The organism is Leclercia sp. Marseille-Q4284 (assembly GCF_916618945.1).
GTDB lineage: Bacteria > Pseudomonadota > Gammaproteobacteria > Enterobacterales > Enterobacteriaceae > Enterobacter > Enterobacter tamurae.
Map to the genome: position 1 here is coordinate 2,525,685 of NZ_CAKAKG010000001.1, position 230,686 is coordinate 2,756,370.

The 230,686-nt window shown below is 57.4% G+C and carries 212 protein-coding genes, 12 tRNA genes and 1 riboswitch (1 of these 225 running past the window's edge); of the genes, 113 read left to right on the plus strand and 111 right to left on the minus strand.

Annotation, left to right across the window (positions count from 1 at the left end; genetic code table 11):
- Nucleotides 1–189 precede the first annotated feature (189 nt).
- The gene (locus LG383_RS11950; RefSeq protein ID WP_106992499.1) at nt 190–816 is read left to right on the plus strand and encodes a glutathione S-transferase family protein; all 627 of its coding nucleotides are present in this window, start codon (nt 190–192) and stop codon (nt 814–816) included.
- Nucleotide 817: 1 nt separating this feature from the next.
- On the opposite strand, the gene LG383_RS11955 is transcribed toward LG383_RS11950, so the two are convergent.
- Nucleotides 818–1,936 carry a PQQ-dependent sugar dehydrogenase gene (locus tag LG383_RS11955; protein WP_225759209.1) on the minus strand — a complete coding sequence of 373 codons (1,119 nt, stop codon included), beginning with the start codon at nt 1,934–1,936 and terminating at the stop codon, nt 818–820.
- Nucleotides 1,937–2,040: 104 nt separating this feature from the next.
- Complete coding sequence (bssR, locus tag LG383_RS11960) at nt 2,041–2,424, minus strand: biofilm formation regulator BssR (protein WP_225759210.1); 384 nt, start codon at nt 2,422–2,424, stop codon at nt 2,041–2,043.
- Nucleotides 2,425–2,666: 242 nt separating this feature from the next.
- On the opposite strand from bssR, the gene LG383_RS11965 reads away from it, so the two are divergent.
- The gene (locus LG383_RS11965; RefSeq protein WP_225759211.1) at nt 2,667–3,578 is read left to right on the plus strand and encodes a LysR family transcriptional regulator; all 912 of its coding nucleotides are present in this window, start codon (nt 2,667–2,669) and stop codon (nt 3,576–3,578) included.
- A gap of 25 nt (nt 3,579–3,603) precedes the next feature.
- Here the strand turns inward: LG383_RS11965 and LG383_RS11970 are convergent, their stop codons facing one another.
- Complete coding sequence (locus tag LG383_RS11970) at nt 3,604–3,741, minus strand: hypothetical protein (protein WP_225759212.1); 138 nt, start codon at nt 3,739–3,741, stop codon at nt 3,604–3,606.
- Between the two features lie 351 nt (nt 3,742–4,092).
- On the opposite strand from LG383_RS11970, the gene LG383_RS11975 reads away from it, so the two are divergent.
- From LG383_RS11975 to LG383_RS12000, 6 genes are read left to right on the plus strand one after another with little or no spacing between them, the layout of a single operon-like run.
- Nucleotides 4,093–5,754 (plus strand): dynamin family protein, encoded by a 1,662-nt coding sequence (locus tag LG383_RS11975; protein ID WP_225759213.1) that lies wholly within the window; start codon nt 4,093–4,095, stop codon nt 5,752–5,754.
- Nucleotides 5,747–7,264, plus strand: coding sequence for a dynamin family protein (locus LG383_RS11980; protein ID WP_225759214.1), 1,518 nt, complete (start codon nt 5,747–5,749; stop codon nt 7,262–7,264). The genes LG383_RS11975 and LG383_RS11980 overlap by 8 nt, the downstream gene beginning before the upstream one ends.
- Nucleotides 7,261–8,091, plus strand: a complete 831-nt coding sequence (locus tag LG383_RS11985) for a hypothetical protein (protein ID WP_225759215.1) — start codon at nt 7,261–7,263, stop codon at nt 8,089–8,091. The genes LG383_RS11980 and LG383_RS11985 overlap by 4 nt, the downstream gene beginning before the upstream one ends.
- Complete coding sequence (locus LG383_RS11990) at nt 8,084–9,064, plus strand: hypothetical protein (protein ID WP_225759216.1); 981 nt, start codon at nt 8,084–8,086, stop codon at nt 9,062–9,064. The genes LG383_RS11985 and LG383_RS11990 overlap by 8 nt, the downstream gene beginning before the upstream one ends.
- Nucleotides 9,061–11,181 carry a dynamin family protein gene (locus LG383_RS11995; protein ID WP_225759217.1) on the plus strand — a complete coding sequence of 707 codons (2,121 nt, stop codon included), beginning with the start codon at nt 9,061–9,063 and terminating at the stop codon, nt 11,179–11,181. Before LG383_RS11990 ends, LG383_RS11995 begins: the two co-directional genes overlap by 4 nt.
- Nucleotides 11,178–11,963, plus strand: a complete 786-nt coding sequence (locus tag LG383_RS12000; RefSeq protein WP_225759218.1) for a DUF726 domain-containing protein — start codon at nt 11,178–11,180, stop codon at nt 11,961–11,963. Before LG383_RS11995 ends, LG383_RS12000 begins: the two co-directional genes overlap by 4 nt.
- A gap of 42 nt (nt 11,964–12,005) precedes the next feature.
- On the opposite strand, the gene LG383_RS12005 is transcribed toward LG383_RS12000, so the two are convergent.
- The gene (locus LG383_RS12005) at nt 12,006–12,605 is read right to left on the minus strand and encodes a hypothetical protein (protein WP_225759219.1); all 600 of its coding nucleotides are present in this window, start codon (nt 12,603–12,605) and stop codon (nt 12,006–12,008) included.
- Nucleotides 12,606–12,821: 216 nt separating this feature from the next.
- Between LG383_RS12005 and rimO the strand changes: the two genes are divergently transcribed.
- Complete coding sequence (rimO, locus tag LG383_RS12010; protein ID WP_225759220.1) at nt 12,822–14,147, plus strand: 30S ribosomal protein S12 methylthiotransferase RimO; 1,326 nt, start codon at nt 12,822–12,824, stop codon at nt 14,145–14,147.
- Between the two features lie 96 nt (nt 14,148–14,243).
- Here rimO and LG383_RS12015 read toward each other — a convergent pair whose 3' ends face one another.
- From LG383_RS12015 to LG383_RS12055, 9 genes are all read right to left on the minus strand, one after another.
- Nucleotides 14,244–14,738 (minus strand): YrhA family protein, encoded by a 495-nt coding sequence (locus LG383_RS12015; RefSeq protein WP_225759221.1) that lies wholly within the window; start codon nt 14,736–14,738, stop codon nt 14,244–14,246.
- Nucleotides 14,739–14,758: 20 nt separating this feature from the next.
- The gene (locus LG383_RS12020) at nt 14,759–15,703 is read right to left on the minus strand and encodes an HNH endonuclease signature motif containing protein (RefSeq protein ID WP_225759222.1); all 945 of its coding nucleotides are present in this window, start codon (nt 15,701–15,703) and stop codon (nt 14,759–14,761) included.
- Between the two features lie 374 nt (nt 15,704–16,077).
- Nucleotides 16,078–17,088 carry an SIS domain-containing protein gene (locus LG383_RS12025; protein WP_225759223.1) on the minus strand — a complete coding sequence of 337 codons (1,011 nt, stop codon included), beginning with the start codon at nt 17,086–17,088 and terminating at the stop codon, nt 16,078–16,080.
- Between the two features lie 12 nt (nt 17,089–17,100).
- Nucleotides 17,101–18,162 carry an SIS domain-containing protein gene (locus tag LG383_RS12030; RefSeq protein ID WP_225759224.1) on the minus strand — a complete coding sequence of 354 codons (1,062 nt, stop codon included), beginning with the start codon at nt 18,160–18,162 and terminating at the stop codon, nt 17,101–17,103.
- 12 nt (nt 18,163–18,174) lie between these two features.
- Nucleotides 18,175–19,020, minus strand: a complete 846-nt coding sequence (locus LG383_RS12035; protein ID WP_106992491.1) for a PTS system mannose/fructose/sorbose family transporter subunit IID — start codon at nt 19,018–19,020, stop codon at nt 18,175–18,177.
- Nucleotides 19,001–19,777, minus strand: a complete 777-nt coding sequence (locus tag LG383_RS12040; RefSeq protein ID WP_106992490.1) for a PTS mannose/fructose/sorbose/N-acetylgalactosamine transporter subunit IIC — start codon at nt 19,775–19,777, stop codon at nt 19,001–19,003. The genes LG383_RS12035 and LG383_RS12040 overlap by 20 nt, the downstream gene beginning before the upstream one ends.
- Nucleotides 19,778–19,793: 16 nt before the next feature.
- Nucleotides 19,794–20,264 (minus strand): PTS sugar transporter subunit IIB, encoded by a 471-nt coding sequence (locus LG383_RS12045; RefSeq protein ID WP_106992489.1) that lies wholly within the window; start codon nt 20,262–20,264, stop codon nt 19,794–19,796.
- Between the two features lie 15 nt (nt 20,265–20,279).
- Nucleotides 20,280–20,702 (minus strand): PTS sugar transporter subunit IIA, encoded by a 423-nt coding sequence (locus tag LG383_RS12050; protein WP_225759225.1) that lies wholly within the window; start codon nt 20,700–20,702, stop codon nt 20,280–20,282.
- 94 nt (nt 20,703–20,796) lie between these two features.
- Entirely contained in the window at nt 20,797–23,559 is a 2,763-nt protein-coding gene (locus LG383_RS12055) for a sigma 54-interacting transcriptional regulator (RefSeq protein WP_225759226.1), read from the minus strand.
- Nucleotides 23,560–24,211: 652 nt separating this feature from the next.
- Between LG383_RS12055 and LG383_RS12060 the strand changes: the two genes are divergently transcribed.
- Complete coding sequence (locus LG383_RS12060; protein WP_225759227.1) at nt 24,212–24,673, plus strand: hypothetical protein; 462 nt, start codon at nt 24,212–24,214, stop codon at nt 24,671–24,673.
- A gap of 183 nt (nt 24,674–24,856) precedes the next feature.
- Here the strand turns inward: LG383_RS12060 and LG383_RS12065 are convergent, their stop codons facing one another.
- The gene (locus tag LG383_RS12065) at nt 24,857–25,294 is read right to left on the minus strand and encodes a GNAT family N-acetyltransferase (protein WP_225759228.1); all 438 of its coding nucleotides are present in this window, start codon (nt 25,292–25,294) and stop codon (nt 24,857–24,859) included.
- A 79-nt stretch (nt 25,295–25,373) separates the two neighbouring features.
- Between LG383_RS12065 and LG383_RS12070 the strand changes: the two genes are divergently transcribed.
- Together LG383_RS12070 and LG383_RS12075 are read left to right on the plus strand one after the other, a co-directional pair.
- Nucleotides 25,374–26,051 carry a type 1 glutamine amidotransferase domain-containing protein gene (locus tag LG383_RS12070; protein WP_225759229.1) on the plus strand — a complete coding sequence of 226 codons (678 nt, stop codon included), beginning with the start codon at nt 25,374–25,376 and terminating at the stop codon, nt 26,049–26,051.
- A gap of 111 nt (nt 26,052–26,162) precedes the next feature.
- Nucleotides 26,163–26,903 carry a nitroreductase family protein gene (locus LG383_RS12075; RefSeq protein ID WP_106992814.1) on the plus strand — a complete coding sequence of 247 codons (741 nt, stop codon included), beginning with the start codon at nt 26,163–26,165 and terminating at the stop codon, nt 26,901–26,903.
- A gap of 99 nt (nt 26,904–27,002) precedes the next feature.
- Here the strand turns inward: LG383_RS12075 and LG383_RS12080 are convergent, their stop codons facing one another.
- From LG383_RS12080 to iaaA, 6 genes are all read right to left on the minus strand, one after another.
- Complete coding sequence (locus LG383_RS12080) at nt 27,003–27,392, minus strand: hypothetical protein (RefSeq protein ID WP_225759230.1); 390 nt, start codon at nt 27,390–27,392, stop codon at nt 27,003–27,005.
- A 146-nt stretch (nt 27,393–27,538) separates the two neighbouring features.
- Nucleotides 27,539–28,450 carry a glutathione ABC transporter permease GsiD gene (gene gsiD, locus LG383_RS12085; protein WP_106992480.1) on the minus strand — a complete coding sequence of 304 codons (912 nt, stop codon included), beginning with the start codon at nt 28,448–28,450 and terminating at the stop codon, nt 27,539–27,541.
- A gap of 1 nt (nt 28,451) precedes the next feature.
- Complete coding sequence (gsiC, locus tag LG383_RS12090) at nt 28,452–29,372, minus strand: glutathione ABC transporter permease GsiC (RefSeq protein ID WP_106992479.1); 921 nt, start codon at nt 29,370–29,372, stop codon at nt 28,452–28,454.
- Nucleotides 29,373–29,419: 47 nt separating this feature from the next.
- Nucleotides 29,420–30,958: a glutathione ABC transporter substrate-binding protein GsiB gene (gene gsiB / locus LG383_RS12095; protein ID WP_225759231.1), complete on the minus strand. Its 1,539-nt coding sequence runs from the start codon at nt 30,956–30,958 to the stop codon at nt 29,420–29,422.
- A gap of 35 nt (nt 30,959–30,993) precedes the next feature.
- Complete coding sequence (gene gsiA / locus LG383_RS12100) at nt 30,994–32,865, minus strand: glutathione ABC transporter ATP-binding protein GsiA (RefSeq protein WP_225759232.1); 1,872 nt, start codon at nt 32,863–32,865, stop codon at nt 30,994–30,996.
- A gap of 10 nt (nt 32,866–32,875) precedes the next feature.
- On the minus strand, nt 32,876–33,814 hold the full coding sequence (iaaA, locus tag LG383_RS12105; protein ID WP_225759233.1) for a beta-aspartyl-peptidase: 939 nt from the start codon (nt 33,812–33,814) through the stop codon (nt 32,876–32,878).
- Nucleotides 33,815–34,003: 189 nt separating this feature from the next.
- Here iaaA and moeA point away from each other — a divergent pair, with 189 nt between their 5' ends.
- Nucleotides 34,004–35,236, plus strand: a complete 1,233-nt coding sequence (gene moeA, locus LG383_RS12110) for a molybdopterin molybdotransferase MoeA (protein ID WP_225759234.1) — start codon at nt 34,004–34,006, stop codon at nt 35,234–35,236.
- Nucleotides 35,233–36,006 carry a molybdopterin-synthase adenylyltransferase MoeB gene (moeB, locus tag LG383_RS12115; protein WP_225759529.1) on the plus strand — a complete coding sequence of 258 codons (774 nt, stop codon included), beginning with the start codon at nt 35,233–35,235 and terminating at the stop codon, nt 36,004–36,006. Before moeA ends, moeB begins: the two co-directional genes overlap by 4 nt.
- 70 nt (nt 36,007–36,076) lie before the next feature.
- Here the strand turns inward: moeB and fsa are convergent, their stop codons facing one another.
- Nucleotides 36,077–36,739: a fructose-6-phosphate aldolase gene (fsa, locus tag LG383_RS12120; RefSeq protein ID WP_225759235.1), complete on the minus strand. Its 663-nt coding sequence runs from the start codon at nt 36,737–36,739 to the stop codon at nt 36,077–36,079.
- A gap of 126 nt (nt 36,740–36,865) precedes the next feature.
- Here fsa and LG383_RS12125 point away from each other — a divergent pair, with 126 nt between their 5' ends.
- The 4 genes from LG383_RS12125 (at nt 36,866) to LG383_RS12140 (ending at nt 42,673) form a co-directional block, all read left to right on the plus strand.
- Nucleotides 36,866–37,765 carry a glycyl-radical enzyme activating protein gene (locus LG383_RS12125; RefSeq protein ID WP_225759236.1) on the plus strand — a complete coding sequence of 300 codons (900 nt, stop codon included), beginning with the start codon at nt 36,866–36,868 and terminating at the stop codon, nt 37,763–37,765.
- A 4-nt stretch (nt 37,766–37,769) separates the two neighbouring features.
- Nucleotides 37,770–40,202 (plus strand): formate C-acetyltransferase/glycerol dehydratase family glycyl radical enzyme, encoded by a 2,433-nt coding sequence (locus LG383_RS12130; protein WP_225759237.1) that lies wholly within the window; start codon nt 37,770–37,772, stop codon nt 40,200–40,202.
- Between the two features lie 242 nt (nt 40,203–40,444).
- Nucleotides 40,445–41,260 (plus strand): Cof-type HAD-IIB family hydrolase, encoded by an 816-nt coding sequence (locus tag LG383_RS12135; protein WP_225759238.1) that lies wholly within the window; start codon nt 40,445–40,447, stop codon nt 41,258–41,260.
- A gap of 150 nt (nt 41,261–41,410) precedes the next feature.
- Nucleotides 41,411–42,673: a DUF1479 domain-containing protein gene (locus LG383_RS12140; protein ID WP_225759239.1), complete on the plus strand. Its 1,263-nt coding sequence runs from the start codon at nt 41,411–41,413 to the stop codon at nt 42,671–42,673.
- Here LG383_RS12140 and LG383_RS12145 read toward each other — a convergent pair.
- A complete protein-coding gene (locus tag LG383_RS12145) occupies nt 42,670–43,743 on the minus strand; it encodes a LacI family DNA-binding transcriptional regulator (RefSeq protein ID WP_225759240.1) in 1,074 nt (357 codons plus the stop codon). The two genes, LG383_RS12140 and LG383_RS12145, sit on opposite strands and share 4 nt — an antisense overlap.
- A 266-nt stretch (nt 43,744–44,009) precedes the next feature.
- On the opposite strand from LG383_RS12145, the gene LG383_RS12150 reads away from it, so the two are divergent.
- Both LG383_RS12150 and LG383_RS12155 read left to right on the plus strand, forming a co-directional pair.
- On the plus strand, nt 44,010–45,311 hold the full coding sequence (locus tag LG383_RS12150) for an MFS transporter (protein WP_166181929.1): 1,302 nt from the start codon (nt 44,010–44,012) through the stop codon (nt 45,309–45,311).
- Between the two features lie 17 nt (nt 45,312–45,328).
- Complete coding sequence (locus tag LG383_RS12155; RefSeq protein ID WP_225759241.1) at nt 45,329–47,692, plus strand: glycoside hydrolase family 31 protein; 2,364 nt, start codon at nt 45,329–45,331, stop codon at nt 47,690–47,692.
- A 102-nt stretch (nt 47,693–47,794) separates the two neighbouring features.
- On the opposite strand, the gene LG383_RS12160 is transcribed toward LG383_RS12155, so the two are convergent.
- Entirely contained in the window at nt 47,795–49,390 is a 1,596-nt protein-coding gene (locus tag LG383_RS12160; RefSeq protein WP_225759242.1) for an ABC-F family ATPase, read from the minus strand.
- Nucleotides 49,391–49,609: 219 nt separating this feature from the next.
- Between LG383_RS12160 and ldtB the strand changes: the two genes are divergently transcribed.
- Nucleotides 49,610–50,530 (plus strand): L,D-transpeptidase, encoded by a 921-nt coding sequence (ldtB, locus tag LG383_RS12165; RefSeq protein WP_225759243.1) that lies wholly within the window; start codon nt 49,610–49,612, stop codon nt 50,528–50,530.
- Nucleotides 50,531–51,175: 645 nt separating this feature from the next.
- Here the strand turns inward: ldtB and LG383_RS12170 are convergent.
- From LG383_RS12170 to mntR, 6 genes are all read right to left on the minus strand, one after another.
- Nucleotides 51,176–52,216, minus strand: coding sequence for an aldo/keto reductase (locus LG383_RS12170; protein ID WP_225759244.1), 1,041 nt, complete (start codon nt 52,214–52,216; stop codon nt 51,176–51,178).
- A 98-nt stretch (nt 52,217–52,314) separates the two neighbouring features.
- Nucleotides 52,315–53,838 (minus strand): efflux transporter outer membrane subunit, encoded by a 1,524-nt coding sequence (locus tag LG383_RS12175; RefSeq protein WP_225759245.1) that lies wholly within the window; start codon nt 53,836–53,838, stop codon nt 52,315–52,317.
- A complete protein-coding gene (locus tag LG383_RS12180) occupies nt 53,838–55,409 on the minus strand; it encodes a DHA2 family efflux MFS transporter permease subunit (protein ID WP_166181925.1) in 1,572 nt (523 codons plus the stop codon). Before LG383_RS12180 ends, LG383_RS12175 begins: the two co-directional genes overlap by 1 nt.
- Entirely contained in the window at nt 55,406–56,497 is a 1,092-nt protein-coding gene (locus tag LG383_RS12185) for an HlyD family secretion protein (RefSeq protein WP_225759246.1), read from the minus strand. The genes LG383_RS12180 and LG383_RS12185 overlap by 4 nt, the downstream gene beginning before the upstream one ends.
- Before the next feature lie 103 nt (nt 56,498–56,600).
- The gene (locus LG383_RS12190) at nt 56,601–57,710 is read right to left on the minus strand and encodes an anion transporter (protein ID WP_225759247.1); all 1,110 of its coding nucleotides are present in this window, start codon (nt 57,708–57,710) and stop codon (nt 56,601–56,603) included.
- Complete coding sequence (mntR, locus tag LG383_RS12195; RefSeq protein ID WP_106992458.1) at nt 57,707–58,180, minus strand: manganese-binding transcriptional regulator MntR; 474 nt, start codon at nt 58,178–58,180, stop codon at nt 57,707–57,709. Before mntR ends, LG383_RS12190 begins: the two co-directional genes overlap by 4 nt.
- A 184-nt stretch (nt 58,181–58,364) precedes the next feature.
- On the opposite strand from mntR, the gene mntS reads away from it, so the two are divergent.
- Entirely contained in the window at nt 58,365–58,490 is a 126-nt protein-coding gene (gene mntS / locus LG383_RS12200; protein ID WP_106992457.1) for a manganase accumulation protein MntS, read from the plus strand.
- Nucleotides 58,491–58,769: 279 nt separating this feature from the next.
- Nucleotides 58,770–60,353 carry a phosphoethanolamine transferase gene (locus LG383_RS12205; RefSeq protein WP_225759248.1) on the plus strand — a complete coding sequence of 528 codons (1,584 nt, stop codon included), beginning with the start codon at nt 58,770–58,772 and terminating at the stop codon, nt 60,351–60,353.
- A gap of 103 nt (nt 60,354–60,456) precedes the next feature.
- On the opposite strand, the gene ompX is transcribed toward LG383_RS12205, so the two are convergent.
- Nucleotides 60,457–60,975 (minus strand): outer membrane protein OmpX, encoded by a 519-nt coding sequence (ompX, locus tag LG383_RS12210; protein WP_106992455.1) that lies wholly within the window; start codon nt 60,973–60,975, stop codon nt 60,457–60,459.
- A 355-nt stretch (nt 60,976–61,330) separates the two neighbouring features.
- Here ompX and rhtA point away from each other — a divergent pair, with 355 nt between their 5' ends.
- The 6 genes from rhtA to ybiO all read left to right on the plus strand — a co-directional run bounded on the left by rhtA (nt 61,331) and on the right by ybiO (nt 67,909).
- Nucleotides 61,331–62,218, plus strand: coding sequence for a threonine/homoserine exporter RhtA (gene rhtA, locus LG383_RS12215; protein WP_225759249.1), 888 nt, complete (start codon nt 61,331–61,333; stop codon nt 62,216–62,218).
- A gap of 281 nt (nt 62,219–62,499) precedes the next feature.
- Nucleotides 62,500–63,003 carry a DNA starvation/stationary phase protection protein Dps gene (dps, locus tag LG383_RS12220; protein ID WP_142488788.1) on the plus strand — a complete coding sequence of 168 codons (504 nt, stop codon included), beginning with the start codon at nt 62,500–62,502 and terminating at the stop codon, nt 63,001–63,003.
- A 361-nt stretch (nt 63,004–63,364) separates the two neighbouring features.
- Nucleotides 63,365–64,111: a glutamine ABC transporter substrate-binding protein GlnH gene (glnH, locus tag LG383_RS12225; protein WP_106992452.1), complete on the plus strand. Its 747-nt coding sequence runs from the start codon at nt 63,365–63,367 to the stop codon at nt 64,109–64,111.
- Between the two features lie 80 nt (nt 64,112–64,191).
- Complete coding sequence (gene glnP / locus LG383_RS12230) at nt 64,192–64,851, plus strand: glutamine ABC transporter permease GlnP (RefSeq protein WP_106992451.1); 660 nt, start codon at nt 64,192–64,194, stop codon at nt 64,849–64,851.
- Entirely contained in the window at nt 64,848–65,570 is a 723-nt protein-coding gene (gene glnQ, locus LG383_RS12235) for a glutamine ABC transporter ATP-binding protein GlnQ (protein WP_106992450.1), read from the plus strand. Before glnP ends, glnQ begins: the two co-directional genes overlap by 4 nt.
- 125 nt (nt 65,571–65,695) lie before the next feature.
- Nucleotides 65,696–67,909: a mechanosensitive channel protein gene (ybiO, locus tag LG383_RS12240; RefSeq protein ID WP_106992449.1), complete on the plus strand. Its 2,214-nt coding sequence runs from the start codon at nt 65,696–65,698 to the stop codon at nt 67,907–67,909.
- Between the two features lie 8 nt (nt 67,910–67,917).
- Here ybiO and rlmF read toward each other — a convergent pair whose 3' ends face one another.
- Entirely contained in the window at nt 67,918–68,832 is a 915-nt protein-coding gene (rlmF, locus tag LG383_RS12245; RefSeq protein ID WP_225759250.1) for a 23S rRNA (adenine(1618)-N(6))-methyltransferase RlmF, read from the minus strand.
- 242 nt (nt 68,833–69,074) lie between these two features.
- On the opposite strand from rlmF, the gene mcbA reads away from it, so the two are divergent.
- The 5 genes from mcbA to ybiJ all read left to right on the plus strand — a co-directional run bounded on the left by mcbA (nt 69,075) and on the right by ybiJ (nt 73,498).
- Nucleotides 69,075–69,335 carry a DUF1471 family periplasmic protein McbA gene (mcbA, locus tag LG383_RS12250; RefSeq protein WP_106992447.1) on the plus strand — a complete coding sequence of 87 codons (261 nt, stop codon included), beginning with the start codon at nt 69,075–69,077 and terminating at the stop codon, nt 69,333–69,335.
- 273 nt (nt 69,336–69,608) lie between these two features.
- Entirely contained in the window at nt 69,609–71,894 is a 2,286-nt protein-coding gene (locus LG383_RS12255; RefSeq protein WP_225759251.1) for a catecholate siderophore receptor Fiu, read from the plus strand.
- 41 nt (nt 71,895–71,935) lie between these two features.
- On the plus strand, nt 71,936–72,613 hold the full coding sequence (gene ybiX / locus LG383_RS12260) for a PKHD-type hydroxylase YbiX (RefSeq protein ID WP_106992445.1): 678 nt from the start codon (nt 71,936–71,938) through the stop codon (nt 72,611–72,613).
- Between the two features lie 72 nt (nt 72,614–72,685).
- The gene (locus tag LG383_RS12265) at nt 72,686–72,952 is read left to right on the plus strand and encodes a DksA/TraR family C4-type zinc finger protein (protein ID WP_225759252.1); all 267 of its coding nucleotides are present in this window, start codon (nt 72,686–72,688) and stop codon (nt 72,950–72,952) included.
- Nucleotides 72,953–73,237: 285 nt separating this feature from the next.
- Nucleotides 73,238–73,498 carry a DUF1471 family protein YbiJ gene (gene ybiJ / locus LG383_RS12270; RefSeq protein ID WP_106992443.1) on the plus strand — a complete coding sequence of 87 codons (261 nt, stop codon included), beginning with the start codon at nt 73,238–73,240 and terminating at the stop codon, nt 73,496–73,498.
- A gap of 112 nt (nt 73,499–73,610) precedes the next feature.
- Here the strand turns inward: ybiJ and ybiB are convergent, their stop codons facing one another.
- Nucleotides 73,611–74,576 (minus strand): DNA-binding protein YbiB, encoded by a 966-nt coding sequence (gene ybiB / locus LG383_RS12275; protein ID WP_106992442.1) that lies wholly within the window; start codon nt 74,574–74,576, stop codon nt 73,611–73,613.
- A gap of 278 nt (nt 74,577–74,854) precedes the next feature.
- Here ybiB and LG383_RS12280 point away from each other — a divergent pair, with 278 nt between their 5' ends.
- The 5 genes from LG383_RS12280 to LG383_RS12300 are packed head-to-tail and all read left to right on the plus strand — an operon-like array spanning nt 74,855 to nt 80,182.
- Nucleotides 74,855–75,391, plus strand: coding sequence for a fimbrial protein (locus tag LG383_RS12280; protein ID WP_225759253.1), 537 nt, complete (start codon nt 74,855–74,857; stop codon nt 75,389–75,391).
- Nucleotides 75,392–75,447: 56 nt separating this feature from the next.
- Nucleotides 75,448–76,122 carry a molecular chaperone gene (locus tag LG383_RS12285; protein WP_106992440.1) on the plus strand — a complete coding sequence of 225 codons (675 nt, stop codon included), beginning with the start codon at nt 75,448–75,450 and terminating at the stop codon, nt 76,120–76,122.
- Between the two features lie 7 nt (nt 76,123–76,129).
- Complete coding sequence (locus tag LG383_RS12290) at nt 76,130–78,667, plus strand: fimbria/pilus outer membrane usher protein (RefSeq protein WP_225759254.1); 2,538 nt, start codon at nt 76,130–76,132, stop codon at nt 78,665–78,667.
- Nucleotides 78,668–78,683: 16 nt separating this feature from the next.
- Nucleotides 78,684–79,673, plus strand: coding sequence for a fimbrial protein (locus tag LG383_RS12295; RefSeq protein ID WP_225759255.1), 990 nt, complete (start codon nt 78,684–78,686; stop codon nt 79,671–79,673).
- An 8-nt stretch (nt 79,674–79,681) separates the two neighbouring features.
- Entirely contained in the window at nt 79,682–80,182 is a 501-nt protein-coding gene (locus tag LG383_RS12300; RefSeq protein WP_225759256.1) for a fimbrial protein, read from the plus strand.
- Here the strand turns inward: LG383_RS12300 and dinG are convergent.
- A complete protein-coding gene (dinG, locus tag LG383_RS12305) occupies nt 80,169–82,346 on the minus strand; it encodes an ATP-dependent DNA helicase DinG (RefSeq protein ID WP_225759257.1) in 2,178 nt (725 codons plus the stop codon). The two genes, LG383_RS12300 and dinG, sit on opposite strands and share 14 nt — an antisense overlap.
- 95 nt (nt 82,347–82,441) lie before the next feature.
- The gene (rhlE, locus tag LG383_RS12310; protein WP_106992435.1) at nt 82,442–83,806 is read right to left on the minus strand and encodes an ATP-dependent RNA helicase RhlE; all 1,365 of its coding nucleotides are present in this window, start codon (nt 83,804–83,806) and stop codon (nt 82,442–82,444) included.
- 271 nt (nt 83,807–84,077) lie between these two features.
- Here rhlE and cecR point away from each other — a divergent pair, with 271 nt between their 5' ends.
- The 5 genes from cecR to LG383_RS12335 all read left to right on the plus strand — a co-directional run bounded on the left by cecR (nt 84,078) and on the right by LG383_RS12335 (nt 89,794).
- Nucleotides 84,078–84,755: a transcriptional regulator CecR gene (gene cecR, locus LG383_RS12315; RefSeq protein ID WP_225759258.1), complete on the plus strand. Its 678-nt coding sequence runs from the start codon at nt 84,078–84,080 to the stop codon at nt 84,753–84,755.
- Nucleotides 84,752–85,744 (plus strand): secretion protein HlyD, encoded by a 993-nt coding sequence (gene hlyD / locus LG383_RS12320; protein ID WP_106992433.1) that lies wholly within the window; start codon nt 84,752–84,754, stop codon nt 85,742–85,744. Before cecR ends, hlyD begins: the two co-directional genes overlap by 4 nt.
- Nucleotides 85,737–87,473 carry an ATP-binding cassette domain-containing protein gene (locus LG383_RS12325; RefSeq protein ID WP_225759530.1) on the plus strand — a complete coding sequence of 579 codons (1,737 nt, stop codon included), beginning with the start codon at nt 85,737–85,739 and terminating at the stop codon, nt 87,471–87,473. Before hlyD ends, LG383_RS12325 begins: the two co-directional genes overlap by 8 nt.
- Nucleotides 87,466–88,599, plus strand: a complete 1,134-nt coding sequence (locus LG383_RS12330) for an ABC transporter permease (protein ID WP_106992432.1) — start codon at nt 87,466–87,468, stop codon at nt 88,597–88,599. Before LG383_RS12325 ends, LG383_RS12330 begins: the two co-directional genes overlap by 8 nt.
- An 88-nt stretch (nt 88,600–88,687) precedes the next feature.
- On the plus strand, nt 88,688–89,794 hold the full coding sequence (locus LG383_RS12335) for an ABC transporter permease (RefSeq protein WP_225759259.1): 1,107 nt from the start codon (nt 88,688–88,690) through the stop codon (nt 89,792–89,794).
- Here LG383_RS12335 and LG383_RS12340 read toward each other — a convergent pair.
- Nucleotides 89,756–90,166, minus strand: a complete 411-nt coding sequence (locus LG383_RS12340) for a YbhQ family protein (RefSeq protein ID WP_225759260.1) — start codon at nt 90,164–90,166, stop codon at nt 89,756–89,758. The genes LG383_RS12335 and LG383_RS12340 overlap by 39 nt on opposite strands.
- A gap of 132 nt (nt 90,167–90,298) precedes the next feature.
- On the opposite strand from LG383_RS12340, the gene LG383_RS12345 reads away from it, so the two are divergent.
- From LG383_RS12345 to LG383_RS12355, 3 genes are read left to right on the plus strand one after another with little or no spacing between them, the layout of a single operon-like run.
- Complete coding sequence (locus LG383_RS12345) at nt 90,299–91,060, plus strand: endonuclease/exonuclease/phosphatase family protein (protein ID WP_166181909.1); 762 nt, start codon at nt 90,299–90,301, stop codon at nt 91,058–91,060.
- Nucleotides 91,057–92,298, plus strand: coding sequence for a cardiolipin synthase ClsB (gene clsB / locus LG383_RS12350; RefSeq protein ID WP_106992428.1), 1,242 nt, complete (start codon nt 91,057–91,059; stop codon nt 92,296–92,298). Before LG383_RS12345 ends, clsB begins: the two co-directional genes overlap by 4 nt.
- A complete protein-coding gene (locus tag LG383_RS12355; RefSeq protein ID WP_225759261.1) occupies nt 92,298–93,260 on the plus strand; it encodes a YbhN family protein in 963 nt (320 codons plus the stop codon). The genes clsB and LG383_RS12355 overlap by 1 nt, the downstream gene beginning before the upstream one ends.
- Nucleotides 93,261–93,304: 44 nt before the next feature.
- Here the strand turns inward: LG383_RS12355 and LG383_RS12360 are convergent, their stop codons facing one another.
- The 6 genes from LG383_RS12360 to moaA all read right to left on the minus strand — a co-directional run bounded on the left by LG383_RS12360 (nt 93,305) and on the right by moaA (nt 96,770).
- Nucleotides 93,305–94,009 carry a Bax inhibitor-1/YccA family protein gene (locus tag LG383_RS12360; RefSeq protein WP_106992421.1) on the minus strand — a complete coding sequence of 235 codons (705 nt, stop codon included), beginning with the start codon at nt 94,007–94,009 and terminating at the stop codon, nt 93,305–93,307.
- A gap of 58 nt (nt 94,010–94,067) precedes the next feature.
- Nucleotides 94,068–94,520, minus strand: a complete 453-nt coding sequence (moaE, locus tag LG383_RS12365; RefSeq protein ID WP_225759262.1) for a molybdopterin synthase catalytic subunit MoaE — start codon at nt 94,518–94,520, stop codon at nt 94,068–94,070.
- A gap of 1 nt (nt 94,521) precedes the next feature.
- Nucleotides 94,522–94,767: a molybdopterin synthase sulfur carrier subunit gene (gene moaD, locus LG383_RS12370; RefSeq protein WP_106992419.1), complete on the minus strand. Its 246-nt coding sequence runs from the start codon at nt 94,765–94,767 to the stop codon at nt 94,522–94,524.
- Nucleotides 94,760–95,245, minus strand: a complete 486-nt coding sequence (gene moaC / locus LG383_RS12375) for a cyclic pyranopterin monophosphate synthase MoaC (protein ID WP_059308466.1) — start codon at nt 95,243–95,245, stop codon at nt 94,760–94,762. The genes moaD and moaC overlap by 8 nt, the downstream gene beginning before the upstream one ends.
- A 3-nt stretch (nt 95,246–95,248) precedes the next feature.
- Entirely contained in the window at nt 95,249–95,761 is a 513-nt protein-coding gene (gene moaB / locus LG383_RS12380; RefSeq protein ID WP_106992418.1) for a molybdenum cofactor biosynthesis protein B, read from the minus strand.
- A gap of 19 nt (nt 95,762–95,780) precedes the next feature.
- Nucleotides 95,781–96,770 (minus strand): GTP 3',8-cyclase MoaA, encoded by a 990-nt coding sequence (moaA, locus tag LG383_RS12385; protein WP_106992417.1) that lies wholly within the window; start codon nt 96,768–96,770, stop codon nt 95,781–95,783.
- Nucleotides 96,758–96,892: riboswitch (molybdenum cofactor riboswitch) on the minus strand. Its footprint overlaps the gene before it by 13 nt.
- A gap of 225 nt (nt 96,893–97,117) precedes the next feature.
- On the opposite strand from moaA, the gene yvcK reads away from it, so the two are divergent.
- Nucleotides 97,118–98,026, plus strand: coding sequence for a uridine diphosphate-N-acetylglucosamine-binding protein YvcK (gene yvcK / locus LG383_RS12390; protein ID WP_106992416.1), 909 nt, complete (start codon nt 97,118–97,120; stop codon nt 98,024–98,026).
- A 96-nt stretch (nt 98,027–98,122) separates the two neighbouring features.
- Here the strand turns inward: yvcK and uvrB are convergent, their stop codons facing one another.
- On the minus strand, nt 98,123–100,138 hold the full coding sequence (uvrB, locus tag LG383_RS12395) for an excinuclease ABC subunit UvrB (RefSeq protein ID WP_225759263.1): 2,016 nt from the start codon (nt 100,136–100,138) through the stop codon (nt 98,123–98,125).
- Nucleotides 100,139–100,883: 745 nt separating this feature from the next.
- Here uvrB and LG383_RS12400 point away from each other — a divergent pair.
- Nucleotides 100,884–101,582: an ABC transporter ATP-binding protein gene (locus LG383_RS12400; protein WP_225759264.1), complete on the plus strand. Its 699-nt coding sequence runs from the start codon at nt 100,884–100,886 to the stop codon at nt 101,580–101,582.
- On the opposite strand, the gene bioD is transcribed toward LG383_RS12400, so the two are convergent.
- Genes bioD through bioB form a run of 4 tightly spaced genes read right to left on the minus strand, consistent with a single transcriptional unit; the run spans nt 101,521 to nt 105,172 of the window.
- Nucleotides 101,521–102,246: a dethiobiotin synthase gene (bioD, locus tag LG383_RS12405; protein ID WP_225759265.1), complete on the minus strand. Its 726-nt coding sequence runs from the start codon at nt 102,244–102,246 to the stop codon at nt 101,521–101,523. The two genes, LG383_RS12400 and bioD, sit on opposite strands and share 62 nt — an antisense overlap.
- Nucleotides 102,239–102,994: a malonyl-ACP O-methyltransferase BioC gene (gene bioC, locus LG383_RS12410; RefSeq protein ID WP_225759266.1), complete on the minus strand. Its 756-nt coding sequence runs from the start codon at nt 102,992–102,994 to the stop codon at nt 102,239–102,241. Before bioC ends, bioD begins: the two co-directional genes overlap by 8 nt.
- Nucleotides 102,978–104,135: an 8-amino-7-oxononanoate synthase gene (gene bioF / locus LG383_RS12415; RefSeq protein ID WP_225759267.1), complete on the minus strand. Its 1,158-nt coding sequence runs from the start codon at nt 104,133–104,135 to the stop codon at nt 102,978–102,980. Before bioF ends, bioC begins: the two co-directional genes overlap by 17 nt.
- Nucleotides 104,132–105,172 (minus strand): biotin synthase BioB, encoded by a 1,041-nt coding sequence (gene bioB, locus LG383_RS12420; protein ID WP_225759268.1) that lies wholly within the window; start codon nt 105,170–105,172, stop codon nt 104,132–104,134. Before bioB ends, bioF begins: the two co-directional genes overlap by 4 nt.
- 69 nt (nt 105,173–105,241) lie before the next feature.
- Here bioB and bioA point away from each other — a divergent pair, with 69 nt between their 5' ends.
- Together bioA and LG383_RS12430 are read left to right on the plus strand one after the other, a co-directional pair.
- Entirely contained in the window at nt 105,242–106,549 is a 1,308-nt protein-coding gene (gene bioA / locus LG383_RS12425; RefSeq protein ID WP_225759269.1) for an adenosylmethionine--8-amino-7-oxononanoate transaminase, read from the plus strand.
- A 44-nt stretch (nt 106,550–106,593) separates the two neighbouring features.
- The gene (locus tag LG383_RS12430) at nt 106,594–107,070 is read left to right on the plus strand and encodes a kinase inhibitor (protein ID WP_166181899.1); all 477 of its coding nucleotides are present in this window, start codon (nt 106,594–106,596) and stop codon (nt 107,068–107,070) included.
- Between the two features lie 97 nt (nt 107,071–107,167).
- Here the strand turns inward: LG383_RS12430 and hutH are convergent, their stop codons facing one another.
- The 5 genes from hutH to hutI all read right to left on the minus strand — a co-directional run bounded on the left by hutH (nt 107,168) and on the right by hutI (nt 113,436).
- On the minus strand, nt 107,168–108,688 hold the full coding sequence (hutH, locus tag LG383_RS12435; RefSeq protein WP_225759270.1) for a histidine ammonia-lyase: 1,521 nt from the start codon (nt 108,686–108,688) through the stop codon (nt 107,168–107,170).
- On the minus strand, nt 108,688–110,373 hold the full coding sequence (gene hutU / locus LG383_RS12440) for a urocanate hydratase (RefSeq protein ID WP_225759271.1): 1,686 nt from the start codon (nt 110,371–110,373) through the stop codon (nt 108,688–108,690). The genes hutH and hutU overlap by 1 nt, the downstream gene beginning before the upstream one ends.
- Before the next feature lie 125 nt (nt 110,374–110,498).
- Nucleotides 110,499–111,233 (minus strand): histidine utilization repressor, encoded by a 735-nt coding sequence (locus LG383_RS12445; RefSeq protein ID WP_106992405.1) that lies wholly within the window; start codon nt 111,231–111,233, stop codon nt 110,499–110,501.
- A 44-nt stretch (nt 111,234–111,277) separates the two neighbouring features.
- Nucleotides 111,278–112,216, minus strand: a complete 939-nt coding sequence (gene hutG, locus LG383_RS12450; protein ID WP_225759272.1) for a formimidoylglutamase — start codon at nt 112,214–112,216, stop codon at nt 111,278–111,280.
- On the minus strand, nt 112,213–113,436 hold the full coding sequence (gene hutI / locus LG383_RS12455) for an imidazolonepropionase (protein WP_225759531.1): 1,224 nt from the start codon (nt 113,434–113,436) through the stop codon (nt 112,213–112,215). Before hutI ends, hutG begins: the two co-directional genes overlap by 4 nt.
- Before the next feature lie 203 nt (nt 113,437–113,639).
- On the opposite strand from hutI, the gene LG383_RS12460 reads away from it, so the two are divergent.
- On the plus strand, nt 113,640–114,944 hold the full coding sequence (locus tag LG383_RS12460) for a putative acyl-CoA thioester hydrolase (RefSeq protein WP_370635150.1): 1,305 nt from the start codon (nt 113,640–113,642) through the stop codon (nt 114,942–114,944).
- A 133-nt stretch (nt 114,945–115,077) separates the two neighbouring features.
- On the opposite strand, the gene pgl is transcribed toward LG383_RS12460, so the two are convergent.
- Nucleotides 115,078–116,073: a 6-phosphogluconolactonase gene (gene pgl / locus LG383_RS12465; protein ID WP_106992401.1), complete on the minus strand. Its 996-nt coding sequence runs from the start codon at nt 116,071–116,073 to the stop codon at nt 115,078–115,080.
- A gap of 153 nt (nt 116,074–116,226) precedes the next feature.
- Between pgl and LG383_RS12470 the strand changes: the two genes are divergently transcribed.
- Nucleotides 116,227–117,045 (plus strand): pyridoxal phosphatase, encoded by an 819-nt coding sequence (locus LG383_RS12470; protein ID WP_106992400.1) that lies wholly within the window; start codon nt 116,227–116,229, stop codon nt 117,043–117,045.
- Here the strand turns inward: LG383_RS12470 and modC are convergent, their stop codons facing one another.
- From modC to LG383_RS12490, 4 genes are all read right to left on the minus strand, one after another.
- Nucleotides 117,046–118,104, minus strand: coding sequence for a molybdenum ABC transporter ATP-binding protein ModC (gene modC, locus LG383_RS12475; protein ID WP_225759274.1), 1,059 nt, complete (start codon nt 118,102–118,104; stop codon nt 117,046–117,048).
- 2 nt (nt 118,105–118,106) lie between these two features.
- Nucleotides 118,107–118,796 (minus strand): molybdate ABC transporter permease subunit, encoded by a 690-nt coding sequence (gene modB, locus LG383_RS12480; RefSeq protein ID WP_106992398.1) that lies wholly within the window; start codon nt 118,794–118,796, stop codon nt 118,107–118,109.
- Nucleotides 118,793–119,569: a molybdate ABC transporter substrate-binding protein gene (gene modA / locus LG383_RS12485; RefSeq protein WP_106992397.1), complete on the minus strand. Its 777-nt coding sequence runs from the start codon at nt 119,567–119,569 to the stop codon at nt 118,793–118,795. The genes modB and modA overlap by 4 nt, the downstream gene beginning before the upstream one ends.
- A 179-nt stretch (nt 119,570–119,748) precedes the next feature.
- The gene (locus LG383_RS12490; protein WP_032617112.1) at nt 119,749–119,898 is read right to left on the minus strand and encodes an AcrZ family multidrug efflux pump-associated protein; all 150 of its coding nucleotides are present in this window, start codon (nt 119,896–119,898) and stop codon (nt 119,749–119,751) included.
- Between the two features lie 127 nt (nt 119,899–120,025).
- Here LG383_RS12490 and modE point away from each other — a divergent pair, with 127 nt between their 5' ends.
- The 7 genes from modE to gpmA all read left to right on the plus strand — a co-directional run bounded on the left by modE (nt 120,026) and on the right by gpmA (nt 127,779).
- Nucleotides 120,026–120,814, plus strand: a complete 789-nt coding sequence (gene modE / locus LG383_RS12495) for a molybdenum-dependent transcriptional regulator (protein ID WP_225759275.1) — start codon at nt 120,026–120,028, stop codon at nt 120,812–120,814.
- A gap of 67 nt (nt 120,815–120,881) precedes the next feature.
- Entirely contained in the window at nt 120,882–122,351 is a 1,470-nt protein-coding gene (gene modF / locus LG383_RS12500; protein ID WP_225759276.1) for a molybdate ABC transporter ATP-binding protein ModF, read from the plus strand.
- 205 nt (nt 122,352–122,556) lie between these two features.
- Nucleotides 122,557–123,573: a UDP-glucose 4-epimerase GalE gene (galE, locus tag LG383_RS12505; RefSeq protein ID WP_106992394.1), complete on the plus strand. Its 1,017-nt coding sequence runs from the start codon at nt 122,557–122,559 to the stop codon at nt 123,571–123,573.
- A gap of 9 nt (nt 123,574–123,582) precedes the next feature.
- Nucleotides 123,583–124,629 carry a galactose-1-phosphate uridylyltransferase gene (gene galT, locus LG383_RS12510; RefSeq protein ID WP_106992393.1) on the plus strand — a complete coding sequence of 349 codons (1,047 nt, stop codon included), beginning with the start codon at nt 123,583–123,585 and terminating at the stop codon, nt 124,627–124,629.
- Between the two features lie 2 nt (nt 124,630–124,631).
- Nucleotides 124,632–125,780, plus strand: a complete 1,149-nt coding sequence (galK, locus tag LG383_RS12515; RefSeq protein WP_106992392.1) for a galactokinase — start codon at nt 124,632–124,634, stop codon at nt 125,778–125,780.
- Nucleotides 125,774–126,814, plus strand: a complete 1,041-nt coding sequence (galM, locus tag LG383_RS12520) for a galactose-1-epimerase (RefSeq protein WP_225759277.1) — start codon at nt 125,774–125,776, stop codon at nt 126,812–126,814. Before galK ends, galM begins: the two co-directional genes overlap by 7 nt.
- Nucleotides 126,815–127,026: 212 nt before the next feature.
- The gene (gene gpmA / locus LG383_RS12525) at nt 127,027–127,779 is read left to right on the plus strand and encodes a 2,3-diphosphoglycerate-dependent phosphoglycerate mutase (protein WP_225759278.1); all 753 of its coding nucleotides are present in this window, start codon (nt 127,027–127,029) and stop codon (nt 127,777–127,779) included.
- A gap of 66 nt (nt 127,780–127,845) precedes the next feature.
- Here gpmA and aroG read toward each other — a convergent pair whose 3' ends face one another.
- Nucleotides 127,846–128,898: a 3-deoxy-7-phosphoheptulonate synthase AroG gene (gene aroG, locus LG383_RS12530; RefSeq protein WP_106992390.1), complete on the minus strand. Its 1,053-nt coding sequence runs from the start codon at nt 128,896–128,898 to the stop codon at nt 127,846–127,848.
- Nucleotides 128,899–129,219: 321 nt separating this feature from the next.
- On the opposite strand from aroG, the gene LG383_RS12535 reads away from it, so the two are divergent.
- Together LG383_RS12535 and zitB are read left to right on the plus strand one after the other, a co-directional pair.
- Nucleotides 129,220–129,708, plus strand: a complete 489-nt coding sequence (locus tag LG383_RS12535; RefSeq protein WP_225759532.1) for a YbgS-like family protein — start codon at nt 129,220–129,222, stop codon at nt 129,706–129,708.
- A gap of 108 nt (nt 129,709–129,816) precedes the next feature.
- The gene (zitB, locus tag LG383_RS12540) at nt 129,817–130,752 is read left to right on the plus strand and encodes a CDF family zinc transporter ZitB (RefSeq protein WP_225759279.1); all 936 of its coding nucleotides are present in this window, start codon (nt 129,817–129,819) and stop codon (nt 130,750–130,752) included.
- Here the strand turns inward: zitB and pnuC are convergent.
- The 26 genes from pnuC to sdhC form a co-directional block, all read right to left on the minus strand.
- The gene (pnuC, locus tag LG383_RS12545; protein WP_166181885.1) at nt 130,749–131,468 is read right to left on the minus strand and encodes a nicotinamide riboside transporter PnuC; all 720 of its coding nucleotides are present in this window, start codon (nt 131,466–131,468) and stop codon (nt 130,749–130,751) included. The genes zitB and pnuC overlap by 4 nt on opposite strands.
- Before the next feature lie 29 nt (nt 131,469–131,497).
- Nucleotides 131,498–132,541 (minus strand): quinolinate synthase NadA, encoded by a 1,044-nt coding sequence (nadA, locus tag LG383_RS12550; RefSeq protein WP_106992386.1) that lies wholly within the window; start codon nt 132,539–132,541, stop codon nt 131,498–131,500.
- A gap of 163 nt (nt 132,542–132,704) precedes the next feature.
- Nucleotides 132,705–132,780: transfer RNA gene (locus tag LG383_RS12555), tRNA-Lys, on the minus strand.
- A gap of 33 nt (nt 132,781–132,813) precedes the next feature.
- A tRNA-Lys gene (locus LG383_RS12560) sits at nt 132,814–132,889 on the minus strand.
- 46 nt (nt 132,890–132,935) lie between these two features.
- Nucleotides 132,936–133,011, minus strand: a tRNA-Lys gene (locus LG383_RS12565).
- A gap of 3 nt (nt 133,012–133,014) precedes the next feature.
- Nucleotides 133,015–133,090: transfer RNA gene (locus LG383_RS12570), tRNA-Val, on the minus strand.
- A 27-nt stretch (nt 133,091–133,117) separates the two neighbouring features.
- A tRNA-Lys gene (locus LG383_RS12575) sits at nt 133,118–133,193 on the minus strand.
- Between the two features lie 162 nt (nt 133,194–133,355).
- Nucleotides 133,356–134,183 carry a cell division protein CpoB gene (gene cpoB / locus LG383_RS12580; protein WP_225759280.1) on the minus strand — a complete coding sequence of 276 codons (828 nt, stop codon included), beginning with the start codon at nt 134,181–134,183 and terminating at the stop codon, nt 133,356–133,358.
- A 9-nt stretch (nt 134,184–134,192) separates the two neighbouring features.
- Nucleotides 134,193–134,714: a peptidoglycan-associated lipoprotein Pal gene (gene pal / locus LG383_RS12585; RefSeq protein WP_106992384.1), complete on the minus strand. Its 522-nt coding sequence runs from the start codon at nt 134,712–134,714 to the stop codon at nt 134,193–134,195.
- A gap of 34 nt (nt 134,715–134,748) precedes the next feature.
- Nucleotides 134,749–136,041: a Tol-Pal system beta propeller repeat protein TolB gene (gene tolB / locus LG383_RS12590; protein WP_106992811.1), complete on the minus strand. Its 1,293-nt coding sequence runs from the start codon at nt 136,039–136,041 to the stop codon at nt 134,749–134,751.
- A gap of 128 nt (nt 136,042–136,169) precedes the next feature.
- Complete coding sequence (gene tolA, locus LG383_RS12595; RefSeq protein WP_106992383.1) at nt 136,170–137,501, minus strand: cell envelope integrity protein TolA; 1,332 nt, start codon at nt 137,499–137,501, stop codon at nt 136,170–136,172.
- A gap of 37 nt (nt 137,502–137,538) precedes the next feature.
- Complete coding sequence (gene tolR / locus LG383_RS12600; RefSeq protein WP_106992382.1) at nt 137,539–137,967, minus strand: colicin uptake protein TolR; 429 nt, start codon at nt 137,965–137,967, stop codon at nt 137,539–137,541.
- Nucleotides 137,968–137,970: 3 nt separating this feature from the next.
- The gene (gene tolQ, locus LG383_RS12605; protein ID WP_106992381.1) at nt 137,971–138,663 is read right to left on the minus strand and encodes a Tol-Pal system protein TolQ; all 693 of its coding nucleotides are present in this window, start codon (nt 138,661–138,663) and stop codon (nt 137,971–137,973) included.
- Nucleotides 138,660–139,064, minus strand: a complete 405-nt coding sequence (ybgC, locus tag LG383_RS12610; RefSeq protein WP_106992380.1) for a tol-pal system-associated acyl-CoA thioesterase — start codon at nt 139,062–139,064, stop codon at nt 138,660–138,662. Before ybgC ends, tolQ begins: the two co-directional genes overlap by 4 nt.
- A 148-nt stretch (nt 139,065–139,212) precedes the next feature.
- A complete protein-coding gene (ybgE, locus tag LG383_RS12615; RefSeq protein ID WP_106992379.1) occupies nt 139,213–139,497 on the minus strand; it encodes a cyd operon protein YbgE in 285 nt (94 codons plus the stop codon).
- Complete coding sequence (gene cydX, locus LG383_RS12620) at nt 139,497–139,610, minus strand: cytochrome bd-I oxidase subunit CydX (protein WP_006177208.1); 114 nt, start codon at nt 139,608–139,610, stop codon at nt 139,497–139,499. Before cydX ends, ybgE begins: the two co-directional genes overlap by 1 nt.
- Nucleotides 139,611–139,624: 14 nt before the next feature.
- The gene (gene cydB / locus LG383_RS12625) at nt 139,625–140,764 is read right to left on the minus strand and encodes a cytochrome d ubiquinol oxidase subunit II (protein ID WP_106992378.1); all 1,140 of its coding nucleotides are present in this window, start codon (nt 140,762–140,764) and stop codon (nt 139,625–139,627) included.
- Nucleotides 140,765–140,779: 15 nt separating this feature from the next.
- Nucleotides 140,780–142,348 (minus strand): cytochrome ubiquinol oxidase subunit I, encoded by a 1,569-nt coding sequence (cydA, locus tag LG383_RS12630; protein ID WP_225759281.1) that lies wholly within the window; start codon nt 142,346–142,348, stop codon nt 140,780–140,782.
- Between the two features lie 733 nt (nt 142,349–143,081).
- Nucleotides 143,082–143,951 carry a succinate--CoA ligase subunit alpha gene (gene sucD / locus LG383_RS12635; RefSeq protein ID WP_032617085.1) on the minus strand — a complete coding sequence of 290 codons (870 nt, stop codon included), beginning with the start codon at nt 143,949–143,951 and terminating at the stop codon, nt 143,082–143,084.
- The gene (sucC, locus tag LG383_RS12640) at nt 143,951–145,117 is read right to left on the minus strand and encodes an ADP-forming succinate--CoA ligase subunit beta (protein ID WP_106992376.1); all 1,167 of its coding nucleotides are present in this window, start codon (nt 145,115–145,117) and stop codon (nt 143,951–143,953) included. Before sucC ends, sucD begins: the two co-directional genes overlap by 1 nt.
- An 87-nt stretch (nt 145,118–145,204) precedes the next feature.
- Nucleotides 145,205–146,437, minus strand: coding sequence for a 2-oxoglutarate dehydrogenase complex dihydrolipoyllysine-residue succinyltransferase (odhB, locus tag LG383_RS12645; protein WP_225759282.1), 1,233 nt, complete (start codon nt 146,435–146,437; stop codon nt 145,205–145,207).
- Between the two features lie 14 nt (nt 146,438–146,451).
- Complete coding sequence (gene sucA, locus LG383_RS12650) at nt 146,452–149,259, minus strand: 2-oxoglutarate dehydrogenase E1 component (protein ID WP_166181882.1); 2,808 nt, start codon at nt 149,257–149,259, stop codon at nt 146,452–146,454.
- A gap of 223 nt (nt 149,260–149,482) precedes the next feature.
- The gene (sdhB, locus tag LG383_RS12655) at nt 149,483–150,199 is read right to left on the minus strand and encodes a succinate dehydrogenase iron-sulfur subunit SdhB (RefSeq protein WP_039029333.1); all 717 of its coding nucleotides are present in this window, start codon (nt 150,197–150,199) and stop codon (nt 149,483–149,485) included.
- Nucleotides 150,200–150,214: 15 nt separating this feature from the next.
- Nucleotides 150,215–151,981, minus strand: coding sequence for a succinate dehydrogenase flavoprotein subunit (gene sdhA / locus LG383_RS12660; RefSeq protein ID WP_225759283.1), 1,767 nt, complete (start codon nt 151,979–151,981; stop codon nt 150,215–150,217).
- Nucleotides 151,981–152,328 (minus strand): succinate dehydrogenase membrane anchor subunit, encoded by a 348-nt coding sequence (sdhD, locus tag LG383_RS12665; RefSeq protein WP_106992372.1) that lies wholly within the window; start codon nt 152,326–152,328, stop codon nt 151,981–151,983. Before sdhD ends, sdhA begins: the two co-directional genes overlap by 1 nt.
- Complete coding sequence (gene sdhC / locus LG383_RS12670; RefSeq protein WP_181247215.1) at nt 152,322–152,726, minus strand: succinate dehydrogenase cytochrome b556 subunit; 405 nt, start codon at nt 152,724–152,726, stop codon at nt 152,322–152,324. The genes sdhD and sdhC overlap by 7 nt, the downstream gene beginning before the upstream one ends.
- 640 nt (nt 152,727–153,366) lie before the next feature.
- On the opposite strand from sdhC, the gene LG383_RS12675 reads away from it, so the two are divergent.
- Nucleotides 153,367–154,653: a citrate synthase gene (locus LG383_RS12675; RefSeq protein WP_106992371.1), complete on the plus strand. Its 1,287-nt coding sequence runs from the start codon at nt 153,367–153,369 to the stop codon at nt 154,651–154,653.
- An 82-nt stretch (nt 154,654–154,735) separates the two neighbouring features.
- Here the strand turns inward: LG383_RS12675 and nei are convergent, their stop codons facing one another.
- The 10 genes from nei to LG383_RS12725 form a co-directional block, all read right to left on the minus strand.
- A complete protein-coding gene (nei, locus tag LG383_RS12680) occupies nt 154,736–155,527 on the minus strand; it encodes an endonuclease VIII (RefSeq protein ID WP_225759533.1) in 792 nt (263 codons plus the stop codon).
- Between the two features lie 13 nt (nt 155,528–155,540).
- Nucleotides 155,541–156,185, minus strand: a complete 645-nt coding sequence (gene pcp / locus LG383_RS12685; RefSeq protein ID WP_225759284.1) for a pyroglutamyl-peptidase I — start codon at nt 156,183–156,185, stop codon at nt 155,541–155,543.
- Between the two features lie 9 nt (nt 156,186–156,194).
- The gene (locus LG383_RS12690) at nt 156,195–157,190 is read right to left on the minus strand and encodes a DUF979 domain-containing protein (RefSeq protein WP_106992368.1); all 996 of its coding nucleotides are present in this window, start codon (nt 157,188–157,190) and stop codon (nt 156,195–156,197) included.
- Entirely contained in the window at nt 157,187–157,897 is a 711-nt protein-coding gene (locus LG383_RS12695; protein ID WP_106992367.1) for a DUF969 domain-containing protein, read from the minus strand. The genes LG383_RS12690 and LG383_RS12695 overlap by 4 nt, the downstream gene beginning before the upstream one ends.
- 35 nt (nt 157,898–157,932) lie before the next feature.
- A complete protein-coding gene (pxpA, locus tag LG383_RS12700; RefSeq protein ID WP_225759534.1) occupies nt 157,933–158,667 on the minus strand; it encodes a 5-oxoprolinase subunit PxpA in 735 nt (244 codons plus the stop codon).
- Nucleotides 158,657–159,589, minus strand: a complete 933-nt coding sequence (gene pxpC, locus LG383_RS12705) for a 5-oxoprolinase subunit PxpC (protein WP_106992366.1) — start codon at nt 159,587–159,589, stop codon at nt 158,657–158,659. Before pxpC ends, pxpA begins: the two co-directional genes overlap by 11 nt.
- The gene (gene pxpB, locus LG383_RS12710) at nt 159,583–160,239 is read right to left on the minus strand and encodes a 5-oxoprolinase subunit PxpB (protein ID WP_225759285.1); all 657 of its coding nucleotides are present in this window, start codon (nt 160,237–160,239) and stop codon (nt 159,583–159,585) included. The genes pxpC and pxpB overlap by 7 nt, the downstream gene beginning before the upstream one ends.
- Nucleotides 160,240–160,253: 14 nt before the next feature.
- Nucleotides 160,254–160,997: a type 2 GTP cyclohydrolase I gene (locus tag LG383_RS12715; RefSeq protein WP_166181877.1), complete on the minus strand. Its 744-nt coding sequence runs from the start codon at nt 160,995–160,997 to the stop codon at nt 160,254–160,256.
- A 10-nt stretch (nt 160,998–161,007) separates the two neighbouring features.
- The gene (phrB, locus tag LG383_RS12720) at nt 161,008–162,420 is read right to left on the minus strand and encodes a deoxyribodipyrimidine photo-lyase (protein WP_106992363.1); all 1,413 of its coding nucleotides are present in this window, start codon (nt 162,418–162,420) and stop codon (nt 161,008–161,010) included.
- A gap of 587 nt (nt 162,421–163,007) precedes the next feature.
- On the minus strand, nt 163,008–163,214 hold the full coding sequence (locus LG383_RS12725) for a YbfA family protein (protein ID WP_106992808.1): 207 nt from the start codon (nt 163,212–163,214) through the stop codon (nt 163,008–163,010).
- A 309-nt stretch (nt 163,215–163,523) separates the two neighbouring features.
- Here LG383_RS12725 and kdpF point away from each other — a divergent pair, with 309 nt between their 5' ends.
- From kdpF to kdpE, 6 genes are read left to right on the plus strand one after another with little or no spacing between them, the layout of a single operon-like run.
- Nucleotides 163,524–163,613 (plus strand): K(+)-transporting ATPase subunit F, encoded by a 90-nt coding sequence (gene kdpF / locus LG383_RS12730; RefSeq protein WP_071886481.1) that lies wholly within the window; start codon nt 163,524–163,526, stop codon nt 163,611–163,613.
- Complete coding sequence (gene kdpA / locus LG383_RS12735; RefSeq protein ID WP_225759286.1) at nt 163,613–165,292, plus strand: potassium-transporting ATPase subunit KdpA; 1,680 nt, start codon at nt 163,613–163,615, stop codon at nt 165,290–165,292. Before kdpF ends, kdpA begins: the two co-directional genes overlap by 1 nt.
- 18 nt (nt 165,293–165,310) lie before the next feature.
- Nucleotides 165,311–167,359, plus strand: a complete 2,049-nt coding sequence (kdpB, locus tag LG383_RS12740; RefSeq protein WP_225759287.1) for a potassium-transporting ATPase subunit KdpB — start codon at nt 165,311–165,313, stop codon at nt 167,357–167,359.
- Nucleotides 167,360–167,371: 12 nt separating this feature from the next.
- Nucleotides 167,372–167,947 (plus strand): potassium-transporting ATPase subunit KdpC, encoded by a 576-nt coding sequence (gene kdpC, locus LG383_RS12745; protein WP_225759288.1) that lies wholly within the window; start codon nt 167,372–167,374, stop codon nt 167,945–167,947.
- Nucleotides 167,948–170,623, plus strand: coding sequence for a two-component system sensor histidine kinase KdpD (gene kdpD / locus LG383_RS12750; RefSeq protein WP_225759289.1), 2,676 nt, complete (start codon nt 167,948–167,950; stop codon nt 170,621–170,623).
- On the plus strand, nt 170,620–171,297 hold the full coding sequence (kdpE, locus tag LG383_RS12755) for a two-component system response regulator KdpE (protein WP_106992358.1): 678 nt from the start codon (nt 170,620–170,622) through the stop codon (nt 171,295–171,297). Before kdpD ends, kdpE begins: the two co-directional genes overlap by 4 nt.
- Nucleotides 171,298–171,378: 81 nt before the next feature.
- On the opposite strand, the gene pgm is transcribed toward kdpE, so the two are convergent.
- Together pgm and seqA are read right to left on the minus strand one after the other, a co-directional pair.
- A complete protein-coding gene (pgm, locus tag LG383_RS12760; RefSeq protein ID WP_106992357.1) occupies nt 171,379–173,019 on the minus strand; it encodes a phosphoglucomutase (alpha-D-glucose-1,6-bisphosphate-dependent) in 1,641 nt (546 codons plus the stop codon).
- Between the two features lie 24 nt (nt 173,020–173,043).
- Complete coding sequence (seqA, locus tag LG383_RS12765) at nt 173,044–173,586, minus strand: replication initiation negative regulator SeqA (protein WP_142488699.1); 543 nt, start codon at nt 173,584–173,586, stop codon at nt 173,044–173,046.
- A 183-nt stretch (nt 173,587–173,769) separates the two neighbouring features.
- On the opposite strand from seqA, the gene ybfF reads away from it, so the two are divergent.
- The 4 genes from ybfF (at nt 173,770) to fur (ending at nt 176,383) form a co-directional block, all read left to right on the plus strand.
- Entirely contained in the window at nt 173,770–174,543 is a 774-nt protein-coding gene (gene ybfF / locus LG383_RS12770) for an esterase (protein ID WP_225759290.1), read from the plus strand.
- A gap of 128 nt (nt 174,544–174,671) precedes the next feature.
- Nucleotides 174,672–174,959 (plus strand): LexA regulated protein, encoded by a 288-nt coding sequence (gene ybfE, locus LG383_RS12775; RefSeq protein ID WP_106992354.1) that lies wholly within the window; start codon nt 174,672–174,674, stop codon nt 174,957–174,959.
- A gap of 155 nt (nt 174,960–175,114) precedes the next feature.
- Nucleotides 175,115–175,645: a flavodoxin FldA gene (gene fldA, locus LG383_RS12780; RefSeq protein WP_181247199.1), complete on the plus strand. Its 531-nt coding sequence runs from the start codon at nt 175,115–175,117 to the stop codon at nt 175,643–175,645.
- 291 nt (nt 175,646–175,936) lie between these two features.
- Entirely contained in the window at nt 175,937–176,383 is a 447-nt protein-coding gene (fur, locus tag LG383_RS12785; RefSeq protein ID WP_106992353.1) for a ferric iron uptake transcriptional regulator, read from the plus strand.
- A 169-nt stretch (nt 176,384–176,552) separates the two neighbouring features.
- Here the strand turns inward: fur and chiP are convergent, their stop codons facing one another.
- The 3 genes from chiP to nagE all read right to left on the minus strand — a co-directional run bounded on the left by chiP (nt 176,553) and on the right by nagE (nt 182,261).
- Nucleotides 176,553–177,959 (minus strand): chitoporin, encoded by a 1,407-nt coding sequence (gene chiP, locus LG383_RS12790; RefSeq protein WP_225759291.1) that lies wholly within the window; start codon nt 177,957–177,959, stop codon nt 176,553–176,555.
- A 434-nt stretch (nt 177,960–178,393) separates the two neighbouring features.
- Nucleotides 178,394–180,061 (minus strand): glutamine--tRNA ligase, encoded by a 1,668-nt coding sequence (gene glnS, locus LG383_RS12795; RefSeq protein WP_166181869.1) that lies wholly within the window; start codon nt 180,059–180,061, stop codon nt 178,394–178,396.
- Nucleotides 180,062–180,239: 178 nt separating this feature from the next.
- On the minus strand, nt 180,240–182,261 hold the full coding sequence (nagE, locus tag LG383_RS12800; RefSeq protein ID WP_225759292.1) for an N-acetylglucosamine-specific PTS transporter subunit IIBC: 2,022 nt from the start codon (nt 182,259–182,261) through the stop codon (nt 180,240–180,242).
- Nucleotides 182,262–182,585: 324 nt separating this feature from the next.
- On the opposite strand from nagE, the gene nagB reads away from it, so the two are divergent.
- The 12 genes from nagB to LG383_RS12860 all read left to right on the plus strand — a co-directional run bounded on the left by nagB (nt 182,586) and on the right by LG383_RS12860 (nt 189,460).
- Nucleotides 182,586–183,386: a glucosamine-6-phosphate deaminase gene (nagB, locus tag LG383_RS12805; RefSeq protein ID WP_106992348.1), complete on the plus strand. Its 801-nt coding sequence runs from the start codon at nt 182,586–182,588 to the stop codon at nt 183,384–183,386.
- Between the two features lie 56 nt (nt 183,387–183,442).
- Nucleotides 183,443–184,591 (plus strand): N-acetylglucosamine-6-phosphate deacetylase, encoded by a 1,149-nt coding sequence (nagA, locus tag LG383_RS12810; protein ID WP_106992347.1) that lies wholly within the window; start codon nt 183,443–183,445, stop codon nt 184,589–184,591.
- A gap of 8 nt (nt 184,592–184,599) precedes the next feature.
- Nucleotides 184,600–185,820 carry an N-acetylglucosamine repressor gene (locus tag LG383_RS12815; protein ID WP_106992346.1) on the plus strand — a complete coding sequence of 407 codons (1,221 nt, stop codon included), beginning with the start codon at nt 184,600–184,602 and terminating at the stop codon, nt 185,818–185,820.
- Between the two features lie 45 nt (nt 185,821–185,865).
- Nucleotides 185,866–186,618 (plus strand): HAD-IIA family hydrolase, encoded by a 753-nt coding sequence (locus LG383_RS12820; RefSeq protein WP_106992345.1) that lies wholly within the window; start codon nt 185,866–185,868, stop codon nt 186,616–186,618.
- Between the two features lie 250 nt (nt 186,619–186,868).
- Complete coding sequence (asnB, locus tag LG383_RS12825; protein WP_106992344.1) at nt 186,869–188,533, plus strand: asparagine synthase B; 1,665 nt, start codon at nt 186,869–186,871, stop codon at nt 188,531–188,533.
- Between the two features lie 226 nt (nt 188,534–188,759).
- Nucleotides 188,760–188,836, plus strand: a tRNA-Met gene (locus LG383_RS12830).
- A gap of 8 nt (nt 188,837–188,844) precedes the next feature.
- Nucleotides 188,845–188,929 (plus strand) — tRNA-Leu (locus LG383_RS12835).
- A 23-nt stretch (nt 188,930–188,952) separates the two neighbouring features.
- Nucleotides 188,953–189,027: transfer RNA gene (locus LG383_RS12840), tRNA-Gln, on the plus strand.
- 33 nt (nt 189,028–189,060) lie between these two features.
- Nucleotides 189,061–189,135: transfer RNA gene (locus LG383_RS12845), tRNA-Gln, on the plus strand.
- Nucleotides 189,136–189,152: 17 nt separating this feature from the next.
- Nucleotides 189,153–189,229, plus strand: a tRNA-Met gene (locus tag LG383_RS12850).
- A gap of 43 nt (nt 189,230–189,272) precedes the next feature.
- A tRNA-Gln gene (locus LG383_RS12855) sits at nt 189,273–189,347 on the plus strand.
- A 38-nt stretch (nt 189,348–189,385) separates the two neighbouring features.
- Nucleotides 189,386–189,460 (plus strand) — tRNA-Gln (locus LG383_RS12860).
- 95 nt (nt 189,461–189,555) lie between these two features.
- On the opposite strand, the gene ubiF is transcribed toward LG383_RS12860, so the two are convergent.
- Nucleotides 189,556–190,731, minus strand: coding sequence for a 3-demethoxyubiquinol 3-hydroxylase (gene ubiF, locus LG383_RS12865; RefSeq protein WP_225759293.1), 1,176 nt, complete (start codon nt 190,729–190,731; stop codon nt 189,556–189,558).
- A gap of 135 nt (nt 190,732–190,866) precedes the next feature.
- On the opposite strand from ubiF, the gene miaB reads away from it, so the two are divergent.
- From miaB to rihA, 10 genes are all read left to right on the plus strand, one after another.
- Nucleotides 190,867–192,297 carry a tRNA (N6-isopentenyl adenosine(37)-C2)-methylthiotransferase MiaB gene (gene miaB / locus LG383_RS12870; RefSeq protein WP_106992342.1) on the plus strand — a complete coding sequence of 477 codons (1,431 nt, stop codon included), beginning with the start codon at nt 190,867–190,869 and terminating at the stop codon, nt 192,295–192,297.
- A gap of 151 nt (nt 192,298–192,448) precedes the next feature.
- Nucleotides 192,449–193,495 carry a PhoH family protein gene (locus LG383_RS12875; RefSeq protein ID WP_103178684.1) on the plus strand — a complete coding sequence of 349 codons (1,047 nt, stop codon included), beginning with the start codon at nt 192,449–192,451 and terminating at the stop codon, nt 193,493–193,495.
- On the plus strand, nt 193,492–193,959 hold the full coding sequence (gene ybeY / locus LG383_RS12880; protein WP_106992341.1) for an rRNA maturation RNase YbeY: 468 nt from the start codon (nt 193,492–193,494) through the stop codon (nt 193,957–193,959). The genes LG383_RS12875 and ybeY overlap by 4 nt, the downstream gene beginning before the upstream one ends.
- Before the next feature lie 103 nt (nt 193,960–194,062).
- Nucleotides 194,063–194,941 carry a CNNM family magnesium/cobalt transport protein CorC gene (corC, locus tag LG383_RS12885; protein WP_106992340.1) on the plus strand — a complete coding sequence of 293 codons (879 nt, stop codon included), beginning with the start codon at nt 194,063–194,065 and terminating at the stop codon, nt 194,939–194,941.
- 5 nt (nt 194,942–194,946) lie between these two features.
- Nucleotides 194,947–196,485 (plus strand): apolipoprotein N-acyltransferase, encoded by a 1,539-nt coding sequence (gene lnt / locus LG383_RS12890; protein WP_106992339.1) that lies wholly within the window; start codon nt 194,947–194,949, stop codon nt 196,483–196,485.
- A 395-nt stretch (nt 196,486–196,880) separates the two neighbouring features.
- Nucleotides 196,881–197,789, plus strand: a complete 909-nt coding sequence (locus tag LG383_RS12895; protein ID WP_166181861.1) for an amino acid ABC transporter substrate-binding protein — start codon at nt 196,881–196,883, stop codon at nt 197,787–197,789.
- A 158-nt stretch (nt 197,790–197,947) separates the two neighbouring features.
- A complete protein-coding gene (gene gltJ / locus LG383_RS12900) occupies nt 197,948–198,688 on the plus strand; it encodes a glutamate/aspartate ABC transporter permease GltJ (RefSeq protein ID WP_032617037.1) in 741 nt (246 codons plus the stop codon).
- Entirely contained in the window at nt 198,688–199,362 is a 675-nt protein-coding gene (gltK, locus tag LG383_RS12905) for a glutamate/aspartate ABC transporter permease GltK (RefSeq protein ID WP_106992336.1), read from the plus strand. Before gltJ ends, gltK begins: the two co-directional genes overlap by 1 nt.
- Entirely contained in the window at nt 199,362–200,087 is a 726-nt protein-coding gene (locus LG383_RS12910) for an amino acid ABC transporter ATP-binding protein (RefSeq protein WP_106992335.1), read from the plus strand. Before gltK ends, LG383_RS12910 begins: the two co-directional genes overlap by 1 nt.
- Nucleotides 200,088–200,209: 122 nt before the next feature.
- Entirely contained in the window at nt 200,210–201,148 is a 939-nt protein-coding gene (rihA, locus tag LG383_RS12915; protein ID WP_106992334.1) for a pyrimidine-specific ribonucleoside hydrolase RihA, read from the plus strand.
- A gap of 51 nt (nt 201,149–201,199) precedes the next feature.
- Here rihA and LG383_RS12920 read toward each other — a convergent pair whose 3' ends face one another.
- Complete coding sequence (locus tag LG383_RS12920; RefSeq protein ID WP_106992804.1) at nt 201,200–201,682, minus strand: zinc ribbon-containing protein; 483 nt, start codon at nt 201,680–201,682, stop codon at nt 201,200–201,202.
- A gap of 213 nt (nt 201,683–201,895) precedes the next feature.
- On the opposite strand from LG383_RS12920, the gene leuS reads away from it, so the two are divergent.
- From leuS to lipA, 14 genes are all read left to right on the plus strand, one after another.
- Nucleotides 201,896–204,478 carry a leucine--tRNA ligase gene (leuS, locus tag LG383_RS12925; RefSeq protein ID WP_225759294.1) on the plus strand — a complete coding sequence of 861 codons (2,583 nt, stop codon included), beginning with the start codon at nt 201,896–201,898 and terminating at the stop codon, nt 204,476–204,478.
- A gap of 14 nt (nt 204,479–204,492) precedes the next feature.
- Entirely contained in the window at nt 204,493–205,071 is a 579-nt protein-coding gene (lptE, locus tag LG383_RS12930) for an LPS assembly lipoprotein LptE (RefSeq protein ID WP_225759295.1), read from the plus strand.
- A complete protein-coding gene (holA, locus tag LG383_RS12935; protein WP_166181856.1) occupies nt 205,071–206,102 on the plus strand; it encodes a DNA polymerase III subunit delta in 1,032 nt (343 codons plus the stop codon). The genes lptE and holA overlap by 1 nt, the downstream gene beginning before the upstream one ends.
- 3 nt (nt 206,103–206,105) lie before the next feature.
- The gene (gene nadD, locus LG383_RS12940; RefSeq protein WP_225759296.1) at nt 206,106–206,759 is read left to right on the plus strand and encodes a nicotinate-nucleotide adenylyltransferase; all 654 of its coding nucleotides are present in this window, start codon (nt 206,106–206,108) and stop codon (nt 206,757–206,759) included.
- A 270-nt stretch (nt 206,760–207,029) separates the two neighbouring features.
- Entirely contained in the window at nt 207,030–207,347 is a 318-nt protein-coding gene (gene rsfS, locus LG383_RS12945) for a ribosome silencing factor (protein ID WP_032617029.1), read from the plus strand.
- A 3-nt stretch (nt 207,348–207,350) separates the two neighbouring features.
- Nucleotides 207,351–207,818: a 23S rRNA (pseudouridine(1915)-N(3))-methyltransferase RlmH gene (rlmH, locus tag LG383_RS12950; RefSeq protein WP_003858701.1), complete on the plus strand. Its 468-nt coding sequence runs from the start codon at nt 207,351–207,353 to the stop codon at nt 207,816–207,818.
- Between the two features lie 30 nt (nt 207,819–207,848).
- Nucleotides 207,849–209,750 (plus strand): peptidoglycan DD-transpeptidase MrdA, encoded by a 1,902-nt coding sequence (gene mrdA, locus LG383_RS12955; protein ID WP_106992329.1) that lies wholly within the window; start codon nt 207,849–207,851, stop codon nt 209,748–209,750.
- A gap of 2 nt (nt 209,751–209,752) precedes the next feature.
- The gene (gene mrdB / locus LG383_RS12960; RefSeq protein ID WP_106992328.1) at nt 209,753–210,865 is read left to right on the plus strand and encodes a peptidoglycan glycosyltransferase MrdB; all 1,113 of its coding nucleotides are present in this window, start codon (nt 209,753–209,755) and stop codon (nt 210,863–210,865) included.
- A 10-nt stretch (nt 210,866–210,875) separates the two neighbouring features.
- Complete coding sequence (rlpA, locus tag LG383_RS12965; RefSeq protein ID WP_225759297.1) at nt 210,876–211,997, plus strand: endolytic peptidoglycan transglycosylase RlpA; 1,122 nt, start codon at nt 210,876–210,878, stop codon at nt 211,995–211,997.
- Between the two features lie 138 nt (nt 211,998–212,135).
- Entirely contained in the window at nt 212,136–213,347 is a 1,212-nt protein-coding gene (gene dacA, locus LG383_RS12970; protein WP_106992326.1) for a D-alanyl-D-alanine carboxypeptidase DacA, read from the plus strand.
- Nucleotides 213,348–213,454: 107 nt separating this feature from the next.
- A complete protein-coding gene (ybeD, locus tag LG383_RS12975; RefSeq protein ID WP_003022706.1) occupies nt 213,455–213,718 on the plus strand; it encodes a DUF493 family protein YbeD in 264 nt (87 codons plus the stop codon).
- Between the two features lie 92 nt (nt 213,719–213,810).
- The gene (lipB, locus tag LG383_RS12980) at nt 213,811–214,452 is read left to right on the plus strand and encodes a lipoyl(octanoyl) transferase LipB (protein ID WP_225759535.1); all 642 of its coding nucleotides are present in this window, start codon (nt 213,811–213,813) and stop codon (nt 214,450–214,452) included.
- Between the two features lie 302 nt (nt 214,453–214,754).
- Nucleotides 214,755–215,708: a YbeF family transcriptional regulator gene (locus LG383_RS12985; RefSeq protein ID WP_106992324.1), complete on the plus strand. Its 954-nt coding sequence runs from the start codon at nt 214,755–214,757 to the stop codon at nt 215,706–215,708.
- Nucleotides 215,709–215,915: 207 nt separating this feature from the next.
- Complete coding sequence (gene lipA, locus LG383_RS12990) at nt 215,916–216,881, plus strand: lipoyl synthase (protein ID WP_106992323.1); 966 nt, start codon at nt 215,916–215,918, stop codon at nt 216,879–216,881.
- Nucleotides 216,882–216,966: 85 nt separating this feature from the next.
- Here lipA and tatE read toward each other — a convergent pair whose 3' ends face one another.
- Nucleotides 216,967–217,170 carry a twin-arginine translocase subunit TatE gene (gene tatE, locus LG383_RS12995; RefSeq protein ID WP_106992803.1) on the minus strand — a complete coding sequence of 68 codons (204 nt, stop codon included), beginning with the start codon at nt 217,168–217,170 and terminating at the stop codon, nt 216,967–216,969.
- Between the two features lie 126 nt (nt 217,171–217,296).
- A complete protein-coding gene (locus LG383_RS13000; RefSeq protein WP_225759298.1) occupies nt 217,297–218,085 on the minus strand; it encodes a deaminated glutathione amidase in 789 nt (262 codons plus the stop codon).
- A 66-nt stretch (nt 218,086–218,151) separates the two neighbouring features.
- Here LG383_RS13000 and crcB point away from each other — a divergent pair, with 66 nt between their 5' ends.
- Nucleotides 218,152–218,535, plus strand: coding sequence for a fluoride efflux transporter CrcB (crcB, locus tag LG383_RS13005; protein WP_106992321.1), 384 nt, complete (start codon nt 218,152–218,154; stop codon nt 218,533–218,535).
- 219 nt (nt 218,536–218,754) lie between these two features.
- Here crcB and cspE read toward each other — a convergent pair whose 3' ends face one another.
- From cspE to LG383_RS13040, 7 genes are all read right to left on the minus strand, one after another.
- Complete coding sequence (gene cspE, locus LG383_RS13010) at nt 218,755–218,964, minus strand: transcription antiterminator/RNA stability regulator CspE (RefSeq protein WP_002439184.1); 210 nt, start codon at nt 218,962–218,964, stop codon at nt 218,755–218,757.
- A gap of 190 nt (nt 218,965–219,154) precedes the next feature.
- Nucleotides 219,155–219,730 carry a lipid IV(A) palmitoyltransferase PagP gene (gene pagP / locus LG383_RS13015; RefSeq protein ID WP_225759299.1) on the minus strand — a complete coding sequence of 192 codons (576 nt, stop codon included), beginning with the start codon at nt 219,728–219,730 and terminating at the stop codon, nt 219,155–219,157.
- A 163-nt stretch (nt 219,731–219,893) separates the two neighbouring features.
- Nucleotides 219,894–223,010 (minus strand): efflux RND transporter permease subunit, encoded by a 3,117-nt coding sequence (locus LG383_RS13020; RefSeq protein WP_225759300.1) that lies wholly within the window; start codon nt 223,008–223,010, stop codon nt 219,894–219,896.
- On the minus strand, nt 223,007–224,206 hold the full coding sequence (locus tag LG383_RS13025) for an efflux RND transporter periplasmic adaptor subunit (RefSeq protein WP_225759301.1): 1,200 nt from the start codon (nt 224,204–224,206) through the stop codon (nt 223,007–223,009). The genes LG383_RS13020 and LG383_RS13025 overlap by 4 nt, the downstream gene beginning before the upstream one ends.
- A complete protein-coding gene (locus LG383_RS13030) occupies nt 224,203–225,459 on the minus strand; it encodes a TolC family protein (protein WP_225759302.1) in 1,257 nt (418 codons plus the stop codon). The genes LG383_RS13025 and LG383_RS13030 overlap by 4 nt, the downstream gene beginning before the upstream one ends.
- 11 nt (nt 225,460–225,470) lie before the next feature.
- A complete protein-coding gene (locus tag LG383_RS13035) occupies nt 225,471–225,785 on the minus strand; it encodes a copper-binding protein (RefSeq protein ID WP_106992317.1) in 315 nt (104 codons plus the stop codon).
- A 55-nt stretch (nt 225,786–225,840) separates the two neighbouring features.
- Nucleotides 225,841–226,242, minus strand: coding sequence for a hypothetical protein (locus LG383_RS13040; protein ID WP_225759303.1), 402 nt, complete (start codon nt 226,240–226,242; stop codon nt 225,841–225,843).
- 297 nt (nt 226,243–226,539) lie between these two features.
- Here LG383_RS13040 and dcuC point away from each other — a divergent pair, with 297 nt between their 5' ends.
- Together dcuC and rna are read left to right on the plus strand one after the other, a co-directional pair.
- The gene (gene dcuC, locus LG383_RS13045; protein WP_225759304.1) at nt 226,540–227,913 is read left to right on the plus strand and encodes an anaerobic C4-dicarboxylate transporter DcuC; all 1,374 of its coding nucleotides are present in this window, start codon (nt 226,540–226,542) and stop codon (nt 227,911–227,913) included.
- Between the two features lie 88 nt (nt 227,914–228,001).
- Nucleotides 228,002–228,811, plus strand: coding sequence for a ribonuclease I (rna, locus tag LG383_RS13050; RefSeq protein WP_106992314.1), 810 nt, complete (start codon nt 228,002–228,004; stop codon nt 228,809–228,811).
- On the opposite strand, the gene LG383_RS13055 is transcribed toward rna, so the two are convergent.
- Nucleotides 228,805–229,434 carry a flavin reductase family protein gene (locus LG383_RS13055; RefSeq protein WP_166181845.1) on the minus strand — a complete coding sequence of 210 codons (630 nt, stop codon included), beginning with the start codon at nt 229,432–229,434 and terminating at the stop codon, nt 228,805–228,807. The genes rna and LG383_RS13055 overlap by 7 nt on opposite strands.
- Nucleotides 229,435–229,844: 410 nt before the next feature.
- Between LG383_RS13055 and rnk the strand changes: the two genes are divergently transcribed.
- Complete coding sequence (gene rnk / locus LG383_RS13060) at nt 229,845–230,255, plus strand: nucleoside diphosphate kinase regulator (RefSeq protein ID WP_106992312.1); 411 nt, start codon at nt 229,845–229,847, stop codon at nt 230,253–230,255.
- Nucleotides 230,256–230,327: 72 nt separating this feature from the next.
- Here rnk and LG383_RS13065 read toward each other — a convergent pair whose 3' ends face one another.
- Nucleotides 230,328–230,686 carry the 3' end of a zinc-dependent alcohol dehydrogenase gene (locus tag LG383_RS13065; RefSeq protein ID WP_225759305.1) on the minus strand. 880 nt of this gene lie beyond the right edge of the window, so the window shows 359 of its 1,239 coding nt (coding positions 881–1,239); its start codon lies off the right edge, out of view; the stop codon is at nt 230,328–230,330.

A 230,686-nucleotide genomic window follows, 5' to 3' on the forward strand; every position in this document is an offset into this window, starting at 1 on the left:
AACGTACTAACGCCTTAAAAAAAACCAAAACCTGGTAAAGTTTTTAAAGTTTATGCAATAACAACCCGATACGCTTTGACCGCATCGATTTTTTTCGCGTCTGTTGCGTATTGGTTGGGTTTATCTCACCATGTAAAGCCATCACCAGGGATCGCATCCTGACAACGGCTTTAATTATAAGGGGTTATTATGATTACTTTGTGGGGCAGGAACAATTCAACCAACGTTAAAAAGGTACTCTGGACGCTGGAAGAGCTGGATTTACCCTTTAAGCAGATCATGGCGGGACTGGAACACGGGGTGAATAAAGAGGCCGACTATCTGGCAATGAACCCTAACGGTCTGGTGCCGCTGCTGCGCGATGACGAAACCGACCTGACGCTGTGGGAATCCAACGCCATTGTGCGCTACCTCGCGGCGCAGTACGGCCAGAACCGTCTGTGGCTCGATGAACCTGCGAAGCGGGCCGTCGGTGAAAAGTGGATGGACTGGGCCAACCAGACGCTCTCCCCTGCCCACCGGGTAATATTGATGGGGCTGGTGAGAACCCCGGAAGCCGAGCGTGATTACGCTGCCATTGACGCTGCCAAAGCCACCTGCGAATCGCTGTTTGCCATGATGGACGAGGCGCTGGCGACAAAGCCGTGGTTCTCGGGCGACGACTTTGGCGTGGGTGATATCGCCGTCGCCCCATTTGTCTGGAACCTGACCAACGTTGGTCTGACGTGGGCACCGCGTCCGCATCTTGAGCGCTGGCTGGCAAACCTGAGCGAGCGCCCGGCCTATCGCAACGTGGTGATGATCCCGGTGACCTGATCTACTCCCTGGACGGGCTGACTTTCAACAGTTGCCCGTCTGTTTCATCGGTCAGCACGTATAAGTAGCCATCCGGTCCGACCCGCACATCGCGAACCCGCTGATTGCGGTCGCCGAGGATCCTTCCCTCCTCCGTAACGCTGTCGCCGCTGACGTTCATCACAATCACGTCCTTATCCTTCAGCGCGCCGATAAAGAGTTTATTCTTCCACTGCGGGAAGACGTCGCTGTTATAGAAAGCCATCCCGCTCAACGCCGGAGACTGCTTCCAGACAAACAGCGGCGGCTCGGTGCCCACGGCGGTTTCGCCTTTCGCTTCCGGGATCGGCAACCCGCTGTAGTTGATGCCGTGGGTTGCCAGCGGCCAGCCGTAGTTTTTGCCTCTTTCCGGGATATTGATCTCGTCGCCACCGCGTGGCCCGTGCTCATTGAGCCACAGGGTGTTGCTCCACGGGTTCATCGCCATTCCCTGCGGGTTGCGGATCCCGTAAGACCAAATCTCCGGCCGCGCCTGTTTGTTGTTCACAAAGGGGTTATCGTCCGGTACCGCGCCCTGATCGGTGAGACGCACCACTTTGCCCTGTAACTTATCCAGATCCTGGGCGGTCGGGCGCTGGTTATTCTCGCCTAACCCGATAAAAAGATAGCCTTTGCCGTCGAACACCAGCCGGCCGCCAAAGTGATTGCCGGTAGAGAGTTTCGGCTGCTGGCGGAAGGCCACCTTAAAGTCCTCCAGCCGGGTGTTATCCTCGCTCAGACGACCATACCCCACCGCGGTGCCCGCTTTCCCGTCATCGCCCGCTTCGGCATAGCTCAGCCAGACCCGACGGGAGGTGGCAAAGTCAGGGGCCAGCGCCACGTCGAGTAATCCCCCCTGGCCGCTGTCCCAGACCTTCGGCACTCCGACGATGGGATCGGAGAGCCCCTTGCCCGCCTGCCAGCGTTTAAGCTGTCCGCCTTTCAGCGTGATTAGCATGCCCTGATCCTGGGGCAGGAACGCCAGCGCCCAGGGGTGATCGAGTTTATTTTGCAGTACCGACACCTGCACGTCGGCGGGGGCAGCAAACAGCGAGGCGGATATCAGCAACAATGGCAGGGAAATAAGCGAGGATCGACGCATAACGCACTCCTTTTCGACGTATGGCATAAGACTAGCCACTCAGCGCAGGGGCGTTAATACTTTTACAAAAGCTTAAGCAGATGGGGGAGTTGCCTCCCCCGGGATCAGCTCTGAATCAGCGGTGAATGTGATTTCAGATACTGGATGCAGAGAGTGAGATCGTTCAGACAGTTTTCCAGCTTCTCTGCGTTGACGGCGATGAACGTTGGGCAATCGTGGTTGCCGGTCATCATACAGACGCCTGCGGTGGTGAGCGAACCGGCGGCGCGATAGAGCATCGCCTGCTCCTCGGCATTGCAGTACGCTCTCAGCTCCGGCGCTTTTTCACGCATGTAAGTACAGAGTTCAAAGAAGTTGTCACGCAGATGGTCGCTTTCGCTGACTGACATATACCCTTTCGCTTTCCTTAACTGCAGATAGGCGGCGAGATCGATTCGGGCATTAATCATCTTGTTAAGAAGATCGCGTTTCAGTCTGTCAACGGACATGCTTTTTCCCCCCTTGTCAGCTTTAGTGCATTCTCAGATTATGTCTATTTTTTGTGCAATTTAATGCGTCAGGTCAATAATCCGCAACGGAATAGCAAAATTTACAATGTTAAAAAGGCGGGCAAAAGGAGCCGCCCGGAGGCTGTTGATTTTGCTGAGCATAAAATCATGCTTCTTCCTCACCGCGCGTGACGGGAGGCCTGCTATTTTTGAGAGGGTTAAGGCGTGGAGACAGAGGGCGTATGCCAACGATGCCGGTGTCAGATAAGATCATCTCGTTAAACCGGATCGACCTGAATCTGCTGACCATTTTTTGCTTAATCTACAGCGTAGGCAGTATCTCGAAAGTGGCTGATATGCTGGATATTTCCGCCTCTGCCGTCAGCCAGTCGCTGCGCAAACTGCGCGAGCAGATGGGGGATAACCTGTTTGTCCGCAGCGGCAACACGCTGTTACCCACCGTGTATGCGGACGAACTGTATGACAACATCCTGCCGATCATCGATAAGCTCGCCACCCTGCTCCCCCTCTCTTCCCGCATCAAAAAACGAAGACTCACCCTCTACACCGAGTCCTTTGTCTCGCCGTTAGTGGTGCCGGAACTGACGCAGAAGATCGTCGGGATGAACGCGGATATCAGCCTGCTGCACCGTACCGCCGAGCTTAACGAAGCGAAGATCACCGAACTGTTGAACATGCGCCAGGCGGATGTGGTGTTCTCCACCTTTTCTGTTGAGAGCAGTAATATTTCTTGCCAGAAGATGAGTGATATGACGCTGGTGCTGATCGCTGCACAGGATAATCCTCTTTATGAAAATACGGTCACGGAGGAGATGTTCAGGGATGCCAATCTGGTGGGGTACAACACTAAAAACGAAAAGATCATTTATCATCGCAGCATCGTGGATAAAAAATTCCGCTCCAGCGAGCGCTGTCTGCTGACCACCTCTTTCGCCTCCATCTTACTGATTGTCTCCACCACCGACTGCCTGGGCATTATCCCGGAAAAAGTCTTTGCGACTTATTCCGGGATGTATCAGCTAAAAAAACTGGAGACGCCATTTACGTTGCCACAATTCAGTATCTATTCGTCCTGCCGGAAAGAGACCAATAAAATGCTCTTTTCACTGTTGGCTGATTTTTTACGCCAGTAAACCGGCATGATGTCCGGGACGATCACTATTTTTTCGCTTTGTGTTTACCGAACTCAACGTCATCGGCAATATTCAGGTCAGTGACTAATCTGGACTGTGAGAGCCCGGTGGCAACAGATATGTGCGCCAGCTCGACGCCATAGATGTGAAGGGTTTTGGCCATTTCTAATTTTGATTGCAGATAGATATCTCTCATAACGTACCTCATTTAGTTATCGACGAGGTGAAAGATAGGTTATCTGTTTAGCGTATCCAATAAGGGTCCCTTAAAGCCGGGATAAGTAAATCTAACTCGGCATGCAACACATCAACTTATTGATTATTATCATAATAATCATCACGCATAATTTATCCCGCTTCGCTCTTGCAGTGACATCCTGTGTCAGTCGCCCCGCGTAGAGTAGGTTGTCATCCCCGGCAGAAATATTAATCCCAATAAATACGCAATTAACCTTAATTTTCCTGCGGAACTGCCGTTAATAACATGATGTACGCTGATTATTAAAGGAAAGATATGATGCTCTCCCAGCCAGAAGCCATACTGATTGACGCTCAACTCCCCGCGTTGCGCGCATACTGGCAGCAATACGAATTCTCCGCAGAACAGCTGAAAACCATTGAAGAAAACAGACGTACCTTCTCCGTGCGTCTGCCGCTGATTGGTGCCTTTAGCGCCGGGAAATCTACGCTCATCAACACGCTGCTAAAGGATAACTTACTGTCCGTCGCCATCGATCCCGAGACCAGCTTACCTACCGAACTCCGTTTTGCCACGCAGGAGTCGATTGTCCTGCGCCGCAAAAACGGGACCCTGCTGCCGCTAAGCCGTGAGGCGTTAAAAGCGCAGGCCTTTGGCGAGCATGATCCGCAGAATGTTGTCGATATCACCCTGCCCAGCCCAACGCTCGCCGCGCTGGACGGCATGACGCTGGTAGATATGCCGGGTTGGGAATCCGGCATTGCGCAGCATTCGCTGGCGATTGATAACTATCTCGATCGCAGTGCCGCCTACGCGGTAGTCGTCAGCGTCGATGAGGGCGTCCTGAAAGAGAGCCTGCGGAAGATCGTTGAGGAGCTGGCGGTTCATGACAAGCCCATGATGCTGGTCATCACCAAATGCGATAAAAAAACCCCGGAGGACGTTGAAGCGGTGGTTGCGCATGTTCGCCAGCAGATAGAAGCTCTGACCGGTAAACCGCTGCTCGCGGTGTGCCGCACACAGCGAAAAAATGCCACCGATTGGGCCACGGCGCTGCCGGTGCTGCTGCCATTGCAGCAGCGTTTCTGGCACCGGGCCATCGGCCTGCCGGTGCAGCAATGCGTGCGCGATCTGCTGGGACGTATCGACCAGTTGGCGCAGAGCCATAACCAGACGCTGAGCGAAATCGAAAGCGAGCGCGAGCTGCTTTCTGCGCAGTATCAACGCATGCAGGCGGACCTTAAGCACGTCACCGCCCGGCTGCATGAACAGCGCGACGTCGCCAGGCGCGCCATCGTGGATGATTTCGCCAGCCGCCTGAACAGCCAGCTTGAAGCGCTCACCCGGGCGCTGCTGAACGGTGAAGATGTGAGCGGCACCATCGGTCATGCCCTGCGCATGTCCTGGTCGCAGGGGCTTGAACGCTATCTCAAGCCCGTGATCCAGAGAGAGCTGGGGCACCTGCATCTGCCGGACGGGTTGTCGATGCAGGACACGCATTATGCGTATGGCTTCAAAGCCAGTGAATCGGGCTCGGAGCTCATTACTAGCACCCTCGCTTACATTCTGCCAGCGGCCATCAACCTGATTACCCGCATCCCGATGGGCAAAGTCTTAGCCCCAATCATCATCTCCGCGCTGGAAGGCTTATTCCAGCGCGGCAGCCAGGAGCTGATTCAGCGTCAGCAGCAGGAAGAGGCTCGCCGTCATGTGATCAATACCGTGATCCCATCCTGCTGTTCGACCGCGGAACCCGACATTGCCCGCGGACTGAGCAACACCATTGATGAGGTGATGCAGTCCATTTCCCGCGCGGCGGATGAAGAGATGGCAAAAGTACGTCAGACCCTGGATCTCAAGGCCCGTGAGCTGAAAAAAGAACAGGCCGCCGAGGCGGAGCGCCAGCAAACCTGGCAGCAGGACAGCGCAGCCCTGAAGCAGATGCTGACCCGGTTACAGGAGTTCAACCATGGCTGATCTGGACGAAAGCACGCTGCGTGACCGCTATACCCTGCTCTGCCAGGCCTGTGAAGATCGTCCCGGCGGTGCGGCAAAGGAAGATGAAGTCCTGCTGCGGGCGCTGGAGGAGTTAATTGAACAGGAACTTCCCGCCCTGGCACGCCGCGGCAGCCCGCCTATGTTCACCGATATTCTGCGCGCCCTGCGCCACGAAATGGTGCGGTTCCGCGAGTTTTGTGAATATCCGGCGCTGTCCGGCAAAGTGGTGGTCGGGCTTGGCGGAAGCTTTAGCGCCGGGAAATCCTCTTTGATTAACGCGCTGGTGGGTGACCGCAAGTGTCTGGTCACCGAGGTGGATCCCACCACCTCGCTGCCGACCTATCTGGTACAAGGAGAGCAGGAGACGCCGGACGTCAAAGCCATCAATCTGTTTAACCGTCTGATTACCCTGAGCCACAGCCAGTTTCGCACCCTCACCCACGAGGAGCTTGAACGCTACGGCAGCCAGGTGAGCCGGATGCTGAAATCCGTGGTGGTGGCGCACAGCGGCTTCGGCTGGGAGAACCTGGCGCTGCTGGATACTCCCGGCTACAGCAAGGCCGACGAGGAAGGCAGCGCCCGCACCGACGCCAGCGTGGCGCGCAGCCAACTCAACAGCGCCCAGTTCATCATCTGGCTGGTACCAGCGGATAAGGGCACCATCACCGAAGATGACATTGCGTTTCTGGCCTCGCTGGACAAGCAGATCCCCAAACTTATCGTTATCAGCCGCGCCGATAAACATCCCGAAGAGGCCGTAGGGAATATCGTCAAGCTGGTGCGCGAAACGCTGGCCCAGCGCGGCATCGCGGTGCTGGACGTGCTGCCCTTCTCCACCCGCCCGCGTCAGCCGTGGTCCATCACCCCGCTGACGGACTACCTGACGGAGTGGAACCAGGTGTGGCGCGACCCGGGCTTTACGCGGCAGTTTAAGCGCCAGTTTATGGCGTATGAAAATTATCTGGATGAGGTGCGCCAGGAGGGGCAAAGGCAGCTCAGTAAGTTCAACCGCATTTTGACCCTGAACGATGACGCAAGCACCCAATCCGATATCCAGAGCCTGCAGCGTAATAGCCGGGGCAACCTGTACCAGCTGGAAGAAGTTTGCCAGACGTTAAGTGAGATCCAGCAGAAGTTCTTTAGCATCCTGAAAACGCTCGGGGAACGGCTGACGATCCCGCTGGAAGAGCCGGACAGCCTGTCAATGCTGCAATACGCCCCGGTCAATCTGCAATCCCTGCTGCAGGCGCTGGCGGACGAGAGTGGCGTGGATATCCATGAGGTGGATCCCGAGCTGTGGCGGCCGCTCACCCGCAATCTGCCCATGGATAACCTCGACATAGTGCTGCGCCGCGACAGCGTAGGTCGTCAGCAGATGTGGCAACCGCTGATGGAGCATAAACCCCTGGCCCGCCTCGATGAATTGCTCAAGCGCGACAGTACGCACTACGCCTCGTTACAGGCCCTGGGCAATGGAGAGAATGCATGACCACTGGAAATTTTGATGCACTGGTCAGTGCCGCGCGCGTGCATCTGGAACCACTGGATGCGCATTTTATCGCCGGGAGCGACGCGGCGTTGAAAGATGACTATTTAACCCTGCTTGCGGCCCTGCTGCTGGAAAATGGCGCGCTGGCTGAAGCCCAGCTGCGGCTGATGATGATGTTGATTGCGGCCATCCAGCCTGCATTCCCGCTGGCGCACTATCTGCAGCAGTCAGCAAAGCTGGATAGCGAAGGGCTGGCCTGTATCGTCCGCCATCTTGGGCAGACGAAACAGGCAGCACAGGCGCTGCTGTTTGATTTTGCGGTGCTGCAACGCATTACCGGACCGCTGGCACCGCAGCAGGTGGAGCGTCTGAGCTGGCTGGCAAAAATATGTGGGCTGACAGACAAGCATATCCTGCTGATTAATTTCTGGAGCCTGCGACTGCTGGGGATTAAGACCTCGGTTGAGGCTTTCTCTGGCGCAGTGACGGTGGTGAAGACGGCGCATGTTGATTACTTTGATAAAGAAGAGCTGCAATCTACAGACAAAATCGTCCGCAACGGCATGCCGCAGATTAACCAATTTGTTGAGAAAGGGAGATATATTTTCAAACAACATCATTCCTCAACTGACTTTTTGTTTGGCATGACGTTGTGTCGTCTTGGACTACTTCCGGCTAAAGGTCTCGTCACTCGCATCATTATGGATGCCAACAAAAACGCCAACAAAGAATACGGGGAAAACGGCGAACCTCTCTTTGAAATCCTTCCCCTCCCCCCAGCATTTAACGCCTGGCACAGCTTTTTAACAGGGACTCACCATGACTGAGATTAGCTCTTTAGCGATTTTGCAGCAGGTGGATCGGCTGCGTCTGAAAGAAAACCCGTACGGTGCGCATACCCTCGCAGAAGAAGACGAAAATAGCCGCCGTCAGTATTGCACCCTACTGTTTATGGTGATGCTGAGCCACAGCCCAATCAGCGAAGATCAGCAGCGCATGCTGCTACTGTGGCTGCCAGCGATGGGCATGGAAGGACGTCAGGCAGAACTGTGCCAGCTGGCGACACGACTGGGCGAAGAGGGGCTGGAAGAGTCGCTCAACGCCGTGCGTGACTGCGCCGGGCAGATCTGTTTCCTGCTCGACTGCCTGGTGTTTTGCCGGGTCAACGGGCCGCTGGCTACCAGCCAGATCGCACTGCTGGAAGCACTGGCGGCGATGCTGACAATAAGCCAGGACGAGATGGAGAATGTGGTCTATATCGCCTGCCTGATTCTCGGCCTGCCGGTGGGTGAGAAAAAGGCCTCAGAGTTGCTGTTGGGTATTAACGAGATTCGCGTCTGGCGGGAGTTTCTGGCTGATTATATTGAACTGCTCTTTGTTGGATTCAAATCCTGGGTCAGCGAAAACAGGCTCAACATGGTCATTCCGGCTAAGAAGGTTAGCGATTTAATGGAAATCAAGGAGATCAATCTTTACTCCAATACGTGGCAATACATCCCCCCGTTCCCGCCGGGTTTTGCTCTTCTGGAAAATCTGCGAACACTGGTGTTTGATTCCTACAACATTACCGCTTTCCCCGCAGTCAGCGCCCTGCCAGCTTCTTTAACATCAATCAAAATAGGCTCTTTTGGAAAGCTCAGCCATATCCCTGACTCTGTTTGTCGCCTGAAGCAGCTAAAAAAACTCGATATATCAAATAATAAGCCTGAAGGAATTTCTAACAAAGTTCACCAATTTCTGCGCGATAACAATGTCGAACATTCTATTAGCGACAGCTGCTTCATTAAGGGACCCAAATGACCGCACCACTCCAACAACGTATTGAAAAGGCCCTCGATGCCTGCGCCAGCGCGCCCCACCCCTTTACCGCCGAACGGGATGCGCTGAAAGCCCTTGCGCAGGACTATAAACAGAAATTTGCCCGCTGGCAGCACGAAGATCAGACGCTCAACATCGGCATCATGGGCCAGGTCAAAGCCGGAAAAAGCACCTTCCTGAACACGCTGCTTTTTGACGGGCGCCCGATCCTGCCCGAAGCCGCCACGCCGAAAACCGCCAACCTGACGCGGATTGGCTATGGCGAACACCACAGCCTGCAGGTGGAGTATTACAGCCAGCAGGAGTGGCAACAGATCGAAGAGCAGGCCCGCCAGGCATCCGGCAGCGACAGTCAGAAAGTCGCCACAGAGCTGCTCGGCATGTCGGCGGAGAAGCAGATTGATTTCGCCGCCCACTGGCAAAAGGTGACGCGCCTCGAAAACCATACCGAGGTGGTTCTCGCCAACGATATCAGCGAACTGCAGGGGCTGTTGAACCAGTTTACTGGCAACGACGGACAGTATACCGCGCTGGTCAAATCCACGGTGCTCACCCTGCCGGACGAGGCCCTGAAGGGCTTTGAGGTGGTAGACACGCCGGGGATGAACGATCCGGTGCAGAGCCGCTCGCAAAAAACGCGCGACTATATGGCCAACTGCGACGTGGTCTTTTTTCTCTCCCGCTGCAGCCAGTTTCTGGATGACGCCGATATCCGTCTGCTAGGGGAACAGCTGCCGGGCAAAGGGGTGAAGCGGCTGGTGCTGGTCGCCGGACATTATGACTCGGTGATCCTCGACGACGGCTACGATCGTGATTCCCTGGCGGCTACGGAAGAGAATATTCAGACCCGCCTGCTGCGTATTGCGCAAAACAAAGCGCAACAGCTGGTCGCGTTTCAGCGTGACAACGGCAATGAGGCCCGCGCCGCGATCCTCGAACGATTAGCCAGTCCGGTATTCGCCAGCACCTTTGCCTGGGGGTTCGCCCACTGGCCGCAGGCGAAGTGGAGCCAGAGCATGCAGCACACCTTTAGTGGGCTGGAGGATATGGCCGAAGAGTGCTGGCCGGCGCCTTTTTCTCAGCAAGACTGGGAGCGTATTGCGAACTTCACCCCGCTGCAGGCGGAGTGGCAGCAGGCGCGTGAGGATCGTCTCCCGCTTCTGGCACAGCAGCGGGAAGGCTTTACCCGCGAGTCAGCGGGACAGTTGGCTGAGATCGTCACGCGTCTGCGCACCCGCATTAACGACCGCATTACCAGCCTCGAAACTCAGGATCTGCAGAGCTTGCGCCAGCAGCAGGCGCAGTGCCGCAAACGGCTGGAAGGCATTGCCGCTGAGCTGCGCACCATCATTGGCGACACGCTGCACAAGGCGCGGACCGAGACCCTGCGCGTCAGCGGCAGGCTGAGCGATGACATTACCCGCTTCCGCCAGCTGCAGTCGCATACCGGCTATCAGCAGGAGCGGTACTCCTACGAGGTAAGCGACTCGACCTGGTATAAACCCTGGAGCTGGGGAAGTACCCGTACCGAATATGGCACTACCTCCGTGGCCTATCAGTACTTCAACGCGCAGGATGCCATCGAGCAGATCCGCCAGTACAGCCGGACCTGCGCCAGCCAGATCCGCCAGCATTTTAATCAGCTGATCGAGCCAGCGGCCCTGAAAAGTACCCTCCGTCAGGCGCTGGTTCATCATCTGAATACCGACAGCGAGCAGTTCGACCCTGCGCTGTTTCGCGGGGCGCTGGAAAGCGCTATTTACGCGCTGGACCTGCCGGAACTGGTGCTGAAGGCGGATGAGTCCCAGGTGATGATCCCCTTCCAGGGCGAAATCAAAAGCAGCGAAGATAAGCAAAAACTGCAGCAGGCGCTGGACCAGGCGCTGGGAGCAATGTTCGACAAGCTGGCGAAGCAACTGGAAGCCGGTACGCAGTCGATTTTTGTCCAGCTTGAGACCCTGAAAAACGGCCTGCAGGAGACGCTCAGCCAGAGCCTGCAGCAGGAGTTCAGCGAAATCGAGCAAGGCCTTGAGCGCAAAGAGAGCGAGACGGCGGCGTACCGCGCGCTGCTGGAACAGTTAACTCAGGATGAAAAATGAAAAGCTTTTATACTCGCGACCTGTCAGGACTGGCTAACCTGAGCCCGGGCAAGATTGAGCTCGACATTCTCAACGAGGATCATGATGGTATTCCCATCGTTATCGCCCCGGGGTTTTTAACCCAGGGGAGCGATGACTGGAAAAACTATATTGCTTCAAAAATAGATGCGCCAATTTACTATGTGAAATGGCGTTCATCTTCCATTTTACATTTTGCCGCCAAGCATCTGGCGTTTGACTCTGCCCGTTCGCTGCTCAATTTCACTCATCTTTCCTTACAAGGCATGGGCCTGCTGGCCAGCGCCTATATGGAGTGGAAATCGGCGGCAAATGAGGCGAATCTGGCAGGTGTTGCGCTGGCGCGGTTCTTAAACGACATCTGGTACGATGATGATAAAGCGGTCTTTATCGGCCATTCGCTGGGCGTACGGCTAATTACCGAGGCGATGCGTAATCTCACCCATGATAACGCTCTCACCTCTATCTCCATTGCCGGAGCGCTAAACCGTGATGAATACGATCGCCGCATCACAGCGATCTCGTCACCGAGAACGATCGTGCATACCAACGTCTACAGTACCAACGATCAAATTCTGAAATGGGTTTATCGGGTGGGTGAAATGAATTATTCCCGGCTCCCTGTCGGGCTGGAATGTTCAGGATTAGCCAATGTGCTAAATCATCAAAATGCGATTGGTCACACCGAGTATCACGATGATGAGGAGTTCGGCGAGTTTATTTTAGCGTGCTATAACGATGCCGTCAGGGTAAGGGCTATTTGATTATCGGGCTGGCCGGAAAACGGTCAGCCGATGGACTGGATGTTATTCCGCTTCAGCACCCACAATCACCATGCCAATCGCATGGCAGCTGTCCTTGTGCTTACTGCCTCTGCATTTACAGATATAGACCGGGTCATGTCGGTAGCTAAAGCCATTTTCCTTCAACCCGATTAACCTTTCGTCGGCCCGATTAACCGTCAGCGTTGAAAAATCCCGGTAAAAACCTACACCCCATATTGAGCGGCGTTTTTGTTTTGCTTTCGCGAAATGGGAGTTCACAACTTCATAATTCTTAATCAAATCTGTCGCGATACTCTCGACAAGTTCGGTTGCTCGCTTGGCAAGCTTAAATTCAACATAAATAAACCTGTCCAGCCGCGTGCGTTTTTTCCTGAAAATGAGATCAACAATCACATGCTGTCGGCCACTTTGGTGTCTTTTGTCCGTATTTGCCCGTAATTCCCGTTTCGCTGAAAAGTCTAAATGATGTTCAAGGAAAAATTCGAACTCTATCTGAAGCCATTTTTCCCAGTCATTTGCTTCTTTATCGAGGATATGGGAGAGTTTTTCCTTTGTATTTTTATGTGCAAAAAAATCGGTTAACGCACCCTCAAGAACCTTTATATCACCGTTAACTGCCATAGTTATCCCTGGATGAAAGAGTAAAGTACATCATTGAATTCATTAGTTATCGGCGTATTTTAAAAGAACTTTAAGCAAAACTTTGTGGTTTAATAATACAAATACAGATCAGAAAATGATTACCGGTATGTGAGGAAACATCTCCCCTATAAATCCGCCGCGGAAATCTGTACAATCCCTGCCCTGATAACTCCCTAACTGACTACTTTTTAATCTATGAGCAATGTTACGCACCAGCCGAAAATCGGCTTCGTCTCGCTGGGCTGTCCAAAAAACCTGGTGGATTCCGAACGTATCCTGACCGAACTTCGCACTGAAGGCTATGACGTCGTGCCGAGCTACGACAATGCCGACATGGTGATCGTTAACACCTGCGGCTTTATTGATAGCGCCGTGCAGGAGTCTCTGGAAGCCATCGGTGAAGCACTCACTGAAAACGGCAAGGTGATTGTCACCGGTTGTCTGGGCGCCAAAGTCGATCAAATCCGCGAAGTCCATCCTAAGGTGCTGGAAATCACCGGTCCTCACAGCTACGAGCAGGTGCTGGAACATGTGCATCACTATGTGCCAAAACCAAAGCATAACCCGTTCCTGAGCCTGGTCCCGGAACAGGGCGTGAAGCTGACCCCGCGTCACTATGCGTACTTAAAAATTTCCGAAGGCTGCAACCATCGCTGCACCTTCTGCATTATCCCGTCCATGCGTGGCGATCTGGTGAGCCGTCCAATTGGTGAAGTGCTGGCCGAAGCCAAACGTCTGGCGGATGCCGGCGTGAAAGAGCTGCTGGTGATCTCCCAGGACACCTCCGCTTACGGTGTGGACGTGAAACACCGCTCCGGCTTCCACAACGGCGAGCCGGTGAAAACCAGCATGGTCGGCCTGTGCGAGCAGCTCGCTAAGCAGGGCATCTGGACCCGTCTGCACTACGTCTACCCGTACCCGCACGTGGACGACGTGATCCCGCTGATGGCGGAAGGCAAGATCCTCCCATACCTGGATATCCCCCTGCAGCACGCCAGCCCGCGTATTCTGAAGCTGATGAAGCGTCCTGGCTCCGTTGACCGCCAGCTGGCGCGCATCAAGCAGTGGCGAGAAATCTGCCCGGATCTGACCCTGCGCTCCACCTTTATCGTCGGCTTCCCGGGTGAAACCGAAGAAGACTTCCAGATGCTGCTCGACTTCCTGGTTGAAGCGCGTCTGGATCGCGTGGGCTGCTTCAAGTACAGCCCGGTAGAAGGCGCGACCGCCAACGAGCTGGCCGATCAGGTGCCGGAAGAGGTGAAAGAAGAGCGCTGGTACCGCTTCATGCAGCTGCAACAGCAGATCTCTGCTGAACGTCTGCAGGAAAAAGTGGGCCGCGAAATTCTGGTGATCATCGACGAAGTGGACGAAGAAGGCGCGATTGGCCGCAGCATGGCCGATGCCCCGGAAATCGACGGCGCGGTCTACCTGAATGGCGAAACCAAGGTGAAACCGGGTGATATCGTGCGCGTTAAAGTTGAAAACGCTGACGAATATGACCTGTGGGGTACGCGGGTTTAATTTCCGTTAACGCCTGATGGCGCTGCGCTTATCAGGCCTACACTTAGGCCCGGCAAGCTGGCGCCGCCGGGCATGATATCCAGTGCCACTTTTACTTTACTTAACGGCACTCAAAATCTCAGTTAAGAAATTGGCAAAATTATCAAATGAGCCATAAACAGATTCACTTGATGCACTGTCACGGATTTCAAATAAATTTGTTTTAGTATCATAAGTAAACAATGAAATATTATTTTCACCAATAACTAATCTTTCCACAAGATCTGGGTCGATATAATCATCATTATTTCTGTAGTACTCGTTCATTACAAAAAAATTTTTTATAACAGGCTCTGGCACAGACAAACTGAATAAAGTAACCCCATCATATTCAAGTCCATCCATTTTTCTCAAAAAGGTTACATAATCAGGTTGATTGACAAAGAGAATACATAATTCATCCGCCAAATTTTCAAGAAAAGGAGAGTTATTTGAATCATTTTTTCTGTCTATTATACTTTCTACGAACGAATTTTTGACAGGATGCTGTATTGGATATTCCCATTTTTCCATTGCATTTTTTAAGTCTGACAGAGTATCTTCTATTTTCATTTCCATTAGTTCCTGTCAAATTATTTAAGGGGATAAATTGTGCCGGAAGGAATAGCCCAAGGTGTAATTTTAGTTTCTCCTGGTAACATTCCTTTAGTCGCTGCCCTTTGCATGTTTGTAAAAATCTTATGGTAAGGCTCTTTCTCTATTAGCACAAGATTTTCAAACGCATTTGAACCACCATCATCTAAAGGTAGCTTATGGTGAACATCCCAACCATCTGGAGATTTACCACTATTCATTCTTAATATTTGTGAAGCATTAAAGGTCTTTGCAGCTTCTGGGGAATCCGCAATATGACTAAGAAATTTTTTTCTGGCAGTACCATCAAATTCTTTTCTTAGTATGGCGGTTTCAGCTGTTCCTCTCTTAATATAATTAATATCTTTTATAGTTATACCACTTATTACTTTTGATTCACCTCTTAACTTGCCCAAATAGCTGTTGATTTCTCCATATGCTTCTGTACCAGGTCGTTTAGCCAATAGTATTGAAGCAGCAGCAATAGCCATACCTGCCGTTTTCTCATTAAATACTTGATTATAGCCATCTATAGCATCAGCACCTAACTGCTCTGCCGTTTTCCTGAACCCTTCAATATTTCCATTATAAACACCACCTGCGGCTAACAAACGTCCGGCGGCTTTACTATTAATTATCCTGGCAGACTGAGCTTGCTGTACAAGTGCATCAGAGTAATGTAATTTTTGTGTTGGGACTGGTTTTCTGCCCTGATGATTATTGAGACATTTTTCATAAGCCTTTCGTACTTCCATTTCAAAGCATTCATTCCAGTGACACATAAAACAATCATAGATAAGATTGCCGTTCTCATCAAAATAGAAAGGATTGTTAAAATGGTCCCATTTCTCAGTTTCGTCTATTCCAATAAACCAGCCTCTATCTATGTTATCTTCTGTGTGATCGTATGCACCATCATACATACCATTGCGTTTACGACGCATACATCGGTGAGAACAGATTTATAAAACCGCTCTTCCTCTTTGGAATTTGTTGAAGAGAAAAGTCGCTGCCATAGTTTTCATAATCAAGATCATAATAGACTCTCGCTTTTTCAAAGGCTATTTACGGCCTTAATATGTATTGAAAATCCTCTGGCGCAAGTTCTCTACATGCATCCCAGATTTGAATAAGTCTAAATTCTCTCATCTAATCCTCTGATATTATTATATTTCCCTTACTGGCATTCTCTCACATCCTATAAGGTCATGTACACTAATTGACCTATAGTTCTCATCAAAATGACTAACGCCTGATGGCGCTGGGCTTATCAGACCTACACGTAGGCCCGGCAAGCTTGCGCCGCCGGGCGTTAATCTTAATACTCGAACTGCCGGTAATAACGGCGAATATCCAGACTGTGGCCGGTGTACTGCTCAAAATGAGCCGCCAGACGGTCCACCAGCAAGGTTGAGATCACGCACGGCGCCAGCAGCCAGCGGAACTCATCATCAATTCCCGCCAGCGCATACTCACGCGGATCAAACACCACCAGGTTATCGGTAATTTTCGCCGCAAAACGCTCTACCCGATCGTCCAGCGCCCGGCATTTGCCCTCGCCCTTCACCAGGAACAGCGGGACCTCTTTCTCCAGCAGCTCCAGCGTGCCGTGGAAGAACTCCGCCGACGAGACCGATTTGGTGCGCTTCCACTGCATCTCCTCCAGAATACACATCGAGAAGAGATAGACTTCGCCCCACATCTCCGCCCCGCCAATCCACATCATATAGTCGGCGTTATGGTATTTTTGCGCGATGGCGTCGGCCTGCGGATCAAATTGCTTTTTGGCGTTCAGGAGATTCTCAGGTAACAGCTCCAGCTGGCTGGCAAAGCGGTCATAGTTTTCAAATTCCCCGTTACCCTGCACCAGGCGGAAAAATACCCAGTACAGCAGCATGTACTCATATTCCACGCCGTTTTTGTGGCGCATCGGAATATGCCAGGTGGCGGCATTGGCCAGCGGCGAATCACTGTTTTTGGTGATTGCCACCACGCGGATCCCCTGGGCCTTACACCATTCGGCAATCGCCACCGACTCTTTGGTATCACCCGATTTCGAAAGGGTAATCACCACCGAATCCTTATTTAAGCGTTTATGCCCGGCATGAATTAATTCCGCCGCCTGCTCAAGGTAAACCGGCATCTCAGTTATTTCCCGGGCGAAGGCGTTCATCGCCATCATCGGGGCTAACGAGCCCCCTACCGAGGCGAAAAATAAGGTGCTGAAACCCTGCTGAGTAATCTCATCAGCAACCTGTTCCGCCTGTTTGCGCGCAGCAACAATCTCACGAGCACTGGTCAGGTACTCGTCCTGATTAAAACCTAACATGGTCATTCTCCTTTAGATTTTACTTTTTAAAACCCGATCGAAATCGTCAAAGATACGCACCGAGAGATCGATGCCTTTGGCGCAGGCGGTACGCCAGGCCAGAATTTGCAGAGGGACAATCAACAGCAGCGGCGAGAGCAGATGCGGCAGACGGCAGTTCAGCGCCAGCGTATCCGGCCCCTCCTCGCCCGTCAGGGTGACCAGAAACGCCCGCTTCACCGCCGGGGCCATATAGTCCCTGAGCGCCCGCAGGCGCGGGTTTGGCGCGTCCTCAATAAAGAACATCACATGCTCAGGGTTGGCCTCCAGATAGGGGCCATGCATATAGGCCTCCAGCTCAAACCCGCCGGACGGCACCCGCACCGTTTCGGTGAACTTGGTCTCAAACTCTTTCGCCACCCCGGTCAGGGCACCTTCGCCGATGGCGACAAAGCGCGTCCCGGCCTGCAGTTCGTGAACGTGCCGCTCGAAAAAGGCCTCGGTGCGGGCGATGGTGTCGGGGATCGCTCCTGCCAGCTGGTGCAGCGCCGCCAGATAGTCGTCCGTTTCCCGGTCATCGATCTGCTGCTGCGCCCGGGCCAGAGTCAGCGCGACCAGCAGCAGATTCAGCACCGTGGCGCTAAAACCACGGGTGACGAAGCCCACCTTCTCGATCCCGGTATGGATATCCAGCACATGGTCGCAGCGGCGGCCTATCGGGCTATCCGGATCCGAGGTCAGGGCAAACACCGGTAGCCCGGCGGCCTGCACTTTCTCCATCGCCGTCAGGGTCGAGGCACTTTTCCCGCTCTGGGAAACCACCAGCACCATGTCGGTATGCGGGTCGATGGCCTCATAGTGGACAAAGTTGTACGGCTCTTTGATCTCCACCAGCAGGCCAAACCGGTGTTCAAAGAAGTAGCGCGCGCACATCGCCGCATTCAGCGACGAGCCGGTCGCCAGCACCAGCAGGCGGCGCACCGGATGCTGGCGGGCAAAGGTCTCTACGGACGCCAGATGCTGCGGGTACGCGTTGAGGATTGCCGCCAGCGCCGCGGGCTGTTCTTCGATATAGGTCATCATTGTCGGTTGCATCGTCTTCTCCGCTTAAAACAGGCCAATCCACGAACCCAGAATCCCCACCAGCGCCATGCCCCCGATAATGGTGAGCGGTTTAACCTTGCGCCCCAGCAGCCAGTAGACAATCCCGAAGCTGATGAGCGGCAGCAGGCCAGGCATGATGTTGTTGATAATGTCCTGAACCTCGGTTTTCGCCTCCCCCGCGCCGAAGGAGACAGGGATGGTGATGTTGATCATCGAGGCGGCCATCGCCCCCACTACCATCAGCCCGATAATCGACGCCCCGTAGGTGAGGCTCTCCATCATTCCGCTCTTCTGAACCCGGTGGAGCACCCCGGTGCCCAGCACGTAGCCCCAGCGGGTAAAGAGCCAGCGCACCAGAATGTGCGGCACGTTAAACACCAGCAGGAACAGGATCGGCCCGAGAATGTTGCCCTGTAGCGCCAGGCTGGTGCCGATCCCGGTGGCGATCAGGCGCAGCGTTCCCCAGAAGAAGGAATCCCCCAGCCCGGCCAGCGGCCCCATCAGCGATGCCTTGACGTTGTCGATTGCCGTGCCGTCCATCTCCTGCTGCTGGCTGTTTTTCTCCTCCATCGCGGTGGTGATGCCCAGCAGCAGGGTGACGATATGCGGCGTGGTGTTGAAGAACACCAGGTGGCGCTTTAACGCCGCCGCCAGCTCTGACTTTTGCGGGTAGAGCTTTTTCAGCACCGGGATCAGGGCATAGACAAACGCGAGGTTCATCTGCCGCTCATAGTTCCAGGAAAACTCCATCTGGAACGACCGCCAGAACACCCGGCGCAGATCGCGTGCGTTGATGGCATTCTCATCCTGCACCTGAGGCAGGGTCTCTTCAGAAATCTTCGTCGTCATCACTGACTCCTTGATCGGTCGTTGGACGAGGGGCGTTACGTGCAGTCGTGTTAACCATCACCACCGCCACAATGGCACCGAGAATGGCGATACCGGTGACGGGTATTTTCAGGTACGCCATCAGGGCAAAGCCGAGGAAGAAAAAGGGCGCCACTTTTTTGTTGATCAGCAGTCGGGCGAGCATCGCAAAGCCCAACGCCGGAATGATCCCCGTCGCCACGCTGAGCCCGTGCTTAATAAACTCCGGGATGGCATCCAGCAAGGATTTCACCGCGCTGCTGCCCACCAGGAAGGATACGGTGACCACCGCCGCCAGCATCAGCGACAGACCAAACCCGGCAATAAGGTGCATTCGCTCGATACCGCGGGTATCCGCCTGTTCGGCGTAGCCGTCGGCCTTCTGGCTGAGCATCGGGATAAACATGCCGAGATAGACGTTCTTCAGCACCAGGGTCAGGGTGGCAATCGGCAGGCCGAGCAGCAGCGCCGTCTCCGTTCCCGCCCCGGAGGTGATGGCAAACGCCACCCCCAAGACCCCGCCGGTGACCACATCTGGCGGAATCGATGCCCCCACCGAAAACGACCCGATAAACGCCAGCTCCAGCGTTGCCCCCATAATCACGCCCGTCTGTACATCGCCTAACACCAGCCCGGTTAATAATCCGGTGACAATCGGCCGGGAAAGCAGCGAGGTGCCCAGGGCATATTCTGACTGGGCGATAAACGCCACCAGCCCGAGTAAAAGTGCCTCTACCATAGTGAGTCCTCAGGAATTACAGCGATTCCGCTAATAACTGTTTGCGATCGTTAGGCACCTGGCGTATTTCGATCTCCACGCCGTTGCCCACCAGCTGCGTGAGCTTTTCTATTTCGTCCGGCAGCAAATTGATGGCCTTTGAAATATTCCGCGCCCCCTCCTTCGCTTTAATACCGCCGAGATTGATACTCTTAATGCCCTCTACAGCCGAGGCTAACCGCCAGGCATCCTCCACCGACTCCACGACGATAAACAGGTTGTATTTATCGGTGACGCCGCTGTTGATGGCTTCAATCGAGTCATTGATATTTTTAATCACCAGCTTGACCGACGGCGGTTTGGCCAGCTTGATGGTGGTTTTTCGCAGTTCATCGTTGGGCACGCTGTCGTTGGCAATTAAAATGCAATCCGCCCCGACATATTGCGTCCAGGAGAAGGCCACCTGGCCGTGTAATAAGCGGTGGTCAACACGCAGTAACGTAATCATTATTATTCCTCTTGTTCAGAAGTCTTTATCCGCCTGTACCGCACTGGCAATGGTGTGGTTGCAATACTGAATACTTTCCCGGCAGCTTAATAACGCGTCATGGATTAGTTTCCCGGTATCCTGTTCATCGGCGGAAATAAGCAGGCCGATCACCAGCGGCAAATTAAGCCCGGCGATCAGATGAAAATTCGGCTGATGGAGATAGCGGATAAATTCGTTATTGACGCTGCCGGCAAAGATATCGGTGATCGCAATCACCTCATCCTGGGCGGGTAGCCCGGCAAGCAGCTCCGCCACCTGCCGGGTGACGTCCTGCTGCTCATCGACATAGGCGCAGAGGGTGTAAATGTCCTGCTGCTTGCCGAGGATCAGCTCGACCGAGTCGAGTACCCCGCGCGCTAAGGTGCCGTGACTGGCAAATATGTAATGTCGTTTCATCCTGTCCTCGAATACTCATTCCACTTACCAGAAAGAGATTGCAACCCACGTGCCAGGAAAAAGTGGCCCGTGGGGAACAGGAGAGAGGGAGGGATTAAAACTCTTGATCTGCCTGAATAAATTCCGTTTCGAGGGTCAGAATATTGTGGATGTAACAGAGCTCAACAACCGGGATTTTGACACTATAACTGCTCTCAATGACACTAAAGGCCTGGCGCAGCAGGGCCAGCTCGCTTTCAGGACACTGTCGCCCGGCATAGGTGGTGGGCGAGGCGTTGCGGATCAGCCGCTCAATCAGACAGCTGATGTGCACATAGAGCGCCACCTTGCGTTCGTTCGGCACCTGACAGCCCGCCAGATGCTCATAGCGGAAAACAAACTGCTCCACCTGGTTGATCACTTTGGTGGTATCGAGAATGGTGACCGACTCAATCACCCGCCGCAGGGAGAAGTTCTTCAGCAGCAGATTGTTGATCTCCGCCACCTGCTCTGCCGTGGCGATATCGCCAAAGATGCGCATCAGCGGCTGTGTCCCCTCCCCGGCAATCAGCGAATCCAGCGAAATCCACGGCACAGCGGGCACCTGCGGGTCGAAGGTGCCGACAATTGCCAGCATGTCGTAGCGGTTAAAGGCCACCGCCCGCTCCTGGGCGTCGCTGAGCATCTCGTAGTCACAGGCAATCACTTCAATACCCAGCGCCTCCGGGATGCTGGCCTTCAGCAGATTGCAAAGGTTAGCCGCCGCGCCAATCCCGGTGATGCAGGTGGTGAGAATGACCCGGGGTTTGCTGGCCTGGGGCCAGAAGAGCTGGTGCTCCACCGGCAGATCGTCGGCGATGTCGTGGGCGATCTCCTCGATATGATGCCCCTGCAGGATCCGCTCCCCGACATACAGCGCCATGCTGGTGGAGACGTTGTTCACAATCGCCACCGGGGTGGAGACGCGGCGCTGGAAGTGGCTGTGAATCGCATTCAACGATCCCATATCCACCAGGATCATCAGCCCCGACGCCAGGGCGTTACTTTCGATGTAGTGCATCACCTGCTGGGCAATCGCCTCCGGGGTGACGTCCAGCGGCATGTCGAAGGATTCAAACACCGTCTGTTTCAGCAGGCGGTTCGCCACGTTGGCAATGCTGCTGGCGGTGGCGTAGCCGTGGGCGAGGATCACCGCCCGCGTCACCTGGGACTGACTCACCGCCCCCGCTTTATGCAGCCACAGCACCAGCAGCAGGGCGTCGATGCGCTGGGCCTCGATGTCGAGCTTTTGCGTCAGGGCGGCGATCATCGCCTGGCAAAAGCGGTACAGCAGAGGATACTTTTGCGCCAGGAAGTCATCCAGCAGCCGGACCCGCTCCTGGCTCAGGGCAGACAGCGCGCTCTGGGCGCGATGCACCAGATAGTGGCTCAGGGCGTAGATGCCATTGCCGTTAAACTGGACGTTGAACTGCTGCTCAAGCCGGTAAAACTCCTCCCGCACCTGCTGGGTGGTGAGCTGTAACACCGGCGAGGCAGTGGACTCCCGGTGGTGAAACACCAGCCTGTCGAACAGGGTTTCGATCTCCTCCCCCATCCGCCGATGCACATCCTCCCAGCCCGAGCGGCCGCTGAGCACCTCTTCATACAGGGCCAGGACCTGACACTGGGTATCGTGGATCATCCCCTGGGTGCGATCGTGGGCGCGAAGCAGCCACAGCAGGTTGGTCTCCGGCTCTATGGTCAGCGGCTCTTCCGCCACGGGGGCGTCGCTCATCAACGGGATCGCAGCCAGCACCTTCTCCGGCAGATCCTGAATAGTGACGCCAATCGCCGCCTGCCCCCGCTGTCTGGCCCAGGCGGCGGCGACCGCATACCTGACCACGTTTTTCAGCTCGCCGACGTTGCCGCGATAGAGCGCATGATGCAGCACCTCGCGCAGGCGGGGGGTCAGATTCAGGCGCGCGTCCAGCTTTTGCGCCTCGCGCCAGAAGAACTGGAGGATCAGCGCCTCTTTTTCCTGACGGGAGCGCGCCTGCAGGTCGGGCAGCGTAACCAGGATCGGAATACGGCGTAGGAAGGTGGTTAAAAAGGTGCTGTGCAGCTCCTCGGTGGTGGCGAAGACCAGCCGTGTGCGGATGGGGCGACCCTGAGCGGTCTCCCCCACCCGGTAGATCTCCTTCCGGTCAAGCCAGGTAAAGAGTTTCTCCTGGCCCTCGGCGTTCAGACGATGCACCTCATCGAGAAACAGCATCCCGCCGTCGGCGGCCTCGAAGGCACCCTGCTTGTCGGTCTGCGCCCCGGTAAAGGCCCCTTTCACATAGCCGAACAGGTTCGCCGCCAGCAGCTCCGGGTTGCTGGCGTACTGGGCGCAGTTAAAGCTGACAAAGGGGGCATCGTCCGCCAGCAGCCCCTGGGAGATAGCGAAGGCGTGCATCAGATTCGCCATGTAGCTTTTCCCGGTGCCGCTGTCGCCGGTGATCAGCAGCGGCAGGCCGCCATCGGGATAGAAGAGCGCCGTTTTCAGCTGGGCAATGGCCTTTTTCAGGCTGCCGTCATGGCCGATAAGAAGAGAAAAGTGATCCGGCGATTCCTGGTTGCTATCGCCGTCGTTCAGCAGCTGGGCGATGCTGTCGTATTCGTTCGCCGATAAGCCAAAAAACTGCTGGCTGAAGGTTTGCTTATGCAGGAAGTAGACCGGGCGGGTATTGATTTTGACCAGCTCCCCCTGGGCCACCAGCTGGTTGAGATAGTGGCTGGCGGTATTGCGCTTGAGGTCGAACCGCTGTGCGAGGTAGCGGGCGGTAAAGACCTCACTCAGGTTTTCCGGGTCGAAAAAATCGGTCTGGTTGGCGAGGAAGGTCAGGATTTCGTTGCGCATGGTGTATCCCACGTCTGAGTGTGTCGTGGGGGTATGATGCCCGCAAAGCGGCGGGCGAAGGGAGCGCGAGGGTGGGGAATGTGCGGCTTTTGTGGGGAAGCGCACATTACCTGAGGTGGGAAGTAACCCACGGACGATCCCCTCTCCCCTTTGGGGTTAGGGTTAGGGGTACCCACCGCACGGACTGCTCCCTCTCCCTCGAGGGAGAGGGCTGGGGTGAGGGGGAACATGCGGCTCTGGTGGTGGTTGCGTTCACCTCAGGTTCTTTGCTTCTCTGATACGCCCGAACCGCTGAACGTGCCATGTAGCCGCTGTAAGTGCTTTATTCTTCCGGGGTTTCCTCGTTGCGTTAAAATTTTTGCGAGGCGCTTTCCAGGAATGATTTTCCCGGCTTGTCGCCGCGATCTCTGCGCAGTATCTTCCTGTTGCGCCTGCAAAATCAGGCGCCGGGATTGGAACCCTGACTGACTTTATCGATGACATAAGAGGCTTTATGTCGTACGCTTCGCTGCACCTCAATGGTGGGCTGGCGGGGGCATCGTAAGATGCGCCGGTATCCGATAAAGCCGGTAGTTCCAACCTCGCCCAGTCCACCGCCATGAGATTGGAACCTCTGACGGTGGGTTTAAAAACTTTATCGGAGGCTGCCACTATGGCTACTACCACTACCCGTGCTCAGGCACTGTTTACCGTACCCTTCTCCCACAATACCGACTTCACCGAGCTGGCCGACCACTGCGAACGCTTCGCCCATACCCTGCTGGAAACCGACGACCCGGCGGAGAAACTGGCGCTCTGCGCCCGCCTTTCTGCCTGTCTCGCGCTATTGCAGCCAACGCTCAACGAGCCCATCCCGGCGCACCTGGTGGAGCGTTTCACCCTGTCCGATCTGCCGTCCAGTCTTCCCGCCTTCGAACCGGAAAGCGACCAGCTTGGCCTGTATTGCCAGACGCTCACGCAGCTGTTGATCAGCAACGCACTCCCGCGGGATATGGCAAAGGTGATGGAAGGACTGCTGTATGAGCTGGTGAACTTCTACGCCGACACGCTGAACGCGCCGCGCTGGCTGCAAACGCCGGACGGACGCGTGGCGATTGATGCGTTGATTGACTGAGGAAGGTTAACGGGGGAACAGTCAGTACTCAGGCCGGGCAAACGCAGTGCCGGGTGGCGGCTGCGCCTTACCCGGCCTACAAAACCTGAATTTGACCTTGTAGGCACGGCAAGCATAGCCCGCCGGGCAATCAGGCCGCACCGGCACTGTTAAGAAAGAGAGAATTGTCCGTGCCAGGTATTATTAAATCGTAATCCGGTAGCGAACGTAATCATCCACTACCGCCAGCTGGTCATACAGCGCCCGGGCAGGATTGCCTGTCCGGGTCACCCAGTAGACCTTCGACCACGCCTTTTCCCGCGCCTCGTCAATGATGGCTTCAATCAACGCCCTGCCCGCCCCTTTGCCGCGCGCCGCGTCATCGACAAACAGGTCCTCCAGATAGCACAGCGGTTGGGTCACCCAGGTGCCCTCATGCAGGACACAAATAGCAAAGCCCACCACGCCCTGTTCGGTTTCTGCCAGTCGGCAAAACAGACTGGACTCCGGGGATAATACCCGCCGCCAGGTCGCCAGGGTCACCGCCTCATCCAGTTCAGTGCCGTAAAAATCCAGATAGCCCTTCCACAACTTTAACCATGCGTCGTAATCGTCCGCCTGTGCCTCACGAACCTTAACCATCCTCGTTACTCCTTGTTTTGTACTCGCGCCCTCGGGAAACAGTCTACTTTTATATCTCACGACATCACCGGAGATAACAATGAAAGTTTTAATGGTTCTCACCTCTCACAGTGACCTGGGTAATACCGGTAAGAAAACGGGCTTCTGGCTGGAAGAGTTTGCTGCCCCGTATTACATCTTCAAAGATGCGGGAGCCGAGGTCGTGCTGGCCTCCCCGGCAGGCGGTCAACCGCCGCTGGATCCTAAAAGTGATTCCCCCGATTTTCAGACCGAACTGACCCAGCGCTTCAAAGCCGATCCGGCGGCCCAGCGCGAACTCGCCAACACTCTCAAGCTCGACAGCGTCCGTCAGGAGGATTTCGACACCGTCTTCTACCCTGGCGGCCACGGCCCGCTGTGGGATCTGGCCGAATCACAGACCTCCATCGCCCTGATTGAAGCTTTTACCCGCGCGGGTAAACCCACGGGCTTCGTCTGCCACGCGCCGGGCGTGCTGCGCCATGTGAAAGCCGCCTCTGGCGAGCCGCTGGTCAAGGGCCGTCAGGTGACCGGCTTTACCAACGGCGAAGAGGCCGACGTAGAGCTGACCAACATCGTCCCATTCCTGGTGGAAGATGAGTTGATCGCCCTGGGCGGGAAGTATCAGAAAGGCCCGAACTGGGGCTCGTACATTGTTGAAGACGGCCAGCTGATCACCGGGCAGAACCCGGCCAGCTCCGAAGCGGTTGCCAAAGCGCTGGTCGCTGCGCTTCGCTAATCCCCCTGCCCGGCCGCTGGTCGGGCAATCCCTCCTGCGCTTTTCGCATAGAGTGTTAAAGACAAAATGGTGCCGGGCTGCCAGAATTTTGCGATTCACACCGGAGATGCTATGAACACGATTATTGACCTGTTTAACGACCATAAAAGCGAGCGCAGTTTTACCGATCACGCCATTGATGACGCCACGCTCGAGCGCATTATCAGCACCGCGTACCGCGCCCCTACCTCCGTCCATTCTCAGCAGGTGTCGGTCATCGTCACCCGCGATGCCGAAAAGCGGGCGCAGATCGCGCAGATCGCTGGCGGCCAGCCGTGGATTGCCAAAGCCCCGGTGTTTATCACCTTTGTGCTGGATATGTACAAAACCGAGGTTGGCATGAAGCTGGCGGGCAAGGAGCAGGTGGCGCATCAGAGCATTGAGAGCCTGGTGGCCGGCGCGACCGACGTGGGCATTGCCCTCGGCTCAGTGATGGCAGCGGCCCGCTCGGAAGGGCTGGGGATCGTGCCGATTGGCGGGATCCGTCTGCGTCCACAGGAGTTGATAGCGCTGCTCGACCTGCCGGAACACACCTTCCCGGTGGCGGGCGTGGTGATTGGGCACGTGGATGTCCCTTCGCATCACAAACCGCGTCTGCCGCTGGAGACCTTCCGCCACGACGAAGCCTACGTCACCGACGGGCTGGAGGCGAAAATCACCCGCTACAATCAGGAGATGACCGAACACTGGCAGGCCATTGACCGTACCGACGGGGATACATGGAGTGAAAGCGTGAGCGGGTATTACCAGCACATTTACTTCCCGGACGTGCTCCCGGCGCTGCTTAAGCAGGGCTTTGGCGTCGATAAGTAACGTGGAAAATGCCCGGCGGCGCTGCGCTTGCACGGGCCTACGGGTTTTGCACCCTTTGTAGGCCGGGTAAGCGCAGCGCCACCCGGCAACATGCCTGAATCAGGTCGGCATCGAGAAGGTAGTGACCTTATTGGTCTGCGGATCGATAGAGATAATGCAGATAGCGAAGTTGCCGCCAAAACGGTCTTTACGATCGGAAATGCGCAGGTTGTAGGTCTCGGAGAACGAGGTGTAGCCCGAGGAGTTGGTCTCGTTCAGCTTGAAGCCAACAATCTGTTCGAAATAGTCGCGGGATTTACCCACGCTGGTTTTGCACTGTTCATTGGTGATAGTGCCAGACTGTTTTGCTGACGCCGTGGTTTGCGTGCCGGTGGAAGATTTCGGCGTCAGGGCCGTATTCACCGCTTTCATCCCGTCACTCATGTTTTTCTGGAAATCCGCGCAAGAGGTAGAAAGTAAAACCATGCCGCATAAAAGGAGCTTTTTCATTGTAATCCTTACAATATTTAACGTTATTGAATCGTTAATCATTATAATTTTTACAAATAGTTAACTCCAGCAAACCTTTTACACGGCATTTTCTAAATCATTGAATAACAATACCTTTCGCAATAACTTCTACCATAATTGGTAGATCATCCCTTAATCCGCGGATCCAGCGCATCACGCAACCCATCCCCCAGCAAATTAAACGCCAGCACGGTGAGGAAAATTGCCATGCTCGGGAACAGCGCCACGTGCGGGGCAATCACCATATCCGCTCGCGCCTCGTTGAGCATCGCTCCCCACTCCGGGGTCGGCGGCTGCGCGCCTAATCCGAGAAACGACAGGCTCGCCGCCGAGATAATCGACACCCCGATACGCATGGTGAAATAGACCACGATTGAGGAGACGGTGCCCGGCAGAATATGGTTAAACAGGATGGTGGTATCGCTGGCACCAATGCTGCGCGCCGACTCGATAAAGGTCTGCTGTTTCAGGACCAGGGTATTGCCGCGCACCAGGCGGGCAAAGGCCGGAATCGAGAAGATCGCCACGGCGATAATCACGTTCGCCATGCCGTTGCCCATCACCGCCACCACCGCAATGGCCAGCAGAATACCCGGGAAGGCAAAGAGCACGTCGCAGATGCGCATGATAATGCGGTCCCACCAGCCCTCGTAATAACCTGCCAGCAGGCCCAGCACCGTGCCGATGGCCGCGCCAATCAGCACCGCAAAAACCCCCGCCGCGAGGGAGATCTGCGCCCCCATTAGCACCCGGCTGAAGATATCCCGCCCGAGCGAGTCCACGCCGAACCAGTGCATCATCGACGGCCCTTCGTTCAGACGGTCGTAATCGAAGTAGTTCTCCGCATCGAAGGGGACGATCCACGGTGCCAGCACCGCCACCAGGATCAGCAGCAGGACAAACAGTCCGGCGGTCATCGCCACCGGCTGCTTGCGAAAGCGCCGCCAGAATTCATGCCACGGGGTGCGGATCTGATCCGGTTTGAGCCCCGGCATCGCCTTTAACATGGCCTGCCGGCGCCAGTTTAACAGTCGCATCTTACTTGTACCTGATAGCCGGATTAATGGCGGCATAGAGCACATCCACCACTAAGTTGATAAGAATAAACTCCAGCGAAAAGAGCAGCACTTCCGCCTGGATCACCGGGTAGTCGCGCATGTCGACGGAATCGACCAGCAAGCGCCCTAGCCCCGGCCAGTTGAAGACCTTTTCCACCACGATCGAGCCGCCGAGCAGGAAGCCGAACTGCAGCCCCATCATGGTCACCACCGGGATCATCGCATTGCGCAGGCCGTGCTTGAGGATCACCCACTTCTCGCTGACCCCCTTCGCCCGGGCGGTGCGCATGTAGTCTTCGTTCAGCACGTCGACGAACGAGGCGCGGGTGAAGCGCGCCATCACCGCCGCCACCGCTGCGCCAAGGGTCAGCGACGGCAGGATGTAGTGCCGCCAGCTGTCCGCCCCCACGGTGGGGAGCCAGCCCAGCTCGACGGAGAAGACCTGCATCAGCAGCATCCCCAGCGCAAAGGCCGGGAAGGAGATCCCGGTTACCGCCAGCGCCATCCCCAACCGGTCCGGCCAGCGGTTACGCCAGACGGCCGCCACAATCCCGGCCATCAGGCCAAACAGCACCGCCCAGGCCATGCTGGCCAGGGTCAGCCAGAAGGTGGGCATAAAGCGGCTGGCAATCTCCTCGGAGACCGGTCGGCGCGACACCATCGAGGTACCAAAATCGCCCTGCACGACGTTGGTGATGTAGTGCCAGAACTGCCGGTAGAGCGGCTGATCCAGCCCCAGCTGCTTGCGCACCAGTTCGATGACCGTGGCATCCGCTTCCGGGCCGGCAATCAGCCGCGCCGGATCCCCCGGCAGCATATGGACGAATAAAAAGACCAGCACCGCCACGATCAGCAGCGTTGGGATCAGGCCCAGCAGGCGTTTAATCACATAATTCAGCATGCACATTCCTCTCATCCCGCAGGCGCGTGCCTGCGGGAATGAGTGCTCTATTTCAGATCCGCGTCGTCAAAGCTAAAGCCGGTGTCCGGCATGATGTAAAACCCGGTCAGCGCTTTGTTGTGCGCCGAGACCAGCTTCTCAACCACCAGCGGCACCCACGGGGACTCCTTCCAGATGGTGTCCTGCGCGTCCTTGTACAGTTTCGCTTTCTCTTCCGGTTGCGTGGTTTTCAGGGCATCGGCCAGATCTTTATCCACCTGCGGATTGCTGTAGAACGCGGTGTTGAACAGGGTTGGCGGCTGGTTATTAGAGGCAAACAGCGGCGACAGTGCCCAGTCGGCTTCGCCGGTCGAGGCCGACCAGCCGGTGTAGAACATCCTCACCCCGCTCTCTTTTTGGCCCTTGCCTTCCACTTCGGCAGCACGCTGCCCGGCATCCATCGCCGTTACCTGCACCTTAATGCCCACCTGCGCCAGCTGCTGCTGGGTGAACTGCAGCACCTTCTGAGCGGTACTGTGATTGTGCGATGACCACAGCGTGGTGCTGAAACCGTTCGGGAAGCCGGCCTCTTTCAGCAGCGCGCGCGCCTTGGTCGGATTGTATTCCCACGGATGATACTGCTGAGAGTAAGCAATGGACGGAGGAACCACGCCCGTGGCCGGAGTGGCGTAACCGGCAAAGGCCACCTTCACCAGCGCCTCGCGGTTGATGGCGTAGTTAATCGCCTCGCGCACTTTCGGGTTATCGAACGGCTTTTGCGTCACGTTCATGCTGATGTAGCGCTGCATGATTGATGGGCTGGCCACCAGCTCCAGCTTGCTGTTTTTACTCAGCAGCGCTGCCTGCTCATACGGGATCGGGAAGGCAAACTGCGCTTCGCCGGTCTGGAGCATCGCCGCGCGGGTGTTGTTATCCACTACCGGACGCCAGGTGATGGTATCCAGCTTCGGCAGCCCCTGCTGCCAGTACCCGGCGAACTTCTTCACCTTCACAAAATCGGTCTGATTCCAGGTCACCAGCTCATACGGGCCGGTACCAACCGGATGGAAGCCGATCTCTTTGCCATATTTTTTCAGCGCTGCCGGGGAGATCATCGCTGTGGCCGGGTGGGCCAGAATGTTGATAAAGGCTGAGAACGGCTCTTTAAGGGTGATTTTTACCGTGGTGGGATCGACCGCCTCGGTGCTGGCGATATTTTTATACAGGTTATAACGCTTGAGGCTGTTTTCCGGGTTGCTGGCGCGGTCGAGGTTGGCCTTCACCGCGTCGGCGTTGAAGTCGGTGCCGTCCTGGAACTTGACGCCGCTGCGCAGCTTGATGGTGTAGACCAGCCCGTCATCCGAGACGGTATAGCTGTCGGCCAGCACGTTTTTCAGGTTCATCTCTTTATCAAGGCCAAACAGCCCCTGATAAAACGACTTCGCCACCGCCTGGGACAGGGTGTCATTGGCGTCATACGGATCGAGGGTCGTGAAGTTGGAGGCCACTGCCACCACCACATCTTTTGCTGCGAAGGCCGGCGTGGCGGCCAGGGCTGCCGTTACGCTCGCGGCTAACAGCCATTTGCGAGCAACAAATTTTGTCATTGTTGTGTTCTCCTGTTGTGCTGTGCTGTTGTTCGTTATAGATGTTTAAAAGCATTATCCTGACGCGGCGGCGCGACAAAGTGGCCGGGGGCAATTTCGCGCAATACCACCCGCTCGGTGGATTCTCCCCGCTTGCGAATGTTGCCCGGCAGCTCATCCTGCACCAGCACCCGGCGGACCTGACGATGGGCCGGATCGGCCACCGGCACCGCCGCCATTAACTTGCGGGTGTAAGGATGCTGCGGATTTTCAAACACTGCCCGCCGCGGGCCAATCTCAACGATCTGCCCGAGATACATCACCGCCACCCGGTGGCTGATGCGCTCCACCACCGCCATATCGTGGGAAATAAACAGAAACGCAATGCCCATCTCCCGCTGCAGGTCGAGCAGCAGATTGATGATCTGCGCCCGAATGGAGACATCCAGCGCCGAAACCGACTCGTCGGCGATCACCACCTTCGGGTTGAGGGCCAGCGCGCGGGCAATGCAGATCCGCTGCCGCTGACCGCCGGAAAATTCATGGGGATAACGCCAGGCGTGCTCCGGCTTGAGGCCGACGCGCTCCAGCAGCCACGCCACCCGCCGCTGGGCGGCGTCACCGTCCAGCAGGTTATGCACCCGCAGCGGCTCCATAATCGAATAGCCCACCGTCTGGCGGGGATCGAGGGAGGCATAGGGGTCCTGGAAAATAAACTGAATATCCCGCCGCAGGGGTTGCAGCTTCCCTGCAGGCAGAGTGTCGATGCGCTCACCGTTAAAGGTGATGGTGCCCTCCTGGGTCTCCACCAGCCGCAGCAGCGCCCGTCCGGTGGTCGACTTGCCGCTGCCGGACTCGCCCACCAGCGACAGCGTTTCGCCGGGCCAGAGATCAAAGCTGACGTTTTCCACCGCGTGCACTTCGCGCTTAACCCGGTTCAACAGGCCGCCGCGCAGCGGAAAACGGGTCACCAGGTCGCGCACCTGTAAAATGGGCTCGCCGGGCACCACGGTATCCTGCTCGGTTTCGGCCTCCTGATGGCCAGGATTAGTCAGCGAGATCAACGGAAAACGGCGCGGCAGGTCGCTACCGTTCATCGCCCCGAGCCGCGGCACCGCGGCCAGCAGCGCCCGGGTATAAGGGTGTTCAGGGGCATGGAAAATCTGTTCTACGGTGCCGGTTTCAACCGCCTCGCCCTGGTACATCACCAGCACCCGGTCGGCGATATCCGCCACCACGCCCATGTCGTGGGTGATAAAGATGACCCCCATCTCCATCTCCTCCTGCAATACCTTGATTAGCTGCAGGATCTGCGCCTGAATGGTGACGTCCAGCGCGGTGGTCGGTTCATCGGCAATCAGTACCGCCGGACGGCAGGAGAGCGCCATGGCGATCATCACCCGCTGGCGCATCCCGCCGGAGAGCTGATGCGGATAGCGTCCCAGAATGGCGTCCGCCTCCGGGATCCGCACCTGCTCCAGCATGCGTCTGGCTTCGGCCAGCGCCTTGTCCCCGCTCAGCCCCTGATGGAGACGGATCGACTCGGCGATCTGCTCCCCCACCGGAAACACCGGGTTAAGGGAGGTCATCGGCTCCTGAAAAATCATGGCGATATCGGCCCCGCGCACGCTGCGCATCTGCGACGGGTTGAGGTCGGTGAGATCGCTCACCTGACCGTTGCGGCGGCGCAGCAGCAGGCTGTCGCACGCCACCAGCCCGCCGGACTGTTCAATCAATCGCATTAACGAGAGGGCGGTGACCGACTTACCGGACCCGGACTCCCCGACAATCGCCAGCGTTTCGCCGCGTTGCAGTGAAAAAGAGAGCTTTTTGACCGCCGGAATCGGCTCCCGCTCGTCGGGAAAAGCGACGTTGAGGTTATGCACCGCCAGCACCTGATGGCGGTCGAGTTCATCGCTATGCGGCATCCCTTCCCCCTTATTCACGGTAGATGCCGGTGCTCGGCGTATCGCCGGCATAGCCCCAGGCGCGGTACATGCCTTCGCTGTTAAAGGGTAAGGCCACGTTACCCTCGCGATCGACGGCAATCAGGCCGCCGCTGCCTTCCAGCGCCGGGAGTTTTTCCATCACCACCCGCTCGCAGGCTTCGGCGAGGCTTAAGCCGCCGTAGTCCATCAGCGCGGCGATGTCATAGGCCGCGAGGGTGCGAATAAACACTTCGCCGGTGCCGGTACAGGAGACCGCCACGCTGGCGTTATTGGCATAGCAGCCCGCACCGGGCAACGGGCTATCGCCCACCCGACCGGGCAGTTTATTGGTCATCCCGCCGGTAGAAGTCGCGGCGGCCAGGTTACCGGCCTTGTCCAGCGCCACCGCGCCAACGGTGCCCGTTTTCGTCGATTCATCCAGCGGGGCGGCGTGATCGAGCCGGGTCTCTCCTGCGCTGCGCGCCGCCAGCAGCTGCTGATAGCGTTCCGGGGTGGAGAAAATATCGGGCGACACCGCCTCCATGCCGTGTTCGAAGGCAAATTTTTCTGCCCCCTCGCCCACCAGCAGGACGTGCGGGCTCTGCTCCATCACCAGTCGGGCGGCCAGCACCGGGTTACGCAGATGGCTGACCCCGGCCACGGCGCCCGCTTTCAGGGTAATGCCGTCCATCACGCAGGCATCCAGCTCGTGGGTTTCATCGCGGGTAAACACCGCGCCAATCCCGGCGTTAAACAGCGGGCACTCCTCCAGCAGGCGTACCGCTTCGGTGACCACATCCAGCGCGCTCTCCCCCGCCTCCAGCATTCGCTGGCCGGTTTCGACTATCGAAGAGAGCGCCTCAATGTAGCGCCTTTCCTGTTCCTGACTGAGCTGCGCGCGGGTGATTGCCCCTGCGCCGCCGTGGATCGCGATGAATGCATTCCCCATCTACTTCACCTTTGCGCGCTGAATTGCCGCTTTTTCTATAAATATCATTATCGTTGCCGGAACTTCAGATGATTTTTGAATATAGAAAGACGCAACTGTGATGTAAAGGGTAAGCCCATGGTGTCATACAGTTAAGGGCACTTTTCTGCCATAATGGCCGCCTTCGTTATTCTCTTCCTGGAGTGACCCATGGATTTTACCGCCGGACTGATGCCGCTTGAGACGGCACTCACGCAGATGCTCGATCGACTTTCACCGCTGTCAGACCAGGAGACGCTGCCGCTGCTGCGCTGTTTTGGCCGCGTGACCGCTGCCGACATCGTTTCGCCCATCAACGTACCGGGTTTTGATAACTCGGCGATGGACGGCTACGCCGTGCGGCTGGCGGATCTGGCGGCGGGTGCCGCGCTGCCGGTGGCGGGCAAAGCCTTTGCCGGTCAACCCTTCCAGGGTGAATGGCCAGCCGGGAGCTGCATCCGCATCATGACCGGCGCCCCGGTGCCAACGGACTGCGACGCGGTGGTGATGCAGGAAGAGACCGAGCAGACCGACGATGGCGTGCGGTTTACCGCCAGCGTGAAGCCGGGGCAGAACATCCGTCGTCTCGGGGAAGACATTATCCAGGGCGCCACCGTGTTCCCGGCGGGCACCCGACTGACCGCGGCGGAGCTGCCGGTACTGGCCTCGCTGGGTATTGCGGACATTGCCGTGGTGCGCCGGGTGCGGGTGGCGCTGTTCTCCACCGGCGACGAGCTTCAGCTCCCGGGCCAGCCGCTGGCCGAGGGGCAGATCTACGACACCAACCGGCTGGCAGTGCATCTGATGCTGGAGCAGCTGGGCTGCGAGGTGATTAATCTCGGGATTATCCCGGACGATCCGCACAAACTGCGCGAGGCGTTTATCGAAGCGGATCGCGTGGCCGACGTGGTGCTTAGCTCCGGCGGCGTGTCGGTGGGCGAAGCGGATTACACCAAAACCATTCTCGATGAGCTGGGCGAGATCGGCTTCTGGAAGCTGGCCATCAAGCCGGGCAAACCTTTTGCCTTCGGCAAGCTGCCGGACAGCTGGTTCTGCGGCCTGCCGGGCAACCCGGTCTCCGCGGCGCTGACGTTTTATCAGCTGGTGCAGCCGCTGCTGGCGAAGCTCTCCGGCAACCGGGCCCACAGCCTCCCTGCCCGCCAGCGCGTGCGTGCTGCCACCCGTCTGAAAAAATCACCGGGTCGTCTCGACTTCCAGCGCGGCATTCTGGCGCGTAACGCCGACGGCGAGCTGGAGGTGAGCACCACCGGCCATCAGGGTTCGCATATTTTCAGCTCCTTCAGCCAGGGCAACTGCTTTATCGTGCTTGAGCGCGAGCGCGGCAACGTGGAAGCGGGTGAATGGGTTGAGGTTGAGCCGTTTAACGCGCTGTTTGGAGGCTGAGCATGGAACTGAGCGACCAGGAGATGCTGCGCTACAATCGCCAGATTGTGCTGCGCGGCTTTGATTTCGACGGGCAGGAAGCGCTGAAAGCCGCGAACGTGCTGGTGGTCGGCCTCGGCGGGCTGGGCTGCGCCGCGGCGCAGTATCTGGCCGCTGCCGGTGTGGGGCGCATGACGCTGCTCGATTTCGACACCGTGTCGCTCTCCAACCTGCAACGCCAGACCCTGCACAGCGATGCGACCATCGGCGAGCCGAAAGTGGTGTCGGCCCATGCGGCGCTGACGCGCATCAACCCCAACGTGCAGTTCACGCTGCTGAATGCCCTGCTGGATGACGCCTCGCTGTCGGCGCAGATTGCCCATCACGATCTTGTCCTCGACTGCACCGACAACGTCACTATTCGTAATCAGCTCAACGCCGGGTGTTTCGCCCATAAAACGCCGCTGGTCTCCGGGGCGGCGATCCGCATGGAAGGCCAGGTGAGCGTCTTTACCTATGCCGAGGGCGAGCCCTGCTACCGCTGCCTGAGCCGTCTGTTTGGCGAAAATGCCCTGACCTGCGTGGAGGCCGGGGTGATGGCCCCGCTGGTGGGGGTGATTGGTTCGATGCAGGCGATGGAAGCCATTAAGGTGCTGACCCGTTACGGCACACCCGCAGCAGGGAAAATCGTGATGTACGACGCGATGACCTGCCAGTTTCGCGAGATGAAATTGATGCGTAATCCGGGGTGCGAGGTGTGCGGAGGAGGTAAAAGCAAAACGGCAACATAGTTGCCGTTTTTAGTGTTTGCTCCCTCTCCCTGTGGGAGAGGGCCGGGGTGAGGGCATCAAGCCGCACCCACTAGATCGACGTCCGTCCAAAGGCGTTCTGCCAGTCCTGCTCGAACTTCGCAATCGCCGCATCCACCGCCGGAGAGGTAATCAGCTGCTGAGCCACATCCAGCGGCAGGGTGATGGATTCACAGCCCGCCAGCAGGCAATCCAGCGCCTGACGCGGGGTTTTGAAGCTCGCCGCCAGCACTTTTGACTGCGGCATGTGCAGGGTCAGCAGTTGCTGGAGCTCGGCCACCGTCTGGATCCCGTCCCCGCCCTGCGCATCCACGCGGTTCACGTACGGGGCGACATACTCCGCCCCCGCCAGCGCCGCCATCATCCCCTGCGCTGCGCTATACACCGCCGTACCAAGGGTTGGTACCCCCTGTGCTTTCAGCATCTTGATTGCCGCCAGCCCTTCCGCCGTCACCGGCACCTTCACCACCAGATCGGCGACGATACCGCGCAGCTTCAGCGCGTCTTCCACCATCTCGTCTGCGGTGGTGGCCATCACCTGGGCAAACAGACGGCCCTGACCGCCCATCGCTTCCTGCAGCTGAGGCAGTAGCACCTCGAGCGGCGTTTTGCCTGCGGCAACAATGCTTGGGTTAGTGGTGACGCCAGCCAGCGGAAACACGCGGGCCAGTTTTTTAACAGCAACGACGTCGGATGTGTCGAGATACAGTTCCATGATCGGGTCCTCAAAAATGACTATGCCCTAACCCTACACGGCAAAACCTGCTTCGGAGTTGATTTGCGTCAAGATAACTTTCATTCGAAAGTAATTTAATCTTCATACGCAATAAGAGGCGATATTATGATCTTCAACATTCAGCGTTACTCGACACACGACGGCCCCGGTATTCGTACCGTGGTCTTTATGAAGGGCTGCTCGCTGGGCTGCCGCTGGTGTCAGAACCCGGAGAGCCGGGAGCGGTCGCGGGACCTGTTGTTTGACGCCCGCCTGTGCCTAGAGGGGTGCAACCTCTGCCAGCAGGTGGCGCCCGAGGTCATTGACCGGACGCTGAATGGTCTGGTGATCCACCGCGAAAAACTCGACGATACCCATCTGGATGCCCTCACAAACTGCTGCCCAACCCAGGCCCTCACCGTCTGCGGCGAAGAGCACCAGATGGAGGAGATTATGGCCACCGTCCTGCGCGATAAGCCATTTTACGATCGCAGCGGCGGCGGGATCACCCTTTCTGGCGGCGAACCCTTTATGAACCCTGATCTGGCGCGCCAGCTGTTCCAGGCCAGCCATGAACAGGGCATTCATACCGCGGTAGAAACCTGCCTGCATGTGCCCTGGCACTATATCGAACCGTCGTTACCGTACATCGATCTGTTTCTCGCCGACCTGAAACACGTCGACGGGGCGGTGTTTAAACAGTGGACCGACGGCTCCGCCAAACGGGTGCTGGATAACCTTAAGCGCCTGGCCGCCGCCGGGAAATCACTCACCATTCGCGTGCCGCTGATCCAGGGCTTTAACGCCGATGAGGCCTCCATTACCGCCATTACCAATTTTGCCGCCGACGAACTGAACGTCCACGACATCCATTTTCTGCCGTACCACACGCTGGGCATGAACAAATACACCCTGCTCGGCCAACCCTACTCTGCCCCAGATAAACCGCTCGATAACCCTGCTTTACTGGACTTTGCCCGGCAGTATGCCGCCCGGAAAGGGTTAACCGCGACCTTACGAGGATAATGTTATGACACAGCTGAATCTTACTACCCTGAGCGATCGCATTAAGGCGCACAAAACGGCCCTGGTCCACATTGTGAAGCCGCCGGTCTGTACCGAGCGTGCGCAGCACTACACCGAAATGTACCAGCAGCATATGGATAAGCCGATCCCGGTCCGTCGCGCGCTGGCTCTGGCGCATCACCTGGCGCAGCGCACTATCTGGATCAAACATGACGAGCTGATTATCGGCAACCAGGCGAGCGAAGTGCGCGCCGCGCCGATCTTCCCGGAATATACCGTCTCGTGGATTGAGAAAGAGATCGACGATCTCGCCGACCGTCCGGGTGCTGGCTTTGCGGTGAGTGAAGAGAACAAGCGCGTTCTGCATGAACTCTGCCCGTGGTGGCGCGGCCAGACGGTACAGGATCGCTGCTACGGCATGTTCACCGACGAACAAAAAGGGCTGCTGGAAACCGGCATCATCAAAGCCGAAGGCAATATGACCTCCGGCGATGCGCACCTGGCGGTGAACTTCCCGCTGGTGCTGGAGAAAGGCCTCGATGGCATGCGCCACAAAGTGGACGAGCGTCGCTCCCGGATTAACCTCACCTGCCTGGAAGATCTGCACGGCGACCAGTTCCTGAAAGCGATTGATATCGTGCTGGAAGCGGTGAGCCTGCATATCGAACGCTTTGCCGACCTGGCGCGTGAGATGGCCGCCAGTGAAACCCGCGAAAGCCGCCGCGATGAGCTGCTGGCGATGGCGGAAAACTGTGACGTGATCGCGCACGAGCCGCCGAAAACCTTCTGGCAGGCGCTGCAGCTGTGCTACTTCATCCAGCTGATCCTGCAGATTGAGTCCAACGGCCACTCGGTCTCCTTTGCCCGTATGGACCAGTATCTCTACCCGTACTACCGTCGCGACGTGGAGCTGAACCAGTCTCTGGATCGCGAGCATGCCATCGAGCTGCTGCACAGCTGCTGGCTGAAGCTGCTGGAAGTGAACAAGATCCGCTCCGGCTCGCACTCCAAAGCCTCTGCCGGGAGCCCGCTCTACCAGAACGTCACCATCGGCGGCCAGAAACTGGTCAACGGTGAGCCGATGGACGCGGTGAACCCGCTCTCCTACGCGATTCTGGAATCCTGCGGCCGTCTGCGCTCCACCCAGCCGAACCTGAGCGTGCGCTACCACGCGGGCATGAGCAACGACTTCCTCGACGCCTGCGTGCAGGTGATCCGCTGCGGCTTCGGGATGCCGGCGTTCAATAACGATGAAATCGTGATCCCGGAATTCATCAAGCTCGGCATCGAAAAAGCCGATGCCTACGACTACGCCGCCATCGGCTGTATCGAAACCGCGGTCGGCGGCAAGTGGGGCTACCGCTGCACCGGGATGAGCTTTATCAACTTCGCCCGCGTGATGCTGGCAGCAATGGAAGGCGGTCGCGACGCCACCAGCGGCAAGGTGTTCCTGCCCCAGGTCAAAGCGCTCTCTGAAGGCAACTTTAACAACTTCGATGAAGTGATGGCCGCCTGGGATCGCCAGATTAAATACTACACCCGCAAATCCATCGAGATTGAGTACGTGGTGGACACCATGCTGGAAGAGAACGTCCACGACATTCTCTGCTCGGCGCTGGTGGATGACTGCATTGAGCGCGCGAAGAGCATCAAGCAGGGCGGCGCGAAGTACGACTGGGTCTCCGGTCTGCAGGTGGGGATCGCCAACCTCGGCAACAGCCTGGCGGCGGTGAAGAAGCTGGTCTTCGACCAGGGGGCTATCGGTCAGCAGCAGCTGGCGGCGGCGCTGGCGGATGACTTCGAGGGGCTGACCCATGAGCAGCTGCGTCAGCGTCTGATCAACGGCGCACCGAAGTATGGTAACGACGATGACAGCGTGGATCTGCTGCTGGCGCGTGCCTATCAGACCTACATCGAAGAGCTGAAGCAGTACCATAACCCGCGCTATGGTCGCGGCCCGATTGGCGGTAATTACTACGCCGGGACCTCCTCCATCTCCGCCAACGTGCCGTTTGGTGCGGCCACCATGGCGACCCCGGACGGGCGTAAAGCGCACACCCCGCTGGCAGAAGGCGCAAGCCCATCCTCCGGTACTGACCACCTGGGGCCGACGGCGGTAATTGGCTCGGTCGGGAAGCTGCCGACTGAAGCGATCCTCGGCGGCGTGCTGCTGAACCAGAAGCTTAACCCGGCGACGCTGGATAACGACAGCGACCGCCAGAAGCTGATGGTGCTGCTGCGCACCTTCTTCGAGGTGCACAAAGGCTGGCATATCCAGTACAACATCGTCTCCCGCGAAACGCTGCTGGAAGCGAAGAAACACCCGGACCAGTATCGTGACCTGGTGGTGCGTGTGGCGGGTTACTCGGCGTTCTTCACCGCCCTGTCACCGGACGCGCAGGACGATATTATCGCGCGTACAGAGCATACGCTGTAGTTTGATCCCCTCTCCCTTGAGGGAGAGGGTTAGGGTGAGGGGGAATAGCGCACGCTGATGCCCTCACCCCGGCCCTCTCCCACGGGGAGAGGGTGCAAACACTAAAAACGGCAACTCTTGTTGCCGTTTTGCGTTTACCTCGGCCACCCGGCTTTTCACTTTCATTCGAAATTAAATTTGTGGTTTTGGTCACATTGTTATTAGAATGTTGCTGGTCGCAGTAACATCCAGGAGCGCAATGTATGACCGTTAAAGTTATCGTCACCGATATGGACGGAACTTTTCTTGATGACGCCAAGCAGTACGATCGTGACCGCTTTCAGGCGCAGTTCCAGCAACTTCAGGCCCGGAATATTGAGTTCGTTGTCGCCAGCGGCAACCAGTATTACCAGCTCATCTCCTTCTTCCCGGAGCTGAAATCGCAGATCTCCTTTGTGGCGGAAAACGGCGCACTGGTGTTCGATCACGGCGAGCAGATTTTCCACGGCGAGCTGACGAAGCATGAATCGCAGATTGTGATTGGCGAACTGCTGAAAGATACCTCCCTGAACTTCGTCGCCTGCGGTCTGGAAAGCGCCTACGTCAGCGAACAGGCACCGGATGCGTTCGTTGCGCTGATGTCAAAACACTATCATCGCCTGCAGCGCGTCAGCGACTATCGTGACATTGACGACGTGCTGTTTAAGTTCTCACTGAACCTGCCCGACAGCGATATCCCGAACCTGATTGATGCCCTGCACGTCTCCCTTGACGGGATCATGAAGCCGGTGACCAGCGGGTTTGGTTTTGTCGATCTGATTATCCCCGGCCTGCACAAAGCCAACGGCCTCAGCCGCCTGCTGAAGCGCTGGCATATCTCTCCGCAGGAGTGTGTGGCGATTGGCGACAGCGGTAACGACGCCGAAATGCTGAAGTTTGCCCACTACTCTTTCGCCATGGGCAACGCTGGCGAGAACATTAAAGCCATCACCCGCTATCAGGCCGATGACAATAACCACCAGGGCGCGCTGAACGTGATTCAGGCCGTCCTCGATAACACCCCGCCTTTCAGCCACTGATCCCCTCGCCGGAGCCTGCTCCGGCGAACTCCCTTCTTTTTTCTCAGCCTGTGCACTTCATCAAGTTATTTAATTTGCTTTAACTTATTTTTAACCTAAAGTATCACTTGTAATCACTTTTACTTTCGAATGAAAGATAGCGAGGCTGTTATGTCCTTAACCTTTACCAGTGAAACCTTGCCTGCTGACCATAAAGCGGCGATCCGCCAGATGAAGCGTGAACTGCGGGCGCAGATCGGTGACGTGCAGGCGGTGTTCAATCGTCTGAGCGATAAGATTGCCAGCCGGGTGGCAGAAATTAATGCCCTGAAAAGCAAAGGCGATCCTGTCTGGCCGGTGATCCCCTTTGCCGACGTGCAGAGCGGCAACATCAGCCCGGAACAGCGCGACGCGGTTAAGCGTCGCGGCTGTGCAGTGATCAAAGGTCATTTCCCGCGTGAGCAGGCGCTAGCGTGGGATAACGCGATGCTCGACTATCTGGATCTCAACCGGTTTGATGAGGTCTATAAAGGCCCGGGTGACAACTTCTTCGGCTCCCTCACCGCGTCGCGCCCGGAGATCTACCCGATCTACTGGTCACACGCCCAGATGGAAGCCCGCCAGAGCGAACGGATGGCGCAGGTGCAGTCGTTCCTGAACCGGTTGTGGACCTTCGAGAGCAACGGCAAACAGTGGTTCAACCCGGACGTGAGCGTGATCTACCCGGACCGCATTCGTCGCCGTCCGCCGGGAACCACCTCGAAAGGTCTCGGGGCGCATACCGACTCCGGCGCGCTGGAGCGCTGGCTGCTTCCGGCCTATCAGCAGGTCTTCGCCCGGGTGTTCGATGGCAATATCGACCAGTACGATCCGTGGAATGCCGCGCACCGTACCGAAGTGGAAGAGTACACCGTAGATAACACCACCAAATGCTCGGTGTTCCGCACCTTCCAGGGCTGGACCGCGCTCTCCGACATGATCCCGGATCAGGGTCTACTGCACGTGGTGCCGATCCCGGAAGCGATGGCCTATATCCTGCTGCGTCCGCTGCTGGACGATGTGCCGGAAGATGAACTCTGCGGCGTGGCGCCAGGGCGCGTGCTGCCGATCTCTGAGAAGTGGCATCCGCTGTTGATTGAAGCCCTGACCAGCATTCCGGCGCTGGAAGCGGGTGATTCCGTGTGGTGGCACTGCGATGTGATCCACTCGGTGGCCCCGGTAGAGAACCAGCAGGGCTGGGGCAACGTGATGTATATTCCGGCGGCACCGATGTGCGAGAAAAACCTCGCCTACGCGAAGAAGGTGAAAGCGGCGCTGGAAACCGGAGCCTCGCCGGGTGATTTCCCGCGCGAGGATTATGAGGCTGACTGGCAGTCACGCTTCACCACGGAAGATTTGAACATCCACGGCAAGCGCGCGCTGGGTATGGCTTAAGCGTCGTACAGCCCGTCCCGCTCCACGGCGGTGCGTCTTTTCCCCGGACGTATCCGCCGTACTGATTCCCGCACCGCCAGCATCCCGTTCAGCAGCAAGGTTCCGGCCGGTGCATCCGGGCGAATCAGCCGTTGCTGGAGCATATGCACCGCTTCGGTTCCCAGCTCATCGCGCGGAACATGCACCGCCGTTAAAGGCACATCCTGAATCGCCGCCAGATTAAACCCGTCAATGCTCATCACCGAAACATCCTGCGGCACGCGCAGGCCGTGCTTCTGCAGTGCGCTGATGGTGCCTGCCGCCATAAAATCGCCCCCCACCAGAAACGCCGTTGGCAGCGCGTTATCCGGTATCTTGCTGAGCCAGGCGCTGACCTGCTCCTCAGTTTCTCTGGCGCTAAAGCTCGGCACCACCAGCAGATCGCGCTTGTCGTTGAATTTGATGTTGTGCCCCTGCCAGGCATCGCGTATCCCCGCCAGCCGTAGCTCCATGGTGTACCGCCGCAGGCAGAGCACGTTCAGCACGTCCCGGTGCCCCATCTCGAACAGGTATTCCGCTGCCAGCTCGCCAATCGCACGGTGATCGGGGGAGACGGCGGGCAGGCGCTGGCGGCGGTCGCGGCAGTTGATCAGCATGCAGGGTTTACCCACATCCACGGCGAGATCGTGAATGTGCGGATCGTCAATCCCCAGCAGAATGGCGGCCTGGGTCTCCGCTTCGTTCATCTTCGTCAGAAACAGCTGGGCATCGCTGTCGAACTCCTCCAGCGCGCAGTAGCGCAGCCTCACCTCATGCAGGCCGAGGGCTTTACTCATGCTCTGGATCACCCGGTAATAAAAGATGTCGGAGCGCTCGTCAAAGGCGCGCTGGGGCGCAAATACCACCAGACTGTTAAGCAGCAGCCGTCCGGCAGCCATGCCCTCCATCACCCCCAGCTCCCGGGCGCAGGCCAGCACTTTGCTGCGTGCGGCCGGGCTGGTGTTGGCCTTTCCGGCCAGCACTCTGGACACCGTGCTGACCGAAAGCTGCGTGCGGGCAGCAATTTCGGCGATTTTTAGCCTTTTCTCCATTTTGTGATCTTGCCCCGATTGTTAAATGAATAAATTTTCACAGCGTCAAAAGTGGGTAATAACTGGCTTCATTAGCATCATGGCAAACTATTAATAACATTTATGAGAAAAATTGCACAAAATCCGCTACTGCGGCTTCTTTTTCTGTCTTAAGTTCAATTTGTCACACCACTCCCATACTAGTTGTATAGCAACACCAACAAAAAACGATAAAGCGGTGTGACACCTAACCTCCGTACCCCTACAGTCCGTCTGGAGACAGAACAATGAGTCAGGACATCAATCACACCGTCGCGGTCGGCAAAACCCGCCGCGTTATCAAAAACCTGCGCTGGTATGTGCTGGTTCTGTTTTTACTGGGCGTCACCGTCAACTACATCACCCGTAACTCGTTAGGTATTCTTGCCCCGGAATTGAAAGAGAGTCTGGGCATCACCACGGAACAGTACTCGTGGATTGTCGGTGCCTTCCAGCTCGCCTATACCCTCTTCCAGCCGCTGTGTGGCTGGTTAATCGACGTCATTGGCCTGAAGATTGGTTTTATGGTCTGCGCCGGGATCTGGGCGCTGATGTGTATTTTCCACGCGGGAGCCGGGAGCTGGCTGCATCTGGCGATCCTGCGCTTCTTTATGGGCGCGTCCGAAGCGGCCGCGACCCCGGCAAACGCCAAAACCATTGGCGAATGGTTCCCGAAATCAGAGCGTCCGGTAGCCGCCGGTTGGGCAGGTGTGGGCTTCTCCATCGGCGCGATGCTGGCCCCGCCTATCATCTACTTCGCCCACGCCTCCTTCGGCTGGCAGGGCGCGTTTATGTTTACCGGCGTGCTGGCGCTGCTGTGGGTGATCCTGTGGTGGGCGTTCTACCACAACCCGGAGCAGCACCCGAACCTGAGCAAGGACGAACTGGCGTTTATCAAGCAGGATAACGAGCCACCGGCGGTGAAACTGCCCTTCCTGACCGCGCTGAAAACGGTATCGAAGAACAAACGTTTCTACGGGATTGCCATTCCGGCGTTTATGGCGGAACCGGCCTGGGCGGTACTGAGCTTCTGGGTGCCGCTCTATCTGGCGAAAGAGCACGGCATGGACCTGAAGCAGATCGCGATGTTTGCCTGGCTACCGTTCCTCGCCGCAGACCTCGGCAGCGTGGCGAGCGGTTACCTCACACGTCTCTATACCCGCTGGTTTGGCTGCTCCCGCGTCAACTCGGTGGTGGCCAGCTCGGTTACTGGCGCCTTCCTGATGATCTCCTTAGGCATTGTCGCCCTCACCCGCGACCCGTACATCACCATTGCGCTGATCTCCATCGGCGGCTTTGGACATCAGATCATCTCCTGCATGCTCAGCGCCCTGGTGGTGGAGTCCTTCGACAAGGGCCAGATGGCCACCGTCAACGGCATGCGCGGCTCGGCGGCGTGGATCGCCAGCTTCCTCTTCTCGCTGTTGATTGGTGTCACCGCCGACAAAATCGGCTTCAACCCGCTCTTTATTGCCATGGGGTTCTTCGACCTGATTGGCGCTGTTTTCCTGGTGGCATTTATTGCTGAACGTCGCGCTAAGCGCGCCTGATAGTGGATGTATTGCATATGAAAACCCTGAAAAACTGGACCGTAAATAAACAGTCAGCGAACCATCTGGAACTGCTGGTCGATAGCCAGCACCGCCTGTGCCTGTATGTGCTGGAAGAGAACCTGTTCCGGGTGCTGATTAAGCGCCAGGGGGCACTGACCCTGGATCGGACCTGGAGCATCGCCCCGGAGCGGGATGTGCCCTGGGAAGGCCGCCGTCGGGACGATCTCAGCGGCTTTAGCTGCCCGACCTGGACGCTGACGCAGCAGGACGATGTGCTGACCGTGGCCACCGAACAGCTGCGCGTCACCGTGCATCAGCCGCTGTGGCTGGAGTGGCACTACCGCGACGAGGCAGGTGAGTGGCAGCCGCTGGTGAGCGATCGCCCGACCAGCGCCTATCTGCTGAACGCCCACGGCGACGGGGTGGCGCACTACCTGAGCCGTCGTCAGGACGAACGATTCTACGGTCTGGGCGAGAAAGCGGGCGATCTACAGCGCAACGGCAAACGCTATGAGATGCGTAACCTGGATGCGATGGGCTATAACGCGGCCAGCACCGATCCGCTGTACAAGCATATTCCGTTCACCCTCACCCGCCGGGATGATGTGAGCTACGGCCTGTTTTACGACAACCTCAGCAGCTGCTGGCTGGATCTGGGTAACGAAATCGACAACTACCACACCGCCTACCGTCGCTGGCAGGCGGAAGCGGGTGATATCGATTACTACATTTTCACCGGCAAACGGGCGCTGGACGTCACCAAAGCCTTTGTCCGTCTGACCGGCAAAACCCTGTTCGGGCCGAAATGGAGCCTGGGTTATAGCGGCTCGACCATGCATTACACCGACGCGCCGGACGCCCAGAACCAGCTGATGAACTTTATCCGCCTGTGCGAAGAGCACGCCATTCCGTGCGACTCGTTCCAGCTCTCGTCGGGCTACACCTCGATCAACGGCAAGCGCTACGTCTTTAACTGGAACTACGACAAAGTGCCGCAGCCGAAGGTGATGAGCCAGGCGTTCCACGACGCGGGCCTGAAGCTGGCAGCCAACATCAAGCCGTGCCTGCTGCAGGATCATCCGCGCTATAACGAGGTGGCGGAGCGCGGCCTGTTCATTCGCGATTCAGAAACCGACGCACCGGAACGCTCCAGCTTCTGGGATGACGAAGGTTCACACCTCGACTTTACCAACCCGCAGACGGTGCAGTGGTGGCAGGAAGGGGTGACCACCCAGCTGCTGGAGATGGGGATCGACTCCACCTGGAACGACAACAACGAGTTTGAGGTGTGGGATGGGGAAGCGCGCTGCCACGGCTTTGGCAATGAAATCGCCATCAAACATATTCGTCCGGTGATGCCGCTGCTGATGATGCGGGCTTCGCTGGAAGCGCAGCAGCGCTTTGCGCCGGAAAAACGTCCGTATCTGATCTCCCGTTCCGGCTGCGCCGGGATGCAGCGCTACGTCCAGACCTGGAGCGGGGATAACCGCACCAACTGGGCGACCCTGCGCTACAACACCCGCATGGGGCTGGGGATGAGCCTCTCCGGGCTCTATAACGTCGGCCACGACGTCGGCGGCTTCTCCGGCGATAAACCGGACGCCGAGCTGTTTGTCCGCTGGGTGCAGAACGGGGTGATGCATCCGCGCTTTACCATTCACTCGTGGAATGATGATGCCACCGTTAACGAGCCGTGGATGTATCCGGGGGTGACGCCGGCCATTCGCGGTGCCATTGAGCTGCGCTACCGTTTGCTGCCCTATCTCTACACCCTGCTCTGGCAGGCCCATGCCGATGACGAGCCGATGCTGCGTCCAACCTTCCTCGACCATGAGCACGATGCGCAGACCTTCGAAGAGTGCGATGACTTCCTGCTGGGCCGCGACCTGCTGGTGGCCAGCGTCGTCGAAGCCGGGCAGCGCGAGCGCCGTGTCTGGCTGCCGGATAACGAAACCGGCTGGTACGATTTTTACACTCAGGAGTGGTTCTCCGGCGGGCAGTGGATCGTCCGTGATGCTCCGCTGGAAAAACTGCCCCTGCTGGTGCGTGCCGGTGCCGGTCTTCCCCTTAGCGAACGCATCACGCATGTGTCAGCCGAAAAAGACGATACCCGCGAGCTGAAGCTGTTCCCGGTGAAAGGCGTGGGTGCGACCTCGGGTCTGCTGTTTGAAGATGACGGCGAGAGCTGGGGTTATCAGACCGGCAATGCGCTGTGGGTAGAGTGGGAGATGGTGTGCGACGGGGCAACCATCAACCTGAAGATCAACGGGCGTGGGGATTATCGTCCGGCGTGGAAGGCGCTGAAGGTGTCGTTACCGGCCGGGGAAAAACGCAGGCTGCGGGTGAACGGTGTTGAAGAGAGTGAGTGGGTGGTGTAATTGCCCCTCACCCCGGCCCTCTCCCCATAGGGGCGAGGGTGAAAACCGCACCGGGCAATCCCCTCTCCCCTGTGGGGAGAGGGTTAGGGAGAGGGGTTTATTTTAACCGTCGATACCTTTGCTGCGCAGGTAATCTTCATAGTTACCGCTGAAGTCCACCACGCGCTGCGGCGTAATTTCAATCACGCGGGTCGCCAGCGAGCTGACAAACTCACGGTCGTGAGAGACGAAGATCAGGGTGCCCTGATACATCTCCAGCGCCATGTTCAGCGATTCGATCGATTCCATGTCCAGGTGGTTGGTTGGTTCATCCATCACCAGAATGTTCGGTTTCTGCATCATCAGCTTGCCGAAGAGCATACGGCCCTTCTCACCACCGGAAAGCACCTTCGCCGGCTTTTTGATGTCGTCCTGGCTGAACAGCAGACGGCCAAGGAAGCTGCGCACCACCTGCTCGTCATCGCCTTCAGACTTCCACTGGCTCATCCAGTCGAAGACGGTCAGATCGTTGTCGAAATCTTCGGCGTGATCCTGGGCGTAGTAACCAATCTGCGCGTTCTCGGACCATTTCACGGTACCGTTATCCGGAGCCAGTTCACCCACCAGGGTCTTCAGCATGGTGGTTTTACCCACGCCGTTAGCACCCAGAATGGCGATCTTCTCGCCCACTTCCAGCAGCAGGTTGAAGTTTTTGAACAGCGGACCGTTGTCGAAACCTTTTGTCAGCTCTTCGACGGCTAAGGCGTTACGGAACAGTTTCTTATCCTGCTCGAAGCGGATGAACGGGTTCTGACGGCTGGAGGCTTTAACTTCATCCAGCTTAATTTTGTCGATCTGGCGGGCACGCGAGGTGGCCTGACGCGATTTAGAGGCGTTGGCGCTGAAGCGGCTGACGAAGGATTGCAGGTCAGCAATCTGCGCCTTTTTCTTGGCGTTATCGGCCAGCAGACGCTCACGCGCCTGGGTCGCGGCAGTCATGTACTCGTCGTAGTTACCGGCGTACACGCGCAGTTCACCGTAGTCCAGATCCGCCATGTGGGTGCAGACCATGTTCAGGAAGTGACGGTCGTGCGAGATGATGATCATGGTGCTGTTACGCTCGTTCAGCGTCTGCTCCAGCCAGCGAATGGTATCGATGTCCAGGTTGTTCGTGGGTTCGTCGAGCAGCAGGATGTCCGGGTTAGAGAACAGCGCCTGCGCCAGCAGAACACGCAGCTTCCAGCCTGGCGCGACTTCGCTCATCAGACCGTAATGCTGTTCAACCGGAATGCCCACGCCCAGCAGCAGCTCACCGGCACGGGACTCCGCAGAGTAGCCATCCATTTCGCCGTACAGCACTTCGAGGTCGGCCACTTTATAGCCATCTTCTTCGCTCATTTCGGCAAGGGCATAGATGCGGTCGCGCTCCTGCTTCACTTCCCACAGCTCACCGTGGCCCATGATCACCGTGTCAAGAACGGTGAACGTTTCAAAGGCGAACTGATCCTGACGCAGCTTACCGATGCGCTCGTTCGGATCGAGAGAAACGTTGCCCAGCGTCGGCTCTAAATCGCCGCCAAGGATCTTCATGAAGGTGGATTTTCCGCTACCGTTGGCACCAATGAGGCCGTAACGGTTGCCGCCGCCAAATTTGACGGAAATGTTTTCGAACAGCGGCTTACTGCCAAACTGCATAGTGACGTTGCTGGTAACTAACACGGGAGATTCCTGCGAGAAGTGTGATAAACCCGGCATTATGCCACAATTCCGAAATGAGATCCCGTGTAACAACATAACGCTAAACTTTAACGAAACGGAAAAAAGTGTGATTTAGTACACATCCGAATTCCATGCGGTCAGGAATGCACATATAATGCGCTCCCTAAACCGTTCAGACTTTTAAACAACCTGCCAAGTGGCACAGATACCTCGCACACCATGAATATGAAATTAACTTCGCTTTTCGCGGCGGCGTTTGCCGTAGTAGGGTTTTGCAAGACCGCTTCTGCTGTCACCTATCCACTGCCAACCGACGGTAGCCGTCTGGTGGGTCAGAACCAGGTTGTGACCGTTGAAGAGGGTAACAGCCAGCCACTGGAATATTTCGCAGCTGAATATCAGCTGGGTCTGTCCAACATGATGGAAGCCAACCCAGGCGTCGATCCGTACCTGCCGAAGGGCGGTACCGTGCTGAATATTCCTCAGCAGCTGATCCTGCCGGATACCGTGCATGAAGGCATCGTCATCAACAGCGCCGAAATGCGTCTGTATTACTACCCGAAAGGCACCAACACGGTGATCGTGCTGCCAATCGGTATCGGCCAGTTGGGGAAAGATACCCCGATGAACTGGACCACCAAAGTTGAGCGTAAGAAAGCGGGCCCAACCTGGACGCCGACCGCGAAAATGCACGCCGAGTACATTGCCGCGGGCGAGCCGCTGCCAGCCGTTGTTCCTGCTGGCCCGGATAACCCGATGGGTCTGTACGCCCTGTACATTGGTCGTCTGTATGCGATCCACGGCACCAACGCCAACTTCGGTATCGGCCTGCGCGTGAGCCACGGCTGTGTGCGTCTGCGTAACGACGATATCAAATTCCTGTTCGAGAACGTGCCGGTAGGCACCCGCGTGCAGTTCATCAACGAGCCGGTAAAAGCAACTACCGAGCCGGATGGCAGCCGTTACCTCGAAGTGCATAACCCGCTGTCCACCAGCGAAGAGCAGATCAACAACAACGTCACCGTGCCGGTCACCCTGACCAGCAACGTGCAGGCCATCACCGGCCAGCAGGACGTGGATGCGACCATCGTTGAGCAAGCGATCAACAACCGTTCCGGGATGCCGGTTCGTCTGAACTGATCGACCGATCGTAAGAGAACAATTCTGTCATAGCAGTGGAATTGTTCCGTTCACTACAGCATCTCTGCATTATGCATACCCAGCTGCGGTGAACGTGTTAAGGGGGCTACCGCCGCCCCCTTAACAATCCCGGCTCCCGGCAAAGAAAATCGCCGCTTCGCGGTTCCCTCAGCTTATTCCTTTCGGCTTTCGGGTCGGGCGTGATCCTACATCCATGTAGGTCACGCCCTCTCGGCGCATCCATGCGCCTCGCCCCGGCCTACAGGAAACGCTTCGGCGATTTTCAGCCGGACTGTCGTCCCCTCTACCTTCACCATCTTCTGAAAGAATTTTTAAACAAGTCATTTCATTGTCTGAATATGGCACGGGTGTTAAGTCCCGCTGAAATCGGCGAACCGGAGACCGGATGACAAGGGCTGGACGCCATGGATGGCGGCCAGAGGCGAAGCGAGACAGGACGTCGAGTTGAGCCGACCGCAGGCAGCAGGTCGGGAGGTGAGCGCAGTGCGAAGCACCGATTTCGTTGCGGGGCCGCGGGGATTGAAAAGGGGGCCGCGGTGGCCCCCTTTTCCCGTTCACAGGTGCAGGGATTTCATAGTCTACCGGTCATAAGGTGAACGGAAGTTTCCTCTGAACAGCAAAAAATTACCTCTGCGCCAGCTGGTTACGGCGATATTCCCCCTGCCGTTCCAGCATCCAGCCTGGATATTCTGGCGGTAGCGCGCTGACGGCATCCAGCTGTTTCAGCTCGTCGTCGCTGAGGCGAATCGCCGTCGCGGCGATATTGTCGTCCAGCTGATCCACCCGTTTCGCCCCCACAATCACACTGCTGACCACCGGCTGATGGAGCAGCCAGGCGAGGGCAATTTGCGCGACCGATACCCCTTTGCTGTCGGCAATGTGGCGCATCACGTCCACGCAATCAAACGCCCGCGCTTTATCCACCGGCGGGAAGTCAAATTCCTGACGGCGGCCACCGCCCTGCACCTGGCCGTCGCGGTCGTATTTGCCGCTCAGCAGCCCGCCTGCCAGCGGGCTCCAGACCATTAACCCCACCTTCTCGCTTTGCAACATCGGCACCAGCTCGCGCTCAAGATCGCGGCCTGCGATGGTGTAGTAAGCCTGCAGGGAGGCAAAACGCGCCAGCCCCAGCCGCTCGGAGATCCCCAGCGCTTTCATAATCTGCCAGGCCGCCCAGTTGGAGACGCCGACGTAGCGCACATGTCCGTGCTGAACGAGGTTATCCAGGGCATAGAGCGTCTCTTCAATTGGGGTGGCCGGGTCAAAACCATGCAGCTGGTAGAGATCGATATAGTCCAGCTGCATACGCTGCAGGCTCTCTTTCACGCTGCTGATGATGTGATGACGCGAATTGCCGCGGGAGTTAACCCCGGCGGTGCCCGTCTCGCCAAAGACTTTGGTTGCTACCACCACGTTTTCACGCGGGATCTTCAGGTTTTTTAGCGCCTGGCCGGTGATGGATTCCGAGCGCCCTTCTGAATAGACGTTGGCGGTATCGATAAAATTGATCCCCGCGTCCAGCGCACGACCCACCAGCTGCTCGGCCTCCTGCTGCTGGAGCTGGCCTATCTTGCCCCACATCCCGCCTTCGCCGCCGAAGGTCATGGTCCCGAGGCAGAGCTCAGAAACAAACAGGCCGGTATTACCCAGTTTTTGATATCGCATGTGACGCTCCTCGTGTGTTGAGTACCCGATAGTTATACCCGGCTCACGCCGACGGCGAATGTGCGGTTCCTGCCCGTTTCTTGCCCAATCCTCTGAACTTATCCGCGCGGGGCGTCGCCAAAGACGGCGTAGTCCGGCAGCTGGACCTGCTGATACGGCTCCCAGCCCCCGCCGAGGGCTTTATAGAGCGCCACCAGATCCAGCGCGCTCTGTACCCGGGCCTGATCCCGCTGCTGCTGCGCCTGCGCCAGCTGGCGCTGGGCATCCAGCACGTCGATAAAGGTGGCGATCCCCTGGCGATAGCTGCTGCTTGCCAGATCGAAGGCGTTTTGCAGCGCATCGATAGTTTTGTTCAATCCCGCTTCCCGCTTCTGGTCGGTGCGGTAGCTGACCAGCGCGTTTTCCACATCCCCCAGCGCGGTGAGCACCGTTTGACGATACTCCAGCACCGCGGCACCCTGCTGCGCCCGGGCGACCTTCACGCTGGAGACCAGCCGTCCGCCCTGGAAGATGGGGATGGAGACCTGCGGCCCGACGCTGTAGAAGTGGCTGCTCCAGTCGGTGAGCCAGCTGGCTTCGCTGTTACGCAGGCCAAACTGGCCGCTGAGCGAGACGCTGGGGAACAGCTGCGCCACCGACACGCCGATCTGCGCGGTGGCCGCATGCAGGTTCGCCTCGGCTTCACGCACGTCCGGACGTCGCCGCGCAAGCGTGGAGGGAATACCGGTGGGGACAATCTCCGGCAGTGCGGGCAGCGGTTTGCTGGCCTGCAGCTCGCCGTCCAGCGCCCCCGGCGGTTTACCCAGCAGGATCGCCAGGCCGTTCATCGCCTGCCGGGCCTGGGCTTCATACTGCGGAAGCTGCGCCTCAAGGTTGCCGAGCTGGGCGCGGGCGTTCTCCACGTCCATCTGCGGCGACAGGCCGCCGCGCTGGCGGCTGTCGGTCAGCTCCAGGGTCTGCTGCGCGCTCTCAATCTGAGTGTTGAGGGTGGCGATACTGCTCTGGGCGCCGCGCAGCTGGAGCCAGCCGCGGGCGACTTCGGCCTCCAGCGACACCAGGGCGTCGTTACGCTGCTCGATGGCCGCCTGCTGTTGGGCGTCGGCGGCTTCCACCTGACGGCGCACCTTGCCCCACAGATCCAGCTCCCACTGGGCATCAAAGCTGCCCTGGTAAAGGTTAATCGGCTGGGTCAGCGGCCCCAGCGCCCCGCGCAGCTCGGGATCGACATCATCCAGCCGATCGTACACGCCGTGGGATTTCAGCTCCCCTTCCAGCCCCAGCTGCTGCCGGGTGGCCTGCAGGTTGCCGTTCACCGCCGGGAAGAAAGCCCCGCCCGCCTGATTAATCTGCTCCCGCGCGCCGGCGATGCGCAGCACGGTTTGCTGCAGGGAGAGGTTGCCGGCAATGGCGCGTTCAATCAGGCTGTCCAGCTGCGGATCGCCGAGGGTTTTCCACCAGCGCGGATTGATGGCGGTGGATGCGGTTTGCGATTTCGCCCCGCCGTCGCCCGGATCGTTCCAGTGGGTCGGCGTTTGCGGCGCGGGCTGCTGGTAGTCGGGCCCCACGGCACAGCCTGCCAGCAACAGCATTATCATCAGGGGGCTTAAACGTCTGCAAATCATCAGTGTGCTCCTGCACTTCCCTCGCTCTTAACCGGCGAGAGCAACAAACAAAACGGAATCAGTAAGAGAGCCACCACGCTCAGAATGGTGAAGACGTCGATGTAGGCCAGGAATCGCGACTGTTCGATCATCACCTGGTACATGCGCCCGGTGGCGATGCCAGCGGGGTCGCCCACCTGGGTGGTGAAGTTCTGCACCGCCTGCGCCATCTCGCGAAGTGTGTGCTGGAACGGCTCATCGAACGCTGAGGTGTGGGTGGCGAGATGGGCGCTGTGGGCCTGCGAACGCTCGGTAATGGCCGCCGTAGAGAGCGAAATGCCGATCGACCCGGCCACGTTGCGGAACATGGTAAACAGCGCCGCAGCGTCGGCGTTCAGCTGCCGGGGAATCGAGATAAAGGCGATGGTGGTCAGGGGCACAAACAGGAACCCCAGCCCGATCGACTGGGCGCTGCGGAACAGCACCAGGGTCTCGAAGTCGATATCCGGCGTGAGCGTGCGGGACCAGAAGAACGACACCGCCAGACAGGTAAAGCCGAAGGCGATGATCCAGCGCGTCTGCACGATCGGCATCAGTTTCAGCACCAGCGGGATGGTGAGGACGATCAGGATCGCCCCGGGGGAGAGCACCAGCCCGGACCAGGTGGCGGTATAGCCCAGATCCTGCTGGGCCAGCTGCGGGATCACCACTGAACTGCCGTACAGGATCATTGCCATCCCGGCCATCAGCAGGCTGGAGACGGCGAAGTTTTTATCCTTCATGCAGTGCAGATCCACCACCGGCTTTTTGGCATACAGCAGCCAGTAGATGGCGCCGATAATGCCAACCAGGGTCAGCACCGCGAAGGTGCGGGTAAAGTTCGAGTTAAACCAGTCTTCGTCCTCGCCCCGGTCGAGCATCACCTGCAGGCAGCCGAGACCCAGCGCGATCAGGCCAATCCCGGTCCAGTCGATAGGGATCTTCTCTTTCGATTTACTCTCCCAGGGTGGATCTTCCAGCAGCTGGTAGATCGCCAGCACCGTCACAATCCCCACCGGAATGTTAATAAAGAACACCCAGCGCCAGGAGTAGTTATCGGTGATCCAGCCCCCGAGCGTCGGCCCCAGCACCGGGGCGACGATGATGGCGATGGACGACAGGCCAAAAGCCTTGCCGCGATCTTCCGGCTTAAAGTAGTCGAGCAGCACCGACTGCTGAGTGGGCTGCAGGCCGCCGCCGAAGAAGCCCTGCATGATACGGAACAGGATGATCTGCCACAGCTCGGTGGCGATCCCACACAGGAAGGAGCAGACGGTAAACATCACGATGCAGATCAGGAAGAACTGCTTGCGGCCAAAGACCCGGCTCAGAAAGGCCGAGATGGGCAGCACGATGCCGTTGGCCACCAGATAGCTGGTGAGCACCCAGGTGGATTCGTCGTAGCTGGCAGAGAGCGAGCCCGCCACGTGGGGCAGCGCCACGTTGACGATGGTGGTGTCGAGGATCTCCATAAACACCGCAAGGGTGACGACAATCGCCACCGCCCACGGGTTGCTGGCGGGCCGCCAGTTTTCATGGCTGTGCTCACTCATTCCACGGTTACCTTGGGTTCAACCGAGAGGCCGAGCGGCAGCGGCTGGTTCGGATCCAGACCTTTATCGATAACGATTTTTACCGGCACGCGCTGGACGATCTTCACGAAGTTGCCGGTGGCGTTCTCCGACGGGAAGGCGGCAAAGCGCGAGCCACTCCCCTGCTGGATGGAGTCGATATGCCCTTCCAGCTCCAGATCCGGCCAGGCGTCGACGCTCAGCGTGACCTTATTACCGGGACGCATCCGCTCCAGCTGCGACTCTTTAAAGTTGGCGACCACCCAGATATCGGTTGAGACCAGCGAAAAGAGCGCGGTGCCGGCCTGCACCAGAGTGCCGGTCTGGACGTTGCGTTTCGTTATGTAGCCATCAAAGGGGGCGCGGACCTCGGTGTAAGAGAGGTTGAGCTCTGCGGTCTCCAGCTGGGCGCGGGCCTGCTCCACCTGACGCTCCCGGGCTTCGACGTTGGTCTCCTGCTGGCGAATTTGCAGCTGCACCTGCGAGGCCACCTCAAGTTGCGCTTTAGCGCTGGCAAGCTGGGCCTGGGCGCTGCGCAACTGGGCGTTGGCCGCATCGATGCTCTGCTGCGTGGTGGCGCGGGGATCGACGCCGCGCTGGCGGCGATACTCCGCCTGGGCATTGGCGAGATCCGCCTGGGCTTTGATCACCTGAGCGTTGGCTTCATCGCGCTGGGCCGGGTATTGCACCTTCGAGAGCGCCAGCTGCGCCTGGGCCTGATGCAGCTGGGCCTCAGCCAGGCCAAGCTGGGCTTTGGCCTGGTCGCGCTGGGCGCTGGTGTCCCGGGGATCGATGGTTACCAGCAGATCGCCCTTTTTCACCCGCTGGTTATCGCGCACCCGCAGCTCGGTGACATAGCCTGCGGTTTTGGGGGCAATGGTCACAGCGTCACCTTCGGTAAAGGCGTCGTCGGTGGTCTCCTGGTTACGGGTCATAAACCACCATACCAGCGCCACAATGACCATTACGATCACCACAACACCCAGAATGATCAGCGGCTTTTTGCCGGGGCGTTTACGTTGAGTCTCTTTATTATCGGTGTTTTCAGAGGGTTGGTTTTCTTCCGCCATAGAACAGCATCCGTCCTGTTAGTGAACGGCATCACAATTTATGCCGCTCACTAAAGTTAGGACGTTGCTATACATTTGCCAGGAAAACCTTACAAATAGGGCACTATTTGAGAAGGAATAATCCGAATCCGATCAGCCCGGCCCAGGCCAGCATCGGCAGGGACCACAGGTGGAAGCGCCACCAGATCCGGCGATCGTTGGCCATCCGCAGGGCGATGAGGTTAGCCAGCGACCCCGGCAGCAGGCCAAAGCCGCCAACATTCACCGCCCACGCCAGCAGTGCGGTTGGCGGGACATAGTTAAGCAGCAGGATGGTGGAAGGCACATTGCTGATCACCTGGGACAGGCCGATAGCGGTCAGCCATAGCTGGCCCTGGGACAGATGGGTCACATTTTGCAGCACCCCCTGCAAGGCCGGAACCTGAATCAGGAGATGGACGTCGATAAACATCGCCATAAAGACCAGCAGCAGCGTCCAGTCGACGCTTATCAACACCCGGCGAGCCAGCAGCAGAAAACCTCCCGCCACCAGCAGCACGCCCCACAGCTCCTGTTTGAGATCGAGGGCCACGACAAACATCAGATAAAGCGCCAGACAGCTCCACGCCAGCCGCGGTTTCGACTGGGCCGCCGCGCTGCCGCTGTGATAGTGCAGCGGTTTTGCCGGGAAGGCGAACCAGCCCAGGGCTATCAGGGTCAGCACCATCACCAGCGCCAGGGGGGCCATCTGCCAGGTGAAGGCGGCAAACGACAGCCCGGAGCGTCCCCACAGCAGGATGTTCTGCGGGTTGCCAATCGGGGTAAGCAGCGACCCGGCGTTGACCGCCAGCGCCTCAAAGATGATCAGCCGGTTGACCGGGATTTCGCACAGCTTGCGCAGGGTAAGAGTGAGCGGCACCACGATAAACAGCGCCACATCGTTGGTCAGGAAGGTCGACAGCAGCGCCGCGGAGAAGACCATAAAGAGCGCTAACCGTCGCTCAGTGGCGAAACGGCGCACCAGCTTACGCCCCAGTACGTCAAAAAACCCGCTCTGCTCAACCCCTTTGGTCAGCATCATCAGCCCGGCGAGGGTAATAATGGTGTGCCAGTCAATGGCGGCAGGCCAGCGCTCAGGAGCGAAGGGCACCAGAAAGCTAAGTCCGACCCCGATAATCAATAACAGATGAAAGAAGCGATCCCGGGCCAGCGCCCGCAAGCCTGGCAGGGTCATTCTGCGGAGGATCCATATTTCAGCGTAAAGGCCTGGAACTGTTGCAGCGTCTCTTCGCTGACGTGATGTTCCATCCCTTCAGCGTCACGGCGGGCGATATCAGGGCTGACGCCCAGCACCAGCAGGAAGTTTTCGACAATCTGATGGCGCTCGCGGCTAGCCTGCGCCAGCTTCTCCCCTTCCGGGGTAAGAAACACGCCGCGCCAGGGGATCATTTCGATCAGGCCAACCGTTGCCAGACGCTTGAGCATTTTGGCCACCGTCGGCTGAGAGACGCCAAGGCGCGCGGCCATATCCACCTGACGGGCCTCCCCCACTTCGCGGATCAGATCTGAGATCAGCTCGACATAATCATCGATCAGCTCGCGGCGATGCGCTTCCCGAACCTGGCGAAATCCTTCGACATGCTCTTCGACATTGACCAGTTGCGTCATTTTTTTTGTTGTTGGATTACCTGCACGGCGGTTCATTGTGCTTCCTCAAGCGGGGGACACATCAAGCGTATCAATAGATAAGCGGCCATTGTAAACCATCACTACACAACCACAAAAAATTAACGATATAGCCATAGCCATATAACATAGCCTGTGCTATATCTGTATGTAATGCAGTCACCCTTCACGGATCGAAGGGATCAACCCGCAGGAGGTCACGATGAACGAATTCAAGAGGTGTATACGCGTGTTCAGCCACTCTCCCTTTAAAGTACGCTTAATGCTGCTGAATATGATTTGCGACATCATTAACGGCAAACCACAGCAGAACAAACCTTCGAACTAAGCGGCGTCGCGGTACGCCGCTTCATTTTTGTGTCATTTATCCCCTCTATACTGTTCGTCTCCACGTTATGCCCGGACCTTTTTTGCGGAAATGTAATCCCCTTCGCAAAACACCCCCTTTATAACTGTTGACCTTAACGGCCACTGGCTCTATCTTCTTGCAGCCCTGCACTATTTGCGGCTCGCAGATGCGGACCTCCTCTCCCCTTCTACGCATTCTCAGGCAGGTTTTGACCCTTGACGCCAGGGTGAGCACATGGCGTTTTCACGATAGTGACCTATGAATTTAACCCTGAAAGAAACGCTCATCACCCGCAGCCGGGCCTTAAGCCCGTGGACCGGATTCTACTTTTTACAGTCGCTGCTGATTAACTTTGCCTTTGGCTACCCCTTTAGCCTGCTGTATGCCGTTGCCTTTACCTGTGTGCTGCATCTGCTCTGGCTGAGCGCGCCACGGGTACAAAAAGGGCTGATCGGGATCTGCTCCCTGGTGGCGGCGATGTATTTCCCCTTTGGCCAGGCCTACGGCGCGCCAAACTTCAATACCCTGCTGGCGATGCACTCCACCAACATGGAGGAGTCGACGGAGATCCTCACCATCTTCCCGTGGTACAGCTACGTCGTCGGCCTGTTTATCTTTGCGCTCGGCGTTATCGCCGTGCGCCGTAAGCCGCAGCCTAAAAAGGCCTGGAGCAAAATCGACGGCCTGTGTCTGGTGTTCAGCCTGGTGGCCTTTTTTGTCGCCCCGGTGCAAAACCTGGCCTGGGGCGGCGTCTTCAAGCTGAAAGATACGGGCTATCCGGTGTTTCGCTTTGTCAAAGATGTGGTGGTGAATAACCAGGAAGTGGTTGAGGAGCAGGCCCGGATGGCCGCGCTGTCGCAGATGAAGGACACCTGGAACGTGCTGGCGGTGAAACCCAAGTACCATATCTATATGGTGGTGATCGGTGAAAGCGCCCGTCGTGACGCGCTGGGCGCTTTCGGTGGACACTGGAACAACACCCCGTTCGCCAGCAAGGTCAACGGCACGCTGTTTACCGACTACGTTGCCGCCAGTGGTTCAACGCAGAAGTCGCTCGGGCTGACGCTCAACCGGGTGGTGGATAACAAGCCGCAGTATCAGGATAACTTTGTCACCCTGGCCAACCGCGCTGGTTTCCAGAGCTGGTGGTTCTCCAACCAGGGGCAGATCGGTGAATACGATACGGCTATCGCCAGCATCGCTAAACGTGCTGACGAGGTGCAGTTCCTGAAAAGCGGTGATTTCGAGGCGGATAAAAACACCCGGGATGAGGCGTTGCTGAAAATGACCGAACAGGTCTTCAGCACCCAGCGCACCCAGCCGCAGCTGATCGTCCTGCACCTGATGGGCTCCCACCCGCAGGCCTGTGATCGCACCCAGGGGAAATATACTGATTTTGTACAGTCGAAAGAGACCTCGTGTTATCTCTACACCATGACCCAGACCGACGACCTGCTCAGCAAGCTTTATACCCAGCTGCAAAACACCGGGGAGAGTTTCTCGATGGTCTATTTTTCCGATCACGGGCTGGCGTTTAAAGAGCGCGGGAAAGAGGTGCAGTACCTGGCCCACGACGACAACTTCCAGCAGAACTTCCAGGTACCGTTTATGGTGCTGTCGAGCGATGATAAAGCCCATCGCATCGTCAAGGCGCGCCGTTCGGCGAATGATTTTTTAAGCTTCTTCTCGCAGTGGACGGGGATTAAGGCGAAAGAGATCGTCAATAAGTACCGCTTTATGACCAACGACAAGGCGCCGCCGGTGTATGTGACCAACTTTAAGTTGCAGAAAGTGGATTACAACCATCTGGGGACGGATCTGTTTGAGACGAAAAGCCGGTAACGATTGTGCGGCCTGATGCCCTCACCCTGGCCCTCTCCCACAGGGAGAGGGAGAAAACAAAAAACCCGCCGAAGCGGGTTTTTTTACTGGCTCACCGAAGTGATTAGAAGCGGTAACCTACGCCTGCAATCCAGGTGCCAACGTCAACGTTACGGATGCGGCTCTGCTCATAAGAGAAGTCCAGCGCAACGTTTTCGATTGGGTTGAACTGCATACCAGCGCCATAGGAGAAACCGTAGTCGCTGTTAGTTGCAGTGCGGTTGAAGCCCTGGTTTTCAGTCTGCTGGAATTTACCGTAGCCAACACCCACAACACCGTAGATGCTTGCCCAGTCGTTCAGACGCAGAGCTGGACCAGCAGTGATGCCGTAGTACTGAGCTTTGTTGTAAGCGCCGTCTTCGGAACGGTCTTTCTCAGTGTAGGTGAAGGAACCGATAGCACCCAGCGGGTTGTTGTCCTGCTCGTAGCGATATTTCAGGTTGAAACCGTTGGTTTTATTCATCACGCCCTGCATATCGCTCTGAGCGTAACCGCCAGTCACGGTAGAGGTCGCTGCTACAGCGGAACCTGCGGAAACAGCCAGAACAGCTGCCAGTGCTGAAAGACATGCAATTTTTTTCATAACCACCTCAAATGTGCTTCAAGTAAATCCGTAAGTTTTAAATATATCAAAAAATCTTGTGAAACTCTTTGTGCTTCGTGATGTCTAACGCGGCTTTTCATGTAACTAAACATTTCCAACCACAGCTATCTTGTTCAAAAAACACTGAATTTGTGTTGCGATGAGCTAAGAATGCGCGTCAGTCACAATACATTCATCCAGACAATTCCTAATCTGTTACAGAAATCACCCGGCGCTATGAGGCCATTTTACGGATTTACGGCGACTTTTTTTCAACAAAGTCTCAACCGCACGGCGTTATTTCCTTTACACTCCCCCTCTTTACTTCCTTTGACAGAAACTGACAGGAGAAAGGATGCCTGGGTTGTCTCGCAGGGCGCCGGTCTGGTTGCCCATAGTAGTCATTCTCATCGCCATGCTCTCTATTCAGAGCGGTGCCTCGCTGGCAAAATCGCTCTTCCCGATAGTGGGTGCCCCTGGCGTGACGGCGCTGCGTATTGCTCTTGGTACCCTGATCCTGGTGGTGATCTTTAAACCCTGGCGGCTGCGTTTTCAAAAGGAGCAGCGCCTGCCCCTGCTGTTGTACGGGCTGTCGCTGGGGGCGATGAACTATCTCTTCTACCTGTCGATTCAGACGGTGCCGCTGGGGATCGCCGTGGCGCTGGAGTTTACCGGCCCGCTGGCGGTGGCCCTGTTCTCCTCCCGTCGTCCGGTGGATTTCGTCTGGGTAGTGCTGGCGGTGCTGGGGCTGTGGTTTCTGTTGCCGCTGGGGCAGGACGTCTCGCACGTTGACCTGACCGGTGCAGCGCTGGCGCTGGGAGCGGGGGCCTGCTGGGCGGTCTATATCCTCACCGGGCAGCGTGCCGGGGAAGAGCACGGCCCGGCCACCGTGGCGCTGGGCTCGTTGATTGCCGCTATCGTCTTTGTGCCACTGGGGATGGCCCAGGCTACCGAGTCTATCTGGCAGTGGTCGATCCTGCCGGTGGGCCTGGCGGTGGCGGTGCTCTCAACTGCCCTCCCCTACTCGCTGGAGATGATTGCCCTGACGCGCCTGCCGACCCGCATCTTCGGCACCCTGATGAGCATGGAGCCCGCGCTGGCGGCGATCTCCGGGATGGTGTTCCTCGGCGAATCCCTGACCTTTATCCAGACCCTGGCGCTGTGCTCGATCATTGCCGCCTCGATGGGGTCGACGCTCACCCTGCGCCGGGAGAGCAAAGTCGAAGAGGTGGATATCCGCTAGCCACCATTATTTTGCCGGGAAGCGGCTTCCCGGCAAAATATTCCCATTCGCATTTGGTGTCATTATTTTGAAATATCGCCTTATCCCTTCGCCAGGCCAGTGAAAAATAAGATAAATTTACCCCTCAATATAAATACCACTGTATTTTCAATAAGTTAACTATCACAATCCGCCTTTCACTATTAAACCAATAGGCAGTACCCAATCGCGCCTTCTATAGCCGGTGCTATACTTGATTTCGGAAATTACTTTGGACGCCAACATCAAGAGGAAATGAGATTATGCCTACCGCTAAACTGGTAAAAACAAAAGCACCTAATCTGCTGTATACCCGTAACGATGTCTCTGACAGCGATAAGAAAGCGACGATTGAGTTGCTGAATCGCCAGGTGATCCAGTTCATTGACCTGTCGCTGATTACCAAACAGGCCCACTGGAATATGCGCGGCGCAAACTTTATTGCTGTACACGAGATGCTGGACGGCTTCCGTACTGCACTGACTACTCATCTGGATACCATGGCTGAACGTGCCGTGCAGCTGGGCGGCGTGGCGCTGGGCACCACTCAGGTGATCAACAGCAAAACAGCGCTGAAAAGCTACCCGCTGGATATCCACAGCGTGCAGGACCACCTGAAAGAGCTGGCGGATCGTTACGCTGTCGTGGCAAACGACGTGCGTAAAGCGATTGGTGAAGCAAAAGACGAAGATACCGCTGACATCCTGACCGCCGCTTCCCGCGACCTGGATCAGTTCCTGTGGTTCATCGAGTCTAACATCGAGTAATCCATAGCATTTTGCTATCACACCCTCGCCTTCGGCGGGGGTTTTGCACTTTTATAGTGCATTCATTTCCCCTCTCTCGCCGCAAACGTAAAGCATTTGTAATAATCACTTCACACAATCGTTAACGAAAGATTGTTTTCTCATCGATATTTGCGCTTAATAGCATAACCGTTAGTGATGGCGTTTCTCTGCACCAAAACAGTGCTTCGTTATGGTGCAATCTGCCGTCATTGCTACACCTTTTGTGCAATGAAATGCGTGCTGGCCTTTTAAAAACAACCTCTTGTAAAGTTGGCACGATTTTTTCATAGAGCCGTTCGTTCTCGCAGGGGATCGCCCCGTGGATATAAAAGGAAATGCTATGAAGTCTGTATTAAAAGTTTCACTGGCTGCACTTACCCTGGCTTTTGCGGTTTCTTCTCAGGCCGCTGATAAAAAACTGATTGTTGCCACCGACACCGCCTTCGTACCGTTTGAATTTAAACAGGGCGATCAGTACGTTGGTTTTGACGTGGATCTGTGGGCGGCCATCGCGAAAGAACTGAAACTGGATTACACCCTGAAGCCAATGGACTTCAGCGGCATCGTTCCGGCACTGCAAACTAAAAACGTTGACCTGGCGCTGGCCGGTATCACCATCACTGACGCACGTAAAAAAGCGATCGACTTCTCTGACGGCTACTACAAAAGCGGCCTGCTGGTGATGGTGAAAGCGGACAACAACGACGTAAAAAGCGCGAAAGATCTCGACGGTAAAGTGGTCGCGGTGAAGAGCGGCACCGGCTCTGTTGATTACGCCAAAGCCAACATCAAAACCAAAGACCTGCGTCAGTTCCCGAACATCGACAACGCCTACATGGAACTCGGCACCAACCGTGCTGACGCCGTGCTGCACGACACGCCAAACATCCTGTACTTCATCAAAACCGCAGGTAACGGCAAGTTCAAAGCGGTAGGTGATTCCCTGGAAGCACAGGAATACGGTATCGCCTTCCCGAAAGGCTCCGACGACCTGCGTACTAAGGTGAACGGCGCGCTGAAAACCCTGCGCGACAACGGCACCTACAACGAAATTTACAAAAAATGGTTCGGAACTGAGCCAAAATAATAATCAGGTTCTGAGCAGTTATTATCCTGGGGGCGAACTTCGCCCCCTGTTGTTTTCACCACGGTATACAGGAACACATCATGGAGTTTGACTGGAGCGCCATCTGGCCTGCCATTCCTCTGTTGCTTGAAGGCGCCAAAATGACCCTGTGGATTTCGGTCCTCGGTCTGGTTGGCGGGTTGATTATCGGCCTCGTTGCCGGTTTTGCCCGCACCTACGGCGGCTGGATAGCCAACCACGTAGCGCTGGTTTTCATCGAAGTGATTCGCGGCACGCCGATTGTGGTGCAGGTGATGTTTATCTACTTCGCCCTGCCGATGGCCTTTACCGATCTGCGCATTGACCCGTTCAGCGCGGCGGTGGTCACTATTATGATCAACTCCGGTGCTTACATCGCTGAGATCACCCGCGGTGCGGTGCTGTCGATCCACAAGGGCTTTAGCGAGGCCGGTCTGGCGCTGGGTCTCTCCCGTCGCGAAACCATCCGCCACGTGATCCTGCCCCTGGCGCTGCGTCGCATGCTGCCGCCGCTGGGCAACCAGTGGATCATCAGCATTAAAGATACCTCGCTGTTTATTGTTATCGGTGTGGCTGAACTGACCCGTCAGGGCCAGGAGATCATTGCCGGTAACTTCCGCGCCCTGGAGATCTGGAGCGCCGTTGCGGTGGTCTATCTGATTATTACCCTGGCACTGAGCTTCGTGCTGCGTCGTCTTGAAAGAAGGATGAAAATCCTGTGATTGAATTTAAAAACGTTTCCAAGCATTTTGGCCAGACCCAGGTGCTGCACAATATCGATCTGCAGATCCAGACCGGCGAAGTGGTGGTGATTATCGGGCCATCCGGCTCCGGTAAATCGACCCTGCTGCGCTGCATCAACAAGCTGGAAGAGATCACCAGCGGCGATCTGATTGTCGATGGCCTGAAGGTCAACGATCCGAAAGTGGACGAGCGCCTGATCCGTCAGGAAGCCGGGATGGTGTTCCAGCAGTTCTACCTCTTCCCGCACCTGACGGCGCTGGAGAACGTGATGTTCGGCCCGCTGCGCGTGCGCGGGGCCAACAAAGCGGCGGCGGAGCGGCTTGCAAAAGAGCTGCTGGCAAAAGTTGGGCTGGCGGAGCGCGGGCATCACTACCCGTCTGAGCTCTCCGGGGGCCAACAGCAGCGTGTGGCGATTGCCCGTGCGCTGGCGGTAAAACCGAAAATGATGCTGTTTGATGAGCCGACCTCGGCCCTCGACCCGGAACTGCGCCATGAAGTGCTGAAGGTTATGCAGGACCTGGCGGAAGAAGGAATGACGATGGTGATCGTGACCCACGAAATCGGTTTTGCCGAGAAAGTGGCTTCGCGTCTGATCTTTATCGATAAAGGCCGTATTGCCGAAGATGGCAATCCGCAGGCACTGATTGAGAACCCACCGAGCCAGCGTTTGCAGGAGTTCCTCCAGCACGTTTCGTAATGTCTCGCCGGGCGGCGCTAACGCTTGCCCGGCCTGTTATTCCCCCGGAATCTTCCCAAAAAACCCCCGCTTCCGTTCGCCTTCTATACTTATCACTTTGCACAATATTGTCACCGGAGGACGCTGTGCCCTGGATCCTGCTGCTTCTGATAAGCCTGTTTTGCCTGCCTGCTCAGGCGGTCAGCCTGCCGGGCATTCCCGCTGCTGCTGCCAGTGAAGCAACAACCCCGCCTGCCGAGCCGGACGTAGAGCAGAAGAAAGCCGCCTATTCCGCGCTGGCCGACGTGCTGGAAAATGACGCCTCACGCCAGGAGCTGATCACCCAGCTGCGCAGCGTGGCCGCCACGCCGCCGCAGGAGCCGGTGCCCAAAATCACGCCGCCGGAGATCGAAGAAGAGAAGACCGTGCTGGAGAACGTGACCGATATCAGCCGTCATTACGGCGATGCGCTCTCCTCCCGTTTCGCCCAGCTCTACCGCAACCTGATTGGCTCTCCGCATAAAGCCTTTAACCCGCAGACTTTCGTCGTTGCCGCACGGCAGTTTTTGCTCCTCGCCGGGTTAGTCTTTGCCTTTTACTGGCTGGTGAGGCTCTGCGCCTGGCCGCTGTACCGCAAGATGGGCAGCTGGGGACGCAGAAAGAACCGGGAAACCAGCAGCTGGATCCACCTGCCGCTGACCATCGCCAGCGCCTTTATTATCGACCTGCTGCTGCTGGCGCTGACCCTGTTTGTCGGCCAGATCCTCAGCGAATATCTTAATACCGGCAACCCCACCATCGCCTTCCAGCAGACGCTGTTCCTCAACGCCTTCGCGCTGATTGAGTTCTTCAAAGCGATCCTGCGACTGATATTTTGCCCGCGGGTGCCGGATCTACGTCCCTTTGGGATTAGCGATCGCGCCGCCCACTACTGGTCGCTCCGGCTGAGCATTCTGAGCAGCATGATCGGCTATGGCCTGCTGGTGGCGGTGCCTATTATCTCCAATCAGGTTAACGTCCAGATTGGCGCCCTGGCCAACGTGCTGATTATGCTGTGCATCACCGTCTGGGCGCTGTACCTGATTTTTCACAACAAACGTGCCATTACCGAGGGATTGCTCCACCTTGCCGACCGCTCCCTCGCCTTCTTCAGCCTGTTTATTCGCGCCTTTGCGCTGGTGTGGCACTGGCTGGCGAGCGCTTACTTTATCGTGCTGTGCTTCTTCTCCCTGTTCGATCCGGGAAATAGCCTGAAGTTTATGATGGGTGCCACCTTCCGCAGCCTGGCCATCGTCGGTATCGCCGCCTTTGTGTCGGGGCTGCTGTCGCGCTGGCTGGCGAAAACCATCACCCTGTCGCCGCACGTGCAGCGCAACTACCCGGAGCTACAGAAGCGGCTCAACGGCTGGATCTCCATGTCGCTGAAGGTGGCCCGGTTCCTGACGGTCAGTGTCGCCATCATGCTGCTGCTCAGCGCCTGGGGGCTGTTCGACTTCTGGAACTGGCTGCACAACGGCGCCGGTGAAAAGACGGTGGATATTCTGATCCGCATCGCGCTGATCCTGTTCTTCTCCGCCATCGGCTGGACGATCCTGGCAAGCCTGATCGAGAACCGACTGGCGTCGGATATTCATGGTCGCCCGCTGCCCAGCGCTCGCGCCCGCACGCTGTTAACCCTGTTCCGTAACGCGCTGGCGGTGGTGATCAGCACCATCACCATCATGATTGTGCTGTCGGAGATCGGGGTGAATATCGCCCCGCTGCTGGCGGGTGCAGGGGCACTGGGACTGGCGATCTCCTTCGGCTCACAGACGCTGGTGAAGGACATCATTACCGGGATCTTCATTCAGTTTGAAAATGGGATGAACACCGGGGATCTGGTGACTATCGGGCCGCTGACTGGCACCGTAGAGCGGATGTCGATTCGTTCCGTGGGGGTGCGCCAGGACACCGGCGCATACCATATTATTCCGTGGTCTTCGATCACCACCTTCGCCAACTTTGTCCGCGGCATCGGTTCGGTAGTCGCGAATTACGATGTGGACAGGCATGAAGATGCTGAGAAAGCCCAAGCCGCATTGAAAGCGGCGGTGGATGAGTTGCTGGAGAGAGAGGATATTCGCGGTTTGATTATCGGCGAGCCATCGTTTGCCGGGATTGTCGGGCTGACCAGCACCGCCTTTACGCTGCGCGTCTCCTTCACCACCCAGCCGCTGAAGCAATGGACGGTGCGTTTCGCCCTCGACAGCATGGTGAAAAAACATTTCGATCTGGCAGAAGTGCGGATGCCGGTGCAGATGTATCAGCTGCTGCCGTCGCCGGGCCCGGCACCCTCTTCGCCTCAGGAGCCAACGCTGTAAAAAACCCGTTAACGCTGGCGGCGTTTGTCGTTATCCATAAAGGTCCAGGCGATAAAGCGGCTCTGCTTTTGACCCTGGGCCATCTCTTTTTTCACCACCTTCACCGCGCCGACGTCCGTCAGGGCGCGATACAGCGGCGGCAGGTTTTCGCTGCGCGAGACCAGAGTAGTAAACCACTTCACCTGACGGGCAAACTGGGCGCTCTCGGCAATCATCTTCTTGATAAAGGCCACTTCACCCCCTTCGCACCACAGCTCCTGGTGCTGGCCGCCAAAGTTCAGCGCGGCATCGGCCGCCTGGCCGAGGTTGCGGCGCTTACGCTCGCTGCCCGCCCGGGCGGTTTCCGCCGAATCGTGGAACGGCGGGTTGCACAGGGTGGCATCGTACTGTTCGTTTTTATGGATCACCCCGGCAAAAATGGCGGAAGCCTCTTTCTGGCGGCGCAGACGAATGGCGCGGGCCATACCGGGGTTGCCGTTAATGATGGCGGTGGCGTTGGCAAACGCCTGCGGGTCCACTTCGCTGCCGGTGAAGCGCCAGCCATATTCATGCACGCCAATCAGGGGGTAGATCAGGTTGGAGCCGGTTCCGATGTCGAGGATTGTCGCCTGGGCAGGTACCGCGCCGTTATTCCCTTCCGCCAGCAGATCGGCAAGATGGTGAATGTAGTCAGCACGTCCCGGTACCGGCGGACAGAGGTAGCCGTCCGGAATATCCCACTGCGCCACACCGTAGAAATGCATCAACAGTGCTTTGTTCAGCGTCTTCACCGCCTGCGGATCGGCAAAGTTCACCGTCGGCTCGCCCGTCGGGGTTTGGGTGATAAATTCGCGCAGTGCCGGACAGCTCTCGCATAAGGCATTCATATCGTAACGGCTGCGGTGGCGGTTGCGTGGGTGCAACCCCGGCTTCTCGGGTGTCATGGCGTTCTCCTGTAAACAGCGGCGTAAGATACCCCTTGCGGGCGCAACGGTAAATATTTCTCTGCGCCGCAGAAGAAACCACTATAAATCAGCCACCTGTATGTAGTTGATTTGTCATTAAATTGTCAAAATATGTTGTTCAAAAAATAAGCAGATCATCATCAATTTTTTGCACTAAATCACACTCTGACCCGTTCTACACTTAGTGTGCATCACCCCGTTGTCAATCAGAGGAAGTGATTATGAAAAAATACCTGGTAATGCTCGCTGCCGCTTCACTGGCAGGCGCGTCGTTTGCTGCATGGTCGATTGAATCACTCAGCAGCAGCGATACCGGCCAACTCAGGCCAGCCGGAACGGTGCAGGCTTCGGGCGCACGTAACCTCGACGACCTGCAGGATAAACTGGCTGAAAAAGCGCGTGAACAAGGTGCCAAAGGCTATATTGTTAACTCTGCCAGCGGCGACAACACCATGTTTGGTACTGCCACCATCTACAAATAGTCCCCCGCTCTGCACTACCTACTGCATCCTCTGGGGTGCAGTTCGTTTTTTGCCCAAAATCCACTTTGTGAAGTTTTTTAGCAGAGAATGTAAATTTACGTATTTCATTTTGTTTACGAGAGTGATAAAAAGTCACGCCAAATGATAATGTTTATCACAATTATTATCATTTGTAGGTTCATTACGGATATTCACGTGGCACAGGAAAAGGCACAGACCTGCCTGACACCGTAATGGAAACTCGATTCTAAAAATTATAAGTCGCTAAACAATATGGATAAAAATCGCAACGTTCCGAACAGCTTCAGCTCGCTGACCTTTTTTGCGGGGCTGTGTATCGGTCTCTCCCCGGTAGCGAGTGCGCTTGCTGCGGATAATAACGAGAACAAAACTGACGACACCCTGGTGGTGGAAGCGGCCCAGCCTTCGCTCTATGCGCCGCAAAAGTCTGCCGACGCGAAGTTCAGCCGCCCGGTAGCCGATACCACCCGCACCATGACCGTGATTTCCGAGCAGGTGCTGAAGGATCAGGGCACCACCAACCTGACCGACGCCCTGAAAAACGTCCCGGGCGTGGGGGCCTTCTTTGCCGGTGAAAACGGCAACTCCACCACCGGCGACGCGGTGTACATGCGCGGCGTGGACACCTCAAACAGCATCTACGTGGACGGGATCCGCGACATCAGCACCACCACGCGCGACACCTTCAATACCGAACAGGTCGAAGTGATTAAAGGCCCCTCCGGCAGCGACTACGGACGTAGCGCCCCCAGCGGCTCGATCAATATGATCAGCAAGCAGCCGCGTCTGGACTCAGGCATTGATGCCTCCGCCAGCATCGGCAGCGCGTACCTGCGTCGCGGGACGATCGACATTAACCAGGTGATGGGTGATACCTCAGCGTTTCGTCTGAACCTGATGGGGGAAAAGACCCACGACGAAGGGCGCGATAACGTCAAAAACGAACGCTACGGCGTGGCCCCTTCCCTCGCCTTTGGCCTGGGAACGGAGAACCGTCTGTATCTGAACTACCTGCACGTGACCCAGCACAACACCCCGGATGGTGGCATCCCGACCATCGGGCTGCCGGGCTACTCTGCGCCATCGGCGGGCACCGCGGCGCTGAACCACTCCGGCAAGGTGGACACCAGCAACTTCTACGGCACCGATTCCGATTACGACGATTCCACCTCCGACACCGCCACGATGCGCTTTGAGCATGACTTCAACGACAACACCACCCTGCGTAACACCACGCGCTGGTCGCGGGTGAAGCAGGATTATCTGATGACCGCGGTGATGGGCGGAGCCAGCAACATCACTCAGCCAAATCGTAACGATGTGGATACCTGGACCTGGTCGCGTAACGCCAACACCAAAGATGTCAGCAATAAGATCCTGACCAACCAGACCAACCTGACAACGAAGTTCTATACCGGCAGCGTCGGGCACGATATCAGCACCGGGGTGGAGTTCACCCGCGAAACCCAGACCAATTACGGCGTGGATGCCATCACTCCACCGCCGGTGAATATCTATCACCCGAGCAGCAGTGTCAGCCTGGGCGGCCTGAACAACAGCGGGGCCAACGCCAACGGCCGGACCGACACCTTTGGCCTGTACGCCTTCGATACGCTGCAAATCACCCGTGATTTTGAGCTGAACGGCGGCATTCGTCTCGACACCTACCATACCGAGTATGACAGCGCCAGCATCTGCGGCGGCACGGGTCGCGGGGCGGTTGCCTGCCCGGCCGGCACGCCAAAAGGTTCCCCGGTCACTACCGTGGATACCGCCACCTCGGGCAACCTGGTCAACTGGAAAGCCGGTGCGCTCTATCATCTGACTGAGCACGGCAACGTCTACGTCAACTACGCTATTTCCCAGCAACCGCCGGGTGGGAATAACTTTGCCCTGGCCCAGGGCGGCACCGGCAGCAGCGCCAACCGCACCGACTTTAAACCGCAGAAGGCCAAGACCAGCGAGCTGGGCACCAAGTGGGAAGTGCTGGATAAACGTCTCCTGCTGACCGCGGCGATCTTCCGCACCGACATCGAAAACGAAGTCGAGCAGAATGATGACGGAACTTACTCGCAGTACGGTAAAAAACGTATTGAAGGTTATGAACTCTCTGCCGCGGGCAACATCACCCCGGCCTGGCAGGTGATCGGCGGTTATACCCAGCAGCGTGCCAGCGTGCGCACCGGCAATGACGTGGCCCAGGATGGCACCTCTTCCCTGCCGTATACCCCGGAACATGCCTTCACCCTGTGGAGCCAGTACCAGGCCACGGATGCGATCTCCGTGGGTGCCGGTGGGCGCTATATCGGCAGCATGCACCGTGGCTCTGACGGTGCGGTCGGTACCCCGTCCTTCACCGAAGGCTACTGGGTGGCAGATGCCAAACTGGGCTATCGCGTCAACCGCAACCTCGACATGCAGCTCAACGTCTACAACCTGTTTGATGAAGACTATGTCGCCTCCATCAACAAGAGTGGCTACCGTTACCATCCGGGCGAGCCGCGCACCTTTATGCTGACGGCGAACATGCACTTCTGATCCCGCGTGGGGCTTCGGCCCCACCCTCCGGAGAACTTTTTATGATGTATCACATTCCGGGCGTGCTGAACCCCGATGAGGTGGCGCAGTTTCGCGCTCAGCTGGATCAGGCCCCGTGGATCGACGGCCGCGCTACCGTGGGCAACCAGGGGGCGCAGGTCAAAAACAACCAGCAGGTCGACACTCAAAGCCCGCTCTACGCCACCCTGCAGGCGGCAGTGTTGCAGGCGGTGAATCAGCACGCGCTCTTTTTTGCCGCCGCCCTGCCGCGCCAGATCTCCAGCCCGCTGTTTAACCGCTATCAGCAGCAGGAGACCTACGGCTTTCACGTTGACGGGGCGGTGCGCAGTCACCCGCAGAGCGGCTGGATGCGGACCGATCTCTCCGCCACCCTCTTTTTAAGCGAGCCCGACAGCTACGAGGGCGGGGAGCTGGTGGTGAACGACACCTACGGCCAGCACAGCGTCAAGCTTCCGGCGGGGGATCTGGTGCTCTACCCCTCCAGCAGCCTGCATTGCGTGACTCCGGTAACCGCAGGGGTGCGGGTGGCTTCCTTTATGTGGATCCAGTCGATGATCCGCGACGATAAAAAGCGCGCCATGCTGTTCGACCTGGACCGCAACATCCAGGCCCTGCGCACCCGTCACGGTGAAAGCGATGAAGTGCTTTCCCTGCTCAACCTCTACCATAACCTGCTGCGTGAATGGTCTGAAATCTAGCCCTGCGCCTTGATTGTGCGTTTTTTCACCCCATAGTTACTGTACAGCGCAATATCCTGTCAGGAGGGGTGTATGGCTTCCGGTTGGGCGAATGATGACGCCGTTAACGAGCAGATCAACAGTACCATTGAAGATGCGGTGGCGCGGGCGCGGGGTGAAATTCCGCAGGGCGAGAGCCTGGGAAACTGCGAGGAGTGCGGGGAGCCGATCCCCGAGGCGCGGCGCAAAGCGGTGCCTGGCGTCCGGCTGTGTATCGCCTGCCAACAGGAGAAAGATTCACATAATGCGTCGCACGCAGGATATAATCGCAGAGGTTCGAAAGACAGCCAGTTGCGATGACTGGCCTGGCGGCAGCATCGCCACGCAAGCGGTTTCTTTTTTGTGCACGAATTTTCACCGCAGGTTTCGCAAAACGTGCCCTCACCGGCGCGTCTGTAAAGCGTATCGGCAAGAAACGTAAATCCATTCACTGAATTTATTAATATTCAATAACTTATTTGTCATTCAAATTTTTCGAACGATCTCGTCAATTCTCTTCGATTTTATCTCTCGCAAAAAAGCGTGATACTTATCACATCGACGGAACAACGTCCCCTTAACAGAATAACCTGCGAGATACGAACCATGAAAACCATCAAATATGCTGTTGCTGCTGTTGCTCTGACTACCCTCTCTTTCGGTGCTTTCGCTGCGGAATCTTTGACCGCTGCCCAGGCAAACAGCATGAACAAAATCGGTGTGGTGAGTGCTGAAGGCGCGACCACGCTGGACGGTCTGGAAGCTCGCCTGGCGGCGAAAGCTGAAGAGGCTGGCGCGACCGGTTACACCATTACCTCCGCTAACACCAATAACAAACTGAGCGGTACTGCGGTTATCTACAAATAACCTGACCCTTATCTCTGCCCCGCTCGCCAGTTCGCTGGCGGGCTGCTCCAACCCTCATTGACCCTGTTGTTATTTTTTTGGCCCGTCCATCGCTGGACGGGCTTTTTTTTATCTAAAAACTCTGATTAACCCGCGCCAGCCCGGCGTCGACCGTCTCAACCTGACCGGTCGCCAGCAGGCAGCAGGCCATCTGCAGCTTCAGAGAGTGCGGTACCGCTTCGCGTCCGGCGAGGCAGCTCTCAATCCAGCGGGCGGTGGTTTCCGGATCTTTGGCCTGCGGCAGGGAGACGTCGCTGTTCTCTTCCCCACGCTCCAGCACCACCCGGGTACCCGCCGTCGGATCGATCAGGGTTTGCTGCGGACAGCGCTGCGGGTTGGCATAGACCTCGCCTTCGGTACCGTGCATCAACAGCCCCCGACCACCGATATCGGCAAAAAAGGTCGCCACCCGGGTGACATATTCCGGGTGCGAAACGCTGGAGAGCCGCAGGGCAGCATCCTCTGCAAAGGGGGTTGCCAGCTTGGCCAGGGTATGGGCGCTGTTACGCACCCCCATCCGCCAGCGCATCGCCAGCTGTTTCTCCAGCGGCGGGCACAGGGTGCCGATCGGAATATAGACCGGATGATGGCCGTCGAGCTTCGCCTGGGCCTGACCGCCGTGGCGGGTCGGCTCGATGCCCAGCAGGGTGAAAATGGTTTCGGTCAGCACGCGGGAGGGGTCCTCACTCACGCCGTGCACCACCACCGGGAAACCCAGCTTTTGCAGCAGTATCGCCAGCAGCGGAGTCAGGTTGGCCTGCTTGCGCGCGCCGTTATAGCTCGGGATCACCACCGGCATCGGCTTCGCCACCGGCGGCGTCAGGCGCAGGGTTTGGGCCTGCATCGCCTCATAGAAGCCGCGCATTTCGGCTTCGCCTTCACCCTTAATACGCAGCGCAATCAGAATGCCGCCCATCTCCAGCTCCGGCACTTCGCCGTTAAGCATCGCGGTATAGAGCGCCCGGGCGGTCTCCTGATCCAGGTCGCGCGCGTGGTTTTTCCCCCGCCCGACCTCTTTGATAATTTTGCGATAATCCACGTTGTTTCTCCTTGTGACATCTTATTAACACTATAGCGTTGATAAGGTGCCCCCGGACAGACATTTCTCTTATCGCTGCCGGGCGGCGATAACACCATCCCCTTGTAAATAAAGCAAAAATAAAAATTCAACTGTTAATGAAATCACTATTGACCCGGTCAATAGTTATCCATCAACGATTTATTCCGTAAATTAGCCCGGGATAAAAGTCGCCCCGCTTTTTTCATCAATTAATCACAACGGATGTTATTAACACCGGAATTCACTCAGGAATTATTATGCGTAAAATTGTCTCCGGCACCTTTATTGCCACTGCATTGTGTTGTTCTGTTTCTGCCTGGGCTGCGAACAGCGGCGAGGGGCAAGTTAATTTCACCGGCGAAATCATCGACTCCGCCTGCCAGGTGGTGAATGGCGTCAGCAGCCCGCTGGATGTCTCGCTGGGCAAAGTCTCGCAAACGGCCTTTACCGGTTCAGGCTCCACCACCTCGACCACCCGTTTTGATATCCAGCTGAAAGACTGCCCGGAAACCATCACCAGCGCGGCGATCACCTTTGGTGGCTCCGCGGACGGTACCAACGCCAACGTACTGGCCGTCACCCCGGGTACCGGTGCGGCGACCGGTGTTGGTATTCAGCTGCTGGATAAAACAGAAAATCCACTGAGCCTGTACAGCGCCTCCACCAGCTATACGCTGCAGTCCGGCACCACCACTAACGACCTGGTATTTGGCGCACGCTATATCCAGACCGGCAGCACCATCACCGCCGGCCCGGCTAACGCCGTCTCCACCTTTACCGTCATGTACAACTAATCCTGCGACGCCTGGCCGCAGGGCCAGGCAGCGTCAGCTTTATTCAGAGCCTCGCCATGCGTAAATCTATTTTCATCGCCTCCCTGTTAGTCATGACCACCGCCGCTCACGCCGGGGTGATTATCGAAGGGACCCGTTTAATTTATCAGGGAGATAAAAAAGAAGCGTCGTTGGGGCTCTCCAACCCGGATAACCTCGACTACCTGGTGCAGTCCTGGGTAGAGAGCGCCGACAATGCGCGGGATAACGCGCCGTTTCTCATTACCCCGCCGCTGTTTCGCCTCGACGGCAAACAGGACAACATCCTGCGCGTGGTGCGAACCGGGGGCAATCTGCCGACCGATCGCGAATCGCTCTACTGGCTGAATATCAAATCCATTCCGTCAACCAACCACGACGAGAGCAATAACACCCTGCAAATCGCCATTAAGACGCGGATCAAACTGATCTATCGCCCGACGGGAATTAGCGGCAAACCGGATGAGGTGGCGGAGAAATTACGCTGGCATAAACAGGGCAATACCCTGGTGGTGAGCAACCCGACGCCGTTTTATATGAACTTCCAGGCGATCACCGTCGGCGGTAAAAAAGTCAGCAATGTGACCTGGGTGGCACCCGACAGCGACGCGCACTTTGCCGTCCCGGGCGGCATCACCGGGAGCACGGTTTCCTGGAAAATCATTAACGACTATGGTGCGGTGAGCCACGCCTGGTCTGCGCCATTGCAATAAGTCCACCATGGCCTGGGACTACTCCACCAAAGCGCCGCGTAAAACCGCGCGTAGCCTGCTGATTGCGCTGGGCTGCGCGGCGCTGAGCTTTTGCGTCCAGCAGGTGCTGGCGGAGGATTATTTCAATCCGGCGCTGCTGGACATCGACACCCCCGGCCAGGGCAAAACCGACCTCTCGGTGTATGAGAAGGGTCCGGGCATCGCGCCGGGGAGTTATCAGGTGGATGTCTATGTGAATAACAACAAAGTGGCCAACCGAAAGATCGCCTTTGGCCTGCAACAGTCGGCCACCGGCCCGGCCACCCTGCAACCTTGTCTGTCAGTAGACACCCTCAAGAGTCTGGGTATCCAGAGCGATAAATTCAGCGTCACAAAGAATGACGACTGTGTCGATCTCTCTGGGTTACCTGCCGCCAGCGCCACCTTCCGTCCGGGCCAGCAGCAGCTGCTGCTGAGTATCCCCCAGGCGGCCATCACCCCGGTTCCCCACGGGTACGTGGCGCCGGAAGAGATGGACAACGGCATCAACGCCTTCCTGCTGAACTACAGCTACTCCGCCGGGGACAGCCGCAGCCGGGGTGAAGAGGGTGGCCACCAGCGCAATGAGTACCTGAACCTGCGCCCGGGGCTGAACCTCGGGGCCTGGCGCCTGCGCAACTACTCCACCTGGAGCCAGACTCAGGACGATCGCACCACCCAGCGCGAGTTCTCCTCGGTCTACAGCTACGCCCAGCGCAATATTCTGTCGCTGGGCAGCGTCGTCACCCTCGGACAAAGCACCACTCCCTCCGACGTGTTTGATGGCCTGTCATTTACCGGGGCGCAGATCGCCTCCGACGACGACATGCTGCCGGACAGCCTGAAAGGCTTTGCCCCGCGCATTCGCGGCGTGGCGCACAGTAACGCCCAGGTGGTGGTGCGCCAGAACGGCTACGTGATCTATCAGAACTACGTCGCCCCCGGCGCGTTCGAGATCAACGATCTCTACCCTACCGGCGGCAGCGGCGATCTGAACGTCACCGTCAAAGAGACCGACGGCAGCGAGCAGCACTTCGTGGTGCCTTACGCCTCGGTACCGGTGTTGCAGCGTGAAGGCCGGTTCAAATACAGCCTGACCGGCGGGCGCTACCGCAGCTATGACCACAGCGTGGAGCAGACCCCGTTCCTGCAGGGCACCGGGATCTACGGCCTGCCCTGGGATATCACCACTTACGGCGGGATCCAGACCAGCCAGTATTACGATGCCCTGGCGCTCGGCAGCGGGAAAAACATCGGCGACTGGGGAGCGTTTTCGGTGGATATGACCGCGGCGAAATCACAGATGCAGGGGCAAAAAACCACCCGGGGCCGCGCCTGGCGGGTGCGCTACAGCAAAGATTTCGCCACCACCGGCACCCACTTTACGGTGGCCGGGTATCGCTACAACAGCGCCGGATTTAACACCATGGGGGATGTGTTTGACTCCCACACCCATGACGACTGGACGCCCGCCGACAGGCGGCGCAACCGTCAGGAGGCGACTCTCGATCAGTCCCTGGGCGATTCCCTGGGGTCGATGACCTTAAGCCTGGTGAAGGAGAATTACTGGCACAGCGACCAGAGCATGACCTCGCTGAGCCTCGGCTATAACGGCAGCTGGCACGGCATCAGCTACGGCATCAACTATGGCCTGAGCAAAAACACCCAGGATGAGGATGAGGATAACCAGCGGGAGAACGAGCAGACCTTCGGCTTTAACGTCTCCGTTCCGCTGGATCGCTGGCTGAGCAACACCTGGGTCAATTACACCCTTAACAACAGCAAGCATGACACCAGCCAGAGCGTCGGCCTGAACGGCACCGCCCTGGCAGACAATAACCTCAGTTGGGGGGTGCAGCAGGGCCACAGCCAGGCTTCCGGCTACAGCACCAATCTGAACAGCGATTACAAAGCCACTTACGGCGAAATGACGGCGGGCTATTCCCAGGATAACCAGCAGCGCCAGCTCAACCTCGGGGTGCAGGGCAGCATGATTGTTCATGCCCACGGCGTCACCTTCGGCCTGCCAATGGGGGATACCGTTGCCCTGGTGGAGGCACCGGGAGCCAGCGGGACCGGGATCGACAACCAGACCGGGGTCAAAACCGACTCTCGCGGCTACGCCATCGTGCCTTACGTCACGCCGTACCATCACAACACCGTGGCGCTGAATACCGAGAGCCTGCCGGCGGGGGCCGACGTCGGCCAGGCGGCCAAAGTGATCACCCCAACCCGGGGGGCGATTGTGCGAACCCACTTTGATACCCGCGTCGGCAGCCGGGTACTGCTGACCCTTACCCGCGCCGACGGTCGTCCGGTGCCCTTTGGCGCCACGGCGGCCCCGGCCCATGACAGCGGTGAGTTTATCGTTGGCGATGGCGGCCAGGTCTACCTGACCGGGATGCACGCCCGGGGCAGCGTCAACGTCAGCTGGGGCAAAGGCGCAGGTGCGCACTGCTCCGCCCACTATCAACTGCCGTCCCGATCCGCTGACCCGGTGATTAGCGTCACCGCCCAGTGCTCCTGATGGCATCGAGGAAAAGATGAAACCCTTCCGCTACGGCTGTGTTCTGGCCCTGTTTGCCGCCCTGTTTCTGTTTATGCCGCAGGCGAAAGCGGCCTGCACAACATCCGATCTGCCCTGGACCGCCACGCCGGGGACGCTGACGGTGCCCACCACCCTCGGGATTGGCAATGCCGTCCCCGGCTCTGCCCGCTCGCACAGGGTGCAAGGCCACTGTGAGCCAGCCGACAGCGGCAAGCCGATCACCGCCTGCCATCTTGGCGAAGGCGAGGAAGTGCCGGGGATGCCGGGGGTTTATCGCAGCGGTATCGAGGGGATTGGTATTGAACTGCTGAACAGCGCCGGACAGCCGGTGCGCGGCCGCGCCGCCCACTGCGACAGCCGCAGCACGCCGCTGGGGTACGTCAGCAGTGACGGCTCCGGCAGCTTTAATGTTTCCCTGACGATGCAGCTGATCAAAACCGCGAGCACGACCGGAGAGCATGCGTCGACGACGGTGCACAACGGCATCTGGTCGCTGGGGATCTACCCGGACCAGCAGCTCGGCGAGCTGAATGCCGTGCGCTACGGCGGCAGTCTGGCGCTGAAGGCCACCACCTGCTCGGTCGATCCCAAAAGCCTGGTCATTATGCTGGGGGATTTCCCGGTCAGCCTCTTTACCCATGTCGGCAGCACCAGCGACTGGAAAAGCTTCAACCTGACGGCGACCTGTACCGACGCGGTGACCATGACCGCCCGGGTCACCAGCGTCAACGGCAGCACCTCGCTCGGGGACGGCAATGACGTGCTGAACCTGACCCCGGGCAGCGACAGCGCCACCGGTATCGGGGTGAAAATGCTGGTGGGCGGAGTAACGCTGCGCTACGACTATCCGATCCCCTTTGGCGACCAGACCGTGCCCAACCAGCCGTTCAACCTGCCCTTCCAGGTGCAGTATTACCAGACGGGCGCTCAGGCGACAGCCGGGCGAGCCAATACCCTTGCCACCATCGACATTGAATACCAGTGAGATCCCCGATGAAATATGTAGCCCTGATCGTGCTGCTGGCCAGCCTGCCCGCGACGGCCACCGACGTGATCCTCAGCATCAAAGGCAATATCTACGATACCGCCTGCGAGGTGGACAGCACCAGCCAGAACAAAGTGGTCGATCTCGGCCAGGCGGTGGCCAGTGATTTTAAAGCGGTGGGGGATACCGGGGTGTGGAAGGATTTTGATATCACCATCTCCCACTGCCCGCAAAGCCTGACGCTGGCGACGATTAACCTCGAGGGGCAACGCGACAAACTGCACCCGTTTAAGTTCGCCAACACCGGCACCGCCAACGGGCTGGCGCTGGAGCTGGCAGACCGCACCGACTCGATCATCCTGGCCCCGGAGTCACGCTTTAATGCGGTGATCGACCCGGTGACCCACACCGCCGATTTCCCGATGGCGGCACGCTATTACGCCTCGCATACCCCGGTCAGCGCGGGTCAGTTCTCCAGCGTGGTGCAGTTTACCTTCACTTACCAGTAGGACCGCGCCTCTTAGCATGGATGCTTTTTTTACGCCCGGCAGCGAGTTTTGCCGGGCGTTTTTTTATCTCGGGCACCTCGGGCTGCTCGATAGGAAAGATCGGCAGGGCATTCAGCAGGCGCTTGCCGTAGTTTTTGGTCAGCAGGCGTTTATCGTAGATCACCACCTCCCCCCAGCAGCTGTGGCTGCGGATCAGACGCCCCACCTGCTGAATGAGGTTGAATGACGCCGCCGGCAGACTCTGCACTTCGAACGGGAAGCGATTCAGGCTTTTCAGCCACTCGCCCTCGGTGAGCACCACCGGGCTGTCGATAGGCGGGAAAGCAATCTTGTGGATGTGCACCTGGGTCAGGTAATCGCCTTTCAGATCCAGCCCTTCGGCAAAGGACTGAAGCCCCACCAGCACGCTGCGCTCGCCGCTGTCTATCCGTTTACGGTGCAGCTCCACCAGCCGGTAGCGGGGCTGATCCCCCTGCACCAGCAGGAGCAGGCGCAGATCGGTGACAAAGGTTAAAAACAGATTCATCGCCCGGGCGCTGGCGAACAGCACCAGCATCCCGGGGTACTTTTTGCTTTCGAGCTGTTCGCGGAAGTACGCCGCCATCTCGGCCAGATGATTCTCTTCATTGTCGATCAGCGGTTCATGCTGCATGCGCGGGATCACCAGCTTGCCCTGCTCGCAGTGGTTGAACGGCGAGTCGAGGGCCACAAAGCGATCCCCTGCTTTCTCCTTCAGGCCGCTCATCTCCTGCAGCCGCGAGAAGCTGTTCAGCGAGCGCAGCGTAGCGGAGGTGACCACCACATGCGGAACGCTGCGCCAGAGCAGCTTCTCCAGCTGATCGCTGACCCGAATGCCCGCGCAGTGGAAGAAGAGATGCACCTGATTCTCTTTGACCTCCCGGGTCGCCCACTTGGTGACCGGTGCGCCGGAGGCCTGAGCCATCGACGCCAGTCGCCACAGCTTGCTCTGCCCTTCGAACATGCCAAGGGCACGGTTCATCTGCAGCAGCACCCGGTGCACGCGCACCACGTCATGGGTGCCGGTTTTTTCACTGAGATCGTTTAAAAATAGCTCCGCCAGCCCGCGCAGCTTCTCGATAAGCTGCGCCAGCTCGCGACATATGGCCATGATCTCATCCGGCAGCTCGCCCATCTCAAAGCGGTGCTCCGCCTCCTGGGTGGCCGGGAGATAGAGATTGAGGATGTTATTCAGCGAGGCGATGTGGGTGTAGATGGTTTCGCAGTGCTCGCTGAGGCGCTCCGGGACCGCCAGCGGCGGGATGGTTTTCGGCCGGAACTGATCCATGCAGGTGGCGATCAACTTGCAGAACAGATCCAGCTGCAGGCGGAACCAGGGGGCGGTGATCTCGGCGCTCATCTCCAGCGCGTCGCGGGCGACGTCCGGCAGATGGTGGCCTTCATCCAGCACCAGCAGCAGGTGTTTCGGGTCCGGCAGTACCGATTCGCTCTCCATCGCCGCCATCACCAGCGCGTGGTTGGCGACCACCACTTCGGCCTCCTGGATCTCGCGGCGGGCGACAAAGAACGGGCATTCGCGGTAGTAGTGGCAGTTGCGGTTCAGGCAGCTGGCTTTGTCGGTGCTGAGCCTGCGCCACAGGTCATCGCCGATAGCCTGATCGGTGTGATCGCGCAGGCCGTCCCACTTGTAGCCGTCAAGATCGGTCTTCAGCTTCGCACACTGCTCCTGCTCGGCCTTGTTGTTAGGAGTCAGTTCGTCATCGAGAAACGCCAGCAGATCCTGCTGGTTCGGTTCGCTGCTGGCCAGGGCCGCCAGGTTGCGCGGACAGACGTAGCGCCCGCGCCCAAAGGCGGCGGTAAAGCGTAGCTCGGGGATAATTTTGCGCAGCAGGGGCAGGTCTTTACTGTAGATCTGATCCTGCAGGGCGACGTTGGCGGTGCTGACCACCAGCGTCTTTTGCTCTTCCCGGGCGATAGCGATGCCGGGGATCAGGTAGGACAAGGTTTTACCCACCCCGGTCGGGGCTTCAATTGCCAGATGTCGGCCCTCATCACCGGCGAGCGTTTTCGCCACATCGGCAATCATCTGCCGTTGCGGTGCGCGGGGAATAAAGTCGGGGATCTGCTGTTGTAGCGCCTTATACCAGGCGGCAATTTGCGCTTTCAGCGCGGCGGTTAAAGCCATGATGAACCTGAAATACTGTATAAACAGCCACTATTGTGGCACTTTCTTCAGCGGGCCGCAAAAGAAAAGCCCGGCTTTACGACCGGGCTTCCAGATTACTGTGCGCTGGCAGGTTTGCGCGGACGGCGTCGGCGCTGGCCTTCCCCTGCCGGTTTCGCGTCACCGTCACGGCGCGGTGGCTTGCTGGCCGCTTTCGGCGCGCCGCCTTCGCTACGGCGCGGCTGCTGCTGACCACGACCGCCGCCGCCCTGCCCGCGTCCACCGCCCTGACCACGACCGCCGCCCTGACGACCGTTCTGGATCGGCTCGGCTTTGATTGACGGGTCAACGTCATAACCCTCGAGGGCAATGCGTGGGATCTCTTTCTTCAGCAGACGTTCGATGTCGCGCAGGAGTTTGATTTCATCCACGCAGACCAGGGAGAGCGCTTCGCCGGTGGCCGCTGCGCGACCGGTACGGCCGATACGGTGAACGTAATCTTCCGGCACGTTCGGCAGCTCGTAGTTGACCACGTGCGGCAGCTCTTCGATGTCGAGGCCACGGGCAGCGATGTCGGTCGCCACCAGCACGCGGATATCGCCGGATTTAAAGTCTGCCAGCGCGCGGGTACGTGCGCCCTGGCTCTTGTTGCCGTGGATCGCCGCGCTGCGGATCCCATCTTTGTTCAGCTGTTCCGCCAGGTGGTTCGCGCCGTGCTTGGTACGGGTGAAGACCAGCACCTGCTGCCAGTTGCCCTCGCCAATCATCTGCGACAGCAGCTCGCGCTTACGCTTTTTGTCCACCATATGGACTTTCTGGGTCACCTGCTCGGAGGCGGTGTTGCGACGCGCGACTTCCACTTCCAGCGGGTTGTGCAGCAGTTTTTCTGCCAGGCCTTTGATCTCGTCGGAGAAGGTGGCGGAGAAGAGCAGGTTCTGACGGCGGGCCGGCAGTTTTGCCAGCACGCGGCGAATATCGTGGATGAAGCCCATGTCGAGCATGCGGTCAGCTTCGTCGAGGACCAGGATTTCCACGCTGTCGAGCTTGACGGCGTTCTGGTGTTCCAGATCGAGCAGACGGCCAGGGGTGGCGATGAGCACGTCCACGCCGCTGCGCAGTTTCATCATCTGTGGGTTAATGCTGACCCCACCGAACACCACCAGCGAGCGGATGTTGAGATAGCGGCTGTACTCACGCACGTTCTCACCCACCTGGGCGGCCAGTTCACGGGTCGGGGTCAGGATCAGGGCGCGCACCGGGCGACGGCCTTTGGCGTGCGACTCTTTCTGAATCAGGCGTTCCAGCAGCGGCAGGGTAAAGCCAGCGGTTTTACCGGTCCCGGTCTGGGCACTGGCCATCAGATCGCGACCCGCCAGCACGGCAGGAATGGCCTGCTGCTGAATAGGGGTAGGTTCGCGGTAGCCCTGCTCTTCTACAGCACGCAGAATTTCCGGGTTCAGGCCAAGGGTATCAAAAGACATAAAAACTCCGAACCGCCCCGACCATTTCAGGTGTAGTTTTCAGGGAGATAGTGACAAATAGAAGGACAAAAACCACAGTGTCGCGAAGCAGCGGAGTGTAACAGCTTTTGTGATGTGGCGCATAAAATATCCCGCAAACCGATGCATCCACGCTATTACGTAGGCCGGGAAAATGCAGTGCCGCCCGGCGCAATATTGAACAAGCGGACTGGACAAGCTCAAAAAACAGTCATAATCTTAATCAATCGATTGATTAACTTTTAGTGACACTATGAATCCGATCCCGACCACCACCAAGGGCGAACAGGCCAAAAGCCAGCTGATTGCCGCCGCGCTGGCGCAGTTTGGCGAATACGGGATGCACGCCACCACCCGCGACATTGCCGCTCAGGCGGGGCAGAACATCGCCGCGATCACCTACTATTTTGGCTCGAAAGAGGATCTCTACCTCGCCTGCGCCCAGTGGATCGCGGATTTCATCGGCACCAACTTTCGCCCCCATGTGGAGGCGGCTACCGCTCTGCTGGACGAGCCTGCCCCGGATCGCGCTGCCATCCGCGAATTGATCTTAACCGCCTGCAACAACATGATTCAGCTCCTTACCCATGACGATACGCTGAACCTGAGCAAGTTTATCTCACGGGAGCAACTCTCGCCTTCTGCCGCTTATCAGCTGGTGCACGATCAGGTTATCGCCCCGATGCACACCCATCTGACCCGGCTGGTGGCAGCCTACACCGGCCGCGATGCCAGCGACACGCAGACCATATTGCATACCCATGCCCTGCTGGGCGAAGTGCTCGCCTTTCGTCTCGGGCGGGAAACCATTTTATTACGTACCGGCTGGACCGAATTTGATGCGGACAAAGCCGCGCAGATAAGCCAGGTCATCACCTGCCACGTTGATCTGATCCTGCAAGGTTTAACCCAAAGGAGCCTGGAGTCATGAAAAAATCGGTTGTTATTCTTCTGGCAGTGGTGGTGCTGGCCGCCGGATTCGGTGGCTGGTGGTGGTATCAGAGCCAGCAGGATAAAACGTTAACCCTGTACGGCAACGTTGATATTCGCACCGTGAACATGAGCTTTCGCGTCGGCGGACGGCTGGCGTCATTAACCGTGGATGAAGGGGATGCCATTACCGCCGGGCAGACCCTGGGCGAGCTGGATAAAGCCCCTTATCAGAACGCCCTGCTGCAGGCTCAGGCCGGGGTAGCCGTGGCTCAGGCGCAATACGATCTTATGCAGGCGGGCTACCGGGATGAAGAGGTGGCCCAGGCCGCCGCCGCCGTTAAGCAGGCGCAGGCCGCCTACGACTATGCGCAGAACTTCTTTAACCGTCAGCAGGGGCTGTGGAAAAGCCGCACCGTGTCGGCCAACGATCTGGAGAACGCCCGCTCCGCGCGCGACCAGGCTCTGGCGACGCTGAAATCCTCCCAGGACAAACTGCGCCAGTACCGCTCCGGCAACCGCGAGCAGGATATCGCCCAGGCCAAAGCCAGCCTCGAACAGGCTCAGGCTCAGCTGGCCCAGGCGCAACTGGATCTGCACGACACCACCCTGGTGGCCCCGGCCAACGGCACCCTGCTGACCCGCGCCGTAGAGCCCGGCAGCATGCTGAACGCTGGCAGCACGGTGCTAACCCTGTCGTTAACCCGTCCGGTGTGGGTACGCGCCTATGTTAATGAAGCCAGTCTCGGGGAGGCAAAACCGGGCCGCGAGGTGCTGCTCTACACCGACGGTCGCCCGGATAAGCCTTACCGCGGCAAAATCGGCTTTGTCTCTCCAACCGCCGAATTTACGCCAAAAACCGTCGAAACCCCGGACCTGCGTACCGACCTGGTCTATCGCCTGCGCATTATCGTCAACGATGCCGATGACGCCCTGCGCCAGGGGATGCCGGTGACGGTGAGTTTCGATGATGGTCAACGCCATGAATGAGGCGGTGATCCAGCTCTCCGGCCTGGTCAAACGCTTTGCCGGGATGGACAAGCCCGCCGTCGCGCCGCTCGATTGCACCCTGCAAAAAGGCTACGTCACCGGGCTGGTGGGCCCGGACGGCGCGGGTAAAACTACCCTGATGCGGATGCTGGCCGGGCTGCTGAAGCCGGACGAAGGCACCGCCAGCGTCCTGGGACTGGACCCCATTAATGACGATCGCTCCCTGCACGCCATGCTGGGCTACATGCCGCAGAAGTTCGGGCTGTATGAAGATCTGACCGTGATGGAGAACCTGACCCTCTACGCCGACCTGCGCAGCGTCACCGGTGAGACGCGGGAGAAAACCTTCCAGCGTCTGCTGGAATTTACTTCCCTCGGCCCCTTCACCGACCGGCTGGCAGGTAAACTCTCCGGCGGGATGAAGCAGAAGCTGGGGCTGGCCTGCACCCTGGTCGGGGAGCCGAAGGTGCTGCTGCTGGACGAGCCTGGCGTTGGCGTGGATCCGATCTCCCGCCGCGAGCTGTGGCAGATGGTGCATGAGCTGGCGGGCGACGGGATGTTGATCCTCTGGAGCACCTCCTACCTCGACGAAGCGGAGCAGTGCCGGGACGTACTGCTGATGAACGAAGGGGCGCTGCTCTATCAGGGTGACCCGACTAAGCTGACCCAGAGCATGACCGGGCGCAGCCTGCTATTGCACACGCCCCATGAGAACAACCGCCGCCTGCTGCAGCGGGTGCTGAAGCTGCCCCAGGTAAGCGACGGCATGATCCAGGGGAAATCGGTGCGGGTGATCCTCAAAAAAGAGGCCAGCGCCGACGATCTGCGCCAGAGTGCGGATCTGCCGGATCTGCACATCGAGGAGACCGCCCCGCGCTTTGAAGATGCCTTTATCGATCTGCTTGGCGGCGCGGGCACGGCGGAATCCCCGCTGGGGGCGATCCTGCATACCGTGGAAGGCACGCCGGGCGAAACGGTGATTGAAGCCAAATCCCTGACCAAAAAGTTCGGTGATTTTGCCGCGACGGATGACGTGAACTTTGCCGTGAAACGCGGGGAGATCTTTGGCCTGCTGGGCCCCAACGGCGCGGGCAAATCCACCACCTTCAAAATGATGTGCGGCCTGCTGGTGCCCACCGCCGGCAAGGCGCTGGTGCTGGATATGGATTTGAAAGTCAGCTCCGGCAAGGCGCGCCAGCATCTGGGCTATATGGCGCAAAAATTCTCCCTCTACGGCAACCTGACCGTAGAGCAGAACCTGCGCTTCTTCTCCGGTGTCTACGGCCTGCGCGGACGGGCGCAGGACGAGAAAATCAACCGCATGAGCGAGGCGTTTGGCCTGAGCACTATCGCCAGCCAGGCCACCGACGCGCTGCCGCTCGGGTTTAAGCAGCGGCTGGCGCTGGCCTGCTCTCTGATGCATGAGCCGGATATTCTGTTTCTCGATGAACCGACCTCCGGGGTCGATCCCCTCACCCGCCGCGAGTTCTGGCTGCATATCAACAGCATGGTGGAGAAAGGGGTCACCGTGATGGTCACCACCCACTTTATGGACGAGGCGGAGTATTGCGACCGCATCGGACTGGTCTACCGCGGCAAGCTGATCGCCCACGGCACGCCTGACGATCTGAAAGCCCAGGTGGCGGATGAGCAGCAGCCCGACCCCACCATGGAGCAGGCGTTTATTACCCTGATTAATGACTGGGATAAGGAGCACGGCCATGTCTGATACCGCCCTCTCCTGGCGTCGGGTGCGCGCCCTGTGCATCAAAGAGACGCGGCAGATTGTACGCGACCCGAGCAGCTGGCTGATTGCGGTGGTGATCCCCCTGCTGCTGCTGTTTATCTTTGGCTACGGGATTAACCTCGACTCCAGCAAGCTGCGGGTGGGGATCCTGCTGGAGCAGCGCAGCGAAGAGGCGCTCGACTTCACCCACGCTATGACCGGCTCGCCCTATATCGACGCCACCATCAGCGATAACCGCCAGCAGCTGGTCCAGATGATGCAGGCCGGGCGCATTCGCGGCCTGATTGTCATTCCGGTGGATTTCGCGGCCCGCATGGCGCGCCCGGGTGACACCGCCCCGATCCAGGTGATCACCGACGGCAGCGAGCCGAACACCGCCAACTTTGTGCAGGGCTACACCGAGGGGATCTGGCAGCTGTGGCAGATGCAGCGGGCGGAAGATCGGGGTGAAACGTTCGAGCCGCTGATTGACGTCCAGACCCGGTACTGGTTTAACCCGGCGGCCATCAGTCAGCACTTTATTATCCCCGGGGCGGTGACCATTATCATGACGGTGATCGGTGCGATCCTGACCTCGCTGGTGATCGCCCGCGAGTGGGAGCGCGGCACCATGGAGGCCCTGCTCTCCACCGAAGTGACGCGCACTGAGCTGCTGCTGTGCAAGCTAATCCCCTACTACTTCCTCGGGATGCTGGCGATGCTGCTCTGTATGCTTGTCGCTGTCTTCATCCTCGGGGTGCCGTACCGCGGCTCGCTGCTGGTGCTGTTCATTATTACCAGCCTGTTCTTACTCAGTACCCTGGGGATGGGGCTGTTGATCTCCACCGTCACCCGCAACCAGTTTAACGCCGCCCAGGTAGCGCTGAATGCCGCCTTCCTGCCGTCGATTATGCTGTCCGGGTTTATTTTCCAGATCGACAGTATGCCCGCAGCGATCCGCGCGGCGACCTACATTATCCCGGCGCGCTATTTCGTCAGCACCCTGCAAAGCCTTTTCCTGGCGGGCAATATCCCGGTGGTGCTGATTGTGAATCTGCTGTTTTTGATTGCCTCGGCGGTGATGTTTATCGGGCTGACGTGGATGAAAACCAAACGGCGGTTAGATTAGGTTTCGCCCGGTGGCGCTACGCTTACCGGGCCTACGGGTCTTGTAGGCCGGGCAAACACAGTGCCGCCCGGCGTTTTGAGGAGTGACTATGTTTTACCGTTTATGGACCTTGATCCGCAAAGAGCTGCAATCCCTGCTGCGCGAGCCGCAGACCCGGGCGATTTTGATTTTGCCGGTGCTGATCCAGGTGCTGCTGTTCCCGTGGGCGGCCACCCTGGAGGTGACCAACGCCACCATCGCCGTCTATAACGAAGATAACGGCAAACATTCGGTGGAGCTGACCCAGCGCTTTGCCCGCGCCAAAGCCTTTACCCACGTGCTGATCCTCAACAGCCCGCAGGAGATCCAGCCGACCATCGACACGCAAAAGGCGCTATTGCTGGTGCGCTTCCCGGCCGATTTCTCCCGTAATCTCGACACTCTACAAACCGCCCCGATGCAGCTGATCCTCGACGGACGCAACTCCAACAGCGCCCAGATTGCCGCCAACTACTTGCAGCAGGTGGTGAAGGAGTATCAGCAGGAGCTGATGGAGGGCAAACCGAAACCGAACAACAGCGAGCTGGTAGTGCGCAACTGGTACAACCCGAACCTCGACTACAAATGGTTCGTGGTGCCGTCGCTGATCGCCATGATCACCACCATCGGGGTGATGATTGTGACCTCGCTGTCGGTGGCCCGCGAGCGCGAACAGGGCACCCTGGATCAGCTGCTGGTCTCCCCGCTGGCGACCTGGCAGATCTTCGTCGGCAAAGCGGTTCCGGCGCTGATTGTCGCCACTTTCCAGGCCAGTATCGTGCTGGCGATTGGCATCTGGGCCTATCACATCCCCTTTGCCGGTTCGCTGGCACTGTTTTACTTCACGATGGTGATTTACGGGCTGTCGCTGGTGGGGTTTGGGCTGCTGATCTCGGCGCTGTGCTCAACCCAGCAGCAGGCGTTTATCGGGGTGTTTGTCTTTATGATGCCGGCGATCCTGCTCTCGGGCTATGTCTCGCCGGTGGAGAACATGCCGGTGTGGCTGCAAAACTTAACCTGGGTGAACCCGATCCGGCACTTCACCGATATCACCAAGCAGATCTATCTCAAGGATGCGAGTCTGGATATTGTCTGGGGGAGTTTGTGGCCGCTACTGGTGATAGCGGCCGTGACGGGATCAGTGGCGTACGCGATGTTTAGACGCAATATCGCGTAGCTGTTTATCTTTGGCTAACAGCGAAACGACCGCGGGTCCGGCAAGGATCGCCAGCCCTGCGACGGCCAGCAAATAGTTGTTTTGCAGCACGCGGGACAACAGCCACAGCACGATGACGGCCGCACCAAAATACCAGGTGGTGGTCAGCTCTTCGAGCACATCCGCCACTTCGCGCCAGCGCTGGTCATGATGACGCTGTAAAAAGAGCATTAACAGTACGGTAACGCCGTACAACACACATAATCCTAAGCCGACACGCACCAGGGCGCCGCTCATCCAGGCCATCACCAGTACGGCCACGACCAATAAATGCAACATAATCTGCCAGCAACTGAGACCGGTCGCGACGCGTATGCGTTGTTGCCACTTCATGGCACTCTCCTGAAGGATTTTACTCTGCTTGTTCAGACTATCGCACTTTACGGAAAATTCCGTAACACAGCACCTTTTTGTGACGACGACTACACTTTATTTTCATCAGGATAGTGACGCGGGAAGGAGTGTATGGCCCAACAAACCCGGCATTTTTCGCTTAAAGTGTTAACGATCAACATTCATAAAGGATTCGCGGCTTTTAACCGCCGTTTCATTCTGCCCGAACTGCGCGACGCCGTACGTACCGTCAGCGCGGATATTGTCTGCCTGCAGGAGGTGATGGGCGCGCATGAAGTGCATCCGCTGCATGTGGAAAACTGGCCCGACACCAGCCACTACGAATTTCTCGCTGACACCATGTGGAGCGATTACGCCTACGGGCGCAATGCCGTCTACCCTGAAGGGCATCACGGCAATGCGATCCTCTCTCGCTATCCCATCGAACATTACGAAAATCACGATGTGTCGGTTGGCGAGAGCGAAAAACGCGGCCTGCTCTACTGCCGGGTAGCCGTGCCGGAGCTGGACATCCCCCTGCATGTGGCCTCGGTGCACCTGGGCCTGCGGGAAGCACATCGCCAGGCGCAGCTGCAGATGATGGCCGACTGGGTCAACGCTCTGCCCGAGGGGGACCCGGTGGTGGTGGCCGGAGACTTTAACGACTGGCGTCAGCGCGCCAGCCATCCGCTGAAAGCGGAGGCCGGACTGGAGGAGGTGTTTACCCTTGCTCACGGCAAGCCGGCCCGTACCTTCCCGGTCAGGTTGCCGCTGCTGCGTCTCGATCGTATCTATGTCAAAAATGCCCATGCCAGCAGCCCGACCGCGCTGGCACTGAGTAACTGGCGTCACCTTTCCGACCATGCGCCGTTAAGTGCGGAGATTCATCTATGAAATGTTCATGGCAAAGCGGCAACCGAATAAAGCTGCTGGAAAATGGCGATCACTATTATCCGGCGGTATTTGCCGCCATTGAGAAAGCCGAGAGCCGGGTGTTCCTTGAGACGTTCATCTGGTTCGATGACAACGTGGGCCGCAAGCTGCATGCCGTCCTGCTGCGCGCCGCCCAGCGTGGCGTGCATATCGAAGTGCTGCTCGACGGCTACGGTTCCCCCGATCTCGACGACGATTTCGTCGGGGAGCTCACCGCGGCAGGGGTGGTGTTCCGTTACTACGATCCGCGCCCTCCTCTGTTAGGCATGCGTACCAACGTGTTCCGCCGTATGCACCGTAAAATTGTGGTGGTGGATGAGCAGGTGGCGTTTGTCGGCGGGATTAACTACTCCGCTGAACACATGTCGGACTACGGTCCGGAGGCAAAACAGGATTATGCCGTCCAGGTCGAAGGCCCGGTGGTGCAGGATATTTTGCAATTTGTGGTGGAGAACCTGCCCGGCAAAGCCGCGGTGCGTCGCTGGTGGAAGCGGCGTCATCGCCCCGAAGAGAATGTTAAACCCGGTGAGGCGCAGGCGCTGTTTGTCTGGCGCGATAACGAAGAACACCGGGACGACATTGAGCGGCACTATCTCAAGATGCTGACCAACGCCCGGCGGGAAGTGATTATCGCCAACGCCTACTTCTTCCCTGGCTATCGCCTGTTGCACGCCATGCGTAATGCGGCGCGACGCGGGGTCAAGGTCAGACTGATTGTGCAGGGCGAGCCGGATATGCCGATTGTCACGGTGGGCGCACGCCTGCTGTACAACTATCTGGTGAAAGGTGGGGTAGAGATTTACGAATATCGCCGCCGTCCCCTGCATGGCAAGGTGGCGCTGATGGACGATCACTGGGTGACCGTCGGCTCCAGCAACCTCGACCCCCTCAGCCTGTCGCTGAACCTGGAGGCCAACCTGATTATTCACGATCGCGAGTTTAACCAGACCTTGCGCGACAATCTCACCGCCATCATTGCCGAAGATTGTGTGCGGGTGGATGAGACGATGGTGCCGAAACGCACCTGGTGGAATCTGGGTAAAAGCGTGGTGGTGTTCCACTTCCTGCGCCACTTCCCGGCGCTGGTGGGTTGGTTGCCGGCCCATACGCCGAAGCTGGCGCAGGTGCCGCCGCCGGTACAGCCCGAAATGGAGACCCAGGACCGGGTCGAAGCAGGTCATACGGGAGTGAAACCCTGATGAGCAAAAAACATTCGCGCTGGCGTCTGGCTAAAAAGATCCTCACCTGGGTATTTTTTATTGCCGTTGCAGTGCTGCTGGTGGTTTACGCGAAAAAGGTCGACTGGACTGAAGTCTGGAAGGTTATTCGTGACTATGATCGGGTGTCGCTGCTGAGTGCGATTGCGCTGGTGGTGGTGAGCTATCTGCTGTATGGCTGCTACGACCTGCTGGGACGGCGCTACTGCGGGCATAAGCTGGCCAAACGCCAGGTGATGCTGGTGTCGTTTATCTGCTATGCCTTTAACCTGACCCTGAGCACCTGGGTGGGTGGCATTGGGATGCGCTACCGGCTTTACTCCCGCCTGGGGCTGCCCAGCAGCACCATCACCCGCATCTTCTCCCTGAGCATCACCACTAACTGGCTGGGCTATATCCTGTTGGGCGGAGTGATCTTTACCGCCGGGGTGGTGCAACTGCCTGACCACTGGTACATCGACCAGACGACGCTGCGTATCCTTGGGGTGGTGTTGCTGCTGGTGATTGCGGTCTATTTGTGGGCCTGCGCGTTTGCGAAGCGGCGCCATGTGACCATCAAAAAGCAAAAGCTGGTGCTCCCCTCATGGCGCTTTGCGTTAGCGCAGATGGGTATTTCAGCCGGTAACTGGATGGCAATGGGGGCGATTATCTGGCTGCTGTTGGGCGAAGATATTAACTACTTCTTCGTGCTGGGGGTGCTGCTGGTGAGCAGTATCGCCGGGGTGATTGTGCATATTCCCGCCGGGATCGGCGTGCTGGAAGCGGTGTTTATCGCCCTGCTGGCAGGGGAACATGTCTCTCACGGCGCCATTATCGCCGCCCTGCTGGCCTATCGCATGCTCTATTACTTCCTGCCGCTGGGGCTGGCAACAGTCTGTTATCTGGTGCTGGAGAGCCGGGCGAAGAAGCTGCGGGCCAAAAACGAGCAGCAGATGGCGAAGTGAAGGAGGAAAATGCCCGGCAAGCGAAGCGCCGCCGGGCAAAACACTTACCGGCGGTTGCCGAAGATGCGCAGCAGCATCAGGAACAGGTTGATAAAGTCCAGATAGAGCGTCAGCGCCCCGAGAATCGAGTATTTGCGCAGGTTAGAGCTGTCGCGGACGTCGATCTGCTCCCCAATATTTTTCAGCTTCTGCGTGTCGTAGGCCGTCAGGCCGACAAACACAATCACCCCGATATAGGTCACCGCCCACATCAGCGCTTCGCTCTTCAGCCAGAAGTTAACCAGCGAGGCCAGCACGATACCAATCAACGCCATAAACAGCATGTTGCCCATGCCGCTCAGGTCGCGTTTGGTGGTGTAGCCGTAGAGGCTCATCGCGCCAAACATCCCGCCAGCCACCACGAAGGTGCTGGCGATCGAGGAGTAGGTGTAGACGATGAAGATGCTGGAAAGCGTCAGGCCGGTCAGCGCCGAGTAGAGCATAAACAGCGTGGTGGCCATCCCGGCACTGAGCTTATGCACCAGCCCGGACAGGACAAACACCAGCGCCAGCTGGGCGATAATCAGACCAAAGAAGGTAATTTTGCTGGAGAAGACAAACATCATCACGGCAGGCGTGTTTGCGGAAAACCAGGCGACAAACGCGGTGAGCAGCAATCCGCAGGTCATCCAGCCATAGACCTGCGCCATATAAGTTTGCAGGCCGCTGCGGGTCTGCACGATAGAATCGGAACGGGGAAATCTGTCCATAACGCACTCCTTTTTAAGTGGACACACTGTTATAGCCTAACACATCCCCGCAATCCGGCTACCAGCGGCTGGCAGCGTCCTTGTCGCTGTCGCGTGATTCCACCCAGCGATCCCCTTCCGGTGTGGCTTCGCGCTTCCAGAACGGAGCGCGGGTTTTCAGATAATCCATAATAAACTCGCCTGCGGCAAAGGCGCTGCCACGATGGGCGCTGGTGACGCCCACAAAGACGATCTCTTCTCCGGGCCACATCTCACCGATGCGGTGGATCACCGTTACCCGACCGAGCGGCCAGCGCTCCCGCGCCTGATCGACGATCTCCGCCAGCGCCTTTTCGGTCATCCCCGGATAGTGCTCCAGGGTCAGCGCCTTCACGCTGTCGCCCAGATTATGGTTACGCACTTTGCCGGTGAAGGTGACCACCGCCCCGTCTTCGTCACGCTCCGCCAGCCAGCTGTATTCGGTGCCGACGTTGAAACGCGCCTGATCGACAACGATTTTGGTCTCTGTCATCTCAGCCCCCGGTAACCGGTGGGAAGAAGGCCACTTCATCGCCCGACGTAACCGGATGGTTGAACTCCACCAGGGTCTGGTTTACCGCCGCCAGCAGTTTGCCCGCGTCCAGCGCCAGCGCCCAGCGGTCGCTCTGCGCCGCCAGATGCGCCCGCAGCGCTTCCACGGTGTCGAACTCCCTCTCCAGCGTCAGGCTGTCGGTATTCACCAGCTCACGCACCTGCGCAAAAAACAGTACCTTAATCATTCTCTTCCGCCCTGAAATCACCTGATTTACCGCCGCTTTTCGCCAGCAGGCGAACCGGGCCGATGACCATGTCTTTCTGTACCGCTTTGCACATGTCGTAGATGGTTAACGCCGCCACCGATGCGGCGGTCAAAGCTTCCATCTCCACCCCGGTCTTGCCTGTCAGGCGGCAGAGTGATTCGATGCGCACCCGGTTATGCTCCGGCTCGGCCCGCAGGTTAACCTCGACTTTGCTGAGCATCAGCGGATGGCACAGCGGAATAAGATCCCAGGTGCGTTTCGCTGCCTGGATCCCGGCGATCCGCGCGGTGGCGAAGACGTCCCCTTTGTGGTGACTGCCGTCAATGATCATGGCCAGGGTTTCGGGGAGCATGGTGACGAACGCTTCCGCGCGGGCTTCACGCACGGTTTCGGCCTTGGCGGAGACATCCACCATATGGGCTTCGCCCGCGGCATTAATGTGGGTCAGTTGCGACATAGCTTACTTCTTCAGATGAGGATGGAAATTACACGGACGCGTGCGGGCATCCAGCTGCGGGGCAATGACGTTTTCCCACGCGGTGCGGCAGGCTTTGGTGGAGCCCGGCATGGCAAAGATCACCGTGTTGTTGGCGATACCGGCAACGGCGCGCGACTGTAACGTGGAGGTGCCGATCTCTTCAAACGACAGCATGCGGAACATCTCCCCGAAGCCTTCGATCTCGCGATCGAACAGCGGCAGCAGCGCTTCCGGGGCCTGATCGCCGGCGGTAAAACCGGTTCCGCCAGTAATCAACACCACCTGCACGTTGTCGCTGGCTACCCAGCGCGACACTTCCGCGCGAATAGCGTAACGGTTCTCTTTGACGATGACCTTGTCGACAATCTGGTGCCCCGCCTCGTGGGCCGCATCGCGCAGCCAGTGGCCGGAGGTGTCATCCTCTTCGCCGCGACGTTCGGACACGGTAAGGATAGCAATACGCGTCGGGATAAATTCAGCGCTTACCTGACTCATCTTCTGATTCCTTTTGCGATTACCCGCCGATGTAGGACAGGTTCTGGGTGATCCCGGTGTTGCCCTGATGCAGGAAGTGGGTCTGTTTTTTGTGCATCAGCGCCTCAGAAATGCGCGCTTCCAGCGCCTGCTGCTGGACGTCATCGGCCAGCAGATCGCGCAGGTCCACGCCACCGTCGCCAAACAGGCACAGGTGCAGCTTGCCCACCGACGAGACGCGCAGGCGGTTACAGCTGGCACAGAAGTCTTTTTCATACGGCATGATAAGGCCGATCTCCCCTTCGTAGTCGGGGTGACAAAAGACCTGCGCCGGGCCGTCGCTGCGCTGGCGAAGCTGATGGATCCAGCCGCGTTTGAGCAGTTCATCGCGCAGCACCATGCCGGAGATGTGATGGCGGGAGAAGAGATCGCTGCCCTCGCCGGTTTCCATCAGCTCGATAAAGCGCAGTTGAATGCGGCGGGGTTTGATCCACGCCAGGAAGGTCTCCAGCTGATGATGATTCACATCGCGCATCAGCACGGTGTTGACCTTCACCTTATCGAAGCCCGCCGTAAAGGCCGCATCGATGCCCTCCATCACCTGGTGGAATTTATCCTGGCCGGTGATGGCGTGAAACTGGCGGGCATCGAGGCTGTCGACGCTGACATTGATGGCCGTCAGCCCCGCATCGCGCCATTCGGCGACATCGCGTGCCAGACGATACCCGTTGGTGGTCACCGCAATCTGACGAATGCTGTCGTTTTCGCGTACCGCGGCGATGATGTCGGTGAAGTCACGGCGCAGCGAGGGTTCGCCGCCGGTCAGACGGACCTTCTCCGTGCCCATGGCGGCGAACGCACGCGTCACGCGGCGGACTTCGTCCACGGAGAGAAAGCCGTTATTAGTGATGCCGCCGGGTTTGTAGCCGTCCGGCAGGCAGTAGGTGCAACGGAAATTGCACACATCGGTAATAGACAAACGCAGGTAAAAAAACTTACGCGCGAATGCATCGGTAAGTTGTGAAGCCATGTACACCTTTCCTGATACGGGAGGCACAGTCATTTCTTTCTGTACCCTGGTGGCGAAACCGCCACGGCCAGAGCACCATATCTGTCGACACAGGCGCAAAGGCTAGAGTGTATGTTTTCGATTTCGAAAACGTGGTTATGCCGATAGTAGCTCGTTAAAAGCAGTTTCGCTATTATCGCCTTTCGTTATATAAACTTGTATATATCGTCATGATCATGCCATTTCGTCCCAGAATACGTCATTATCATATTATTGCATTGATATATGTCATTTAGCCCCGGGCGGAGCATCGTCATTTAGGGGTAGTTGAGTTACTGTTAAGGTGTTCGTCTTACTAAGGAATTTCTATGCGCAATCGCACATTTGCGGATCTCGACCGCGTTGTCGCTCTCGGCGGAGGCCACGGACTGGGCCGGGTGATGTCCTCGCTGTCATCCCTCGGTTCACGGCTGACCGGGATCGTGACCACCACCGATAACGGCGGTTCAACCGGGCGAATTCGTCGTGCCGAAGGGGGGATCGCCTGGGGGGATATGCGCAACTGCTTAAACCAGCTCATCGCCGAACCCAGCGTCGCTTCGGCAATGTTTGAGTACCGTTTTGGCGGTAATGGCGAACTTTCGGGGCATAACCTCGGAAACCTGATGTTAAAGGCGCTGGATCACCTTAGCGTGCGGCCTCTGGAGGCGATCAATTTAATCCGCAACCTGCTCAAAGTGGATGCGTTTTTGATCCCGATGTCCGAACTTCCGGTCGATTTAATGGCGATCGACAGTAACGACCATGAAGTGTATGGCGAAGTGAATATCGACCAGCTGGCGCTGCCGCCGAAAGAGCTGATGCTCTACCCCACCGTTCCGGCGACCCGTGAAGCGGTGGAGGCCATTGGTGAAGCGGATTTAATTCTGGTCGGCCCCGGCAGTTTTTACACCAGCCTGATGCCGCTGCTGCTGATTAACGAGCTGGCCCAGGCGCTGCGCAGGACACCGGCGCCCGTGGTCTACATCGGCAACCTGGGTCGCGAACTCAGCCCCGCCGCCGCCGGGCTTTCGCTGTCCGCTAAGCTGGCGCTGATGGAGCAGTATGTCGGGAAAAAGATTATCGATGCGGTGGTGGTCGGGCCTGGGACCGATGTATCAGGCATGGAAGGCCGGGTGGTAGTGCAGGAGCCGCTCGAAGCGAGCGACATTAAGTACCGCCATGACCGGCATTTACTCCGCGTGGCGCTGGAGAAGGCGGTGCAGGGGTTGGGTTAGGATAGCGCAGCCTGATGCCCTCATCCCGGCCTTCTCCCACAGGGAGAAGGTGCAAACCCTAAAAATGGCAGCCGAAGGCTGCCATTTTGCTTTTACCTAGGACGCAGCAATAAACAGATCCCTTAGCTGATGCAGCTGGTCGCGGATCTGCGCCGCCTCTTCGAACTCCAGGTTCTGCGCATGCTGCATCATCTGCCCTTCCAGCTCGTGAATTTTCTGCTGCAGCGCTTTCGGCGTCAGGGCAACGGTATCGGCCTCCACCGGTGAACGTGACTTGCCGCGGCCCTTCGCTTTGGTTTTGGCGATGTTCTGGCCGAGCGCGAGGATATCCACCACCTTCTTGTTCAGCCCCTGCGGCGTGATGCCGTGCTCTTCGTTGTACTGCTGCTGCTTCTCGCGACGGCGTTCGGTTTCACCGATCGCTTTCGCCATTGAGGGGGTGATCTTGTCGCCGTAGAGAATCGCTTTGCCGTTAACGTTACGCGCCGCACGACCGATGGTCTGGATCAGCGAGCGCTCGGAGCGCAGGAAGCCCTCTTTATCGGCGTCCAGAATCGCCACCAGCGACACCTCCGGCATATCCAGCCCTTCACGCAGCAGGTTGATCCCCACCAGCACGTCGAACTCGCCAAGACGCAGGTCGCGGATGATCTCCATACGCTCCACGGTGTCGATATCCGAGTGCAGATAGCGCACCTTCTCGCCGTGCTCCTCGAGGTATTCAGTGAGATCTTCCGCCATGCGTTTGGTCAGGGTGGTGACCAGCACGCGCTCGTTGATGGCGGCCCGGGCGCGGATCTCCGACAGCAGATCGTCCACCTGGGTGCCAACCGGACGCACTTCGATAATCGGATCCAGCAGGCCGGTGGGACGCACCACCTGATCCACCACTTCGTCGCCCGATTTCTCCAGCTCGTAATTGCCCGGCGTCGCGGACACGTAGATGGTCTGCGGCGCCAGCGCCTCAAACTCTTCAAACTTCATCGGACGGTTATCCAGCGCTGACGGCAGGCGGAAGCCATACTCCACCAGGGTCTCTTTACGCGCCCGGTCGCCGCGGTACATCCCGCCAATTTGCGGAATGGTGACGTGGGATTCGTCCACCACCAGCAGGCCATCCGCCGGCAGGTAGTCAAACAGGGTTGGCGGCGCCTCGCCCGGCCCACGGCCAGAGAGATAGCGCGAATAGTTTTCGATCCCGGAGCAGTAGCCCAGCTCGTTCATCATCTCGAGATCGAACTGGGTACGCTGGCTGATGCGCTGCTCTTCCAGCAGCTTGTTATTATCCAGCAGCGTTTTGCGGCGATCCGCCAGCTCAACCTTGATGTCTTCCATCGCCTGCACGATGCGCTCGCGCGGGGTGACGTAGTGGGTTTTCGGGTAGACGGTGAAGCGCGGAATAATCGACTCCACGTGGCCAGTCAGCGGGTCAAACAGCGACAGTCGCTCCACCTCTTCATCGAACAGCTCCACACGCAGCGCGAAGTCGTCCGACTCCGCCGGGAAAATGTCGATAACCTCGCCGCGAACGCGGAAGGTACCGCGCTGGAACGCCTGATCGTTGCGGGTGTACTGCAGCTCCGCCAGACGGCGCAGGATGGCGCGCTGATCGATAATCATCCCCTGGGTGAGGTGCAGCATCATCTTCAGGTAGAGATCGGGGTCGCCGAGGCCGTAAATGGCGGACACCGAAGCCACCACCACCACGTCACGACGCTCAAGCAGGGCTTTGGTCGCGGAAAGACGCATCTGCTCGATATGCTCGTTCACTGAGGCATCTTTTTCGATAAACGTATCAGAGCTCGGAACGTAGGCTTCCGGCTGATAGTAGTCGTAGTACGAGACGAAGTACTCCACCGCGTTATCGGGGAAGAACTCTTTCATCTCGCCGTACAGCTGCGCGGCCAGGGTTTTATTAGGCGCCAGTACCATCGTCGGCCGTTGCAGATCGGCGATCACGTTGGCGACGGTAAAGGTTTTACCCGAACCCGTCACCCCCAGTAGCGTCTGGTGTGCAAGCCCATCCTCCAGCCCCTCTTTCAGACGGCGAATCGCTTCAGGCTGATCGCCGGAAGGACGGAAAGCGGAATTCAGTTTGAACGGTTTACTCATGAACGGCGACCTGATGATGGTTAATACGGCAGGTGTGTAATTTTACTCCTCATGGCTATTTTTGCCAGTAATTTATACTGGATATAAACCCAGTAGCATCCGCGCCATTTTGTGCCACCACCAGCAGGAATCAAGCGAAGCTGCGTAAAATTTCGGCTGTAACGGGATAAAATTCCAACAGGGGTCGGTTATCCCCAGAATTTTTTGTTTTTTAACATTTGTCAAGGCGAGCCGCCGGACAGTAGCCCATCAAATTGACACTTTGATGACAATGATTGCTTTTATTTAAAGCGTTGATCTGCATTAAAGTTTTCAAAAAGACGCGTTTCGCAGCAATTCAGGCGCAGGCCGCGTATTCTCTCGCTTACCTTGTGTTTTCTAACTCTAATGCACATGGTTATCCACAGGAATAGTGGATAACTGCCTCCAGCCCATACGGAACGTGACTCGGCCCGTTCCCGGTTTTTACCCACAGCGGGGCGGTAAAAAATTTTTATCACCCAATTATGGCGATCTTATGACAAAAAACAGCGAAAGAATTGGTGAGGCACTGCTCACATTTTAACCAAAATAGCACCTGCACCAGCAACCTCATTCAGGGCCCCGAGGCGGTGCAGGGTTCGGGCCTCGTCGTGCTGATTTTTGAGCCAATTCTTAAAAAAGGAGCTTTAATCGCCGTTTCCCGGGCAGTGGCAAGAGTCTTGCAGAGTAACAAGGTCGCCGTTACCTGAAAAGGAGCATTACCATGTTAAGCCTGCGCGCCGTAAATCAGTATTACGGGGATCGCCACACCCTGTGGAATGTTGACCTCGATCTCCCTCCTTGCGTCTGCACAGGCGTCGTCGGGCTACCCGGGATGGGGAAAACCACCCTCGTGAGCTGTATTGCCGGCCTGCTGCCTATCGCCAGCGGTACCATGGTCTGGCACGAGGCTCCCGGTGCAGTACACCAGGCCGGGACGGAAATTAGCGTTGTGCCGCAGGACAGGCGGATCTTTTCGCAACTGACGGTCGAGGAGAATCTGCATATCGCACAGATGGCGAAAGGCATCGCGGGCGGGTCGCTGAGCCGCGATGTTTTTGAGTTTTTTCCGGAGCTATACCCGCTGCGCCAGCTGCGGGCCTCCGGCCTGAACGACGACCAGCAGTATCAGCTGGCGCTGGCGAATGCGCTGGTGACCCGCCCTCGCCTGCTGATCCTCGACGAGCCCAGCCGCGGCACCGGGCAGCTGTTTACCGTCAAGCTGGCGCAGCTGCTGCTGAGGTTCAACCGGGAGCTCGGGCTATCGGTGCTGCTGGCCGAGCAGCACCTCTCCCTGATCCGGCGAGTGGCGGATCGCTTTTGCCTGCTTTACCGGGGGCGAAACGTGGCTCAGGGCCGGGTCAGCGAGCTGGATGACCCGATGATTGCCCACTGGATGGGGCCGACGGCGTCAGCGCAGTAAGGTCGAGGTATTGCCCGACGGCTGAGGTGTCGGCCTGCTCGCCCAGCCAGGGGATCTCCCCCAGCAGCGGCGCGGAGAGCACGCGTTCGAGCGTCGCCATGTATTCGGCATGGCGTTTGCCGGGCACCACTACCCCGTTCGCCACCCAACCGGCAAAATGCAGCCCCGCCTGGCGGATCGCCTGCGCGGTGAGCATCGCGTGGTTGATACAGCCCAACTTCACCCCCACCACCAGGATCACCGGCAGTCGCTCGGCCATCACCCAGTCGGCGAAGGTCTGCTCCTGGGACAGCGGCGTGAACCAGCCGCCCGCCCCTTCCACCAGCACCCAGTCGGCCTGGGTCTCCAGCGCCCGTAACCCTGCCGAGAGGATGGCAAACTCAATGGGCCGCTGCTCGTCAGCGCTGACGATATGCGGCGACGTCGGCTCGGCGAAGGTATAGGGGTTCACCGCCGGGTAGCTCAGCGCCAGGCTGCTGTTGCGCTGTAATGCCAGAGCATCGCTGTTGCGCAGCCCCTGCGCAGTCATCTCGCTGCCGGAGGCCACCGGTTTGTAGCCAGCGGTGTGGCGGCCCAGCGCTCGTGCGGCCTGTAACAGGGCGGTGCTGGCGACGGTTTTACCGACTTCAGTGTCGGTACCGGTGACAAAATAACGTTCAGTCACGTTCGATAATTCCATGAAAAAGTTGATAAGAGAGCGGGAATTTTCCCGCCTGCTGAGGCCAGGCCTGCGCCAGCTGCTGCAGCTGGCCGCGGGTTAACGGCTTATCGGCCCGCCCGGCGTGCAGATGGGTGGCACCGATCCCCTTCAGGGAGTGCATGGCGCTGAGCGCATCGTCAAACAGTAGGGTGACGGTCTGAACCGCACAGCGGTACTGCCAGCCGGAGAGGGCATCGTTCACCTGCTGCCCGCTCAGAAACCGGTTGGCGTGCGGCTGGGTGTCCACTGCCTGCCAGGCCTGATTGAGCTCCGGCAGCGAGCCGTTGAGCAGCGTGGTGAAAGCCACCTTGCCCCCCGGCTGCGTCACCCGCCAGAGCTCGGCCAGCGCCCGGGGCAGGCTGGCGCACCACTGCACCGCCAGATGGCTCCAGACCAGGCTGAACTGCGCATCGGCCAGCGGAATGGCTTCGATATCGGCCTGCAGATAGCTATCGGCGGCCTGGTTGCGGCGCGCCTCCTCCAGCATCGGGGCGCAGAGATCCATCGCCGTCACAACGCTCCCGGTCTGGCGCCATGCCAGGCTGTTGCTCCCCGGGCCGCAGCCAGCATCCAGCACGCTGGCGAAGGTGTTCTCTGCGAGCAGGGCCCGCAGCCCGTCGGCACTTTGCCGCTGGAGTGCATCGTGGCGGGAATAACTCTGCGCCGCCCGGCCGAAGGCGGCGGCAATCGCCTGTTTATTCACCTGCGACATGCAGCGCCTCCACTAACGCGGTGATATCTTCCGGTTGATGGGCCGCCGTCAGGGTCAGGCGCAGGCGCGCCGTGCCCGCCGGGACGGTGGGGGGACGAATGGCGGTTACCCAGATCCCCTGCTCTCTTAGCCTCTGCGCCAGGTGCAGGGCCAGCGCGTTTTCGCCGACGATCAGCGGCTGAATGGCGCTCTGCGAGGCGGTGATCTGCACCGGCAAATCGCGCAAGCCCGCGCGGAACTGGTCGATCAAAGCCGCCAGCCGCTGCCGACGCGTTTCGCCCTCGTCGCTGCGAATAACGTTAAATGCCGCCAGCAGCGCCACCGCCTGGGCAGGTGGCATGCTGGTGCTGTAGATCAGATGCCGGGCGAACTGCAGCAGGTAGTCGGCAACGGCGTCGCTGCACAGCACCGCCGCCCCGCTGACCCCGACGCCTTTGCCAAAAGTCACCACCAGCAGTTCTGGCTTCACGCCCTGGCTGGCGGCGCTTCCGCGCCCCTCCGGCCCGGTGACGCCGATGCCGTGGGCGTCGTCCACCAGCAGCCAGCTGCCCTGGCGCTGCGCCGCCGCATGGATCTCACCCAGCGGGGCGCTGTCGCCGTCCATGCTGAAGATCCCCTCGGTCACCACCAGCTGTTGTCCGTCGCAGGGTTTATCCAGCAGCGAGTCCAGCTGGGCGACATCGTTATGGGCGAAGCGCCGGAGTTGGGCCGGGCTATGGCTGGCGGCTTCCAGCAGCGAGGCGTGGCTTAAGCGGTCGGCGACAATGCGATCGTCCTTGTCGGTCAGGGCGGCAATCAGGGCCTGATTGGCGGCAAAGCCGGAGATAAACAGCAGCGCGCGCGGGTAGCCGAGCCACCCGGCAAGGTGCTCCTCCAGGGCCTGATGCGCATGGGTGTAGCCGCTGACGTGGCCGGAGCCGCCGCTGCCCACCCCGTACTGCTCCGCACCCTGCTGCCAGGCGCGGATAATCTCAGGGTGCTGGCTCAGACCGAGATAGTCATTGCCGGAAAAGTTGCAGTACCGCCGCTGCTCGCGGATGAGAAAGCGCCCGGCGCCGTTCTCCACCGGGGTGCGCACGCGCAGGGCGTCTGCCGCCCGGCGTGCGTCGAGGGCGGCATCGATGCGTTGTTGCCAGGTCATACCGTCGCCGCGTTATAGAACTGGTCGGTATCGGCGTTGAAAAGCTGCTGTTCGAGCTGGTGCTGCTGCTCGTTATCGCCGGTCAGCACCGCGGTCTGCTGCGGATTCAGCCCCAGCTTGCGGAACAGCTGCACGTCCTTGTCCTCTTCCGGGTTCGGGGTGGTGAGCAGCTTGCACCCGTAGAAGATGGAGTTAGCCCCGGCCATAAAGCACATCGCCTGGGTCTGCTCGTTCATCTGCTCGCGGCCCGCCGAGAGGCGTACGAACGAGGTTGGCATCATCACCCGCGCCACCGCAATGGTGCGGATAAAATCAAAGGCGTCGACGTCGTCGTTATCCGCCAGCGGGGTGCCCTTGACCTTCACCAGCATGTTGATCGGCACGCTCTCCGGCGGGGTCGGCAGGTTCGCCAGCTGCAGCAGCAGGCCGGCGCGATCGGTCACCGTTTCGCCTAAGCCGACAATCCCGCCCGAGCAGACCTTAATCCCCGCATCGCGCACTTTATCCAGCGTGTCCAGGCGCTCCTGATAGGTACGGGTGGTGATGATGTTGCCGTAGAACTCCGGGGAGGTGTCGAGGTTGTGGTTGTAGTAATCCAGCCCCGCCGAAGCCAGGCGCTGGGCCTGATGGTCATCCAAAGTGCCGAGGGTCATACAGGCTTCGAGGCCCATCGCCTTCACGCCCTGCACCATCTGCTCGAGATACGGCATGTCACGCTCGTGCGGGTTTTTCCAGGCCGCGCCCATGCAGAAGCGGGTCGAACCGGCGTTTTTCGCCTGACGGGCCGACTCCAGCACCTGCTCCACCTCCATCAGGCGTTCGGACTCGAGACCGGTTTTGTAGCGCGCGCTTTGCGGGCAGTATTTGCAATCTTCCGGGCAGGCCCCGGTCTTAATCGACAGCAGGGTGCTGACCTGAACCTGCTGCGGGTCGAAGTGCTGACGGTGGATCTGCTGCGCTTCAAACAGCAGTTCAAGCAGGGGTTTTTCAAATAATGCAGTGACTTGCGACAATGTCCAGCGAGCCTGGTGAGCCATGGGGCGTCTCCAAAGGGGTTTAGTTCAGGATGGGTTCGGTTTATACTCGTAAACCTAAATGTTTTCAAAATGGTTTACAAGTCGATTATGACAACGGACGATCTCGCCTTCGATCGGCAACACATCTGGCATCCCTACACCTCCATGACCCAGCCCCTGCCGGTCTATCCGGTAGCGGAAGCGCACGGCTGCGAGCTGACTTTGGCCAGCGGCGAACAGCTGGTGGACGGTATGTCCTCCTGGTGGGCGGCCATTCATGGCTATAACCACCCCCGACTCAACGCGGCGATGAAAGCCCAGATTGACCGCATGTCGCACGTGATGTTCGGCGGGATCACCCATCAACCGGCAGTGGATCTCTGCCGTCGGCTGGTGGCGATGACCCCAGAGACGCTGGAGTGCGTCTTCCTGGCCGATTCCGGCTCGGTGGCGGTGGAAGTGGCGATGAAAATGGCCCTGCAGTACTGGCACGCGAAGGGCGAAAGCCGTCAGCGGTTTATCACCTTCCGCAACGGCTACCACGGCGATACCTTTGGCGCGATGTCGGTGTGCGATCCCGACAACTCAATGCACAGCCTGTGGAAAGGCTATCTGCCGGAAAACCTCTTCGCCCCGGCGCCGCAGAGCCGCTTTGACGGCGCGTGGGATGAGATGGATATGGTCGGCTTTGCCCGCCTGATGGCCGCCCACCGTCATGAGATTGCGGCGGTGATCCTCGAGCCCATCGTGCAGGGCGCGGGCGGGATGCGCATGTACCATCCCGAGTGGCTGAAGCGTATTCGCAGGATGTGCGACCGGGAAGGTATTCTGCTGATTGCCGATGAAATTGCCACCGGCTTCGGGCGTACCGGCAAGCTGTTTGCCTGCGAGCACGCGGGCATCACCCCGGACATTCTCTGTCTCGGCAAAGCCCTGACCGGCGGTACCATGACGATGTCGGCTACCCTCACTACCCGTCAGGTGGCGGAGACCATCAGCAACGGTGAAGCAGGCTGCTTTATGCACGGCCCGACCTTTATGGGCAACCCGCTGGCCTGCGCGGTCGCCAGCGAGAGCCTGGCGTTGCTGGAGAGCGGCGAGTGGCAGGATCAGGTGGCCGCCATCGAATCTCAGTTGCAGGAGGAGCTGGCGGTGGCGCGGGATTCTGAGTTTGTCGCCGACGTGCGGGTGCTGGGGGCAATCGGCGTTGTCGAAACCACCCATCCGGTGAACATGGCGGCGCTGCAACGCTTCTTCGTGGCGCGCGGCGTCTGGGTGCGACCGTTCGGCAAGTTAATCTATCTGATGCCGCCGTATGTGATTCGCCCGGACCAGCTCAGCAAGCTGACCCGGGCGGTGGTGGATGCCGTTCAGGCGCCTGCGCACTTTACGCGTTAGTTTATAGGTTACACTTCTGGCAGAGCTCATTACGGAGAAACAGGATGAAACTTATCAGTCAGGATCTGCGCGACGGCGATAAACTCCCGCTGCGCCATGTGTTTAACGGCATGGGTTACGAGGGGGATAACATCTCCCCGCATCTGGCGTGGGACGAGGTGCCGTCGGGCACCAAAAGCTTTGTTGTGACCTGCTACGACCCGGATGCCCCTACCGGCTCCGGCTGGTGGCACTGGATTGTCGCCAATATTCCCGCCGATACCCGCGTGCTGCCGCAGGGCTCCGGCTCCTCGCTGGTGGCGCTGCCGGAGGGTGCCGTTGAAACCCGCACCGACTTTGGTAAAGCGGGATACGGCGGCGCGGCCCCGCCGAAAGGCGAAACCCATCGCTATATCTTCACGGTGCATGCGCTGAATGTGGAGAGAATAGAGGTGGATGAAGAGGCGAGCGGCGCGATGGTGGGCTTTAACGTCCATTTCCACACCCTGGGCAGCGCGTCGATTACGGCAATGTATTCATAAAAAAAGCCGGGTGGCGGCTGCGCCTTACCCGGCCTACAAATCGCGTGAAAACCCAGGTGTTGTAGGCCCGGTAAGCGCAGCGCCACCGGGCATGTTTTTACAGGAAGGCCGGTAACAACCCGACCAGACTGCCTTTATTCAGCAGACTAATCGCCGCCTCGATATCCGGGGCAAAGAAGCGGTCGTCATCATAATGTGCAACCTGCTCCCGCAGGATATGCCGCGCCTGCTCCAGCAGCGGGCTGGAGGTCAGGCCATCGCGCAGATCCGCCCCCTGACAGGCCGCCAGCCACTCAACCGCCAGCACCCCGCGGGTGTTGCCCGCCATCTCCCAAAGACGGCGCCCCGCTGCCGGGGCCATTGAGACATGATCTTCCTGATTCGCCGAGGTCGGCAGGCTGTCCACACTGTGCGGGTGCGACAGAGCCTTGTTCTCGCTCGCCAGCGCGGCGGCGGTGACCTGGGCAATCATAAACCCGGAGTTAACCCCGCCATTGCGCACCAGGAACGGCGGCAGCTGCGACATATGTTTATCCATCATCAGCGCGATACGGCGTTCCGACAGCGCGCCGATCTCGGCGATAGCCAGGGCCAGATTATCCGCCGCCATCGCCACCGGCTCGGCGTGGAAGTTGCCCCCGGAGACCACGTCGTTTTCCGCGGCGAACACCAGCGGGTTATCGGAAACAGCGTTGGATTCCACCAGCAGCACCTCCGCCACCTGGCGCATCTGGGTCAGGCAGGCGCCCATCACCTGGGGCTGACAGCGCAGAGAGTACGGGTCCTGCACCTTGTCGCAGTTGTGATGCGACTCGGCAATGGCGCTGGTGTCGGTCAGGACGTGGCGGAACAGCGCCGCGGCGTCGATCTGCCCGCGCTGGCCACGCACCTCATGAATGCGCGCGTCGAACGGACGACGGGAGCCGAGCACCGCTTCGGTGGTCAGCGCCCCGCAGACCACCGCCGAGGCAAACAGATCTTCGGCTTCAAACAGGCCGCGCAACGCAAAGGCGGTGGAGGCCTGGGTGCCGTTCAGCAGTGCCAGCCCCTCTTTCGCCGCCAGCGTCACCGGAGCCAGACCCGCTTTTTGCAGAGCGGTGGTGGCCGGTAACCATTCCCCACGGTAGCGGGCTTTACCCTCCCCGAGCAGGGTCAGGGACATGTGCGCCAGCGGGGCCAGGTCGCCGGACGCGCCGACCGAGCCTTTGGCAGGGATCCACGGGTACACTCCGGCATTGACCATAGCAATCAGGGCCTGAATCACGCTCAGGCGGATGCCGGAGAAACCGCGCGCCAGGCTGTTGATTTTCAGCACCATCATCAGGCGCACAATGTCGTCGTCCAGCGGCTCGCCAACGCCCGCCGCGTGGGACAGCACCAGCGAACGTTGCAGATTTTCCAGATCATGGGTGGCGATGCGCGTTTGCGCCAGCAGGCCAAAACCGGTGTTGATCCCGTAGGCGGTGCGCCCTTCGGCAACAATGGCTTCAACGCAGGCGACGCTGTCGTTAATCGCCTTATGGGCCGACTCGTCGAGCGTCAGCTGGAGCGGCTGTTGCCAGACCTGGCGCAGCTGGGCCAGGGTCAGGGAACCGGGAGTGAGGGTTAAGGCGTTCATCAATGTTTTCCTTGTGTCGCAGCGATCATCGGCAGGTTCAGGCCCTGCTCTTTCGCGCAGTCGATGGCAATGTCATACCCGGCATCCGCATGGCGCATTACGCCTGTCGCCGGATCGTTGTGCAGGACGCGGGCAATACGGGCCGCAGCGTCATCGGTGCCGTCGCAGACGATCACCATCCCGGCATGCTGGGAGAAGCCCATCCCGACGCCGCCGCCGTGGTGCAGCGAGACCCAGGTCGCGCCGCTGGCGGTGTTGAGCAGCGCGTTCAGCAGCGGCCAGTCGGAGACCGCGTCGGAGCCGTCCTGCATCGCTTCGGTTTCGCGGTTGGGGCTGGCAACCGAGCCGGAGTCGAGATGGTCGCGACCGATGACGATTGGCGCGGAGACTTCCCCCCTGCGGACCATTTCGTTAAAGGCCAGGCCCAGCTTCTGGCGCCACTCCAGCCCGACCCAGCAGATACGCGCCGGCAGCCCCTGGAAGCTAATGCGCTCCCGGGCCATGTCCAGCCAGTGATGCAGATGCTCATCATCGGTGACAATCTCTTTCACTTTGGCGTCGGTTTTATAGATATCTTCCGGATCACCGGAGAGCGCCACCCAGCGGAACGGGCCGATCCCACGGCAGAACAGCGGACGGATATAGGCGGGAACAAAGCCCGGGAAGTCAAAGGCGTTGGTGACGCCCATCTCTTTCGCCATCTGGCGAATATTGTTGCCGTAATCGAAGGTCGGGACACCCTGCTGGCTGAAGGCCAGCATCGCGTTGACGTGCTCGGCCATCGAACGCTTCGCCGCCAGCACGGTGCCTTCCGGATCCTGCTGCGCTTTCTGCTGGTACGCTTCCCAACTCCAGCCTTTGGGCAGGTAGCCGTGGAGCGGATCGTGGGCGCTGGTCTGGTCGGTGACCAGGTCCGGACGCACGCCGCGGGCCACCATTTCCGGCAGGATATCGGCTGCGTTGCCGCACAGGGCAATCGAGACCGCTTTGCCCTGCTGGGTGTATTTGTTAATGCGCGCCAGGGCGTCATCCAGGGAGTCGGCCTGCTCATCGACGTAACGGGTACGCAGACGGAAATCGATGCGGCTCTGCTGGCACTCAATGTTCAGGGAGCAGGCCCCCGCCAGGGTCGCCGCCAGCGGCTGTGCGCCGCCCATACCGCCTAAGCCCGCGGTCAGGACCCAACGCCCTTTCAGGGAGCCGTTATAGTGCTGGCGACCGGCCTCGACAAAGGTCTCGTAAGTACCCTGGACGATGCCCTGGCTGCCGATGTAGATCCAGCTCCCGGCGGTCATCTGGCCATACATCGCCAGCCCCTTCGCATCCAGCTCGTTAAAGTGTTCCCAGGTGGCCCAGTGCGGCACCAGGTTGGAGTTGGCAATCAGCACCCGCGGGGCGTTTTCGTGAGTTTTGAACACGCCGACCGGTTTGCCGGACTGCACCAGCAGGGTTTCGTCGTTTTCCAGTTCGGTGAGGGATTTGACAATGGCGTCATAGCAGGCCCAGTTGCGCGCCGCGCGGCCAATCCCGCCATACACCACCAGCTCATTCGGGTTTTCCGCCACGTCGGGATCGAGGTTGTTCATCAACATGCGCAGCGGGGCTTCGGTGAGCCAGCTTTTGGCCGTTAACGTGGTGCCACGGGGGGCGCGGATCTCTTGCTGGCGATACTTTCCTGACGACATTGTGTGCTCCTCATTGGGGACAGAATATACAGTAAGATATACTTGTATAGACAAGTGCACACAAGGCTGGTTTTAACAATTTAGATACATTTTTGTTATATTGCGTCAGCAATCACGCTTTTGGCTTATGACATGAAATGACCCTGCAGCCGGTAGCGGTTACCCGGGAACAGCAGTCTGGCGTGGGACACAATGTGCGAGGCTGACCAGGTACGGCGGTGGATCAGCAGGCAGGGGTCCTGCTCTTTTATGCGCAGCAGCTCGCACTCCTGCGGGGTAGCGCGCACCGCCTCAACGATATGCTCCCCTTCCGTCAGCGGCGCGACCAGCGACAGATAAGCGTGGGGCGTGGTGGCGGTGTAGTCCTGAAGCAGGTAATCCGGCACCAGCGCGGCATTGACGCAGCGATCCTCGATCTGTACCGGGGTGTCGTTTTCATAATGCAGCATCAGGGAGTGGAAGATACGTGTTCCCTCTTTGACGTTCAACGCCGTCGCCTGTGCGGCGCTGGCCTGGGTCTCTTCGAGGAACTGCACCTCACAACGGTGCTGATGGTTGCGGGAGGCAATCTCGTCGGCAATGCTGCGAATTTCAAACAGCGCCGACTGCCCTTTTGGCTCGGCCACGAAGGTGCCCACCCCCTGCAGACGCACCAGCAGCCCCTCATCGGTCAGCTCCCGCAGCGCGCGGTTGATGGTCATCCGGCTAAAGCCGAACTGTGCCACCAGCTCTGCCTCGGACGGAATGCGATCGTGCGGGCGCCAGACGCCGGTGGCGATCTGATGGCTAATCGCCTGTTTGACCTTTTCATAGAAAGGGGCTGGCGTGTTGGCCTGCTGCTGCGGGGCGCGAGAGAACATAGCAATTCCTTAAGCCGTGATAAAAAGTCGAGTATATACAGGCTTTACGCCCACCAGTGAGCTATTTGCCAGGCCAGTCGGGCGGCGAGCTTCGCTCCCTGGCCGTCGCGGTCAAAACCGGGGTTCAATTCCACCAGATCCGCCGCCTGCAGTTTGCCGCTGCGACAGATTCGCTCGATGACCGGGAGCAGATCCCGGGCCGGAACCCCCAGTGCGGCAGGTGCCGACACGGCGGGCATCTCCCCGGCAGGCATCACGTCGAGGTCGATGGTGAGATAGACCCGATCGGCATGACTGAGGGTGCTTTCCAGCACCGGTAGCGCCTGCTGCTGGAAGTCGAGATCTTCCACCAGAGTGACGTTAAGTCGGGCCGCTTCATCCCACAGCGCCTGGGTATTGGCCGCCCGGCTGACGCCGAGGCAGGCATAGTGAAACTCACGCTGCTGTTCGGCGCAGTACAGCGCCAGCTGGCGGAACGGCGTCCCGGAGGTCGCCTGGCTGGCATGTCGCAGATCGAGATGCGCATCAAGATTGATAATCACCACCCGCTCGTTGGGAAACGCATCCAGCACGCCGCGGCCGTGGGCCCAGGCGGTCTCATGTCCACCGCCGAAGACCAGGGTGCGCATCCCGGCCTGCTGGCAGGCGGTGACCGTCTCGCTCAGCGCCTGCTGGGCGGGCTCGAGCGACTCCCCTTCAACGTGAATGTTACCCATGTCGATCAGCCGCGCGTGACCCTGATGACTGGCCATGTTCGCCAGCGCACAGCGTAACAGATCCGGAGCCTGAGCCGCACCGGTCCGGCCCTGGTTGCGTCTGACCCCTTCGTCGCAGGCAAAGCCGATCAGGGCGATACCCTCCCCGGACGGATGTGGCGAATCGCTAAGTTGCACGGTCTGGAACAGGCGCAGCGCGTTGCTGGCCTCGCGGGTGTCGTCGCGCCCCTGCCAGATATCAGGTGCTACCGGCTGCCACAGGCTCATTGGACTTTTCCTCTGAATACGCGCTGATAAAGCGGATTACGCCCCGGCTCATACACCATCTCCACCGGGCTTTTCGCATCCCAGACTGCCAGATCGGCGACAAACCCGGCTTTCAGCTGGCCGTGCGTGGCACCGCGACCCAGCGCCTGGGCGGCGTAGCGGGTCACCCCTGCCCACGCCTCTTCCGGGGTTAAACCAAACTGGACGCAGGCCATGTTCATCGCCAGATGCAGGCTGGCAAAGGGGCTGGTGCCGGGGTTGTAGTCGGTAGCGACCGCCATCGGCACCCCGTGCTGGCGCAGCAGGGCAACCGGCGGGCGCTGGCGCTCCTGCAAGAAGTAGAATGCGCCGGGCAGCAACACCGCCACGGTGCCGCTCTGCGCCATCGCGCTTACCCCGGCTTCATCAAGATACTCAATATGATCGGCAGACCACCCGTGATAGCGGCTTACCAGCGCGGTACCGCCGAGGTTTGAGAGCTGCTCAACATGGCCTTTAATCGGGATCCCCCGGGCTTGTGCCGCCTGGAATACCCGTTCGCTCTGTTCTGGGGTAAAGCCGACGTTCTCGCAGAAGACATCCACGGCGTCGAAAAGGCCTTTCTCCCACAGCTGCGGGAGGGTGTGCTGGCACACGTGGGCGATGTACGCATCCGGATCCTGACGATACTCTTTCGGCACGGCGTGGGCGGCCAGCAGCGTCGGGCTGATCTCAATGGGGTTGGTCTGAGCCAGACGCTGGGCCACGCGCAGCATCTTCTCTTCCGTTTCGTCGTTGAGGCCATAACCCGATTTGATTTCGATAGTGGTGACCCCTTCGTGCATCAGCCGCTGTAAACGCTGCTGCGCCAGCTGCTCAAGCTGCTCCGGCGTACTCTCCCGGGTAGCGGTCACCGTGGCGTTAATCCCGCCGCCCTGGGCGCTGATGGTCTGATAGGAGACACCGTTCAGCCGCTGCTCCCACTCGGCGGCCCGGTCACCACCAAACACCAGGTGGGTGTGGCAGTCGATCAGGCCCGGCGTGACCAGCCGCCCCTGTAAATTGATGGCATTGGGGAGATCCTGAGGGAGGTCGGCGTCAGGCACGATCGCCAGGATGGTCTCACCGCGCACAATTAACGCCCGGTTATCCAGCAGGCCATAAGGTGTGCCGTGGTCGGGATCCAGGGTCGCGAGGCGCAGGTTACGCCAGACTACGTCGTCGGGATGAAGTTGCAGCATCGGGCTTCCGCTTGTCATGAGTTGTATAGACATATATTTTCATTCCCGTCGCCCTGTCAATCGCCTTTACCGAAATTGTTATTTATTTGTGACAACTTTCCCGCTAAGCGTGGGAATAAAAAGTAACTTTTTGCCTTTTAATCTTCCCGTTTCGCTCAACTTAGTATAAAAAAGCAGGCTATTTCAGTTATCCCCCTATTGATATGCTTTGCAGGAGCTTTCCCTTGAACATTTCCAGGATTTCTCGTCTGGCGCTGGCCCTCGCATTTGGCGTGACGTTGTCTGCGTGCAGCTCTACTCCGCCGGATCAACTGCCTTCAGAGCAGGCTGCACCTGGCACGGCTTCCCGCCCGATCCTTTCTGCCGAAGAAGCGAAAAACTTCCAGCAGGCTCGCTACTTTACGGCCATGGATCCTAACGCGACGCCGTGGAGCCCGTACGCTATTCGACTGCCAGCGCAGCCAAACTTTGTGGTTGGCCCGGCGGGAACCCAGGGTGTTACGCATACCACCATTCAGGCGGCAGTTGACGCAGCCATTGCCAAGCACAGCAGCTCCCGTCAGTACATCGCCATTTTACCAGGCGAATACGAAGGCACCGTGTATGTGCCTGCCGCACCAGGTAGCGTGACCCTGTACGGGACGGGCGAAAAACCGATTGATGTGAAAATTGGTCTGGCGATCGACTCCGAAATCGATACCGCCACCTGGCGTCGTCTGGTTAACCCGGGCGGTAAATACATGCCGGGTAAACCGGCCTGGTACATGTTTGACCGTTGCCAGAGCAAGCACAGCGCCACCGTTGGCGTGATGTGTTCTGCGGTCTTCTGGTCGCAGAACAACGGCCTGCAGCTGCAGAACCTGACGATTGAAAACAATCTGGGTGACAGCGTTGATGCCGGTAACCACCAGGCGGTAGCCCTGCGCAGCGATGGCGATCAGGTGCAGATCGACAAGGTGAATATTCTGGGTCGTCAGAACACTTTCTTCGTCACCAACAGTGGCGTTGAGAACACCCTGAAAAGCAACCGCATTACCCGTACGCTGGTCACCAACAGCTACATCGAAGGCGATGTGGATATTGTCTCCGGGCGCGGTGCCGTGGTGTTTGATAACACCGATTTCCGCGTGATGAACAGCCGTACTCAACAGGAAGGCTATGTCTTTGCGCCAGCCACCCTGTCGAACATGTTCTACGGCTTCCTGGCGGTGAACAGTCGCTTTACCGCGATGGGTGACGGTGTGGCACAGCTGGGCCGCTCGCTGGATGTGGATTCTGCCACTAATGGCCAGGTGGTGATCCGCGACAGCGTGATCAACGAAGGCTTCAACATGGCAAAACCATGGGGCAACGCGGCTGTCTCTCAGCGTCCGTACGCGGGTAATACCGGTGCGGTGGATGACAAAGGCAACGTGCAGCGTAACCTCAACGAAGCTAACTTCAACCGCATGTGGGAATACAACAACCGCGGTGTGGGTAGCAAAGTGATCGCAGAACCGAAGCAGTAATCGGATTAGCAAAGCAATGCCCGGCGGCGCTTTGCTTGCACGGGCCTACGATGTGTTTCGTAGGCCGGGTAAGCGCAGCGCCACCCGGCATAAAAAAACCTCGCATGTGCGAGGTTTTTTTATTTCATCCGCCTTAGTAAGCGTTAACCACCACCCACATTGGCCCCTGGCCGACGGCATAACGTCCCTTCTCTTCCAGCAGCCCCTGCTCGCCCTGAATCTCATACAGTGCGATATGGTGCGATTTTTGACCCGCCGCAATCAGGAATTTACCGCTGTGATCGACGTTAAAGCCGCGCGGCTGGGTCTCGGTCGGCTGGAAGCCTTCGATAGCCAGCACGCTACCATCTTCAGAGATGCTGAAAATGGTGATCAGGCTGGAAGTACGGTCGCAGGTATAGAGATGGCGTCCGTCAGGGGTGATGTGGATATCTGCCCCCCAGCGCGTATCGGTGAAGTCAGCTGGCATCATGTCCAGGGTCTGGACACACTCGATATTGCCGTGCGGATCGCGCAGCGCCCAGACGTCCACCGAGCAGTTCAGCTCGTTCACCACGTAGGCAAATTTCTGGTTCGGGTGGAACGCCATATGACGCGGGCCAGCACCTTCAACGGTGGTCACTTCCGCCGGCGTTTGCGCCGCCAGTTTGCCGTCATCACCCAGCGTAAACAGGCAGATACGATCCTGTTTCAGCGCCGGTACCCACAGGGTACGGTTATCCGGAGAGATGTTAGCTGAGTGGCACCCTTCCAGGCCTTCAACCACCTCAACGGTCTCCGTCGGGATGCCGTCATCCAGGCGGGTCACGCTGACGCAACCAGCGTTGTAAGAGCCGCTGAAGATAAAGCGCCCCTGCAGATCGGTTGAGATATGGGTCGGGCTACCTGGCAGGGCCGCTTCGGCCGTGTACGTCAGGGCGCCATCGTCAGGAGAGATACGGTACGCGAGCACCCGGAATTCCGGACGCACACCCACATACAGGAAACGTTTATCCGGGCTGATCGCCATCGGCTGAACCTGGCCGGGAACATCGACGACCTGAACCAGGGTGAGTGTACCTTCGGGATTCAGACGCCAGACATGGATCTGCTGGCTTTCAGGACTAGCGGTATAAACGGTTTGTTTCATGAATGCTCCTTTCCTCACTGCGCGTAAAAGTAATGTACCAGGATAGTCTTTTTTAACGGTGAATGCTGAATTTTAACCAGGAATTTTGCAGCGTTAGTTGCGCGGTGTACCATCTGCTCATTCTGCCCTTTCAACATTAACCCGGAAGATCAAATGACCTCGCGTGTGATTGCACTGGATTTAGACGGTACGCTGTTAACCCCGCAAAAAACCCTGCTCCCCTCTTCGCTTGAGGCACTGAAACGTGCTCAGGAAGTGGGATACCAGCTCCTCATCGTGACCGGTCGTCATCATGTTGCGATTCATCCTTTTTATCAGGCACTGGCGCTGGATACACCTGCAATTTGTTGTAATGGCACCTATTTGTATGATTATCAAGCAAAAAAGGTTCTGCAGGCCGATCCGCTGCCGGTTCCCCAGGCGCTGCAACTGATTGATCTGCTCGATGAACACGCCATTCATGGTCTGATGTATGTCGACGACGCGATGCTTTACGAACGCCCGACCGGCCACGTGATCCGCACCAGCAACTGGGCGCTGTCGCTGCCGGAAGCGCAGCGTCCAGTGTTCACTCAGGTGCCGTCGCTGGCGCAGGCGGCCCGGGAGGTTAACGCCATCTGGAAATTCGCCCTCACCGATGAGGACACCACTAAGCTGAACGCCTTCGCTAAACACGTGGAGCAGACGCTGGGCCTGGAGTGCGAATGGTCCTGGCACGATCAGGTGGATATCGCCCGCAAAGGCAATAGCAAAGGCAAGCGCCTGGCGCAGTATGTGGAATCTATCGGCGGGTCAATGAAGGATGTCATTGCCTTTGGCGATAATTACAATGACATCAGTATGCTGGAAGCGGCCGGAACCGGAGTGGCGATGGGGAATGCGGACGACGCCGTCAAAGCACGCGCCAACATTGTGATTGGCGACAACACCACTGACAGCATCGCGCAATTCATCTATACCCACCTGGTGTGATCAGGTGGTGATCGACACGCTCTTGATCTGCGCGTAGAGCCAGAGGCCAGGCTTGATCCCCAGTTCATCCCTGGCCCACGGGCTGATGCGCGCCCATAGCGTGCGGCTGCCGATTTCCAGCTGGACCTCAACCTGACCATTATCGTCGTAACACTGGGCCACTTTGGCGCGCAGAATGTTACGGATGCTGCTCTGTAACGGGGGCTGCAGCACCAGCGAAACATCCGACGCCTGAATGCGAACGCGCAGGTTAGTGTGCAGCGGTTTATCCAGCTTATTCACCCAGACATGCTGATCGCCAATCGCCAGAGCGGTCATGGCGTAGTGGGGATGGTGCTCCAGCACGCTCACCTTCATAATGCTGCTCTGCTGCTCCGGCGGCAGCCAGGGATGCATCACGCTGCTGCCCCACACCTCTTCCAGATTACCGAACGCCTTCACGCTGCCGTTCTCAAGCACCAGCACCTTATCGGCCAGATGCAGGATCTCATCCAGCGAGTGGCTGACATATAGCATCGGGATATTAATTTCGCGCGCCAGGCGCTGCAGATAGGGCAGCAGCTCACGCTTGCGGGGGATATCCAGCGACGCCAGCGGTTCGTCCAGCAGCAGCAGTTCCGGGGCGGTGAGAAGAGCCCGGCCTATCGCCACGCGCTGTTTTTCCCCGCCCGACAGCGATGACGGCAGCCGATCAAGCAGGTGCTCAATGCCCAGCAGGGCCACCAGCTTATCGAACTGTCCGGCCATGCTTTTCGCCATGCCGTAACGCAGGTTGCCCAGCACCTTGTAGTGCGGGAACAGCCGCGCATCCTGGAAGACATAGCCAATCCGGCGCTTTTCCGGGGTCAGGTAAATGCGCTTTTCGACGTCATTCAGCACCCGATCGTTGAGCACGATGCGGCCAGACTGGGGCCGGGTCAGTCCGCTGATGGCATTGATCAGCGAGGTCTTCCCTGCCCCGGAGACGCCAAAAATGGCGGTGATCCCGCTGGCAGGCAGGGTTTCGTTGAGGGTCAGGCAGTGCTCGCCCAGGGTCTGGGTGAAATTGAGTTCCAGCATGGTCAGTTCCCCATCCGTTCACGACTTACACGGGCCAGCCACTCCGACACCAGCAGCGACACCATCGCCAGCACAATGGAGATAATACACAGACGCGCGGCGGCGCCTTCGCCACCGGGGGTCTGAATCAGGGTATACATCGCCGAGGGGAGGGTGCGGGTTTCGCCGGGAATATTGGAGACAAAGGTGATGGTCGCGCCAAACTCCCCCAGCGAGCGGGCAAAGGCCAACACGGTGCCGACAATAATGCCCGGCAACGTCAGGGGAAGCGTGATGGTCAGGAAGACGCGCCAGCGCCCGGCCCCCAGCGTGCGGGCGGCCTGCTCAAGTTTCATATCCACCCCTTCCAGCGCCAGGCGGATCGCCCGCACCATCAGCGGGAATGACATCACCGCGGCGGCCATTACCGCCCCGCGCCAGCTGAAGGCAAAGCTCAGGCCAAACCACTCGTACAGACGCTCACCGATAAACCCGCGGCGCCCCATAGCGATGAGCAGCAAATAGCCGACTACCACTGGCGGCAGCACCAGCGGCAGATGCAAAACGCTGTCGAGGAGCGCTTTACCGGGGAACTTACAGCGGACCAGCAACCAGGCGAAAAAGATCCCAAAGGGCAAACTAAATGCAACCGCGAGGGAAGAGACTTTCAGGCTCAGCAGCACGGCCTGCCATTCAGGATCGGTCAATATCATTCGTGAGTCGTAAATCCGTAACGTTTAAAGATTGCCGACGCCTGCGGCCCCTTCAGATACTCGTAGAAGGCGCTGACGGTCGCGTTTTTATGTCCATCGACGATGGCGACAGGATATTCCACTTTCTTGTGCGAGTCTTCCGGGAAGGTCCCGACCACTTTCACCCCTTTTCCGGCAACCGCATCGGAACCGTAAACGATCCCCAGCGGCGCTTCGTTGCGCTCCACCAGCGCCAGGGCACCGCGCACATCTTCTGCCGGGGCCAGTTTTGGCGACAGCGTCTCCCAGGCCCCCAGTTTTTGCAGCGCCTCTTTGGCGTAAATGCCCGCCGGCACGTGGTCCGGATCGCCCACCGCCAGACGCCCCTCTTTCAGCAGGCTGGTCCAGTTGGTCTCTTTATTGATGGCGATCTCGCCCTGAGCACTCGCTTTCGGTGCCACGACCACCAGGCTATTGCCGAGCAGAGTTGCACGACTGGCGGTATCTATCGCTTTTTTCCCGACGGCGTAATCCATCCATTTCTGATCGGCAGAGATAAACAGGTCCGCAGGCGCGCCCGCTTCAATTTGACGCGCCAGGGTCGAGGAAGAGGCAAATGACGATACCACCTCAACGTCTTTCTCTTTTTTATACGCCGCTGCAATATCCTGCATCGCGTTTGTCAGGGAGGCCGCCGCGAAGACGGTAACTTTGCCCTCATCCGCCAGGGCATGCCCGGTCAGGGTGAGGGTCAGCGTTGCCCCTGCGAAAAGGCGTAACCATGCACGTGCCATCTTTAGCTCCTTTGAGTTTCGTTATATACAGCGAAATATAACGATAACCCCAGGGTTTGCCCAGCGTTAAATCGTACCGATCGGTGAGTAGATCAAATTGATGCCAAAAATAATATCGGCGCGGAGGGGGGAAACTTGAGAGCAAAACGCCCGGCGGAACCGGGCGTTTTTACAGGGAATTAATTCTGCTTTTTCGGCTGTTTTCTGTGGCCGACATTGGAAAAGATGTTGAACACCTCACCCAGACCGTAAATAGCACCGAGGATGATAGCCATCACCACTGGCACCATGATTACGGCGAATACCAGACTTTTCAGCAACTCTAACATGGCTTTCTCCAGACAATGTGAATGCTTCATTCTAACCGGAAAAGCGAGAAATACATCCCCTTTTGTGCGGTACAGTTTGCGCATAAAACGAATTCCGTCACAATACCCCTTTTGCCAGGACATTGTTATGCAGGCCGAAATTCTCCTCACCCTACGTCTTCAGCAAAAACTGTTTGCCGATCCCCGCCGCATCGCCCTGCTTAAACAGATCGCGCAGACCGGCTCCATCAGCCAGGGAGCAAAGAACGCCGGCATTAGCTACAAAAGCGCCTGGGATGCTATCAACGAGATGAATACCCTAAGCGAACACCCCCTGGTCGATCGCGCCACCGGCGGCAAAGGCGGCGGCGGTGCGATCCTGACGCGCTACGGACAGCGGCTGATCCAGCTCTATGACCTGCTGGCGCAGATCCAACAGAAAGCCTTCGATGTCTTAAGCCATGACGACGCCCTGCCGCTGGACAGCCTGCTCGGTGCCATCTCGCGTTTCTCTTTACAGACCAGCGCCCGCAATCAGTGGTTTGGTACCGTTACCGCCCGCGACGACGACCAGGTGCAACAGCATGTGGAGATCTTGCTTGCCGACGGCACCACCCGCCTGAAAGCGGCGATTACTGCCCGGAGCGGCAAGCGGCTGGGGCTGGATGAGGGTAAAGAGGTGCTGGTGCTGCTGAAAGCGCCCTGGGTCAGCATCACTCAGGACAATGAAACGGCGAAGCAGGCGGATAACCAGCTGCCGGGGATCATCAACCATATCGATCGTGGCGACGAGCAGTGTGAAGTGCTGATGACCCTGCCCGATGGCCAGACGCTCTGCGCCACTCTGCCCCTGGCCCAGAGCCAGGGTTTAGAAGAAGGTGCTGAGGCGACGGCATATTTTAATGCTGACCGGGTGATTATCGCCACGTTGTGCTAAGCGCATTGACATTCGCGCCGACAGTGGGTATCCCTGAGACTTATTGCTGCAAAAAATGGGATAAGTCATGTCATCATTGCAAATTTCGCAAGGCACGTTTCGTCTTAGCGATACCCGAACGCTCACGCTCGCAGATTTTACGCTCAATGCCGGTGAAAGCTGGGCGTTCGTTGGCAGTAACGGCAGCGGCAAGTCTGCCCTCGCCCGGGCGCTGGCCGGAGAGCTGACGCTGCTGAAGGGCGAACGCCAGAGCACCTTTATGCGCCTCACCCGCCTCTCCTTCGAACAGCTGCAAAAGCTGGTCAGCGACGAGTGGCAACGCAATAACACCGATCTCCTTAGCCCCGGCGAAGAGGATACCGGCCGCACGGCGGCTGAGATCATCCAGGATGAGGTCAAAGACGAGGCCCGCTGCCGCCAGCTGGCGGAACAGTTCGGCATCACTCACCTGCTCGACCGACGCTTTAAATACCTCTCCACCGGTGAAACCCGCAAAACGCTGCTGTGCCAGGCCCTGATGGCCGAGCCCGAACTGCTGATCCTCGATGAGCCTTTCGACGGCCTCGATGTGAAATCCCGCGGGCAGCTGGCGGATCTGCTGGCCTCCCTCAATCAGCAGGGTTACACCCTGGTGCTGGTGCTGAACCGCTTTGATGAGATCCCTGATTTTGTGCAGCACGCCGGGGTGCTGGCGGATTGCACCCTGACGGCGGTGGGTGAAAAAGCGCACCTGCTGAATCAGGCCCTGATAGCCCAGCTGGCGCACAGTGAAAAGCTGAACGGCGTCACCCTGCCGGAACCGGATGCCCCTTCGGCGCGCCATGCCCTGCCGCAGGATCAACCGCGAATTGTGCTCAACAACGGCGTGGTGTCGTATAACGATCGCCCCATCCTCGACCACCTGAGCTGGACGGTGGATCCCGGTGAGCACTGGCAAATTGTCGGCCCTAACGGCGCCGGGAAATCAACCCTGCTGAGCCTGATTACCGGCGATCACCCCCAGGGATACAGCAACGATTTAACCCTGTTTGGCCGCCGTCGCGGCAGCGGCGAAACCATCTGGGATATCAAAAAGCATATCGGCTACGTCAGCAGTAGCCTGCACCTCGACTACCGGGTCAGCACCACGGTGCGCAACGTTATTCTTTCGGGTTATTTTGACTCCATTGGCATTTATCAGGCGGTTTCCGATAAGCAGCATAAGCTGGCGCAGCAGTGGCTGGATATTCTCGGCATGGATAACCGGGTCGCGGATGCCCCCTTCAGCAGCCTGTCGTGGGGCCAGCAGCGGCTGGCGCTGATCGTGCGTGCGCTGGTGAAACACCCGACCCTGCTGATCCTCGATGAACCTTTGCAGGGGCTCGACCCGCTCAACCGCCAGCTGATTCGCCGCTTTGTGGATGTCCTGATTAGCGAAGGTGAAACGCAGCTGCTGTTTGTCTCCCACCATGCGGAAGATGCCCCCGCCTGTATCACCCATCGGCTGGAGTTTGTCGCTGACGGCGACAGTTACCGCTACCAGACGGGCCCAGTCTGACACCCTGACGGGGGCCACGCCCCCGCCTTTTTCAGATAACCTGCAACATCCCACCCCAGGCACTTTGATTTACAATCCTTTTTTAGCCGGAACGCTGCTGCGCTTAATGCAGTGTAAGCGATTCCACTATTTTATCCCATGTCACACTTTCCTGCTGTCTGATATGCTAGGATTAACTCATACCATAAGCCTAATGGAGCGAAATATGCGAGTTCTGGTAACAGGTGGTAGCGGTTACATAGGAAGTCATACCTGTGTGCAACTGCTGCAAAACGGCCACGACGTCATCATCCTTGATAACCTGTGTAACAGTAAACGCAGCGTGCTGCCGGTTATGGAACGTCTGGCCGGTAAACAACCTGCCTTTGTCGAAGGCGATATTCGTAACGAAGCGCTGATGACCGAGATCCTCCACGATCACGCCATTGATACCGTGATCCACTTTGCCGGGCTAAAAGCCGTCGGCGAGTCGGTGTCGAAACCGCTGGAGTATTACGATAACAACGTCAACGGTACGCTACGTCTGGTCTCTGCCATGCGCGCGGCGGGCGTGAAAAACTTCATCTTCAGCTCCTCGGCCACCGTCTATGGCGACCAGCCGCAAATCCCTTATGCCGAAAGCTTCCCGACCGGGACGCCGCAAAGCCCGTACGGCAAAAGCAAACTGATGGTGGAACAGATCCTCACCGACCTGCAAAAAGCCCAGCCGGAGTGGAGCATCGCCCTGCTGCGTTATTTCAACCCGGTGGGTGCGCATCCGTCAGGGGATATGGGGGAAGATCCGCAGGGTATTCCGAATAACCTGATGCCGTATATCGCTCAGGTGGCGGTGGGCCGTCGTGATTCGCTGGCGGTGTTCGGCAACGACTACCCGACCCCGGACGGCACCGGCGTGCGCGACTACATCCATGTGATGGATCTCGCCGACGGTCACGTCGCGGCCATGCAGCAGCTGGCGGATAAACCCGGCGTCCATATTTATAATCTCGGCGCGGGCGTCGGCAGCAGCGTGCTCGATGTGGTTAACGCCTTCAGCGCCGCCTGTGGCAAACCGGTGAGCTACCACTTTGCCCCGCGTCGCGACGGCGATCTGCCTGCCTACTGGGCGGATGCCAGCAAGGCCGAGAAAGAGCTTAACTGGCGTGTCTCGCGCACGCTCGATGAAATGGCACAGGATACCTGGCGCTGGCAGTCTCGCCACCCGCAGGGTTACCCGGACTAAGGATCTGTCATGACCCCATTTAACCCCGTCGATCACCCACATCGTCGTTTTAATCCGTTAACCGGGCAGTGGATTCTGGTCTCTCCGCATCGCGCCAAGCGCCCCTGGCAGGGTGCCCAAGAGACGCCAGCAAAACAAACGCTGCCCCAGCACGATCCGGACTGTTTCCTCTGTCCGGGTAATACCCGCGTCACCGGGGATGTTAACCCCGATTACAAAGGCACCTTCGTTTTCACTAACGACTTTGCCGCCCTGATGACCGACACGCCGGACGCACCCCAGAGTGAGGATCCGCTGATGCGCTGCGAAAGCGCACGCGGCACCAGCCGGGTGATCTGCTTCTCGCCGGATCACAGCAAAACCCTGCCGGAACTGAGCGTTGAGGCCCTGACCGAGGTGGTGAAAACCTGGCAGGAACAGACCGCCGAGCTGGGGCAGAGCTATCCGTGGGTGCAGGTCTTCGAGAATAAAGGCGCGGCGATGGGTTGCTCCAACCCCCATCCGCACGGCCAGGTGTGGGCCAACAGCTTCATGCCCAACGAAGTGGAGCGGGAAGATCGCCTGCAAAAAGCCTATTTCGCTGAGCAGCAGTCGCCGATGCTGCTGGACTACGTTCAGCGCGAGCTGGCCGACGGTAGCCGCACCGTGGTGGAGACCGAGCACTGGTTAGCCGTGGTGCCATACTGGGCGGCGTGGCCATTTGAAACCCTGCTGCTGCCGAAAGCTCATGTTCTGCGGATCACCGATCTGAGCGAGGCCCAGCGCAGCGATCTGGCCCTGGCGCTGAAAAAACTGACCAGCCGTTATGACAATCTGTTCCAGTGCTCCTTCCCCTATTCCATGGGCTGGCACGGCGCGCCGTTTAATGGCGAAGAGAATCAACACTGGCAGCTGCACGCCCACTTTTATCCGCCGCTGCTGCGCTCCGCAACCGTACGTAAATTTATGGTCGGTTACGAGATGCTGGCAGAGACCCAGCGTGACCTGACGGCTGAACAGGCCGCAGAGCGTCTGCGTGCAGTGAGTGATGTCCATTTCCGCGAATCCGGAGAATAACAATGACTCTGAAAGATAAAACCCACGCCCTGTTTGCTGAAAAGTTCGGCTACCCTGCCACTCACGCGATTCAGGCGCCTGGCCGCGTTAACCTGATCGGCGAGCACACCGACTACAACGACGGTTTCGTGCTGCCCTGCGCCATTGATTACCAGACGGTGATCAGCTGCGCGAAACGCGACGACCGCAAGGTGCGCGTGCTGGCGGCGGATTATGACAACCAGATCGACGAGTTCTCGCTGGATACGCCGATTGTTGAGCATGACAGCCAGCAGTGGTCGAACTACGTACGCGGCGTGGTAAAACACCTGCAGAAGCGCAACAAAAACGTTGGCGGCGCGGATCTGGTGATCAGCGGCAACGTGCCGCAAGGCGCGGGCTTAAGCTCATCCGCCTCGCTGGAAGTAGCCGTCGGCACCGTCTTCCAGCAGCTGTATCACCTGCCGCTGGATGGGGCACAAATCGCCCTTAACGGCCAGGAAGCAGAGAACCAGTTCGTTGGCTGCAACTGCGGCATCATGGATCAGCTGATCTCGGCGCTGGGTAAAAAAGGTCACGCATTATTGATCGACTGCCGTTCGCTGGGTACCAAAGCGGTCAGCCTGCCGAAAGGCGCGGCGGTAATCATCATCAACAGTAATTTCAAACGCACTCTGGTGGGCAGCGAGTACAATACCCGCCGCGAGCAGTGTGAAACCGGCGCGCGCTTCTTCCAGCAGCCTGCGCTGCGTGATGTCTCGCTCACTGAGTTCAATAAAGTGGCTCACCAGCTGGATGCGGTAGTGGCGAAACGCGTTCGTCACGTCCTGACCGAAAACGCCCGTACCGTGGAAGCGGCGGCGGCGCTGGAGAAAGGCGATCTGCGTCGTATGGGTGAGCTGATGGCCGAGTCCCATGCCTCCATGCGCGATGATTTCGAAATCACCGTGCCGCAGATCGACACCCTGGTGGAGATTGTGAAAGCGGCGATTGGTGAACAGGGCGGCGTACGCATGACCGGAGGAGGTTTCGGTGGCTGCGTGGTGGCGCTGGTGCCGGAAGAGTTGGTTCCGGTAGTGCAGCAGGCTGTTGAACAGCAGTATGAAGCCAAAACCGGCATCAAAGAGACCTTCTACGTCTGCAACGCCTCACAAGGAGCTGGCCAGTGCTAAACGAAACTCCTGCTCTCGCCCCTGACGGCCTCCCGTACCGCCTGTTAACCCTGCGCAATAGCGCCGGGATGGTGGTGACGCTGATGGACTGGGGCGCCACGCTACTGTCAGCCCGCGTCCCGATGCGTGATGGCAGCGTGCGCGAAACCCTGCTCGGCTGCGCGTCGCCTGAGCAATACATTGAACAAACCGCGTTCCTTGGCGCCTCGGTGGGCCGTTACGCCAACCGTATCGCTAAAAGCCACTTTGAGCTTGACGGCGTGAGCTATGCGCTGCTGCCGAGCCAGGGTGAAAACCAGCTTCACGGCGGCCCGGACGGCTTCGACAAGCGTCGCTGGCGCATTATCAAGCAGAATGATGGCGAAGCGCTGCTGACCCTCCACTCCCCGGATGGCGATCAGGGCTACCCGGGTAACTGTGAGACGAGCGTCCATTATCGCTTAACGGAAGATAACCGGATCGCCATTGAGTACCGCGCCACGGTGGACAAGCCCTGCCCGGTCAACCTGACCAACCACGCTTACTTCAACCTCGACGGCGACTGCAGCGACGTGCGCAATCATAAGCTGCAACTGCTGGCCCAGAGGTATCTGCCGGTTGATGAGATGGGGATCCCGCAGGAAGGGTTAAAATCGGTGGCGGGCACCAGCTTTGATTTCCGCACCAGCAAAGCCATTGCCGAGGATTTCCTGGTGGATGACGATCAGCGCAAGGTGAAAGGTTACGATCATGCTTTCCTGCTCGATGCCCAGGGCGATCTCGGCCAGCCTGCGGCGCACCTGTGGTCTGCCGATGAAAAGCTGCAGATGACGGTCTTCACCACCGCCCCTGCCCTGCAGTTCTATTCTGGTAATTTCCTCGACAGCACGCCGGCGCGGGAAGACGGTGAGTACCGGGCCTGGCAAGGCCTGGCCCTGGAAAGTGAGTTCTTACCGGACAGCCCGAACCATCCGGAATGGCCGCAGCCAGACTGCGTGCTGCACCCGGGTGAAACCTACGTCAGCGTGACGGAATATCACTTTACTGCGCAATAAAAACGGGCCCTCCAGCAGGAGGGCTTTTTTTTATCCATCTTGCTGAAAATAGCGTCAGTTACGGACAAAATCACAACCCCTCATTCACAAGCATCTTACACTGCGACACTATTTTCGCTATGGTTAGGGTTAAGCGTTGCCCGTGGCTCAGCTGCGGCAATATAATGAGAATTGTTATCATTCAAATAATGCTTGTTCTGGAGGAGTAAAATATGGCTGTAACTAAGCTGGTTCTGGTACGTCATGGCGAAAGCCAGTGGAACAACGAAAACCGTTTTACCGGTTGGTATGATGTTGACCTGTCCGAGAAAGGCGTTGGCGAAGCGAAAGCGGCTGGCAAGCTGCTGAAAGACGAAGGCTTCAGCTTCGATTTTGCTTATACCTCCGTGCTGAAACGTGCCATCCACACCCTGTGGAACGTGCTGGACGAACTGGATCAGGCCTGGCTGCCGGTTGAGAAATCCTGGAAACTGAACGAGCGTCACTACGGTGCGCTGCAGGGTCTGAACAAAGCAGAAACCGCAGAAAAATACGGTGACGAGCAGGTTAAACAGTGGCGTCGCGGCTTCGCGGTAACGCCACCAGAGCTGACCAAAGATGACGAGCGCTACCCGGGCCACGACCCGCGTTACGCGAAGCTGAGCGATGCTGAACTGCCACAGACTGAAAGCCTGGCGCTGACCATCGATCGCGTTGTGCCTTACTGGAACGAAACCATTCTGCCACGCCTGAAAAGCGGCGAGCGCGTGATCATCGCGGCTCACGGTAACTCCCTGCGTGCGCTGGTGAAATACCTGGACAACATGGGCGAAGACGAGATCCTCGAGCTGAACATCCCAACCGGCGTACCGCTGGTGTATGAGTTCGACGAAAACTTCAAACCAATCAAGCACTACTATCTGGGTAACGCTGACGAGATCGCGGCTAAAGCTGCGGCCGTTGCGAACCAGGGTAAAGCTAAGTAATAAAAAAGCCCGGTCGCGATGACCGGGCCTTAGGTTCTGAATGCCGGATGCTTATCCGGCATTTTTTTAGCCGCGACGGGCTTTCACTGCGTTCGCCAGCTGACGCAACACCGTTTCAGTGTCGTCCCAGCCGATGCAGGCATCGGTTACGCTCTTACCGTAAACCAGCGGCTCGCTGCCTTCCAGATTCTGATTGCCTTCCACCAGGTGGCTCTCAATCATCACCCCAATAATCGCCTTTTCACCGCCCGCAATCTGCTGGCAGACATCGGTGCTAACGTCCATCTGCTTTTTAAACTGCTTGCTGGAGTTGGCATGGCTGAAGTCGATCATCACCTGTGCAGCCAGACCCGCTTTATCGAGGCCCGCCTTCACTTCTGCCACGTGCGCCGCGCTGTAGTTAGGCTCTTTGCCGCCGCGCAGAATGATATGGCAGTCGCCGTTACCGCTGGTATTTACAATAGCGGAGTGACCCCATTTGGTGACGGAGAGGAAGCAGTGCGGCGCCCCGGCAGCATTGATGGCGTCGATCGCCACTTTGATGGTGCCATCGGTGCCGTTTTTGAAGCCCACCGGGCAGGAAAGACCAGATGCCAGCTCGCGGTGAACCTGAGATTCGGTAGTACGTGCGCCAATTGCGCCCCAGCTCATCAGGTCTGCCAGATATTGCGGGGTGATCATGTCGAGGAACTCACCCGCCGCCGGCAGGCCGCTGTCGTTAATATCCAGCAGCAGCTTACGGGCGATGCGCAGGCCGTCGTTGATCTGGAAGCTGCCATCCATATGCGGATCGTTGATCAGCCCTTTCCAGCCCACGGTGGTACGCGGTTTTTCAAAGTAGACGCGCATGACAATTTCCAGCTCATCTTTCAGCGTCTCGCGCAGCGTCAGCAGACGCGCGGCATACTCTTTCGCCGCCGCAGGATCGTGAATGGAGCATGGACCGATCACCACCAGCAGACGATCGTCATTACCTTTCAGGATCTTATGGATCGCTTTACGGGCATGAGAAACGGTGTTGGCAGCATTTTCGGTGGCAGGAAACTTTTCAAGGAGTGCTACAGGGGGTAATAACTCATTGATCTCTTTAATACGTAAATCGTCATTCTGATAATTCATGTTCTTTCCAGCGTTGCCATATTTTTATAAACGAATGCAATCCCTTCAATCTATCTTGTCAGTCAGGAAGTGTAAACTGGCTTTTACACTACGCACAGATAAATCCTGGAATTCGCTTAAAAAACCCCACAAAGTAGCGAAAAGCGAGATACACCCTAAACTTTTTAACTGTATGCACTGCATTTATTACGTTTATTGAGATTCCATACTGACCTAAGTATGGATCATGGCATCTTTAACCACTGAGCAGTATATCGATTTCGCATATGCACTGTGGAAAGAAGTTATCCAGAACATAACGACCAGAACAGGAGCAACATGATGAAAATGACTAAACTCGCCACTCTTTTCCTGACAGCTTCGCTCACCATGGCAAGTGGTGCGGCGCTGGCAGCAGACACAGGCTCCAGCACCAATAACGGCCAGGCAAATGCCGCGGCGGATGCCGGAGCAGTAGCGCCTGATGCGCATCAGAATATTGCTCCAAATAATACCGGTAACAGCCAGATTAATACGGGTTCTGGTACCACAGGTACAACCAGCGGCGGCAGCGGCACCATGTTAAATCCTGATGGTACTAACGCCACCACTAGCGGTACGACTACCGGTAGCGGCAATAGCTCTACAACGGGTGGCTCTAATTCCATCATGGGTAATGATGACCCAAGCAAGATGGGTAATGACGGCATGACCAAGGACGATCAGCACAAGAATTCGATGTGTAAAGACGGTAAATGCCCGGATCAGTCCGGTGAAGTCGATTCTGAACGAACTCCGCAAGAACAAAAAACTGACGGCACTACCCAGTAATCAACGGTAATGCGGTTATGATGAAGGAGAGCTACGGCTCTCCTTTATTTTTTGTGCAAGATGTTAAAAACGCTACACTTACAATAATAATGGACCGGGATAGGATTCATGGCGCACACCCACTCACACACCCCTTCTTCGCAGGATGGAAATGCTAAACGCTTAATGCTGGCGTTCGGCGTCACCGCCACCTTTATGATCATCGAGGTGATCGGCGGGCTGATTTCTGGCTCACTGGCGCTGTTGGCTGATGCCGGGCATATGTTAACGGACGCGGCTGCACTGCTGTTTGCGCTACTGGCGGTGGTATTTGCCCGTCTCCCGCCGAGCCATGGCCGCACCTTTGGCTGGCTGCGCCTCACGACGCTTGCTGCATTCGTTAACGCCATCGCGCTGGTATTGATCACCATTTTAATTGTCTGGGAAGCCTTCCAACGGTTCCGGTACCCTCAGCCTGTTGCGGGCGTGACCATGATGGTCGTGGCGGTTGCCGGGCTTATCGCCAATATCCTGGCGTTCTGGATTTTGCATCGCGGCAGTGAGGAGAAAAATCTCAACGTGCGGGCGGCGGCGCTACACGTGCTGGGGGATCTGCTGGGTTCGGTGGGAGCCATCGTTGCGGCGCTGGTGATCCTCTGGACGGGCTGGACGCCGATAGACCCGATCCTGTCGATTGTTGTCTCGTGTCTGGTGTTACGCAGCGCCTGGCGGTTATTGCAGGAGAGTGTGAATGAGCTGCTGGAGGGTGCGCCGGCGTCGCTGGATATTCCGGCGTTAAAGCGCAACTTAACCCGCTCTATTCCTGAAGTGCGCGACGTGCATCATATTCACGTCTGGATGGTGGGCGAAAAGCCGCTGATGACCCTACATGTGCAGGTCGTTCCTCCTCACGATCACGATGCGTTACTGGGGCGTATCCAGCATTTCCTGGAGCACCATTACGCCATCGCGCACAGCACTATCCAGATGGAATACACCCCCTGTAACGGACCGGACTGTCACCTTAACGATATCCAGTCCGGCCACGCCCATCATCACCATTAACGTGCCAGCGCGTGGGAACCTCGTTCACGCGCGCTGTTAATCCACATCCTGCTGCCGTTCAGGGCAATAAAGGTGAGGATCATGTACTCCAGCGACATGGCATAGACGCCCTGCAGGGCAAAGATCACCACGCTTATCACATTGATGATCACCCACAGCAGCCAGTTTTCGACATATTTGCGGGTCATCAGGATCATGGCGGCAATCGACAGCACCATCATGCACGAATCCCAGAACGGGAAGGCATCAGGCTGCAGCTCCGGCATGGTGACGTTCAGGCCCAGGCTGCTCATCACCGACACCGCCACGCGGGTCAGGAAGGCGAACACCGGGTCGATATAGACCGTCATCAGGCCGATAGCCACCACGCAGGCGGCCAGCCAGCCGAGGGCTTTAGGCAACGGCAGCCAGCGGATCTGCAGTTCCGCCTCCTGCTGGCTGTTCTGCCGCGACCAGGCGTACCAGCCATAGATATTGGCCACGAAGAAGAACAGTTGCAGCAGCAGGCTGGCATACAGCTGGATCTGAAAGAAGATGATGGCGAACAGCGTGACGTTCACCAGGCCAAACGCGTAGTTGACGATCTTCTCCAGACTGGCGAGCCAGATACAGAGCAGACCCGCTATCGTCCCGACGGCTTCAATCCATGACAAGTCATAGCCGCCAGCGCCAATCGGTATATGTACCAGAATGTTTTGCGTGCTAAAAAAATCCATCTTTTTCCCTCAGCGTTACGTTACGTTGCTTAAGGACGTAGTGTAGCCGCAAAATCCAGCATCCGGTTAAGCGGAATTAACGCCCCTTCCCGCAGCGCCGCATCTACATGGATTTCATGCGCCGCGCCGCCCGACTCCAGCCCGTCTGCGATGGCTTTCAGCCCGTTCATTGCCATCCACGGACAGTGCGCGCAGCTGCGACAGGTTGCCCCCTCGCCCGCTGTCGGCGCTTCCAGCAGCTCTTTCTCCGGCACCGCCTGCTGCATTTTGTAGAAGATGCCGCGATCGGTGGCAACGATCAGCTGGCGATGCGGCAGCGTTTTCGCGGCAGCAATCAGCTGGCTGGTTGAACCCACGGCATCCGCCATGTTGACGATCGCCTGTGGCGACTCCGGATGGACCAGCACGGCGGCATCCGGGTAGAGACTCTTCATACGCTCCAGCGCCTGGGTTTTAAACTCGTCATGGACGATACAGGCGCCCTGCCAGCACAGAATATCTGCCCCGGTCTGTTTCTGGACATAGTTACCCAGATGCTTGTCCGGCGCCCAGATAATTTTCTCCCCGAGGCTGTCGAGATGCTCAATCAGTTCGACAGCGATGCTGGAGGTCACCACCCAGTCGGCACGCGCTTTGACCGCGGCGGAGGTGTTGGCGTAGACCACCACCGTTCTGTCGGGATGGGCGTCGCAGAAGGCGGAGAATTCGTCGATCGGGCAGCCTAAATCGAGCGAGCACTCTGCGTTCAGGGTCGGCATCAGAATGGTTTTTTCCGGGCTAAGGATTTTTGCCGTCTCACCCATAAAACGCACACCGGCCACCAGCAACGTTGAAGCGGGATGTTTTGCACCGAAGCGCGCCATCTCCAGCGAGTCCGATATACAGCCGCCGGTCTCTTCTGCCAGCTGCTGAATTTCCGGATCAGTGTAGTAGTGCGCCACCATCACCGCGTCGCGCTCTTTGAGCAAGCGCTTGATCTTTTCGCGGTAAAACTGCTTTTCGTCCAGACTCAGCGGGACCGGCTTAGGCGGGAAAGGATAGATGGCGGCTTCAGGATCAAACATCACACTCATTTTGGCTTCTCGTTTTACTGGCTTAACAACATCGCCTTTATTTTGCGCGACACAGCAAAATGAATGGCTATTGTGTTTTGTATACTAAACAAGATAGCGAATCTGAAGAGAAATGTCATCGGGCTGGATAGCAAAAAGGCGCCTTTAGGGCGCCTTTTTACATTGGTGGGTCGTGCAGGATTCGAACCTGCGACCAATTGATTAAAAGTCAACTGCTCTACCAACTGAGCTAACGACCCCTTGCGGGATGTACTGCTTAATTCTTTTCAGGCTGGTGGGTCGTGCAGGATTCGAACCTGCGACCAATTGATTAAAAGTCAACTGCTCTACCAACTGAGCTAACGACCCATTCGGGTGTTGCCTGAAATTTTTACTCGGCACCAATCAAAAAGATTGGTGGGTCGTGCAGGATTCGAACCTGCGACCAATTGATTAAAAGTCAACTGCTCTACCAACTGAGCTAACGACCCGAGTGGTGGGTGATGACGGGCTCGAACCGCCGACCCCCTCCGTGTAAAGGAGATGCTCTACCAACTGAGCTAATCACCCACTCTGTACTGCCGGAACTGCTATTAGTGGTGGGTCGTGCAGGATTCGAACCTGCGACCAATTGATTAAAAGTCAACTGCTCTACCAACTGAGCTAACGACCCACTATTTTGGCTGCTTTTGGGCTGTTTGATATCCCTTGGCAACGGCGGCATATATTACTGATTTAAGAATTCTGCGCAACTAATATTTTGATGAATATCACTTAACTGCTTAGGAAGTATGCGGCAAGACCAGAAAAAACGCGATTTCTGGTCATCCGGCAATCATCCCATCGCAGCAAGACGTTTTTGCGCTTGTTTTGCACCTTCGGTGCCCGGGAACTTAGTGACCACCTGCTGGAAGACGGCCTTCGCTTTCGCGGTATCGCCTTTGTCCTGCATGATCACCCCGACCTTGTACATCGCGTCAGGCGCTTTCGGTGATTTCGGGTAATTTTTTACCACGGAGGCAAAATAGAATGCCGCGTCGTCTTTTTTACCCTTGTTGTAATTCAACTGTCCCAGCCAATAGTTCGCATTGGGCTGATAGGTTGAATCAGGGTATTTCTTCACGAAGTTCTGAAACGCCGCCATCGCCTCGTCCTGGCGCGAGTTATCCTGCACCAGGGCGATTGCCGCATTGTAGTCAGTATTCGCGTCACCGCTCTGTACAGGCGCCCCTGCTGAGGCTGATGCGTCAGCCTGAGGCGTTGCCGCTGAGGCTGATGCGTCAGCCTGAGGCGTTGCCGCTGCACCAGCTGCGCCGCTTTGATCGCCTGTTGCTGGTTGCGCTGCTGCGCCGCCATTATTCAGGCTATCCATCTGCAGCAGGATCTGCTTCTGACGCTCCACAACCTGATTGAGCTGATACTGGCTTTCCTGAATCTGTCCGCGCAGTGAGTCGATATCGGTTTGGTTGTCAGAGAGCTGCTGCTGAAGTTGGGTTAAAAGCTGGCTGTGAGCATTAGAAATACGCTCGAGTTGGGTGACCCGGTCTTCTACCGAGCCTGAGCCGACACTACTGATTGGTGCCTGAGCAAAAGCGGCCCAGGGGGCCGCTATACCAACCAGTAACGACAGACTCAACAGATGATGTCTGAAGTTACTGCTCATGCAATTCTCTTAGTAAACCAGTACGGCACGACGGTTTTTGGAGTAAGCCGCTTCGTCGTGACCCAGTACTGCAGGTTTTTCTTTACCGTAAGAAACGATGGAGATCTGGTCAGCAGAAACGCCTTTACCCTGCAGGTACATTTTAACGGCGTTAGCACGACGCTCACCCAGAGAGATGTTGTACTCAGGAGTACCACGTTCGTCCGCGTGACCTTCTACGGTGACTTTGTAAGACGGGTTGCTACGCAGGAAGTTAGCGTGCGCATCCAGCATCGCAGCGAAGTCAGAACGAATGTCGAACTTGTCCAGATCGAAGTAAACAATGTTGTTCTGCTGCAGCTGTTGCATCTGAAGACGCGCTTGCTCTTCAGAAGACATATTGCCATTGGCGTTTGCGTCCATACCGGTGCCGGCACCCATCATGCCTTCGCCGCTCTGGTCGTTGCTTGCGTTCTTGTTAGAAGAACACGCTGCGATTGCCATAACAGGCAGAGCGATCATCAGCCCTTTCAGCACTTTGTTCAGTTGCATTTCTATGATTCCTTTATTATTCAATTAATTATTATTACAGGTACGGCGACCAGGCAGGTGATTTTACCTGTCCATCAGTTGCCGGAATACGCGCTTTGAAACGCCCATCTGTAGAAACCAGATTCAGCACCGATCCCATCCCCTGAGAAGAGCTGTAGATAACCATAGTGCCGTTAGGTGCCAGACTTGGCGTTTCATCCAGGAAGGTTGACGATAAAACTTGTACGCCACCACCACCCAGATCTTGTTTGGCAATGTGCTGCTGACCACCGGCCGAGCTGACCATTACCATAAACTTACCGTCAGCGCTCACGTCTGCGTCCTGGTTCTGTGAACCTTCCCAGGTGATACGCTGCGGTGCACCGCCGTTAACATTAACTTTATAAACCTGTGGACGACCCGCCTGGTCAGAGGTAAAGGCCAGGTTCTGGCTGTCCGGGAACCAGGTTGGTTCGGTGTTGTTGCTGCGACCGTCGGTGACCTGACGGATCTGACCGGAACCGATGTCCATCACGTACAGGTTCAGGCTACCGGTTTTAGACAGCGCAAACGCCAGTTTAGAACCGTCCGGCGAGAAGGCCGGTGCCCCGTTGTGACGTGGGAAAGAGGCAACCTGACGCACCGCGCCGTTAGACAGAGTCTGGATAACCAGCGCTGAACGACCGCTTTCGAAGGTTACGTAGGCCAGCTTAGAACCGTCCGGTGACCAGGCCGGTGACATCAGCGGCTGTGGTGAACGGTGAACGGTGAACTGGTTGTAACCGTCGTAGTCAGAGACGCGCAGCTCATACGGGAACTGGCCGCCGTTGGTCTGCACTACATAAGCGATACGGGTGCGGAACGCGCCTTTGATGCTGGTCAGCTTCTCAAACACTTCGTCGCTTGCCGTGTGACCCGCATAACGCAGCCACTGCTTGTTCACTTTATAAGTGTTCTGTGCCAGCACGGTGCCCGGTGCGCCACCGGTGTCAACCAGCTGGTAAGCCACGGTATAACCGCCGTCCGGGTTAGGCGTAACCTGACCCACGACCACCGCATCGATACCCAGCGCAGACCATGCCGCCGGTTGTAACTCTGCCGCTGTGCCCGGCTGCTGTGGCAGACGAGAACGATCTAACGGGTTGAATTTACCGCTGTTGCGAAGGTCAGCGGCAACAATGCCACCCACATCTTCCGGCGCAGCACCTGGCCCTTTCCACTGGAATGGAACCACACCAATCGGACGTGCCGAGTCCACCCCCTGGGTGATCTCGATACGCACTTCTGCGTGCAGCACCGCTGCCCACAGCACTAAGAAACTCATTGCAACACGTAATGCCTGCTTCATCATATCTCCCATACCCGGGTAACCTTACCCGCGATAATTTAGCAGAATGTTAACAAACCCAAATAAACAAAACTACCAATCCACAGCCTCAAACGTAGACTGTTTTGCTAACTTTAGCGGGAAAATCGCTACAGTTTGAAGTCCAGTTTGGCATCTTTTACTTTTTCATAAACAGCCTGGCTAGGCGGTTTAGGAATTCTGGCAGTTTTTGCCGCCGTCAGAGCAGCCTGACATAACGCAGGATCACCGCCTTCCTCAGTAACATCCAGCAGCAGGCCGTCTGGTGCCAGCTTGATGTGCAGCACACAGGACTTACCGGCATACAGATCAGCGCCATATAAGCGGCTCTGAATGGCATTACGGATTTGCGAAGCATACGCACTAATATCAGCGCCTGACGCGCCACCATTAGTACCACTTGTTCCGCTATCTTTTGCTGGCTGACCGTTACCTTTTGCCCCACCCGATTTCGGCGCATTCTTACCTGAGCTCAGATCGCCGAACAGGTCATCAACGTCCGATGCAGCAGCTTTTTCCGCGGCGGCTTTTTTCGCTGCTGCGGCTTTCGCGGCGGCAGCTTTGTCAGCAGCTGCTTTATCGGCAGCTGCTTTCTTATCTGCAGCGGCTTTTTTATCTGCGGCGGCTTTTTCTGCCGCAGCAGCTTTCTTCTCAGCGGCCGCTTTCTCGGCAGCAGCAGCTTTTTCAGCGGCGGCTTTTTCTGCTGCAGCAGCCTTTTTAGCCGCGTCGGCAGCCGCTTTCTTCTCGGCTTCCTGGGCTGCTTGTTTGGCTGCTTCCGCTTCCGCTTTTTTCTTCGCGTCAGCAGCAGCTTTCTTCGCAGCTTCGGCTTCTACTTTCTTCTTCGCATCAGCAGCAGCTTTGGCGGCTTCAGCTTCAGCCTGTTTTTGCGCATCGGCAGCGGCTTTTTTCGCGGCTAATGCAGCGGCATCCGCGGCCTGTTTTGCCGCTTCAGCAGCTTGTTTCGCCTGAGCATCTGCCTGCGCTTTGGCATCCGCTGCGGCTTTGGCTGCTGCCTCTTCCGCCTGCTTCTGTTTTTCCTGCGCTTGCTTCGCTGCGGCTTCCGCCTGTTTTTGCTGCTCCGCCTGCTCTTTCGCCGCTTCCTGCGCCTGCAAACGTTCTTTCTCAAGCTGCTTCAGACGTTCCTGCTCGGCGGCCTGCTTTTCACGCAGCTCTTCCGCCTGCTGTTGCGCCTGCTTTTCGCGTTGCTCTTCAGCACGTTTTGCACTCGCCTGCTGCTGTTGCTGGCGGTTATAGTTTTGCACCACCGCGCCGGGATCGACCATCACGGCATCGATGGATGAACCTCCCCCACCGCCAGCAGCGGTATCGAGATGCTCATCGAACGAACTCCAGATCAGTGCTGCAAAAAGAATGACATGCAGCACCGCCGAGATAATGATCGCCCGCTTAAGCTTATCGTTTTGTTCGGTTGCCTTTGACACTATGGGTTCCCAAAAACTCTGTTGTGTACGCAGATGATCAAATAGGCTGCGTCATCAAGCCGACTGACTTAACGCCCGCGCTATGCAACAGGTTCAGCGCCTTTATAATTTCATCGTAAGGCACGTCTTTCGCACCACCGATTAAGAAGACCGTTTTCGGATTGGACTGCAGACGTCGTTGCGCTTCGGCAATGACCTGCTCCGGCGGGAGTTGATCGAGACGATCCTTTTCAACCACCACGCTGTACTGCCCTACTCCGGATACTTCAATGATGACCGGTGGATCGTCATTGCTGCTTACAGCCTGAGATTCTGTCGCATCCGGCAGATCAACCTCAACGCTCTGAGTGATGATGGGTGCTGTAGCCATAAAGATCAGCAGCAGCACCAGCAGCACGTCCAGCAGCGGTACAATGTTGATTTCGGACTTCAGTTCGCGACGACCCCGTCCACGCTGTCTGGCCATGGTTTACCCCTTGTTACTCTCGGTACTGGTAAACGCCTGGCGGTGCAGAATCGCGGTGAACTCTTCCATGAAGTTGTCGTAGTTCAGTTCCAGTTTGTTCACGCGCTGATTCAGGCGGTTGTACGCCATTACCGCAGGAATAGCAGCGAACAGGCCGATAGCGGTCGCGATCAGTGCTTCTGCGATACCCGGTGCAACCATCTGCAGCGTCGCCTGTTTTACCGCACCCAGGGCGATAAAGGCGTGCATGATCCCCCAGACCGTACCAAACAGACCGATATACGGGCTGATGGAACCGACGGTGCCGAGGAACGGAATGTGCGTTTCCAGCGTTTCCAGTTCACGGTTCATTGAAATGCGCATCGCACGGGATGCCCCTTCAACGACCGCTTCCGGCGCATGGTTGTTAGCGCGGTGCAAACGGGCAAACTCTTTGAAGCCGCTATAGAAAATTTGCTCGGAGCCGGAGAGGTTTTCACGACGTCCCTGGCTTTCCTGATACAAACGGGAAAGTTCGATACCGGACCAGAACTTATCTTCAAAGGCTTCCGCTTCACGGGTTGCCGCATTGAGGATACGGGTTCTCTGGATAATGATGGCCCAGGAGGCGATAGAAAAACCAATTAAAATGAACATGATAAGTTTAACCAGAAGGCTAGCCTTCAGGAACAAATCAAGGATATTCATGTCAGTCACTGCTTAAACTCCGCGACAATAGACTTAGGAAGCGCACGAGGCTTCATGATGATTGGATCAACACAGACGATCAGGACTTCAGCTTCGTTCAGTACCGTGTTTTCTGCATTGACGATCCGCTGCGTGAAAACCATTGAGGTCCCGCGCATTGATGTTATTTCCGTTTGGACTTCGAGCATATCGTCGAGTCTGGCGGGCGCAAAATACTCCAGCGTCATCTTGCGTACCACGAAGGCAACTCGCTCCGCCAACAGAACCTGCTGGCTAAAGTGATGATGGCGCAGCATTTCAGTGCGTGCTCGTTCATAAAAGGCAACGTAGCTGGCGTGGTACACCACACCACCGGCATCCGTATCTTCGTAGTAGACACGCACCGGCCATCGAAATAGCGTTGTATTCACTTTACATCCCGGTAATACAAAAAGGGTCAGATCTTCTAAACTTCGCTACTATACGCGCGGGAATGGTGGTTTGGAATGGGGGAAAGTAAACAGAGAGTAAATTTTTATGGGCCAGGGTAAGCCCATAATATTAACGGATAGTTCTTATTCAGCTGAAAAAGAAAATCAGGCCTACCAGCAGGATCACATCCGCCAGCAGCGGGCAGAAGATGCCCTGCCAGAGTAAGGCTTTCGGGCGAAAGCCGACGCCGTGGATCACCCCGGCGCACACTGCCCACATGATGAGAAATCCGTGCCAGATTTCCAGCTCGCTGGTCTTCGCCGCAAAGCGCGACGGGTCCCAGAAGATGCAACCCGCCAGCAGTAACGCCATCACTAAGGAAAGCGCCCTCAGCGGGCGCTTGTCCATGATCCCGTAGAGATACGCGATCATCAGTGTTTTTCTTCACCAGCTTTGGACGCTTCAACGTGCTCAAGCGCCAGGGCGGTGATCACACCAAATGCACAGGCAAGAAGCGTTCCTAAAATCCATGCGAAATACCACATATTCAGCTCCTTCCTTAATACATAGAGTGAGAATTACTTTCGATATGTTCTTTCGTGATACGACCGTACATTTTCCAGTAACACCAGGTGGTGTAGGCCAGAATGAGCGGTACGAACACGGCAGCCACAAACGTCATCAGGTTCAGCGTCATCTGACTTGAGGTGGCATCCCACATCGTCAGGCTAGCATTCATCATGGTGCTGGATGGCATCACGAATGGGAACATCGCGATACCGGCCGTCAGGATGATGCACGCCAGCGTCAGTGAGGAGAAGACGAAGGCCCATGCGCCTTTTTCCATGCGGGAAGTCAGCAGGGTCAGCAGCGGCAGCACCACGCCCAGTGCCGGGATAGCCCACAGAACCGGCATATTATTGAAGTTCACCAGCCAGGCGCCTGCCTGACGTGCCACTTCTTTGGTCAGCGGGTTAGACGGCGCGGTATGGTTAATCGCCGATGTCACTACGTAACCGTCGATACCGAACATCACCCAGACACCTGCCAGCGCGAAGCCGACCAGGGTGACCAGAGCCGCAATCTGCGAGACGGCGCGGGAGCGCAGGTGCAGTTCACCCACGGTACGCATCTGCAGATAGGTAGCACCCTGAGTCAGGATCATCGCCACGCTGACCACGCCCGCCAGCAGACCGAACGGGTTCAGCAGCTGGAAGAAGTTGCCGGTGTAGTACAGGCGCATGTATTCATCGAGGTGGAACGGCACGCCCTGCAGCAGGTTGCCGAACGCCACGCCGATCACCAGCGGCGGCACGAAGCTACCGATGAAGATGCCCCAGTCCCACATGTTGCGCCAGCGGGTGTCTTCGATCTTCGAACGGTAGTCAAAACCGACCGGACGGAAGAACAACGACGCCAGCACCAGGATCATCGCCACATAGAAGCCGGAGAACGCCGCCGCGTAGACCATCGGCCAGGCAGCGAACAGCGCGCCGCCTGCGGTGATCAGCCACACCTGGTTACCGTCCCAGTGTGGGGCGATGGAGTTAATCATAATTCGACGCTCGGTATCATTACGACCGAGGAAGCGGGTGAGCATGCCCACCCCCATGTCGAAACCGTCAGTGACCGCAAAACCAATCAGTAAGATCCCGACCAGCAGCCACCAGATAAAACGCAATACTTCATAATCGATCATTTGACGACTCCTGTCTTAGCGTGCCGGCTGAGAAGCCACGGTGGACTGCTCGTAGTGGTAGCGACCGGTTTTCAGGCTGCTTGGGCCAAGGCGCGCAAATTTGAACATCAGGAACAGTTCAGCCACCAGGAACAGGGTGTACAGGCCACAAATCAGCAGCATGGAGAAAATCAGATCCCCGGCGGTCAGGGATGAGTTCGCTACTGCAGTTGGCAGTACCTCACCGATAGCCCACGGTTGACGGCCATACTCTGCAACAAACCAGCCGGATTCGATGGCAATCCACGGCAGTGGCATGCCGTACAGCGCAGCACGCAACAGCCATTTACGCTGACCGATACGGTTACGAATGACCGACCAGAAGGAGGCGCCAATGATCAGCAGCATGATGATGCCGCAGCCAACCATGATACGGAACGCGAAGTACAGCGGCGCAACGCGTGGAATCGAGTCTTTGGTCGCCATCTGAATTTGCTCTTCCGTCGCGTCAGAGACGTTCGGGGTATAGCGTTTCAGCAGCAGGCCGTAACCGAGGTCTTTTTTCACGTCGTTAAATTGATCGCGAACGGACTGATCGGCAGAACCGGAACGCAGTTGTTCCAGCAGAGAGTAAGCTTTCATCCCGTTACGGATACGCTCTTCATGCTGCACCAGCAGATCTTTCAGACCGATAACCGGCGTATCCACAGAGCGGGTGGCAATGATGCCCAACGCATAAGGGATCTGAATAGCAAAGTGGTTTTCCTGCGCATCCTGGTCGGGAATACCAAACAGGGTGAAGGCTGCCGGAGCCGGTTGGGTTTCCCACTCTGCTTCAATCGCCGCCAGTTTGGTTTTCTGCACGTCGCCCATCTCGTAACCGGATTCATCACCCAGCACGATAACAGAGAGGATAGCCGCCATACCGAAGCTCGCCGCAATGGCGAAGGAGCGCTTAGCAAAGGCGAAGTCACGACCACGCAGCATGTAGTAGGCGCTGATCCCCATGACGAACATTGCGCCACAGACATAGCCGGATGCCACAGTGTGAACAAATTTCACCTGAGCGACCGGGTTCAGCACCAACTCGGAGAAGCTGACCATCTCCATACGCATGGTTTCGAAGTTAAAATCTGACGCGATAGGGTTCTGCATCCAGCCGTTGGCTACCAGGATCCACAGTGCGGACAGGTTAGAGCCTAAGGCGACCAGCCAGGTCACAGCCATATGCTGCACTTTACCCAGACGATCCCAGCCAAAGAAGAACAGACCTACAAAGGTGGATTCGAGGAAGAAGGCCATCAGACCTTCAATGGCCAGCGGCGCACCGAAGATATCCCCGACATAGTGGGAATAGTAAGACCAGTTAGTCCCGAACTGGAACTCCATGGTCAGACCGGTGGCCACGCCCAGCGCAAAGTTGATACCAAACAACTTGCCCCAGAACTTGGTCATATCTTTATAAATCTGTTTGCCGGAAAGGACGTAGACCGTTTCCATAATGGCCAGCAGGAACGCCATACCGAGCGTCAGTGGCACAAAAAGGAAGTGGTACATCGCGGTCAAGGCAAACTGTAAGCGCGACAGTTCGACTACATCTAACATCATGACTCCTTGCTCATCGCATGAAGACTCCGGGAGTGGATCCTGCTAGAAAAGATCCACACACATGCCCCAATACAAAAAATTATCCGCATCCTTTCTTCGTTACTTAATCTTCCCAGGAGGAAAAAGCCATGATGAAAAGTTACAGATACGTTAATTAAAACCCGAAATTGATCCCGCAAATATATTACGCCGCAAAACCCTTACAATAAACAGGTTTTTATTGAAAGCGCTTTACGTTTTACGACAGCGATCAATATATAGCGACTTTACCACTTTTCAACCAAATTGATCGGGAGCAATTTAACGCTTTTTGACGCCCTTTTCCAGGTATTAAATATTGATATAAATCAATATCGCGCAGGGGTGTTAAGGGTGTATCCACATAGTAAACGCAATAGGCGTAATGTTAACGATATGTTTAAATATGCTATTGATCGTTATCGATGAAAGGAGGAAATATAAATAAAGGTGATTTAAATTAACGCGGAAATAGAGTCAACTTTTTAATAATTCCGAACTATTAATGCTGGTCATTTCACAGTATTTTTTTATTCTGTTTTTATCGGCGTTTTTTATTACAAATATTTTACTTTTGATAATCCGGAAATTAACACAGTAATGTTACCGGTTTGTTTCTCACCGCCAAAAAAAAGGCCATCTTACGATGGCCAACCATGTCGAAACGGACATTTATTATGTCAAAGCTCCCCGCACGGGGAGCAGAGAGGATTTACTTAATGATGGATTTCAGGGCTTCACCGATGTCAGCCAGGCTGCGAACGGTTTTCACGCCTGCTGCTTCCAGCGCCGCGAATTTCTCATCCGCAGTACCTTTGCCGCCCGCGATGATGGCGCCCGCATGGCCCATACGCTTGCCTTTCGGCGCAGTCACACCCGCGATGTAGCCCACAACCGGCTTGGTCACGTGGTCTTTGATGTACGCAGCGGCTTCTTCTTCCGCGCTGCCGCCGATTTCACCGATCATCACAATCGCTTCTGTCTGCGGGTCTTCCTGGAACAGCTTCAGGATGTCGATGAAGTTAGAGCCCGGGATTGGGTCGCCGCCGATGCCCACACAGGTGGACTGGCCGAAACCGTAGTCGGTGGTCTGTTTAACCGCTTCATAGGTCAGAGTACCGGAACGGGAGACGATGCCCACTTTGCCTGGCTTGTGAATGTGGCCCGGCATGATGCCGATTTTGCATTCGCCTGGGGTGATCACGCCCGGGCAGTTTGGCCCGATCATGCGCACGCCTGCTTCGTCCAGCTTCACTTTCACGGTCAGCATATCCAGCGTCGGGATACCTTCGGTGATGGTGATGATCAGTTTGATGCCTGCGTCGATGGCTTCCAGAATGGAGTCTTTGCAGAACGGAGCCGGAACGTAGATCACGGTGGCGGTGGCGCCCGTCGCTTCTACGGCTTCACGTACGGTGTTGAACACCGGCAGGCCCAGGTGAGTGGTGCCGCCTTTCCCTGGCGTAACGCCGCCAACCATCTGCGTACCGTAAGCAATCGCCTGCTCAGAGTGGAATGAACCCTGGCTACCGGTGAAGCCCTGGCAGATGACCTTGGTATCTTTATTAATTAAAACGGACATTATTTCCCCTCCACTGCGGCAACTACCTGCTGAGCGGCATCCGTCAGACTTTTCGCTGCAATAATATTCAGGCCGCTGTCAGCCAGTTTTTTCGCGCCAAGTTCAGCGTTGTTCCCTTCCAGACGCACCACTACCGGGACATTTACGCCCACTTCTTCTACCGCACCGATAATGCCGTCAGCGATCAGGTCGCAACGTACGATGCCGCCGAAGATGTTCACCAGAACCGCTTTCACGTTGTCGTCAGAGAGGATGATTTTGAAGGCTTCGGTCACGCGCTCTTTGGTCGCGCCGCCGCCCACGTCGAGGAAGTTTGCCGGCTCGCCGCCGTGCAGTTTAACGATGTCCATGGTGCCCATTGCCAGGCCCGCACCGTTAACCATGCAGCCGATGTTGCCATCGAGTGCCACGTAGTTCAGTTCCCACTGTGCAGCCTGAGCTTCACGTGGATCTTCCTGAGACTGGTCGCGCATCTGGCGCAGGTCAGCCTGGCGGAACAGTGCGTTGCCGTCAGCGCCCAGTTTGCCGTCGAGGCAGATCAGGTCGCCCTGCTTAGTGATCACCAGCGGGTTGATTTCGATCAGCGCCAGGTCACGCTCCAGGAAGATGTTGGCCAGGCCCATGAAGATCTTGGTGAATTGCTGCACCAGTTTACCTTCCAGACCCAGTTTGAAGGCCAGCTCGCGTCCCTGGTAAGGCATTGGGCCTGCCAGCGGATCGATAGCCACTTTGTGGATCAGGTGCGGGGTCTCTTCCGCCACTTTCTCGATTTCCACGCCACCTTCGGTAGAAGCCATAAACACCACGCGACGGGAGCTACGGTCTACCACGGCACCGAGGTACAGTTCTTTTGCAATATCGGTCGCCGCTTCAACCAGGATCTGGTTAACCGGCTGGCCGCTCGCGTCTGTCTGGTAGGTCACCAGACGTTTGCCCAGCCAGTGCTCAGCAAAGGCGCGGATCTCTTCTTTACTGTTAACGACTTTCACACCGCCCGCTTTACCGCGGCCGCCAGCGTGAACCTGACATTTCACTACCCAAGGACCGGCGCCGATTTTAGATGCGGCTTCTTCTGCTTCGCGAGGGGTATTGCAGGCATAACCCACCGGAGCCGGTAAGCCATACCGGGCAAACAGCTGTTTTGCCTGATATTCATGTAAGTTCATGTGTTCTATCCATCCTTCAGGGTAATCGTTAGGTCATGCTTTTATAAGCCCGGCTGGCGACACGCCGCCGGGCAATGGTGCTAAAAACTAGACGTCCAGCAGCAGGCGAGTTGGATCTTCCAGCAGCTCTTTAATCGCTACCAGGTAGCCCACAGACTCGCGGCCATCGATCAGACGGTGGTCGTAGGAGAGCGCCAGGTACATCATCGGCAGGATCTCTACTTTACCGTCAACCGCCATAGGACGATCTTTGATGGCATGCATGCCCAGAATCGCGCTCTGTGGTGGGTTGATGATTGGAGTAGACATCAGCGAGCCGAATACGCCGCCGTTGGTAATGGTGAAGTTACCGCCGGTCAGGTCTTCTACAGTCAGCTTGCCGTCACGGCCTTTCACTGCCAGTTCTTTGATCTTCTTCTCGATGTCAGCCATGCCCAGGGTGTCAACATCACGCAGAACCGGGGTTACCAGGCCGCGTGGCGTAGAAACGGCCATGCTCACGTCGAAGTAGTTGTGGTACACCACATCTTCGCCATCGATAGACGCGTTCACTTCCGGGTAGCGTTTCAGGGCTTCAACAACCGCTTTCACGTAGAAGGACATAAAGCCCAGACGGATACCGTGACGTTTTTCAAACGCGTCACCGTACTGCTTACGCAGGTCCATGATTGGCTTCATGTTGACTTCGTTGAAGGTGGTCAGCATCGCGGTGGAGTTTTTCGCTTCCAGCAGACGCTCGGCCACACGCTTACGCAGGCGGGTCATCGGGACGCGTTTTTCGCTGCGTGCGCCCAGAGCAGGCTGTGCAGCCGGAGCCGGAGCCGGTGCAGCAGCTGGCGCTTTCGCTTCCGTTGCAGCTGGTGCTTTCGCCAGGTGTTTTTCCACATCTTCGCGGGTCAGACGACCGCCGACACCGGTGCCCTTAATGGCCGCCGCGTCGAGGTTGTGCTCGGCCAGCAGGCGACGGATCGCCGGGCTGAGCGCGTCGTTAGTCTGCTCTTCCAGAGAAGCCTGCTGGCGCTGTGCCGGCGTAGAGGCTTTCTCTTCAGATTTGGCGCTGGACTCTTTGCCTGCGCTGTTGCCTTCACGCAGGCGACCCAGCAGCTGACGAGAGGTTACGGTCGTGCCTTCATCTTCCAGCACTGCATCCAGAATGCCGTCCGCCGAGGCTGGTACTTCCAGTACCACTTTGTCAGTTTCGATTTCTACCAGCACTTCATCGCGTTTTACCGCATCGCCCGGTTTTTTGTGCCAGGTTGCAACGGTCGCATCAGCGACGGATTCAGGCAGGTCGGGAACAAGAATATCTACGCTACTCATTATTTATCCTTTAATTAATCGACGTTCAGCGCGTCATTAACCAGATCTTGCTGCTGCTTCTGGTGAACGGACATATACCCTACTGCCGGAGAGGCAGAGGCCGGGCGACCTGCGTAACGCAGAGCAGACCCAAATGGAATCACTTCACGGAAATGATGCTGGCTGCAGTACCATGCGCCCTGGTTGAGCGGCTCTTCCTGGCACCAGACAAAATCATGTACGTGAGCATAAGGTTTTAATGCGTCCTGCATCGCCTGATGCGGGAACGGATAAAGCTGTTCGATACGCACGATGGCGACATCTTTCTGATCGTTCTTACGGCGCTGTTCCAGCAGGTCGTAGTAAACCTTACCAGAACACATCACCACGCGTTTAACTGCCTGCGGATCCAGCTCGTCAATCTCGCCAATCGCCGGCATGAAGGTGCCGTTTGCCAGCTCATCCAGCGTGGAGACCGCCAGCGGGTGACGCAGCAGAGATTTCGGTGACATCACCACCAGCGGACGACGCATCCCGCGCAGCGCCTGACGACGCAGCATGTGGTAAACCTGTGCCGGGGTAGACGGAACACAAACCTGCATGTTCTGCTCGGCGCAAAGTTGCAGATAACGCTCCAGACGCGCGGAGGAGTGCTCCGGACCCTGCCCTTCGTACCCGTGCGGCAGGAGCATCACCAGGCCACACATACGGCCCCACTTCTGCTCGCCAGAAGAGATGAACTGGTCGATAACCACCTGCGCACCGTTGGCGAAGTCGCCGAACTGCGCTTCCCAGATGGTCAGGGTGCGTGGTTCTGCAGTGGCGTAACCGTATTCAAACGCCAGCACCGCTTCTTCCGACAGCACGGAGTCCCAGACCTTGAACTGGCCCTGACCGTTATGCACGTGCTGCAGCGGAGTGTAGGTGGAACCGTTGGTCTGGTTGTGGATCACCGCATGACGGTGGAAGAAGGTGCCACGGCCCGCATCTTCACCGGACAGACGAACCGGAATGCCTTCGTCTACCAGGGTTGCGTAGGCCAGGTTTTCCGCGCCGCCCCAGTCGAACAGCTTCTCACCTGCCGCCATGGACTGACGGTCAGAATAAATTTTCTGCACGCGGGACTGCATCTCAATGGCTTCTGGTACGGTACTGATGCGTTTAGCCAGCTCCTGCAGACGCTTCATCTCGACCTTGTTAGGGTAGCTCTCATCCCACTCGTGGTTGAGGTACGGCGACCAGGTAAAGGAGTGCATGTTCATCGGACGCAGCTCTTTCACCACGCACTCGCCGGCATCCAGCGCATCGCGGTAGAGATTCACCAGCTCGGTGGCATCTTCCAGCGTCACAACCTTCTCCGCTTCCAGCTTGTCAGCGTAGATTTTGCGCGGGGTCGGATGCTTTTTGATTTTCTGGTACATCAGCGGCTGGGTTGCACTTGGCTCGTCCGCTTCGTTATGGCCATGACGGCGATAGCAGAAGAGGTCGATCAGTACGTCACGCTTGAAGGTATTACGGAAGTCCAGCGCCAGACGGGTCACGAAAGCGACCGCTTCCGGGTCATCCGCGTTGACGTGGAAAATTGGCGCCTGAACCATCTTACCGATATCGGTACAGTATGGAGTAGAACGCGCGTCCAGCGGGTTAGAGGTCGTGAAGCCCACCTGGTTGTTAATCACGATGCGAACGGTACCGCCCACTTCGTAACCGCGTGCTTTGGACATGTTCAGGGTTTCCTGAACCACGCCCTGGCCGGTGATCGCCGCATCGCCGTGAATGGTGATTGGCAACACTTTATTGCTGCTCGGCTCGTCCAGACGATCCAGACGGGCACGCACGGAACCGATCACCACCGGGCTGACGATCTCCAGGTGCGACGGGTTGAACGCCAGCGCCATGTGCACCAGGCCGCCGTTGGTTTCGATATCTGATGAGAAGCCCATATGGTACTTCACGTCACCGGTACCGAGGTGTTCTTTATGTTTGCCCGCGAACTCGTCGAACAGATCCTGCGGCTTTTTACCCAGCACGTTGATCAGCACGTTCAGACGACCACGGTGCGCCATGCCCAGTACCACTTCACGGGTACCGCTGTTGCCCGCATGGCGGATCAGCTCTTTCAGCATTGGCACCAGCGCATCGCCGCCTTCCAGCGAGAAGCGTTTTGCGCCCGGGAATTTCGCGCCCAGATAGCGCTCCAGCCCTTCTGCTGCGGTCAGCTCGCCAAGGAAGCGCTTCTTCTCGTCAGCATTGAAGGTGGATTTACCGGCAACCGATTCAATACGCTGCTGGATCCAGCGCTTCTCTTCGGTTGAGGTGATGTGCATGTATTCCGCACCGATGGAGCCGCAGTAAGTTTGCTTCAGCGCCTCCAGCAGCTCGCCCAGCTTCATCGTGTCTTTGCCGATCGCGAAAGAACCCACGTTAAAGGTTTCCTGGAAATCAGCTTCGGTCAGATCGTGATAAGCCGGATCGAGGTCCGCCACGCGCTCCTGCTGCCACAGACCCAGCGGATCCAGATTCGCATGCTGGTGGCCACGGAAACGGTAGGCGTTAATCAGCTGCAGGACTTTAACCTGTTTGGCATTGGTGTCAGGGTCGGAGATGGCGGAAGAGTAACGTGAGGCATCCTTCGCCAGACGACGGAAATAATCACGTGTTTTGGAATGAAATTGATCCGGTTTGACTCCTGTTCCAGGTAACTGCTGGAACATCGAACGCCAGTTAGCGTCCACTGAGTCAGGGTCGGTTAAGAAGTCTTCATAGAGCTGTTCAATCCAGCTTTGGTTTGCACCAGAGAGGAATGAAGAGTCCAGCCAGGCTTTCATTGCGCCGTTCTGCATCGTGATCCCTTAAGCATTTTTATGCTTACTTTCGCCGTAGAAACTACCACGCACACCACGTGTACGTGCCGGGGTTCACCTGCGAGCTCTTTTCATTTGGCCCGCGAAGGAACCTTTAGAAACTGTCTAAACTTCAGGGCAGTTTTTAAAGGTTTCTGCAATCTATCCCCTCTCCCTTTGGGAGAGGGTTAGGGTGAGGGGAACAACGCTCCCCTCTCACTACTTACGCACTGCGCTGCAACAACATCGACTTAATGTGGCCGATAGCGCGCGTCGGGTTCAGCCCCTTAGGACATACACTGACGCAGTTCATGATGCTGTGGCAGCGGAATACGCTGAAAGCATCACTCAGCCCTTCCAGGCGGTTGTCGGTTTCGGTATCGCGGCTGTCAATCAGGAAGCGGTACGCTGCCAGCAGGCCAGCCGGGCCGATAAACTTGTCCGGGTTCCACCAGAACGACGGGCAAGAGGTCGAACAACATGCACAGAGAATACACTCATACAGGCCATCGAGTTTTTCACGCTGCTCTGGCGACTGTAAATGCTCGCGAGCGGGTGGATTTTGCCCATTATTCAATAAGTAAGGCTTAATCTTCTCATATTGTGCATAGAATTGCCCCATGTCCACCACCAAATCGCGAACGACCGGCAGACCCGGCAGCGGGCGAATCACAATCTTCTGTCCTGGACGGTTGAGCGCCGAGATCGGAGTGATACAGGCCAGACCGTTTTTGCCGTTCATGTTCAGACCGTCGGAGCCACATACCCCTTCACGGCAGGAACGACGGAATGACAGTGTCGGATCTTTTTCTTTCAGCTGCATTAACGCATCAAGCAGCATCATGTCCCGGCCTTCTTCCGCTTCCAGGGTGTAATCCTGCATATGCGGAGCGTCGTCGACATCCGGGTTATAACGATAAACTGAGAATTCGAGTTTCATTGTCCTGTCTCCGCATTAATAGGTACGAATCTTCGGCGGGAACGCCGGACGCAGTTTCGGTTCCATATTGACGCTACGACGTGTCATGGATTCCGACTCTGGCAGGTACAGGGAATGGCACAGCCAGTTTTCGTCGTCACGATCCGGGAAGTCGAAGCGGCTATGCGCGCCACGGCTTTCGGTACGGAAGTTTGCAGAGACCGCGGTCGCGTAAGCGGTTTCCATCAGGTTATCCAGCTCCAGACACTCAACGCGCTGGGTATTGAACTCGCTGGAAGTGTCATCCAGACGGGCATTTTTCAGACGCTCGCGGATCGCTTTCAGCTGCTCAAGCCCTTTCGCCATCGCGTCACCTTCGCGGAATACCGAGAAGTTGTGCTGCATGCACTCCTGCAGCGCCTTACGGATTTCAACCGGATCTTCACCGTTACGGTTACCGTTCCAGCGATTCAGACGTTCCAGAGAGGCGTCGATGTTGGCGTCGGTGGCATCACGCAGCGGACCCTGCTCGGCAATGGACTCCTGCAGATGCAGACCCACCGCACGACCAAACACCACCAGGTCGAGCAGAGAGTTGCCGCCCAGACGGTTAGCACCGTGTACGGATACGCAGGCAATTTCGCCTACCGCGAACAGGCCCGGGATCACCACGTCTTCGCCCTGCTCATTCACGGTCAGCGCCTGGCCGGTCACTTTGGTCGGAATACCACCCATCATGTAGTGGCAGGTAGGGATAACCGGGATCGGCTCTTTAACCGGGTCGACGTGAGCGAAGGTACGGGACAGTTCGAGGATGCCCGGCAGGCGGGATTCCAGAACCTCTTTACCCAGATGGTCAAGCTTCAGCTTCGCGTGCGGGCCCCATGGACCGTCGCAGCCGCGACCTTCACGGATTTCGATCATGATGGAACGCGCCACCACGTCACGACCCGCCAGGTCTTTCGCATTCGGGGCATAACGCTCCATAAAGCGTTCGCCATGTTTGTTCAGCAGGTAACCACCTTCACCACGGCAGCCCTCTGTTACCAGCACGCCCGCACCGGCGATACCGGTTGGGTGGAACTGCCACATCTCCATATCCTGCACCGGCACGCCAGCGCGGATCGCCATACCGACGCCGTCACCGGTGTTGATGTGGGCGTTAGTAGTAGACTGGTAAATACGGCCTGCACCGCCGGTGGCCAGAACGGTAGCGCGGGCTTTGAAGTAGACCACTTCACCGGTTTCGATACACAGCGCGGTGCACCCTACTACGGCGCCATCTTCATTTTTCACCAGATCCAGCGCATACCACTCGGAGAAGATGGTGGTCTTGTTCTTCAGGTTCTGCTGATAGAGGGTATGCAGCAGCGCGTGACCGGTACGGTCGGCTGCTGCTGCAGTACGTGCCGCCTGCTCGCCGCCGAAGTCTTTCGACTGGCCGCCAAACGGACGTTGATAGATGGTGCCATCTTCCAGACGGGAGAATGGCAGACCCATATGGTCCAGCTCCAGAATCGCTTCCGGGCCGGTTTTACACATATATTCAATGGCGTCCTGGTCACCGATGTAATCGGAGCCTTTCACCGTGTCGTACATATGCCATTGCCAGTTATCATCATGGGTATTACCGAGCGCCACGGTGATGCCACCCTGCGCTGATACGGTATGGGAACGGGTCGGGAAGACTTTGGAGAGCAGCGCACAGGTCTGGCCGCTCTGGGAAATTTGCAGCGCCGCGCGCATACCTGCGCCACCGGCTCCAATCACTACAGCATCAAATTCTCTGACTGGCAGTTTCATCACACACCCCACACCACAACGAATCCATAAATAACGTAAACCGCAAGAGCAACCACAATAGCCAGCTGCAGAACGAGACGAATCGCCACGGGTTTAACGTAATCGGTCAGTACCTGCCACATACCAATCCATGCGTGGATCAGGATGGAGGCCAGCGCCAGCAGGGTGAAGACTTTGGTGAATGCCGAACCGAAGAAACCGGTCCAGATTTCCCACGTCAGGTCGCCGCTGGTGGCAAAGAAACCGATCATGTAGATGATGTAGAGGGTGAGAACGATAGCGGTAGCACGGACCAGAATGAAGTCATGTACGCCGTTGCGTCCAAATGCGGAGGCGTTGCTTACCATACGAGGACTCCTGCGAGAAGTGAAAGCACGACAGTGATAACAAATGAGATGTTAGCGGTGCGTTTGCCGGTTTCGAAGGTCTCTTCAAGATAACCCACATCCATCAACATATGGCGGATGCCGCCGACGACGTGATAGGCCAGCGCGGTCAGGATGCCCCACATGATAAATTTCACGAAGAAACCGTTCATGATGGCAGAGGCCTGCTGGAATCCTTCCGGAGACGAGAGGCTGGTACCCAATAACCATAACAAGATACCCACCGCGACAAACGTGATCACGCCGGATACACGATGAAGGATGGACGCTATTGCCGTTACAGGGAATCGGATCGTTTTCAGATCCAGATTGACAGGTCTTTGTTTTTTCACATTTCTTATCATGAATAACGCCCACATGCTGTTCTTATAGTTTCCTTCCTCCGGACTGCGATGCGGGTCAGACAGCGTGCCTTTTATATAACTGTGCGTCATGCAAAACATTGCTTCCAGATGCTCAAATGACACGTTACAACGCTGGTTGGCTCGGGATTGCAGGGTTTTCCGGAGACCTGGCGGCAGTATAGGCCGTTCACAAAATCATTACAATTAACCTACATACAGTTTGTCTGGTTTTATGCGGAACAGTGATCAGGGTCACGATAACAACATTTTTTTAATTTTTAATCATCTGATTTGACAAATCTTAAACATTATTGTTACAAACATCACCAGAAAAGGCATATAATGCGCAAAAGTTATGAGGTCTCTCTTTCACCTGAGAATAAGTTATGTAACAGTGTGATGGTATTGACCGAAGTTATCAGGACAGTTATTAGTGATATACAGGTTTGAATAATTCGGACTGCACAAACACTGATTTGCTGTTATTTCTCTGATTTCTCATTCGCTTACCTGCTAGCGCCATTGCTCTGTACCCTGGTTTCTCCTCGTGAGCTGAGCGGCGAGCCAAATAACAAACTGGTAACAATGATAAATCAGTTGAATGCAAATCCGGTTAAGGGCAGTCTTAAGCAATAAGGCGCTAAGGAGACCGTAAATGGCTGATACTAAAGCAAAAATCACTCTAGAGGGTGATACTGCTATTGAACTGGATGTGCTAAAAGGCACGCTCGGTCAGGACGTTATTGATATCCGTAGTCTTGGTTCTAAAGGTATTTTTACCTTTGACCCTGGTTTTACCTCCACCGCATCTTGCGAGTCCAAAATCACCTACATCGACGGTGACGAAGGCATCCTGTTGCACCGCGGTTTCCCCATCGATCAGTTAGCCACCGAATCCAATTACCTGGAAGTGTGCTACATCCTGCTGAACGGCGAAAAGCCGACCCAGGAACAGTACGATGAGTTCAAAACCACCGTTACCCGCCACACCATGATTCATGAGCAGATCACCCGTCTGTTCCATGCGTTCCGTCGTGATTCACATCCGATGGCGGTCATGTGCGGGATCACCGGTGCGCTGGCTGCGTTCTACCATGACTCCCTGGATGTAAATAACCAGCGTCATCGCGATATCGCCGCATTCCGTCTGCTGTCCAAAATGCCTACCATGGCCGCGATGTGTTACAAATACTCCATTGGACAGCCGTTTGTTTACCCACGTAACGACCTCTCTTACGCCGGTAACTTCCTGCGTATGATGTTCGCTACGCCGTGCGAAGAGTACGAAGTGAACCCGGTTCTGGAACGCGCCATGGATCGTATTCTGATCCTGCACGCTGACCACGAGCAGAACGCCTCTACCTCTACCGTGCGTACCGCAGGCTCCTCCGGCGCTAACCCGTTCGCCTGTATCGCTGCAGGTATCGCCTCCCTGTGGGGACCGGCACACGGCGGCGCGAACGAAGCTGCACTGAAGATGCTGGAAGAGATCAGCTCCGTTGAGCACATTCCTGAGTTCGTGCGTCGCGCGAAAGACAAGAATGACTCCTTCCGTCTGATGGGCTTCGGTCACCGCGTTTACAAAAACTACGATCCGCGCGCAACCGTAATGCGTGAAACCTGCCATGAAGTGCTGAAAGAGCTGGGCACCAAAGATGACCTGCTGCAGGTGGCGATGGAGCTGGAACACATCGCGCTGAACGACCCGTACTTCATCGAGAAGAAACTCTACCCGAACGTCGACTTCTACTCCGGTATCATCCTGAAAGCGATGGGCATTCCGTCTTCCATGTTTACCGTGATCTTTGCGATGGCGCGTACCGTGGGCTGGATTGCACACTGGAACGAAATGCACACCGACGGGATGAAGATTGCGCGTCCACGTCAGCTGTACACCGGCTACGAGCAGCGTAATTTCGAAACCGATATCACCAAACGCTAATAGCAATGCCCGGCGGCGCTACGCTTGCCGGGCCTACAAATACTACGAAAACCGGGTAAGGCGAAGCCGCCACCCGGCTTTTTTACATCTGGCACTCAGGACACCAGTAAAACGGTCGCGACGACAATGTCGTTTTCTCAATTACCCCACCGCACCGCTCGCACTTTTTCCCCGCCCGATGAAACACCTTAAAACGGAACAGTGCCCCGTGATGCTTCTTCTCATTCGCCACCCCACGGGTGTTGTACGACAGGCGCGGGATAGCCAGTAGCGCGTGCGCCAGCGCATCGAGCTGCTCTTCGGTCAGCTGTGACGCTTTATGCTGCGGCGCCAGCCCCACCTCCCACAGGATCTCGACCCGCAGATAGTTGCCTAAACCGGCGAGAAACGCCTGATCCAGCAGCAGTCCGGAAAATTGCCGGTTGCGGAATTTTGCTGACAATAACCGCGCTTTCACATCCTCTGCCGTCAGGCGTAAATCCAGCACATCCGGTCCCACCCGCTGCAGGAAGGGATGGGTGATGAGCTGCTCCGCCGTCAGCATCTCAATATCCGAGGCGCTGTAGAGCAGAATGGTTTTCTCTGCGGTCTGTAACTTAACGCGCAACACCCGCGTAGTCTCTGGCTCATGGCCGGTATCTACCACTCGCCAGACGCCGTAAAGCTGGTTATGGCTGTAGAGCGTCAACTGGTTGGAGAAGTGAGTGAGCAGCGCTTTGCCGCGCGTCTCCAGATGCGTGACCCTCTCCCCGATAAGCAGGGACTCAAAGGGTTTTAACTGAGGAAAAGCAAACCACACGTCGGTGAGTGGTTTGCCTTTTATCGCCACCTCCAGACTATCCGCCGCACGGCGGATCTCCGGGCCTTCTGGCATCATGACTCCTTATTTAGTGCGTTGCACCGCCGATCACTTTGATGTCGTGCGCCTGGCGCAACGCCACCGTAATGGCAATCTCCAGCGCCTGCTTCACGGTGTGCGCGGCCATGCTCGGGGCTCCGGGATGCGCCGCGGCCTGCTCAGGCAGGTAGGGGATATGGATAAAGCCGCCTTTCACCTCCGGCCAGTCGGCCAGCTTGTGCAGTACGCCATACATCACATGGTTGCAGACGAATGTGCCAGCCGTCTGCGAAACCGAAGCAGGAATACCGGCTTCGCGCAGCGCCGCCACCATCGCTTTGATCGGCAGCGTGCTGAACCAGGCGGCCGGGCCACCCGGCACGATGGCGACATCCACCGGCTGTTGCCCGCGGTTATCCGGGATGCGCGCGTCATCGACGTTGATCGCCACTCGCTCGACGGTGACATCCACGCGGCCACCGGCCTGCCCTATCGCCAGCACCACGGTGGGCTGCAGCGCGTCAATGGCCGCATTCAGCACCTCTAACGACTCGCCGAACACGCAGGGCAGCTGTCGGGCCACCACGCGACAGTCGTCAATAATCATCCCATCAAGCAGCTTCACCACTTCCCAGGAGGGGTTAACGGTTTCGCCGCCAAAGGGCTCAAAACCCGTGATTAATACGGTTTGCATCATTTCTCCTTACAGGAACATCAGGAAGTAGAGCAGGAACACGTTGGCAATCAGCAGCAGTACCCCGGTAGGCACCTGCGCCTTGATAACCGCGTTTTTATCGGGCAGCTCCAGCAGAGCCGCGGGCACGATGTTGAAGTTGGCCGCCATCGGCGTCATCAGGGTACCGCAGTAGCCGGAGAACATGCCAATCGCCGCCATCACCGCCGGGTTGCCGCCGTGCTGCAGAACCAGGATCGGAATGCCGATGCCCGCCGTCACAATCGGGAAAGCGGCAAAGGCGTTGCCCATCACCATGGTCAGCAGCGCCATGCCGATGGCATAAACCGCCACCGCGATGAAGCGGCTGTCGACCGCCAGATACGTCTGGGTAAGGTATGAAATCCCCTCCCCGACCCCGGCCGCGGTAAACAGCAGCCCAAGGGTGGCGAGGATCTGCGGCAGAATAAAGGCCCAGCCAATGGAGTCGAGCAGACGGCGCGCCTCCTGCAGGGGCTGATGCACTTTTTCATGGGTCATTTTGACCGCCATCGCCAGACCAACCAGCGAGCCGACCGTCATCGAGAACAGGGTCACCAGCGTCGAGTGATTGCCCGGTCCGAACAGCGTCTCCTGCAGGCCCGGAATGTGGTTAAACATCAGCACGCCCACCACCGTCACCACCGGGATAGCCAGTGCCGGTAAGAAGAGGCGATTGCCCAGACGCTTTGCGCTGCTCTCGCGCTCTTCTGTGGTGCGCTGATGATAGCTGCCCAGGCGCACGCCGCCAAAACCGGCGATCAGGGCCAGCCCGACCACTGCCACACCGACGGCAATATGTACCGTGCGTTTGTCGCCCACCAGCTCGTAGGTCCAGTTGCCGAGCAGGAACAGCAGGCCGTAAATGCCCCAGAACAGGCCGGTGGTGATGCGTCGCGGGTTGGCTTTATCGCGAAACGACATCAGCGCCACGATCAGCAGGATCAGGCCTGCCAGCCAGTAGAGATAGCTTTGCTGGAAATTCATTTCGCTTCTCCCTGCACTTTGGCCAGCTCGCGCTCCAGATGCTTATCCAGGCGGTACAGGCGGGTGGCGTGGATCGCAAAGGCGCAGAGCGCCGTCGGGATACCCCACAGGGCAATATGCAGCGGTTCGGTCTGGATCCCGCCGGATTCGAGCATAAAGTTATGCATAAAGATAATGGCGCCAAAGGCGACAAAGATATCTTCGCCAAAGAACAGCCCGACGTTATCGGTGGCCGCCGACATCGCCCGCAGGCGATAGCGCACCGCCCCCGGCAGTTCGCCATATTTCTTCTCTGCCGCCCCTTCTGCCATCGGTGCCAGCAGCGGACGCACCATCTGTGGATGCCCGCCGAGGCTGGTCAGCCCCATCGCCGCCGTCGCTTCGCGGACAAACAGATAGACGATCAGCAGACGACCGGCGGTAGCGCTGTGGATCTTCGCGATCCACGCCTGGGCCCGCTCTTTCAGGCCGTGACGCTCCAGCAGGCCGATAACCGCCAGTGGGATCAGCAGGATATAGGGCAGGTTGCGGGTGTTGAGGAACCCTTCACCCAGTTTTTCCAGTATGGTGGCGACCGGCATCTGTGCCGCGAGGCCAGTGACAATCCCGGCGACAATGACCACCAGCACCGGGTTAAAGCGTAATAAAAACCCGACCACAATCACCGCGATACCGATGAGTGGCCAGAGGGATAGCGTCTCTGCCATGTTCTGTTTCCTGTTGTGGTGTTTGCAAGTGTGCGTTATGCACTGATTTTTATATTGTTTGCTTCAAATTCTGTACGCAGGCGACGGGCAAAAGCCAGGGCGTGTTCTCCGTCACCGTGAATGCAGACCGTCTGCGCGTGCACGGTGGCCCATTCACCGGTAATACTTTTCACCCGTCCGCGCTGGATCATCGCCAGGGTTTGCGCCAGAGCCTGATCTTCATCGGCGATCAGCGCCCCGGCCTGGGTACGCGGCACCAGGCTGCCGTCAGCCTGATATCCGCGATCGGCGAACACCTCTTCCCGGGTAATCAGGCCATAGCGCGTCCCCGCGCGGATCAGCTCGCTCCCTGCCAGCCCCACCAGAATCAAATCCGGGTCGATGGTAGAGATGGCCCGTGCGATGGCATCGGCCAGATCGCGATCTTTTGCCGCCTGGTTATAGAGCATGCCGTGCGGTTTCACGTGACGCAGCTGCCCTCCTTCGGCGCGCACGATCGCCGCCAGGCCGCCAATCTGGTACAGCACTTGCGCATAGACCGTCTCCGGCGGCAGGGTCATGGCCGTGCGGCCAAAATTTTCCCGATCCGGAAAGCTTGGGTGCGCCCCGATGGAGACCCCATTTTTTAGCGCCTCACGCACGCAGGCCTGCATGGTCTGGGCATCGCCAGCGTGAAAACCGCAGGCGATGTTGGCTGACGACACCAGCTGTAACAGCGCGGCATCGCTGCCGCAGCCTTCGCCTAAATCGGCATTTAAATCAACCGCGATCATGCAACCTCCACGCCAGTTGTTCGATGTATTGCTTCTGGATCCGACGCGCGTCGAGCGCCTCTTCCAGCGTACAGGGCACAAAGTGGATCGGCTGTCCGAGCGGGGCCTGTGCCAGGTGGTACATATCGGCCTCGATGATGCAGGCGATCCGCGGATAGCCCCCGGTGGTCTGGGCATCGTTCATCAGTACGATCGGCTGCCCGTTGTGCGGCACCTGGATTACGCCTGGCAGCAGGCCGTGCGACAGCATTTCACGCTCGGTATTGCGCACCAGCTTCTGCCCCTGCAGGCGATAGCCCATGCGGTTACTTTGCGGGCTGAGCTGCCACGGCAGACGCCAGAGCGCATCCTGCGAGGCCTTATCAAACTCGTGGTATTCCGGCCCCGGCAAAGCGCGCACGCGGTTACCCCACAGCAGCTGCTTAACGCCCTGGGCTTCAAGGAACTCGCGCCCACCAGGCCGAACCGCCAGCCGATCGCCATCTTTCAGCAGACGCCCTTCGTGGCCACCGAGGCCCACCTTCAGGTCGGTGCTGAGGGAGTTCATCACCGATGGCACGTCGATGCCACCCGCAATCGCCAGATAGCTACGCATGCCGCGCAGGGGGCGATTCAGGGTGAGCTGTTGCCCGGCCTTCACCGGCAGACGCCAGCCGGTCCAGACCGCCGCGCCGTCAAGCCGGGCGTCGCAGCCCGCCCCGGTCAGGGCGAACCAGCCGTCCTGTTCAAATTCAAAAGTGCACTGCCCGAGGGTGATCTCCAGCGCGGCATCGTCCGGGTCGTTGCCCACCAGGATGTTACCAATCTGCAGGGCCGGTTTATCCAGCGCGCCACAGTAGCTGATCCCCGACTGGCGAAACCCGATGCGTCCGCCGTCCTGCACCGAGGTATAGAGCCCTGCGCGAATAACTTTTAGCATACCCCCTCCTTCTGCGGGATAAACCGCACGGTATCGCCCGGTCGCAGCAGCACCGGCTCATCACGATCGGGATCGAACAGCGGCAACGGGGTGTGCCCAATCAGCTGCCAGCCGCCAGGGGTGGCTAACGGATAAATGCCGGTTTGCGCCCCGCCAATCCCCACCGAGCCCGCCGGAACCTGCAGCCGGGGTTCATCCCGGCGCGGGGTCGCGAGCTGCTCAGGCAACCCGCCCAGATAAGGAAAGCCCGGCTGAAAACCTAAAAACCAGACCACATAATCCATGGACGAGTGAAGCTCCACGACCTGTTTCTCGGTTAATCCGGCGTGCCGGGCCACTTCGCCCAGATCGGGACCCGCTGCGGTGCCGTACACCACCGGGATTTCGATATAGCGCGACTCCGGCTCCAGCGCCTCGCTCTCCTCCCACCAGCGCTGCAGACGCTCAATCGCATCCAGCGCAACCGAGTGAGGATTGCGCAACACCACGGTGATGTTATTCATCCCCGGAATGGCTTCCACCACTTCGGGAATTTCACCCAGTCGCTGGGTCAGGCGCCAGATCCGCTTTTGCGTCGCCAGGGTGACCGGCGGCTCGAGCTCCAGTACGACGGCGGTTTCGCCTAACAGATAACAACGTGCTCGCTGCACTTATATACCTCTCATCAGGCTGGATTAGGGATATCCACAAAGGTGACATCCAGGTCAGTGGTTTCCGTCAGCCATTCGCTGAGGGCGCGAATGCCGCCGCGTTCCGTAGCATGGTGTCCTGCCGCATAAAAATGCAGCCCCTGCTCCCGGGCAGAGTGAATAGTCTGCTCCGACACTTCGCCGGTAATAAAAGCATCGACGCCAAAGCGCGCCGCACTGTCAATAAAGCCCTGCCCACCGCCGGTACACCAGGCGACGCGCTGTACGGTGTCTGGCCCGGTATCGCCGCTCCACAGCGGACGACGTCCCAGTCGGGCTTCAATCCATGACGCCAGCTCCAGACCCGGGACCGGCATCGAGAGTTCGCCCCAGGGCACCAGCGGCTCAATTTCACCCATGATGGTAATGCCAAGCAGCGCCGCCAGCTGGGCGTTGTTCCCCAGCTCCGGATGCGCGTCCAGCGGCAGATGCCAGCCGTAAAGATTGATGTCATTTTCCAGCAGCGTTTTCAGGCGATTGCGCTTCATGCCGCGGATCACCGGAGACTCGCCTTTCCAGAAATAGCCGTGGTGGACAATGACCGCGTCGGCTTGCTGGCGCACCGCCTCGTCGATCAGCGCCTGGCTTGCGGTCACGCCGGTGACAATCTTCTGCACCTGCTCACGCCCTTCCACCTGCAGGCCGTTCGGCGCATAGTCGCTGAAGCTTGCGCTGTTCAGCTTGTCGTTAATCAGTCTTTCCAGTTCACTGTTTTTCATTGTTGCTCCCTTACGCTTTCCGGGCGGCTTCATACGCTGCCAGCGTGGCGACGCGTGCCTGTTTATGATCGACAACCGGGCGCGGATAATCGAGGGGGATCCCCTGCTTGTCCGCCCAGGTCCAGGGGTCATGGATGGCCTTGTCCGGCACGGTGGCCAGCTCCGGCAGCCAGCGGCGGATAAACACGCCGTCGGTATCGAACTTCTGCCCCTGGGTTGTCGGGTTAAAAATACGAAAATAGGGGGCCGCGTCGGTTCCGGTTGACGCCGCCCACTGCCAGCCGCCATTGTTGGCGGCCAGATCGCCATCAATCAGCTGCGAAATAAAGTAACGCTCCCCGGCTCGCCAGTCGATAAGCAGGTCTTTCACCAGGAAGCTGGCGGTGATCATCCGCAGGCGGTTGTGCATCCAGCCGGTTTCATTCAGCTGGCGCATAGCGGCATCGACGATCGGATAGCCGGTCTGTCCATCTTGCCAGGCCTGCAGCTGGGCATCTTCAGCCTGCCACTTCACATTATCAGTCCAGCGGATGAATGGTCGATATTTACATAAATCAGGGTGATACGTCATCAGGTGACGATAAAACTCCCGCCAGATAAGTTCGTTCAGCCACACTGCGCCCGGCCCGCCCTCCAGCGCCTGGGGTTGCTCGGCCAGCAATCTGTGCAGGCACTGACGGGGTGACAGCACCCCCAGCGCCAGACAGGCGGAGAGACGGCTGGTACCTTCAATCGCCGGGAAATCGCGCTGGGTTTCATATTCGCCCGCATCGTGCTGGCAGAACTGGCGCAGCCGGGCAATCGCCTCTTTCTCGCTCGCCGGAAACAGCGCTGTATCGAACGGCTGCTGCGGATAGTCAAAATCCAGCGCCACGGGCGTGACCTTCTCGCCTTCGCGCCCGGCAGGTGCCGCCGCACACTCGGGTAGCCCCTCTTTCAGCCGCCGCAGCCAGGCGTTTTTAAACGGCGTAAACACTTTGTACATCTCGTGATTGCCGGTCATGACGCTGCCCGGGGGCAGGATAACGCTGTCATCAAATCCCTGACAGGTCACAACCTCCAGCATACGTTCCAGCTGGCGATCGCGCTGCTGCTCGTTCAGTTCGTACTGGTAGTTATAAAAGAGTTGGGTGACGTCATGCTCGTCGCAAAGCTGAACCACTTTCTCAGCCTGGGCCGCAAAATCATCAACCTGGGCATACAGCAGCGGAATACCTTTATCGGCGAGCTGCTGCTGCAGACCGTTGAGATGGGCGTGAAGAAACGCGGCCTGGCGCGGTGCCATGGCGTGCTGTTGCCACTGTTGCGGCGTGGCGATGAAAAGGGCCAGCACACGGGCATTTTTGTCGCGGCAGGCGGCGGCAAGCGCCAGGTTGTCGTGGATGCGCAGATCGGCGCGAAACCAGACCAGATGGGTGGCCATAACACTCCAGGATTATCGTCTGTAACATCTACAAGTCACCGAGGATACTTTGCTTTAACAAGTGTAGCCATACTGGCATAAAAAAGGCCGCCCTGATGGCGGCCTTAACGCTACTTGTCCTGCGTGAATGAAGTAAGGGTAACGAACACGGCTGGATCGTCACTTCTTACCACGAATACGCTGGCGACAATGAACGCGATACACAGATAGCGTTTCATTATGCGGTCCCTGCAAACTAACCGCTCCACCGTTCACCACCGGTGATAATCCGGCAGACACAAGCTCTGGTACGAGTTGCAACGGTTGTTGATAGACCTTTCCCGGGACCGGTGCCCATTTGCGAGATGGCGAAAAGGGACGGTTCATAATAGAAGGTATGGCCCGGTGGTAAACCTATGTTCCGCTTCTTTGAGAATATGTTTAGGTCACGCGGTTTGACCACGGGTTTCCGTTCAGCGAGAATGGCCTTCTCTGGTAGAGTTGCAGTCTTCCCAACGGACCGCGAATCCCGAGGGATAAAAAAACCGCCACATTGCTGTGGCGGTTTTTTTATTGCTGCAGGTGCTGTGTGTAGTCTTTCTTAATACTTAATAAAAATCACAAGTGGCTTTTTCGGCCTGATCCATCCACACCGGTTTGTCACTGGTTTTGGCCCAGACGCGATGCAGATAACTATAAAAACGAGCACGTTCTTTCCAGAAAAGCATCACTGGTAACGCCAGAACACCCGCCAGAACAGCGAAAGTGCGGCGAATAAAAACGATATGTGCCGGATATGCTTTGTAAAATTCCATCATTTTCTCCCCTCTTTCTGGCCGGAAACCCTCTCCGGAAAAGTAAAACTGTTTATCTGATGAAAATAATAACGCTTTGGCTGTAATTTTACTACTCATCCGACCACTTTTTCTCATCCATTTAGTGAATATTTACACATCACGCCGTAATTTAGTTACAGAAAAGTTAAATTTATACTAATCATTAGTTAAATTATGGTTTTATCCCTCTTTATACTTTTTTTACACCTCTCCCTCTGATTTTTGCGAAATCTTTGCGACCGAAATTTTACCCTTTGCACCATTACTAATGTCACCCGGAGGTGAATTGTGAGTGCAGGTGTAATTGCGGGCATCGTGCTGGTATTCCTGTTACTGGGGTATCTGATTTATGCCCTGTTGAACGCGGAGGCATTCTGATGGCCGCACAAGGATTTCTGCTTATCGCCGGCTTTCTGCTGGTGCTATTCATACTTGCCCGGCCGCTGGGGATGTGGCTGGCACGGATGATTAACGGCCTGCCGCTGCCTGGGGTGCAAGCCCTTGATGCAGGATTGCTGCGCCTGCTCGGGGTCGGCACCGCAGAAATGGGCTGGCGTCACTATCTCATGGCAATTCTGCTGCTGAACGGGGTAGGCCTGGCAGCGCTGTTCGCCATGCTTATGTTGCAGGGATATCTGCCGCTCAACCCGCAGCAGCTCCCCGGCCTCTCCTGGCATCTGGCGCTGAACACCGCCGTCAGCTTTGTCAGCAATACCAACTGGCAGTCCTATGCCGGGGAGACCACCCTGAGCTATTTCAGCCAGATGGCCGGGCTGACGGTGCAAAACTTTCTCTCAGCGGCCAGCGGCATCGCGGTAATCTTCGCCCTCACCCGCGCCTTTGCGCGCCAGAATGTCACCACCCTGGGCAATGCCTGGGTCGACCTGACCCGCATTACCCTGTGGGTGTTGCTGCCGCTGTCGCTGGTCATCGCGCTGCTGTTTATCCAGCAGGGCGTGCTGCAAAACCTGCTGCCGTATCAGCCCTTCACCTCGCTGGAAGGGGCTAAACAGCTGCTGCCGATGGGGCCGGTGGCCTCCCAGGAGGCGATCAAAATGCTCGGTACCAACGGGGGCGGCTTCTTTAATGCGAATTCAGCCCATCCGTTTGAGAACCCGACCGCCCTGACTAACGCCGTGCAGATGCTGGCGATCTTTCTGATCCCCACCGCGCTGTGCTTTGCTTTTGGCGAGGCGGTCAGCGATCGCCGCCAGGGGCACGCGATCCTCTGGACCATGTCGATCATCTTTGCGATCTGCGCCGCGCTGGTGATGTGGGCGGAGTGGCAGGGCAACAGCCACTTCATGCTGCTGGGTGCCGACAGCAACAGCAATATGGAGGGCAAAGAGAGCCGCTTTGGCATTCTCGCTAGCAGCCTGTACGCCGTGGTCACCACCGCCGCCTCCTGCGGGGCGGTCAATGCCATGCACGACTCCTTCACCGCGCTGGGCGGGATGATCCCGCTGTGGCTGATGCAGATTGGTGAAGTGGTGTTTGGCGGCGTTGGATCGGGCCTGTACGGGATGCTCCTGTTCGTGCTGCTGGCGGTGTTTATCGCCGGGCTGATGATTGGCCGCACCCCGGAATATCTGGGCAAAAAAATCGACGTGCGGGAGATGAAGCTCACCGCGCTGGCGATCCTCGTCACCCCGGCGCTGGTCCTGCTCGGTACCGCCCTGGCATTGATGACCGAGGCCGGACGCAGCGGCATCTTCAACCCCGGGATCCACGGGTTCAGTGAGGTGTTGTACGCGGTTTCGTCGGCGTCCAACAACAACGGCAGCGCCTTTGCGGGGCTGAGCGCCAACTCGCCGTTCTGGAACTGTCTGCTGGCATTCTGCATGTTAATCGGCCGCTTCGGGGTGATTATCCCGGTGATGGCGATCGCCGGATCGCTGGTCAATAAGACCCGCCAGCCCGCCTCTGGCGGCACGCTGCCCACCCACGGTGCGCTGTTTGTCGGTCTGCTGATTGGCACCGTCCTGCTGGTGGGCGCCCTTACCTTTATTCCCGCCCTCGCCTTAGGCCCGGTCGCGGAACATCTCTCTTTACGCTGATTTTGCGGAGTAATGGTCATGAGTCGTAAGCAACTGGCCCTGCTCGAACCCTCGCTGGTTCGTCAGGCGCTGATGGATGCGGTTAAAAAAATCGACCCGCGCGTGCAGTGGCGCAATCCGGTGATGTTTATTGTCTGGCTGGGCAGCCTGCTGACCACCCTGCTGGCACTTGCCATGGCAGGTGGGCTGCTTCCAGGGAGCGCCTCGTTTACCGCGGCGATCGGTCTGTGGCTGTGGTTCACCGTGCTGTTTGCCAACGTCGCCGAAGCGCTGGCGGAAGGACGCAGTAAAGCGCAGGCCAACAGCCTCAAAGGGGTGCAGAAAACGGCGTTCGCCCGCAAGCTGCGCGAAGCGAAATACGGTGCCGATACCGACCGGGTGCCGGCAGACACGCTGCGCAAGGGCGACATCGTGCTGGTGGAGGCCGGAGACATTATTCCCTGCGACGGGGAAGTCATCGAAGGGGGCGCCTCGGTGGATGAGAGCGCCATCACCGGCGAATCCGCGCCGGTGATCCGCGAGTCCGGGGGTGATTTTGCCTCGGTCACCGGCGGGACGCGCATTCTCTCCGACTGGCTGGTGATCCAGTGCAGCGTTAACCCGGGGGAGACCTTCCTCGATCGGATGATCGCCATGGTGGAAGGCGCCCAGCGGCGTAAAACCCCGAACGAAATCGCCCTCACCATCCTGCTGGTGGCGCTGACTATCGTCTTCCTGCTGGCGACCGCCACCCTGTGGCCTTTCTCGTCGTATGGCGGCACGGCGGTGAGCGTCACCGTCCTGATTGCCCTGCTGGTGTGCCTGATCCCGACTACCATTGGCGGCCTGCTGTCGGCCATCGGCGTGGCAGGCATGAGCCGAATGCTTGCCGCAAACGTCATCGCCACCAGCGGCCGGGCGGTGGAGGCGGCGGGCGACGTCGACGTGCTGCTGCTGGATAAAACCGGCACCATCACCCTCGGCAACCGTCAGGCCTCCGAATTCCTGCCCGCCCCGGGGGTGGAGGAAAAAACGCTGGCCGACGCTGCCCAACTGGCCTCGCTGGCGGATGAAACTCCGGAAGGCCGCAGCATCGTGATCCTCGCCAAACAGCGCTTTAACCTGCGCCAGCGCGACGTGCAGAGCCTGCATGCCACTTTTGTGCCCTTTACGGCGCAGACGCGGATGAGTGGGATTAACTTCCAGGAGCGGATGATTCGTAAGGGCTCGGTGGATGCCATTCGCCGGCATATCGCCGCCAACAACGGCCACTTCCCGCCGCAGGTCGATACCCTGGTGGAGAACGTCGCCCGTCAGGGGGCCACCCCGCTGGTGGTGGCCGAAGGGGCTACCGTGCTGGGGGTGATCGCCCTGAAGGACATCGTCAAAGGCGGCATCAAGGAGCGTTTTGCCCAATTGCGTAAAATGGGCATTAAAACGGTGATGATCACCGGGGATAACCGTCTGACCGCCGCCGCCATTGCCGCCGAAGCGGGGGTGGATGATTTCCTCTCCGAGGCAACGCCGGAGGCCAAACTGGCGCTGATCCGCCAGTACCAGGCCGAAGGACGGCTGGTGGCGATGACCGGGGATGGCACCAACGACGCCCCGGCCCTCGCCCAGGCCGATGTGGCGGTGGCGATGAACTCCGGCACCCAGGCGGCAAAAGAGGCGGGGAATATGGTCGACCTCGACTCTAACCCGACCAAGCTGATTGAGGTGGTGCATATCGGCAAACAGATGCTGATGACCCGGGGCTCGCTGACCACCTTCAGTATCGCCAACGACGTGGCGAAATATTTCGCCATCATTCCGGCGGCGTTTGCAGCAACTTATCCGCAGCTGAATGCCCTCAACGTGATGCACCTGCACTCCCCCGCCTCGGCCATCCTGAGCGCGGTGATCTTTAACGCCCTGATCATTGTCTTTCTGATCCCGCTGGCGCTGAAAGGGGTGAGCTACAAGCCGCTCACCGCCGCCGCCATGCTGCGCCGCAATCTGTGGATTTACGGTCTGGGTGGGCTGGTAGTGCCCTTTATCGGCATTAAGGCCATCGACCTGGTACTCACCCTGTTCGGGCTGGTTTAAGAGGAAAATCAAATGGCTATGTTACGTCCCGCTATACTGTTGTTTATTCTGCTGGCCCTGATCACCGGGGGTGTCTATCCGCTGGTGACTACCGCCCTGGGGCAGTGGTGGTTTGCCGACCAGGCTAACGGATCCCTTATCCGCCAGCAGGGGGAGATCCGCGGTTCCCGCCTGATTGGACAAGACTTTACCGGAGCAGGTTACTTTCACGGACGTCCTTCCGCCACGGCAGAAAGCCCGTATAATCCGCTGGCCTCGGGCGGCAGCAACCTGGCGGGCAGCAACCCTGAGCTGGATAACGCCGTTCGCGCACGGGTTGCGGCATTACGCGTCGCCAACCCGCAGGCCAGCCAGGCGGTGCCGGTTGAGCTGGTGACCGCCTCGGCCAGCGGGCTGGACTACAGCCTGACGCCGCAGGCCGTCGCCTGGCAGATCCCGCGCGTGGCGCAGGCGCGTCAGATAGCGCCCGGGCAGCTCAGCCAGCTGGTGGCGGAACATACCCAAAAACCGCTGTTCAGCGCGATGGGCGGGGCGGTGGTCAACATTGTTGAATTAAATCTGGCGCTGGACGCACTAAGGAAACCCTAAATGATCGACGAGCCTCAGCGCCCGGACCCGGACAAATTACTGGAGCAGGCTGCCGCCCTCCATCGCGGCAAGCTGAAAATCTTCTTCGGCGCCTGCGCGGGCGTCGGTAAGACCTTCGCCATGCTCAGTGAAGCGCAGCGTCTGCGCGCCCAGGGGCTCGATATTTTGATCGGGGTGGCGGAGACCCACGGTCGTCAGGAGACCGCCGCCCTGCTGGCCGGGCTGGCGACCCAGCCGCCCCGGCGCATTCATCATCGCGGGCGCCTGGTGTCGGAGTTCGATCTCGATGCCGCCCTCGCCCGCCGTCCGGCGCTGATCCTGATGGACGAGCTGGCACACAGCAACGCCCCCGGCTCGCGCCACCCCAAACGCTGGCAGGACGTGGAAGAACTGCTGGAAGCGGGGATCGACGTCTTTACCACCGTCAACGTCCAGCATCTGGAAAGTCTTAACGACGTGGTCAGCGGCGTCACCGGGGTTCAGGTCCGGGAGACGGTTCCGGACCCGTTCTTCGACGCGGCGGACGAAGTGGTGCTGGTGGATCTGCCCCCGGACGATCTGCGCCAGCGCCTGCATGAAGGTAAGGTCTACATCACCGGGCAGGCGGAGCGGGCCATCGAACACTTCTTCCGTAAAGGCAATTTGATCGCCCTGCGTGAGCTGGCCCTGCGCCGCACCGCCGACCGGGTGGACGATCAGATGCGGGCCTGGCGCGATCGTCAGGGCGAAGAAAAAGTGTGGCATACCCGCGACGCCATTTTGCTCTGCATCGGTCACGGGAGCGGCAACGAGAAGCTGGTGCGTACCGCCGCGCGTCTGGCGGCGAAATTCGGCAGCGTCTGGCACGCCGTCTACGTCGAGACCCCGCAGCTGCACCGCCTGCCGGAGAACCAGCGCCGCGCCATTCTCAGCGCCCTGCGGCTGGCCCAGGAGCTGGGGGCTGAAACCGCTACCCTGGCCGAACAGGCAGAAGACAAAGCCATCCTGCGTTACGCCCGGGAGCATAACCTCGGCAAGATTGTTATCGGCAGGCGTTCCCATCGCCGCTGGTTCAACCGGGAGACCTTTGCCGACAGGCTGGCGCAGCGCGCGCCGGACCTCGACCTGCTGATCGTCGCCCTCGACGACAAGCCCGCGGCCCTGCCCGCCAGAACCCCGGATAACCGGACGTTCAGTGATAAATGGCGGATCCAGCTGCGCGGCTGTCTGGTGGCGGTGCTGCTCTGCGCCCTGATCACCGTTATCGCCAGCCAGTGGCTACCGGAATTTGACGCCGCCAATCTGGTGATGATCTACCTGCTTGGGGTGGTGGTGGTGGCACTGTTTTACGGCCGCTGGCCCTCGGTGCTGGCGACGGTGATCAACGTGGTCAGCTTCGATCTCTTTTTCATCGCCCCGCGCGGCACTCTGGCGGTGTCGGACGTGCAGTACGTCCTCACCTTCGCCGTGATGCTGGCGGTGGGCTTGCTGATCGGCAACCTGACGGCGGGGGTGCGCTATCAGGCGCGGATCGCCCGCTACCGCGAGCAGCGCACCCGCCATCTGTATGAGATGTCGAAGGCGCTGGCGGTGGGCCGTACGACGCAGGATATCGTCCAGACCAGCCAGCAGTTTATTCACTCCACCTTTCACGCCCGCAGCCTGATCCTGCTGCCAGATCAGGAGGGCCAGCTGCGCCCGCTGACCCCGGCCTCGGGCATGACGCCCTGGGATGAGGCCATTGCCCGCTGGAGCTTTGACAAGGGCCAGCCCGCCGGGGCGGGAACCGATACCCTGCCCGGCGTGCCGTATCTTATCCTGCCGCTGCAGCATCAGGGGGTGGTCATCGTCGAGCCGTCCAACCTGCGTCAGCTGATGATCCCCGAGCAGCAGCGCCTGCTGGAGACCTTTACCCTGCTGGTTGCCAATGCCCTCGAGCGGCTGGCACTGACCGCCAGCGAAGAGCAGGCGCGGTTAGCCAGCGAGCGGGAGAGCATTCGCAACTCGCTGCTGGCGGCCCTCTCCCACGATCTGCGCACCCCGCTGACGGTGCTGTTCGGCCAGTCGGAGATCCTGACCCTCGACCTGGCGGCCGAGGGCTCCCGCCACGCCCCGCAGGCCAGCGAGATCCGCCAGCACGTCCTGAATACCACCCGGCTGGTGAACAACCTGCTGGATATGGCGCGGATCCAGTCCGGCGGCTTTAACCTGAAAAAAGAGTGGCTGACGCTGGAAGAGGTGATCGGCAGCGCCTTAAAAACGCTGGAGCCGGGTCTGGGTGGTCGGCATATCGCGCTCGATATGGCCGATCCGCTGGCGTTGATCCACGTGGATGGCCCACTGTTCGAGCGGGTGCTGATTAACCTGCTGGAGAACGCAGGGAAATACGCGGGGAGCAGAGCGCAAATCGGCATTCACGCCCGCGTCACTCCCGAACAGCTGCAGCTGGAGGTGTGGGATACCGGTCCCGGCATTCCGGCGGGTCAGGAACAGGCTATCTTTGATAAGTTCGCCCGTGGGAATAAGGAGTCCGCCATTCCCGGCGTCGGGCTGGGGCTGGCCATCTGCCAGGCGATTGTTGAGGTGCACGGGGGCAGCATCACGGCCCATAACCGTCCCGAAGGGGGAGCCGGTTTTTGTGTTACACTGCCGCGCGATACGCCACCCGAACTGAATGAATTCCCAGAGGATTTGTGATTAACGTCCTGATTGTTGAAGATGAACTCGCTATCAGCCGTTTTCTGCGCGCCGCGCTGGAAGGTGAAGGGCTGCGCGTCCACGAGGCCGGCACGCTGCAGCGGGGTTTGATTGAAGCCGCTACCCGCAAGCCGGATCTGGTGATCCTCGATCTGGGTCTGCCGGACGGCGACGGCCTCGACTTTATCCGGGAAGTGCGCCAGTGGAGCCAGATGCCGATCATTGTGCTCTCGGCGCGTCTGGAAGAGACCGACAAAATTGCCGCGCTCGATGCCGGGGCCGACGACTATCTCAGCAAGCCGTTTGGCATTGGCGAACTGCAGGCGCGTCTGCGCGTTGCCCTGCGCCGCCACGCAACAACCTCCCCTGCCGACCCAGTGTATAGCTTCTCTGATATTCGCGTCGATCTGGCCTCACGGCGCATTCAGCGGGATGAGACGGAAATCCACCTGACCCCTATCGAGTTCCGCCTGCTGGCGGTCCTGCTCAACAATCACGGCAAGGTGCTCACCCAGCGCCAGCTGTTAAGCCAGGTCTGGGGACCGAATGCGGTGGAGCACAGTCACTACCTGAGGATTTATATGGGACACCTGCGGCAAAAACTCGAGGCGGACCCCGCGCGGCCACGCCACCTGTTAACCGAAACCGGGATTGGCTATCGGTTTATGCTTTGAGCACAAAAAAGCCCGGTGGCGCTAGCGCTTACCGGGCCTACGAATACAACAAAACGGCAACCAGGTTGCCGTTTTTGATGATTATGCGTTTTTCAGCACTTCACTCACAATCTCAACCGCTTCTTTCTCGATCAGCTGACGGTGTTCGTCGCCGAGGAAGCTTTCACAGTAGATTTTGTACGCGTCTTCGGTGCCGGATGGACGCGCGGCGAACCAGCCGTTCTCGGTCATCACCTTCAGGCCGCCGATGGACGCACCGTTACCTGGTGCTGCCGTCAGACGGGCAGTGATCGGGTCACCTGCCAGGGTGCTGGCGCTGACCATTTCCGGTGACAGCTTAGACAGTGCCGCTTTCTGTGCCGACGTGGCAGAGGCCTGCAGGCGGTTGTAGCTCGGGGCACCAAAACGGGCTGCCAGCTCGTTGTAATGCTCCTGCGGGTTCTTACCGGTAACGGCAGTAATTTCCGCCGCCAGCAGGCACATGATAATGCCGTCTTTGTCGGTAGACCACGGGGTGCCGTTGAAGCGCAGGAAGGACGCGCCCGCGCTCTCTTCGCCGCCAAAGCCGAAGCTGCCGTCGAACAGACCGTCAACAAACCACTTGAAGCCAACCGGCACTTCCACCAGCTTGCGGCCCAGGTCGTTAACCACGCGGTCGATCATCGCGGAGGAGACCAGGGTTTTACCCACGGCAACCTCTGCGCCCCACTGTGGACGATGCTGGAACAGGTAGTTGATGGCTACCGCCAGGTAGTGGTTCGGGTTCATCAGGCCGGCAGGGGTGACGATGCCGTGACGGTCGTAATCCGGGTCGTTGGCAAAGGCGAGGTCAAACTTGTCGCGCAGCGCCAGCAGGCCCGCCATCGCGCACTCGGAGGAGCAGTCCATGCGGATCGCGCCATCTTTATCGAGGTGCATAAAGCGGAAGGTCTGATCGACGTGATCGTTCACGATGGTCAGATCCAGCTTGTAGTGTTCGGCAATACGTTTCCAGTATTCGATACCGGAACCGCCGAGCGGGTCGACGCCCAGCTTCAGACCGGCTTTCTGGATCGCCGCCATATCGACGATATCCGCCAGCCCTTCAACAAACGGCTGCACCAGATCCTGCTCTTTCACGTGGCCGGAGGCCATCGCCTCGTCCAGGGAAATGCGCTTCACGCCGTTCAGGCCGTCGGCCAGCAGGGCATTGGCACGATCTTCCACCACTTTGGTGACGTTGGTGTCAGCCGGGCCGCCGTTCGGTGGGTTGTATTTGATGCCGCCATCTTCCGGCGGATTGTGGGATGGGGTGATCACAATGCCATCCGCCTGTGCGCCGCCTTTCTGGTTATGCACCAGAATGGCGTTAGAGACCGCAGGGGTCGGCGTATAGCCGTTGTTTTCCTGAATCACGACGTCCACGCCGTTGGCCGCCAGCACTTCCAGCACGGAAATAAAAGCGGGCTCTGACAGGGCGTGGGTATCTTTACCCACGTAGCACGGACCGGTGATGCCATTTTTGGCACGCTCTTCCGCGATGGCCTGAGCAATGGCCAGAATATGCGGCTCGTTAAAGCTGTGGCGTACCGCACTGCCGCGGTGCCCGGATGTACCAAACTTCACTGCGTGTTCTGCGTTACCCACTTCCGGCTTCAGCACGTAGTACTGGGCGGTAAGCTGGGCGACGTTAATCAAATCGCTCTGTTGTGCAGGTTGACCCGCACGATTGTGATTTGCCATTGCCTGGTCCTTCTGATGCAAGGGTTAAATAGTGCCGCAAACCTTATCAGTCAATTCCGCCGGGAACTGCATGGACTGCATGATGTGTTCGATCATGCTGCGCTTGCGTCCGGTGTTGGTATTGGTGATCACCCAGTACGGCGTACCAGGCAGGTGCTTGGGCTTAGTTTGATTGCCATTCTGTAACAGCGTTTGCTCGTCAGCCGCGAAATAGACGCGGGTGCGACCGTGGAGAGACTCCGTCGCGTCGGCAAATGCGTTGTTATCCAGTGAATAGAGTGTAGTCAGCACCAGCATAAAGCGGTTAACGGCTTTCTTCTGCTCAGCATATTCGTCAGAAAGCAGCAGTTCGCGCATCGCACGCACTTTGTCTTTTACCGGTGACAGCGGCTTTTCCTGCGCGACAGCAGCGGGCTGGCGCGTTTCTTTGATGGCCGGAGCGGCAGACTGGGAGGCGGCGGCAATTTTCAGCATGCGCCGTAAAATGTCGGACGCGCTCTCACCGATATGCCGCGTCTGGCTGGCGATATACTGATAAAGCTCGTCATCAACTTCGATTGTTTTCATCTTAATCCAGTGCGATATCTTATCTGAATACAAGTCGTTGGGAGTATAAGGTCAAAACCCAACAGCGGATAGCGTCAAGCCAGAATGGCGGCAAAAGTCAGAATTAACTGTTTCCTTGCAGCCGGGCGGCAGAATGGTCAACATGATACCCTAACCTGACATACGTAAAAAAAGAACTTTGCCATGAAATTGAATACCCGAGTGCAATCTGCACAATCGCCGCACAATAATTCCCCCATCGTCCTGGTGCATGGCCTGTTTGGCAGCCTGGATAACCTTGGCGTGCTGGCACGGGATCTGGTGACCGACCACGCGCTGCTGCAGGTGGATATGCGCAACCATGGTCTGTCGCCGCGCTCGGCAGAGATGACCTACGCCGACATGGCCCAGGATCTGCTGGATACGCTGGATGAGCACAATATTGAAAAGGCGATCATGATAGGTCACTCAATGGGCGGCAAAGCGGTCATGGCGTTGACGGCCATAGCCCCGGAGCGGATTGCCGGGCTGGTGGTGATCGACGTCGCCCCAGTGGATTACGACGTACGCCGCCACGATGAGATCTTCGCTGCCATCAATGCCGTCACCGACGCCGGGGTCAGCACCCGCCAGCAGGCCGCGGCGCTGATGCGTGAACATCTGGATGAAGAGGGCGTGGTGCAGTTCCTGCTGAAATCCTTCGTCGACGGCGCGTGGCGCTTCAACGTGCCGGTTCTCTGGGATCGGTATGACCAGATCGTCGGCTGGCAGCCGGTCCCGGCGTGGCCGCACTCTACCCTGTTCATCACTGGCGGCAATTCCCCGTATGTCACCGAAGCGTACCGCGATGCGCTGCTGGCGCAATTCCCTCAGGCCAAAGCGCATGTCATTGCCGGGGCCGGACACTGGGTTCATGCTGAAAAACCGGACGCGGTGCTGCGCGCTATCCGCCGTTACCTCGCTGACATCAATAATTGATTAAAAAGAGAGCGACTGGTCGCCGGCAGGCCTCCAGTCGTTGGCGTGCCGTTTTCGGTGATGTATGATGGCGCGCTTATCGCCCGGGCATTAGCAGGGTGTCTTGTTTCCCCCGAAGTCTCAGAATCATGGCCAAAGAACACACGGACCGCACGACAATAGATCTGTTCGCGAATGAGCGTCGCCCGGGACGACCGAAAACCAATCCGCTATCGCGTGATGAACAGCTGCGCATTAATAAGCGCAATCAGCTTAAACGCGATAAAAGTCGTGGGCTTAAACGCGTCGAGCTGAAACTGAATGCTGATGCCGTCGATGCGCTGAATGAGCTGGCGAATGCCCGTGATATCAGCCGCAGTGAGCTTATCGAAGAGATGCTGATCGCGCAGCTCGAGAAATGGCACGGCAAAGCGTAAGTCAGAAAACTCCCCTTCTTGTTGCTTTCATGTAGCACAGAGTGCAGTCCTGCGTGATAGCAGTTTCCGCAGGCTTCTCTGTTCTGCTATGATTGCCCTTATCCGTGGCTAAATTGCGCCACCATACCATTAAGTATCAAGAGGTTATTTTACTCATGGCAATCATCGGCATTTTTTTCGGCAGCGACACGGGTAACACCGAAAACATCGCAAAAAACATTCAAAAACAGTTAGGTAAAGACGTTGCCGATGTGCATGACATTGCGAAAAGCAGCAAAGAAGATATCGAAGGTTACGATATTCTGCTGCTGGGCATCCCGACCTGGTATTACGGTGAAGCGCAGTGTGACTGGGACGACTTCTTCCCGTCTCTGGAAGAGATCGACTTCAACGGCAAGCTGGTGGCCCTGTTCGGCTGTGGCGATCAGGAAGACTACGCAGAGTACTTCTGCGATGCCCTCGGCACCATTCGCGACATCATTGAGCCACGCGGCGCGGTGATTGTGGGCCACTGGCCAACCGCTGGTTACCACTTCGAAGCCTCTAAAGGTCTGGCCGATGATAACAACTTCGTGGGTCTGGCTATCGACGAAGACCGTCAGCCGGAACTGACCGCTGAGCGCGTGGACAAATGGGTTAAACAAATCCGCGAAGAACTGCACCTTGACGACATCCTCAACGCATGATGATGTCGCGGCGCAACGCTAAAGTTGCGCCGCATTGATAGGTAATTCCAATCAAAATAATTGCTACAAATTTTTAACTTTTGCTGCCATACCTGTACAATGATCCAGGAGTAAACGGGGAACCTTGTAACAACTTTGTTGGCGGTACCTCGTTTTTATAAGCATACTTTACTTGAGACTTGCAGTTTTCATTACGTCATGGCAGTTCTATAATGAGACGCATTATCCCAGGTGCATTTTCTGTCACTTCTTCTTTAGAAGTGAATCGTTTAGCAACAGGACAGATTCCGCATGACTGACAACAATACCGCATTAAAGAAGGCCGGACTGAAAGTCACGCTTCCACGGTTAAAAATCCTGGAAGTGCTTCAGGGTCCGGATAACCATCATGTCAGTGCGGAAGACTTATACAAGCGTCTGATCGACATGGGCGAAGAGATTGGTCTGGCTACCGTTTACCGTGTACTGAACCAGTTCGACGATGCAGGCATCGTCACGCGTCATAATTTCGAAGGCGGTAAATCCGTGTTTGAACTGACGCAGCAGCACCACCACGATCACCTGATTTGCCTCGACTGCGGCAAAGTGATCGAATTCAGCGATGATTCCATCGAATTACGCCAGCGCGAAATTGCCGCACGTCACGGCATTCGTCTGACCAACCACAGTCTGTACCTGTACGGCCACTGTGCCGAAGGCGACTGCCGCGAAAATGACCACGCGCACGACACGAAGTAATCTCTGCATCGACACTGAGCCAACCTGACGGTTGGCTTTTTTTTTTGCCTTTTTACAGGTAAAAAAAAGAGCCCGGTGGCGCTACGCTTACGCGGGCCTACGGGCTCAGTTCCGGCAGTTTGCACCCCGGGCGTGGCAAAAGGCGGGGAATTCCCCGCCCGGATTGTCATCAGAAGATAGTGAACGGGGCGATAACCATAAACTTCACGTCGCGCTCATCCTGGAAGATGTTGCCGTAGCCGCCGCCGTAGCTTGGGATATCGGAGTGGTTGTCATACTGCGTGAAGTGCAGTTTGAACATGGTCCCTTTCGCGCGGCCATCCTGCAGGGTGTAGATCGCATCCAGGCTGTAGGCCGATTCCTTGATCTTGTTCGAGGCGATATCTTCACGCTGACCGGCACTGTTGATTAACCAGTCGGCCGGTTTCGCATCCCAGGCGTAGACATAAGACGCGCCAACGCTCCAGCCCGCCAGATTCCAGTTGCTCAGATCGTACATGGCGCCGAAGAAGACCGCTTTTTCGCCGTTGGCGTTAAAGTCGGAGCGGTTATCCCACCACACGTCCAGACGACCGTTGGAGGACGCATAGGTTGGGGTCATACGCTGCAGGAAGTAACCCTGCTGCCCTTCCGCCTTGACGTAAGTCCCTTCCAGACGTAAATCGACCTGCCCGACTTTGTAACCCAGGGTCAGCGCCTGCAGCCAGGCCGTACCGTCGTAGATATCGTTCACGGTGCCGCTGTCGGCTTTATCACGCGTGCCGTAGAACTGATAGGTGGTAGAGAGCGGACCGCCGACGATATCCAGCTTATAGCTGGCTTTGGCAAAGTACTGATCGATGAAGCCTTCAGCCTGACCAAAAGCGGCTTCCAGAATCAGGTTATTTTTGAAATCGTACTTCGCGCCGAAGGAGTGGAGATAGTCGACGCGGGTTTTTCGGTCATTCTGATAGAACTTGTCCATCTCGAGATGCCACGGCGCTTTGTACTCGTTGGTCCACATATAAGAGAAGCTCAACGCACCGCTATCGCCGTAGTCAAAGTTGGCCCCGGCTTCGGCACCCTGATAGGTACCCGGCATAAAGCTCCAGTGCGGCGCTAACAGGGTTTGACCGGTTGGCTGTAACCAGCCGCCGCGGGCCCAGGCCGGACCGTATCTAAATTTTGCTGCCGCTTTATACAGGCTGATCCCGCTCTTATCGCCGGACCAGTCCTCTTTATAGGCTTTGTTGCTGGATGAGAAAGCGATTTCGTTCGGGTGGCCGCTGTCGCCGTTTTCCGCCATTTCGATGGCAGTGAAGGCAGCCAAATCAAGGCCGAACATGTCAGCGGCATAGCCGGACTGGAAATCAAGGTTGGCGTTCCAGGTGGAGTGAGCGAGGTTAGTTTTATATTTATCTGACTCAACATCTTTACGGTCACGTTCACGCTGCCAGTAATAGATACCGCCCGTGAGGGTTGAATCATCAATGAAACCTTCGGCCTGAGCTTCCGGAGAAACCATCCAGCCTGACATTGCTGTAACACCGGCGATAGCCAGCGCAAGCGTACTACGTTTGCCACTAAACGTACGCATAATTAATCCTCTTTGACGTATTAAAAGCGCCTAAAACGGCGAAAAACAAAAAAGTTAAAAGTGGAGGTAAGCGGAAATACCCGCTTACATCTCCTGCCCTTAGACTATTTTTCGCGACGCGAATTATCAATGCTTTTCAGCGATCAAAAGTCAGGATTATGACAAAGCGCACATATTTGGTTGCGGTTTGTAACAAAGGAAATGAGGAAGAATATTTATTTAAAATAATCTTCAGAATGAGCGATTTATTTTTAATAAATAAAGATTACCTACCCTGCCCGGCCGTATTAGCGATTAATTTGCGAAAGGGAAGAGAAAGCGAACCGTTTTAAGAAACAGAATTAATTCGCAACGCGAAGATTTAAAAGACTAACGGCTTATGGCAGACCAAAAAAACGCCGCAGTGCGCGGCGTTTTTTACAGGAAAAAGGGAATTATTCGCCCGCTTTCGCCCAGGTATCACGCAGACCGACGGTGCGGTTAAATACCAGTTTGTCGGCGGTGGCATAGCGGCTGTCGAGGCAGAAGTAGCCTTCGCGCTCGAACTGATACGCATGACCAGCAACGGCAGCTTTCAGGGATGGCTCGGCAAAGCCCTGCTTGATCACCAGTGAATCCTGGTTAATCACCTGCAGGAAGTCCTCGGCGGCACCCGGGTTTGGCACGCTGAACAGACGATCGTACAGGCGGATTTCAACCGGCAGCGCATGAGCCGCGCTCACCCAGTGGATAACACCTTTCACCTTGCGACCGTCGGCTGGATCCTTGCTCAGGGTCTCAGCATCGTAGGTACAGAAGATAGTGGTGATAGTGCCTTCTGCGTCTTTTTCCACACGCTCGGCTTTGATCACGTAGGCATTACGCAGACGCACTTCTTTACCCATCACCAGACGCTTGTACTGCTTGTTGGCTTCTTCACGGAAGTCAGCACGATCGATCCAGATCTCGCCGCTGAACGGCACGTCACGGCTGCCCATCTCCGGCTTGCTCGGATGGTTCGGCATGGTAACCAGCTCGCTTTCGCCCTGCGGGTAGTTTTCGATAACCAGTTTTACCGGATCGATAACCGCCATGGCGCGCGGTGCATTGTCGTTCAGATCTTCGCGAATACAGGATTCCAGCGACGCCATCTCGATGGTGTTGTCCTGCTTGGTCACGCCGATGCGTTTGCAGAACTCACGGATGGATGCCGCGGTATAGCCACGACGACGCAGACCAGAGATGGTCGGCATACGCGGGTCATCCCAGCCTTCAACGTGCTTGTCAGTGACCAGCAGGTTCAGCTTACGCTTGGACATCACGGTGTATTCCAGATTCAGGCGAGAGAACTCGTACTGACGCGGATGCACCGGAATAGAGATGTTATCCAGCACCCAGTCGTACAGGCGACGGTTGTCCTGGAACTCCAGGGTACAGAGCGAGTGGGTAATGCCTTCCAGCGCATCGCTGATGCAGTGGGTGAAGTCGTACATCGGGTAGATGCACCACTTGCTGCCGGTCTGGTGGTGATCGGCAAACTTAATGCGGTACAGCACCGGGTCACGCATCACGATAAACGGCGAAGCCATATCGATTTTAGCGCGCAGACAGGCTTTACCCTCTTCGAAGCCACCGGCACGCATTTTTTCAAACAGGGCCAGGTTCTCTTCCACGCTGCGATCGCGGTACGGGCTGTTTTTACCCGGCGCGGTCAACGAGCCGCGGTATTCGCGGATTTCGTCAGCGGAAAGCTCGTCAACGTAGGCCAGGCCTTTGTTGATCAGCTCAACGGCGTAGGCGTACAGCTGGTCAAAATAGTCAGAGGAATAGCAGATGTCGCCAGACCAGTTGAAGCCCAACCATTGCACGTCGTTCTTAATGGACTCTACGTATTCGATGTCTTCTTTCACCGGGTTGGTGTCATCGAAACGCAGGTTGCATTGACCCTGATAGTCCTGCGCAATGCCGAAGTTCAGGCAGATCGATTTCGCATGACCAATGTGCAGGTAGCCATTTGGCTCCGGCGGAAAACGGGTATGAACAGTGGTGTGCTTACCAGTGGCCAGATCTTCATCGATGATCTGACGAATAAAGTTGCTTGGGCGGGCTTCAGCCTCACTCATCGTGGATTCCTCAAAGCGTAAACGACGTATAACGGCATATGATCTTATAAGCCGGGCGTAGTGACAACCTTTAGTTACGTGAAAAAGGTCTGTGGAGAGAATAATCGGGGCGATTGCTGTAAAAAAAAGCGGCGGGGATATCCCCGCCGCTCAGGCATTAACGCTAACTCAGGAGCACTTATTTGCCTTTAATTTCATACAGTGGTGTCTGACCGGCAACAACCTGACCCTGCGCCTTGATGACCAGGCCGCTGAAGTCGTCGATGTTGCTGCAGACAACCGGGCTGATCATGGAGCGGGCATTGGCGTTCAGGAAGTCGAGATCCATTTCCAGTACCGGCTGACCGGCAACCACTTCGGCACCCTCTTCAACCAGGCGCTTGAAGCCCTGACCACCCAGCGCCACGGTATCGATACCCATGTGGACCACGATCTCCGCGCCTTTCTCCGTTTCCAGGCAGAACGCGTGATTGGTGTTGAAGATTTTGACGATAGTACCGGCTGCCGGGGAGACCACGGTTTTATCCGTTGGTTTTACCGCCACGCCATCGCCTACTGCTTTGCTGGCGAAGGCTTCATCAGGCACCTGCTCCAGGGCAACCACGTCACCGGTCACTGGTGAAACCAGCGCAGCGATGGTGGTGGTATTGGCAACAGCCTGTGGCTTAACGGCGGCAGGTGCTGCGGCTGGGGCAGAGGTCGCTTCAGCAGCGGCAACCGGGCCGGTGGTTTTCATTGCGTTAGCGATTTTCTCAGCCACGAAGCCGACGATGATCTGCACGCTGGTTTTGTTCAGGCGGATAACGCCAGAAGCACCCAGGCGTTTAGCCATCGCTTCGTTGACCAGAGAAGAGTCTTTCACGTTCAGACGCAGACGGGTGATGCAGGCATCAATACCGGTCAGGTTGTCGGAACCGCCGACTGCCGCGATGTACTGACGCGCCAGACCGGAAACGTCTTCCGTCGCGTTGCCGCTCACGTTCACATCCTGACCATCCGCTTCGCTACCGGCAACCGCCAGCTCACGACCCGGGGTCATCAGGTTGAATTTGGTGATGGTGAAGCGGAACACCACGTAGTAGATAGCGAAGAACACCAGACCTTGTGGGATCAGCATGTACCAGTGTGTTGCCAGTGGGTTACGTACCCAAAGCATCATATCCACCAGACCTGCGCTGAAACCAAAGCCTGAAATCCAATGCATACTTGCCGCGATAAACACAGAAATACCGGTGAGCACTGCGTGGATGAAGTACAGTACTGGCGCCACGAACATGAAGGAGAATTCCAGCGGCTCGGTGATACCGGTGAAGAAGGCCGCGAATGCGCCCGCCATCATAATACCCAGTACCTTCGCTTTATTCTCAGGACGCGCGCAGTGGTAGATAGCCAGCGCCGCACCCGGCAGACCGAACATCATAATCGGGAAGAAGCCCGCCTGGTAACGACCTGTAATACCGATTTCTGCTTTACCAGCGGCAATCGACTGTGCACCGCCAAGGAAGTTAGGGATATCGTTGATACCTGCAACGTCAAACCAGAATACGGAGTTCAGCGCGTGGTGCAGACCGACCGGGATCAGCAGACGGTTGAAGAACGCATACACGCCCGCTCCGACGGAACCCAGCTTCTGGATGTGCTCACCGAAGTTCACCAGACCGTCGAAGATCATCGGCCAGATGTACATCAGAATGAAGGCCACAGCGATCATCACGAAGGAGGTCAGGATCGGCACCAGACGACGACCGCTGAAGAAGGAGAGTGCTTTTGGCAACTCAACGCTACTGAAGCGGTTGTACAGTTCAGCGGAGATGATACCCACCAGGATACCCACGAACTGGTTGTTGATCTTACCGAACGCTGCAGGAACCTGGTCCGCAGGGATCTTCTGAATCATCGATACCGCAGCCGGGGAGCAGAGCGTGGTCAACACAAGGAAGCCCACAAAGCCGGTCAGTGCCGCAGCACCGTCTTTATCTTTGGACATACCATAAGCCACACCGATGGCGAACAGTACGGACATGTTATCGATAATGGCGGCGCCCGATTTGATTAACAAAGCAGCCAAGGCGTTATCACCACCCCAACTTACCGGGTCAATCCAGTAACCGACACCCATCAATATTGCTGCTGCAGGCAGCGTGGCGACCGGCACCATTAAGGCGCGACCAACCTTTTGTAAATAACCTAAAATGCTCAATTTATTCCCCCTATGAGACCCCGTTAACGGTGTGTTCTCAGCTGTGTTTTTATTGTGTCACTAACTTATACATACAGTTGATGATTCACTGGCTGATTGAGTGTGTGGAAAATTAATTCGTATCGCAAATTAAAAGCGTACTTTTTGTGAGTTTTGTCACCAAATATTGTTTATCACCCTCCCCTCTACTGGCAAACTGCCAAAACTTATTTTATGATACGAAAAATCAAGACGAATTGCCCCCTCTCGGTGTGAACCAGGTTAGTCTTAATCATGCCCGGACAAGCAATCCGCCAACTTTTATGAAAACTTCAGAGGTGAATAATGAGACTGATCCCCCTGGCAACTGCAGAACAAGTCGGTAAATGGGCTGCCCGCCATATCGTAAACCGTATCAATGCGTTCAAACCGACTGCCGATCGTCCTTTTGTACTCGGCCTGCCGACCGGTGGCACACCTCTTACCGCCTATAAAGCATTGGTTGAGATGCATAAATCGGGCCAGGTAAGTTTTGAGCATGTTGTCACCTTCAACATGGATGAGTACGTTGGCCTGCCAAAAGATCATCCGGAAAGCTACCATAGCTTCATGCACCGTAACTTCTTTGATCACATTGATATTCAGCCGGGAAATATTAATCTGCTGGATGGCAATGCGCCGGATATTGACGCTGAATGCCGTCATTATGAAGAAAAAATCCGCGCGTACGGCAAAATTCATCTGTTCATGGGTGGCGTAGGCAACGACGGTCATATCGCGTTTAACGAACCGGCCTCTTCTCTGGCGTCCCGTACCCGTATCAAAACCCTGACCCATGACACCCGTGTGGCAAACTCCCGTTTCTTTGATGGCGACGTGAACCAGGTGCCAAAATACGCCCTGACCGTTGGCGTGGGTACCCTGCTGGATGCGGAAGAAGTGATGATTCTGGTGCTGGGCGGCGTGAAAGCGCAGGCGCTGCAGGCCGCGGTTGAAGGCAACGTCAACCATATGTGGACCATCAGCTGCCTGCAGCTGCATCCGAAAGCGGTGGTGGTGTGCGATGAGCCGTCCACCATGGAACTGAAAGTGAAGACGCTGAAATACTTCAACGAATTAGAAGCAGAAAACATCAAAGGTCTGTAATGTTACGCCGCCTCTGTTATCAGGGGCGGGATGCTATTTTTATACCGGGGGTCGTTATGTACGCTTTAACCCACGGTCGGATTTATACCGGCCATGAAATTCTGGATGACCATGCGATTGTAATCGCAAATGGCCTGATTGAACGTGTCTGCCCACTGGCCGAGCTGCCAGCGGAAATAGAACAACGCTCGCTCAATGGGGCAGTCATCTCCCCCGGTTTTATCGACGTACAGCTTAACGGCTGTGGCGGCGTGCAGTTCAATGATACAGCGGAAGCCGTCACGGTTGAGACGCTGGAGATTATGCAGCGCGCTAACGAAAGATCGGGCTGCACCAGCTACCTGCCAACACTGATTACCACCAGCGACGATCTGATGAAACAGGGCATTCGCGTGATGCGTGAATACCTGACGAGATATCCGCATCAGGCGCTGGGCCTGCACCTTGAAGGTCCGTGGCTGAATATCGTCAAGAAAGGCACCCATAACCCGAGCTTTGTGCGTAAACCTGACGACGAGCTGGTCGATTTCATGTGCGCCAATGCGGATGTGATCACCAAAGTGACCCTGGCGCCAGAGATGGTTGACCCGGACGTCATTCGCAAGCTGGCGGGCGCAGGCATTGTTGTCTCTGCCGGACACTCCAACGCCACGCTGAAAGAGGCCAAAGTCGGCTTCCGTGCCGGTATCACTTTCGCCACCCATCTGTATAACGCCATGCCGTACATCACCGGGCGCGAACCGGGTCTGGCCGGGGCGATCTTCGATGAGCCGGACGTCTACTGCGGCATCATTGCCGACGGGTTACATGTCGACTATGCCAACGTGCGTAACGCCAAACGCCTGAAAGGCGACAAGTTGTGTCTGGTTACCGATGCCACAGCGCCAGCGGGGGCAAATATTGAACAGTTCATTTTTGCTGGTAAAACAATATACTACCGGAATGGACTGTGTGTGGATGAGAACGGAACCTTAAGTGGTTCGGCTCTGACCATGATCGAAGGCGTGCGCAATCTGGTGGAACATTGCAGCATTGCCCTGGATGAAGTGCTGCGTATGGCAACCCTTTACCCGGCACGCGCGATTGGCGTGGACAAGCAGCTGGGCAGCATTGCCCCGGGCATGGTGGCTAACCTCACCGCATTCACACACGATTATAAAATCATCAAGACCATCGTTAATGGTAACGAGGTCGTCACAGAGTAAGTAAACGTATGACACCTGGCGGACAAGCTCAAATTGGTAACGTTGATCTGGTAAAGCAGCTGAACAGTGCAGCGGTATATCGACTGATCGACCAGCATGGACCCATCTCGCGGATCCAGATTGCAGAACAGAGCCAGCTTGCCCCCGCCAGCGTGACGAAAATTACCCGCCAGCTCATTGAGCGCGGGCTGATCAAAGAAGTGGATCAGCAGGCCTCCACCGGGGGCCGTCGCGCTATCTCGATTGTCACTGAAACCCGCAATTTTCACGCCATCGGCGTGCGCCTTGGCCGGCATGACGCCACCCTGACGCTGTACGATCTGAGCAGCAAAGCGGTTGCTGAAGAGCACTATGCCCTGCCGGAACGCACCCAGGAGACCCTTGAGCACGCCCTGCTCAACGCCATTGAGCTGTTTATCGACTCCTGCCAGCGCAAAATTCGCGAGCTGATCGCCATCTCGGTGATCCTGCCCGGACTTGTGGACCCCGAAAGCGGTGTGATCCGCTATATGCCCCATATTCAGGTCGAAAACTGGGGGCTGATCGATGCCCTCGAAAAACGCTTCGCCGTAACCTGTTTTGTGGGTCACGATATCCGTAGCCTGGCGCTGGCTGAGCACTACTTTGGTGCGAGCCAGGATTGTGAAGACTCTATCCTGGTGCGCGTTCACCGCGGTACAGGGGCCGGGATCATCTCCAACGGACGCATTTTTATTGGCCGGAACGGCAACGTCGGCGAGATAGGCCACATTCAGGTCGATCCGCTGGGCGAGCGCTGTCACTGCGGCAACTTTGGCTGTCTGGAAACGGTGGCCGCCAACGCCGCCATCGAGCAGCGTGTGCGTCATCTGCTGGAGCAGGGATACCAGAGCCGCGTTACCCTGGATGACTGTAAAATCAATGCCATCTGTAAAGCCGCCAACAAAGGCGACGCGCTGGCCAGCGAAGTGATCGAACAGGTTGGCCGCCACCTTGGCAAAACTATCGCCATCGCCATCAACCTGTTTAACCCACAAAAAGTGGTGATCGCGGGCGAAATTACCGAAGCCGAAAAAGTGCTGCTGCCCGCCATCGAGGGGTGCATCAATACCCAGGCGCTGAAGGCGTTTCGTCAGAATCTGCCCGTGGTTCGCTCCGCGTTAAATGACCGGTCGGCGATTGGTGCCTTTGCGCTGGTAAAACGCGCCATGCTTAACGGTATCCTGTTGCAGCGTTTGCTGGAAAGCTGACAGCGTTTTATAGTGTCGCCTTCTTTTTTTGATGCCGGGAAGTTCATGACCATTAAGAATGTTATTTGTGATATCGACGGCGTGCTGATGCACGACAACGTTGCCGTGCCGGGCGCAGCCGAATTTCTTAACCGCATCATGGAACAAGGCATGCCGCTGGTTCTGCTCACCAACTTCCCGTCGCAGACCGGGCAGGATCTGGCGAACCGTTTTGCGACTGCCGGTATCGATGTGCCCGACAGCGTCTTCTACACCTCGGCAATGGCTACCGCCGATTTTCTGAAGCGTCAGGAAGGCAAAAAAGCTTATGTGGTGGGCGAAGGTGCACTGATCCATGAGTTATATAAAGCAGGCTTCACCATCACCGACGTCAATCCCGATTTCGTCATCGTGGGTGAAACGCGCTCCTATAACTGGGAGATGATGCACAAGGCAGCGTTCTTCGTCGCCAGCGGCGCCCGCTTTATCGCCACCAACCCGGATACACACGGCCGCGGTTTTTATCCGGCCTGTGGCGCGCTCTGTGCCGGTATCGAGAAGATGACCGGCCGCGTGCCGTTTTATGTCGGTAAGCCCAGCCCGTGGATCATTCGCGCGGCGCTCAACAAAATGCAGGCCCACTCGGAAGATACGGTGATCGTGGGCGACAACCTGCGCACCGATATTCTGGCTGGCTTCCAGGCGGGGCTGGAGACTATCCTGGTTCTCTCAGGAGTATCGACCCTCGATGATATTGATTCGATGCCGTTCCGGCCGAGCTGGATTTACCCCTCGGTCGCGGAAATCGATATTCTGTAGTCTGAAACCACGTCCCCGGACGTGGTTTTTTCATTTTGTGGCGGCAAAAATAGCGTCGCGTCTAAACAAAATCGTCATTCATTGAATAATCCTCAATAAATGAGTCCTCCCTGTACGCTTTTTTCAACATTCGGCAATGACCGTTGCACTTTTTCTCTTTTACCCGGCAAAACGCTTGCCGCTCCTCCCCTTTTGCGGCATTTTCATAAGCAAGCAACATCACACTGCAACAGGGTTAATGGAGAAGGTTATGTGTTCAATTTTCGGCGTACTGGATATTAAAACTGACGCAGGCGAACTGCGTAAAAAAGCACTGGAGTTATCCCGTCTGATGCGCCATCGCGGCCCGGACTGGTCCGGTGTCTACGCCAGCGATAAAGCGATTCTGGCTCACGAACGTCTGTCGATTGTGGACGTCAACGCTGGCGCCCAGCCGCTGTATAACGAGAAGAAAACCCATGCTCTGGCGGTCAACGGTGAGATCTACAACCACCAGGCGCTGCGCGCAGAATACGGCGACCGCTATGCCTTCCAGACCGGTTCTGACTGTGAAGTGATCCTCGCCCTGTACCAAGAAAAAGGCCCGGAATTCCTTGATGAACTGCAGGGGATGTTCGCCTTCGCTCTCTACGACAGCGAGAAAGATGCTTATCTGATTGGCCGCGACCACATCGGGATCATCCCGCTGTATATGGGTCACGACGAATTCGGCAACTTCTATGTGGCCTCAGAGATGAAAGCCCTGGTGCCGGTATGCCGCACCATTAAAGAGTTCCCGGCAGGCAGCTTCCTGTGGAGCAAAGATGGCGAGATCCGCTCTTACTATCAACGCGACTGGTTCGATTACGATGCCGTTAAAGACAACGTTACCGACAAAGCTGAGCTGACTCAGGCCCTGGAAGAGGCGGTAAAAAGCCACCTGATGTCAGACGTGCCTTATGGCGTGCTGCTCTCCGGCGGTCTGGACTCGTCTGTTATCTCGGCGATCACCAAAAAATATGCGGCGCGTCGCGTGGAAGATCAGGAGCGTTCCGAAGCCTGGTGGCCGCAGCTGCACTCCTTCGCTGTCGGTCTGGAAGGATCTCCGGATCTGAAAGCCGCGCAGGAAGTGGCCAACCACCTCGGCACCGTGCACCATGAGATTCACTTTACGGTGCAGGAAGGGTTGGATGCGATCCGTGACGTGATCTATCACATTGAAACTTATGACGTGACGACCATCCGCGCCTCCACGCCGATGTACCTGATGTCGCGTAAAATCAAAGCGATGGGCATCAAGATGGTGCTGTCCGGTGAAGGCTCGGACGAAGTATTCGGCGGCTATCTCTACTTCCACAAAGCGCCGAATGCCAAAGAGCTGCACGAAGAGACGGTACGTAAGCTGCAGGCGCTGCACATGTTTGACTGCGCCCGTGCCAACAAAGCGATGTCTGCCTGGGGCGTGGAAGCGCGCGTACCGTTCCTGGATAAGAAATTCCTCGACGTGGCCATGCGTATCAACCCGCAGGATAAGATGTGCGGCAACGGCAAGATGGAAAAACATGTCCTGCGTGAATGCTTTGAATCTTACCTGCCGGCAAGCGTGGCATGGCGTCAGAAAGAGCAGTTCTCTGACGGCGTAGGTTATAGCTGGATCGACACCCTGAAAGAGGTGGCCGCGAAGCAAGTTTCCGATCAACAACTGGAAACCGCCAGCTTCCGCTTCCCGTACAACACGCCGGGTTCGAAAGAAGCCTATCTGTACCGTGAGATCTTCGAAGAGCTGTTCCCGCTGCCAAGCGCAGCAGAGTGTGTCCCGGGTGGCCCTTCCGTTGCCTGCTCCTCTGCAAAAGCCATTGAGTGGGATGAAGCGTTCAAAACCATGAACGATCCATCAGGTCGTGCCGTGGGTGTGCACCAGTCTGCTTATAAATGAGTAAAAAGCGTCAACATGAGGCCCTGCGGGGCCTCTTTTTTTGCCTCGCGTTTTGCTGGACAAAAACGATTAATAACCAATAATTGCCGAATATTCGGCCACGCTGTTCGCAACCTAACCAAACAGTCACATTCCAGACATTTTCGTTGAAAAAGGTGTTGACGCTGCAAGGGTCTATACGCATAATGCGCCCCGCAACGCCGATAAGGTAACGCGAAAAAAAGATGGCTACGTAGCTCAGTTGGTTAGAGCACATCACTCATAATGATGGGGTCACAGGTTCGAATCCCGTCGTAGCCACCATCTTTTTTGCGGGAGTGGCGAAATTGGTAGACGCACCAGATTTAGGTTCTGGCGCCGCAAGGTGTGCGAGTTCAAGTCTCGCCTCCCGCACCATTCCCATAAAAGCGTTGCACGGATGGGGTATCGCCAAGCGGTAAGGCACCGGTTTTTGATACCGGCATTCCCTGGTTCGAATCCAGGTACCCCAGCCATATTTCTTCGATTTTGCGGTTCTCCGCGGTTATTGGGGTATCGCCAAGCGGTAAGGCACCGGTTTTTGATACCGGCATTCCCTGGTTCGAATCCAGGTACCCCAGCCATCGAAGAAAGCAGTACTGGCTACGTAGCTCAGTTGGTTAGAGCACATCACTCATAATGATGGGGTCACAGGTTCGAATCCCGTCGTAGCCACCATATTAGTAAGTTATCGATTCGTCGATAAGCTAAAAAAAATTGTTGGGGTATCGCCAAGCGGTAAGGCTCTGGTTTCTGATACCAGCATTCCGAGGTTCGAATCCTCGTACCCCAGCCAATTTAAAAAGTCGTTAGATGTTTATTGTTTAACGCAATTGGGGTGTCGCCAAGCGGTAAGGCACTGGTTTCTGATACCAGCATTCCGGGGTTCGAATCCCTGCACCCCAGCCACACTAAAAAAGCTCGCTTCGGCGAGCTTTTTGCTTTTCTGCGTTTCCGGAAGTCATGCCGGGTGGCGGCTTCGCCTTACCCGGCCTGGAAGACCTTTAGAGCCCTAAGGCATACTTCAGCGCCTGACGTTTCAGCCCGCCGGCGCGCTGCGCCGCCATCAATCCCACATTACGCAGGACGCGTAGCGGCCCCAGATCGTTGCTGAACCCGGCGTAAAACAGATCCATCCCCGACTGCATAATGAAGTTGTCCGCCATCCGTCGGGTCTGATATCGCTTAAGCACCTGATGGCTGGCCCAGGCTTCGCCGTGGTTGCGGGCGTTGTTAAGGACATCTATCAACGCGTCGACATCGCGATAACCAAGATTAACGCCCTGCCCGGCCAGCGGATGAATGGTGTGCGCCGCGTCACCTACCAGCGCCAACCCTTCCTGCGCATACTGCAGCGCATGACGGCGCGTCAGCGGGAAGGCCCCGGCAGCGACCGGCTTGACGGCCCCAAGACGCGCCGGGAAATGGTGGGCGATTTCGCGCTGCAACTGCTCCATCGACAGCCCCTGCAACTGGCGAATGCGCGCCGGGGTGTCGTACCACACCAGTGACGCCCAGTTGTCGAACAGCGGTAAAAAGGCATGCGGACCATTCGGGGTAAAATGCTGCCAGGTGCTGTCGCCCGGATCGTTCTCACAGGCAATGGTGATCAGCATGCAGGATTGTTGATACTGCCAGGCGTGAATGCCGATCCCGGCCAGCTCCCGTACCCGGGAATTCGCCCCGTCGGCGCCCACCAGCAGTTTCACCGCCAGCTGCTCACCGCTATCCAGTTCGATCAGGTGCTGCTCGTTATGGCGGTGCACATGTTTGATCGACGCGGGGACGCGCAGCGTGACCTGGGAATGCGCCTCCAGTGCCTGCCAGAGCGCGTGCTGCAGAACCGTATTTTCCACCATATATCCCAGCAGGGGGAGTTTGAGCTCCGCGGCGTCAAACACCACATGGGCATTTTCCCACTCCCAGGTCTCCAGGCGGCGATAAGGGTGCGCGCGCATCGCCAGGATGGCATCCCACACGCCCAGCCCGCGAAGCAGATCGACCGAAGCGGCGCTGATGGCGGAGATGCGTACATCCGGTTGCTGAGAGGCGTCAAAAGCAGGCGGTGCCGCCTGTTCGATAACCGTTACCTCGAACCCGTGTTGCGCCAGCCCCAGCGCCAGCGCCCCGCCGACCATACCGCCGCCGACGATGGCGATCCCGGTTTGTTGGATAGTCATGGTCATTTGTCCTTATTTGAGAATCCCTTAAGTTTACCGGATTTTTTCGCCTTGGGTCCGGGAACCTTCATACTGGTCACAACCGCACCAAAGCATTACAATACGCGCCCTGCAATCCTGAGCACGAGCAAGTCGATGACAAAAAAACTCCATATAAAAACCTGGGGCTGTCAGATGAACGAGTACGATTCATCAAAGATGGCCGATCTGCTGGATGCCACCCATGGGTATCAACTCACCGACGTGGCGGAAGAGGCAGACGTGTTGCTGCTGAACACCTGCTCGATCCGTGAGAAGGCGCAGGAGAAAGTCTTTCACCAGCTCGGTCGCTGGAAGCTGATCAAGCAAAAACGACCAGACGTGATCATCGGCGTCGGCGGCTGTGTCGCCTCCCAGGAAGGCAAGCTGATTCGTCAGCGCGCGCACTATGTCGATATTATTTTTGGTCCGCAGACCCTGCACCGCCTGCCGGAGATGATCAACGCCGTGCGCGGGACCGGCCAGCGCAAGGCGATCATCGACGTCAGCTTCCCGGAAATCGAAAAATTTGACCGTCTGCCAGAACCGCGCGCGGATGGCCCGACCGCCTTCGTCTCCATCATGGAAGGCTGCAACAAATACTGTACCTACTGCGTGGTGCCTTACACCCGCGGTGAGGAAGTCAGCCGTCCTTGCGACGACATCCTGTTTGAAATTGCTCAGTTGGCGGCGCAGGGTGTACGTGAAGTGAACCTGCTCGGACAGAATGTGAACGCCTGGCGCGGCGAGAACTACGACGGCAGCACTGGCTCTTTTGCCGACCTGCTGCGTCTGGTGGCCGCCATCGACGGCATCGACCGTATTCGCTTCACCACCAGCCACCCGATTGAATTCACCGATGACATCATCGATGTCTACCGCGATACACCGGAGCTGGTGAGCTTCCTGCATCTGCCGATCCAGTGTGGTTCTGACCGCGTGCTGAACCTGATGGGCCGCACCCACACCGCGCTGGAATATAAAGCGATTATCCGCAAGCTGCGTGACGCCCGCCCGGATATTCAGATTAGCTCAGACTTTATCGTCGGCTTCCCGGGTGAAACGGACGAGGATTTCGAGCGCACCATGAAGGTGATTGGCGATGTGAATTTCGACGTGAGCTACAGCTTCATCTTCTCGGCCCGTCCGGGAACGCCTGCCGCCGATATGGTTGATGACGTACCGGATGAGGTGAAAAAGCAGCGTCTGTATATTCTGCAGGATCGCATTAACCAGCAGGCCAACGCCTGGAGCCGTCGGATGCTCGGCACCGTGCAGCGCGTATTGGTCGAAGGCACTTCACGTAAGAGCATCATGCAGCTCTCTGGCCGTACCGAGAACAACCGCGTGGTGAACTTTGAAGGAACGCCGGATCTGGTCGGTAAGTTCGTTGATATCGAGATCCTTGAAGTGCTGACCAACTCCCTGCGCGGAAAACTGGTGCGCACCGAAGAGGAAATGGGTCTGCGTATCGCCGAGTCACCCGAATCAGTGATCGCCCGCACCCGTAAAGAAAGCGATCTGGGCGTCGGCGTTTATCAGCCATAATGCCTGTGGCCTGCCATTTCTGGCAGGCCTTGTTTTCCCCTCTTCTCTCCCCCATATCCTTCGCAATGCTTGCGCCTTTATTCTCTGGCGTGAATACTTTCATAAGACAGACCCACTGCCTTATGGCATCCAGGACATTAAGAGGAACGGTTTGAATATAGATACACGTGAAATTACCCTTGAGCCAGCAGACAACGCTCGCCTGCTGAGCCTGTGCGGGCCGTTTGATGACAACATCAAACATCTGGAGCGACGTCTGGGTATCGAGATTAATCGTCGCGATAACCAGTTCAAACTCACCGGACGCGCCATTTGCGTCAATGCCGCTGCGGATATCCTCCGTAGCCTGTACGTTGATACCGCCCCGATGCGCGGTGAAACGCAGGATATTGAGCCGGAACAGATCCATCTGGCGATCAAAGAGTCGCGGGTACTGGAGCAGAGCGCAGAGAGCGTGCCGGAGTTCGGCAAAGCTATCCACATTCAGACCAAGCGTGGCGTCATTAAACCACGCACGCCAAACCAGGCGCAGTACATCGCCAACATCCTTGATCATGACATCACCTTCGGCGTCGGCCCGGCGGGTACCGGTAAAACCTACCTCGCAGTAGCCGCTGCCGTGGATGCCCTGGAGCGCCAGGAGATCCGCCGTATTCTGCTCACCCGTCCGGCCGTTGAAGCGGGCGAGAAGCTGGGCTTCCTGCCTGGCGACCTGAGCCAGAAAGTCGACCCATACCTGCGCCCGCTGTACGATGCGCTGTTTGAGATGCTCGGCTTTGAGAAGGTTGAAAAACTGATCGAACGTAACGTTATCGAAGTGGCTCCGCTGGCCTATATGCGTGGCCGTACGTTGAACGATGCGTTTATCATTCTGGATGAGAGCCAGAACACCACCATCGAACAGATGAAGATGTTCCTGACCCGTATTGGCTTTAACTCCAAAGCGGTGATCACCGGCGATATCACCCAGGTCGACCTGCCGCGCAGCACCAAATCGGGTCTGCGTCACGCCATTGAAGTCCTGTCCGAAGTGGACGAAATCAGCTTTAACTTCTTCCACAGCGAAGACGTAGTGCGTCACCCGGTGGTGGCCCGCATCGTCACGGCATATGAAGCGTGGGAAGCAGCAGATCAAAAACGTAAAGCAGAGCAGGCCGCGGAACGCAAACGCGAAGCCCAGGAGCAAGAGCAGAAATGAGTCAGGTGATCCTCGATTTACAGCTGGCCTGTGAAGACAATTCCGGCCTGCCGGAAGAGAGCCAGTTCCAGGCGTGGCTGAATGCCGTCATCCCTCAGTTTCAGGAAGAGTCAGAGGTAACGATTCGCCTGGTGGATGAAGCAGAAAGCCACGACCTGAACCTGACCTATCGCGGGAAAGATAAGCCGACCAACGTGCTCTCTTTCCCGTTTGAGGCGCCGCCGGGCATCGAACTGCCGCTGCTGGGTGATCTGATCATCTGCCGGCAGGTGGTTGAGCAGGAGGCTAAGGAGCAGCAAAAGCCGCTCGAAGCCCACTGGGCGCATATGGTAGTGCACGGGAGCCTGCATCTGCTGGGCTACGACCATATTGAAGATGAAGAAGCGGAAGAGATGGAGTCCCTCGAGACAGAGATAATGCTTGCTCTGGGCTATGAGGATCCGTACATTGCCGAGAAAGAGTAGTCTGTTCGGCGGTTTTGCGCCGGACTGACATAATGTGCCGTCGTGTCAGACAAAGGTCCGCGACGGCAGTTTTACATCAACATGAGAACCCTTAACAAACGCCATGAGCGACGACAATTCACACAGTAGCGACACACCTAACAGCAAAAAGGGATTTTTCTCCCTCCTTCTGAGCCAGCTGTTCCACGGTGAACCTAAAAACCGTGACGATCTTCTGGAGCTGATCCGTGATTCCGGGCAGAACGAACTTATCGACGAAGATACGCGCGAAATGCTCGAAGGGGTAATGGACATCGCCGACCAGCGCGTTCGCGATATCATGATCCCCCGCTCGCAGATGATTACCCTGAAACGCAACCAGACCTTAGATGAGTGCCTCGACGTTATCATCGAGTCTGCTCACTCGCGTTTCCCGGTGATCAGCGAAGATAAAGATCACATCGAAGGGATTTTGATGGCTAAAGATCTACTGCCGTTTATGCGCAGCGATTCCGAAGCCTTCAGCATGGAAAAAGTGCTACGTCAGGCGGTGGTTGTCCCGGAAAGCAAGCGGGTTGACCGCATGCTGAAAGAGTTTCGCTCTCAGCGCTACCACATGGCGATTGTTATCGATGAATTTGGCGGTGTTTCGGGTCTGGTCACCATCGAAGATATTCTTGAACTGATTGTTGGTGAAATCGAAGACGAATATGACGAAGAAGAGGATATCGACTTCCGTCAGCTGAGCCGCCACACCTGGACCGTGCGTGCGCTGGCTCCGATCGAAGATTTCAATGACACCTTCGGGACACACTTCAGCGATGAAGAGGTGGATACCATTGGCGGGCTGGTGATGCAGGCCTTTGGTCACCTTCCGGCGCGCGGTGAGACCGTGGAAATAGACGGTTACCAGTTCAAGGTCGCAATGGCCGACAGTCGACGTATTATTCAGGTTCATGTAAGAATGCCGGACGATGCTCCGCAACCCACACTGGATGATTGATTTAAATGGCATTTGCCCCACTGTTTGAACGCCAGCGCGTACGTCTGCTGCTGGCGCTAATCCTCGGAGCCAGCGGAACGCTGGCTTTTTCCCCTTATGACTTCTGGCCCGCCGCGCTCCTCTCCCTGATGGGACTGCAGGGGCTGACGCTGAACCGACGGCCCGTACAGGCCGCGGCGATTGGTTACGTCTGGGGTCTCGGCCTGTTTGGCTCCGGTATTAACTGGGTTTACGTCAGTATTGCGCAATTTGGCGGCATGCCGGGCCCGGTGAATGTCTTCCTCGTGGTGCTGCTGGCAGCCTATCTTTCGCTGTATACCGGCCTCTTCGCCGGGGTCCTCTCTCGCCTGTGGCCGAAAACCAGCTGGCTGCGGGTGGCGATTGCCGCCCCGGTGGTCTGGCAGTGCAGCGAATTCCTGCGCGGCTGGGTGCTGACCGGTTTTCCCTGGCTGCAGTTTGGCTACAGCCAGATCGACGGTCCGCTGAAAGGACTGGCGCCGGTGATGGGCGTCGAGGCGATCAACTTCCTGCTGATGGTAGTGAGCGGCCTGCTGGTACTGGCGCTGGTACAGCGCAACTGGCGTCCGCTGGCGGCGGCGCTGATCCTCTTTGCCCTGCCCTTCCCGCTGCGTTTTATCCAGTGGTTTACCCTCGAGCCGCAACGCGCCACCCAGGTGTCGATGGTGCAGGGGAATATTCCCCAGTCACTGAAATGGGATGAAGGTCAGCTGGTCAACACCCTGAAAATTTATCTGGATGCGACCCAGAAAGAGATGGGCAAGTCGCAGCTGATTATCTGGCCGGAGTCGGCGATCCCGGATCTGGAGATTAACCAGCAGCGTTTCCTCGCCATGATGGACGATCTGCTGCGCGCCCGTGACACCACCCTGATCACCGGGATTGTCGATGCGCGTCTGAACAAGCAGAACCGTTACGACACCTACAACACCATCATCACGCTGGGGAAAGACAATCCGTACAGCTATGAGTCGACCAACCGCTACAACAAAAATCACCTGGTGCCTTTCGGTGAGTTTGTGCCGCTGGAGTCGATTCTACGTCCGCTGGCGCCATTCTTCGATCTGCCGATGTCCTCGTTTAGCCGGGGTCCGTATGTTCAGCCTCAGCTGAGCGCGCACGGCTTTTTGCTGACCGCCGCCATTTGCTACGAGATTATCCTCGGTGAGCAGGTGCGGGATAATTTCCGCCCGGATACCGATTATCTGCTGACCATCTCTAACGATGCCTGGTTCGGTAAATCGATTGGCCCATGGCAGCACTTCCAGATGGCGCGGATGCGCTCCCTGGAGCTGGCGCGCCCGCTGCTGCGCAGCACCAACAATGGCATTACCGCCGTGATTGGGCCGCAGGGCGAAATTCAGGCCATGCTCCCGCAGTTTACCCGCGACGTGCTGACGGCAAAGGTCACGCCGACGACAGGGTTAACGCCTTACGCTCGCACCGGCAACTGGCCGCTGTGGATCCTGACCGTGCTCTTTGGCTTTGGTGCCGTGCTGATGAGCCTTCGTCAGCGTCGTAAGTAATTCCCCTTCCTTTTTGCCCGGCGGCGCTACGCTTGCCGGGCCTACGGTTTTGTAGGCCGGGTAAGGCGCAGCCGCCACCCGGCAATTCCCTTCATCCTAAAATTCTGGCACGCCGATTGCTTTGTTTATTCACGTAAACGCGATTTGGCTTAACGTGCAACCTTGTCGCACCAGTGTCGATCACCGGTAGCACCGAAACGGTGCAATGGGGGATTTATGCCTCTGAATGGTGCGGCGCGCTTCGCAAAAATAAACAATAACGCAGCAAAATCTTTACATTAAGCCAAACTAAATGTTAACAAACACGTATAACACTGCACTCGTATCGCGCGAGCTATAACAACATCACACCGAATATCAATGCGCCCCTGTCGCTGATAAAAAAGGAGTTGGATATGCAATTACGTAAACTGGCCACAGCAATGCTGGTGATGGGATTGTCTGCAGGCGTCGTTCACGCCGAAGACGCTGCGCCGGCGGCGGGCGGCACCCTCGAAAAAATCGCTAAAAACGGCGTGATTGTGGTCGGCCACCGTGAATCCTCTGTTCCGTTCTCATACTACGACAACACGCAAAAAGTCGTGGGTTACTCTCAGGCTTACTCCAATGCCATCGTTGACGCGGTGAAGAAAAAGCTGAACAAACCGGATCTGGAAGTGAAGCTGATCCCAATCACGTCACAAAACCGTATTCCGCTGCTGCAAAACGGCACCTTTGATTTTGAGTGTGGCTCCACCACCAACAACCTTGAGCGTCAGAAACAGGCAGCCTTCTCCGATACCATCTTCGTGGTCGGTACCCGTCTGTTGACCAAAAAAGGCGGCGAGATCAAAGACTTCGACAACCTGAAAGGCAAAGCGGTGGTCGTCACCTCCGGCACCACCTCTGAAGTGCTGCTGCACAAGTTGAACGAAGAGAAGAAAATGGACATGCGCATCATCAGCGCTAAAGACCACGGTGACTCTTTCCGTACCCTGGAGAGCGGTCGCGCCGTCGCGTTTATGATGGATGATGCCCTGCTGGCAGGTGAACGCGCGAAAGCGAAGAAACCGGACAACTGGGAAATCGTCGGCACCGCGCAATCCAAAGAGGCCTATGGCTGCATGATGCGTAAAGACGACGCGGAATTTAAGAAGCTGGTCGATGACACCATCGCTCAGGTTCAGACCTCCGGCGACGCAGAGAAATGGTTCGATAAGTGGTTCAAAAACCCAATCCCACCAAAAAATCTGAACATGAACTTTGAGCTGTCCGACGACATGAAGGCACTGTTTAAAGAACCGAATGACAAAGCACTTAACTAATTAGAACCATTAAAGGGCGGGACCTCCTGCCCTCTCGATTGTCGGGAAGCGCGGACAGACTAAACGTTGAGTGGTCGTTCCCCACTCAGCGCGAATATTAAAGCTTCTCACCAATCTTCGAGGGTAGCGCTGCTACCCTTTTTTTTCTGGAGTTTATTATGTCAATCGACTGGAACTGGGGCATTTTTCTGCAGCAAGCCCCGTTCGGCAACACCACCTATCTTGGCTGGCTGTGGAGCGGTTTTCAGGTTACGGTCGCCCTGTCGATCACCGCCTGGATCATCGCTTTCCTGGTCGGCTCGCTGTTCGGTATTTTGCGTACCGTGCCTAACCGTTTTCTCTCCTCGCTGGGAACCTGCTACGTCGAACTGTTCCGTAACGTTCCGTTGATCGTGCAGTTCTTCACCTGGTATCTGGTTATCCCGGAACTGCTGCCGGAAGATCTCGGCATGTGGTTCAAATCTGAACTGGATCCTAACGTTCAGTTCTTTGTCTCCTCCATGCTCTGCCTGGGTCTGTTCACCGCTGCCCGCGTATGTGAGCAGGTGCGTGCGGCGATCCAGTCTCTGCCCCGTGGACAGAAAAACGCCGCGCTGGCGATGGGTCTGACCTTACCGCAGGCCTACCGTTACGTTCTGCTGCCGAATGCCTATCGCGTGATTGTGCCGCCGATGACCTCGGAGATGATGAACCTGGTGAAAAACTCGGCCATCGCCTCCACTATCGGTCTGGTGGATATGGCCGCGCAGGCGGGCAAATTGCTGGATTACTCCGCGCACGCGTGGGAATCCTTTACCGCCATTACCCTGGCGTACGTGCTGATTAACGCAGTGATTATGCTGGTGATGAACCTGGTCGAACGTAAAGTTCGCCTGCCGGGCAACCTGGGGGGCAAATAATGTACGAGTTTGACTGGAGTTCCATTGTTCCTTCCCTGCCCTACCTGATTGATGGCCTGATCATCACCCTGAAGATCACCCTGACGGCGGTGATTATCGGGATTGTCTGGGGCACTCTGCTGGCGGTCATGCGCCTGTCGAGCTTCAAGCCTGTCGCCTGGTTTGCCACGGCCTACGTCAACGTGTTTCGCTCCATCCCGCTGGTGATGGTGCTGCTGTGGTTCTACCTGATCGTACCGGGCCTGCTGCAGAACGTGCTTGGCCTGTCGCCGAAATCCGATATTCGTCTGATCTCGGCGATGGTGGCCTTCTCAATGTTTGAGGCGGCGTACTACTCAGAGATTATCCGCGCCGGGATCCAGAGTATCTCCCGCGGGCAGTCCAGTGCCGCCCTGGCATTAGGCATGACCCACTGGCAGTCGATGAAGCTCATCATTCTGCCGCAGGCGTTCCGCGCCATGGTTCCACTGCTGCTGACCCAGGGCATCGTGCTGTTCCAGGATACTTCGCTGGTTTATGTGTTGAGCCTGGCAGACTTCTTCCGCACCGCCTCCACCATCGGTGAGCGCGATGGTACTCAGGTTGAGATGATCCTGTTCGCAGGTGCGGTCTATTTTGCAATTAGTTTAAGCGCGTCGCTGTTGGTCAGCTGGCTGAAGAAAAGGACAGTGTAATGATTTCCCTGAAAAATGTTTCTAAATGGTATGGGCACTTTCAGGTGCTGACCGACTGCTCCACGGAAGTGAAAAAGGGCGAAGTGGTGGTGGTGTGCGGGCCGTCCGGCTCGGGCAAATCCACCCTTATCAAAACCGTGAACGGCCTTGAGCCAGTGCAGCAGGGCGAGATTATCGTCAACGGCACCAAAGTGAATGACAAGAAAACCAACCTGGCGACGCTGCGTTCTAACGTCGGGATGGTGTTCCAGCATTTCGAACTGTTCCCGCATCTGTCGATCATTGAAAACCTGACCCTGGCGCAGGTAAAAGTGCTCAAACGCGATAAAGCGAAGGCGCGTGAAAAAGCGTTGAAACTGCTGGAGCGCGTGGGTCTGACGGCGCATGCCGATAAGTTCCCGGCGCAGCTCTCCGGCGGCCAGCAGCAGCGTGTCGCGATTGCCCGCGCGCTGTGTATGGATCCGGTGGCAATGCTGTTTGATGAGCCAACCTCCGCCCTCGACCCGGAAATGATCAACGAAGTACTGGACGTTATGGTACAGCTGGCGCAAGAAGGGATGACCATGATGGTGGTGACCCACGAAATGGGCTTTGCCCGTAAAGTGGCGAACCGCGTGATCTTTATGGATGAAGGGAAAATCGTGGAGGACTCCGCCAAAGAAGAGTTCTTTGCCAACCCTCAGTCCGATCGCGCCAAAGATTTCCTCGCCAAAATCCTGCATTAATCTCCCTGGTGCGCAATCGCTCAGATTGCGCACTGCTTCACGCTTTTCATCTGTTTGCCTCGTCGGCTCCTCTCTTCAGCGTTAGCCTTGCCACAAAACAACACTGAGAAATGGAGAATTCTATGGCACTGCCCATTATCCTCGATTGCGATCCGGGTCATGACGACGCGATAGCACTCGTCCTTGCCCTCGCCTCACCAGAACTTGATGTCAAAGCCGTTACCTCCTCAGCCGGAAACCAGACCCCGGACAAAACGCTGCGTAATGTCCTGCGCATGCTCACGCTGCTAAAGCGCACCGATATCCCGGTAGCCGGCGGTGCCGTTAAGCCGTTAATGCGGGAGCTCATTATTGCGGACAACGTGCACGGTGAAAGCGGTCTTGATGGCCCCGCCCTGCCCGAGCCGGGCTTTGCTCCGCAACATTGCACGGCCGTAGAGCTGATAGCGAAGATACTGCGCGAAAGCGCCGAACCGGTGACGCTGGTGGCTACCGGTCCGCAAACTAACGTCGCCCTGCTGCTGAACAGCCATCCGGAGCTGCATGCGAAAATCGCCCGGATTGTGATCATGGGCGGCGCCATGGGGCTGGGTAACTGGACCCCTGCCGCTGAATTCAACATCTTTGTCGATCCTGAAGCGGCTGAAATCGTCTTCCAGTCCGGTATTCCGGTGGTGATGGCCGGACTAGATGTAACGCACAACGCGCAAATCATGGCGGAAGATATTGAGCGTTTTCGTGCGATCAATAACCCCGTGGCCCGCACCGTAGCGGAACTGCTCGATTTCTTTATGGAGTATCACAAGACGGAAAAATGGGGTTTCCAGGGCGCACCGCTGCACGACCCTTGCACCATCGCCTGGCTGCTGAAGCCGGAGATATTCACCACCGCCAGACGCTGGGTCGGCGTCGAAACGCAGGGGAAATATACTCAGGGTATGACGGTGGTGGATTATTATTTCCTTAGCGGTAACGAACCCAACACCGAGATCATGCTGAATATCGATCGCCAGGCCTTCGTTGATTTACTGGCAGAAAGACTCGCGTTTTATCGTTCGTAGTCTTATGCGGATAATAACGATGCGTCAGATGACGCATCGTTATTATCACTGCTAAGGCTCAAACGGACGACGCTGGAACTGGTCGTGACCGCACTTCGGACAGACCGGCAGCAGGTCGGGGGTATAAACCGCCAGATGGAAGTGACAATTTTCACACACCAGATTGCCGAGCCCAACCACCTCCCCACTGTGATACACGCCGTGATGGTTAAGATCCTGGAACACCTCGCGCCACTCCAGCTGCGTTTTATCGGTAATATCTGCTAGCTCCTGCCACAGACTCTCTTTGATTACCCGCATAAAGACGCTGTCAGCGACCTCATCCTGGCTCTCTTCGTAGCTGCGGGCGAACTCCTCCAGATCCCGACGCACCGCGCGGGTCACCTCCTCCACTTCGGTACGTGTTAACTCACCCGTCTGCATCACCCTCAGGCGCGCCTGTTCGACGAGCGCATCGATATCACGCTCACCATTACGCAGACGTTCAGTTAATGTGGCGACCAGTTCACGGTAAAATTGAGCAACCTTGTTCATCATTTGCCTCCCGGGTAAGTAACTCTCTCTAATGATAGACCTTATTTGCGCCCCGCTTTGTCAGGTCATCCACACTCTGCGTAAATTCCTGCAAGGCACTTTTGAGGTAAAGGCTGTTTTGACGCGGGCGTTTGGGCTATGCTATGCGGATCTGAATTACCACATCCATTGGCTACGTTTGTAGCTGTATTGAACACAGGACCACTGGCTGCCATGCAAGAGCAATACCGCCCGGAAGAGATAGAATCGAAAGTCCAGCAACACTGGGACGAGAAGCGCACTTTTGAAGTCACCGAAGACGAGAGCAAAGAGAAGTATTACTGCCTGTCGATGCTTCCCTATCCTTCTGGCCGACTACACATGGGCCACGTGCGTAACTACACCATCGGTGATGTGATCGCTCGCTATCAGCGCATGCTGGGTAAAAACGTCCTGCAGCCGATCGGCTGGGATGCGTTTGGTCTGCCTGCTGAAGGTGCGGCGGTAAAAAACAATACCGCGCCTGCTCCGTGGACCTACGACAACATCGCCTACATGAAAAACCAGCTTAAGATGCTGGGCTTTGGCTATGACTGGAGCCGCGAGCTGGCGACCTGCACCCCGGAATACTACCGCTGGGAGCAGAAGTTCTTCACCGAGCTCTATAAAAAAGGGCTGGTCTACAAAAAAACCTCCGCCGTTAACTGGTGCCCGAACGATCAGACCGTTCTGGCCAACGAACAGGTTATCGACGGCTGCTGCTGGCGCTGCGACACCAAAGTAGAGCGTAAAGAGATCCCTCAGTGGTTTATCAAAATCACCGCTTACGCCGACGAACTGCTGAGCGATCTGGACAATCTGGACCACTGGCCAGATACCGTTAAAACCATGCAGCGCAACTGGATCGGCCGTTCTGAAGGGGTGGAAATCACCTTCGACGTTGAGAACTATGATCAGAAACTGACCGTTTACACCACCCGTCCGGACACCTTCATGGGTGCGACCTACCTGGCCGTGGCTGCAGGTCACCCGCTGGCGCAGAAAGCGGCAGAGAACAATCCGGAACTGGCTGCCTTCATCGACGAATGCCGCAACACCAAAGTGGCCGAAGCCGATATGGCGACCATGGAGAAGAAAGGCGTTGCCACCGGTTTCTACGCGACACATCCACTGACCGGCGAAGCGATCCCGGTCTGGGCTGCCAACTTCGTGCTGATGGAGTACGGTACGGGTGCCGTGATGGCCGTTCCGGGTCACGATCAGCGCGACTACGAATTTGCTACCAAATACAGCCTGGCGATCAAGCCGGTTATTCTCGCAGCAGACGGCTCTGAGCCGGATCTGTCCGAGCAGGCGCTGACCGAAAAAGGCACCCTGTTCAACTCCGGCGAATTCAGCGGCCTGAGCTTTGAAGAGGGCTTCAACGCCATTGCCGACAAACTGACGGCGCTGGGCGTGGGCGAACGTAAAGTTAACTACCGTCTGCGCGACTGGGGTGTTTCCCGTCAGCGTTACTGGGGCGCACCAATCCCGATGGTTACCCTGGAAGACGGCACCGTCCTGCCAACCCCGGAAGATCAGCTCCCGGTGATCCTGCCGGAAGACGTGGTCATGGACGGCATCACCAGCCCGATCAAAGCCGATCCTGAGTGGGCGAAGACCACCGTGAACGGCATGCCTGCGCTGCGTGAAACTGACACCTTCGACACCTTTATGGAGTCCTCCTGGTACTACGCGCGTTATACCTGCCCGCAGTATCAGGAAGGCATGCTGGATTCCGATGCAGCAAACTACTGGCTGCCGGTCGATATCTACATCGGCGGGATCGAACACGCCATCATGCACCTGCTCTACTTCCGCTTCTTCCACAAGCTGATGCGCGACGCGGGCCTGGTGAACTCTGATGAGCCAGCCAAACAGCTGCTGTGTCAGGGCATGGTGCTGGCGGATGCCTTCTACTACGTGGGCGTGAACGGCGAGCGTAACTGGGTCTCTCCGGTTGATGCCATCGTTGAGCGCGACGAAAAAGGCCGCATCGTTAAGGCGAAAGATGCCGCGGGTCACGAGCTGGTGTATACCGGCATGAGCAAAATGTCGAAGTCCAAAAACAACGGCATTGACCCGCAGGTGATGGTAGAGCGTTACGGTGCCGATACCGTGCGTCTGTTCATGATGTTCGCCTCTCCGGCAGACATGACCCTCGAGTGGCAGGAATCCGGCGTTGAAGGGGCTAACCGCTTCCTGAAACGTGTCTGGAAACTGGTGTACGAATACACCTCTCAGGGCGAAGCACCGGCACTGGATACCGCAGCCCTGACGGAAGATCAGCAGGCGTTGCGTCGTGATGTTCATAAAACTATTGCCAAAGTAACCGATGATATTGGTCGCCGTCAGACCTTCAATACCGCAATTGCGGCTATTATGGAATTGATGAACAAGCTGGCGAAAGCCCCGCAGGAAGGCGAGCAGGATCGTGCCTTGATGCGTGAAGCATTGCTGGCGGTTGTCCGTATGCTGAACCCGTTCACCCCTCACGCCAGCTTTACTCTGTGGCAGGAGCTGAACGGCGAAGGCGATATCGACAATGCACCGTGGCCGGTGGCGGATGAATCCGCAATGGTGGAAAACACCACGCTGGTCGTCGTGCAGGTCAACGGCAAAGTGCGCGGTAAAATCACTGTTCCGGTTGATGCAACCGAAGAGCAGGTCCGTGAACGCGCCGGCCAGGAACATCTGGTGGCGAAGTATCTTGATGGCGTTACCGTACGTAAAGTGATCTACGTGCCCGGTAAACTGCTGAACCTGGTCGTTGGCTAAGCGCGGGAGGAAGCGTGCGACAACTGGCAACATTACTGTTATCGCTGGCGGTGTTAGTCACCGCCGGCTGTGGCTGGCACTTGCGTAACACTACACAGGTGCCGGAACAGATGAAAACCATGATTTTCGATTCGGGCGATCCAAATGGTCCGCTGAGCCGTTCTATCCGTAACCAGCTGCGCCTTAACGGCGTTGACCTGATCGAAAAAGGAACGCTGCGCCAGGATATTCCGTCATTCCGCGTATTAAGCTATACCCTGAGCCAGGATACCGCGTCCATCTTCCAGGATGGTCGTACTGCGGAATACCAGATGGTGATGGAAGTTCACGCTGCGGTGTTGATCCCGGGTAGCGATATTTACCCTATCAGTACCAAGGTCTACCGTTCGTTCTTCGATAACCCGCAGACTGCGCTGGCGAAAGATGCTGAGCAGACCATTATCGTTAACGAAATGTATGACAAGGCAGCAGAGCAGCTGATCCGTAAGCTGCCGAGCGTCCATACTGCTGAAAAAGAGAATGCTCTAAAAGCGCAGCCTGTGGCTAAGCCAGCGGCATCCTCATCTCGCGTCACCACGACGCTGGGTCAGTAATGCTCAGGTTGTACCCTGAACAACTCCGCGCGCAGCTCAATGAAGGGCTGCGCGCGGCGTATCTGCTTCTCGGAAACGATCCGCTGTTGCTGCAGGAGAGCCAGGACGCCGTACGTCAGCTTGCGGCGACCCAGGGCTTTGAAGAGCATCACAGTTTCACCCTGGATAACAGCACCGACTGGCAGGAGATTTTCTCTCTCTGTCAGGCGATGAGCCTCTTTGCCGCCCGCCAGACTCTGCTTATCCAGTTACCGGAAAACGGCCCTAATGCGGCCATCAACGAACAACTGGCCACGCTGGTAAGTCTGCTGCATAACGATCTTCTGCTGATTGTCCGCGGCAACAAGCTGACCAAAGCCCAGGAGAATGCCGCCTGGTTTACGGCGCTGGCAAACCATTCAGTACTGGTGACCTGTCAGACCCCGGAGCAGGCACACCTGCCCAAATGGGTGGCGGCCCGGGCAAAGCAGAACAATCTGCAGCTGGATGACGCGGCGAATCAGCTGCTCTGTTACTGCTACGAAGGCAACCTGCTGGCCCTTGCCCAGGCGCTCGAGCGGCTGTCGCTGCTCTGGCCGGATGGCAAACTGACCCTGCCGCGCGTCGAGCAGGCCGTCAACGACGCAGCCCATTTCACCCCTTTCCACTGGGTCGATGCCCTGCTCTCGGCGAAGAGCAAGCGCGCCCTGCATATCCTGCAACAGCTGCGTCTCGAAGGCAGTGAGCCGGTGATCCTGCTCAGAACCCTGCAGCGTGAACTGTTGCTGCTCCTGACCCTGAAACGTCAGTCGGCACATACGCCCCTGCGTGCGCTGTTTGATAAACACCGGGTCTGGCAGAACCGTCGCGGCATGACCACCGAGGCCCTGAACCGCCTGAGCCCGGAACAGCTGCGCCAGGCCGTTCAGCTGCTGACGCGTACCGAGCTGACCCTGAAGCAGGATTACGGCCAGTCGATCTGGTCCGAGCTGGAAAGCCTTTCGCTGCTGCTGTGCCACAAGGCGCTGGCCGATATCTTTATAGAAGGGTAAGAGATGCACTCTCTCCAGGCTCTGTTTGGCGGCACCTTTGACCCGATCCATTACGGGCATCTGAAACCGGTCGAAATTCTGGCGAACCAGATTGGTCTGCAGCGCGTCACTATTATGCCCAACAACGTGCCGCCGCACCGTCCCCAGCCTGAAGCCAGCGCCGCACAGCGCAAAACGATGCTGGAGCTGGCGATTGCCGATAAGCCGCTGTTTCACCTCGACGAGCGTGAACTGCGTCGGGACAGCCCGTCCTATACCGCGCAAACCCTGCAGGAGTGGCGCAGCGAACAGGGGCCGGAGAGACCGCTGGCCTTTATCATCGGCCAGGACTCACTGCTTAGCTTTCCAGGCTGGTATCAGTATCAGACGATCCTCGATAACAGCCATTTGATCGTCTGTCGTCGTCCGGGTTATCCGCTGGCGATGAAAGAGGAGCAGCATCAACAGTGGCTGGAGCAGCACCTGACATATCAGGCTGAAGATCTGCATACCCTGCCAGCCGGTAAAATCTATCTGGCGGAAACGCCGTGGTTTGATATTTCGGCCACGCAGATCCGCCAGCGTCTGCAGCAGGGACTCCCCTGTGATGAGATGTTACCGGCGGCGGTGCTACGTTACATTCAACAGCAGGGTCTGTATCAGAAAAGCAGCAACTGACTGGACGCCGGGAGAAAAAGCGCGCCATTCGCGCTCTCAGCATTGACACCCCCGTCCAGGCTGATATCCTCCGCTGCCAGACTTCCCGCCAGCACTGTTTTACAAAAACTGTTTTACAAAAATGGCGATGCAATCTCCGGCATAGGGTGGGATGATACCCGCCTTCGCAGGCCCGTCCGGTGACATTAGTCCCGACACTGCGGCCAGTTCAGGTATACTGTCTGGCTACGAATTTACAGTTATTCAATCTCACTTTCCCAGGGGGAAAACTTGCAGGGTAAAGCACTCCAGGATTTTGTTATCGACAAAATTGATGACCTGAAAGGTCAGGACATCATCGCCATCGACGTTCAGGGCAAATCAAGCATCACCGATTGCATGATTATCTGCACCGGTACCTCCACTCGCCACGTTGCTTCCATCGCTGACCATGTTGTGCAGGAATCCCGCGCTGCCGGTATGCTGCCGCTGGGCGTTGAAGGCGAAGCGACCGCTGACTGGGTCGTTGTTGACCTTGGCGATGTGATTGTCCACGTCATGCAGGAAGAGAGCCGTCGCCTGTATGAGCTGGAAAAACTCTGGGGTTAATGCGTGAAGCTGCAACTGGTAGCCGTCGGCACAAAAATGCCCGACTGGGTACAAACAGGGTTTACTGAATATCTGCGTCGTTTTCCGAAAGACATGCCGTTTGAGCTGGTGGAGATCCCCGCCGGCAAACGCGGCAAAAACGCAGATATCAAACGTATTCTCGACAAAGAGGGTGAACTGATGCTGGCTGCCGCAGGCAAAAACCGCATCGTCACGCTCGATATTCCGGGCAAGCCCTGGGATACACCGCAGCTGGCGCATGAACTGGAGCGCTGGAAGCAGGACGGTCGCGACGTCAGCCTGTTAATTGGCGGTCCCGAGGGATTATCTCCCGCCTGCAAAGCGGCAGCAGAACAGAGTTGGTCTCTCTCCGCGCTGACGCTGCCCCACCCGCTGGTTCGGGTGTTGGTTGCTGAAAGTCTCTATCGCGCGTGGAGCATCACGACTAACCATCCTTATCACCGTGAGTAATGATGACGTCCTGGATAAATTAAGCAGCGGATGAAACTACAGAACTCTTTTCGCGACTATACGGCTGAGTCCGCGCTGTTTGTGCGCCGGGCGGTGGTCGCCTTTTTGGGAATTTTGCTGCTGACTGGCGTGCTGATCGCCAACCTCTATAATCTGCAAATTGTCCGTTTTACCGATTACCAGACCCGCTCCAACGAAAACCGCATCAAACTCGTCCCTATCGCCCCAAGCCGCGGCATTATCTACGATCGCAACGGTACGCCACTGGCGCTGAACCGCACGATCTACCAGATTGAAATGATGCCGGAGAAGGTCGATAACGTGCAGCAGACGCTCGACGCGTTGCGCGGTGTGGTCGATCTGAATGATGACGATATTGCCGCCTTCAAAAAAGAGCGCTCCCGCTCGCATCGCTTCACGTCGATTCCGGTAAAAACCAACCTCACCGAGGTGCAGGTAGCCCGTTTCGCCGTGAACCAGTACCGCTTTCCGGGCGTAGAAGTCAAAGGTTACAAGCGCCGCTTCTACCCGTACGGCTCTGCCCTGACGCACGTCATCGGCTATGTCTCGAAAATCAACGATAAAGATGTCGACAGGCTGGATAAAGACGGCAAGCTCGCCAACTACGCGGCAACGCACGATATCGGCAAGCTGGGGATTGAGCGCTACTACGAAGATATGCTCCACGGTCAGACCGGTTACGAAGAGGTTGAAGTCAACAACCGTGGCCGGGTGATCCGCCAGCTGAAAGAGGTGCCGCCTCAGGCCGGGCATGACATCTATCTGACTCTGGATCTCAAACTCCAGCAGTACGTCGAAACCCTGCTGGCAGGCAGTCGTGCAGCGGTCATTGTGACTGACCCGCGCAGCGGCAGCATTCTGGCCCTGGTCTCGACGCCGAGCTATGATCCGAATTTGTTCGTTGATGGTATCTCCAGCAAAGATTATTCGGGCCTGCTTAACGACCCGAACACGCCGCTGATCAACCGCGCGACTCAGGGTGTTTATCCCCCGGCGTCCACGGTAAAACCTTATGTGGCGGTATCTGCGTTAAGCGCGGGGGTGATCACCCGCAACACCGGTCTCTTCGACCCGGGCTGGTGGCAGTTGCCTGGCTCGGAAAAACGCTACCGCGACTGGAAGAAGTGGGGCCACGGCCATCTGAATGTCACCAAATCACTGGAGGAGTCGGCGGATACCTTCTTCTATCAGGTGGCCTACGACATGGGCATCGACCGTCTGTCAGAATGGATGGGCAAATTTGGCTATGGTCACTACACAGGTATCGACCTCTCAGAAGAGCGCTCCGGCAACATGCCGACCCGTGAATGGAAGCTGAAACGCTTTAAAAAGCCGTGGTATCAGGGCGACACCATTCCGGTGGGGATCGGCCAGGGCTACTGGACCGCCACACCGATTCAGATGAGCAAAGCGCTGATGATCCTGATCAACGACGGGGTGGTGAAAGTGCCGCACCTGCTGATGAGCACCGTTGAAGACGGCAAAAAAGTGCCGTGGTCGCAGCCGCACGAGCCACCGGTGGGCGACATCCATTCCGGCTACTGGGAAATTGCCAAAGACGGGATGTATGGCGTAGCCAACCGCGCCAACGGTACAGCACACAAATACTTTGCCGGTGCGCCGTATAAAATCGCGGCAAAATCCGGTACCGCGCAGGTCTTTGGTCTGAAAGCGAATGAAACCTATAACGCGCATAAAATCGCTGAACGTCTGCGTGACCACAAGCTGATGATTGCGTTTGCTCCATACGAAAACCCGCAGGTGGCGGTGTCGATTATTCTGGAAAACGGCGGTGCCGGCCCGGCGGTCGGTACTATCATGCGCCAGATCCTTGATCACATCATGCTGGGTGATAACAACACTGAACTGCCGAGTGAAAGCCCGGCTGCCGCCGGCGCGGAGGACCAATAATCGTGACGGATAATCCGAATAAAAAATCGCTGTGGGACAAGATCCACATCGACCCGGCCATGCTGCTGATCCTGCTGGCGCTGCTGGTCTACAGTGCCATGGTCATCTGGAGTGCCAGCGGCCAGGATCTCGGCATGACGGAACGTAAAATCGGCCAGATTACCATGGGTCTGGTGGTGATGGTGGTGATGGCGCAGATCCCGCCGCGCGTCTACGAAGGCTGGGCGCCCTATCTCTATATCTTCTGTATCATTCTACTGGTGGCGGTGGATGCCTTTGGCGCCATCTCGAAAGGCGCACAGCGCTGGCTCGATCTCGGTATTGTGCGTTTTCAGCCCTCTGAGATTGCGAAAATCGCCGTTCCGCTGATGGTGGCCCGCTTTATTAACCGTGATGTCTGTCCGCCGTCGCTGAAAAACACCGCTATCGCGCTGGTGCTGATCTTCCTGCCGACGCTGCTGGTAGCCGCCCAGCCGGACCTCGGTACCTCGATTCTGATCGCCCTTTCCGGTCTGTTCGTGCTGTTCCTTTCCGGACTCAGCTGGCGGCTTATTGGCATTGCGGCAGTGTTACTTGCGGCCTTTATCCCGATCCTGTGGTTCTTCCTGATGCACGATTATCAGCGCCAACGCGTGATGATGTTGCTCGATCCGGAAAGCGACCCGCTCGGGGCAGGCTATCATATTATACAGTCGAAGATTGCAATCGGCTCTGGCGGCCTGCGCGGTAAGGGCTGGCTGCACGGTACTCAGTCGCAGCTTGAGTTTCTGCCCGAACGCCACACCGACTTTATCTTTGCGGTTCTGGCGGAAGAGTTAGGTCTGGTCGGGATTCTGATCCTGCTGGCGCTGTACCTGCTGTTAATCATGCGCGGATTGTGGATTGCCGCCCGGGCGCAAACCACCTTTGGCCGGGTAATGGCCGGTGGCTTGATGTTGATTTTATTCGTTTATGTTTTCGTAAATATTGGTATGGTGAGCGGTATTCTGCCGGTGGTAGGCGTACCGCTTCCGCTGGTGAGTTATGGAGGCTCGGCCCTGATCGTTCTGATGGCCGGGTTCGGGATCGTGATGTCGATCCACACACACAGAAAAATGTTGTCAAAAAGCGTATAAGGGGCACGCAATGCGTAAGCAGTGGTCTGGGATCTGCATCGCAGTGAGTTTACTGGCAGCCTGTACAAGTGACGATGGTCAGCAGCAAGCGACCGTCGCACCACCGCAGCCAGCGGTATGTAATGGTCCGGTGGTTGAGATCAGCGGAGCCGATCCGCGTTTCGAACCGCTGAGCGCCACCGCCAATCAGGATTACGAACGCGACGGTAAAAGCTACAAAATCGTTCAGGACCTTTCCCGATTCAGTCAGGCAGGCCTGGCAGCAATTTATGACGCCGAGCCGGGAAGCAACCTGACCGCCAGCGGCGAAGCTTTCGATCCGATGCAGCTCACTGCTGCGCACCCGACGCTGCCGATCCCAAGCTATGCGCGTATCACTAACCTGGCGAATGGCCGGATGATCGTGGTGCGTATCAACGATCGTGGTCCTTACGGCAATGACCGCGCGATCTCGCTGTCGCGCGCCGCGGCCGACCGCCTGAATACCTCTAACAACACCAAAGTGCGTATCGACCCGATTATTGTCGCTCAGGACGGTTCGCTCTCCGGCCCGGGTATGGCCTGTACCACCGTGGCTAAACAGACTTATGCCCTGCCCGCGCGTCCCGACCTGAGCAGCGGTATGGGTGGCGCGTCGTCCGTTTCCGAACCTGCACCACAGGGTGACGTACATGCCATCAGTAATGACACGCTGAAAAGCGAAGACAGCATGGGCGCGCCGGTCAGCAGCAGCGGTTTCCTTGGCGCTCCAACCACCCTCGCCTCCGGCGTGCTGGAAGGCAGCGAACCGCCTGCACCTCAGCCGGTTGTCACCGCGCCGGTGAACCAGACGGCTCCGGTGACGGCACCTGTCTCTGCCCCGACTCAGGCTCCGGTGACGGCGCCCGTTTCTGCCCCTGCCCAGGCCGGTGGCTACGTCGTTCAGGTTGGCGCAGTCAGCGACCAGGCACGTGCCCAGCAGTATCAGCAGCGCCTCGGCCAGCAGTTTGGCGTACCGGGTCGCGTTGAGCAAAATGGCGCGGTATGGCGTATTCAGCTGGGTCCGTTTGCCAGTAAATCTCAGGCGGCAGCTTTACAGCAACGTCTGCAGAATGAAGCGCAGTTACAGTCATTTATCGCTGTAGCGAAATGATTAATCGGCGGTATCCGAATTGTCAGTATTTGTCATGTTGATTCACACTCTCATGCCGAAAGTCGGATGCCTGCCTGTATAGCATTTGCTATAGTAAGGCACTTTTTTAATTCCATCACGGATGTCGTTTTTCTAACCATGAAGACCACTTTCTCCGCTCGTTTTATGCAGCGCATGGCGCTCACTACGGCGCTTTGTGCAGCCACGCTCTCTGTTGCTCACGCCGATGACCTGAATATCAAGACCATGATCCCGGGCGTTCCGCAGATCGACGCGGAATCCTACATCCTGATCGATTACAACTCCGGCAAAGTGTTGGCTGAGCAGAACGCGGATTCACGACGCGACCCGGCCAGTCTGACCAAAATGATGACCAGCTACGTCATCGGTCAGGCCATGAAAGCAGGTAAATTCAAAGAAACCGACCTGGTGACCATCGGCAACGATGCGTGGGCCACCGGCAACCCGGTGTTCAAGGGCTCATCATTGATGTTCCTGAAACCCGGCATGCAGGTGCCTGTCTCCCAGCTGATCCGTGGTATCAACCTGCAGTCAGGTAACGACGCCTGTGTGGCAATGGCCGACTTTGCCGCAGGCAGCCAGGACGCCTTTGTGGGTCTGATGAACAGCTACGTTTCCGCGCTGGGTCTGAAAAACAGTCACTTCCAGACCGTGCACGGCCTGGATGCTGAGGGTCAGTACAGCTCGGCGCGCGATATGGCCCTGATTGGCCAGGCGCTGATCCGTGACGTGCCGAACGAATACACGATCTACAAAGAGAAAGAGTTCACCTTTAACGGTATCCGCCAGACCAACCGTAACGGCCTGCTGTGGGACAACAGCCTGAACGTTGACGGCATCAAAACCGGGCATACCGATAAAGCCGGTTACAACCTGGTCGCCTCTGCCACCGAAGGCCAGATGCGTCTGATCTCTGCGGTGATGGGTGGTCGTACCTTCAAAGGGCGTGAAACCGAGAGCAAGAAACTGCTCACCTGGGGCTTCCGCTTCTTCGAAACCGTGAACCCACTGAAAGCGGGCAAAGAGTTCGCCTCTGAGCCGGTATGGTTTGGTGATAACGACCGCGCCTCCCTGGGTGTTGATAAAGATCTCTATCTGACAATCCCACGCGGCCGCATGAAAGATCTGAAAGCCAGCTATGTCCTGACCGCCAGCGAGCTGCACGCTCCGCTGAAGAAAAACCAGGTCGTGGGCACCATCAACTTCCAGCTTGATGGCAAAACCATCGATCAACGCCCACTGGTGGTGCTGGATGAAATCCCGGAAGGCAATTTCTTCGGCAAAATCATTGATTACATTAAACTGATGTTCCATCACTGGTTTGGTTAAGAATTGAACACTTGAAAGTGTGATTTCCATCCCCATATACTATGTAACCTGATAACTCCCACCCGACGTGGGAGTTATTCTTTTTTTGACGTACTGCCGGAGCTCCCATGAAAACCAAACTTAACGAACTGCTTGAATTCCCTACTCCATTTACTTACAAAGTAATGGGGCAGGCGTTGCCTGAGCTGGTTGATCAGGTGGTTGAAGTGGTCCAGCGCCATGCGCCAGGGGACTACTCTCCGACGGTGAAACCAAGCAGCAAAGGCAACTACCATTCCGTGTCTATCACCATCACGGCGACGCATATTGAACAAGTCGAGACCCTGTACGAAGAGCTCGGTAATATCGATATCGTTCGCATGGTACTGTAACGCCTTTCGGTTACCCGCATCGCCGGGTAACCTGTTTCCCCTCTGTGATATACTCCCCGCTCCTGTTTGTTCCTTCGTTCGGAGATATCGTTTTGTATCAGGATACTATTCTCGTCCGCCAGCTTGGGCTACAGCCCTATGAACCTGTCTACCAGGCTATGCATGATTTCACTGACACGCGCGACGAGAACACGCCGGATGAGATCTGGCTGGTAGAACATCCTCCGGTGTTTACCCAGGGTCAGGCCGGGAAAGCGGAGCATCTGCTGATGCCTGGTGATATTCCGGTTATCCAGAGCGATCGTGGCGGGCAGATCACTTACCACGGACCGGGTCAGCAGGTGATGTATGTCCTGCTCAACCTTAAGCGCAGAAAACTCGGCGTGCGCGAGCTGGTAACACTGCTTGAACAGACGGTGGTCAATACGCTGGCCGAATTTGATATCGATGCGCACCCGCGCGCGGATGCGCCCGGCGTCTATGTGGGCGAAATGAAAATATGTTCACTCGGTCTGCGTATTCGTAAAGGGTGCTCTTTTCACGGTCTCGCATTAAATATCAATATGGATCTTTCGCCTTTCCGGCGCATCAATCCTTGTGGTTATGCGGGGATGGAAATGACGCAAATGCGCCAGTGGGTAGAGAACATTACGCCGGAAATTGCGCGTCCTCATTTGCTTAATGCTTTTTTAGCACTGCTAAACAATCCACCCCATAAATATATTACTGCTTAATCACTTCCGCCATTTGGCTCATTATTTGATGAGCCATCCTTAATTCAAAGCTTTTAGGCTTTACAACAATCCGTAGTTTCTATATTTTCAAAATACCCGCAACGCGCCTGCCTATAAGCATTCACCTCTTTTCTGCTCCGGCCTGGCTAACCGACAGGCGTGGAACACACCTGCGCAAAAATTAGACAACCCAATGATTATACTTAAGAATGTTAATTGTCAAAAACAGTTTAGCCACAACAATAAGCACATTATTTAAATTCAACTATTATTTATATTGTGAATAATTAGGGAGGGATAGCGTGGATAATAATAATTCTCCAGGTAAGCGCTTGAGCGATCCAGGCAGTGAAGCAAAACCACAAATTTTTCGTACGTTACGTAATATTGATCTCAACTTATTGACGATTTTTGAGGCGGTGTATGTTCACAAAGGGATCGTCAATGCTGCGAAAATTCTGAATCTCACTCCCTCAGCAATCAGCCAGTCCATTCAAAAATTACGCACCATTTTTCCCGATCCGCTGTTTATCCGCAAAGGCCAGGGCGTGACGCCTACCGCCTACGCCACGCATCTGCACGAATACATCAGCCAGGGGCTGGAGTCGATTCTCGGGGCGCTGGATCTCACCGGCAGCTACGATAAGCAGCGCACCATCACCATCGGTACCACTCCGACCGTCGGCGCGCTGGTACTGCCGCAGATCTACCAGGCCGTGAGGGCCCATGCGCCCCAACTATTGCTGCGCAATATTTCGGTTAATGACGCCGAGACGCAGTTAGCCCAGTTCCAGACCGATCTTATCGTTGACAGCAACTCCCTGAATGCCCGCGCCCTGAGCCATAACGTCCTTTTTGCAGACAAACTGCTGCTCATCTGCCGTAAAAACCATCCGGCACTGAGCCAGGCCGCCACGGTGGAAAATCTTCAGCAATACGAGCAAACGCTGCTGATGCTGGAAGGACAAAACCTGAATGGCCTGCGACAACGTATTAACGATATTTTCCCGGAACGTCTGGTGAACTTTAGCAGTTACAATCTTTTTACGATTGCCGCCCTGATCGGCAGCAGCGATCTGATCGGTATCATCCCCGAGCGCCTGTTTACCCTGGTGCGCCACTGCTGGCCGCTGGAGCATATCCCCTTCGCCCCGCTCAATGCCGAATGCGTTGAAATCTCGCTGTATTACAACAAGCTGAGCCTGCGCGATCCGGTGCTGGAAAACCTGATTGACGTCATCCGCAAGGCCTTCTGAAAGAGGGTCCTTAGCCTCAAGGCTGTGCTGGCCCACACAAAAGGCACTAAACAACAACTATTTTACAATTTGGCGACCGGGCAGGCTGCTTTCTCGTCCGTATCAATGATATACTGCCTGTCGTTCGTTCAAAAATAGTTGATAAATACAACATTCCCTTGAATTGAAACGCTTTCCTTCGATTTTCGCAACTGGAAGACGCACGCTATGAGTAAACCCATTGTGATGGAACGCGGTGTTAAATACCGTGATGCCGATAAAATGGCCCTAATCCCGGTTAAAAACGTGGCTACGGAGCGCGAAGCGCTGTTAAGAAAACCGGCCTGGATGAAGATCAAACTTCCGGCGGACTCTTCGCGTATTCAGGGAATTAAAGCAGCGATGCGCAAAAACGGCCTTCACTCCGTTTGTGAAGAAGCCTCCTGCCCGAACCTTGCTGAATGTTTTAACCACGGCACCGCGACCTTCATGATCCTCGGCGCGATTTGTACCCGCCGCTGCCCGTTCTGCGACGTTGCCCATGGCCGTCCCGTCGCCCCTGACGCCAATGAGCCGCAGAAACTGGGTCAGACGATTGCTGACATGGCGCTGCGTTACGTCGTTATCACCTCCGTTGACCGCGACGATCTGCGCGACGGTGGTGCCCAGCACTTCGCCGACTGCATCACCGCTATCCGCGAAAAAAGCCCGAACATCAAAATCGAAACCCTGGTACCGGACTTCCGCGGTCGTATGGACCGTGCGCTGGAGATCCTCAACGCCACCCCGCCAGACGTGTTTAACCACAACCTGGAAAACGTACCGCGCCTCTACCGTCAGGTTCGTCCGGGTGCCGATTACAACTGGTCCCTGAAGCTGCTGGAGCGTTTTAAAGAAGCGCATCCGGAGATCCCAACCAAATCGGGTCTGATGGTCGGTCTGGGTGAAACCAACGAAGAGATCGTTGAAGTGATGCGCGACCTGCGTCGCCACGGCGTCACCATGCTGACGCTGGGCCAGTATCTGCAGCCAAGCCGTCACCACCTGCCGGTGCAGCGTTACGTCAGCCCTGAAGAGTTTGACGAAATGAAAGCCGAAGCGATGGCGATGGGCTTCACCCATGCCGCCTGCGGCCCATTCGTTCGTTCGTCCTACCACGCCGATATGCAGGCGAAAGGCGAAGAAGTGAAGTAGGTCCGTTACAAAAACTTACAGTTCACCCATAAAAAAACCGGCCTGAGCCGGTTTTTTTCTATCGCAAGCCATTAAGGCATGGCCGTTACTCTTTGTGGGAGAGTTTCTCTGCCGCGATTTCCGCATCGGCAGTTTTCTTCGCCGTGGCGTCATCGTCATTCATCGCCTTCTTAAAGCCTTTGATGGCAGCACCCAGGTCTCCGCCCAGCGTACGTAATTTCTTGGTACCAAACAGCAGGACAACCAGTGCGGCTACCACCAGCAGTTTGGTAATACTAATCTCACCCATAGATACCTTCTTGACGTAAACAGGCTGCGTTTCGCGCCCTAAAAACCCGACGTTATTAACGGTCATTTGACGCCCGCACACAATAGCAATCTGTAACAAGGTGAATCAAGCGTTGTTTAAAAAACGTCACGCTAATTGCGGAGGAGCGAAGCGTCGGTTGCGCAGGACCGGCAGCTGCTGACGCGCCAGCGTAATGCGCTCCCGGCTCATCTCGGCTAATAGCAGCGCCGGCCCCTCTGCCGCGCCCGCAATCGTCACGCCCAGAGGGTCAATAATGCGACTCTGGCCAATATTCTTGTTGCCGCACTCCCCTGCCGCCACCACATAGCAGGTCGTGTCCAGCGCCCGGGCCGCCAGCAGCGTTGACCAGTGGTGCTCCTTGAGCGTCCCTCTGACCCATGCCGCAGGCAGAACCAAAACGTCTGCCCCTGCCAGGGCCAGATTCAACGCCATCTCCGGGAAGCGCAAATCGTAGCAGGTCATCAATCCCAGACGGACGCCGTCGATTTCGATCAGCGGCGGCACGATCGTTCCTGCGTCCACCAGCCTGGATTCCTGAATGCTGAACGCATCGTAAAGATGCAGCTTGGCATACTGCGCCACGATCTGTCCGGCACGCAGGGCGACCAAGGTGTTAATCGCCCTGCCCGCGGTAGAGGGGACATGCACGGTCAGCACTGTGGTCAATTCGTTACGGGCACTCTCTGCCAGCAGCATCGTCAAAAAACCGCCGTCCAGCGGCTGGGCCGATTTCACAGACAGGTCGGGATCGTTATCATCGCGAGCCAGTAGCGCTTCAGGCAGCACCAGCAGCGATGCACCTTTCGCGGCCGCCTGGTCCATCAGCGACACGCAGGTTTCGGCATTTTTTTGCCAGTTTGCCGTTACTGCAAATTGTCCAACCGCAACGTACATATTTTCCCCCTGCCTTAAACGGCGTTACACTCTGAGTTCTTACACATCAAATAGCAGGTATTGTTCGTGTTTCAACTACTTTTAGCCGTTTTTATCGGCGGGGGCACAGGAAGTGTGGCGCGCTGGCTGTTGAGCATGCGGCTTAACCCTCTGCATCAGCAGATCCCATTCGGTACGCTCACGGCCAACCTTATTGGCGCCTTTATCATTGGGCTGGGGCTGGCGTGGTTTAACCGGATGACCCACATCGATCCGGTATGGAAACTGTTAATCACCACCGGCTTCTGCGGCGGGCTAACGACCTTCTCAACGTTCTCGGCAGAGGTGGTCTTTCTGCTGCAGGATGGTCGTGCGGCCTGGGCGCTGCTGAACATTGCGGTCAATCTGCTGGGTTCGCTAATGATGACCGCGCTCGCATTTTGGTTAATCTCTGCGGTAAATGCTCACTAAAACCCGCGGCCTTAATGTTGGCTTAATTTTTCTCAGGCAACCTGTCACCACATACACTGAGGGTGACGCAATGAAAGAGAAAATAACAAATGCGGGGATGGTAGTGTTGAGCGTGGTGATTCTGGCCAGCTTTTTGAGACTGTACTTGTTTAGCTGAGCCAGAACGAAAAAAACCCGCTCAGGGAGCGGGTTTTGAAATTCTTGCTGGTCTCGACTGAATTACAGTGCGATGACGTTAGCAGCAGAAGGGCCTTTGGCACCGTTAGTGATTTCAAACTCAACGCGCTGACCTTCAGCCAGGGTTTTGAAACCATTGCTCTGGATTGCAGAGAAGTGTACGAACACGTCTTTGCTGCCATCTTCCGGAGTAATGAAACCGAATCCTTTGGATTCATTAAACCACTTAACGTTACCTTTAATCTTAGACATCAAAATTACCTTTACATGAAAATTGGACACAAATGCTGTGTCGGGTATCAGTACAACAATTGTGAGCGGTTTTGTCCAGCGCCTTTTTGAAGAAAAGTGACAAAAGTCGCGTTAATTTTTGGCCCCCAATTTTTATCCTTTACTCTTCAATAAGTGGCTATTAAATCACCAGCATGTAACGTTTTTTCAGCTAAAACTGAAAGCGCATCCAGGCAAAGTAAACGTTGCCGTTGTTATAGGTTCCCGGGATATAGGTCATCTGGAACGTAGCCGGGCCGTACCCTACTGAGGCCAGCGGCAGGACCAACGGAACGGGGATGTAATTCCAGTTATCACGCGCCGTTACGGCAGCGGTAAAACCCAGCCCCAGATGGAGGTTATCATCGGTCAGCGGGCGCCAGGTTTTCTCCCAGCCGTAGCCCGCAATCGGCTCCCATTTATTGTAGGAGTCTTTAAACGCCATCGCGTAAAGGCCATGCCAGTTACCTTTTTCATCCCAGCGTGACTGGCCAAACCCCGCGCCCCACGGTCGCTCGTTGTAGCGATCGGTCTTCTCTTTGTCGTAAGCGAAGCGGGCATGCCAGGTAATGGCGGGCACGTAGAGATCGTAATGCTGAGGCGCTTCCCAGGTCTCAATCATATCGTTATGAATCGTTTTGACCCAGGCTCTGAGAGGGGGCACATCTTTAGCCGTTGCCGCAGTTGAAAATGTTAACTGAGCAAAAATAAAAGTAAAAATAAGAAAGAAATTATTAATGATTGTCACAATCCTGTTACCACTTAACTATTCGCCGGGTGTTCTGGCCTAGAATAGTTGAATGGAATCAAGGCGGCATTGGCGTTTATCTTAATTGTTTGCTTAATTTCATAAGAATACTCCTGGGAATAAAGAGTGCGCCTTAAAATATTTAAGGCGCAATTAAGAAAAATTAACGCTGATGCAAGAGCTTATACAGCGCGGGAATAACCAGCATGGACAATAGTGGCGCGCTGACCATACCGCCGATCATCGGGGCAGCAATGCGCTGCATCACCTCTGCCCCGCTTCCTCCGCCCCACATTACCGGCAGCAATCCGGCCATAATGGTGGCCACGGTCATCACTTTGGGGCGCACGCGCAGGACAGCACCTTCGTGAATAGCTTTAATTAACACGCTATTTTCGCTATCGCCGTCCCGCGTACGATATTTATCCAGCGCCTGATTAAGATAGAGCACCATAATAACACCAAACTCTGCCGACACGCCTGCGAGAGCAATAAATCCAACCGCCCCAGCCACCGATAAATTATATTCCAGCAGCCATAATAACCAGACTCCACCAATAAGTGAAAAAGGTAAGGTTCCCATAATGATAAGAACATCTGAAATACGCTTAAAGGTCAGCCAGAGGAGAACAAATATAATTATCAGGGTGACGGGAAGCACTATTTTCAGCTTCGCAGTGGCCCGCTCGAGATATTCAAACTGACCGGACCAGGCGAGGGATACCCCCTGCGGCAAAATAACCTCCCGGGTCACCCGCTGCTGCATCTCCTCTACGGCTGATTTCAGATCGCGCCCGCGCAGATCCACATAGATCCAGTTCGAGAGGCGGGCATTTTCACTTTTCAGCATCGGCGGCCCCTCGGTCACCAGGATATCCGCTATCTCGCCCAGCGCTATCTGGCTGCCGTTGGCTGCCACCACCGGCAATGTCCGCAGCTTATCGACAGAATCCCGACTGTCACGCGGATACCGCAGGTTAATGGGGTAGCGCTCGCGCCCGAGGATCACCTCGCCTACCTTATCCCCGCCCACCAGCGTGGCGACCATCCCCTGCAGCTCCTCCACGGAGACGCCATAGCGCGCGGCTTTCTGGCGATCGATACGAATATCGACGTAACGCCCGCCCGCCAGCCGCTCCGCCAGCGCGGAGGTGACGCCCGGCACCTGCTTCACTACCTGCTCAATCTGCCGGGCAACGCGTTCGATATCGGCCAGATTGTTGCCGTTGACCTTGATCCCCACCGGGCTTTTAATGCCTGTCGCCAGCATATCGAGGCGGTTGCGGATCGGCGGTACCCAGACGTTGGCAATCCCCGGCAGCTGGACGGTGCGATCCAGCTCCTCAACCAGTTTTTCCGGCGTCATGCCCGGCCGCCACTGGTCACGCGGCTTAAAGTGGATGGTCGTTTCCAGCATGGTTAACGGCGCCGGATCGGTTGCCGTCTCCGCCCGTCCGGCCTTGCCGAACACCGATGCCACCTCCGGCACGCTTTTGATCAGCCTGTCCGTCTGTTGCAGTACCCGTGCCGCCTCCCGGGCAGAGATCCCCGGCAGGGTTGACGGCATATACAGCAGGTCGCCCTCATTCAGTGGTGGCATAAACTCACTCCCCAGCCGACTCAACGGCCAGAGCGTGACCACCAGCATTAGCCCCGCCAGCGCCAGCGTCACTTTTGGAAAACGCAGCACCCGGTCGAGCAGCGGCTCATACAGGCGGATCAGCACCCGGTTGATCGGGTTGGCCTTCTCATCCGGGATGCGTCCGCGAATGAAATAGCCCATCAGCACCGGTACCAGGGTGATGCCGAGCCCCGCCGCCGCCGCCATTGCCCAGGTTTTGGTGAACGCCAGCGGGGCGAACATGCGCCCTTCCTGCGCTTCCAGCGAAAAGACCGGGATAAACGATAGGGTGATGATCAGCAGGCTGCAGAACAGCGCCGGGCCCACCTCAATCGCCGCCCGCTCCGCCAGCCGCCAGTAATCGGCTGAGGTTGGCTCCTGCCCGGGGTTATCGTGCCGCCACTGCTCCAGCACTTTGTGCATATTCTCGATCATCACAATCGCGGCATCGACCATGGCACCGATGGCGATGGCAATCCCACCGAGCGACATGATGTTGGCGTTGATCCCCTGGTAGTGCATCACCACGAACGCCCCCAGAATGCCCAGCGGCAGGGAGACCACCGCCACCAGCGCCGAACGGAAATGGAACAGGAACAGAGCGCAGACCAGCACCACCACCACAAACTCCTCCAGCAGCTTGTGGGTGAGGGTTTCGACAGCATCCTCAATCAGCGTCGAGCGATCGTAGACCGGAACAATCTCCACCCCGGTGGGCAGCGTTTTTTGCAGCTCAGCCAGCTTCGCTTTTACCGCATGCAGCGTCTCCAGCGCGTTCTGCCCGTAGCGCATCACCACCACGCCGCCAGCCACTTCACCTTCGCCGTTCAGCTCCGCCACGCCCCGGCGGATCTCCGGACCATAGCCGACACTTGCCACGTCGCCCAGCAGGATCGGCACCCCGTCACGGGAGGCGATCACCACGTTGCGAAAATCTTCCAGGCTGTGCAGATAGCCGGTGGTGCGCACCATGTACTCCGCTTCGCCCTTCTCCAGCAGCGCGCCGCCCCCTTCTTTATTAGCCGCCTGTAGCGCCGTCACGATTTGCCCGTGGGTGATATTGAGGGCCCGCATTTTCGCCGGATCGGCAACCACCTGATACTGACGCACCATGCCCCCGATACTGGCAACCTCTGACACATTTGCCACGCTCTTGAGCTCAAACTTCAGGGTCCAGTCCTGAATGGCGCGCAGATCGGCCAGGCTATGTTTGCCGCTGCGATCGACCAGCGCGTACTCATAGATCCAGCCCACCCCGGTGGCATCCGGGCCCAGGGCGACATTGACCCCGGCCGGCAGCTGCGACTGGACCTGGCTTAAATACTCCAGCACCCGGGATCGCGCCCAGTAGAGATCGGTCCCGTCCTCGAACAGCACGTAGACATAGGCATCGCCAAACATCGAGAACCCGCGCACCGTTTTCGCGCCCGGAACCGAGAGCATCGAGGTCGTCAGGGGCCAGGTGACCTGGTCCTCAATCACCTGCGGCGCCTTGCCCGGAAAACTGGCGCGGACGATCACCTGCACGTCCGACAGATCCGGCAGGGCATCCAGCGGCGCACGCTGCACCGCCCAGATGCCCCACCCCGCCATCATCAGGGCCGCCAGGATCACCAGCAGCCGGTTACGCAGGGACGCTTTAATCACCGCCGCGATCATTTCGTCACCTCCGGCAGCGCGCTGCGCAGGCTGGCTTCGGAGTCGATCAGGAACTGCCCGGAGGTGACCACCTCATCCCCCTCCTGCACGCCGGATCGGATTTCGGTCCACCCCTGGGCGGTGATCCCGGTCTCCACGTTTACCGGCTGGAAATAGCCGTTGCCGCTGGCCAGCAGCAGGCGTTTGCTGCTCCCGGTGTCGATCACCGCCTCTTCCGGTACGGCCAGCACCGGTGCTTGCGCCATCGACTGCGCCCGGGAGACGGTCAGGAACATGCCCGGTTTCAGCTGTTGCTGCTGATTGTCCACCAGAATTCGCGCCTTCAGGGTGCGGGTGGCGGTATCCATCTGGGGCAGCAGCTCGCTAACCTGCCCGTGAAAATGTATCCCCGGGAAGCTCTCTGAGGTTGCCACCATTTCGCTGCCGATGCTCAGGGCCTGCGCCTGCGCCTGGGGATAATCCACCACCAGCCAGACCGGATCGAGACGCGCCATTTCAAACAGCACGGTCATCGCCGCCACCTGTGCCCCTTCGCGCACGTCCAGTTTCACCACATAGCCCGCATGATCGGCCCGGAGGATCAGCGAGGTCTGTGGCTTCCCACTGCGTTCCAGCGCGCGGATCACCTCCTCAGGCATAAACTGCAGCTTCAGCCGCTCCCGGGCGGCGGCGGTTAATGCCGTATCGCCCAGCGCGCGCACCGCCAGATACTCCTGCTGCGCCTGCGTCCACTGGGGGATCCACAGCTGGGCCAGCGCTTCACCGGCTTGCACCTGCTGGAGCGGCGCCCGGACATACAGCTTCGTCACCACGCCCGCTGCGGGTGCCGAAACCACCGTGACGCTGCGCTCATCAGCGGCAATCGTTGCAAAGGCCGTAAAGGGCGAGACCAGCTCCCGACGCTCTACGCGGGCGGTCTTCATGCCCAGATTTTGCTGTCGGTCGGTGCTGATCCCCACGCCTGCCGTCTCATCCTCCTCGTCGGCATAGCGTGGCACGAGATCCATATCCATAAACGGCGACCGCCCCGGCTTATCAAAACGCTGGCCCGGGACCATCGGATCGTACCAGTAAAGCACCTTGCGTTCGGCAGGGGCCGATGCCGCCTCGTGTGGGGCGTGACGCTGCCCGGCGTAATAGCCGCCCGCTGCCAGCAGCAAGGCCAGAGGCACGGCGACCCGGAATGTGATTTTCATTGTGCCCACTCCTGCGGGATTAACCATTGGATCGCAGCCCAGGTACGCGCCATCTCGCGCTCGGCCTGATTGACTGCCAGTTCGCTGTCCAGCACGCTGCGTCGTGCCTCGAGCAGGGCGGGCAGCTCTGACTGACCCGAACGATATTGCGCATTCAGCACCGCCAGCCGCTGATGCTGTAACGGCAGCACCTCGTCGCGCTGGCGCTGCCACAGGGTTTGCGCGGCCTGGTACTGGGCCACCAGCGACTGCACCTGGGCGATGTGCTCCCGCTTGATCAGCGTGAGTTCATCCACCGCCTGCAGAGAGCGGGAGAGCTCTGCGGCATAGTCCTTGTCCTGGCGTCCCGACTGGAACAGGGGCAGATCGACCGTGAACATCACCCCGGCCATATCGTCATAGCCTTCGGCACGATGGGCGTAGAACACCTCCACATCGACATCCGGGATCGCCGCCACCGCCGACTGCGCCGAGCGGGCTTTCGCGGTCTCGGCTTCACGCCGGGCGGCTTCCACTTCCGGGTGACGGGCGATGGCCTCTTCGAGCTGGCTGACGTCGGCAGGCAGACGCTGATAGCGCGGCAGCGGCCCCTGCACGTCCTCGACCTGCTGGCCGGTGAGTTGCAGCAACCGGCTCTGCGCCAGCTGAACGTCGCGCCTGGCCAGGGTCGCTTTGTCGCGCATGGCGCTGAGGGTCATGCGCAGGGCCAGCACGCTGTCCGGGTTGGCACTCCCGGCCCCGACGCTGACCTTCTGCACATTCAGCTGCCGCGCCGTCTCATTGACCAGCCGTTCCGCCGTTTTCAGCCCCTGCTGCGCCAGAGCCAGCTCCAGCCAGGCCTGGGCGGTATCCCGCTGCAGGGCAGCACGCACCGCGTCGGCTTTCGCCAGCACGCCCCGCGCCTGCGCCTGCAGGGTTTGCGCCTTTCGCTCTCGCTTCTGCTGGCTGACGTAGCTCTGCATGATCCCGACCCGCTGCATGGTCATCCCTTCCCGGGTAAAGCGCCGGTCATTGCTGCCCTGCACCGGGACGTTTTCAATCCCGAACTTCAGTTTTGGGTCAGGGAGCTGGGTGGCGGAATCCGCCATCGCATCCAGCGCCCGGGCCTCGTTACGGCTGGCGGATAACGCCGCCGAGTAGCGTTGGGCTGCGGTCAGGGTTTGCTCCAGCGTCCAGGGTGCGGCCTGCCCGGCCGCACTGAAAAGCCCGAGCATCGCCCCACCGAGCCAGATGCTCAGTGTGATTGTTTTCATGGGAGCCTCGCTTAGCGCAGCGGCGTGAGCGAGATTATCCGGAAGCCGTCACCGGCCCGCTCCAGCGTAAATGTCACCGGCTGGCCCGGTTTCACGGCGCTGAGATCGACATCGGCTGAAAAGGCAAACGGCATCGTCATGGCAGGCCACTTCAGGGCCGGGATAGGATCATGCTGGATAACCAACGCCTGCGCGTCGATCGCCCGAATCACGCCCTGCCCCTGCCACTGCGGGGTCACCGGGGAGACGTTCGTGGTCGCCTGAACGGAACAGGAAGAGAGGGTAAAGCACGCGCCAAGCAGCGCGGAAAAGAGTAAAGCACGCATGATAAAACTCCTGTTAAACGTAATTGAAAGTAAATCAACGAATTAACAGGCGTGTTTATTCCCGGAACCGGCAAAAACGGATCGTTGCCGGTGGCCCCACGGCGGGCGGCGTGACGACGCGGGACGACGATGCAATAGCGGCGCAGTCCGGGTCATTGAGGGTAATGGTCATGGCGGCAGGTAACGCCACCAGCTGCGGATGCCCGGTGTCTTTTTGCACCTGCTCCGGCACGCAGTGTTTATCGCACAGCCCCGACGGCGCAGGCACGGCGTGATGCTGCGGCATCGCCATCATGTCCAGATGCTGAAGGGTGGCCGTCTCGCCCTGCACGTTGATGGTACAGTCGTGCGAGGCCACCGCCACCTGAGTCTGGATCAACAGCCAGCCGAAAGCGAACATCAGCATCAGCAGATGTTTTTTCAGATAGCGCAGTCGAAAGATCCAGCTGGCAGGCATAGCAGCGTCTTGAGGTTGCAAAAAGAGTCCCGAGTATAAGCAGGGATATTGCTGAGATAAAAGCCGTTTTAGATTTATTTACGTTTTATGTGGTTATTGCATTTCTCTACGCCATACAGGACCACCCCGCCCCCCTTCATGGCACGACAGCAGCAAAATCGGCCAGGTTACCCCTTTAGTAGTCGTTTTATTGATTTTGGTCAGCGAGGCCGGACCATTATTTCGGCACATTTTGTCACCTTAATTTCATTGCTCATTTCTCCTTTCGCTCTGGGGCGTCGGGATACAGAGGGATCCATGCTAACGTTTATCGAGCTCCTGATCGGGGTAGTTGTCATTGTCGGCGTCGCGCGCTACATCATCAAAGGCTACTCCGCCACCGGGGTGCTATTTGTCGGCGGCCTTGTTCTGCTGATCGTCAGCGCCCTGATGGGCCATAAGGTGCTGCCGTCCAGCGCCACCAGCACTGGCTACACCGCAACCGACATCGTCGAATACATCAAAATCCTGCTGATGAGCCGCGGTGGCGATCTGGGGATGATGATCATGATGCTCTGTGGGTTTGCCGCCTACATGACCCATATCGGCGCCAACGATATGGTGGTCAAGCTGGCCTCGAAGCCGCTGAGCTATATCAACTCCCCTTACCTGCTGATGATCGCCGCCTATTTCGTCGCCTGTCTGATGTCGCTGGCCGTGTCGTCAGCAACCGGTCTGGGTGTCCTCCTGATGGCAACCCTGTTCCCGGTGATGGTCAACGTGGGGATCAGCCGCGGTGCGGCGGCGGCTATCTGTGCCTCCCCGGCGGCGATTATTCTCTCCCCGACCTCCGGTGACGTGGTGCTGGCCGCTAAAGCCGCTGAGATGCCGCTGATCGACTTCGCGTTTAAAACCACCCTGCCGATCTCCATTGCCGCCATCATCGGCATGGCGATTGCGCACTTCTTCTGGCAGCGCTACCTCGATAAAAAAGAGAATATTTCCCACGAAAGACTCGACGTCAGCGAAATCACCACCACGGCACCGTCCTTCTACGCCATCCTGCCATTTACGCCGATTGTCGGGGTGCTGATTTTCGACGGTAAATGGGGCCCGGAGCTGCACATCATCACTATTCTGGTGATCTGCATGCTGCTGGCGGCGGTGCTGGAATTTGTTCGCGGCTTCAATACGCAAAAAGTGTTTAGCGGCCTGGAAGTGGCCTATCGCGGGATGGCGGATGCCTTCGCGGGCGTGGTGATGCTGCTGGTGGCGGCCGGGGTCTTTGCCCAGGGACTGAGCACTATCGGCTTTATCCAGAGCCTGATCTCCATCGCCACCTCGTTCGGCTCGGCGAGCATTATCCTGATGCTGGTGCTGGTGGTTCTGACCATGCGGGCGGCGATGACCACCGGTTCCGGTAACGCGCCCTTCTATGCCTTCGTGGAGATGATCCCGAAACTGGCGCACTCCTCCGGGATCAACCCGGCCTACCTCACCATCCCGATGCTGCAGGCCTCCAACCTTGGCCGTACTATCTCCCCGGTCTCCGGCGTGGTCGTGGCCGTCGCCGGGATGGCAAAAATCTCGCCGTTCGAAGTGGTGAAACGCACCTCGGTTCCGGTCCTTGTTGGTCTGGTGATCGTGATTGTCGCCACGGAAGTGCTGGTGCCGGGCACCGCTATTGGCTAAGTCGCCCTGGAGCATAAAGCGCCTGCGGGCGCTTTTTGTGCTTTAATAGCCCTCAGCAATATTTTGCTTTCAATCATCAGGAATTGACATGTTCAGAAAGGATCTCGTTTTGCCTGTCAGCGCAACCGCAGTTGTGCTGTGCGCGTTTGCGGCGCAGGCCGCCCCGCTTCAGGCAACGCAATATGCGGATTTTGATCGCTACGTGCTGGCGCTCTCATGGCAGTCCGGCTTTTGCCAGAGCCTGCATGACCGCAACCGCGCGGCGCCGGATGAGTGTCGCCTGCAAAAAGAGCGTGACGATAAAGCCACGATCCTCACCGTTCATGGCCTGTGGCCGGGCTTACCGAAATCGATCGCCGCACGCGGGGTCGACGATCGCCGCTGGATGCGTTATGGCTGCGCGACCCGCCCGATCCCCAATCTGCCGGAGGCAAAAGCCAGCCGTAAATGTGACGCCGCAGAGACCGGACTTTCGCTGACCGGTGCCGCTAAGCTGAATGAAGTGATGCCCGGTGCAGGCGGGAATTCTTGCCTGGAACGGTATGAATATGCCAAACACGGCGTCTGCTTCGGCTTCGATCCCGACGCGTATTTCGGCACCATGGTGCGGATGAATCAGGAAGTGAAGGCCAGCCCGCTGGGGCAGTTCCTGGCGGCAAACTACGGCAAAACCGTTACCCGCAGCGCCTTTGACGCCGCAGTAGCCAGAAGCTGGGGCCCAACGACGGTGAAAGCCGTCAAGCTCAGCTGCAGCGGCAACCCGGCCTATCTCACCGAAGTGCAGCTCACGCTGACCGCCGCCAGCATTAACGCCCCGCTGGCGACCCGCTCGTTTATGGCTCAGCCGCACCCGGGTAACTGCGGCAAGCAGTTTGTGATCGACAAGATCGGTTACTGACCGCCCGCTTTTCGGGCGTCCGGGCGGACCAGGTCAAAACGTTGATCTTCACCGATGGCGAAATACGCCGTCGGGCCACCGGCACGCAGTACCGGCTGCGCTTTCGCCGTCTGGTAGATGCCGTCATGCAGCAGGCTTTCATCGATGTGGATCCCAACCACTTCCCCCAGCACCAGCCAGGTATCGATCTCTGCTCCGTTTGCCGCCGTCAGCTGGATGCACTGCGACAGGCGGCACTCAAAGTTGACCGGACTTTGCGCGACGCGCGGCACCTTCACTACCCGGCTTTCCGCTTTGGTCAGCCCGGCACGTAAAAACTCATCCTCGCCGTGCGGCAGACTGGCGGAGGTTTCATTCATGGCGCTGGCCAGCTCGCGGGTGGTGAGATTCCAGACAAACTCCCCGGTCTCGACAATATTGCGCACGCTGTCTTTCCAGCCGGTGCTGGCAAAGCCGATGATCGGCGGATGGTAGTTAAAGCAGTTGAAGAAGCTGTACGGGGCCAGATTCGGGCGGCCTTCAGCATCGCAGGAGGCAATCCAGCCGATCGGGCGGGGTCCGACAATGGCGTTTAACGGGTCGTGCGGCAGGCCGTGTCCCTGGGAAGGTTGATAAAAGTACATAGTGCTCTCTGGATAATTCAGGAATAAAGACCGGCAGGCACGGATTACGCTTCGCTCATCCCCCTACCCCAAGGGGATCAGCGTAACGCAATCCGTAGAAAAGTAAGACTGAATTCAGTGCTACAGTCTTCGTTGTTCTGCTGTTATGGGTGTGTCACGCTACATAACCTGCGCCTTAGAAGGATAAACCAAATTGGCGAAGGATCACCTTTTTCGCCTGAATTTCATACTAACGACCCAGTTGCTGCCCGCGAACTACATCCACACCATGAATGTGACACGCATCACTTCAAACCGGGGCACAGACTCAGTATTATCAGACAGTGTTAAACCCTCGCTACCGGATGGCGAGGGTTTTCTTTTGGCATCTCTTCTGCGGCTGTCGCAGCATTAACGACATGGAGTAAATAATGTCCAGACCCACAATTATCATTAACGAACTCGATGCTGAGCGTATTGACCGCCTGCTGGAACAACCGGCCTTTGCCTCGCTGCCCGTCGCCGCTGCCCTGAATGACGAACTGGATCGCGCGCAGATGTGCGCCCCGCAGGACATGCCCGCTGACGTGGTGACCATGAACAGCCAGGTGAAATTTCGCGATCTGGCTACCGGCGAAGTACGTACCCGCACGCTGGTCTATCCGGCGAACATGACCGACAGCAGCACGCAGCTGTCAGTGCTGGCTCCGGTGGGCGCCGCGTTAATCGGCCTGCGTATCGGCGATACCATTCACTGGGAACTACCAGGCGGTATCGCCACGCATCTGGAGGTGCTGGAACTTATCTGGCAGCCTGAAGCCGCGGGCGAGTACCTGCGCTGATCCCATCTGAACAAGCGTTAACCCGCTTTGCCCAGAGGATGCCAGGGCATCCTCTTTCCGCTTCCTCCGCTATCAGATAACGCCGCCCGGCACAGGGTTGACCAGCCCGGTTACCCGCTCTTTTGCCACTTCCGCGCTTTGCGCTCCGGGTACCAGAATGATTTTCCGGCAATCTTCCTGACGTTTCTCAAAGATCTCGTAGCCGCGGGCCGCCTCTTCAAACGGCATATAGTGGGTCACGATCTCCTCCGGCGTCAGCAGCCCTTGCTCGATCAACGGCAACAACTCCCCAAGCCAGGCGTGAACGTTGGTCTGCCCCATCTTAAAGGTGAGTCCTTTGTCGAAGGCGTCGCCAAACAGGAAACCGTGGATAAAGCCGGCATAGACGCCCGGCACGCTGACAATCCCCCCGCGCCGTACCGCCGCAATAC

Bases quoted from the DNA above. Each gene is read 5' to 3' on its own strand.
- LG383_RS12895 (WP_166181861.1), top strand. From the start codon at position 196,881: ATGCAATTACGTAAACTGGCCACAGCAATGCTGGTGATGGGATTGTCT.
- nadD (WP_225759296.1), top strand. From the start codon at position 206,106: ATGCACTCTCTCCAGGCTCTGTTTGGCGGCACCTTTGACCCGATCCAT.
- LG383_RS12050 (WP_225759225.1), bottom strand. From the start codon at position 20,702: ATGAAACGACATTACATATTTGCCAGTCACGGCACCTTAGCGCGCGGG.
- LG383_RS12360 (WP_106992421.1), bottom strand. From the start codon at position 94,009: ATGGACAGATTTCCCCGTTCCGATTCTATCGTGCAGACCCGCAGCGGC.
- fsa (WP_225759235.1), bottom strand. From the start codon at position 36,739: ATGGAACTGTATCTCGACACATCCGACGTCGTTGCTGTTAAAAAACTG.
- dcuC (WP_225759304.1), top strand. From the start codon at position 226,540: ATGCTAACGTTTATCGAGCTCCTGATCGGGGTAGTTGTCATTGTCGGC.
- tolR (WP_106992382.1), bottom strand. From the start codon at position 137,967: ATGGCCAGACAGCGTGGACGGGGTCGTCGCGAACTGAAGTCCGAAATC.
- tatE (WP_106992803.1), bottom strand. From the start codon at position 217,170: ATGGGTGAGATTAGTATTACCAAACTGCTGGTGGTAGCCGCACTGGTT.
- LG383_RS12065 (WP_225759228.1), bottom strand. From the start codon at position 25,294: ATGGTTAAGGTTCGTGAGGCACAGGCGGACGATTACGACGCATGGTTA.
- nagB (WP_106992348.1), top strand. From the start codon at position 182,586: ATGAGACTGATCCCCCTGGCAACTGCAGAACAAGTCGGTAAATGGGCT.
- LG383_RS12695 (WP_106992367.1), bottom strand. From the start codon at position 157,897: ATGGCAGAGACGCTATCCCTCTGGCCACTCATCGGTATCGCGGTGATT.
- mntR (WP_106992458.1), bottom strand. From the start codon at position 58,180: ATGAACCGCCGTGCAGGTAATCCAACAACAAAAAAAATGACGCAACTG.
- LG383_RS12535 (WP_225759532.1), top strand. From the start codon at position 129,220: ATGAAAATGACTAAACTCGCCACTCTTTTCCTGACAGCTTCGCTCACC.
- LG383_RS12030 (WP_225759224.1), bottom strand. From the start codon at position 18,162: ATGCAACCGACAATGATGACCTATATCGAAGAACAGCCCGCGGCGCTG.
- uvrB (WP_225759263.1), bottom strand. From the start codon at position 100,138: ATGAGTAAACCGTTCAAACTGAATTCCGCTTTCCGTCCTTCCGGCGAT.
- rna (WP_106992314.1), top strand. From the start codon at position 228,002: ATGTTCAGAAAGGATCTCGTTTTGCCTGTCAGCGCAACCGCAGTTGTG.
- LG383_RS12015 (WP_225759221.1), bottom strand. From the start codon at position 14,738: ATGAAAATAGAAGATACTCTGTCAGACTTAAAAAATGCAATGGAAAAA.
- LG383_RS12725 (WP_106992808.1), bottom strand. From the start codon at position 163,214: ATGGAATTTTACAAAGCATATCCGGCACATATCGTTTTTATTCGCCGC.
- LG383_RS12910 (WP_106992335.1), top strand. From the start codon at position 199,362: ATGATTTCCCTGAAAAATGTTTCTAAATGGTATGGGCACTTTCAGGTG.
- LG383_RS12280 (WP_225759253.1), top strand. From the start codon at position 74,855: ATGCGTAAAATTGTCTCCGGCACCTTTATTGCCACTGCATTGTGTTGT.
- LG383_RS12295 (WP_225759255.1), top strand. From the start codon at position 78,684: ATGAAACCCTTCCGCTACGGCTGTGTTCTGGCCCTGTTTGCCGCCCTG.
- LG383_RS12345 (WP_166181909.1), top strand. From the start codon at position 90,299: ATGGCCCAACAAACCCGGCATTTTTCGCTTAAAGTGTTAACGATCAAC.
- kdpA (WP_225759286.1), top strand. From the start codon at position 163,613: ATGGCCGCACAAGGATTTCTGCTTATCGCCGGCTTTCTGCTGGTGCTA.
- modE (WP_225759275.1), top strand. From the start codon at position 120,026: ATGCAGGCCGAAATTCTCCTCACCCTACGTCTTCAGCAAAAACTGTTT.
- LG383_RS12070 (WP_225759229.1), top strand. From the start codon at position 25,374: ATGAAAGTTTTAATGGTTCTCACCTCTCACAGTGACCTGGGTAATACC.
- LG383_RS12340 (WP_225759260.1), bottom strand. From the start codon at position 90,166: ATGAAGTGGCAACAACGCATACGCGTCGCGACCGGTCTCAGTTGCTGG.
- hlyD (WP_106992433.1), top strand. From the start codon at position 84,752: ATGAAAAAATCGGTTGTTATTCTTCTGGCAGTGGTGGTGCTGGCCGCC.
- rimO (WP_225759220.1), top strand. From the start codon at position 12,822: ATGAGCAATGTTACGCACCAGCCGAAAATCGGCTTCGTCTCGCTGGGC.
- LG383_RS12035 (WP_106992491.1), bottom strand. From the start codon at position 19,020: ATGACGACGAAGATTTCTGAAGAGACCCTGCCTCAGGTGCAGGATGAG.
- gltJ (WP_032617037.1), top strand. From the start codon at position 197,948: ATGTCAATCGACTGGAACTGGGGCATTTTTCTGCAGCAAGCCCCGTTC.
- nagA (WP_106992347.1), top strand. From the start codon at position 183,443: ATGTACGCTTTAACCCACGGTCGGATTTATACCGGCCATGAAATTCTG.
- modA (WP_106992397.1), bottom strand. From the start codon at position 119,569: ATGGCACGTGCATGGTTACGCCTTTTCGCAGGGGCAACGCTGACCCTC.
- LG383_RS11995 (WP_225759217.1), top strand. From the start codon at position 9,061: ATGACCGCACCACTCCAACAACGTATTGAAAAGGCCCTCGATGCCTGC.
- aroG (WP_106992390.1), bottom strand. From the start codon at position 128,898: ATGAATTATCAGAATGACGATTTACGTATTAAAGAGATCAATGAGTTA.
- LG383_RS12400 (WP_225759264.1), top strand. From the start codon at position 100,884: ATGTTAAGCCTGCGCGCCGTAAATCAGTATTACGGGGATCGCCACACC.
- dps (WP_142488788.1), top strand. From the start codon at position 62,500: ATGCCTACCGCTAAACTGGTAAAAACAAAAGCACCTAATCTGCTGTAT.
- kdpD (WP_225759289.1), top strand. From the start codon at position 167,948: ATGATCGACGAGCCTCAGCGCCCGGACCCGGACAAATTACTGGAGCAG.
- bioA (WP_225759269.1), top strand. From the start codon at position 105,242: ATGGTTTACAAGTCGATTATGACAACGGACGATCTCGCCTTCGATCGG.
- mrdA (WP_106992329.1), top strand. From the start codon at position 207,849: ATGAAACTACAGAACTCTTTTCGCGACTATACGGCTGAGTCCGCGCTG.
- LG383_RS12180 (WP_166181925.1), bottom strand. From the start codon at position 55,409: ATGAGTGAGCACAGCCATGAAAACTGGCGGCCCGCCAGCAACCCGTGG.
- lnt (WP_106992339.1), top strand. From the start codon at position 194,947: ATGGCATTTGCCCCACTGTTTGAACGCCAGCGCGTACGTCTGCTGCTG.
- rhtA (WP_225759249.1), top strand. From the start codon at position 61,331: ATGCCTGGGTTGTCTCGCAGGGCGCCGGTCTGGTTGCCCATAGTAGTC.
- LG383_RS12150 (WP_166181929.1), top strand. From the start codon at position 44,010: ATGAGTCAGGACATCAATCACACCGTCGCGGTCGGCAAAACCCGCCGC.
- LG383_RS12815 (WP_106992346.1), top strand. From the start codon at position 184,600: ATGACACCTGGCGGACAAGCTCAAATTGGTAACGTTGATCTGGTAAAG.
- LG383_RS11965 (WP_225759211.1), top strand. From the start codon at position 2,667: ATGCCAACGATGCCGGTGTCAGATAAGATCATCTCGTTAAACCGGATC.
- rlmF (WP_225759250.1), bottom strand. From the start codon at position 68,832: ATGACACCCGAGAAGCCGGGGTTGCACCCACGCAACCGCCACCGCAGC.
- ybeD (WP_003022706.1), top strand. From the start codon at position 213,455: ATGAAAACCAAACTTAACGAACTGCTTGAATTCCCTACTCCATTTACT.
- corC (WP_106992340.1), top strand. From the start codon at position 194,063: ATGAGCGACGACAATTCACACAGTAGCGACACACCTAACAGCAAAAAG.
- rlpA (WP_225759297.1), top strand. From the start codon at position 210,876: ATGCGTAAGCAGTGGTCTGGGATCTGCATCGCAGTGAGTTTACTGGCA.
- LG383_RS12300 (WP_225759256.1), top strand. From the start codon at position 79,682: ATGAAATATGTAGCCCTGATCGTGCTGCTGGCCAGCCTGCCCGCGACG.
- ybeY (WP_106992341.1), top strand. From the start codon at position 193,492: ATGAGTCAGGTGATCCTCGATTTACAGCTGGCCTGTGAAGACAATTCC.
- moaE (WP_225759262.1), bottom strand. From the start codon at position 94,520: ATGACAGAGACCAAAATCGTTGTCGATCAGGCGCGTTTCAACGTCGGC.
- LG383_RS12190 (WP_225759247.1), bottom strand. From the start codon at position 57,710: ATGACCCTGCCAGGCTTGCGGGCGCTGGCCCGGGATCGCTTCTTTCAT.
- LG383_RS12445 (WP_106992405.1), bottom strand. From the start codon at position 111,233: ATGTTCTCTCGCGCCCCGCAGCAGCAGGCCAACACGCCAGCCCCTTTC.
- LG383_RS12175 (WP_225759245.1), bottom strand. From the start codon at position 53,838: ATGATTTGCAGACGTTTAAGCCCCCTGATGATAATGCTGTTGCTGGCA.
- pnuC (WP_166181885.1), bottom strand. From the start codon at position 131,468: ATGGATTTTTTTAGCACGCAAAACATTCTGGTACATATACCGATTGGC.
- LG383_RS12820 (WP_106992345.1), top strand. From the start codon at position 185,866: ATGACCATTAAGAATGTTATTTGTGATATCGACGGCGTGCTGATGCAC.
- galT (WP_106992393.1), top strand. From the start codon at position 123,583: ATGACCCCATTTAACCCCGTCGATCACCCACATCGTCGTTTTAATCCG.
- bssR (WP_225759210.1), bottom strand. From the start codon at position 2,424: ATGTCCGTTGACAGACTGAAACGCGATCTTCTTAACAAGATGATTAAT.
- pal (WP_106992384.1), bottom strand. From the start codon at position 134,714: ATGCAACTGAACAAAGTGCTGAAAGGGCTGATGATCGCTCTGCCTGTT.
- gsiA (WP_225759232.1), bottom strand. From the start codon at position 32,865: ATGCCGCATAGCGATGAACTCGACCGCCATCAGGTGCTGGCGGTGCAT.
- LG383_RS12205 (WP_225759248.1), top strand. From the start codon at position 58,770: ATGAATTTAACCCTGAAAGAAACGCTCATCACCCGCAGCCGGGCCTTA.
- cecR (WP_225759258.1), top strand. From the start codon at position 84,078: ATGAATCCGATCCCGACCACCACCAAGGGCGAACAGGCCAAAAGCCAG.
- LG383_RS12075 (WP_106992814.1), top strand. From the start codon at position 26,163: ATGAACACGATTATTGACCTGTTTAACGACCATAAAAGCGAGCGCAGT.
- galE (WP_106992394.1), top strand. From the start codon at position 122,557: ATGCGAGTTCTGGTAACAGGTGGTAGCGGTTACATAGGAAGTCATACC.
- LG383_RS11985 (WP_225759215.1), top strand. From the start codon at position 7,261: ATGACCACTGGAAATTTTGATGCACTGGTCAGTGCCGCGCGCGTGCAT.
- gsiD (WP_106992480.1), bottom strand. From the start codon at position 28,450: ATGCGACTGTTAAACTGGCGCCGGCAGGCCATGTTAAAGGCGATGCCG.
- LG383_RS13020 (WP_225759300.1), bottom strand. From the start codon at position 223,010: ATGATCGCGGCGGTGATTAAAGCGTCCCTGCGTAACCGGCTGCTGGTG.
- moeA (WP_225759234.1), top strand. From the start codon at position 34,004: ATGGATTTTACCGCCGGACTGATGCCGCTTGAGACGGCACTCACGCAG.
- ybiJ (WP_106992443.1), top strand. From the start codon at position 73,238: ATGAAAACCATCAAATATGCTGTTGCTGCTGTTGCTCTGACTACCCTC.
- cpoB (WP_225759280.1), bottom strand. From the start codon at position 134,183: ATGAGCAGTAACTTCAGACATCATCTGTTGAGTCTGTCGTTACTGGTT.
- nei (WP_225759533.1), bottom strand. From the start codon at position 155,527: ATGCCAGAAGGCCCGGAGATCCGCCGTGCGGCGGATAGTCTGGAGGTG.
- sdhD (WP_106992372.1), bottom strand. From the start codon at position 152,328: ATGGTAAGCAACGCCTCCGCATTTGGACGCAACGGCGTACATGACTTC.
- LG383_RS12690 (WP_106992368.1), bottom strand. From the start codon at position 157,190: ATGAATTTCCAGCAAAGCTATCTCTACTGGCTGGCAGGCCTGATCCTG.
- glnP (WP_106992451.1), top strand. From the start codon at position 64,192: ATGGAGTTTGACTGGAGCGCCATCTGGCCTGCCATTCCTCTGTTGCTT.
- sucD (WP_032617085.1), bottom strand. From the start codon at position 143,951: ATGTCCGTTTTAATTAATAAAGATACCAAGGTCATCTGCCAGGGCTTC.
- pcp (WP_225759284.1), bottom strand. From the start codon at position 156,185: ATGCAAACCGTATTAATCACGGGTTTTGAGCCCTTTGGCGGCGAAACC.
- nadA (WP_106992386.1), bottom strand. From the start codon at position 132,541: ATGAGTGTGATGTTTGATCCTGAAGCCGCCATCTATCCTTTCCCGCCT.
- LG383_RS12155 (WP_225759241.1), top strand. From the start codon at position 45,329: ATGAAAACCCTGAAAAACTGGACCGTAAATAAACAGTCAGCGAACCAT.
- LG383_RS13025 (WP_225759301.1), bottom strand. From the start codon at position 224,206: ATGAAAATCACATTCCGGGTCGCCGTGCCTCTGGCCTTGCTGCTGGCA.
- LG383_RS12140 (WP_225759239.1), top strand. From the start codon at position 41,411: ATGTCCTTAACCTTTACCAGTGAAACCTTGCCTGCTGACCATAAAGCG.
- cspE (WP_002439184.1), bottom strand. From the start codon at position 218,964: ATGTCTAAGATTAAAGGTAACGTTAAGTGGTTTAATGAATCCAAAGGA.
- LG383_RS12005 (WP_225759219.1), bottom strand. From the start codon at position 12,605: ATGGCAGTTAACGGTGATATAAAGGTTCTTGAGGGTGCGTTAACCGAT.
- LG383_RS12715 (WP_166181877.1), bottom strand. From the start codon at position 160,997: ATGAAAAACAGTGAACTGGAAAGACTGATTAACGACAAGCTGAACAGC.
- sucA (WP_166181882.1), bottom strand. From the start codon at position 149,259: ATGCAGAACGGCGCAATGAAAGCCTGGCTGGACTCTTCATTCCTCTCT.
- LG383_RS11980 (WP_225759214.1), top strand. From the start codon at position 5,747: ATGGCTGATCTGGACGAAAGCACGCTGCGTGACCGCTATACCCTGCTC.
- LG383_RS13035 (WP_106992317.1), bottom strand. From the start codon at position 225,785: ATGCGTGCTTTACTCTTTTCCGCGCTGCTTGGCGCGTGCTTTACCCTC.
- LG383_RS12130 (WP_225759237.1), top strand. From the start codon at position 37,770: ATGACACAGCTGAATCTTACTACCCTGAGCGATCGCATTAAGGCGCAC.
- LG383_RS12060 (WP_225759227.1), top strand. From the start codon at position 24,212: ATGGCTACTACCACTACCCGTGCTCAGGCACTGTTTACCGTACCCTTC.
- lipA (WP_106992323.1), top strand. From the start codon at position 215,916: ATGAGTAAACCCATTGTGATGGAACGCGGTGTTAAATACCGTGATGCC.
- hutU (WP_225759271.1), bottom strand. From the start codon at position 110,373: ATGTCGTCAGGAAAGTATCGCCAGCAAGAGATCCGCGCCCCCCGTGGC.
- bioC (WP_225759266.1), bottom strand. From the start codon at position 102,994: ATGTCGCAGGTGAATAAACAGGCGATTGCCGCCGCCTTCGGCCGGGCG.
- moaC (WP_059308466.1), bottom strand. From the start codon at position 95,245: ATGTCGCAACTGACCCACATTAATGCCGCGGGCGAAGCCCATATGGTG.
- LG383_RS13000 (WP_225759298.1), bottom strand. From the start codon at position 218,085: ATGTACGTTGCGGTTGGACAATTTGCAGTAACGGCAAACTGGCAAAAA.
- glnS (WP_166181869.1), bottom strand. From the start codon at position 180,061: ATGAGTGAGGCTGAAGCCCGCCCAAGCAACTTTATTCGTCAGATCATC.
- sdhB (WP_039029333.1), bottom strand. From the start codon at position 150,199: ATGAAACTCGAATTCTCAGTTTATCGTTATAACCCGGATGTCGACGAC.
- gsiC (WP_106992479.1), bottom strand. From the start codon at position 29,372: ATGCTGAATTATGTGATTAAACGCCTGCTGGGCCTGATCCCAACGCTG.
- chiP (WP_225759291.1), bottom strand. From the start codon at position 177,959: ATGCGTACGTTTAGTGGCAAACGTAGTACGCTTGCGCTGGCTATCGCC.
- ybgE (WP_106992379.1), bottom strand. From the start codon at position 139,497: ATGATCGCGTATCTCTACGGGATCATGGACAAGCGCCCGCTGAGGGCG.
- gltK (WP_106992336.1), top strand. From the start codon at position 198,688: ATGTACGAGTTTGACTGGAGTTCCATTGTTCCTTCCCTGCCCTACCTG.
- odhB (WP_225759282.1), bottom strand. From the start codon at position 146,437: ATGAGTAGCGTAGATATTCTTGTTCCCGACCTGCCTGAATCCGTCGCT.
- LG383_RS13040 (WP_225759303.1), bottom strand. From the start codon at position 226,242: ATGCCTGCCAGCTGGATCTTTCGACTGCGCTATCTGAAAAAACATCTG.
- glnH (WP_106992452.1), top strand. From the start codon at position 63,365: ATGAAGTCTGTATTAAAAGTTTCACTGGCTGCACTTACCCTGGCTTTT.
- LG383_RS12045 (WP_106992489.1), bottom strand. From the start codon at position 20,264: ATGATTACGTTACTGCGTGTTGACCACCGCTTATTACACGGCCAGGTG.
- LG383_RS13030 (WP_225759302.1), bottom strand. From the start codon at position 225,459: ATGAAAACAATCACACTGAGCATCTGGCTCGGTGGGGCGATGCTCGGG.
- ompX (WP_106992455.1), bottom strand. From the start codon at position 60,975: ATGAAAAAAATTGCATGTCTTTCAGCACTGGCAGCTGTTCTGGCTGTT.
- ybfF (WP_225759290.1), top strand. From the start codon at position 173,770: ATGAAATTGAATACCCGAGTGCAATCTGCACAATCGCCGCACAATAAT.
- LG383_RS12145 (WP_225759240.1), bottom strand. From the start codon at position 43,743: ATGGAGAAAAGGCTAAAAATCGCCGAAATTGCTGCCCGCACGCAGCTT.
- holA (WP_166181856.1), top strand. From the start codon at position 205,071: ATGCTCAGGTTGTACCCTGAACAACTCCGCGCGCAGCTCAATGAAGGG.
- LG383_RS12675 (WP_106992371.1), top strand. From the start codon at position 153,367: ATGGCTGATACTAAAGCAAAAATCACTCTAGAGGGTGATACTGCTATT.
- pgm (WP_106992357.1), bottom strand. From the start codon at position 173,019: ATGGCAAATCACAATCGTGCGGGTCAACCTGCACAACAGAGCGATTTG.
- LG383_RS11975 (WP_225759213.1), top strand. From the start codon at position 4,093: ATGATGCTCTCCCAGCCAGAAGCCATACTGATTGACGCTCAACTCCCC.
- kdpB (WP_225759287.1), top strand. From the start codon at position 165,311: ATGAGTCGTAAGCAACTGGCCCTGCTCGAACCCTCGCTGGTTCGTCAG.
- LG383_RS12185 (WP_225759246.1), bottom strand. From the start codon at position 56,497: ATGGCGGAAGAAAACCAACCCTCTGAAAACACCGATAATAAAGAGACT.
- rhlE (WP_106992435.1), bottom strand. From the start codon at position 83,806: ATGTCTTTTGATACCCTTGGCCTGAACCCGGAAATTCTGCGTGCTGTA.
- gpmA (WP_225759278.1), top strand. From the start codon at position 127,027: ATGGCTGTAACTAAGCTGGTTCTGGTACGTCATGGCGAAAGCCAGTGG.
- kdpC (WP_225759288.1), top strand. From the start codon at position 167,372: ATGGCTATGTTACGTCCCGCTATACTGTTGTTTATTCTGCTGGCCCTG.
- rihA (WP_106992334.1), top strand. From the start codon at position 200,210: ATGGCACTGCCCATTATCCTCGATTGCGATCCGGGTCATGACGACGCG.
- sucC (WP_106992376.1), bottom strand. From the start codon at position 145,117: ATGAACTTACATGAATATCAGGCAAAACAGCTGTTTGCCCGGTATGGC.
- LG383_RS12285 (WP_106992440.1), top strand. From the start codon at position 75,448: ATGCGTAAATCTATTTTCATCGCCTCCCTGTTAGTCATGACCACCGCC.
- yvcK (WP_106992416.1), top strand. From the start codon at position 97,118: ATGCGCAATCGCACATTTGCGGATCTCGACCGCGTTGTCGCTCTCGGC.
- LG383_RS12290 (WP_225759254.1), top strand. From the start codon at position 76,130: ATGGCCTGGGACTACTCCACCAAAGCGCCGCGTAAAACCGCGCGTAGC.
- dacA (WP_106992326.1), top strand. From the start codon at position 212,136: ATGAAGACCACTTTCTCCGCTCGTTTTATGCAGCGCATGGCGCTCACT.
- cydA (WP_225759281.1), bottom strand. From the start codon at position 142,348: ATGTTAGATGTAGTCGAACTGTCGCGCTTACAGTTTGCCTTGACCGCG.
- LG383_RS12470 (WP_106992400.1), top strand. From the start codon at position 116,227: ATGACCTCGCGTGTGATTGCACTGGATTTAGACGGTACGCTGTTAACC.
- modF (WP_225759276.1), top strand. From the start codon at position 120,882: ATGTCATCATTGCAAATTTCGCAAGGCACGTTTCGTCTTAGCGATACC.
- ybiX (WP_106992445.1), top strand. From the start codon at position 71,936: ATGATGTATCACATTCCGGGCGTGCTGAACCCCGATGAGGTGGCGCAG.
- mntS (WP_106992457.1), top strand. From the start codon at position 58,365: ATGAACGAATTCAAGAGGTGTATACGCGTGTTCAGCCACTCTCCCTTT.
- dinG (WP_225759257.1), bottom strand. From the start codon at position 82,346: ATGGCTTTAACCGCCGCGCTGAAAGCGCAAATTGCCGCCTGGTATAAG.
- seqA (WP_142488699.1), bottom strand. From the start codon at position 173,586: ATGAAAACAATCGAAGTTGATGACGAGCTTTATCAGTATATCGCCAGC.
- hutH (WP_225759270.1), bottom strand. From the start codon at position 108,688: ATGAACGCCTTAACCCTCACTCCCGGTTCCCTGACCCTGGCCCAGCTG.
- LG383_RS12430 (WP_166181899.1), top strand. From the start codon at position 106,594: ATGAAACTTATCAGTCAGGATCTGCGCGACGGCGATAAACTCCCGCTG.
- miaB (WP_106992342.1), top strand. From the start codon at position 190,867: ATGACAAAAAAACTCCATATAAAAACCTGGGGCTGTCAGATGAACGAG.
- LG383_RS12055 (WP_225759226.1), bottom strand. From the start codon at position 23,559: ATGCGCAACGAAATCCTGACCTTCCTCGCCAACCAGACCGATTTTTTC.
- ubiF (WP_225759293.1), bottom strand. From the start codon at position 190,731: ATGACTATCCAACAAACCGGGATCGCCATCGTCGGCGGCGGTATGGTC.
- LG383_RS11990 (WP_225759216.1), top strand. From the start codon at position 8,084: ATGACTGAGATTAGCTCTTTAGCGATTTTGCAGCAGGTGGATCGGCTG.
- LG383_RS12460 (WP_370635150.1), top strand. From the start codon at position 113,640: ATGCTTTGCAGGAGCTTTCCCTTGAACATTTCCAGGATTTCTCGTCTG.
- LG383_RS11955 (WP_225759209.1), bottom strand. From the start codon at position 1,936: ATGCGTCGATCCTCGCTTATTTCCCTGCCATTGTTGCTGATATCCGCC.
- fldA (WP_181247199.1), top strand. From the start codon at position 175,115: ATGGCAATCATCGGCATTTTTTTCGGCAGCGACACGGGTAACACCGAA.
- rnk (WP_106992312.1), top strand. From the start codon at position 229,845: ATGTCCAGACCCACAATTATCATTAACGAACTCGATGCTGAGCGTATT.
- modC (WP_225759274.1), bottom strand. From the start codon at position 118,104: ATGCTGGAACTCAATTTCACCCAGACCCTGGGCGAGCACTGCCTGACC.
- LG383_RS12020 (WP_225759222.1), bottom strand. From the start codon at position 15,703: ATGCGTCGTAAACGCAATGGTATGTATGATGGTGCATACGATCACACA.
- LG383_RS12125 (WP_225759236.1), top strand. From the start codon at position 36,866: ATGATCTTCAACATTCAGCGTTACTCGACACACGACGGCCCCGGTATT.
- sdhC (WP_181247215.1), bottom strand. From the start codon at position 152,726: ATGTGGGCGTTATTCATGATAAGAAATGTGAAAAAACAAAGACCTGTC.
- LG383_RS12170 (WP_225759244.1), bottom strand. From the start codon at position 52,216: ATGCGATATCAAAAACTGGGTAATACCGGCCTGTTTGTTTCTGAGCTC.
- LG383_RS12325 (WP_225759530.1), top strand. From the start codon at position 85,737: ATGAATGAGGCGGTGATCCAGCTCTCCGGCCTGGTCAAACGCTTTGCC.
- asnB (WP_106992344.1), top strand. From the start codon at position 186,869: ATGTGTTCAATTTTCGGCGTACTGGATATTAAAACTGACGCAGGCGAA.
- LG383_RS12355 (WP_225759261.1), top strand. From the start codon at position 92,298: ATGAGCAAAAAACATTCGCGCTGGCGTCTGGCTAAAAAGATCCTCACC.
- sdhA (WP_225759283.1), bottom strand. From the start codon at position 151,981: ATGAAACTGCCAGTCAGAGAATTTGATGCTGTAGTGATTGGAGCCGGT.
- mcbA (WP_106992447.1), top strand. From the start codon at position 69,075: ATGAAAAAATACCTGGTAATGCTCGCTGCCGCTTCACTGGCAGGCGCG.
- LG383_RS12330 (WP_106992432.1), top strand. From the start codon at position 87,466: ATGTCTGATACCGCCCTCTCCTGGCGTCGGGTGCGCGCCCTGTGCATC.
- galK (WP_106992392.1), top strand. From the start codon at position 124,632: ATGACTCTGAAAGATAAAACCCACGCCCTGTTTGCTGAAAAGTTCGGC.
- LG383_RS12490 (WP_032617112.1), bottom strand. From the start codon at position 119,898: ATGTTAGAGTTGCTGAAAAGTCTGGTATTCGCCGTAATCATGGTGCCA.
- LG383_RS12255 (WP_225759251.1), top strand. From the start codon at position 69,609: ATGGATAAAAATCGCAACGTTCCGAACAGCTTCAGCTCGCTGACCTTT.
- zitB (WP_225759279.1), top strand. From the start codon at position 129,817: ATGGCGCACACCCACTCACACACCCCTTCTTCGCAGGATGGAAATGCT.
- ldtB (WP_225759243.1), top strand. From the start codon at position 49,610: ATGAATATGAAATTAACTTCGCTTTTCGCGGCGGCGTTTGCCGTAGTA.
- ybfE (WP_106992354.1), top strand. From the start codon at position 174,672: ATGGCCAAAGAACACACGGACCGCACGACAATAGATCTGTTCGCGAAT.
- bioF (WP_225759267.1), bottom strand. From the start codon at position 104,135: ATGACCTGGCAACAACGCATCGATGCCGCCCTCGACGCACGCCGGGCG.
- moaD (WP_106992419.1), bottom strand. From the start codon at position 94,767: ATGATTAAGGTACTGTTTTTTGCGCAGGTGCGTGAGCTGGTGAATACC.
- moaB (WP_106992418.1), bottom strand. From the start codon at position 95,761: ATGAGTCAGGTAAGCGCTGAATTTATCCCGACGCGTATTGCTATCCTT.
- pgl (WP_106992401.1), bottom strand. From the start codon at position 116,073: ATGAAACAAACCGTTTATACCGCTAGTCCTGAAAGCCAGCAGATCCAT.
- LG383_RS12040 (WP_106992490.1), bottom strand. From the start codon at position 19,777: ATGGTAGAGGCACTTTTACTCGGGCTGGTGGCGTTTATCGCCCAGTCA.
- LG383_RS12920 (WP_106992804.1), bottom strand. From the start codon at position 201,682: ATGAACAAGGTTGCTCAATTTTACCGTGAACTGGTCGCCACATTAACT.
- LG383_RS11970 (WP_225759212.1), bottom strand. From the start codon at position 3,741: ATGGCCAAAACCCTTCACATCTATGGCGTCGAGCTGGCGCACATATCT.
- LG383_RS12135 (WP_225759238.1), top strand. From the start codon at position 40,445: ATGACCGTTAAAGTTATCGTCACCGATATGGACGGAACTTTTCTTGAT.
- leuS (WP_225759294.1), top strand. From the start codon at position 201,896: ATGCAAGAGCAATACCGCCCGGAAGAGATAGAATCGAAAGTCCAGCAA.
- LG383_RS12335 (WP_225759259.1), top strand. From the start codon at position 88,688: ATGTTTTACCGTTTATGGACCTTGATCCGCAAAGAGCTGCAATCCCTG.
- LG383_RS12025 (WP_225759223.1), bottom strand. From the start codon at position 17,088: ATGTTAGGTTTTAATCAGGACGAGTACCTGACCAGTGCTCGTGAGATT.
- LG383_RS13055 (WP_166181845.1), bottom strand. From the start codon at position 229,434: ATGTACTTTTATCAACCTTCCCAGGGACACGGCCTGCCGCACGACCCG.
- LG383_RS11950 (WP_106992499.1), top strand. From the start codon at position 190: ATGATTACTTTGTGGGGCAGGAACAATTCAACCAACGTTAAAAAGGTA.
- cydB (WP_106992378.1), bottom strand. From the start codon at position 140,764: ATGATCGATTATGAAGTATTGCGTTTTATCTGGTGGCTGCTGGTCGGG.
- modB (WP_106992398.1), bottom strand. From the start codon at position 118,796: ATGATATTGACCGATCCTGAATGGCAGGCCGTGCTGCTGAGCCTGAAA.
- phrB (WP_106992363.1), bottom strand. From the start codon at position 162,420: ATGGCCACCCATCTGGTCTGGTTTCGCGCCGATCTGCGCATCCACGAC.
- LG383_RS12265 (WP_225759252.1), top strand. From the start codon at position 72,686: ATGGCTTCCGGTTGGGCGAATGATGACGCCGTTAACGAGCAGATCAAC.
- pxpC (WP_106992366.1), bottom strand. From the start codon at position 159,589: ATGCTAAAAGTTATTCGCGCAGGGCTCTATACCTCGGTGCAGGACGGC.
- moaA (WP_106992417.1), bottom strand. From the start codon at position 96,770: ATGGCTTCACAACTTACCGATGCATTCGCGCGTAAGTTTTTTTACCTG.
- bioB (WP_225759268.1), bottom strand. From the start codon at position 105,172: ATGGCTCACCAGGCTCGCTGGACATTGTCGCAAGTCACTGCATTATTT.
- hutI (WP_225759531.1), bottom strand. From the start codon at position 113,436: ATGCTGCAACTTCATCCCGACGACGTAGTCTGGCGTAACCTGCGCCTC.
- fur (WP_106992353.1), top strand. From the start codon at position 175,937: ATGACTGACAACAATACCGCATTAAAGAAGGCCGGACTGAAAGTCACG.
- cydX (WP_006177208.1), bottom strand. From the start codon at position 139,610: ATGTGGTATTTCGCATGGATTTTAGGAACGCTTCTTGCCTGTGCATTT.
- clsB (WP_106992428.1), top strand. From the start codon at position 91,057: ATGAAATGTTCATGGCAAAGCGGCAACCGAATAAAGCTGCTGGAAAAT.
- LG383_RS12080 (WP_225759230.1), bottom strand. From the start codon at position 27,392: ATGAAAAAGCTCCTTTTATGCGGCATGGTTTTACTTTCTACCTCTTGC.
- hutG (WP_225759272.1), bottom strand. From the start codon at position 112,216: ATGAGCCTGTGGCAGCCGGTAGCACCTGATATCTGGCAGGGGCGCGAC.
- LG383_RS12000 (WP_225759218.1), top strand. From the start codon at position 11,178: ATGAAAAGCTTTTATACTCGCGACCTGTCAGGACTGGCTAACCTGAGC.
- tolB (WP_106992811.1), bottom strand. From the start codon at position 136,041: ATGAAGCAGGCATTACGTGTTGCAATGAGTTTCTTAGTGCTGTGGGCA.
- iaaA (WP_225759233.1), bottom strand. From the start codon at position 33,814: ATGGGGAATGCATTCATCGCGATCCACGGCGGCGCAGGGGCAATCACC.
- gsiB (WP_225759231.1), bottom strand. From the start codon at position 30,958: ATGACAAAATTTGTTGCTCGCAAATGGCTGTTAGCCGCGAGCGTAACG.